This is a genomic window from Nonomuraea sp. CA-218870 (assembly GCF_050936535.1).
GTDB lineage: Bacteria > Actinomycetota > Actinomycetes > Streptosporangiales > Streptosporangiaceae > Nonomuraea > Nonomuraea corallina.
The window spans coordinates 4,918,773-5,144,564 of record NZ_JBNJMN010000001.1; the positions used below are offsets into that span (position 1 = coordinate 4,918,773).

Here is a 225,792-nt window from a genome sequence, read left to right on the forward strand (position 1 = left end):
AGCCGCGCCAGTTCCTCAGGGGTGCGGATGGGCGGCGGCATCGGGGCGGCCCTCGGCGCGGGCGGGAGCGTGCCGGGCACGAAGGTCTCCGGCTCCGGCTCGGCCACGTCGCCGCCGAAGGCCGCGGCCAGCTCGGCCCCCTGGTGGGCGGGGAGCGTCGCCACCGCCTCGCGGAGCGTCTCGGCGCCCGTCGGGCCGAACCGGGAGGCGTGCTTGACGGCCAGCTTCACCGCGCGCTCGCGGGCGTCCGCCGCCTCGCAGACCAGGGCGACGGCCAGCGCGGGCGCGTAGGCGTCGAGGTCACCCCCGTCCTCCTTGAGCAGCCGGTCGAGCCAGGTCAGCCCGGCCCGTACGAGCTTGCCCTCCTTGCGGAACAGCAGACCCTGGACGGCCTCGCCGGCGTCGGCCGGAGGCACCGGCCCGAGCCGACGGACCTGTTGGAGCGCCAGGTCGGCGACGTTGGCCGCGGCGGCGGGCAGCAGCGCCAGGTAGTCGGGCAGGCGGCCGGCGAGCTCCTCGGGAGCGGGGTCGAGCCGCTCGTGCAGGCGGACGAAGAAGCGCATGTCGGCGGCCCCGCCGCCGCGCAGGAACCGGGTGCGGCAGCCGTCGAGGAGCGCCTGCCGGGCGATCCTGCCGGTACGGGCGAGCTCGGCGAGGGTGGCGGGCCAGCCGGCGTCGTCGCGGAGCAGCCGGCCCACGCCCTCGGTCTCGAACAGCCTGGGCGCCATCGCGTCCAGGAGCGGGTCGCCGGCCAGCCGGTCCGGCGGGGTGCCGGCGATCCAGGCGAGGGTGAGCGGCTCATGCGCGGGCGGCTCGGCGCCGGTGCGGCGCAGCAGCTCCAGGGCCAGCCGGACGCGCCGGTCGGCGACCGGGCGGGTGCCGCGCAGCCGGAGCGCGACCCGGGAGGCGAGGTCGCGCTGCCAGGCGGCCGGCCTCGCCGACACGACGTCGAGGATGAGCGGAACGTCGTCGGGTCCTCCAGGTCCCACTGGCGCTCCAGGCCGGGCTTGATGAGCCAGGAGGCGACGGCGGCGGCACCCGCGATGGTGGCGGCGCCGGCGACCCACATGGGCTCGATCCAGAAGTCCTGCCGCCAGTCGTGCGCGTAGTAGTCCGGCAGTTCGTAGATCGACCTGCCGGACCTGGCGGCGAGCTCGTGCAGCGCGGCCATGCGCCGTTCCTCGCGCTCGGTGTCCCTGCGCCGGCCTGCCGCCTGGGCCTCGGGCAGGTGTCGCGGCAGTTCGCGGGCCACCTCGCGACGCCGCTCGTCGTCGAGCCCGGCCACCAGCTTGACGACGGCGGCGGCGTCCTCGGCCGCGACGGCGGCCCTGATCTCGTCCCAGGCGTTCTTCATGACCGGGACCTTAGGGGCGGCCTCCGACAACTTCGCTCAGCCGGCCAGGGCGTCGATCTCCGCCAGGAGCGCCCGCTTGCGCTCCTGGGCCAGGTAGGACGCCGTCACCGCGTTGCGGGCCAGCTGGGCCAGCTCCGCCCGGCCGAGACCGAGTGCGCGGGCCGCCACGCGGTACTCCCCGGCCAGGGTGGTGGCGAACATGGGCGGGTCGTCGCTGTTGAGCGTGACGAACAGGCCCTCCTCCAGCATGCGCGGCAGCGGGTGGTCCTCGATGCGGGCGACCTGGCCGGTGCAGACGTTGGAGGTGGGGCAGACGTCCAGCGGGATCTGGGTCTCGCGCAGGTGGGCGACGAGGCGGGGGTCGGCCAGGCAGGCGATGCCGTGCCCGATGCGCTCGGCGCCGAGCCCGTCGATGACCTCCCAGATGGTCTCGGGCCCGGTCATCTCGCCGCCGTGCGGGACGCTGTGGAGCCCGGCCGCCCGCGCGGCGGTGAACGCGTCGCGGAAGGCGTCACGGTACGCGGGCCGCCGCTGTTCGATCCCGCCCAGGCCGAAACCTACCAACGCGGCGGGAGGTTCTGCGAGAGCGTGGTCCAGTGTGATCTTCGCGGCCTCCTCGCCGTACTCGCCGGGGATGTCGAAGATGTACGCGATCTCGACCCCGTGCTCGGAGAGCGACTCCCGCGCGGCCAGGTCCAGAGCCTTGGTGACCTCCGCTCTGGGGATCCCGGTGACGTGGTGGGCGTACGGGGTGACCTGCAGTTCGGCGTAGCGTCCGCCCTGTGACGCCAGGTCACGGGCCAGCCCGGTGACGAGGGCGGCGACGTCCTCCGGTTCGCGCACGAGCGCGTTGACGGCGGCGTACACCTGGGCGAAGTGCGGGAAGTCGCGGAAGGTGTAGAAGGCGCGTAACGCCCGCTCGTCGGCGGGCACGCCCCTGTCGGGGTGCCGGCGGGCCAGTTCGAGCACGGTGGGCACCGAGGCGGAGCCGATCAGGTGGACGTGCAGTTCGACCTTGGGCAGGGCGTCGATGAAGGCGTCGAGGCTCATGGGGACGACCTTAGGCACGGGCCGGGAGCGTCGGATAGCGTTTCCCGTGGAATCTGTCAGAGATTTGTCAGATTCGCACTCTAGTCACCCAGCCTGGCGCGGGCGTGCCGTTCCTCGCGGCGAGCGACCTCCAGCCGGTGGGCGGCCTCCTCCAGCCGCTTGCGCGCCTTGGCCAGCTTCCTCTCCAGCCGCTCCACCCTCTCGGCGCGCTCGCCGTGCTCCCGTTCGGCCTCGGCCAGGGCCTGTGTCCACTCGCGGTGCGCCGCCTCGGCCTCGGCCCGTTCCTTCGCCTTCCGCGCCTCGGTCTCGGCGCGCCGCCCGGCGGCCCGGTCGTCCGCCTCCCCGGGCGGGGGCTTCCTCCGCCCGGCGCCGCGGGTCACGGGGACGGGGGCGAAACCGGTGTAGCTGAGCGGCTTGACCAGGCGGCCGCGCCGCACCTGCGCCGCGGCGTCGGCGTCCACGACGGCCGCGTCGAGGGTCTGGCCGATCTCGGCCACGGCGGCGGGCGGCAGGTCGGCGCCCTGCCTGATCAGCCGGGACAGCCTGCCGGTCAGCTCGCCACGCCGGCGAGTCGCCTCGGCCAGCGAGCGGGGGTCCTGGGCGGCCCACGCCGCGCGCAGTTCCTCGCCCAGGGCCAGCAGCTCGTCCAGCTCGCCGGGGTGCTCGCGGACGGCCCGGTTCACCGCCCAGGCGGACACGGTGGGCTTGCGCAGCTTGCCGATCTCGCGGGCCAGCGCGGCGTCCCCCGCCCGCCGGGCCGCCTGCGCCTCCTCGGTGCGGGCGGCGGTGAAACCGGACGGCGGTAGCGCGTACAGCCGGGCCGCCACTTCGTCAAGATCCACACAGGATGAGATACCCCACATGGCTGGTTTTAGCGCATAGTGGAGGCAGCCCACTCGTACGGAGGCCGCCCGTGTTCGAGCGCTTCACCGACCGAGCCCGCAGGGTCGTCGTCCTCGCCCAGGAAGAGGCCAGGGCCATGGGCCACAACTACATCGGGACCGAGCACGTGCTGCTCGGCCTCATGCGCGAGGGCGAGGGCGCGTCCGCGCACGTGCTGACCGGCTGCGGGGCGAGCCTGGCCCAGGTGCGGGAGTTCGTGGAGCGGGAGGTCGGGCCCGGGGAGAGCCGCCCCGGCGAGCACAGCCCGTTCACGCCCCGGGCCAAGAAGGTGCTGGAGCTGTCGCTGCGGGAGGCCCTCCAGCTGCGCCACACCTACATCTCCGCCGAGCACATCCTGCTCGGCCTGCTCCGGGAGGGCCAGGGCCTGGGCGCGCGGGCCCTGGCGGACGCGGGGGTGGACTTCGTCGCGATGCGGCAGCGGATTCTGGACCGCCTGAGCCGGGGGCCCAGGGAGCGTCCCGGCGAGCCGCACTTCACCGCGGGCTCGGCCGTGGCGCAGCGGCTCGCGCAGATCCAGGAGAGCCTCGACCGCATCGAGCGCCACCTCGGCACCAGACCGGAGAACCGCCGGTCAGGCTGACGTCAGGACGCCCACGGGCAGCCGCCCCTCCACCACGCCGGGGTCGTCGGTGTAGACCAGCGTGGCGCCGAGCGAGACGAGCAGCCTGCGCATCCGGACGTTGTCGGCCAGCATGGAGGTCCTGACCTCGGCGTAGCCCAGGTCGCGGGCCTGGCGCACGAGCGTCCTGGCCAGGGTCGAGCCGAGCCCGCGCCCCTGCCAGCGGTCCTCGACCAGGAACGCCATCTCGGCGATGCCCGGGTCGGCGGTGAACACCAGGTTGGCCAGCGCGACCACCTGGCCGTCGTTGCCCGCGATCAGCGAGTGGCCGCGGCGGCGGTCGCAGAGCCGCTCGAACATGCGCGGCGGCAGCGACGGCAGCGCGGTGAAGTAGCGGAACCGCCGCGACTCGGGCGAGCACCGGTCGTGCAGGTCGCGCACCGCCTCGCGGTAGACGGGGGTGAGCGTCCTGATCACGACCTCGGAGCCGTCGGAGAGCTTGACCGCGCTCTCGGCCGCTTCCTGCTCCGCCGGCGGCTGGGCGAGCCGGACGAAGGAGGCGGCCCTGGCGGCCTCGGTCAGCGTGAACGGCAGCTCCGCGCGGCGCAGCCGCACGGCTCTCTTGGCCGCGACGGGCACGACCAGAAGGGTGGGATCAGGCAGGTCACTCACCGCATCACCATAGACCCACCGGGCGTCGTCCGCGCGCAGCAGCTCCGCGAGCAGCTCGGGGAGCCGCCAGGGGGCCGTGCGCAGGCGGGAGGCCAGCAGCAGGGCGCGGGTGGGCTCGTCGGTCAGCTCGTGCGCCGTCGCGGGCGCCACCAGGACGTTGCGCCCGCCGGCCGCTTCGAGCGCCTCGCGGACGGTCTCGGGGTTCGCGGGGATGTCGGCGACGAACTCGTCGACGGTCCCGTCGGTGTCGGACTGGACGCTCAGGCCGAGAATGTTGCCACCCCGCTCCGCGAGCGCGGAGGCCAGGGAGGCGAGCCGTCCCGGACGCTCGTCAACGGTGGTACGGATGCGCAGAAATCCCATATGAGAAGGATGCCTGGTACCTGTTACGTTGCCGCTAACGTCGTGTTTCACCACTTATTTAGCCCGTACGAAAGAGCAGATCCCATGAACATCCTCTTCCGCGGCGGACGCGTGTTCACCGCGCAAGGCGGCTTCGCCGAGTCCGTCCTGGTGCGCGACGGCGTGATCGCCGCCGTCGGCGCGGAGCGGGAGCTGGCCGCCCAGGCGCCCCGGCACGAGACCGTCGACCTGGACGGCGGGCTGCTGACGCCCGGGTTCACCGACGCGCACATGCACCCGGTGCAGGCCGGCCTGGAACGCGCCGGGTGCGACCTCGCTGAACTGTACGGGCTGGAGGAGTACCTCGGCGCGGTGCGCGCCCACGCCGGCGCGCACCCGGACCGGGACTGGATCACCGGCGGCGGCTGGGACATGTCCGCCTTCCCCGGCGGGCTGCCCCGGCGCGAGCAGCTCGGCTTCCTGGACCGGCCGGTCTACCTGATCCAGCGCGACCACCACGCCGCCTGGGTCAACGACCGCGCGCTCGAACTGGCCGGGATCACCCGGGACACGCCGGACCCCGCCGACGGCCGGATCGAGCGCGACCCGGACGGCACCCCCACGGGCGTGCTGCACGAGGGCGCCATGGACCTGGTCGGCCTGCTCACCCCGCGCCCCACTGCGGCGGACCTCGACGCCGCCCTGATGGACGCCCAGGCGCACCTGTTCACGCTGGGCATCACCGGGTGGCAGGACGCGATCGTGGGCTCGTACGCGGGCTCCCAGGACCAGTTGCCCGCCTACCTGTCCGCGGCCCGCTCAGGGCGGCTGCGGGCGCGCGTGGTGGGCGCCCTGTGGTGGGACCGGGCCCGGGGCCTGGAGCAGATCGACGACCTGCTCGAACGGCGGGCGTCGGCCGAAGGGCTGGACCGGTTCGCCGCCACCTCCGTCAAGATCATGCAGGACGGCATCACGGAGAACTTCACCGCCGCCACGCTGGAGCCGTACTGCCGGTGCGGCGGCACGGGCCTGTCGTACGTCGACCCGGTCAAGCTCAAGGAGTACGTCCGCGAGCTCGACCGGCTCGGCTTCCAGGTGCACGTGCACGCGATCGGCGAGCGGGCGGTGCGCGAGGCCCTGGACGGCTTCGCCGGCACCGACCCGGCGAACCGGCACCACATCGCCCACCTGCAGATCATCGAGCCGTCGGACGTGCCGCGCTTCGCCGAACTCGGCGTGACGGCCAACCTGCAGCCGCTCTGGGCCACCCACCACCTGCAGATGGACGAGCTGACCCTGCCCTTCCTCGGCGAGCCGCGCTCCTCCTGGCAGTATCCGTTCGCCGGCCTTCTGCGGCACGGCACCCGGTTCTGCGCCGGCAGCGACTGGCCGGTGTCGAACGCCGACCCGCTGCAGGGCATGCACGTGGCCGTCAACCGCACCGAGCCGGGCGGGTCGGTGCACGCCGGCTACCCGACGGCCCAGACGCCTTTCCTGCCCGAGCAGCGCATCGACCTGGCCACCGTGATGACCGCGTACACGGCGGGCTCGGCGTGGATCAACCGCTCCCCCGCCGGGGTGATCGAGCCGGGCCGCCCCGCCGATCTGGTGGTGCTGGACCGCGATCCGTTCACGCTGCCGGACGGCGAGATCTGGACCACGCGGGTCCGCATGACCTTCGTGGACGGCCGGGCCGTGTACGAAGCCCCCTGAGACGCGCGGAAGGGCCCCGGCGTGACGCCGGGGCCCTTCCGCGGTCGCTCCTGGCCCTACCAGGGAGACTTGTTGTTGCGCAGCCGCTCCAACGCCTCTTCCAGGATGGCCTTGCCGTCCTTGTCGCTCCTGCGCTCCTTCACGTAGGCGAGGTGCGTCTTGTAGGGCTCGTTCTTCGGGGGGGCAGGCGGCGCGCTCTCGTCCTGACCGGCCGGGAGGCCACACCGCGGGCAGTCCCACAACTCGGGGATCGCCGCGTCACTGGCGAAGCTGGGGCGCGTTTCGTGCATGTTGGCGCACCAGAACGAGACCCGCACTCTCGGAGCCGCCTCGCCGCGCTCGGCCTCCCCCATAGGACCGGCGCCGACTCGGCTGCCACGGATCGCGTTGCCACTACCCACGGATGAACTCCTCGCTCGATCGCCCCGTGAGACACGGGGGGAGAATCACTGTCACGCGTTGTGCCTGACCTCAGGGCTTGACGAGCAGACCCAGCGCGATGATGCAGACGAACCAGACCACTCCCGTGATGACGGTGAGCCGGTCGAGGTTGCGCTCCACCACCGAGGAACCACCGAAGTTCGACGTGAAGCCGCCGCCGAACATGTCAGACAGGCCGCCGCCCTTTCCCTTGTGAAGCAGGACGAGCAGGATCATCACCAAGCTCGTCAGGATGAGGGCGATGGAGATTGCGAGTTCCACGGTATGCCTAGTCCTTCAATGGTCTGGTACGCATGACGATTCGAACTTGCCTCTTGAGGGTACGACCTGATGTCAAATCGCACCCCAAGAACGGCTCAGTTAGCCTGCCATGTCGGTGAATCGGCAGATCTTCACGAACTCTCCGGCGTCGATGCTGGCGCCACCAACGAGCGCCCCGTCGACATCCGGCTGAGCCATGATCCCTGCGATGTTCGCCGACTTGACCGAGCCACCGTAAAGGATACGGACCGCGGAGGCCACCTCGGCGTCGTACAGCTCCGCGAGTCGCTGCCGCAGCGCGCCGCAGACCTCCTGGGCGTCGTCGGGGGTGGCCACCTCGCCGGTGCCGATCGCCCACACCGGCTCGTAGGCCACCACGATCGACTTCGCCTGCTCGGCGGTGACCTTGCGCAGCGCCCCGTCGAGCTGGCCGAGCGAGTGGGCGATGTGACCGCCCGCCTGGCGCACGTCCAGCCCTTCGCCCACGCACAGGATCGGCGTCAGCGAGTGGCGGAAGGCGGCCTGGACCTTGGCGTTGACCAGGTCGTCGTCCTCATGGTGGTACTGACGGCGCTCGGAGTGGCCGACCGTCACGAAGGTGCAGCCGAGCTTGGCGAGCATGACGCCGGAGATCTCCCCGGTGTAGGCGCCGCCGTCGTGCGGCGACAGGTCCTGCGCGCCGTAGACGATGCGCAGCTTGTCGCCGTCGACGAGGGTCTGCACGCTGCGCAGGTCGGTGAACGGCGGCAGGACCGCCACCTCGACGCGGTCGAAGTCCTTGTCGTTGAGCGCGAAGGCCATCTTCTGGACCAGCGCGATCGCCTCGAGGTGGTTGAGGTTCATCTTCCAGTTGCCGGCGATGAGGGGCTTTCTCACGCTCAGTCCTCCAAAGCGGCGAGTCCGGGCAGGGTCTTGCCCTCAAGGTATTCCAGGCTGGCCCCGCCACCGGTCGAGATGTGGGAGAAGCCGTCTTCAGGCAGGCCGAGCCTGCGCACCGCGGCCGCGGAGTCGCCGCCGCCGACCACGGTGAAGGCGTCGGAGGCGATCAGCGCCTTCGCCACCGCGGCGGTGCCGCCGGCGAACTCGTCGAACTCGAACACGCCCATCGGGCCGTTCCAGAACACGGTCCTGGCGTCCGCCAGCTTGGACGCGAACAGCTCGCGCGTCCGCGGCCCGATGTCGAGCCCCTGCCGGTCGGCCGGGATCTCGGTGGCGGGCACCACGTCGTAGCCGGCGTCGGCGGCGAAGTGGGTGGCGGCCAGCACGTCGACCGGCAGCACCAGGTCGACGCCGCGCTCGGCCGCCTCGGACAGGAACCCGCGGACCTGGTCGAGCTGGTCCTCCTGGAGCAGCGACCCGCCGACCTCGTGGCCCTGCGCCTTGAGGAAGGTGTAGGCCATGCCGCCGCCGATCAGCAGCCGGTCGACGCTGGTGAGCAGGTTGGCGATGACGCCGAGCTTGTCGCTGACCTTGGCGCCGCCGAGCACCACCACGTAGGGCCGCTCGGTGTCGTCGGTCAGCTTCCTCAGCACCTCGACCTCGGCCGTGACCAGCCCGCCCGCCGCGTGCGGCAGCAGCGCCGGCACGTCGTAGACGCTGGCGTGCTTGCGGTGCACGGCGCCGAACCCGTCGCCCACGTAGAGGTCGGCCAGCCCGGCCAGCCGCTCGGCGAACGCGCGCCGCTCGGCGTCGTCCTTGGCCGTCTCGCCCGGCTCGAAGCGGAGGTTCTCCAGCAGGGCCACCTGGCCCTCCTGGAGGCCCTCCACGGCGGCGCGGGCGCCGTCGCCGGCCACGTCGGAGGCGAAGACGACGTCCTGGCCGAGCAGCTCGCCCAGCCGCCGGGCCACAGGCCGCAGCGAGAACTCGGGCTTGACCTGCCCTTTGGGCCTGCCCAGGTGGGCGCAGACGATGACCTTCGCCCCGCTGCCCGCGAGGGCCTGGATGGTGGGCAGTGACGCCCGGATGCGGCCGTCGTCGGTGATCGTCTCTCCGTCGAGCGGCACGTTGAGGTCGGCGCGCACGAGCACGCGCCGGCCCTTGACGTCGAGATCGTCGAGTGTGCGCAAACTGGGCTCCCTTTCCTCTCTCCCGCGGTCCTACAGGTCCGCGCCCACCAGCTCGATGAGGTCGACCAGGCGGTTGGAGTAGCCCCACTCGTTGTCGTACCAGCCGACGACCTTGACCTGGTTGCCGATGACCTTGGTGAGGCCGGCGTCGAAGATGCAGGAGGCCGGGTCGGTGACGATGTCGGCGGAGACGATCGGGTCCTCGGTGTAGGTGAGGATGCCCTTGAGCGGGCCGTCGGCGGCGGCCTTGATCGCGGCGTTGACCTCCTCGACGCTGACCTCGCGGCCGACCTCGATGGTCAGGTCGGTGGCCGAGCCGGTGGGGATCGGCACGCGCATGGCGAAGCCGTCGAGCTTGCCCTTGAGCTCGGGCAGCACCAGGCCGATGGCCTTGGCGGCGCCGGTGGAGGTGGGCACCACGTTGAGCGCGGCGGCGCGGGCGCGGCGCAGGTCCTTGTGCGGGCCGTCCTGCAGGTTCTGGTCCTGCGTGTAGGCGTGGATCGTGGTCATCAGGCCCTTCTCGATGGTGAAGGAGTCGTGCAGGACCTTCGCCATCGGGGCCAGGCAGTTGGTGGTGCAGGAGGCGTTGGAGATGACGGTGTGCTTGGCCGGGTCGTAGTCGGTGTGGTTGACCCCCATGACGACCGTCACGTCTTCGTTCTTGGCCGGCGCGGAGATGATGACCTTCTTGGCGCCGTTGTCGGCGTGCACCTTGGCCTTGGTCGCGTCGGTGAACAGGCCGGTGGACTCCAGGACGACGTCGACCCCGAGGTCGCCCCAGGGCAGCTTGGCCGGGTCACGCTCGTCGAACACCTTCATGGCCTTGCCGTCGACGGTGATCTCGTCGCTGGAGGCCTTCACCTCGTACGGCAGGCGGCCCAGGATGCTGTCGTACTTCAGCAGGTGGGCCAGCGTCGCGTTGTCGGTGAGGTCGTTGACCGCGACGATCTCGATGTCCTTGCCACTGGCGGCGACCGCGCGCCAGAAGTTGCGACCGATGCGGCCGAAGCCGTTGACGCCTACGCGGATGCTCACGGAACCGATCTCCTCGTGCATGATGGCGGGCTGATACCTCAACTCAGAAACCCTATCGGACCCAAATTGGTTTAGACCACTACGGTCCCCCCGGGCGCGAACGGCGGTTCCCGCCGCGCGCTTTGTGTACTTGGAGTAAAGTGCCCGACTCATCGGAGTAAATAGCGACATTCTCTGGGGGCTGAGATGTCAAAGCAACGATCCGGGCTGCTGTCAGGCCTGGTCGTCGGGCTGATGGCCGCGCTGGTCTGCGCGTCCGGGCTCGGGGCGGCCGTCCACTTCGAGGACCGGCTGCCGTCGTCGTGGCTCGCGTTCGGCGACGGTGTTCCCCTCCTGGCCGCGCTCGCGTTCGTCGTGGGCGTACTCGTCGGCGGCGCCGTACGCCTGGTCCGCCCCCGCAGCGTCCTGCTGTCCCTCTTCACGGCCCTGTACGCGGCCGCGGCCGTCCCCGCCGCCATGATCGGAGCCGTCGCGTACGCGCTCGCGACCGTCGGCGCGCAGCGCTTCGGCTCGGACGCTCCCGTCCCGGGGCTCACCCCGCAGGGCCTGCTGGACGCGCTCCCGCTCGCCGCCAGGACCGTCTGGGGGGCGGTCTCGGGGTCGTGGCACCTGCCGGCCGTCATGGCGGCCGCCGCGCTGCCCGCGTTCGCGCTCGTCCTCGCCCGCGCGCTGCGCCTGCGCCGTACGGGCAGGCACGCCGCGGTGGAGCAGCCACGGCCGGAGCCGGAGACGGCGCCCGCGCCGGAGCCGGAGCCCGAGTACCGGGCTCCGTTCGAGCCGCTCCAGCCGCCCAAGCAGGACCCGACCTCGACCGGCAGCTTCTTCCTGCCGCCGGACCGGGGTCAGGCCTGAGCTCTCAGGGCGTCAGCATGTCGACCGTGAGGTTGGCCTCGGTGCTGGGGATGCCGAGGTCGGCCGCCCGCTTGTCGGCCATGGCCAGCAGCCGGCGGATCCGCCCGGCGATCGCGTCCTTGGTCAGCGGCGGGTCGGCGAGCTGACCCAGCTCCTCCAGCGACGCCTGCTTGTGCTCCACCCGCAGCCGGCCGGCGATCACCAGGTGGTCGGGCGCCTCGTCGCCCAGGATCTCCAGCGCCCGCTGCACCCGCGCGCCCGCGGCCACCGCCGCGCGGGCCGAGCGGCGCAGGTTGGCGTCGTCGAAGTTGGCCAGCCGGTTGGCGGTCGCCCTGACCTCCCGGCGCATCCGCCGCTCCTCCCAGGCCAGCACGCTGTCGTGCGCGCCGAGCCTGGTCAGCAGGGCGCTGATGGCGTCGCCGTCGCGCACCACCACGCGGTCCACGCCGCGCACCTCGCGCGCCTTGGCGTGGATCTTCAGTCGCCTGGCGGAGCCGACCAGCGCCAGCGCGGCCTCCGGCCCCGGGCAGGTGACCTCGAGCGACATCGACCGCCCCGGCTCGGTGAGCGACCCGTGGGCCAGGAACGCGCCGCGCCAGGCCGCCTCCGCGTCGCACGAGGCGCCCGCCACCACCTGCCGCGGCAGGCCGCGCACCGGCCGCCCGTGGTTGTCGATCAGGCCCGTCTGCCGGGCCAGCGCCTCACCGTCGCGGTAGACGCGCACGACGTAGCGGGACCCCTTGCGCAACCCCGCCGGGGCGAGCACCAGCACCTCGGCCTTGTGGCCGAACACCTCCCCGATGTCCTTGATCAGCCGCCGCGCCGTGGCGTTGGTGTCGAGCTCCGCCTCGATCACGATGCGCCCGCCCACGAGGTGCAGGCCGCTGGCGAACCGCAGCAGCGTCGACACCTCCGCCTTGCGGCAGCAGGGCTTGAGCACAGGCAGACGGCTCAGCTCATCCTTCACCACACCCGTCATCGCCATAAGCGTTAGTCCTCCCCCAATCAGACCGGCTCATAGCATCCTCTCGCACCTTGACACCACGCCGACCAGGATCAACGCTTCTGGAGGAAAATCTCGTCAAGGACGGAGGCAAGACGTCGTGGGTCGTGCCGGGGCGAGCCGTCACCGGCCGCCACGTCGGCCGTGACCAGCCGGGCGCCGAACGCCGCCGCCGACTTCTCCAGCGCGTCCGGGTCGTCGACCACGCCGGTGTCGGCGAGCACCACGTCGAGCGCGAGCTCCGGCGCGTGCTGCCTGAGCACCTCAAGATGCTGCTGCGGCGAGAAGTCGTCCGTCTCGCCCGGCTGCGGCGCCAGGTTGAGCGTGACCAGCCGCCTGGCCCGGGTCTCGTGCAGCGCCCGGGCCAGCGCGGGCACCTTCAGGTGCGGCAGCACGCTGGTGAACCACGAACCCGGCCCGAACACCACCCAGTCGGCCTCCAGCACCGCCTCGACCGCCTCCGGCCGCGCGGGCGGGTCCTCGGGGACGAGGGAGATCGCCTGCACCCGGCCCGGGGTCAGCGCGCACGCCACCTGGCCGCGCACCGTCGAGGTCACGCCGTCGAGCTCCACCTCGGCCACGATGTCGAGCGGCACCGACGCCATCGGCAGCACCCTGCCGTGCGCGCCCAGCAGCCGGCCCACCCAGTCGAGGCCCGTCACCGGGTCGCCGAGCAGCTCCCACAGGGCCACGATGAGCAGGTTGCCGACCGCGTGCCCGTGGAGCTCGCCCTCGCTGCGGAAGCGGTGCTGGACCACCTCGCTCCAGGTGCTGCCCCACTCGTCGTCGCCGCAGAGCGCGGCCAGCGCCATGCGCAGGTCGCCGGGCGGGAGCACGCCCAGCTCACGCCTGAGACGGCCGCTGGAACCGCCGTCGTCGGCGACGGTGACCACCGCCGTGAGCGCGTCGGTCACCGCCCTCAGCGCCGACAGGGACGCGTACAGGCCGTGGCCGCCGCCCAGGGCGACGACGGCGGGCCCGCCGCACGGTGGCTGCGAGCCCGCCCAGAACGGTGGTTCGCTTAATGCGCGCCCGTTCCCGTCGGTCACTCGCGCCCCACATCCCGGTGGCCGACCTGGACCTCCATGCCGCGCTCGCGCAGCCGCCCGGCGAGCTGCTCGGCCATGGCGACGCTGCGGTGCTTGCCGCCCGTGCAGCCGACGGCGAGCGTGGCGTAGCTCTTGCCCTCGCGGCCGTAGCCGGCGGCGACGACGCGCAGGACCTCCTCGTAGGCGTCGAGGAACTCCTTGGCGCCCGGCTGGCCGAGGACGTAGTCGCGCACGGCGGGGTCGGTGCCGTTCATCGGGCGCAGGTCGGGCACCCAGTGCGGGTTGGGCAGGAAGCGGCAGTCGACGACCAGGTCGGCGTCGACGGGCAGGCCGTACTTGAAGCCGAACGACACCACGTTGAGCCGCAGGCCCGGCCGGTCGTCGTCGCCGAAGTAGGCGACGATCCGGTTGCGCAGCTCGTGCACGTTGTGGGAGGTGGTGTCGATCACCAGGTCGGCGTTGGCCCGCACCTCGCGCAGGATGCCGCGCTCGCGGGTGATGCCGTCGACGAGCCGGCCGTCGCCCTGCAGGGGGTGGGGCCGGCGGACGTTCTCGAAGCGGCGCACCAGCTCCTCGTCGCTGGCCTCCAGGAACACCACGCGCACCCGCACGCCGCGCCCCTCCAGCTCCTCGATGGCGGCGTTGAGGTCGGTGGTGAACGCCAGGCTGCGCACGTCGACCACGGCCGCCACCTTGTCGGCGGCGAGCTTGACCTTGCCGGCCTCCTCGGCCATGGCGAACAGCAGGCCCGGCGGCAGGTTGTCGATCACGAACCAGCCGAGGTCCTCCAGGGCCTTGGCCGCGGTGCTCCGCCCGGCCCCCGACATGCCGGTGACGATGACGAACGCCGGCTCGGTGGTCTTCACTGCCTCTCCCCCTTCAGGGTCGACACGATCACCTCGGCCGTGGCGGGGCCGATGCCCGGGACCTCGCGGATCTGCTCCGCGGTGGCCTCGCGCAGTTTCTTGACGGAACCGAAGTGCTTGAGCAACGCCTGGCGGCGCGCCGGCCCGAGGCCGGGCACGCTGTCGAGCGCGCTCTCCTTGACGGACTTGGACCTCTTGGCCCGATGGTAGGTGATGGCGAACCGGTGTGCCTCATCACGCACGCGTTGCAGCAGGTAGAGGCCCTCGCTGGAACGCGGCATGATCACCGGCTGGTCGTCGCCCGGCAGCCACACCTCCTCCAGCCGCTTGGCCAGGCCCGCCACCGAGACGTCGTCGATGCCCAGCTCGTCGAGCGCCCGCTGGGCGGCGGCGGCCTGCGGGCCGGCGCCGTCGACCACCACGAGGTTGGGCGGGTAGGCGAACTTGCGCGGCCTGCCCGTCTCGGGGTCGATCGGCCCGTGACCGTCGTCGTCCTCGGGGGCCAGCTCGCCGGTGGCGGAGCGCTCCTCCAGGTAGCGGCGGAAGCGGCGCAGGATGACCTCGTGGATGGCGGCGACGTCGCCCTCCTTGGTCCTGACCGCGAAGCGGCGGTATTCGCTCTTGCGCGCCAGGCCGTCCTCGAACACCACCATGGAGGCGACGACGTTCTCGCCCTGCAGGTGGGAGACGTCGTAGCACTCGATGCGCAGCGGCACCTGGTCGAGGTCGAGCGCGTCGGCGATCTCCTGCAGGGCCTTGCTGCGCGAGGTCAGGTCGCCGGCGCGGCGGATCTTGTGCTGGGCGAGCGACTCCTTGGCGTTGCGCTCGACGGTCTCCATGAGCGCCTTCTTGTCGCCGCGCTGCGGCACCCGCACCTCGACCCTGGCCCGGCGCTGCTCGGTCAGCAGGTCGGCGACGGCCTCGACGTCGGGCGGCAGCGCGGGCACCAGGACCTCGCGGGGCATCGACTCGGCGTTGGCGTCGCCGTACATCTGCAGCAGGAACTGCTCCACCAGCTCGGCGGGGCCGGCCTCCTCGACCTTGTCGACCACCCAGCCGCGCTGGCCGCGGATGCGCCCGCCGCGCACGTAGAAGACCTGGACGGCGGCCTCCAGCGGGTCCTCGGCGAGCGCGACGACGTCGGCGTCGGTGCCCTCGCCGAGCACGACCGCCTGCTTCTCCAGCGCCCGCTGCAGCGCCTGGATGTCGTCGCGGATCCGGGCGGCGCGTTCGTACTCCTGCTCGGCGGCGGCCTCGCGCATCTGGCGCTCCAGCCGCTTGATGAAGCGGGTGGTGTTGCCCGCCATGAAGTCGCAGAAGTCCTCGGCGAGCGCGCGGTGCTCCTCGGGGGTGACCCGGCCGACGCACGGCGCCGAGCACTTGTCGATGTAGCCCAGCAGGCACGGCCGGCCGATCTGCCCGGCCCGCCTGAACACGCCGGCGCTGCACGTGCGGACCGGGAAGACGCGCAGCATCAGGTCGACGGTCTCGCGGATGGCCCAGGCGTGCGAGTAGGGGCCGAAGTAGCGGTCGCCCTTGCGCTTGGCGCCGCGCATCACCTGCACGCGCGGGAACTCCTCGCCCATGGTCACGGCGAGGTACGGGTAGGACTTGTCGTCGCGGTACTTGACGTTGAAGCGCGGGTCGAACTCCTTGATCCAGGAGTATTCGAGCTGCAGCGCCTCCACCTCGGTGCCGACCACGGTCCAGTCGACGCCGGCCGCGGTGGTCAGCATCGTCTGGGTGCGCGGGTGCAGGGCGGAGAAGTCGGCGAAGTAGGAGTTGAGCCGCTGGCGCAGGCTCTTGGCCTTGCCGACGTAGATCACCCGGCCGTGGCCGTCCCTGAACCGGTAGACCCCGGGAGAGTCGGGGATGGAGCCGGGCCGGGGACGGAAACTCAACGGACTGCCACCTGATCGCGCCACGATTCCAGCGTAGTGGCCGTCACCGACAGGCTCACCCGCCGTGGCGGACGGGTGAGCCCGCCGGCGTCAGGCGAGCGAGATCTGGTCCCCCGACACGGTGATCTGCTGCTCCGGCAGCGGATCGGTGGCCGGGCCGTTGGCCACCGACCCATCCTCGATCTTGAACTTGCTGCCGTGGCAGGGACAGACGATGGTGCCGTTCTCCACCTTGTCCACCGGGCAGCCCTGGTGGGTGCACCTGACGCTGAACGCCTTGAACTGGCCCTCCGCCGGCTGGACGACCACGACTTTCTGGTCCGCGAAGATCTTGCCGCCGCCGACGGGGATCTCGGAGGTCGTGGTCAGCCCCCCGTTCCCCGCGGGCGCGCCCGACGACGGGGCGCTGGACGCGGCCGGAGCGCTCGACTCCGGCGCCGCGGTCGTGGTGTCGCTGCCGCCGCAGGCCGCCAGGGCGAGCGTCAGGCCGCCCGCGCCCACACCCGCGATCACCGCTCTACGGCTCTTGAGGTCTTCTCCCATGCGGCACAGCCAAGCGCACACAGGTGAGAAAAGAATGAAAGGCGCCTTAGGCCAGTCTGATCTTGCCCCCGGACACATTGATCTTTTTCTCTGCCAAGGGCTCGCTGGCCGGACCTTGGACCACCGATCCGTCCTCGATGCTGAACTGGCTGCCGTGGCACGGGCAGTTGATCACGCCGTTGGAGACGCTGGCGACCGCGCAGCCCTGGTGGGTGCAGGTCGCGCTGAAGGCCCGGAACTCACCCTCTGACGGCTGGGTGACGACCACGTCCTGATTCTTGAAGATCTTCCCCTGGCCGCTGGGGATGTCGCTGGTGTCGGCCAGCGCCTTCGGCTTCTTCTTCTTCGCCGGCTCCGTCGACTCGTCCTCGGCGGGCTCCTCCAGCGAGTCCGCCGAGTCCGCCGCAGGCTCGGCCACCGGCGAGCCGTAACTGGCGCAGGCGCTGAGCACCGCGGCCAGGCCGGCCCCGCCCGCTCCGAACATCACCGCCCGGCGCGTCGTTTCCGTCATGGTGCGTCCTCCCAGGTTCCGGTTTCACTTCAGGTACGGCGGCGAACCGCTCACGGTTCAGCGTGCCGCCCCCCGACCCGGAGAACCACGCACAATTACTCGTTCAGACCACCACGATGCCGTCGCCCTCGACCTTGACCTGGTACGCGACCAGCTTCCCGGTGGCCGGGCCCTTCGTCGCCTCACCGGTCACCGCGTCGAACTCGCTGCCGTGGCAGGGGCAGATCATGACGTTGTCCTTGGGCGTGCTGACGGCGCAGCCTCGGTGCGGGCAGGCCGCGCCGTACGCCTTGAAGACGCCTTCCGACGGCTGCGTCACCACGATCCTGTACTGCTTCACCACCGTGCCGCCGCCGACCGGGACGTCGGCGGTCTTCGCGATGACCTTGCCCTTGATGCCCGGCGCCTGCCGGTCCTTGCTCTCGCCGCCGCACGCGGCCAGCGCCGCCACCCCGCAGGCGGCCATCCCCGCCGCGCCCAACGCCTGCCGCCGGCCTATCCCGGAGCCCCCGTTCACCGACATGCCCTCCGCTTCATGGCCTCCGCATTACCGGCTTTTCACGATAGGGCCACCACCCGTCGCCCTCCTTTTCGCCCCCGGGGTGACGGCGTCACCGTCACTCCGGGGCCGACCGGCACGGGGCCGCGCCGCAGACGTCGGCCACCACGCCCGTCTTGAGGAAGACGGCCTTCTGCAGCTGGGCCGCCGGGGTGCGGCGGGGGTCCTCGTGCGGGTCCGCGCCGTGCGGGCCCTCCATGGGCGGGGTGTTGGTGAGCGGCGGCGACGGGGTGCCGCTGTCCCACACCACCAGCGCCGACCCCGCGTGCGCGGCGCGGAAGCCGCGGATCCCCCAGTACGGCTCGCGGTCCGGTGACCGGCCGGGCGCCAGGGCGGGGAGCCGGACCCGGGCGCCGATGGTGCGGGCCTCGGCCTCGGCCGTCACCGTGGCCACCTGGTGGTCGCCGTACGCCACCTGCATGAGCACCCGGTGCCGGGGCGTGCCCGGGTACGGGTCGTCCGTCATGTGGGCGGCGTACCCGTTGGCCTCGCCGCGGTCCCACAGCATCTGCATGAGCGCGAGGATGACCTGCTGCTCCATCCTGTCGGGGTAGCTCCGGTCGAACGCCGCCTGGAAGGGCGCCGCGTCGGAGCTGCGGTTGAACAGCGTGCTGTAGTTCATGCCGGTCACGCCGAGCACGCCGCGCCGGATGTCCGGGGAGAGGGCGACGAGCGCGCCGCCGAAGATGCCGCCCTGGCTGTTGCCGTCGTAGACGAGTTCGGCGCGGGTGTCGAGGAGCGGCCGTCCGCGCTCGTTCCTGAAGGCGGCGTGGGCGGTGAAACCGTCGGGGGCCGTCATGGCGCGTCCCAGGAACATGAAGTTCAGGAAGCCCTGCTGGGTGCGGTCAGGCACGGTATGGAAGCGTGACATGTCGTTGAACGTGGCGAGGACGTTGGGGATGTCCTCGTCGGCCATGCCGATCCACTTCGTGGCGCAGAACACGAACCCGTGCCGCTGCGCCATCGTCCTGACGTTCGACGCGCCCACCTCGGTGTGCCTGCCGAGCAGCCCGTGCCCGTACAGGGCGGGCCTGGCCGGGCGGGTGAAGGCGACCCGGGGGATCTCGCACCGGAACGTCGCCACCTGCTCGTTGCCGGGCAGTCTGGCGGGCCGGCCGTCGGCGCCGTAGTTCAGGCCGGAGCCGGGCGGCCCGCCGGGCAGGTCGAGGTAGCTGGGCACCCGGAAGGCGCCCTCCACCCGCCGCGCGATCCTGTCGTCCTGCTCGGGGGTGAGGTCGGTGACGGCCGTGACCTCGTACGGGGGAGCATGACGGCCCAGTTCGCCCAGGGCCTCGTCGCGCATGGCGAGGGCCCGGCCGGCCAGGTCGCGCTCGCCGGCCACGGTGAAGTCCCAGGCGAGGTGGAGTCCGTCCGCGCGGACGCCGTGGCGGCGCAGCGCCCGCAGCACCGGCTGGAGCTCCCGCTGCCGCTCCCGCAGCTCGTGCCCGGCGGGGAGCGGGGCGCCGGCGATGGCGGCGAAGGCGGCGCCGGGCGGGATCGGGGCGCCTCCGCCGTCGCGCAGGTCCCGCAGGGCGACCGCGTACCGGTGCCCCTCGCTCAGGTTGCGCGCGGGGCGGACGATGAGCAGCCGGCGGCCTTCCGGCGCGTTGGCGTCCAGCTCGGCCCAGTACGGCCAGCGCTCGCCTGTGTCCAGGTCGAGCAGCACGATGGGCGCGTCCCGGTCGAGCGAGGCGCCGATGTCGGTGATCGGGGCCGCGCCGCTCCTGCCCAGGTCGAGGCCGGGCACGAGGGCGAGGATCATCGAGCCGGGCGAGAACCCGTCGCCGCGGTTCCACTCGGCGGGGTCGATCGGCACGCCCGCGGCCGAGCGGGGCATCGCCTCCACGGGGAAGGCGACGCGCCGTCCGGTCTCGGTCCGCCGGTCGGCCACGGTGTAGTGGTCGTTGGGGAACGGCAGCAGGCAGGCGGCCGGGTCGATCGGATCGCACCCGGGCCCCTGCGCGTCGCCGCCCGACGCCGGGGTGACGGCGGCGGCGGGGAGGATCCCGGGGGTGAGTACGGCGGTCAGCGCGGCGGTCAGCGCGGTGGCGAGCACGAGGAGACGGGCACGGGCTCGCATGGCGGCACCTCGGAGGACGCGGGCGACGGTCGGGCGTACCGATGATCAGTTCTCCCGTCCGCCCCGTCAATGCCCTTCACAGAGCCCGCCCCGGTTTTGTGATGGGTCACAGCAACAGGCCGCCGACTTTGCGGCCCCGTCCAATTCACAGGATCCCGTCCACGGCCCATCGTGTGCTGAACGCCGTCGCGTACCACGTCGGGAGCCGCCATGCATCGCCGGACCTTCATCCGTACGGTCTCCGCGGGTCTGGGCGCCGTCGCGCTGCCCGGCTCGCTCTGGCAGGAGGCGGCCGTGGCCAGGGTGGTGCGCGGCGCGAGCCCGTACGGTCCGCTTGGCTCCCCGGACGGCAACGGCGTGGCGCTGCCCGCCGGGTTCACCAGCAGGGTGGTGGCCCGGTCGGGCAGGCCGGTCGGCGGCATCCTCTGGCATCCGGCGCCCGACGGCGGGGCCTGCTTCGCCGACGGGACGGGCTGGATCTACGTGTCCAACTCGGAGGTGCCGCTGGTGGGCGGCGCGTCGGCGATCAGGTTCAGGGCGGACGGCTCGATCGCGCGGGCGTACCGCGTCCTGGAGGGCACGAACATCAACTGCGCGGGCGGCAGGACGCCGTGGGACACCTGGCTGTCCTGCGAGGAGATCTTCCGGGGCCGCGTCTACGAGACCGACCCGTACGGCGTCCGGGTCGCGCAGCCGCGACCGGCGATGGGCCGGTTCAAGCACGAGGCCGCCGCGTGCGACCCGGACCGGCGGGTCGTTTACCTCACCGAGGACGAGAGTGACGGCTGTTTCTACCGGTTCACCCCGACGATCTGGGGCGACCTGTCGAGCGGCCGGCTGGAGGTGCTCTGCGGCGGCGACCCGGTGGTGTGGCGCCAGGTCCCCGACCCCACCCCGGCCGTGCTGCAACGGCAGACGCGGCACCAGGTGAGCGAGGCCCGCCACTTCGACGGCGGCGAGGGCTGCCACTACGCCAACGGCGTCTGCTACTTCACGGCCAAGGGCGACCGCAAGGTGTGGGCGTACGACGCGGTCCGCGGGCGGCTCGGCTCCGTCTACGACGGCGGCGGCACCCTCGACGGGGTCGACAACATCACCGGCGCGCCCACCGGCGACCTGTACGTGGCCGAGGACGGCGGGAACATGGAGATCAACATCATCACTCCGGACGGGGTGGTGGCGCCGGTCGTGCGCGTCGACGGCCACGACAGGTCCGAGATCACCGGGCCCGCGTTCTCCCCCGACGGCGCCCGCCTGTACTTCTCCTCCCAGCGCGGCGCGGACGGCGGCAGCGCCGGCCTCGACGGCGTCACGTACGAGATCACCGGCCCCTTCCGCCACTGACCGCCATGCCCTGAACCCGCCCCAGAACCCCCAGACCCACCAGACCGCCTCCCACCCGGCCGCCTCCCACCCGGCCGCTCCACGCACGTGACCCACCAGCACCGCTCCACCCCCCGACTCTCCCCGAGAGGTGCCCTTCATGATCCGACGTCTGACCGCTGCCCTGGCCGCGCCCCTGCTGCTCCTGCTGCTGTCGCCGCCGGCCCAGGCGCGGGCCGCCGAGTCGTACGTCGCGCTCGGCGACTCGGCCGCCGCCGGACCGCTCATCCCCAACCAGGTCCTGCCCGAGCTGGGCTGCTGGCGTTCGAACCGCAACTACCCCCACCTGACCGCCCAGACGCTCGGCGTCGCGTCGTTCCGCGACGTCACCTGCTCCGGCGCGAAGACCCGCCACATGTACGAGCGGCAGAACACCGACCTCGGCTCGGTGGCGCCGCAGCTCGACGCGCTGCGGCCGGACACCACCCTGGTCACGGTGCACATCGGCGCCAACGACGTCGGCCTGACCGGCTTCATCGAGGACTGCCTGAACCTGCTGCCGCCGCCGGTCGGCGACGCCTGCAACGACGACTACATCGGCTCCGACGGGCAGGACAGCTGGCGCGTCAAGACCGACGCGCTGCGGCCCACGCTGGTGCGGCTCGCCGCCGACATCCGCGCCCGGTCGCCGCAGGCCAGGATCTTCATGGTGGGGTACGCCACCTACGCCCGGCCCGACGGCTGCTACCCGCGCGTCCCCATCATCAAGCAGGACGCGAACTACATCCGGGCGACGCTGATGTACTTCAACCAGATGCTGGCCGAGCAGGCCGCCGCCGCCGGGATCGGCTTCATCGACCTGCAGACCCCCAGCGTGGGCCACGACCCGTGCGCCTCGTCGGGCACCCGCTGGATCGAGCCGTACGTCCCCGCCTCGCCGGCGACCCCGTTCCACCCGAACGCGCTCGGCATGCGCAACTTCGCCGCCATCGTGACCTCGGCCGTGACCGCGGGACGCTGACCCCTCACGCCGGCCCTCACCAGTGACCGCCGCGCCGTCACCACCCCACGGTGGCGGCGCGGCCTCGTCCACCGGCCGCCCGGACCGCTGCCGGGGCTCCAGCGCATCGCCGGGCCGGAGGCTCAGCCGCCGTTGAGCGTGCGGCGGGCCGCCAGCGCCGCGCCGATGCGCTGGAGCTGGGCCGGTTCCATCGGGTCCAGCCCGGTCAGGGAGACGGCCCGGCGCAGCCGGTAGTCGACGGTGTTCGGGTGGACGTGCAGGCGCTCGGCGGTGCGCCGCCGGTCCAGGCCGGTCTCCAGGTACGCCTTCAGCGTGCGCAGCAGGTCGGGGTTGCCGAGCAGCGGATCGAGCAGCCCCGCCAGCCCGGCCAGCGCCTCGCTCGGCCTGGTCAGCTGGTACTCCAGCAGCACGTCGGAGAGCCGGTACGCGCCGGGCGGCCGGCTCAGGGAGCGCACCACCTCCAGCACCTCCTCGGCCAGCTTGGCGGCGGCGGGCACGCGGCCCGGCTCGGCGGGTTCGGCCGCGGCCCACACCGGGACGCCCGCGGCGCGGCCCGCCGCCTTCACCAGTTCGCCGGCCCGGCACCACCAGGGCTCGTCGGCGGTCAGCGGCACCAGCACCAGCCCTCCGGTGCTGTCGAGCGCCGACAGCACCTGCTCCGCGGCGTGCCGCTGCCACGCCGACCGGAACCGGTGCAGCTTGCGCCGCCCGGCGAACGGCCCTCCCCGCGCGCCGGCGGCCTCGTCCGGATGCTCGCCGAGCGCGGTGGCGACCACCAGGTAGCGGGGGGCGAGCCGGACCCCCGCCAGCGCCTCGCGGTCACCGGCGAGCAGGGCCGAGACGGTCGCGTGCATGGCGTGCTGCTCCTGGCTGAGCATCACCTCGCGCTCCTCCAGGTACGCGGCGCACACGGCGGAGGTCACGGCGCCGGTGTAGCTCAGGATGAGCCGGTTGGCGGCCAGCACGTCGTCGAGGTCGCCCGGCCCGGCGTGCGCGAACAGGCTCTCCCACACCTTCGTCACCCCGAGCTGGTACGCGGCCAGCAGCGCGTCGAGCGGCACCCCCTCCTGGGCGCGGCGGGCGGCCGACGCCCGCAGCGGCGCCAGCTCCTCGTGGGTGGGCGCGCGCCGCTCGCGGAACATCCCGCTGATCACCCGCAGGTTGTGCTCGGTGATGCTGGTGATGTCGCCGTCGAGCTCCTCCCTGGGCAGCCGCCGGTAGAGCGGGATCTCGTCGGCGAAGTCGCCGACGAGCCGCCGTGCGAGGCGGACGAGCGGCCGCTCCAGCAGCTCGTGCACGCACACGCCGCCCAGCGTGAGCGGCCGCGGCGTATCTTCCGACACGGTCAGACCTTGTCAAACACCCCGTCGGAAGACAAGGGCCCCTGCCCCGACCGGCATCCCTCCGCGCCGAGGAGCCCGGCCGCGCCGCGGCCCCGTACGGCCCCCGCGGCGCCCTTCCCACCCGGGCCCACGGGGTGCCGCGGCCGGGGTCAGACGGAGAGGATCTTCCGCAGGAAGCGCCCGGTGTGGCTCTCCTCCACCTGGGCCACTTCCTCGGGTGTGCCCGCCGCCACCATGGTGCCGCCGCGCGAGCCGCCCTCCGGGCCCATGTCGATGACCCAGTCGGCCGTCTTGATGACGTCCAGGTTGTGCTCGATGACGATGACCGTGTTGCCGCCGTCGACCAGCCGGCCGAGGACGCCGAGCAGCCGCCGGATGTCCTCGAAGTGCAGGCCGGTGGTCGGCTCGTCCAGGACGTAGACGGTCCGCCCGGTCTGACGCCGCTGCAGCTCGGAGGCGAGCTTGACGCGCTGCGCCTCGCCGCCGGACAGCGTGGTGGCGGGCTGGCCGAGCCGTACGTAGCCGAGGCCGACGTCGTGGAGCGTCTGCAGGTGGCGCTTGATCGCCGGGATGGCGTCGAAGAAGGCGAGCGCCTCCTCGATCGGCATGTCGAGCACCTCGGCGATGGTCTTGCCCTTGTAGTGGACCTCCAGCGTCTCGCGGTTGTAGCGGGCGCCGTGGCACACCTCGCACGGGACGTAGACGTCGGGCAGGAAGTTCATCTCGATCTTGATCGTGCCGTCGCCGGAGCACGCCTCGCAGCGTCCGCCCTTGACGTTGAAGCTGAACCTGCCCGGCTGGTAGCCGCGCACCTTGGCCTCGGTGGTGGCGGCGAACAGCTTGCGGACGTGGTCGAACACGCCGGTGTAGGTGGCGGGGTTGGACCGGGGGGTGCGGCCGATCGGCGACTGGTCGACGTGCACGACCTTGTCCGCCTGGTCCATGCCGTTGATCCGGGAGTGGCGGCCGGGCACGGTGCGGGCGCCGTTGAGCTCCTTGGCCAGCGAGTTGTAGAGGATGTCGTTGACCAGCGTGGACTTGCCGGACCCCGACACGCCGGTGACGGCGGTGAACACACCGAGCGGGAAGTCGATGTCGACGCCCTTGAGGTTGTGCTCGCGGGCGCCCTTGACGGTGATCTGCCGCTTCTTGTCGCGCTTGCGCCGGCCGGCCGGCACCGGGATGCTCCTGCGGCCCGACAGGTACTGGCCGGTGATGGACTCCTCGCTGGTCAGCAGGTCCTGCACGGTGCCGGAGACGACGACCTGGCCGCCGTGCTCGCCCGCGCCGGGGCCGATGTCGACCACCCAGTCGGCGGCGGCGATGGTGTCCTCGTCGTGCTCGACCACGATCAGCGTGTTGCCCATGTCGCGCAGCCTGATCAGGGTGTCGAGCAGGCGCATGTTGTCGCGCTGGTGCAGGCCGATGGACGGCTCGTCGAGCACGTACAGGACGCCGACGAGGCCGGAGCCGATCTGGGTGGCGAGCCGGATGCGCTGCGCCTCGCCGCCCGCCAGGGTGGCGGCGGCGCGGTCCATGGTGAGGTAGTCGAGACCGACGTCGAGCAGGAAGCCCATACGGGCGTTGATCTCCTTGACCACCCGCTCGGCGATGTGCATGTCGCGGTCGGACAGCTTGAGCCCGGCCAGGAACTTGGCGCACTCGCCGATCGACATGGACGAGACCTCGGCGATCGACTTGCCGGCGACGGTCACGGCGAGCGTGACCGGCTTGAGCCTGGCGCCCTTGCAGGCGGGGCAGGGCACCTCGCGCATGTAACCCTCGAACCGTTCGCGGGTCGAGTCGCTCTCCGCCTCCGCGTGCCGGCGCTGCACCCAGGGGATGACGCCCTCGTAGGCGGTGTAGTAGGCGCGCTGGCGGCCGTAGCGGTTGCTGTAGCGGACGTGGACCTGCTCGTCGTGGCCGAACAGCAGCGACTTCTGCGCCTTCTTGGAGAGCTTCTCCCACGGGGTGTCGGGGGTGAAGCCCATGGCGTTGCCGAGCGCCTCGATCAGGCGGCCGAAGTATTCGCTGGCGTGGCCGCCGGTCCACGGGTGCAGGGCGCCCTCGCGGAGCGTGCGCTCGGGGTCGGGGACGACCAGGTCGGGGTCGACCTCCATCTTGGTGCCGAGGCCGGTGCACTCGGGGCAGGCGCCGAACGGCGAGTTGAAGGAGAACGAGCGCGGCTCCAGCTCCTCGAACGACAGGTCGTCGTACGGGCAGTAGAGGTGTTCGGAGTAGAACCGCTCGCGGCCGGGGTCGTCCTCGGGCAGGTCGACGAAGTCGAGCGTGATCGTGCCGCCGGACAGCTGCAGCGCGGTCTCGACCGAGTCGTTGAGCCTGCGCCGCGACGACTCCTTGACCGACAGGCGGTCGACGATGACCTCGATGTCGTGCTTCTCGTACTTCTTCAGCGTCGGCGGCTCCTCCAGCCGCACGACGGTGCCGTCGACGCGGGCCCGGGCGAAGCCCTTGGTCTGCAGCTCGCGGAAGAGCTCGGCGTACTCGCCCTTGCGGCCGCGGACGACCGGGGCGAGCACCTGGAACCGGGTGCCCTCCTCCAGGTCCATCACCCGGTCGACGATCTGCTGCGGCGTCTGGCGGGCGATCGGCCGCGAGCAGGCGGGGCAGTGCGGCTTGCCCACGCGCGCCCACAGCAGCCGCAGGTAGTCGTAGACCTCGGTGATCGTGCCCACCGTGGACCGCGGGTTCTTGCTGGTCGACTTCTGGTCGATGGAGACCGCCGGAGACAGGCCCTCGATGAAGTCGACATCGGGTTTGTCCATCTGGCCGAGGAACTGGCGGGCGTAGGCCGACAACGACTCCACGTAACGCCGCTGCCCCTCGGCGAAGATCGTGTCGAACGCGAGGCTGGACTTGCCCGAGCCGGAGAGGCCGGTGAAAACGATCAGAGAGTCTCGCGGCAGGTCAAGCGAGACGTCTTTGAGATTGTGCTCTCGTGCCCCACGCACGATCAGGCGGTCTGCCACGGTGATCCCGGAAGTCGAAAGGCGGATAGGTCCACGGGGGATGGTAGACGGGGACTCCGACAGTTTCGTTGAGCCGATCCCGGCCGGCCGATGTCGCCCGCCGGAATTCCGTCCCTCTCAGGTTACGGCCTTCATGAAGCGGGCAGGGGGCCTTCCGTTGTCAACTCGATGACCTGCGCTTTTATGCCCGCGAGCTGCTCTGAACCCCACCATGATGAAATTTCAGGACATGACTGTGCTTGCTGCCGTGCAGCGCGAACTGGCCGACGAAACGGCCCGTCTCCTGGCCACCGCCGCCTCTCTCACCGACGCCGACGTCCGGGCCCCGTCCTTACTCCCCGGCTGGACCCGCGGCCACGTCCTGGCCCACCTCGCCAGAAACGCCGACAGCCACGTCAACCTGCTCACCTGGGCCAGGACGGGCGTGCGTACCCCGCAGTACCCCAGCCAGGAGGACCGCGAGGCCGGGATCGAGGCGGGAGCCGCCCGTCCGGCGGCCGAGCACGTGGTGGACCTGCGTGACAGCGCCGCCCGCCTGGATCGCGCGGTCCGGACACTGCCCGAGGAGGCCTGGCGCTCACCGGTCGGCGGCCTGCGCCCGCCGTACCATCCCGCCTGGTACTGCCTGGTAAGACGGCTGCGCGAGGTCGGCGTGCACCACGTGGACCTGAACGCGGGCTACGGCCCCGCCGACTGGCCGGAGACGTTCGTGTCCAGGGAGCTGAAGTCCTGCCTGCTCATGTGGCCGTACGAGCGGAGCACGATCAGCGGGGCCAGGTTCGTCTCCGCGGCGGGCGAGCCGCTGGACGAGTGGTCCGGCCTCGGCGACGGGCCCGTGGTGGAGGGAGCGCCCGCCGACGTGCTGGCATGGCTCACCGGAAGGTCCTCCGGCGATGGGGTTAGGGTGGTGCCCGGGGGGGAGCCGGTCCCGCCGCCACCGCCGTGGCTGACCGGCACCGCCCCCGCTGACCTGCCCGCGACGCCCCCGGAGGACTACTGATGACCTACACCGGCGACGTCCAGGTCGGCGGCCCCGCCGACGTGCGGGAGCTGACCGGCCTGAGCATCTCCAAACTCGCCGTCGGCCCTTACGACAACAACGCCTACCTGCTGCGCTGCCGGGCGACGGGCGAGGGCCTGCTCATCGACGCGGCCGCGGAGCCCGACCGGCTGCTCGCCCTGATGGCCGAAGCGCCGGTCAGCACGGTCGTCACCACCCACCAGCACGGCGACCACTGGCAGGCGCTGGAGCAGGTGACCAAGGTGACCGGCGCCCAGGTGGTGGCGCATCCGCTGGACGCGCCCGCCCTGCCCGTGCCGGTGGACCGCACGGTCGAGCACGGCGACCGGATCCCGGTCGGCGAGGTCACGCTCGACGTCATCCACCTGCGCGGCCACACCCCGGGCTCGATCGCCCTGCTGTACGACGACGGCGCCGGCGACGTGCACGTGTTCACCGGCGACTCGCTGTTCCCCGGAGGCGTGGGCAACACCTGGAAGGACCCGGAGCGGTTCGCCCAGCTCTACGCCGACGTGGTGGAGCGGATCTTCGACCGGCTCCCGGACCGGACATGGGTCTACCCGGGTCATGGCAAGGACACCACCGTGGGCGCCGAACGCCCGTCGCTGCCGGAGTGGAAGGCCCGCGGCTGGTAGGTCAGCGTTGGTAGGTCAGCGCTGGTAGGTCAGCGGCGCGACAGGACGCGCACGATCCGCTCGGCCGCGCGGGCGGGCTCGTCGGCCTGGCTTCATCAAAGCCGATGACACCGGGAAAGTCCGCTCTTTCCCGGTGTCGGGGTCACTGCTCGACGCGGGTGGCCTCGCGCCGGAGCTCGCGCTTGTAGAACAGCATCCGCAGCGGGATCGCCGCGACCAGGGCGATCTGCATGGCCGCGCCGATCTTGATCGGCATGTCGCCGCCCTCGGGCCAGGCGACCCAGAAGGTCAGGAACGCCACGTTCACCATGATCCAGGCGAGCACCACCGCCGCGAGCTGCCCCTTGGGCTTGGGGTACTCGATACGGCTGACCATCAGCCAGGCGACGCCGAGCACGCCGAGCAGCGCCCACACGCTGGGCTCGAACAGCAGGACGATGGAGATCACGGTCATCGCGCCCATCGGGATGGGCAGCCCCATGAAGTCGCCGCTCTTGGTCTTGACGCAGGCGAACCGCGCCAGCCTGACCACGCCGGCGACGAGCATCGCCGCCGCGGCGGTGACCACGGCGGCGAACGGCACCTCCGAGGTGAACCCGCCCCAGATCACGACCATGAACGCGGGCGCGAACCCGAAGCTGATCACATCGGCGAGGTTGTCGAGCTCGGCCCCCATCGCGGAGGCGCGGAAGCGCCGGGCCACCAGGCCGTCGAAAAGGTCACAGGTGGCGCCGATGAGGAGCAGCACCACGGCGGTCGCGAAGTAGCTCGGGGCGGGCGTGAAGTCGCCGTCGGTACGCAGCGAGTTGATGGCCGAGGCGGCCAGCACGCACACCGCGAGGAAGCCGCAGAGCGCGTTGCCGAGCGACAACGAGTCCGCGGCGGACAGACGGAACGCCTTGCCGACGGGGCCGCGAGGTTCTTCCTCCTCAGCCGCCTGCCAGCCACCGGCGTCAGCCGTGGTCAATTCTGGTCACCCCCGCAACCGTCTTCTCCCCCACGGACACCGCGGGGGAGATTCCTTCGGGAAGATAGATGTCGACCCTGGAACCGAACCGGATGAGCCCGATGCGCTCACCCTGGGCGACCTTCGCCCCGGCAGTCAGGTACGGCACGATCCTGCGCGCCACCGCGCCCGCGATCTGCACCATCTCGACGTCACCGAGCGCGGTCGCGAAATGCCACACCACGCGCTCGTTCTGGTCGCTGTCCTTGTTGAAAGCCGGCAGGAACCCACCCGCCACATGCTGCACGGAGGTGACATTTCCCGCAAGAGGTGCACGGTTGACGTGGACGTTCAGCGGGCTCATGAAGATAGCCACACGGGTGCGGCCGTCCGGCCACGGGTCGACGCTCTGGACGACGCCGTCGGCCGGTGCCAGGATCCGCCCCTGGCCGAGCGTGCGGTCGGGATCGCGGAAGAACCAGAGCATCCCGCCGGTGAGGGCGCTCAGCGGCACTGCCGCGAGCGCCCACCGACGGTCCCGGCCCGTCAGCAGCGCGCTGGCGGCCGCCGCGGCCGCCGTCGGGAGGAGCCACGGGGAGACCCCGCGTGCGAGCCTGAACGAACTCGACTTAGCAGAATCGTCTGACACGTACAACCTTTGGTGGTGACTGAACGGAGCGCTTTTGCCGTGATGGTACAGAACCCGCAACTATGACACGACAACGACTACCCAAGCAAAGCGCCTCGAAAGCCGTTTAGCTAGACCTGCTCCGAGGCGGGTTCCACACTCTTGCGCGTGTCCAGGCGGGCCTTGATCAGGCTGGCCACGGTGGTGATCACCATCGTGGAGCCGATGATGGTGAGGGACACCCAGATGGGGATATGAGGCGCCCAGGAGACTCCACTGGAGTGCAGAGCTTCCATAACCAGCTTAACCCCGATGAAACCGAGGATGAACGCGAGCCCGTAGCTGATGTAGACGAGCTTCTGGAGCAGACCGCCCAGCAGGAAGTAGAGCTGACGCAGTCCCATCAGCGCGAACGCGTTGGCGGTGAAGACGATGAACGGGTCGGTGGTGAGCCCGAAAATCGCCGGAATCGAGTCGAGTGCGAACAGCAGGTCGGTGCTGCCGATCGCGATCATGACGATCAGCATGGGAGTGACCATGCGCTTGCCGTCGATCTTCACCGAGATCTTGGAGCCGACGTAGCCCTCGGTGGTGGGCAGGGTCCGGCGCACCCAGCGCAGCAGGAGGTTCTCGTTGATCTCCTCGGCCTCGCCCTTGACGTGCTGGCGGATGATGTTGACCGCCGTGTAGATCAGGAAGGCGCCGAAGACGTAGAACAGCCAGCCGAACCGCTCCAGCGCGGCGGCGCCGAGCGCGATGAAGATGCCGCGCATGACCAGCGCGAGCAGGATGCCGACGAGCAGCACCTTGTGCTGGTAGGCCTTCGGCACCGCGAACCGGCTCATGATGATGAAGAAGACGAACAGGTTGTCGACGCTCAGGCTGTACTCGGTGATGTAGCCGGCGAAGAACTCCCCTGCCTTCTCCGGCCCCGAGGTGAACCAGAGGACCACGCCGAAGATCACGGCCAGGGCCACGTAGAAGCTGACCCAGCCGCCGGCCTGGCGCATGGAGAACTCACGGGCCTCGCCGCGGTCGACGATCCACAGGTCGACGGCGAGGACGAGCAGCAGCCCGCCGATCACGACGATCCATGCCCACAAGGGTTCGGTCACGTTGCAATACCTCCGGCACGCAGGGCTGACTGCCGGAGGTCTCTCCCGCCCGCATCGAACCGCGGACCGGCAGCCCCGGGGGCCCCGTGGATCGGGGCTGACCGTGATGACGAGGCTGCCGCGAAGGGATACTCCCCTCCCCAACTCACGCAGTATACGAGAACGCCTCAGAAGATTGTCCGCACCCGACGATCAAGAGCTGGCGTAGGCCGCGAGTGCGCTTCGCACCGCTTCGTCCTCTCCGGGCAACTCGGCGCCCCGGCGGGCCGCCGCCGCCGCCCACCGCTCCGCCTCACCGGGGTCGGCGACCAGTTTCCGTACGGCGGCGCGCAGCGCGGCCGGGTCACCGTAGGGCACGAGGATCCCGGCGTCGCCGACGAGACCGGGCACGCCGCCGACAGCGGTGGCGATCACGGGCGTGCCGGCCTTGAGCGTCTCGCTGACGCTCAGCGGCAGCCCTTCCCACCGGCTGGCCCAGACCGCGACGGTGGCGGCGGCGAGCAGGTCGGGCACGTCGTCCCGGTGGCCGAGCAGCACCACGGGCAGCCGCTCGGCGGCGATGCGGCGCGCCAGCTCGTCCCGGAGCGGGCCCTCCCCCGCGATCGCGAACAGCGGCGCAGGACTCTCCCACGGCCCGGCGGCGGCGTCGAGCAGCGTCTCCAGGCCCTTCTGCTGGGCGAGCCTGGCGACCGTGAGCACCAGCGGCCGGTCCCCGGCCCCGAGATCGGCCCGCACCTCGCCGGGCGTCCGCCGGGCCTGCCGCAGCGGCGGCGCGGGCACGACGGCCGGCCGGACGTCCCGCGCCCCCAGCACGCCCATCCGCTCCCCCAGGTCGGGCGAGACGACCAGCACCCGGTCCGCCCGCCGGGCCACGATCCGCTCCAGCACCCCGTACACGGCCCCGACGAACCCCCCGGCGGTGAGCGCGTTGTGCAGCGTCACCACGAGCAGCGGCCGCTCCCCCGTCCCGGGCCGGCCCGGATCTCCCGGGGAGCGCCACGGCCTGGCGAGGGCGGCCAGGGCGCCGGCCCGCAGGCCGTGGGCGTGCACGACGTCGGCGCCGCGGATCGCCCGCCGGACCGACAGCACCGCGCGCGCGTCGTTGACCGGATGCGGCCGGTCGGACACCGGGACCTCGACGAACCGGGCCCCCGCCTCGCCGAACCCGAACTGCTCCTCGACCTCCGGCGGCCCGGCGACCACCACCCGGTGACCACGCCGCGCCAGCCCGGCGGCCAGCATGTGAACGTGCCGCCCGGTGCCTCCGGTGGTGGTGCCCACCACGTAAGCCACTCGCACCCGAACCCCTCTCACCCGAACCGACACCTCGACCGGCACCTCGAGCGGCACCTCGACCGGCATCCGCCGCTTCCTCAGCCGCCGGGCGACCGTCTGCCGAGGACGCCGGCCACCGCCCTGGCGTCGTCCCTGTCGACCAGCGTCACCACGCCGCCGCCCACCGCCAGCGCCGCCACGGCGGCCAGCAGCGTGACACCCACGTTCGCCCACACCCCCCCGGCCCCGATCCACGAGGCCGCCCACGCCCCCGCCAGGAACCCGGCCACACCTCCCGCGACGGCCGCGGCCAGCGCCCGTCCGAGCCCGGCCACCGCCGTCCGGCCGCGCGCGGCGACCACGTACCAGAGCATGAGCGCCCCGCCGGCCGTCATCCCGACGGCCATGCCGAGCGCCAGCCCGCCGATCCGCCACCCGTCGGGCAGCGCCAGCGCGAACGCGGTCTGCGCCACCATGGTCACCCCCCAGCCGCAGACGGTCCCCACGGCGGCGCCCCGCGCCCTGCCGGTCGCGTACAGGACCCGGCTGAGGTGGGCGATGAGCCCGTACCCGATCAGGCCGGGCGCGAACAGCGCGACGGCCCGCGCCAGCGCCGCCGGGTCGACCTGGCTCTTGTCGGCCAGGAACACCGCCGCACCCGGCGCGGACGCGGCGGCCAGCACCCCGGCGGCCACCCCGGACACGAGCACGACCGCCCGCGTGGTGGCGGCGGCGAGCCGGGCGAACTCCTCGTCCTCCCCCGCTTCGGCCCGCGCGGACAGCCGGGGGAACGCGCTGGTGGCGATCGGCACGGCGAGCACCGCGTACGGCACCAGATAGATCGCCCACGCGTAGTTGTAGACGGTGAGGGCCCCTCCGCCGATCACGGTGTTGGCCAGCAGCAGCACCACGACCATGGCGGCCTGCTGGGCGAGCAGCCCGGCGATCCCGGCCAGCGCGAGCCTGCGCACCTGCCCGGCCACGCCGTCGGGGAAGCGCAGCGTGGGCCGCCACCGCACGCCGAGCCGGGCGGTCGGCCCGATCACGGTGAGGACGAGCGCGAGCACGCCGAGGCTGGTGCCTGCTGACAGCGCCAGTTCGGCCGGCGGCGGCACCCGCAGCGGGTCGTCGGCCCCGCTGCTCAGGGGCACGAAGACCAGGTACGCGACGATGACGACGATGCTCGACACGAGCGGCGCGAGCGCCGGCGAGGCGAAGCGGTGGTGCGCCTGCAGCAGGCCGTAGAGCACGACCGCGACGCCGTACAGCGGGATCTGCGGCGCGAACACCACCAGCATGCGGGTGGCGACGTCATGTACGTCCGACGGGTCGCAGCCGTCGATGGGGAACAGCCCGACGATCGGTCCGGCGAGCAGCGCGACGAGCACCGCCACCGGCACGAGCACCACGAGCACCCAGGTGAGCAGCGCGGAGGCGATCCGGCCTGCCCTGGCCGTGGCCCCTTCGGACACGGCCCCGGCGAGCACCGGCACGACCATCCCGGCCAGCGCGCCGCCGACCACGACCTCGAAGATGATGTTCGGGATCTGGTTGGCGGTGAAGTACGCGTCGCTCAGGCAGTTGGTGCCGACGGTGCGCGCGAGCGCGTACTGCTTGGCGAAGCCCGTGACGCGGGCCAGCACGGTGATCGCGCCGATGAGCAGCGCGCCGCCGGCCACGCCACGGGCCAGCCTCGCCTTGCGCTCGGTCAACGGGTCACGCGTCGGCGGGGCGGCGGCCCAGCATGTCGATCCGGTTGAGCACCTGGTTGCCCGCGATGACCTTGGTGAAGCTGACCTTCTCGGAGGCCGCGGTGAGCGCGGCCACGGTGCCGAGCAGGACGAGCCTGCCGGGACGGCCGAGCCTGGTCACCGCGGCCAGGCCCAGCAGCGCGCCCAGCGCGTTGGCCCCGGCGTCGCCCAGCATGGCCCGCTCGCCCAGGTCGTCGGGAAGCAGCGCGGCCGCGGCGCCCAGCGGCACGGCGGCCAGCGCCGCCGTCGCGGGCGAGTCTCCGGCGACGGCCGCCGCCAGCAGCGGCCCTCCGGTGAGCAGCCCGACCTTGATCGCCCGGCCGGGGCGCAGGTCGAACAGGTTGGCCAGGTTGGCCGCGCCCGCGATGGCGGCGCCGTTGACGAGCGTGTCGGCCGGGCCGTCGGACACGAGCGCCGCGGCGGCCAGCCCGGTCGCGCCGATGCCGAGGATCTTGACGGCGCCGCTGGTGACCTCGCCCCTGGCCAACGCGCTCAGGTGGCCTTTGAAGCCCTTGGACGAGGTGGTGCCGTAAAGGTCGTCATAGGCGCCGAGCGCGCCGCTGCCCGCCCCGGCCAGCAGCGCCGCCGCCCGCGCGCGGCCCGGCAGGCCGGGCGCCAGCGCGGCCGCGGCGCTCGCCCCGGCCACGAACGCGGGCCCTTCGAGGAGCGTGATCGGCTCGCCGCGGTGGTTCTTGCGGGTCCAGCGGCTGCCGGGGTCGAGCGCGCCGCCGGGCGTACGGGTGAGCGCGGCGTAGGCGGCGCGGGCCGCGGCGGCGCCGATCGCGGCGCCCGCGAGGGCGTAGAGCAGGCCACGGGCCATGTCAGCTCCCTGACTCGGTGGACGACGGGGTCGGAGTGGGCGGCACGGGCTGGAACGCGGCGGCTCCGGCGCCGGTGCCGTACTGGCCCACGCCTCCGTTCACTTGCTCTCGCAGAGCGTAGACGATCACGATCTGGCCTTCAGGCATATCGGCGCTGTCGACGGTAGAGACCCGCTTGGCGATCTCGCCGTCGTCGCGCAGGGCGGTGATGGCTCCGCCGGGCGCGGCCGAGGTGGCCGCGGCGCCGGCCAGCACCGCGCCCCTGCCGCCCGCGTCCAGCCCGCCCGCCACCGAGGTGAGCGCCGCGGCCTGACCCTCGGCGTCCTCCCCCTCGTACGGAGCGTCGGGCGCGTAGAGGACTGCGAGCGTGGCGCGATTGAGCGCGTCGCCGTCGATGTCGACGAACCCGCCGGTCTGGAGGCCGTCGACGACGGCGGCCAGGGTCTCGCTGGGGGTGCCGGCCGCGGCCGCGTCGGTGGTCATGAGCGTGGCGGCGAGCAGTGCGGCGGCCTTGTCGTGCACGGTGGCCGTGTCGGGGAAGGTCATCTCGGCGGGCTTCAGCTGGCTGACCAGGCCGTCGAGCACGCCGGCGCTCTTGGGGTCGAAGAACTTCTCGAGCAGCAGGAGCCGGCCGGTGACCTTCGCCCCCGCCTCGGCGAGCACCTGCTCGGTGGCCTCGCGATAGGTGGCGCCGGCCCCGGGCGCCTCGACGATCAGCACCTGCTCGCCCGCGAGGCTCTCCCGCACGAGCTGCGGGGTGACGGTGGTGACGAACTCCTGGTGCTCCTGCTCGCGCGCCTTCATCGTCTCGAGCTGGCCGCGCAGCTCCTGTTTGTCCTGGGTGAGCTGGCTGGTCATCTCGTTGGCCGTCTTGATCGCGGGATCCTGCAGCAGGTTCGTGCCGAGCACGATGCCGACGGCCAGCGCCAGGAAGATGGCGACGATGGAGATGAGGTGATAGCGGAAATCGATCACGAGAAGAGCCCGACCAACCAGAAGATGAACGCGTTCCAGACGTCTTGCAGGCCGTTCAGCCAGATCTGGCCGAGCGGTGATGCGGAGAGAGCGACCCCCATGGTCACCAGCGCGGTGACCGCCAGGAGCACCAGCTGGGAGGTGGAGATGCGGCTCCGGTAGAGCATGCTGACGCCCTTCGCGTCGACGAGTTTACTGCCGACGCGCAGGCGGGTGAGAAACGTGCTGGCCATGCCGGAGCGGCCCTTGTCGAGGAACTCCTCCAGCGTGCCGTGCGTGCCGACGGCGACGATCAGCTCGGCGCCCTTCTCGTCGGCCAGCAGCATGGCGATGTCCTCGCTGGTGCCGGTCGAGGGGAAGACGACCGCGTCCAGTCCGAGCTGGTGGACGCGCTCCAGACCGGGGGCCCGGCCGTCGCGGTAGGCGTGCACGATCAGCTCGGCGCCGCAGGTGAGCGCCTTGGTGGAGACCGAGTCGAAGTCGCCGACGATCACGTCGGGCAGGTAGCCGGCCTCCAGCAGCGCGTCGGCCCCGCCGTCGACGCCGATCAGCACGGGACGGTACTCGCGCAGGTAGGGCCGGAGGGTGGCGATGTCCTCCTTGTAGTGGTAGCCGCGGACCACGATGAGCGCGTGCCGGCCGTCGATCTTCGTCCGGATCTCGGGCACGCCGACGCCGTCGATGAGCAGCTTGCCCTCGCCGCGGACGTACTCCATCGTGTTGACGGCGAACGCCTCGATCTGCACGGCCAGCCCGGCGCGGGCCTCGGCCATGGCCGCCTCGACGGTCTCGGTGGTCTGCACCTCGCCCTTGCCGACGGCCTCGTCGTCGAGATAGACGATGCCCTCGTGCAGCCGGACCACGTCGCCGTCCTTGACACGCTCGAACAGCTCCTGGCTGGCGTTGTCGACGAACGGGATGCCGGCCTCGACGATGATCTGCGGCCCCAGGTTGGGGTAGCGACCGCTGATGCCCGCGGCGACGTCGACCACGCCCGCCGCCCCGCACGCCACGAGTGCCTCCGCGCTGACCCGGTCGACATCGACATGGTCGATGATGGCGATCTCTCCCGGCTGGAGGCGCTTGGTGAGCCTCTTGGTCCGGCGGTCGATCCTCGCCACCCCGGTGACGCCGGGAAGGTCGTTGGCCTTCCTCGCGCGGAGGCCCGGCATCCTGCTCCCCGGAACCTTCATCAAGACCATCCTGCCAGAGCAAAAGACCTGGGAGGCCATGCATGACCAGGCGTGTCCGCTATGTCACACCGAATCACCTGTCGGCCGCCGCCAGCCCCAGAAGTTCCTCCGCGTGCGCTCTGCCCAGTTCGGAGTCTTCCAATCCCGCCAGCATGCGCGACAGTTCGCGCACGCGGCCCTCATGGTCGAGCGTGACCACGCCGCTGCGCACCACACTGCCGTCGCCGGCCTTCTCCACCACCAGATGCTGGTCGGCGAAGGCGGCGACCTGCGGCAGGTGGGTGACGACGATCACCTGCGCGGTGCGGGCCAGCCTGGCCAGCCTGCGCCCGATCTCCACCGCGGCCTTGCCGCCCACGCCGGCGTCCACCTCGTCGAAGACGAACGTGGGCACCGGGTCGGCCCCGGCGAACACCACCTCGATCGCGAGCATCACCCGGCTCAGCTCGCCGCCGGAGGCGCCCTTGTTCAGCGGCAGCGGCGGCGCGGCCGGGTGAGCCGCCATGCGCAGCTCCACCTCGTCGACCCCGTCGGGGCCGAAGTCGGCGGCCCGGGTGAGCTGGACCACGACCCGGGCATGCGGCATCGCCAGCGCGGTCAGCTCCTCGGTGACGGCCTGGCCGAACCGCTCGGCGGCGGCCTCGCGCACCCGGGTCAGCTCGGTGGCCAGCTCGGTCAGCCGGACGGTCAGCTCCTCGTGCTCGCGCGCCAGCTCGCCGATGCGCTCGTCGTCGCCCTCCAGCTCGGTCAGCCGGGCGGCCGACTGCTGCGCCCAGGCCAGCACCGCGGCGCTGTCCTCGCCGTACTTGCGGATCAGACCGGTGAGTACGGACCTGCGCTCCTGCACGGCGGCCAGCCGGCCGGGGTCAGACTCGATCGACTCGGCGTAGGAGGCCAGGTCGGTGGCCACGTCGGAGATCAGGTAGCCGGCCTCGGCCAGCCGGTCGGCGACGGCGGCGAGCGCGGTGTCGTAGTCGCGGACCGCTTCGACGGACGTGCGGGCCTCGCCCAGCAGGGAGATCACGTCGCGGGACCCGCCGGTGGCCTCCATGGGGTCGCCGAGCAGCGCGGTGTGGGCGGCGGTCGCGGCGGTGCGCAGCGCGTCGGCGTGCGAGAGCCGCTCCTCCTCCTCGCGCAGCGCGGCGTCCTCGCCGGGCTTGGGGTCGACCTTCTCGATCTCCTCCAGGCCGAATCTGAGCAGGTCGGCCTCCTGCGCCCGCTCCCTGGCCCGGGTGGTCAGCTCCTCCAGCAGCGCGGCGACCTGCTTGTGGCGCTTGTATGCCTGCTGGTAGGCGCGCAGCGGCTTGACCAGGTCGTTTCCGGCGTAGCGGTCGAGGGCGGCGCGCTGCCTGGCGGGCTGGAGCAGCCGCTGCTGGTCCATCTGGCCGTGCACCGCCACCAGGTCGTCGGCGAGGTAGGTCAGCGTGCCGACCGGCACGGACCGGCCGCCGAGCCAGGCCCGCGAGCGGCCCTCCGCGGAGACCGTGCGGGAGATGATGAGCTCGCCGTCGTCGATCTCACCGCCGGCGTCCTCGACCTGCTGGGACACCCGGCCGCCCGGCTCGATGACGAGCGTGCCCTCCACCGACGCCTTGTCGGCGCCCGGCCGGACGCGGGAGGGGTCGGCCCGGCCGCCGAACAGCAGCCCGAGACCCGTGACGACCATCGTCTTGCCCGCGCCGGTCTCGCCCGTCACCACGTTGAAGCCCGGCGAAAGCTCCAGCACGGCCTCGTCGATGACGCCGAGCCCCTGGATGCGGACCTCCTCGACCCTTGGTCGCACTGCCCACTCCCGTCACTTGCGAGATTACGATCAACCGCGCCGCGGCCCGAACACGTGTGCGCATGCGATCCTACGTGTTCGCTGCCTCAATTCACTCAGGGTCGCACCCTCCCACGCCAGCCCTGAACGGGTAGTTCGAACTTGGCGACCAGTCTGTCCGTGAAGGGCGCGCCGGTGCTCTCCACGCCGTGCAGCCGGGCGAGCCGCACCGGCTCGGCGCCCCGGCGCACCTCGACCCGGCTGCCGGAGGGCAGGTCGAAACGGCGGCGGCCGTCGCACCACAGCACCCCGCCGGGGGTGTCCGGCAGGATCTCGACGGCCAGCGTGGAGCGCGGGGAGACGACGAGCGGCCTGGCGAACAGGGCGTGCGCGCTGATCGGGACCATGAGCAACGCCTCGACCTCCGGCCAGACCACCGGGCCGCCGGCGGAGAACGCGTAGGCGGTGGAACCGGTCGGGGTGGCGCAGATCACGCCGTCGCAGCCCCAGCGCGACAGCGGCCGCCCGTCGATCTCGGCGACCACCTCCAGCATGCGCTCCTGCTTCTCCACGCTCACCTCGTTGAGCGCCCAGGTGTCGGCGATGACGTTGCCGTTCTGCCGGGCCAGCACGTCGACGGTCATGCGCTCCTCGACGTCGTAGCGGCCGGCCACCACGCTGTCGACGGCGTCGGCCAGGTCGGCGACCTCCGCCTCGGCGAGGAAGCCGACGTGGCCGAGGTTCACGCCGAGCAGCGGGGTGCGGGTCGGCCTGGACAGCTCGGCCGAGCGCAGCAGCGACCCGTCGCCGCCGAGCACGATCATCACCTCCGCGTCCTTGGCGGCGCTCGGCTCGGTCGGCACCACGTCCACGCCTTCGGCGCCGATCTCGCCGGCCTCTCCGTCGAGGACCCGCACGCGCAGGCCGGCGCCGAGTAGACGGCGGATGACCAGGCGGGCGCTGTCGACGGCGGCCTCGCGCCCGGTGTGCACGGTGACCAGGACGGTCCTGTTCATTGCGGCCCTTCCGCGACGGCCCGCCGGATCTCGGCCTCGAGGTCGGCGACCGGCGGCTCGCCCTCCCCCTTGCCCAGCCACAGCAGGTACTCGACGTTGCCCGACGGCCCCGGCAGCGGGCTGTAGGTGACGCCGCGCACGGTCAGCCCGAGCTCCACGGCCCTGGCCGCGGCCTCGCGGACCGCTCCGGCGCGCAGCTCGGGGTCGCGCACCACGCCGCCCGCGCCGACGAGGTCCTTGCCCACCTCGAACTGCGGCTTGACCAGCAGCACGAAGTCGGCGGCCGGCGCGGCGACGGCCGTCAGCGCGGGCAGCACCAGGCGCAGCGAGATGAACGACAGGTCGCCGACGACCAGCGTGGGCGGCTCGCCGACCAGGTCCGGGGTGAGGTCGCGGACGTTGACCCGCTCCATCACCGTGACCCGCTCGTCGGTCCGCAGCGACCAGGCCAGCTGGCCGTAGCCGACGTCGACCGCGAGCACGTGCGCCGCCCCCCGGCGCAGCAGCACATCCGTGAACCCGCCGGTGGACGCGCCCGCGTCCAGGCAGCGCCGCCCCTCCACGGCGAGGCTCTTGAACGTGTCGAGCGCGCCGAGGAGCTTGTGGGCGCCGCGCGAGACGTAGTCGGGGCCGTCCTGCGACTCCGTCACGACGATGGCGGCGGCGGTGTCGACCTGGGTCGCCGGCTTGGCGGCCTGCCGCCCGCCGACGGTGACGCGGCCCGTCTCGATGAGCTGGGCCGCCTGCTCCCGGGACCTGGCCAGGCCACGCCGCACCAGCTCGCTGTCGAGCCGGATCCTGCGGCTCACTGCGCGTCCACGGCGCCCAGCGCGGCCTCCAGCCCGGAGAACGCCTCTTCGAACACCGCCACGTGATCGCTCACCGGCAGGCCCGGCAGCCGGTCCAGCCCGGCCAGAACCGCGTCCACCCGCGCGTCGCCGATCTCCTCTGGCAGCTCACTCATGACTCGACGGTAACGCCTCGGGCGAGCGCGCGGGACCTTGGCGGGCGTGTCACACGTTGAAGGGTCATACAGGGCGCTCGGTGTGGAACGCTACGGATCGTCAAGGGATCAGAAAGGAGCGATCATGGCAAGCGTCGAGGAGTGCCGGGCGGCACTGGTCAAGCTCGTCGCCCAGTTCGACGAGATCGACGCGGAGGACCGGGCCAGGCACGTGGTCGAGCGCACGGTCAGCTGCCGCGTCTCGGACCTCGATGTGACCTTCTACGGGCGGCTGCACCACGACGGCCTGGATCCGTTCGTGGAGTCGCAACCGGCGAACGGCAAACCCGCCGACGTCAAGCTGACGATCGTCAGCGACGACCTCGTGGCGCTGGTGGACGGACAGCTCGACCTGGCCCGCGCGGTCCTCGGCGGCCGCGTGAAGATCGACGCCAGTTTCGGCGACCTGCTCCGCCTGCGCCGACTCCTCTGACCCCGCCCCACGTCCCCTCTGCGAACGCGCCCTCGACGAGCCGTTCTCTCCTTGGGCGTCCGCCCCCTCGCCGAACCGCCCTCAGACACCTGTCCTCGACAGACCTGGCGCTAGCCGAGCCTGGCCAGCACGGGCTTGACCGCGTCCTCCTCCGCGCGGCCCGCACCCGCCGCCGCCCAAGCGGCGTCGCAGGCCGCCCGCAGCCCGTCGATCCTGCTGCCGTCGCCGTCGAGCCGCAGCGCCCCGTCCACCCAGCGGGCCCGCCAGCCGCCGCACGCCCCGTCCCGCACCTCCGGGTACGGAGCCGACAACCCCGACAGGTCCTCGGTCACGTACACCGGACGCCGGTGCGGCGGCGCGGTGAGCACGTCGAGCGGCCTGGCCACGCCGGTGAGCACCAGCAACCCGTCCACGCCCGCGTTGCGCGCCCCCTCGATGTCGGTGTCGAGGCGGTCGCCGACCACCAGCGGCCGCCGCGCCCCCGTGCGGATCATCGACTCGCGGTGCAGCGGCGGATCCGGCTTCCCCGCGTACAAGGGCTCCACGCCGGTCGCCGTGGCGATCACCCGCGCCATCGCCCCGTTCCCCGGCACCTCGCCCCGTCCGATGGGCATGGTCGAGTCGCGGTTGGCGGCCACGAACAGCGCCCCCTGCCGCACCGCCAGCGCCCCCTCGGCCAGCAGCCCGTACGACAGCCCCGCCCACATTCCCTGCACCACGGCCGCGGGCTCCTCGGCCGCCGCCGTGACGGGCCTGAGCCCTTGCGCGCGTACCGCCATCCGGAGGCCGGCCCCGCCGACGACCAGCACCTTCGCCCCGGGCGGCACCCTCTCGGCCACCACCCGCGCCGCCGCCTGAGCCGACGTCACCACGTCGTCCCGTCCGGCCGGCACCCGGAGCTCCCGCAGGTGAGCCGCTATGGCGGCCGGGGTCCTGGAGGCGTTGTTGGTCACGTACGCCAGCCGGACCCCGCGCCGCCGCGCCTCCGCCAGCGCCTCAGCCGCCCCGGACACAGCCCGCGGCCCGAGGTAGACGACGCCGTCAAGGTCGAGCAGCAGGGTGTCGTAACCGTCGATCAGCACCATGCCTCTTTCCCGTCGCCGGCTCACGTCCCGTGAGACTCTAACCGGCCTCCCCGGCGGCCACCGCCCAGAGCCCGCGTTGCCGACCGCGTGGGCGGCAGGAACCCGCCTCCCTACAGCACAGGCCGGCAGAACCCGGCCCGGCAGAACCGACCTTCCGCACGGACCCGGCAGAACCAACCTTCCGCACGGACCCGGCAGAACCGACCTTCCGCACGGACCTGGCAGATCCGACCTTCCACCAGCTGGGGAAGGCGTACCTGAGCAGGGAGCTCGTCGGCGTGTGCGGCCTTCGCCGGAACGAGAGCACGCGGGTGGAGATCCTCTACAGCCTCGACCCCGCCCCCTGGGGGTCCGCCACCGAAGCGGCCCGCGCCGTCCTGGACGCGGGCCGACGAGCGGGTGCGGGGGACATCATGCTGGAGACGGACGAGGACGACACCGCCCCCCGACGGCCGGCCGGGCACGTCCGTGACGCGCGCTCTCAGAGCGCGTCACATGTCCTGGCGGGCCTTCAATGTGGCCCGGACGCTGCGCAACGCCGACACGTAGTTGCGGTCGTCAGGTCGCATCGCGACCGCGATCGCCAGCGGCTCCTGGGCCGCCTCGACGTCGCCCGTTCGCCACAAGGAGAGTCCCAATCCGAAATAGGCGTAATCCTCCGTGGGATTGTCCTCCACGATCCATTGGAAGCTGCTGGCCGCCTCCTGGTACCGCCGGGAGTTGAACTGGGCCCGCGCCAGCGCCTCCCTGATGCTCCGAGACTCAGGCTCCGCGTCCGCCGCGCGTTCCAGCAGCGCCGCCGCGGCGGCGGGGCTGCCCTCCTGGAGAAGCTTCACACCACGCTGGTACCAGTCATAGACGTCACCTTGAGGGGTTCCGGGGGAATCGGTGTGGCCGTTGGCGCCTTCCATGATGAGTGAGCCCTCCTTCATCGGCGTACGACGGAGTTTCGGGATCGAACGCCACCGGGGCGTTGTGGCGACTACGGGAAGACTCGGATGTTTATGGCAGCATGCCCGGTATGGGGAATTCTGAACTGCCGATACCGGACGGGCTGATCCTGCGCCCGTTCCGGGGCGTCCGCTTCGCCGTCGACGATCCCGCCAAGGTGACCTCCCCGCCTTACGACCTCATCTCCGACGGGGATGTACGCGCTCTCCTGGACGTCCATCCCAACAACGTCGTCCGTCTCATCCTTCCCCTTTCGCCCGACACGGACGCGCGGAAGATCCCCACAGAGCACCGGCCAGCCGAACGACAACCGTCACAAGAAACAGACAAATCCCCACGAAGCGCTGCCCAAGAAGCGCCCGACCCCCGGTACGCCGAGGCCAGGAGGACGCTGCGAGCCTGGCTCGACGCGGGCGTCCTCGCCCCCGACGAGGAGCCGGCGCTCTACGTGTACGAGCAGCGCGGGCCCGGTGTGCTGCAGCGCGGCCTCATCGGCGACGTCTGTCTGCCGGACCCGGCGCAGCGCATCGTCCTGCCGCACGAGGACGTGCTCCCCGGCCCCATCGCCGACCGCCTCGCCCTCATGAGCACCACCCAGGCCAACCTGGAGCCCATCTTCCTCCTCTACAACGGCCAGAACGGCGTGGCGACCCGCCTCGTCGACGAGGTGGCCACCGGCCGTCCGCCCCTGGTCACCGCCCACACCGAGGACGGCCTGACCCACCGCCTCTGGGCGATCACCGACGAGGCCGAGATCGCCGCCGTCAACACCGACCTCCTCCCTCGCCAGGCCCTCATCGCCGACGGTCACCACAGGTACGCGACGTACCGCATCCTCCAGCGCCGCGAACACGCCCTCCACCCCACCGTGGGGCACCGCGACGAACCCGCGCAGGGTGAGCACGGCGGTCGCGACAGCCAGGCGGGCCACCGCGAACCTCCGAGCGGCAGGGAGAACGCCGGCCGGGACGCCCTCGACCCGGAGCAGCCGCCGGAGCCGGCCAAGCGGAGCCCATGGGACTTCGGGCTGGCGCTGCTCGTGGACACCGACGCGTACCCGCCCGAGCTCAAGGCCATCCACCGGGTCATCCCGCAACTCCCGCTCGACGAAGCCGTGGCCAGGGCCAAGGGGTCCTGGCGCGTACAGGACTTCACCGATCTGGACGAGGGCCTGGCCGCCCTCAGCGACGCCGAGGGCCCGGCCTTCCTGCTGGCCTGCGGCGCCGAAGCGCACCTCCTGTCCAACCCGGACCCCTTGCAGCTCGCTCAGGCCATGCCCGCGGACCGCTCGGCCCGGTGGAACTCGCTGAACACCTCCATCCTCACCGAGTTCGTGCTCCCCAAGGTGTGGGGCCTGCGGGACGACGAGGAGACGGTGCGCATCGTCCACCACGACCCGCGGGCCGCCGCCGAGCTCGCCGACACCACAGGCGGCACCGCCGTCATCCTCGAACCCCTGGCCGTCGCCGATGTCCTGGCGGTGGCGGCGGGCGGTGAACGGGTGCCTCGCAAGTCCACCTCCTTCGGCCCCAAACCCCGCACCGGGCTGATCCTGCGCACCTTCGCCATCCGCTGACCACCACGGGCCGGCTCTCCTCCGTCACCTGTCCCGGCGGAGGTGACAGCCCGGGGCACGCGCGCCCCTCCATGCCTGCGTACGCAGTGCGGCGAGGCAGGCATCCCCGGTCAGATCACCTTGGCCAGCTCGGCGACCGGGCGGGGCGAGGAAGGAGGTGGCGGTTCGGCGGGCTCGTCCAGGGGCAGAGAATCCGCCTCGATGGCTCTGACCGTGGCCACCTCAACTTCGTAGGTCCAGATCTTGGCGGACGCCGGGCCGAAGACCCGGCAGCGGAAGGCGCCGGTGACCTCCATGGCGTCGCGCGGCTTGAGTCCGTGGAGGACGTCGGCCACCCCCTGGTCGAAGCTGACGCACGGAATGCTGTCGGTGAGCGTGCCTCCCCGCTTGTGCCTGCGGCGGCGCACCAGCAGCCGCCATTTCGTCATGGTGTCGCCGCTCGGCAGGCTCCGGTCCTCCGCTGCCGCGGACAGCCGTCCCACCAGCAAGACCTCGTTGCGGTCCACTGTCGTCCTCCCATGGGTGATCGGGTGGAGATCACTCTCTACGATGTGAGGAAGTCCGGTTCGGCTCGAATGCCGTTCTGGGGATAGCGGACGCGGCTCGGGAGTGCCTGTGGACAACATCACCGCCCTCGGCGGCGACGTCTATGAGATCGACACGAAGATGGCCGGATACTCCGGTATCACCGCCGGCTACCTGATCCTGGGCGACCGCCCCTGTCTGGTGGAGACCGGGACGTCAACCTCCGCCCCCGTCGTACGTGACGCGCTGGCCTCGCTCGGCGTCGGTCCTGAGGATCTGGCCACGGTCGTGGTGACGCACATCCACCTCGACCACGCGGGCGGAGTGGGCGACATCGCCAAGTTCTTTCCGTCGGCGCAGGTCGTCGTCCACGAGAAGGGGGCGCGGCACCTGGCCGAGCCGTCCAGGCTGATGGCCAGTGCCAGGATGGTGTGGGGTGACCGCCTCGACACGCTGTTCGGCGAGCTGTCGCCCACCGAGGCCGAACGCATCGTCGCCCTGGGCGACACCGGCGCCATCGACCTCGGCAACGGCAGGACGCTGAGCAGCCACTACTCACCCGGCCACGCCAAGCACCACGTGGGGCTGATCGATTCGGCCACCGGTGACCTGTACGTGGGGGACGCCGCGGGCGTCTACCTGCCGGAGACCGGCGACCTGCGCCCGGCCACCCCGCCGCCGGACTTCGACCTGCAGACAGCGCTGGACTCGATCGCGCTGTTCCAGGCGCTGCAGCCGCAACGCCTGCTGTTCAGCCATTACGGACCGGTCGACGCGGTAGGTGAGACGCTCGAAAGGTCGGCGGAGGAACTTCGCGTCTGGGTGGACCTCACCCGCCAGGCCCACGCCGAAGGCCTGGACCTGGACCACGCCGTGGCCATGGTGCGCGACCGCACCAAGGAGCGCTACCGGGCCATGGCCGACGAGAACGAGACGGCCGAGCAGTTCGAACTGCTCAGCGGCGCGCCGTCGAACGTCGCCGGCATCCTCCACTGGCTCGACCGCGTCTCACCGTGAGCGGAGGCCGGGGCACGCACCCGCGTCTCGGAATCGCGTGCGTGCCCCGGAGTCACCTACTCGGACTGCTTGCCGGGCCTGTCACCGGACTTGTCGTCACGTTCGTCACCGAAGTCCGGCTCGATGAATGACGGGGCGATCGGCGCGGGTGAGGCACCGGGCTCCGCGTCCGCCTGCCCGGCATCGGAGCCGGTCTCCTCGGCGTCACGCCGGTCCTCTTCGACATGCTGGCCCGTCTCCGCGCCATCGCCGTGGACCTCTTCGGCGCGCGGACCCGCCTCCCCGGCGTCACGCCGGTCCTCTTCGGCGTGCGGGCCCGTATCCCCGTCCTCGCCGCGGACCTCCTCGGCGCGCGGGCTCCGCGGGCCATCCTGCTCGCCGTCGCCGACCGTCTCCTCAGCGCGCGGGTCCTGCTCGCCGTCGCCGGCCGTCTCTCCGGCACGCGGCGGGCTCGCCTGCGCGGCCGGCTCCGCCTCACGAGCCTCAGGCCCGCTCGCCTCACCGGTCCCCGGCTCATCCGCCGCCTCGGCCTCGACGTCGGACTCGGCGCCCTCGGGGGACACGAAGTCCTCGTCGTAGCCTTCCTCGACGTCCTCGATCACGGACCCGGTCAGCTCGGAGTAACGCTCGGCGGCGTCGGTCTCTCCGTCCTCGTCGAACGCCATCGCCCTGCCGAACCAGTCGACGGCCGCCTCCCGGTGCCCCGCTTCCTCCAGCGCGTCGGCGTACGCGAACGCCAGCCGCGCCGACCACGGGCGGGGTTGCGGGTCACGCAGCTCCGGCAGCCGCTGGAGCGTGATGACGGCCGCGTCGTGCTGGCCGAGGTCGCGGCGCGCCCCCGACTCCACGATCGTCAGCTCGATCCGCCCCGCACGGTCCAGGCGCTCCGCCTCCGGCGAGCGGACCAGGTCAAGGGCGCGTTCCGGACGACCCATCCCACGCTCGCAGTCGGCCATGACCGGCAGGTACGCCTCCGAACCGGTCATCCTCCTGGCGGCGCGCAGATCGCTCAACGCCTCGCTGAAGTGTCCGGCCCGGTAGGCGACGATGCCCGCGGCCTCCCGTACGACACCGATCCTGGCCGCGAACCTGCGAGCCACCGTGGTGTGTTCGTGAGCCTTGTCGGTGTCGTCCTCCTCAAGGGCGCGCTCGGCGGCGACGAGGTGCCGGCCCACGAGCTCGGCGAGGTCCGTGGGCAGGGACCGCAGTTCCTCCCGTACCTCCTTGTCCAGCTCGTCGGCGCTGATGTCGGGCGCCACCTCGGGCAGCGGCTCCCGCCTCGGCGCGGCGTCCTCGCGGTCCTGCCGGCCGAAACGGGCGCGGGCACCGGGACGCTCCTCCCGCGAGAACGGGCGCGGGCCGTCCTCGCGGCGCGGGCCGCGGTCGTCGCGCCGGGGACCGCGGTCGTCGCGGTCCCGGTAAGGACGGCGCTCGCCCTCCTGGCGCGGACCGCGCTCACCACGGTCGCGGTACGACGGACGGTCGTCGCGACCCCGGAACGGACGGCCCTCACCACGGTCCCGGTACGACGGACGGTCGTCACGACCCCCGGAAGGACGACCTTCGCCGCGATCCTGGTACGGGCGACGCTCGCCACGGTCCTGGTACGGGCGACGCTCGCCACGGTCCTGGAACGGGCGACGCTCGCCACGGTCCTGGAACGGGCGACGCTCGCCACGGTCCTGGAACGGGCGATCATCCCTGTCCCGCGACGGGCCGCGCTGGAAACCGCGGTCGTCCCGATCGCGGAAGGGACGACGGTCCCCCTCACCCCGCGGGCCGCGGTCGTCGCGGTCCCGGTAAGGACGGCGCTCGCCCTCCTGGCGCGGACCGCGCTCACCACGGTCGCGGTACGAGGGACGGTCGCCACGGTCGCGGGGAGGGCCGCTCTCGCCACGGTCCCGGTACGACGGACGATCGTCACGATCTCTCGGAGGACCGCTCTCGCCGCGGTCGCGGTACGAGGGACGGTCGTCGCGACCCCGGAACGGACGGCCCTCACCACGGTCCCGGTACGACGGACGATCGTCACGATCCCTCGGAGGACCGCTCTCGCCACGGTCGCGGTACGACGGACGGTCGTCGCGACCCCGGAACGGACGGCCCTCACCACGGTCCCGGTACGACGGACGATCGTCACGACCCCCGGGAGGACGACCTTCGCCACGATCCCGGTACGGGCGGGCTTCACCACGGTCCTGGTAGGGCCGGCGCTCACCGCGATCCTGGTATGGACGGCGTTCGCCGCGGTCCTGGTAGGGCCGCCGCTCGCCTTGGTCCTGGTGCGGACGGCGCTCATAGCGATCCCTGGAAGGGCGGCTTTCGTCACGATCGCGATAGGAACGCCGGTCGTCGCCCTCACGGCGCTCCCGGTAGCCTCCTTCGCCGCGCGATCCACGGTCGTCGCGGTCGCGGAACGGCCTGCCGCCTCCGCCTTGACCACGCGGTCCGCGATCCTGGCCGCGCCCCTCGCCGCGCCCCTCGCCGCGGTCCTGGCCGCGGTCCTGGTAGGAGCGCCTGTCGTCGCCTGAGCGGAACGGGCGGTCTCGCTCGTCGCGTCCGCGGGAGCCGGATCCGCCGTCCCTGTCGCCGTACGAGCGCTTGTCTTCGTTGTCGCCGCGCCCGCGCTGCCCGCCGTCCGATCCGCTATCTCTGTTCACTTCTGGTCCATTTCGTTGGCTCACTCAGCGAGCCCCTCTGCCTGTCAGTCCGGCCCGCCGTGGCTGGTCGCCGCCCGTCCCGGGCCTTACGCGACGAAGGCCACCCGTGGTTGGGGTGGCCCGAGTACTCTCCCAGCCTAGCAAGCCGAGACCTGTCCCAGTCCCCGTCCAGCCGCCGCCCTGACCTGGAACCCTCCGCCGGCTTCCGAGGGGCACACCGGGACGGCTGTACAGCCGCGTCTCAGACCCCGCCACGCCGCGGCCGACCTGCATATTCAGTGGCACGGACGACCCCCGCTCCACGAAACTGAACCGCATGTCGCTGCGTTTCCATGAAATAGCCGAAGCCCGCCACCGCATACTCAATCCCATCACCGACGCCAAACTCGACCTGCTGGGCGAGATCTGTCGCATCGAGCGCGGAATGCGCCAGCTCGATCTGGCGTGCGGCAAGGGCGAAATGCTCAGCCGCTGGTCAGCCCGTTACGGCCACGAGGGTGTCGGCGTGGACATCAGCAAGGAGTTCCTGGAAGCGGCCAAGGAACGGGCCGACGAACTGGGGGTGGCCGACCGAGTCCAGTTCGTCGAAGCGGACGCCGGCGCTTACGAGACCGAAGCGGACACGTACGACATCGTGTCCTGCATCGGTGCGACGTGGATCGGCGACGGCCTGGCCGGCACCCTCGACCTGATGCGCCGCCCGCTCCGCCCCGACGGGATCGCCCTGGTGGGAGAGTGCTTCTGGACGGCACCGCCGCCCTCCGAAGCAGTGCGGGCGCTCTCCCCGAAGGAGGACACGTTCACGTCTCTCGCCGGTACGGGGGAGCGATTCGAGGAGGCGGGATACGAACTGCTGGAAATGGTGCTGGCCAGCCCCGACAGCTGGGATCGGTACGCGGCCTCCCAGTGGTGGACGGTGAGCGACTGGCTCCGCGCCAACCCCGCGGATCCCGACGCGAACGCCATGCGCGAATTCCTGTCCACGGCCAGACGCTCACACCTGGAGTACGGACGGCAGTATCTCGGCTGGGGAGTCTTCGTCCTGCGGCAGACACAGACCTCGTAAACGCGGAAAGGCCCCGAGCGCAATGCTCGGGGCCTCCCCAACTAAAAGATTGTCCGGCGGTGACCTACTCTCCCACACCCTCCCGAGTGCAGTACCATCGGCGCAGAGAAGCTTAACTTCCGGGTTCGGAATGTAACCGGGTGTTTCCTTCCCGCCATAACCGCCGTAACCCTCCGAAACACACAAACAGGAACACTGTTTGCAGTCTCAGAATTGCCTAGTGGACGCGAGCAAGAAAAACAATGCTTTGTGGTCAAGTCCTCGGCCTATTAGTACCGGTCAGCTCCACACGTTACCGCGCTTCCACCTCCGGCCTATCAACCCGGTCATCTCCCGGGAGCCTTACCCCCTCACAGGGTGGGAGACCTCATCTCAAGGCAAGCTTCCCGCTTAGATGCTTTCAGCGGTTATCCCTCCCGAACGTAGCCAACCAGCCATGCACCTGGCGATACAACTGGCACACCAGAGGTTCGTCCGTCCCGGTCCTCTCGTACTAGGGACAGCCCCTTTCAAGTCTCCTGCGCGCGCAGCGGATAGGGACCGAACTGTCTCGCGACGTTCTAAACCCAGCTCGCGTACCGCTTTAATGGGCGAACAGCCCAACCCTTGGGACCTACTCCAGCCCCAGGATGCGACGAGCCGACATCGAGGTGCCAAACCATCCCGTCGATATGGACTCTTGGGGAAGATCAGCCTGTTATCCCCGGGGTACCTTTTAGCCGTTGAGCGACACCGCTTCCACACGCCGATGCCGGATCACTAGTCCCAGCTTTCGCTCCTGCTCGACCCGTCAGTCTCACAGTCAAGCTCCCTTGTGCACTTACACTCAACACCTGATTGCCAACCAGGCTGAGGGAACCTTTGGGCGCCTCCGTTACCCTTTAGGAGGCAACCGCCCCAGTTAAACTACCCACCAGACACTGTCCCCGATCCGGATCACGGACCAGAGTTAGACATTCAAAACGACCAGAGTGGTATTTCACCAATGACTCCACCCGAACTAGCGTCCGAGCTTCCCAGTCTCCCACCTATCCTACACAAGACGCTCCAAACACCAATGTCAAGCTGTAGTGAAGGTCCCGGGGTCTTTCCGTCCTGCTGCGCGAAACGAGCATCTTTACTCGTAGTGCAATTTCGCCGGGTCTGCGGTTGAGACAGCGGGGAAGTCGTTACGCCATTCGTGCAGGTCGGAACTTACCCGACAAGGAATTTCGCTACCTTAGGATGGTTATAGTTACCACCGCCGTTTACCGGCGCTTAAGTTCTCACCTTCGCCAACTCGAAAGCCGGCTAAGCGGTCCCCTTAACGTTCCGGCACCGGGCAGGCGTCAGTCCGTATACATCGTCTTACGACTTCGCACGGACCTGTGTTTTTAGTAAACAGTCGCTTCCCCCTGGCCACTGCGACCCCCACCAGCTCCCACCGCAAGGATGTTCACCAGCAGAGGTCCCCCTTCTCCCGAAGTTACGGGGGCAATTTGCCGAGTTCCTTAACCACAGTTCACCCGATCGCCTTGGTATTCTCTACCTGACCACCTGAGTCGGTTTAGGGTACGGGCCGCCACAACACTCACTAGAGGCTTTTCTCGGCAGCATAGGATCATCCACTTCGCCACAATCGGCTCGGCATCACATCTCAGGATATGCGCGGGGCGGATTTGCCTACCCCACTCCCTACATGCTTACCCCAGGACAACCATCGCCTGGGCTGGACTACCTTCCTGCGTCACCCCATCGCTTACCTACTACCACCTCAGGCCGAGCGTTCAGCCTAACACCCGCCCCGAAGGGCCGGCTGACTTAAGGACTCTTAGTATCAATGGGTTCGATATGGGCGCATTGAAGCGGGTACGGGAATATCAACCCGTTGTCCATCGACTACGCCTGTCGGCCTCGCCTTAGGTCCCGACTTACCCTGGGCGGATTAACCTGCCCCAGGAACCCTTGGTCATCCGGCGCGAGGGTTTCTCACCCTCGATTCGCTACTCATGCCTGCATTCTCACTCGCACAGCCTCCACCACTCGATCACTCGGCGGCTTCACCGGCAGCACGACGCTCCCCTACCCACCAACAAGACTCACGTCCCATCAGTGCCACGACTTCGGCGGTGTGCTTGAGCCCCGCTACATTGTCGGCGCAGAATCACTTGACCAGTGAGCTATTACGCACTCTTTCAAGGGTGGCTGCTTCTAAGCCAACCTCCTGGTTGTCTCTGCGACTCCACATCCTTTCCCACTTAGCACACGCTTAGGGGCCTTAGTCGGTGATCTGGGCTGTTTCCCTCTCGACTACGAACCTTATCGCCCGCAGTCTCACTGCCACGCTCTCACTTACCGGCATTCGGAGTTTGGCTGACGTCAGTAACCTTGTCGGGCCCATCGGCCATCCAGTGCTCTACCTCCGGCAAGAAACACGCAACGCTGCACCTAAATGCATTTCGGGGAGAACCAGCTATCACGAAGTTTGATTGGCCTTTCACCCCTACACACAGATCATCCCCCAGGTTTTCAACCCTGGTGGGTTCGGTCCTCCACCCAGTCTTACCTGAGCTTCAACCTGCCCATGCGTAGATCACTTCGCTTCGGGTCTACAGCATGCGACTCAAACGCCCTCTTCAGACTCGCTTTCGCTACGGCTCCCCCACACGGGTTAACCTCGCCACACACCATAACTCGCAGGCTCATTCTTCAAAAGGCACGCAGTCACATCACACGAGGACCGAAATCCTCGTAAGCTCCTACGGCTTGTAGGCACACGGTTTCAGGTACTCTTTCACGACCCCTCACCGGGGCACTTTTCACCTTTCCCTCACGGTACTCGTGCACTATCGGTCATCAGGGAGTATTTAGGCTTACCAGGTGGTCCTGGCAGATTCACACAGGATTTCTCGGGCCCCGTGCTACTTGGGATCCCCTCCAGCAGTCGACAAGGTTTCGCCTACCCGGCTCTCACGGTCTACGGCAGCCCTTCCCAGAGCTTTCGACTACCCCATCGATTTCTCACTGCTCGAACGAATCGGCAGCTCCTTCAAGAAGGTCCCACAACCCCGGACATGCAACGCCTGCCGGCTATCACACACGCCCGGTTTGGCCTCCTCCGCTTTCGCTCACCACTACTCACGGAATCACTCTTGTTTTCTCTTCCTACGGGTACTGAGATGTTTCACTTCCCCGCGTTACCACCAACCGCCCTATACATTCAGGCGGAGGCAACACCACATGACTGGTGCTAGGTTTCCCCATTCGGACATCCCCGGATCAACGTCTGGTTGGCGACTCCCCGAGGCTTAACGCAGCCTCCCACGTCCTTCATCGGCTCCTGATGCCAAGGCATCCACCGTGTGCCCTTAAAAACTTGGCCACAAAGATGCTCGCGTCCACTATGCAAATCTCAAACAACAAACAGCAACCAGATCACCCGCCACACCTGTGACGAGCCCTCCGGTCCTGTGCTGAGGTCGTACAGACAGCGAGCCCACCCCAGGGGATGGGCCCAGCCGGTCCGTTTCCTCAGGACCCAACAGTGTGTCCAACCAGTCTCGGCCCTCCCCCGCACGCTCCCACTCCCACCCCTCACGAAGAGGATGCGGGCGGTACTAGCACGGTGACAACCGGGACCGGTTGAGTAGCCAGTGCTCCACTAGTGAGCTGTCACCCCACCACACGTACGGTGGTGACGGGTGAGAGTGCTCCTTAGAAAGGAGGTGATCCAGCCGCACCTTCCGGTACGGCTACCTTGTTACGACTTCGTCCCAATCGCCAGCCCCACCTTCGACCGCTCCCCCCACACGAGGTGGTTGGGCCACGGGCTTCGGGTGTTGCCGACTTTCGTGACGTGACGGGCGGTGTGTACAAGGCCCGGGAACGTATTCACCGCAGCGTTGCTGATCTGCGATTACTAGCGACTCCGACTTCATGGGGTCGAGTTGCAGACCCCAATCCGAACTGAGACCGGCTTTTAGGGATTCGCTCCACCTCGCGGTTTAGCAGCCCTCTGTACCGGCCATTGTAGCATGTTTGCAGCCCAAGACATAAGGGGCATGATGACTTGACGTCATCCCCACCTTCCTCCGAGTTGACCCCGGCAGTCTCCCATGAGTCCCCACCACCCCCGAAGGAGCGTGCTGGCAACATGGAACAAGGGTTGCGCTCGTTGCGGGACTTAACCCAACATCTCACGACACGAGCTGACGACAGCCATGCACCACCTGTCACCCAGTCCGAAGAGGCGCACATCTCTGCACGTTTCCGGGTGATGTCAAACCTTGGTAAGGTTCTTCGCGTTGCGTCGAATTAAGCAACATGCTCCGCCGCTTGTGCGGGCCCCCGTCAATTCCTTTGAGTTTTAGCCTTGCGGCCGTACTCCCCAGGCGGGGCGCTTAATGCGTTAGCTCCGGCACGGAACCCGTGGAAGGGTCCCACACCTAGCGCCCAACGTTTACAGCGTGGACTACCAGGGTATCTAATCCTGTTCGCTCCCCACGCTTTCGCTCCTCAGCGTCAGGTAAGGCCCAGCAAGCCGCCTTCGCCACCGGTGTTCCTCCTGATATCTGCGCATTTCACCGCTACACCAGGAATTCCACTTGCCCCTGCCTACCTCTAGCCGGCCCGTATCCACCGCAGACCCGCAGTTAAGCTGCGGGCTTTCACGGCAGACGCGACCAGCCACCTACGAGCTCTTTACGCCCAATAATTCCGGACAACGCTTGCGCCCTACGTATTACCGCGGCTGCTGGCACGTAGTTAGCCGGCGCTTCTTCTGCAGGTACACGTCAACTTCGTCCCTGCTGAAAGAGGTTTACAACCCGAAGGCCGTCATCCCCCACGCGGCGTCGCTGCGTCAGGCTTCCGCCCATTGCGCAATATTCCCCACTGCTGCCTCCCGTAGGAGTCTGGGCCGTGTCTCAGTCCCAGTGTGGCCGGTCGCCCTCTCAGGCCGGCTACCCGTCGTCGCCTTGGTAGGCCACTACCCCACCAACAAGCTGATAGGCCGCGAGCCCATCCCCGACCGAAAAACTTTCCACCCGCATCCGATGCCGGAGCAGGTCGTATCCGGTATTAGACCCAGTTTCCCGGGCTTATCCCAGAGTCAGGGGCAGGTTACTCACGTGTTACTCACCCGTTCGCCGCTCGAGTACCCCGAAGGGCCTTTCCGCTCGACTTGCATGTGTTAAGCACGCCGCCAGCGTTCGTCCTGAGCCAGGATCAAACTCTCCATAAGATGATTTGAATCCCAACCAAAAAGGAATCCGTCATAAATGACGGGGTTGTGCATCATGCACTGGCTTTTAACACACTGTTGAGTTCTCAAGAAACGGACGCGTGCACCTTGCCGAGAATATCCGTCCTCAGCGCCGGTGGCGCACATCTCGCTCTTCGCCAGCCTACCAGACCATCCGATATGCGGTCAAATCCCGTCATCGGTTCTTCTGATCAGGTTTGGCGGCCCTCGGAACTTACCGTGTCATCCTGCGCCTGTCGAATCAACCGATTATTCGGCGATCAGACTCCGGACGCCCGAGACGGCCCGATCCAGAGCGCGTCGCAGCGCTCCGGCCGAGTGGCTTGTTCTCAAGGGGCTTGTCCTGGGGCCCGTCCGCCTGATCGGCGTCCGGCTCACTCCCGGGACGAATTACGAGGTTAGGTCGCCATCCGCCAGACGTCAAATCGCCTGCCCGGCCGACCGCCGCGCACCGCCAGGACACGCGGCGGCCGAGGCCCGGAGGGCTGTCCGATATGGCCAGGACCTGGTCAGGATCCGACGTGAGCCCGGACCTGGTCGGGCGAGGTGAACAGCTCGGCCGGCATCCCCGCGGCACGCGCCCCCGCCACGTTGGCCTCGTTGTCGTCGAAGAAGAGCGCGTCCTGCGGCGCCACCCCGAGCCGTTCCGCGCAGATGCGGTAGGCACGCGGGTCCGGCTTCGCCACCCCGATCCGGCACGAGTAGGTCAGCGCGTCGAACCGCCCGAGCCACTCGCCGTGGTGACGCTCCCAGACCGGCACCAGGTCCTCGATGATGTTCGAGAGCAGCCCCAGCTTGACCCCGCGATCGGCCAGCTCGTGCACCAGAGCCACCATCTCCGGGTCCACCAGCGACCAGCTCTCCAGGTCGGCCGCCGCCAAAGCCGGCACGTCGGCGAAATCCACGCCGAGCCGCGCGGCCACCGCCGCCCAGTACTCGCGAGACTCCTGCCCGGCGTCGTAGGCGGGCCGGCACGCCCAGTAGGCGTCCCAGAACGCCTCCCCCGACACCCCGGCCAGGTCCACGAGCTGCTGCTTCGCCTCATCTGTCTGGGTACGAGCGATCACACCGTACAAATCGAAAATGATCACCTTCGGCATGTCTCAGAGCCTATGCGGCGTATTCTGCCCCGGTGACCAGAGCCGCCACGTTGACCCCTGCTCCCCCACCCGCCCGGACCCGCGCTCGCGGGCCCTACGCGGAAGGGGCGATGGCCGTGCTGGCCGCAGGGGTGGCGTTCAGCGGGTCGGGGGCGGCGACGCTGAACGGCGACGAGCTGGCCACGGTCAGCGCCGCCACCCGTTCGGTCGCCGGGCTGTGGGAGCTGGCCCAGCACATCGACGGCCACTTCCTGCCCTACTACCTGTTCATGCACGTGTGGGCCCTGGCGGGCACGGCCGAACTGTGGCTGCGGCTGCCGTCGGCGCTGGCGATCAGTGCGGCGGCCGGCCTGCTCGTGGCGCTCGGCAGGCGGTTGCACAGCACGCGGGCGGGGGTGACGGCGGCGGCGCTGCTGGCGGCGCTGCCGTCGGTGTCGTACTACGGGGCTTTCGCCCGTCCCTACGCGTTCACGGCCGCGGCGGCGGTGCTGTCGTTCTGGGCGCTGCACCGGGCGCTGGAGCGGCCGGACACCCGGCGCTGGGTGGCCTACGGCGCGACGGTGGCGCTGGTCTGCTGCACGCACCTGTTCGCGGTGCTGGTGCTCCCGGCCCACCTGCTGCTGGTCAGGCGCGAGACGCTCGCGCGGATGCTCGCCGCGCTCGCGGCGGGCTGCGTGCCCGCGCTGGTGCTGGGTCTCATCGGGTACGGGGAACGGCACGCGATCAGCTGGATCCCGCAGCGCGGCCCCGACGTGCTGCTGCTGTTCTCGAAGATGGCGGCGGGGGCGGCCGAGGCCGGGGTCCTGCTGTTCACGGCGGCACTCATCGGCGTGGCGCTCCTGGCGACGTCACGGAAGAACCGCGCGGCAGCCCCACCCGACCCGCGACGAGCGACCGGCCCAGCCCACGCGACGGACGCGGCCCGTGCGGGACAGGCCGCCTCGCCCTCCGTGCTCTCGCCCGCGCGCTGGGCGGGTGCGCTGCTCGGCTGGCTGGTGCTGCCGCCGCTGCTGCTGCTCGCGGTGTCCCACCTGGTCATGCCGGTGTATGTGGATCGCTATCTGTTCGTGACGGCTCCGGCGCTGGCCCTGCTGGCGGCGCTGGCCGCCGCGCAGGCCGGGCGCGGGCGGGTGCCGGTGGCGGTCTGCTGCGCGCTGGTCGCCGCGTCGGTGGCGGCGGGCGCGTACCGGCACGCGGAGCTCCGGGAGGAGAACGGCCGGTACGAGAGCTTCCCGTGGGCCGTCGCCCGGATCCAGGCCCGGCCGGGCGACGCGATCGTGTACGGGCAGAGCCAGATCCGGGCCGGTTTCGACTATTACGGCCCGGCCTACTACGGGCTCGACGGGTACGGGACCGTGCCGTGGCCGGACGACGTGCTCCGGCTCGGCCGCGAACCGGCGCCCACCGGGTTCGGCTATCGCGAGCGGGTCGCCGTGGCCGGCGCGCTGCGCGGGCGCGAGCGGGTGTGGGTGGTGTGGCGCGGCGCCAAGTCCGCGGGCGACCGCCTGGACCGGGTGAAGGAGGTCGAGGATGCCGGGTACGAGCTGGAGAGCTCGTGGCATTCGCCCGACCTGCCGGGCCTGACGGTCGCCCTCTACACGAGGAAGGACGGCTGAGGTCAGCCGACCTCGACGCCGCCGACCGACTTCTTGCCGCGCCGCAGCACGAGGAAGCGACCGTGGAGCAGGTCGTCGGCGGTAGGCGCGTACGCCTCGTCAGTGATCTTGGTGTTGTTGAGGTAGGCGCCGCCCTCCTTGACCGCGCGGCGGGCCGCCGACTTGGAATCGACCAGCCCGCTGTCGGCCATGAGGTCGACCAGCGGCGCGCCGAGCGCCGGCACGGTGGTCTTCGGCACCTCGGCCAGCGCCGCGGCCAGGGTGGAGGCCGGCAGGTCCTGCAGCGATCCCTGGCCGAACAGCGCCTTCGACGCCGCGACCGCGGCGGCCAGCTCGTCGGGGCCGTGCACGAGCGTGGTGAGGTCCTCGGCGAGCGTCCGCTGCGCCTCGCGGGCGAACGGCCGGTCGGCGAGGGACTTCTCCAGCTCCCCGATCTCCTCCCTGGAGCGGAAGGTGAACACCTTGAGGAAGCGGATCACGTCACGGTCGTCGGCGTTGAGCCAGTACTGGTAGAACGCGTAGGGCGTGGTCAGCGCCGGGTCGAGCCAGACGGCGCCGCCTGCGGTCTTGCCGAACTTGGTGCCGTCGGCCTTGGTGATCAGCTTGCCGGTGAGCGCGTGCACGTGGGCGCCCTCGACCCGCCTGATCAGGTCGACGCCCGCGGTGATGTTGCCCCACTGGTCGCTGCCGCCGAGCTGGAGGGTGCAGCCGCGCCGCCGGTAGAGCTCCAGGTAGTCGTTGGCCTGCAGGATCTGGTAGCTGAACTCGGTGTAGCTGAGCCCCTCGCCGCCCAGTCTGGCCGAGACCGACTCGCGGGCGAGCATCCGGTTGACCGGGAAGTGCTTGCCGACGTCACGCAGGAAGTCGATCGCCGACAGCTCGGCGGTCCAGTCGAGGTTGCTGACGAGCGTGGCCGCGTTCGGGCCCGGCTCGAACGACAGGAACTTCTCCACCTGGACCCGGATCCGCGCCACCCACTCGGCGACCACGTCGCTGGTGTTGAGCGCGCGTTCGGTGCTGCGGCCGCTCGGGTCGCCGATGAGCCCGGTGGCGCCGCCGACCAGGCCGATCGGCTGGTGGCCGGCGCGCTGGAAGCGGGTCAGGATCAGCAGCGTGGCCAGGTTGCCGACGTGCAGCGACGGTGCGGTCGGGTCGAAGCCCGCATAGACCGTGATCGGACCCTTCGACAACGCCTCGCGCAGGGCGGTGATGTCGGTGGTCTGCGCGATCACGTCGCGCCATTCGAGCTCATCGAGAATGTCGGTCACGATGCTGGCTTTCCTGGTAGAGGGTGATGGTTACAGCCTGCCTGATCGCGACCGGACGCCGCCACTTGGATAGCCTCGGCACCATGTGGAAGGTCCGTCGCGAGCTGGCTGTTTTCAAGATCTTAGGGGCTCTGGCCTGCGCCGGGCTCGGAGTGTACTGGTTCTTCGGCGGTGACCTGCGCGGAGTGATCCTCGCGGTGCCGGCGGCGGTGCTGGTGGGCGCGATGGGGCTGCGCGACGTGCTGGCTCCGGTGCGGCTGTCGATGGACGAGGACGGCATCACCGTGGTGCACGGGTTCGCGGGCAAGCGCCACGTGCCGTGGGAGGCGATCTGGGACGTCAAGGTCGACGTGCGCAGGCGGTGGGGGCTGCGCAGCGAGATGCTGGAGATCGACACCGGCGACCACCTGCACATCTTCAGCGCTCACGACCTCGGCGCCTCTCCCACGGAGGTGGCCGCGGAGCTGCGCCGCCGCGGCACGTGAGCCCGGTACGGGGACACGGTCGGGTCGCCGTCGATCCAGAACCGCCACGGGGTGTCCTTGGCCGTCGAGATCCCGGTGCGCGGGCCCGACCTGATCGCGGCCTGCTCGGGCGGGCGGCCCTCCAGCACGACCGCCGATCCGGCGGGCATCGCCGGCGGCTCCTGGGCCTGCGGCACGGCGCCGGTCAGGCGGGTGACGGCGGGGATCGCGCCGGGCGGGCCCTCCCAGATGGCGTCGGCGCCGTTGTGCTCGCGCAGCAGCCCGAGCGCCACGGCCAGCCTGGCCGGCCCGCGTCCCAGGTCGCGGTCGGCCACCGGCCTGGGGCCGCCGTCACCGGCGGGCGCTCCCCGGCCGGCCCGCCGCGACCGGGCCAGGGCGGCGCCGCCGACGACCTCGCCGGCCCGGAGCAGCACCGCCGAGCCCAGGCCCTCGGCCAGGCAGACCAGGTTGGCGCAGAAGTGCATGCCGTAGGTGAAGTACACGTACAGGTGGCCGGGCGGGCCGAACATGACGGCGTTGCGGGCCGTCCGGCCGCGGTAGGTGTGGGCCGCGGGATCCTCCCCCGGCCCGCCGTACGCCTCGACCTCGGTGAGCCTGACGGCCACGCCGTCGTGCACGATCAGGCGCCCGAGCAGGTCGGGCGCCACCTCGTGGGACGGCCGGTCGAAGAAGGCGCGGGGCAGCGGGGCCGTGCTCAGCACCCCGCTCAGGATCCGGCCGCCCAGGCCGCCTGGGCGTCGACCGCCTCGCGCAGCGCCACGAGCTGGTCGCGCACCCGGTCCGGGGCGGTGCCGCCGTGGGCCTTGCGGGCGGCGAGCGCGCCGGGGACGTTGAGCACGTCGCGGACGTCGGGCGTCAGGCGCGGCGAGACCTTGGTCAGCTCGTCGTCGGAGAGGTCGCCGAGATCCTTGTCGTTGACCTGGCACCACACCACCAGGTGGCCGACCGCTTCGTGCGCCTCGCGGAAGGGCACGCCGCGCCGCACCAGCAGCTCCGCCAGGTCGGTGGCGAGGGCGAACCCGTCGGGGGCCGACGCCTCCAGGCGGGCGGTGTTGACCCGCATGGTCGAGACGAGGCCGGCCATCGCGGGCAGGACCAGCAGCAGCGTGTCGACGGAGTCGAACACCGGCTCCTTGTCCTCCTGCAGGTCGCGGTTGTAGGTGAGGGGCAGGCCCTTGAGCGTGGTCAGCAGCGCCATCAGGTTGCCGATCAGGCGGCCGGACTTGCCGCGGGCCAGCTCGGCCACGTCGGGGTTCTTCTTCTGCGGCATGATCGACGAGCCCGTGGAGTAGGCGTCGTCCATCTCGATCCAGCGGAACTCCTGCGAGGCCCACAGGACGATCTCCTCGCCCAGCCGCGACAGGTGGGTGCCGATCAGGGCCGCGGCGAACAGGAACTCGGCCGCGAAGTCGCGGTCGGCGACCGCGTCCATCGAGTTGGGCGCGGCGGCGTCGAACCCGAGCTCCTGCGCGACCGCCTGCGGGTCCAGCGGCAGCGACGAGCCGGCCAGCGCACCGGAGCCGAGCGGCGAGACCGCGGCCCGCTTGTCCCAGTCGGTGAGCCGGTCGATGTCGCGGGCGAACGCGTGCACGTGCGCGAGCAGCTGGTGCCCGAACGACACCGGCTGCGCGTGCTGCAGGTGGGTCATGCCGGGCGCGGCCGTCTCGGCGTGCTGCTCGGCCTGCTCCATCAGCGCCGTCTCCAGCTCCACCAGGCGGGAGACGATCGTGCGGACGTGGTCGCGCAGGTAGAGACGCAGGTCGGTGGCGATCTGGTCGTTGCGGCTGCGGCCGGCGCGGAGCTTGCCGCCGAGGGTGCCGAGCCGTTCCAGCAGGCCGCGCTCCAGCGCGGTGTGCACGTCCTCGTCGGCGACGGTGGGCCGGAACTCGCCCGCCTTGCAGGCTCGCTCCAGGTCGTCGAGCGCGCCGACCATGCGCTGCAGCTCCTCGCCGCTCAGCAGCCCCGCCCTGTGCAGGACGCGGGCGTGCGCCCTGGACGCCGCCAGGTCGTACGGCACCAACCGCCAGTCGAAGTGCACACTCACCGACAGCCGGGTCAGCGCGTCGGACGGGCCTCCTTCGAAACGCCCGCCCCACAGCCGCATCGGCTTGCCATCACTCACCGTCTTCTCCTCAGCCTTCACCGCATGTCAACCTTCACCGCACGTCCTCCGCGACCATAGTGCACTTCACCCCTGCTTCGCGTCGCGAGCCGCCGCGATCTTCGAAGGCAGGCTGAACAGCTGTACGAAACCTCTGGCCAGCGATTGGTCGAACGTGTCGCCGGTGTCGTAGGTGGCCAGGGAGAAGTCGTACAGGGAGTGCTCGGACCGCCGGCCGGTGACGGTCGCGCGGCCGCCGTGCAGGGTCATACGGACGTCGCCGCTCACGTACCGCTGGGCGTCGGCGATGAGCGCGTCGAGCCCGCGCTTGAGTGGCGAATACCACAGGCCGTCGTAGACCAGCTCGGCCCACCGCTGGTCGACGCCGCGCTTGAAGCGGGCCAGGTCGCGCTCGACGGTGACGCTCTCCAGCTCCTGGTGCGCGGTGATGAGCGTGATCGCGGCCGGCGCCTCGTACACCTCGCGCGACTTGATGCCGACCAGCCGGTCCTCGACCATGTCGATGCGGCCGACGCCGTGCGCGCCGGCCCGCGCGTTCAGCTCGGCGATGATCTCGTACGGGGTGAGCGGGCGGCCGTCGAGCTGGACCGGGACGCCCTGTTCGAAGGTGATGACCACCTCGTCGGGCTCGCGCGGCGCCGACGGGTCGGCGGTGTAGGCGTAGACGTCCTCGCTGGGCGCGTTCCAGATGTCCTCCAGGAAGCCGGTCTCGATGGCGCGGCCCCACAGGTTCTGGTCGATGGAGAACGGGTTCTTCCTGGTGGTCTCGATCGGCAGGCCCTTGCGCTCGGCGAACTCGATCGCCTTGTCGCGGGTCCAGGCGAAGTCGCGGGCCGGGGCGACCACCTTGAGGCCGGGGGCCAGCGCGGCCAGCCCGGCCTCGAAGCGGACCTGGTCGTTGCCCTTGCCGGTGCAGCCGTGGGAGACGATGGTGCCGCCGAACCGCTTGGCCGCGCTGACCAGGTGCTTGACGATGAGGGGGCGCGAGAGCGACGACAGCAGCGGGTAGCGGCCCATGTAGAGGGCGTTGGCCTGGAGGGCGGGCACGCAGAAGTCGGCCGCGAACTCCTCCTTGGCGTCGACGACGACGGACTCGACGGCGCCGCAGTCCATGGCGCGCTTCTGGATGGCGTCCATGTCCTCACCGCCCTGGCCGAGGTCCACCGCGACGGCGACGACCTCGGCGTTCATCTTCTCGGCGAGGAACGGGATGGCCACCGACGTATCAAGGCCTCCTGAGAATGCCAGGACCACTCTCTCCGTCATTGCTCCATCTCCATAAAGTAGGGAATCTTCGGTCTAGGCGCGCCGGTCGGCCGCCTTCAGCAGCGCCTGCGCGAGAACCTGGCCGCCCTGCGGATCACGGCTGATGACCAGGATCGTGTCGTCCCCGGCGACCGTGCCCAGGATCGACTCCCAGTCGGCGTGGTCGATGGCGGAGGCGAGGAACTGGGCCGCGCCCGGCGGGGTCCGGACGATGACGAGGTTGGCCGAGGCCTCGGCCCCGACCAGCAGCTCCTCGGCGATGCGGTGCAGCCGCGCGGCCGGGGACTCGCCGGTGCCGAGCCTGGCCCGCGGGATCCGCCCGCCGCCCTCACCAGGCAGCGCGTACACCAGCGAGCCGTCCTCGGCGCGCAGCTTCAGCGCGCCCAGCTCGTCGAGGTCGCGCGAGAGCGTGGCCTGGGTGACCTCGACGCCGCTCTCGGCCAGCAGCTTGGCCAGCTCCGGCTGCGAACGCACCGGCTGGCGCTGGAGCAGGTCGGTGATCCTCGCGTGCCGGGCCGCCTTGGTCATCGGGATCGTCACGGCCGGGTCACCAGCCAGTGGAGCAGCGCCTTCTGCGCGTGCAGCCGGTTCTCCGCCTGGTCCCACACGGCGCTGCTCGGCCCGTCCAGGACGTCGGCGGTGATCTCGTTGCCCCGGTAGGCGGGCAGGCAGTGGAGCACGACCGCCTCACCGTCGGCGTGCGCCAGCAGCTCGGCGTTCACCTGGTAGGGCATGAGGTCCCGGACCCGGTCCTCCTTGCCGTCCTGGCCCATCGACACCCAGGTGTCGGTGGCCACGACGTGCGCCCCCCGGACGGCGGCGACCGGGTCGGACACCGCCACCACCGAGCCGCCGGTGGCGGCGGCGATCGACGCGGCCCGGCCCAGCACGACGGCGTCGGGCTGGTAACCGGCCGGGGCGCCGATCCGCACGTGCATGCCGGCGGTGGCGCCGCCCAGCAGGTAGGAGTTGGCCATGTTGTTGGCGCCGTCCCCCACGTACGCGAGCGTCAGGCCGGTCGTGCGGCCGAGCCGCTCGCGCACGGTCTGCAGGTCGGCGAGGATCTGGCAGGGGTGGAACTCGTCGGTGAGCGCGTTGACCACCGGCACCGCGGAGTTGGCGGCCATGGTCTCGATCAGCTCCTGGCCGTTGGTGCGCCACACGATGGCGGCCACCTGGCGGTCGAGCACGCGGGCGATGTCCTCGATCGGCTCGCCGCGGCCCATGAGCGTGGAGACGCCGTCGACGATCAGCGGCAGGCCGCCCAGTTCGCCGATGCCGGTGTGGAAGGAGATCCGCGTCCTGGCCGACGGCTTGTCGAACAGCACCGCCACGGTCCTGGGTCCCTCGAACGGGCGGTGGCCGAAGCGGTCCTGCTTCATCTCCGCCGCCAGGGCGAGCACCTCTTCCTGCTCGCCCGGCGACAGGTCGTCATCCCGCAGGAAGTGCCTGACCCGCGCCGGGTCCGCGCCGTGCCTCGTCGTCACTTGCTCGCCTCCGTGAGGATCTTCGGGAACGCCGCGGTGAAGGCGTCCACCTGCGCCGCCGTCACGACCAGCGGGGGCGCGATCCGCACCGCGTCCGGCTGGACGGCGTTGACCAGAAAGCCCGCTTCCTGGGCCGCTTTCTGCACCTGCCCAGAAATCGGCTCGTCGAGCACGGCGGCCAGCCACAGCCCGCGCCCGCGCACTCCCTTCAGCAGCGGATGCGCGATCGATTCGAGCCCGCCGCGCAGCCGCTCGGCGACCTCCCGCACGTGGCCGAGGTCCACGTGGTCGAGCACGGCCAGCGCCGCGGCGCAGGACACCGGGTTGCCGCCGAAGGTCGAGCCGTGGTCGCCCTTCTCGAACAGCGTGCCGGCCTCCCCGAAGCCGACGCAGGCGCCGATCGGCAGCCCGCCGCCGAGCCCCTTGGCCAGGGTCAGGATGTCGGGCGTGACGCCGTCGGCCTGGTGGGCGAACCAGTGGCCGGTGCGCCCGATCGCCGACTGGATCTCGTCGGCCACCAGCAGCGCGCCCGTGGCGTCGCAGATCTCGCGGGCCGCCGCCAGGTAGCCGTCGGGCGGCGGCACCACGCCGGCCTCGCCCTGCGTCGGCTCCAGGAACACCGCCGCGCACTCGCCGGTCACGGCCGCCTTCAGCGCGTCCGCGTCACCGTACGGGACGAACCGGACGTCGACCGGGAACGGGCCGAACTGGTCGCGGATGGACTTCTTGCCGCTCAGCGACAGCGCGCCGATCGTGCGGCCGTGGAAGCCGTTCTCGGCCGCCACGAAGTAGGAGCGGCCGGTGCGCTTGCCGTACTTGACCGCGAGCTTGTAGGCGGCCTCGTTGGCCTCGGTGCCGGAGTTGGCGAAGAAGACGCGGGCGGGCGCGCCGAGCAGGCCCGTCAGCCTCTCGGCCAGCAGCACCTCGGGCTCGTGCAGGAACAGGTTGCTGGTGTGGGCGAGCGTCGCCACCTGCCTGGAGACCGCCTCGACCAGCGCGGGGTGGGCGTGGCCGAGGGAGACGACCGCGATGCCGGCGATGAAGTCGAGGTACTCGTTGCCCTCGACGTCCCACACCCGGGCGCCCTCGCCTCTGGCCAGCGCGAGCGGGGGGACGCTGTAGTTGGGCATGAACACCTGCTCGAACCGCTCGTACAGGCTGGTCATGAGGGCACCACCATGGTTCCGATTCCTTCGTTGGTGAAGATCTCCTGCAGCAGTGCGTGGGGCACCCGGCCGTCGAGCACGTGGGCGCGCGGCACGCCGCCGCGTACGGCGGTCAGGCAGGCTTCCATCTTGGGCGCCATGCCGCTGGACAGCGTGGGCAGCATCCGCTCCAGCTCGGCCGCGTCCACCTCGTCGATGACGTCGGTGTCGTCGGGCCAGTTGGCGTACAGGCCCTCGACGTCGGTGAGCACGACGAGCTTCTCCGCCTTGAGCGCCACGGCCAGCGCGGCCGCCGCGGTATCCGCGTTTACATTGTAGATTTCTCCGTCGGTGCCACGGGCGACGCTCGACACGACCGGGACACGCCCGTCGGCCAGCAGCGCCTCCACCGCGCCCGGCTCCACCTTGACGATCTCGCCCACCTGGCCGATGTCGACCGCCTCGCCGTCCACCACGGCGTTCTTGCGCTCGGCGGTGAACAGATGGGCGTCCTCGCCGGACAGGCCGACCGCGAACGGGCCGTGGTGGTTGATCAGGCCGATGATGTCGCGGCCCACCTGGCCGACCAGCACCATCCTGACCACCTGCATGGCCTCCGGAGTGGTGACCCGCAGCCCGGCGGTGAACGTCGACTCGATGCCCAGCTTGTCCAGGTGGGCGTTGATCTGCGGGCCGCCGCCGTGCACCACGACCGGCCGCAGACCGGCGTACCGCAGGAAGACGACGTCCTCGGCGAACGCCTCCTTGAGCGTCTCGTCGATCATCGCGTTGCCGCCGTACTTGATGACGACGGTCGCGCCGTGGAAACGCTTCAGCCACGGCAGCGCCTCGATCAGGGCCGCCGCCTTCTCCTGCGCGGCCCTCATGTGGAGTACGCCGAGTTCTCGTGGACGTAGTCGGCCGTCAGGTCCGTGGTGTGCACGGTGGCGGTGTGCGGGCCGGCCGACAGGTCGACGGTGATGGTGACGTCCCGCGGACGCATGTCGACCTTGTCACGGTCGTCGCCCACGGCGCCGCCCCGGCAGATCCAGATGCCGTTGATCGCCACGTTGAGCCGGTCGGGCTCGAACTCGGCGTCGGTCGTGCCGACCGCGGACAGCACCCGGCCCCAGTTGGGGTCCTCGCCATGGATGGCGCACTTGAGCAGGTTGGACCGGGCGACCGCGCGGCCGACCTTGACCGCGTCGTCCTCCGAGGCCGCGCCCACCACCTCGATGGCGATGGCCTTGCTGGCGCCCTCGGCGTCGACCAGGAGCTGCCGGGCCAGGTCGGCGCAGACCTCCGTCACCTTCTGCTCGAACTCGGCCAGGTCGGGCCGGACACCGGCGGCGCCGCTGGACAGCAGCAGCACCGTGTCGTTGGTGGACATGCAGCCGTCGGTGTCGAGCCGGTCGAAGGTCACCGACGTCGCCCGGCGCAGCACCACGTCGAGCTCCTCGGCGGTCAGCTCGGCGTCAGTGGTGATCACACAGAGCATGGTGGCCAGGGCGGGCGCCATCATGCCGGCCCCCTTGGCCATGCCACCCACCATGTACCCCCGGGGGGCTCCGCCCCCCGAGGACCCCCCGAACTGCGTGGAAGAGAGACCTCTGGGCGCGGCGGCCGCGTCGCCGCGTTTGAAGGAGATCTTGGAGACCGTGTCGGTGGTGCGGATGGCGTCGGCCGCGTTGAGGCCGCCGTCGCGGGACAGCTTGGCGGCGGCCTGCTCGACGCCGGACAGCACCGCGTCCATCGGCAGCCGCTCGCCGATCAGGCCGGTCGAGCAGACCGCGATCTCACCCGCCGAGTCGGCCAGCAGCTCCGCCACCTTCTCGGCGGTCGCGTGCGTGTCCTGGAACCCTTCGTGGCCGGTGCAGGCGTTGGCGCCACCCGAGTTGAGCACGACCGCCCGCAGCCGCCCGCCGCGCAGGACCTGCTGCGACCAGAGCACCGGCGCCGCCTTCACCCGGTTGGCGGTGAAGACGCCGGCGGCGGCGCGGTTCGGCCCGTCGTTGACGACGAGCGCCAGGTCGCGGGCGCCGCCGGACTTGATGCCGGCGGCCACGCCCGCGGCCCGGAAGCCCAGGGGTGCGGTCACGCTCATGGAGCAACTCCGTTCGTGGGGAGACCGAGCTCTTCGGGCAGGCCGAGGGCCAGGTTGGCGCTCTGGATCGCGCCTCCGGCCGTGCCCTTGGTCAGGTTGTCGATGGCGATGACGGCCAGCACCCGGCCGGCGCGCTCGTCGAGCGTCACCTGCAGGGCGGCGGTGTTGGCGCCGTAGGTCATCGCGGTGGCGGGCCAGACGCCCTCCGGCAGCAGCGTCACGAAGGGCTCCGCGCGCAGCGCCTCCTCGTACGCCTCGCGCAGCGCCGCGCCGGTGAGTCCGGGCGCCGCGGGGGCGGTGCAGGTGGCCAGGATGCCGCGGCTCATCGGGGCGAGGGTGGGAGTGAAGGAGACCCGCACCGGCGCGCCGGCCGCCGCGCTCAGCCCCTGCTCCATCTCAGGGGTGTGGCGGTGCACGCCGCCGGCGCCGTAAGCGCTGACCGAGCCCATGACCTCGCTGCCGAGCAGGTTGGCCTTGAGCGACTTGCCGGCGCCGCTGGTGCCGCTGGCGGCGACCACGACGACGTCCGGCTCGGCCAGGCCCGCCGCGAACGCGGGCGTCAGCGCGAGCAGGACCGAGGTGGGGTAGCAGCCCGGCACCGCGATGCGGCGGGCGCCCTTGAGCACCTCGCGCTGGCCGGGCAGCTCCGGCAGGCCGTAGGGCCAGGTGCCGGCGTGCTCGCCGCCGTAGAACTCCGCCCAGGCGGCCGGGTCGGCGAGCCGGTGGTCGGCGCCGCAGTCGACGACCAGCGTGTCGTCGCCGAGGCGGGCGGCGATGGCCGCCGAGTGGCCGTGCGGGAGCGCGAGGAAGACGACGTCGTGGCCGGCGAGCGTCTCCGGCGTGGTGTCCTCGATGACGCGATCGGCCAGCCGCGGCAGCTGCGGCTGGTGCGCCCCGAGCCGGCTGCCGGCGCTGGAGGCCGCGGTGAGCGCGCCGATCTCCAGCTCGGGATGGCCGAGCAGCAGGCGGAGCAACTCGCCGCCCGCGTAGCCGCTGGCTCCGGCGACCGCTGCTCTCATGCCGACCTCCTGCATAGTCATGCATCCTACCTCATGGTCTTACTGATAGAATGATGCACTGCAGAGGATGGATATGCAACCCGCTCACCGTATATCGAGACCATGACGGAACCCTCACCGTGGTGGGCCGCCCCGGTGAACCGCTGTCTAGCGCAACGTACCTACCGGTCGGTACTGTGATGTACCCGACAGCCGTCCCGTGGGAGTTCTGCGCCATGAGCCTTTCGCATGCCCAGGTCGAAGCCCAGCTCACCGGACCAGGTCAGCTCTTCGAGATGGAGGAGATCGGCGATACCGGCATCCGGACCTGGAAGCACGCGCCCACCCACTTCCGCCAGCTACTGGAGAACAGCCGATGGCACGGCGAGAAGGTCTTCCTCGTCTACGAGGACGAGCACGTCACCTTCGAGGAGCACTACCGGCGCGCCGCGAGCCTCGCCAACCGGCTGATCGCCGACTACGGCGTGCGCAAGGGCGACCGGGTGGCCGTCGCCATGCGCAACTACCCCGAATGGTCGATCGCCTTCTCGGCCGTGCTCGCGGCCGGCGCCGTCGCGGTGCCGCTGAACGCCTGGTGGACCGAGCCGGAGCTGGCCTACGGCGTCCTCGACTCCGGCGCGAAGGTGATCATCGCCGACGACGAGCGGGCCCTCAGGCTGGCCGGCACGGGCGTGCCGATGATCGTCGCCAGGGGCGAGGCGCCTCCCGGCGCCCGGACGTTCGCGGAAGTGCTCGGGGAGGTCAGGGCCGACGTCACGCTGCCCGAGGTGGAGCTGTCCCCCGACGACCCCGCCACCATCTTCTACACCTCCGGCACCACAGGGCGGCCCAAGGGCGCGCTCGGCAGCCACCGCAACCTGGGCCAGTCGCCGATGACCGTCGCCTACGGGCTCTACCGCGCTGCCGCGATGACCGGCAAGGACCCCGGCGAGGCCACGGCCGTACGCCGGGTGACGCTGCTGACCGTGCCGCTGTTCCACGTCACCGGCTGCTTCTCGGCGCTGACCACGACCCTGTTCAGCGGCGGCGGCCTGGTGCTCATGTACAAGTGGGACCCGGGCCAGGCGCTGAAGCTGATCGAGCGGGAGAAGGTCAGCGCCATGATCGGCGTGCCGACCAACGCCTGGCAGCTGATGTCCCATCCCGACTTCGCCAAGCACGACCTGTCGTCGCTCAACACCCTCGGCTACGGCGGCGCGCCCGCCCCGCCCAAGCTGCTGGAGCGCATCACCGAGAACCTGCCCGCCCGCGCCGCGTCCAACGGCTACGGCATGACCGAGACCACCGCGCTGGCCATCGGCAACGGCGGCGCCGACTACCAGACCCACCCCGACAGCATCGGCAGGCCCTCCCCCGTGGTCGACGTGCGCGTGGTCGACCCGGCGAACGCCGAGCTGCCGCCCGGCGAGGTCGGGGAGCTCTGCGTACGCGGCCCCAACGTCATCCTCGGCTACTGGAACAAGCCGGAGGCCACCGCCGAGACGTTCGTCGACGGCTGGCTGCACACCGGCGACCTGGCCAGGATCGACGAGGACGGGTTCGTCTACATCGTCGACCGGGCCAAGGACATGCTGATCAGGGGCGGCGAGAACGTCTACTGCGCCGAGGTGGAGGCCGCGCTCTTCGAGCACCCGGCGGTGGACGACGTGGCGGTGATCGGCGTCCCGCACGACGAGCTGGGCGAGGAGGTGGGCGCGGTGGTCCGGTTAACGCCGGGCGCCTCGGCCACCGGCGAGGAGCTGCGGGCGTTCCTCGGCGGGCGGATCGCCGCGTTCAAGGTGCCGGTGCGGTTCTGGTTCCGCGAGGACGAGCTGCCGCGCAACCCCGGCGGCAAGATCCTCAAGACCCGTCTGCGCAGGGAGGTCCTCGGCGCCTGACGACGCGCGAAGCGGCCCGCCCTCGACCGGTGGGCCGCTTTTTCATGACATATCGCCAGGTCAGCATGTCTGCACCAGATCGCATTACCTTCCACGTAATCGCGTGGCCTATGTGCTCGCTGGCACCGTTGCGGGTGTCGGAGCGAACACCTAAGGAGACGCGAGAATGAGCACCCCCACCAGTGACCTCACGGGCACCACCACCGGCCGCGCCGGCTTCCTGCGGCTCGTGCTCGCCGTGGACGCCGTCGTCACAGGAGTCAACGGCCTGGCCTACCTCGCCGCCGCCGGCCTTCTGAGCGACCTGCTCGGGCCGGACGCGGGCCTGCTGCGTGGGATCGGGATCTTCCTGCTCGCGTACGGGATCGCCGTCGGTCTCCTCGCGGGCCGCCGCCAGGTCAGCGAGGCGGGCACCCGGGTCGTGGTCGGTCTGAACGTCGTCTGGGCACTGGCAAGCATCGTCGCGGTCGTCACCGGTCTCCTCGCGTTCACCACGATCGGCGCGGTGTGGGCGATCCTCCAGGCCCTCGTGGTCGCCGGGTTCGCCGTGCTGCAGATCGCCGGTCTCCGCAAGCTTCGCTAATCACCTGAAAGGCTGATAAATCATGACGAACCTCGTCGAGCGTTACATGGCCGCCTGGAACGAGACCGACCCCGCCGCCCGCGCCGAGGCCGTGGCCGGCGTCTGGACCGAGGACGCGACGTACACCGACCCGCTGGCGGACGTCGCCGGGCACGCCGGCATCGCCGCCGTCATCGAGGGCGCCCAGGGGATGTTCCCCGGCCTGGTCTTCACCCCCGGCGAGCTGTACGACGCCCACCACGGGATCGCCCGCTTCACCTGGCACCTCGGCCCGGAAGGCGGGGAGCCGGTGGCGACCGGCTTCGACGTGGTGGAGCTGGCCGAGGACGGGCGCATCAGCAAGGTGCTCGGCTTCCTGGACAAGGTGCCGAGCGTCTGACCCTTCTCCCTCATGGCCCTCGCCCCGGCGGGGGCTTCCGCTTGCCACTCCGATGTTTCCACGGACGGTCATGGACTTGTCATGTGGAAGTCAGTAAAGATCTAACTTGCAGCTTTAGCGTCATTTGCGCTCAAGAAAGATCAAAGAAGGGTACGTAACGTACACATGCGGGTGGCATACGCACTACTCACGGCAGTCCTGGCTTCGGCCCTCGTCAGCAGCGCCTCCGCCGCCCACGCGGCGCCGCGCCCCGAGTTCCCCGCGGAGGTGTACGGCGGCGCCTGGCAGGCGGGACACGTGCAGGGGATCGCGGTGGACGAGAAGAAGGGCTTCATGTACTTCTCCTTCACCAACCTGCTCGTCAAGACCGACCTGTCCGGCAAGCCCGTCGGCTCCGTCACCGGCTTCACCGGCCACCTCGGCGACCTCGACTTCAACCGTCAGGACCGCCGGGTGTACGGGTCGCTGGAATACAAGGACGCGCAGGCGTTCTACATCGCCATCTTCGACGTCGACCGCATCACCAGCCTCGGCATGGACGCCGAGACCTCCGACGTCGTGACCGCCGTCCACCTCAAGGAGGTGGTCGACGACTACAGCGCCGACATGAACGGCGACGGCGTCTTCGACGGCAACGTGGCCGACACCCCCGACCACCGCTACGGCTGCAGCGGCATCGACGGCGTCGCGTTCGGCCCCGAGTTCGGCAAGCGGCACGGCAAGCAGAAGCTGACCGTGGCCTACGGCGTCTACTCCAACACCGCGCGCCAGGACAACGACCACCAGGTGCTGCTCCAGTACGACATCACCAAGTGGCGCAAGTACGAGCGCCCGCTCACCCAGAGCGCCCCGCACACCTCCGGCCCGGCCAAGGTCGACGGGAAGTACTTCGTCCGCACCGGCAACACCCGGTACGGAGTCCAGAATTTGGAGTACGACGGCCACACCGGCAAGTGGCTGATGGCCGTCTACAAGGGCGCCAAGCCGCAGTTCCCCAACTACTCGATGTTCACCGTCGACGCCGCCACCCGCCCGGTGCGCGGACCGATCGAGGGACAGCCGCAGCCGGAGCAGGGCGACCTGCTCACGCTCGCGCCCGAGGGCCTGCACCACGAGGCGTCGGGCGTCCGCGGCTGGGAGTCCTCCGGTGAGTACGGGCTGGCCTCGCTGGACGACGGCCGCTTCTACCTGGTGGACGCCGGCACCGTGACCGAGGACGGCGTCACCAAGCAGACGGCCCACTCCCGCCTCCACCGCTGGACCGGCAGCACTCCGACCCCGTTCGAGCGGCTCCCCTAGCCATCCGGCACAGGGCTCCGTACCGGCGAAGCCGGGGAGCCCCCGGCGCGGGCCCCGCCACCGCAGCGGCGGGAGCCCGCGCCACATCAGCCCTCCTCGCGCCACCCCTCGAACCACTCGGTCAGCTCGTCCACCTTGGCCAGGCTCTCCCCGGCGAGCCCTTCCACGACGACGAGCCACTGCGCGTCCTCGGCGTCGTCCTCCCCTGCCAGCGTCTCGCGCACCACCCGCGGCACGCCCAGGCCAGGGAACCACTCGCCGAGCGTCGCCGCGACCTCCTCGGCGTCCTCACGCTCATGGAAGACGAGTAGCTGCCTCATGAACGGCATTCTGGCAGCAAGCCAGAGCCCCGCGTTCACGGACGGTGAGCGGGGTACGTTGCTACCGTAAGACCATGACGGCCGAAGCGGTGAGCATTGCCATGGCGCCAGAGTCCTCGCTGCCCGACTGGATCTTCCCTCCCCCCGAGGGCTTCACGGCAGAAGACCTCGATCACCTTCCGCATTTGCCTGCGCACACGGAGTTGATTGACGGAAGCTTGGTCTTCGTGAGCCCGCAGCTGGACTTCCACACCTCGACGATCTACCTGTTGGAAGCCGGTCTGCGCCGTGCTGCTCCGAAGGGCTACCGCGTGCGCCGCGAGATGAGCGTCAAACTCGGTCCCAGACAGCGCCCGGAGCCGGATCTGATCGTTCTCAAGCCCGGCGCCGACGTCCGCTCCTCAGCCACCTACTACTCGGCCGGCGACGTCGCCCTCGCCGTCGAAGTGGTGTCCCCCGAATCCGAGGAGCGCGACCGCAAGCGCAAGCCCCTGCTCTACGCGGAGGCGGGCATCCCGCACTTCTGGCGGGTCGAGAACGACTCCGGCAGGCCTGTCGTCTACGTCTACGAGCTCGACCCCGCCACCCGCGCCTACGTGCCCACGGGCATCCATCACGACCGCGCCAAGATGACCGTCCCGTTCGACATGGACATCGACCTCGCCGAGATCGACACGATCTGACGGAAAAGGGCCGGTACTAACCCGTACCGGCCCTTGACTCGTCAGGCGGAGCGCAGCTGGGCGCCGACGCGGAACCGCATCGCGTACGCGAGCGACTTGTTGCCCTCGCCCACCTGGGCTCCGGTGTAGACGTCGAACAGCCGGACCGACTCCAGCAGCTCGCCCGCGCCGTCGCGGAGCGCCACCTCGACGTCCGCCACCGGGGTGAAGTCGGGCACGATCAGCGCGACGTCCTGGGCGGCGACCGGGTAGGCGGAGATGGCCGGCGCCTGGACCGGGCCGGGCAGGGCCGTCTCCAGCCGGGTCAGCTCCAGCTCCATCGTCGCGCCCGCGCTGGGCGGCTGGATGGTGGCCGAGCTGGGGCCGGCGGCCGCGTACGGGCCGGACGCCGCCAGCTTCCTGCTCTCGATGGCGCTGCTGTGGCGGATCGGCTCGCGCCCGCCGGCCGCGGACGCGGCGCCGGCCTCGCTCCGCTCCCTGGTCGAGGGCGTCCGCTACGCCGTCCGGCGCAGGGATCTCATGGGCGCCTACCTCGTGGACATCGTCGCGATGGTGTTCGCCATGTCCACCGCGCTCTTCCGCCGAGCAGTACGGAGCCGAGTCGGCGACCGGGCTGCTGTACTCGGCGGGGGCGGTCGGCTCGCTCTCGACCGGCCCGATGCTGGGCAACACCCGAGCTTCACTCATGAGCCAGCTCGGCGGGACGAGGTTCTCGCTGGGCGCGGGCGGCGTGCTCTGCGTGGCCGCGGTGGCCGCCCTCGCCGCCGCCCTGCCGTCGTTCCGCCGCTACGACTCCCGTACCGACGAGCACGCCCTGGCCGAGCGGGAGCGCCGAGCCGAGCAGGCACCCGCCTGACCACCGCGTTTCGAGCGCCTTCGGTGAGGGCGCCGGCCGAGCCGGTAGCCCTCGGCGCGGCCCCCGTCACCGCAGCGGCGGGGGTCGGCGCCGCTCACCCCTCCTCACGCCATCCCTCATGGCGCTCGACCAGCTCGTCTACCCGGGCCAGACTCGCCTCGTCGAGCCCCGCCACGACGACGAGCCACTGCGCGTCCTCGGCGTCGTCCTCCCCTGCCAGCGTCTCCCGCACCACCCGGGGCACACCCCGCTCCGGAAACCACTCGCCGAGGGTCTCGGCGACCTTCTCGGCGTCCTCACGCTCATGGAAGACGAGTAGCTGCCTCATGAACGGCATTCTGGCAGCAAGCCAGAGCCCCGCGTTCACGGACGGTGAGCGGGGTACGTTGCTACCGTAAGACCATGACGGCCGAAGCGGTGAGCATTGCCATGGCGCCAGAGTCCTCGCTGCCCGACTGGATCTTCCCGCCTCCGGAGGGTTTCACAGCCGAAGACCTCGATCACATACCGCAACTGCCTGCGCACACCGAGTTGATTGATGGAAGCTTGGTGCTCGTGAGCCCGCAGGCGTCCTTCCATACGCGCACAGTCGACCTTCTCGTCGCCTCACTCCGGCGTACGGTCCCCTCCGAGCTGCGCATACGGCGCGAGATGAGCATCATTCTCGCCAAGGACCAGCGGCCGGAGCCGGACATCAGCGTGATCCGCGCAGAGGCGGACGAGAGCCCTGAGCAGACGTACTATCGCGCCCGGGATGTCCTGCTGACGATCGAGGTCGTCTCGCCGGAGTCCCGCTCGCGCGACCGCAGGCGCAAGCCGCTTCTCTACGCCGAGGCGGGCATCCCGCACTTCTGGCGGGTCGAGAACGACTCCGGCAGGCCGGTCGTCTACGTCTACGAGCTCGACCCCGCCACCTGCGCCTACGTCCCCACCGGCATCCACCGCGACCGGGTCAAGGTCACCGTCCCGTTCGACATGGACATCGACCTCGCCGAGATCGACACGATCTGACGGAAAAGGGCCGGTACGAACCCGTACCGGCCCTCGTTCGTCAGGCGGAGCGCAGCTGGGCGCCGACGCGGTCGGCGGCGAGCGCCACCGCCGCGTCGCGGGCGGCGGAGATCTCCTCGGCCGTCAGCGTGCGGTCAGGGGCGCGGAACCGCATCGCGTACGCGAGCGACTTGTTGCCCTCGCCCACCTGGGCTCCGGTGTAGACGTCGAACAGCCGGACCGACTCCAGCAGCTCGCCCGCCCCGTCGCGGAGCGCCGCCTCGACGTCCGCCACCGGGGTGAAGTCGGGCACGATCAGCGCGACGTCCTGGGTGGCGACCGGGTAGGCGGAGATGGCCGGCGCCTGGACCGGGCCGGGCAGGGCCGTCTCCAGCCGGGTCAGCTCCAGCTCCATCGCGGCGGTGCGCGGCGGCAGCCCGTAGGCCTCGATGACCCGCGGGTGCAGCTCGCCCGCGTGGCCGACGAGCAGGTCGCCGAGGTAGAGGGCGGCGCACCGGCCGGGGTGCCACGGTTCGTGCTGGTCGGCCACGACCGACAGCTCCAGCCCGGCCTCGGCGGCGACGATCCGCCCGGCCTGCACCGCGTCGGCCCAGGATGCCTCGCGGCCCCGGCCCCACCAGCCGGAGCGTTCGAACTCGCCGGCGAGCACCACCGCGACCCGCCACGGCTGGTCGGGCAGCGCCGCCTCGATCGAGGCCAGCTCCTCCGCGGTGGGCCGCCGCTCGACCCCGAGCACCGGGGCCGTCTCGGGGGCGCCCTCGCGCGGCCGGTAGACGGAGCCGGTCTCGAACAGGGCCACGTCGGCGAAACCGCGCCCGGCGTTGCGCACCAGGGTCTTGAGCAGCCCCGGCAGCAGCGTGGTGCGCATCAGCGGCTCGTCCTCGCCCAGCGGGTTGGCCAGCCGCGACGCGCGGCGGCGGGCGTCGTCGGCGGGCAGCTGCAGCCTGTCGAAGTCGTCGGCGCTGATGAACGGGTAGGCGAGCACCTCGGCGTAACCGGCCTCGGCCAGCGCCCGGCCGACCCGCCTGCGCAGCCGCTGGCCCTCGGTGAGCCCGGCCCCGGCGGGGGCGCTGGGCAGCACGGACGGCAGCCGCTCGTAGCCCTCCAACCTGATGACCTCTTCGGCGAGGTCGTTGGGGTCGGTGAGGTCGGGCCGCCACGACGGCGGGGTCACCGTGATCATGTCGTCGCCCTTGACGGCCAGCTTGGCCGCCAGCTCGCCGCCGGTGACCACGCCGGTCGGGTCGACGCCGCCCTCGCGCACGGCGGGGTCGTCGCCGTCGACGACGACGCAGCCGATCTGCTCCAGCCTGCGTACGACGGTCTCTCGAGCGTACGGCATGCCGGCGATGTCGCCGGGGTGGCTCGCGGGGATCGACACGCGGCCGGGCCGGACGTCGACCTCGGCGTGGGTGACCCCGGGCAGGATGGTGGCGCCGCCGAGCTCGGCCAGCATGTGCACGGCCCGCCAGGAGGCGACGAGCGGCAGCTCACGGTCGACGCCGCGCTCGAACCGCTTGGACGCCTCGGAGACGAGGTTGTGGCGGCGGGACTCGCGGGAGATGCCGGTGGCCGAGAAGTGGGCGGCCTCGATGACGATCTCGGTGGAGCCGTCGGAGATCTCGGTCTCCAGGCCGCCCATGGTGCCGGCCATGGAGATCGGCCCCGACTGGTCGGTGATGAGGATGTCGTCGGGGTCGAGATCGCGCACGACGTGGTCGAGCGTCTCCAGCCGCTCGCCCGGGAACGCCCGCCGCACCACGATCTCGCCGGTGAGCTTGGCGGTGTCGAAGGCGTGCAGCGGCTGGCCGAGCTCCAGCATGAGGTAGTTGGTGATGTCGACGGCCAGGGACACCGGCCGCATGCCGGCCCGGCTGAGCCGGGTCCGCATCCACAGCGGGCTCTTGGCCTCCGGGTCGAAGCCGGTGACCTGGCGCAGCACGAACCGGTCGCACGCGGTCGGGTCCTCGATGTAGGCAGGCCAGGCCCGGGTGGTCTCCTCGGGCAGCTCGACGTGGGCCGGGTCGCGGAACTCCACCCCGAACGCGATCGCGACCTCGCGGGCCACGCCCCGGATCGACAGCGCGTAGCCGATGTCGGGGGTGATCTCCAGCTCGATCACGTCGTCGCGCAGGCCGAGCAGCTCGACCACGTCGGCGCCGATGGGCGTGCCGGCGGGCAGCACCATGATGCCGGCGTGGTCGTCGCCCAGCCCGAGCTCGCGCTCGGAGCAGATCATGCCTTCGGACATGCGGCCGTAGGTCTTGCGGGCGCCGACCTCGAACCCGCCGGGCAGCACGCCGCCGGGCAGCACCACGGGCACGCGGTCGCCGGCCGCGAAGTTGGTGGCGCCGCAGACGATCTCCCGCGGCGTCGCCTCGCCGACCTCGACCCTGCAGTGGCGGATCGGCTTCTTGAAGCCGGTCAGCTCCTCGATCTCCAGCACCTCGCCGACCACGACGTTCTTGACGTCGTGGCCGTGGGAGGCGATGGACTCCAGCTTGAGCCCGGCGGCGGTGAGCTTGTCGGCCACTTCTTGGGCGGTGACCGCCGGGAGATCGACATACTCCCGCAGCCAGGAAAGCGGGACCTTCATCAGATCTCCATTCCGAACGGGAGCGTGAAGCGCACGTCTCCCTCGATCATGTCGCGCATGTCCTCGGCGTTGTGGCGGAACATCAGCGTCCGCTCGATGCCCATCCCGAAGGCGAACCCGGAGTAGACCGACGGGTCGATGCCGCAGGCGACGAGCACCCGCGGATTGACCATGCCGCAGCCGCCCCACTCGATCCAGCCCTCGTTCTTGCAGGTGCGGCAGGGCGGGTTGCCGGGCACCGCGGAGGCGCCGCGGCAGACGAAGCACTTGAGGTCCATCTCGGCGGACGGCTCGGTGAACGGGAAGTAGTTGGGCCGGAACCTGGTGGTGATGCCCTCGCCGAACATGACCTCGGCGAACCGGTCGAGCGTGCCCTTGAGGTGGGCCATGGTCAGGCCCTTGTCGACGGCCAGGCCCTCGGTCTGGTGGAAGACGGGGGTGTGGGTGGCGTCGAGCTCGTCGGTGCGGAAGGTCTTGCCGGGCGCGATCGCGTAGCACGGCACGCCGCGCTCCAGCAGGGCGCGGATCTGCAGCGGCGAGGTCTGCGTGCGCAGCACCATGCCCGAGTCGGTGGAGCCGACGAAGAACGTGTCGTGCTCGGACCGGGCGGGGTGGTCCTTGGCGATGTTGAGCGCCTCGAAGTTGAACCACTCGCCTTCGAGCTCGGGGCCCTCGGCCACCTCGTAGCCCATCGCGACGAACGTGTCGGCGATGCGCTCCTGCAGCGTGGTCAGCGGGTGGCGGGCGCCGCGCGGCCGGCGGTCCCACGGCAGGGTGACGTCGACGGTCTCCTCGACGAGCACCCGCGCGTCGCGCTCGGCCTCCAGCTCGGCCTGCCGGGCGGTGAGCGCTTCGTTGACGGCTCTGCGGGCGGCGCCGACCCGCTTGCCCGCCTCGGCGCGGGCGGCCGGCGGCAGGGCGCCGATCTCGCGGTTGGCCAGGGCCAGGGGCGAGCGGTCGCCGGAATGTGCGAGCCTGGCCTGCTTGAGTGCGTCGAGGCTGCCGGCCGCCTTGATCGCCGCGATGGCGTCGGCCTCCATGCGGGACACCTCGTCGGCGTGCAGCGGGGTGACCTCGACCGGGTCGTAGTCAGACAAGAGTGAGCTCCGTATCCAGGGCTTGAGCGGGAAAAGTCTAGTGGTGGCCCACCGGTCCCGGCGTCACGCGAAGTCGGGCGTGCCGGTGGGCACGGTAAATCGGAACTCCGCCCCGCCCTCGGGCGCCTGCTGCACGGTGATGGTGCCGCCATGGGCCTCCACCAGCCCCTTGACGATGAACAGGCCGAGACCGGTGCCGCCGCGCTTGCGGCTGTTGCCGCGCCAGAACTGCCTGAAGACGCGCTGGGCCACCTCGGGCCTGACGCCCTCGCCCTGGTCGCGCACCGACACGGCGACTCCCCATCCCACGGACTCGATCTCGATCGTCACGGTGCCGCGACCGTGACGCAGCGCGTTCTCCACCAGGTTAGCCAGGATCTGGTCAACCTTGTCCTGGTCAAGCCACATCTCGGGAAGATCGTCACCCGCGATGAGGCGGAAGCGGTCCTCCTGCTCCCCCGAGGCGACCCGCCCGGCGACGACCCTGCGGGCCCTGGCGGGCAGGTCGACGACCTGGCGGCGCAGCTCCAGCCGGCCGGACTCGATGCGGGAGACGTCGAGCAGCTCGGTGATGAGCCGGGTGACGCGGTCGGCGTCGTTGTTGACGGTCTCCAGCATGACGAGCTTCTGCTCTTCGGTGAAGCGGCTCCACTTGGCCAGCAGCGTCGCGGTGAACCCCTTGACGCTGGTCAGCGGCGAGCGCAGCTCGTGGGCGACCGTGGAGACCAGGTCGGCGCGGCTGCGCTCCAGCCGGGCGCGCGCCCCGCCGTCACGCAGCGTGATCGCCACCCGCTCGACGTCGCCGCACCGCTCGGGCTCGCGCACGAACCGCGCGGCCACGTACACCTCCTGGCGGCCGGGCAGGTGGAGCGGACGCTCCGGCACGCGGCTGCGGGTGCGGGGGCCGCGCTCGGGGTCGAGCGCCTTCCACCAGTCGCGCCCGTCGTTGTCGCGGAACGGGAACATCTCGGCCATGTCGCGGCCGACGGCGCGCTCCGGCGTGACGCCGGTGAGCCGGGCGGCGGCGCGGTTGACCGCGAGCACGCGGCCGAACCGGTCGGCGACGATCAGGCCGTCGGGAAGGTCGTCGATCGCTATCGTGCACGCGGCGGCAACCAGCCGCCCGTCGGTGTCTGCGCCGTGCACGAGCTCGCCTCCTCCGCCTTCAAGGCCGACAATAGCGGGTTTCCCACCGCCTAGGGCACTCGCTGAGCCCTGGCGGAGGAGTACAGGCACACCGCCGCGGCGGTGGCCAGATTGAGGCTTTCGGCCTGTCCGTAGATGGGTACGCGCACCACATCGTCGGCCAGCCCGAGCACCTCTTCGGGAAGGCCCCACGCCTCGTTGCCGAAGATCCACGCGGTGGGACCCGACAGGTCGACGTCGTCGAGCGTGTGACGGCCCGCGCCGTCGGCCGCGAGCACGCGCAGGCCGTGTTCCTTCAGCCGGCGCACGGTCTCGGCGACCGGTGCGCCGATGGCCACGGGTACGTGGAACAGGCTACCCGCGCTGGCGCGCACGCACTTGCCGTTGTACGGATCCACGCTCGCATCGGTGAAGACCACCGCGTCGGCGCCCGCGGCGTCGGCGGCGCGCATGACCGTCCCGGCGTTGCCCGGGTCGCGCACGTGCGCGAGGACGGCCACCAGTCGCGCCGGCCCCGGAAGGGCCTCGGCGAGCGGCACGTGCACCGGACGGCAGACGGCCACCAGGCCCTGCGGGGTGACGGTCTGCGACAGCTCGGCCATGACCTCGCCGCTGGCCCGGTGGACGTGGACGTCCTGGGCGGCGGCGGCGGCGATCAGCTCGGGGTGTCGGGCCTCGGCCTCGGCCGTGGTGAACAGCTCCAGCGTGATCCCGTCCAGCTTGAGCGCCTCGCGCACCGCCTGCGGGCCCTCGGCCAGGAACTTGCGGTCCTGGTCGCGGAAGGCGCGCTTGGTGAGCCTGCGAGCCGCCTTGACCCGCGGCGACCGGACGTTGGTCAGCTCGGCTCCGGCCATCTCACTCCTGGGTGTGCGTGGAACCTGTGGGTGTGCATGGAAAAGGGCCCACCACCGGGGTGAGCCCTTCCCGCGAAATTCAGGTCAGCCCGCGGCCGGCGCGTTCACGTTCGCGGGCAGCGCCTTCTTGGCGGCCTCCACGAGCGTGGCGAAGGTCTGACTGTCGTTCACCGCGAGATCGGCCAGGATCTTGCGGTCCACCTCGATGTTGGCCAGGCGCAGGCCCTGGATGAGGCGGTTGTAGGTGATGCCGTTCTGCCGAGCCGCGGCGTTGATCCGCTGGATCCACAGCCGGCGGAAGGCGCCCTTGCGGTCCTTGCGGTCCCGGTAGGCGTACGTCATCGAGTGGAGCATCTGCTCCTTGGCCTTGCGGTAGAGCCGCGACCGCTGGCCACGGTAACCGGTTGCCCGCTCGAGAACGACCTTGCGCTTCTTCTTGGCGTTGAGCGCCCGCTTCACGCGTGCCATGATTCTTCTCCCCGGGGGTTCGCGCTACTTGGCGAGCAGTTTCTTGATCTTCTTGGAGTCGGCGTCGGAAAGGACGACCTCGTTCTTGAGACGGCGCGTCAGCTTAGACGACTTCCACTCGTTGTAGTGAGCGCGGTTGGCGCGGCGGCGCTTCACCTTGCCGGTGCCGGTGAGCCGGAACCGCTTTTTCGCACCGCTGTGCGTCTTCATCTTCGGCATCTCGCCGTCTCTCCTCATTCGGTCGTGCCGGTGGCCGGGCCGGTGGCGGGCCGACCCGGTCTCGGCGTCTTCGTCTTGCGCTGGCCGCTCGGGAACGCGCCGGCGAGGCCGGCGCGAGCCGCGGGTCACACCTCCTGTGCGGAGGGCTCCTCGCTGCCACGCTGCGCCTTGGCGGCGGCCTTCTCGGCCTTGGCCTCGGCCTTCTTCTTGTGCGGACCGATCACCATGATCATGTTACGGCCGTCCTGCTTGGGCTGGGACTCCACGAAGCCGAGCTCCTGGACGTCCTCCGCGAGCCGCTGCAGGAGCCTGAACCCCAGCTCGGGCCGGGACTGCTCGCGGCCCCTGAACATGATCGTGACCTTGACCTTGTCCCCGGCCTTGAGGAACCGGACCACGTGACCCTTCTTGGTCTCGTAGTCGTGCGGGTCGATCTTCGGCCGGAGCTTGATCTCCTTGATGATCGTGTGCGCCTGATTCTTGCGCGCCTCGCGCGCCTTCATCGCGGACTCGTACTTGAACTTGCCGTAGTCCATGAGCTTGCACACGGGCGGTCGAGCCGTCGCCGCGACCTCGACGAGGTCGAGGTCGGCTTCCTGGGCGAGCTTGAGTGCGTCGTGGATGGACACGATGCCCACCTGCTCGCCGTTCGGGCCCACGAGGCGTACCTCGGGAACTCGGATACGCTCGTTGATGCGGGGCTCAGTGCTGATGGGGCCTCCTAGGTTTGCGATCCCTACGTGCTCGTCGTGCCGGGAACTCCCGCGGAAAACGCGAAAAGCCCCGCACGTCGCGCATGCGGGGCCACTGAGCTCTTCGGCGTCGTGGCCTTCAAGCTCCCCGGAGTAGTCCGGCGTGATCCTTGACCCGGCCGCCTTACGGCCGCTCGGGTGGGAGGGAGACCTCCGCTTGCGCGTCCAGCACTGTCATGCCGGACCGATCAGAGAGCTACATTACCACAACCACGGAGCGTCCTCGAATCTTCCCTGCGTACGGGGTACGCCCTGGCTCCTCGACACCGGCGTCGTCTCCGAGGTGAGAAAGCGCAAAGGACTTCGACGGCCTGGACGTGACGACCGTCAACCCGTTCGAGTGGCCCGTCTGAGGATCTCGGCCTCGCCGGCCGCGCGCATCGCCGCCACCGGGACGTCGGCCCGGCCCGTCATCAGCTCCACCTGGCGCGCCGCCTGGTGGAGCAGCATCGGAAAACCGCCGACCACGATGCCGCCCGCGGACGCGACGGCCGCCGCCGCCCGGGTCGGCCAGGGCGAGTAGACCACGTCGAACAGCGCCGGCGCCCCGGCCAGCCGGTCGGCGAACACGTCGGCGGCCCCGCCGGGCAGGGTGGAGACCACCAGGTCCACCTGGGTGGCCGCGGCCAGCTTGTCGAACGTCTGCACCGCCAGCGCCACCCCGAGCCGCTCGGCCGCCCCCATCGTCTCGCCCGCCCGCGCCGGGTCGCGGACCACCAGCGTGGCCTCGTACAGGCCCAGGCCGCGCAGCGCGGCCAGCGCGGAACAGGCGGTGGCGCCGCCGCCCAGCACGGTCGCCGAGCGCGGCGCCGGGACGCCGGCCTCGGCCAGGGCCCGCTCGATGCCGTGGACGTCGGTGTTGTCGCCGTGGGCGGCGCCCCCGGCGAACACCACCGTGTTCGCCCCGCCGACCTCGACCGCCAGGTCGGACACGGTGTCGAGCAGCGGCAGCACGGCCCGCTTGAGCGGCATGGTCAGCGACAGCCCGGCCCACGTGCCCGGCTCTTCGCGCCCTTCGCCCCGGATCGGGCGCAGCTCGCGCAGCAGGGCGGGCAGCGCCGCCTCGTCACACTCGAACGCGTCGTAGCTCCAGCCGGACAGCCCCATCTCGCGGTAGGCGGCCCGGTGCAGGTGCGGCGAGAGCGAGTGGGCGATCGGCGAGCCCATCACGGCAGCTCGCATGCACCCCCCTTTCGGCCCGCCATCATACGGGTCAGCCGCCCGCCGAGTTGCGCCGCAGCTCGGCGAGGAGCGCCTGCCGCTCCGCCTCGGTGGTGGCGAACTTGGTGACGTTGCTCTTCGGGTCGGTGGCGACGAAGAACAGCCACGGCCCCTTGGCCGGGTTGAGCGCCGCCTCGATGGCGTGGTCGCCGGGATTGGCGATCGGGCCGGGCGGCAGGCCGAGGTACTTGTAGGTGTTGTACGGAGACTTGATCTCCAGCTCGGCGTGGGTCGCCTGGGTACGGTAGCGGCGCCAGGCGTACATGACCGTGCTGTCCATCGCCAGCTTCATCTCGGGCTCGTGGTTGAGCCGGTTGTAGATCACCCGCGCGATCTTCGGCATGTCCTCGTGACGGCCGGCCTCCGCCTGGATGATGCTGGCGATGGTGACGATCTCGTGCGGGGTGTAGCCCATCTTCTTGGCGCTGCTCTCCAGGTCCACCTGCTCGGCGGCCTGGTTGAAGCGCTCCACCATCTGCGCCAGCATCTCGGCCGGGGTGGCGTCCGGCTGGAAGTCGTAGGTGGCCGGGAAGGCGTAGCCCTCCAGGTTGCCCTTGGCGTAGCGGGGCAGGCCGAGGTCCTCGGCGCTCTTGGCCGCGTTCTCGAACTCCTTCGGCGCCTTGCCGGTCTTCTCCGCGAGCTGCTTGAACATGTCGGAGAGCCGCAGCCCTTCCTTGATCGTCGCCTTGGCCACGATCAGGTTGTCCGGATCGAGCAGTTTGACCGCCTCGGCGGCGGCCATCTGCTTGCGCAGCTTGTACGTGCCGGGCTGGAGCGAGGAGCTCTTCTTCGCGTTGTCGATCGCGTTGATGAAGGCCTTGGCGCTGGCGACGACCCCCTGCCGCTGCAGCTCCGCGGCCACCTCCGAGGCGCTCTGGCCGTCCTTGATCTGGATCACGACCTCGCCCGTGCCCTGGCCGGTGTAGTCGTCGGGCACCAGCGCGTCGCTGAACCATCGGTAGCCGTAGTAGCCGCCGCCGCCGATGATGCCCGCCAGGATGATGAACGCCAGCAGCGGGGCGAGGAAACGGCCCCGGCTGCGGCGGCGGCGCCGCCTGCGGCCCCGCCGGCCGTTGCCTGCCCGGCCGCGCCGCCGGCCACCGCCGTCGTCGTCGTCGGAGCCGAGGAGGAAGTCCATGTCGTCGACATCGTTCATGCGTGAGCTGGCCAATCTCCCGGTACTGCAAGCCGTGCGCCGAGGGGGAGCGCCTGGCGGTGGGGGGTCACCGAGCGGATGAGGGGGACGCGCCGGTCACACCGTGACGACCGGCCAAGGTCACTGTGGGTAGCCATGCTAGAGGATGGAAAGAGCGTGTGTGTCCCGGCTCGGTAGCGTCGCCTGAGAAGTCCGGCGTTCTCCTGAGCTGGGGTGAGCGGCCCGGTGAGCATCAGTTCGTCCCGAGTTTCTCGTTCAGCTCTTTCCGGTATCTCACGAATTCGCTCTCTTTGTCGGTGAATTTGGTGATTCTATGCACCTGAGGCGGGCCACCAAACCTGCCTCCCCCTCGTCGCGCCGTCCGTCCGCCGCCCGGCGGGCGAGCACACAGGTCACGGAACGTCACGGGCACACGACGGTACGGGGCCTCCGTCCCGGTGTGAACGTGCCCGACCACTTTAGCGATCTTCGACGGCGAAGGTATCTTCACGGGCGATACGACCGAGTCCCCGGCGGGACTCGTCCTGAGGCCGTCCCGGGCCCGGTGCGAACCGGACATGACCGGCGCCTGCCTCTGCCGGTGAACCTCCCGCGACAGCTCTCGCGACGGGGTCAGCCGTGAGGGGGTCAGCTGTGACGGCGGCCTGCGGGCAGGCCGGGACGCGGCGCCGCGAGGGCCGGTGGGCGCGCCGAGCGGCGGGTGGGTGAGGGTGGTGAGTGGGGGTGGCCGACGGCCCGTCATGAGGCGGGGTCGCCGGGCGGGGTGACGGGGTGACCCGGCGGCCTCTCCGTGGCCCGCTCGGAGTCGAGGGCGTCCTGCAGCAGCACCACCGCCGCCGCCTGGTCGATGACCCCGCGCTGCTTCTTGGCCCGCACGCCGCTGGCGCGCAGCCCGTGCTGGGCCGCGACCGTGGTCAGCCGCTCGTCGAAGAGCCGGACCGGCGTCGGGGCCAGCCGGCCCGCGAGCAGGCCGGCGAACTCACGGGCGAGGGCCGCCGCGGGTCCCTGGCGCCCGGACAGCGACGTGGGCAGCCCGACCACCACCTCGATCGCCTCGTACTCGGCGGCCAGGGCGGCGATGCGGTCGAGGTCGCCCTTGCCGCGTCTGACGGTCTCCACCGGCGTGGCGAGCATCCCCGAAGGGTCGCTGCGCGCCACGCCGATGCGTACGGACCCGACGTCGACGCCGAGCCGTGTGCCGAACCTCATGTCAGCCGAGTTGCTCCGTGATGGTCTGTTCGACGAGCCGAAGCGCGTCGCCGATCGCCTCGGGGCGGCTGCCACCGCCCTGCGCGACGTCGTCCTTGCCGCCACCGCCACCTCCAAGCGCCTTGGCGGCGACGCCGACCAGCCTTCCGGCCTTGAGCCCGCGCTCGCGTCCCGCCTCGTTGACCGCGGCGACCACCACGGGCCGGTCGGAGGGGACGCCGGCGACCACGATCACCGCCGGCCGGTCGGATGGGAACCTGCCGCGTACATCCAGCGCGAGCTTACGCAGATCGTCCGCGATCGTGCCATCAGGCGCGCGGTGTGTCACGACGGATACTCCACGCAGGTCAGCCGCCTTGGCGGCGAGCTCGGCCGCCACCTGCAGCACCTGCGCCGAACGGAGCTTCTCCAGCTCCTTCTCCGCCGTGCGCAGCCGGGTGACGATGCCCTCGACGCGCTCGGGCAGCTCCTCGCGGCGCGCCTTGAGCTGCTCGGTGAGCTGGGAGACCAGCACGCTCTCACGCGCCAGGTAGCGGAACGCGTCGATGCCGACCAGGGCCTCGACGCGGCGCACGCCCGCGCCCACCGACTGCTCGGCCAGCACCTTGACCAGGCCGAGCTGGCCGGAGCTGTGGACGTGGGTGCCGCCGCACAGCTCGCGGGAGTAGTCGCCGATCTCGACCACCCGGACCTCGTCGCCGTACTTCTCGCCGAACATCGCCAGCGCGCCCATCGCCCTGGCCTCGGCCTGCGAGGTGTAGAAGGCGTTGACCTTGAGATCGTTGACGAGGACCGCGTTGACCTCGTCCTCGACGTCGCGCAGCACGCTCGCCGGGACCGCGCCTGTGGAGGTGAAGTCGAAGCGGAAGCGGCCGGGCGAGTTCTCAGAACCCGCCTGGGCCGCGGTCTCGCCGAGCGCGTTCTTGAAACCGCGGTGGACCATGTGGGTGGCGCTGTGGCTGCGCGAGATCGCGCGCCGCCGCTCCAGGTCGATCTCGGCGTGCGCCTCGTCGCCGGTCCTGAGCTCGCCGCTGCGGATCTTGCCGCGGTGCACGACGAGACCCGCGATCGGCGTCTGCACGTCGAGGATCTCGACCTCGGCGCCGCCGGTGCGGATGACACCCTGGTCGGCGAGCTGGCCGCCGCCCTCGGCGTAGAAGGGGGTGCGGCCGAGCACGACCTCCACGGTGGCGCCGGCGCCCGCCGCGGGGACCGGGGTGCCGTCCACGAGGATGCCGACGACGGTGGTGTCGGTCACGGTCTCGTCGTAGCCGAGGAACTCGACCTTGCCCGCCTGCTCCAGGAGCCGGCCGAAGACGGAGATGTCGGCGTTGCCGGTCTTCTTCGCCGCCGCGTCGGCCTTGGCCCGCTCGCGCTGCTCCTTCATGAGGCGGCGGAAGCCATCCTCGTCGACCTTGAGGCCCTGCTCGGACGCCATCTCCAGGGTGAGGTCGATCGGGAAGCCGTAGGTGTCGTGAAGCTGGAAGGCCTGCTCGCCGGAGAGCGCGGAGCCCTTCTTGCGCTTGGTCTCCTCGACGGCCACGTCGAAGATCGCGGTGCCGGTGCGGAGCGTGCCCAGGAACGACGCCTCCTCGGCGTCGATCACCGCGTGGATCTGCGGCGCGTCGGCCTTGAGCTGGTCGTACTGCTCCCCCATGACGTTGATCGCCACGTCGGTGAGGGTGTGCATGAGCCGCTGGTCGCCGGAGCCGAGCAGCCGGAGGTTGCGGACCGTGCGGCGGATCAGGCGGCGCAGGACGTAGCCGCGGCCCTCGTTGCCCGGCATGACGCCGTCGGCCACGAGCATGGTGCCGGCCCGCACGTGGTCGGCGATGACGCGCAGGCTCACGTCGGTGCGCGCGTCGCGGCCGTAGCCGGTGCCGGTGAGCTCGGCGGCCTTGTCGAGGATCTTGTAGGTGGTGTCGATCTCGTAGATGTTGTCGACGCCCTGCAGGATCGCCGCCATGCGCTCCAGGCCCATGCCGGTGTCGATGTTCTTGCTGGGCAGCTCGCCGACGATGTCGAAGTCGACCTTGGAGCGGACCTCGCCGAGCTGGTACTGCATGAACACGAGGTTCCACACCTCGAGATAGCGGTCCTCGTCGGCGACCGGGCCGCCCTCGCGGCCGTACTCGGGGCCGCGGTCGTAGTAGATCTCCGAGCACGGGCCGCCGGGGCCGGGCACGCCCATGTGCCAGTAGTTGTCCTCCAGGCCGCGGCGCTGGATGCGGTCGGCGGGCAGGCCGACCTTGTCGTGCCAGATGGCGAACGCCTCGTCGTCGTCCTCGTAGACCGTCGCCCACAGCCGGTCCTCGGGGAAGCCGAAGCCGCCCTCGGACTCGGGCTTGGTGAGCAGCTCCCAGGCGTACGGGATCACCTCGGCCTTGAAGTAGTCGCCGATGGAGAAGTTGCCCAGCATCTGGAAGAACGTCGCGTGACGGGTCGTCTTGCCGACCTCGTCGATGTCGGGGGTCCGCACGCACTTCTGGGCGGTGGCCAGCCGTGACGCCGGAGGCTTGCGCTGCCCCAGGAAGTACGGCTTGAACGGCACCATACCCGCGTTGACCAGGAGAAGCGTCGGGTCCTCAGCGATCAGGCTGGCCGAGGGCACTACTTTGTGCCCACGCTCCTCGAAGAAGCGCAGGAAGCGGCGCGCGATCTCTGCCGACTCCATGGTGGCCATCCTTTGCGTTAGTCGTTGTGATCAGGTTTGTCGAGACCGAAACGGGCCCGCAACTCGATTTCGCGGCCGGCGGCCTCGCCGAGCGCGTCTGACGTAAAGTCTCTCACCTGTTCGAGCATGCCCGCCGCGTTGTGCACGGTCTTGCGGGCCACGTGGTTGGGGTGGAGCGCCTGCAGCTTGCGCATCACCCACATCGACAGGAACGCGCCGAGCGACAGGTAGAACAGCCGTCTGATCATCGCCGCCGCCCCGTCCTGCGCGGCCTGCGGGCCTCGATGGCCCGGCGCACGCCGTAGCCGAGCGACGAGACCTTGATCAGCGGGCCGGTGAAGACGGTCTGGGTCACGGCGCTGAGCTTGGCGGCGTGACCGCTCACCTGCTTGACGTCCCTGGCGATGGACTCGACGGCGATGAGCTGCCGGTTGGTCTCGTTGACGGTGAGGCTCATGTCGTCGAGCAGCGGCGTCAGGCGGGCGTTCAGCTCGGAGACCGCCTTCGTCGTCTCGGTGAGCAGTCTGGCGAGCTTGACGAGCACCATGACGAGAACGCTGACCAGGACCACCCAGCCCGTGGCCGCGATCAACCCGGCGACCTCTCCAGCGGTAAGCATCCGCGCATCTCCCTCGTACGCTGGGCCGGAACGCCAAGACCCTATCGCGTCCGGCGGACCAGGTCAGTGAGCGCGGCGACCGTGACCGCCCGGCGGCCCGCCCCGGACCCGGCCCCGACCTCGGACGCGACCCCTCCCCCGGAATGTCCGCCGCGAACGGAACAGCAGACCGCGGAGCCCGCCGCGGCGCGCCCGGGCGTGGACCCGGCAGAGCGTTCGGCGGCGGTCAGGCGGAGCGCCCGGCGTGGGGACGGCGATGGACCGGCTACGGGACGCGGGCGTAGGCGCGTGCCGGGGCGGCGCCCGGGGCGGCGTGGGGCGGGACGGCCGAGAAGAAGGCGCCCGTGGGCGGGAGGGCGTCGAGGCCGGTGAGGGACTCGACCACGGGGATGCCCGCCTCCAGGAGGATCTCCCTCGCCTCCCCGAGCGTGGGGGCGTCGGTGGCGACCAGGGCCGCGGCCTGCGACGCCAGCCGGCGGGCGGCGGCCCCGGTCAGGCCCTCGGCGGCCTGCGTCTGGAGCAGGACGGCGTGACCGCGAACGGTGAAGGGAGCCAGGGCGCCGACGTCGATCGCCGTCCATCCCGCCCCCGAGACCCTCACCACGACGGCGGGCAGCTCGATCGTACGGGGAAGCTCGTAGGAGCTCCCCCCGGGCGTCACGACGGCCCCGGGGGCCGGTCCGGTGGCGCCGGCCCGGAGTGTGGCTGCGGCGGGGAGCTCCAGGCGGGTGCCGGGCACGTCCAGCGGGACGACGCGGCCCAGGAAGGGACCTTCGGCGGCGCGGTCGGAGGGGCCGCCCCGAGTGCCCTTGTGCGGCTCGGGGAAGACGCGCACGCCGGACAGCCGGACCGCGCCGGTCATCAGCAGCCCGAGCGAGGCCACGAAGAGCGCGGCGATCTCGTCCTCGGTGACGTCCGGCGAGGGCACGTCCACGCGGAAGTCGTGGACGGTCAGATCACCGCCGTTGCCGAAGGTGACGGAGGCGTCGAACGCGGCGCGGTGATCGGTCATGACGGGGAGCCGCGCAGGAAGTCGCGGATGCGGGTCCAGCGGTCGGCGACGGGCGCCTCGGCGCCGTGGCGGGTCGGCTCGTAGTAGCGCCGGTCGCGGATCTGCTCGGGCGCGTAGTCCTGGCGGACGAGGCCGTGGTCGAAGTCGTGCGGGTACTTGTAGTTCTCGCCGTGGGCGAGCTTGGCGGCGCCGGGGTAGTGGGCGTCGCGCAGGTGGCCGGGAACCTGGCCGATGAGGCCGCGCCGGACGTCGCCGACGGCCGCCCCGATGGCCTTGACCACGGCGTTGGACTTGGGCGCCAGCGCGCAGTGGATGACGGCGTGCGCGAGGTTGATCTGTCCTTCGGGCAGGCCGATGAGCTGCACCGCCTGGGCCGCGGCGACCGCGGTCTGCAGGCAGGTGGGGTCGGCCATGCCGACGTCCTCGGAGGCGAAGATGACGATGCGGCGGGCGATGAAGCGCGGGTCCTCGCCCGCCTCGATCATGCGGGCCAGGTAGTGGAGGGCGGCGTCGGCGTCGGAGCCGCGCATCGACTTGATGAACGCGCTGATCACGTCGTAGTGCTGATCGCCCTGCCGGTCGTAGCGTACGGCGGCCTTGTCGACGGCCTTCTCCACCACCTCGATCGTGATGTCGTCGGACAGCAGGGCGGCCGCCTCGAGGTAGGTCAGCGACCTGCGGGCGTCGCCGCCGGCGAGCCGGACGAGCTGGTCGAGCGCCTCGGGGGCGAGCCTGGCGCGCCCGCCGAGCCCGCGCTCGTCGGTCACCGCCCGCTCCAGCACCGCGCGGATGTCGTCGTCGCCGAGGGACTCCAGCGTGAGCAGCAGGGAGCGGGACAGCAGCGGCGAGATGACGGAGAAGAACGGGTTCTCGGTGGTGGCGCCGATGAAGGTGACCCAGCGGTTCTCGACGGCGGGCAGCAGCGCGTCCTGCTGGGCCTTGTTGAAGCGGTGCACCTCGTCGACGAACAGGACGGTCTGGCGGCCGGACATGCCCAGCTCACGGCGGGCGGCGTCGATGGCGGCGCGGACGTCCTTGACGCCGGCCGAGACGGCGGAGACCTCCACGAAGCGGCGCTCGGTGACATTGGACACGACGTAGGCCAGCGTGGTCTTGCCGGTGCCCGGCGGCCCCCACAGGAACAGCGACATCGGCGCCTCGCTCTCGACCAGCCGCCGCAGGGGCGTGCCGGGGCCGAGCAGGTGGCGCTGGCCGATCACCTCGTCGAGCGTGCGAGGGCGCATGCGCACGGCCAGGGGCTGCGGCGTCGCCTCCTCGGCCGCAGAATCGAACAGGCTCTCCACATCCGCGAGATTACCGCTCCCCCGCCGCTCCCGCGTCCGGGTCCCGCCGCCGCCCGCCTTACGCCCGCCGCGGGGCGCGAGGGCGTAAGCTACGGCGACCGTCACGGCGAGGGCGTCAGCACGACCGCGAGACGCGCCACAGGGCTCCGAGTCCCTATGCGACCGCGTGTCCCGTGACGGTGTGGTTCCAGCCCATTCAGCCCCAGGAGTGGGATCTCGCCACTTACGTACAGCACATTCCAGGGCCGGTAGCATTCGCGGAGTTGTTTGGTCATGTGTAGGCAAAGATGGAGGACATACCGGTGAGCGGCGACGACGACGACCGCCAGAGTGAATTGGCGCGTCAGCACAAGGAGCGGCAGCGGCAGCGCGCCGCCGAGCAGTCGTCCAAGGCGAGGCGCAACACCTTCATCGGCGCGGGCGTGGCCGTCGCTGTGGTGGCCGGTGGCATCTTCGCCGTGACGACGCTGGTCGACGACAACCCGTCCAGCACACCGGCGGCCGCGGAGGCTTCCGCCTCCGCCACCCCGACGGAGGAGCCGGTCACGGCGCTGCCGACGCCCACCCAGACGGGCCCGGTGACCTGCGAGTACAAGCGCGAGACGGCGGACGTGCCGATGAAGTTCGTGGGCCTGCCGCCGAAGAAGCCCAACATGAAGCTGTCGAAGATGACGGTCACGACCAACCACGGGAACATCGTCATCGAGGTCGACCCCAAGCTGACGCCCTGCTCGGTGAACTCGATGGCGTTCCTGGCCAAGAAGGGCTTCTACGAGGACACCAAGTGTCACCGGCTGGTGACGCCCGAGGTGTCGGGGCTCTTCCTGCTGCAGTGCGGCGACCCGAAGGCCAAGGCCGACGGCAAGAACCCGACCGACGGCCTCGGCACGGCCGGATACGTGTTCCGCGACGAGGCCGTGGGCGTGGTCCCGTACGGCAGGGGCGTGGTGTTCCTGACGCAGCCGCTGGACGCGGCGGGTCAGAACAGCAGCCAGTTCGCCATCTCGCTGTCGGACGAGAACGCCCAGATTGACCCGCAGTACTCGGTGCTCGGCATGGTGACCTCCGGTCTGGAGATCATCGAGAAGGTGGCCGAGGACGGCGTGCTCGTGCACGAGGAGGACATCACCGGCGACGGCGGCTCCACGGCGCCCAAGACGCCGATCATCATCGAGAAGGTCAAGCTCTCCTAGCGAGACGGCCGGGCGAACGGCAGGCGCCGGTGGGCGCCTGCCGTTCGGCGTCTCAGGCCTCGGTCCTGGGCCGGGCGTCGACGCCCGCCTCCTTGCGCTGAGCGGCAGTGATGGGCGTGGGCGCCCCGGTGAGCGGGTCGAAGCCGGAGGCCGTCTTCGGGAACGCGATCACGTCGCGAATCGAGTCACCGGAGGACAGCAGCATGCAGATGCGGTCCCAGCCGTAGGCGATGCCTCCGTGCGGCGGCGGGCCGTACTTGAACGCCTCCAGCAGGAAGCCGAACTTGCTCTCGGCCTCCTCCTTGGAGATGCCGAGCACGTCGAAGACGCGCTGCTGCATCTCGGCGCGGTGGATGCGGATCGAGCCGCCGCCGATCTCCATGCCGTTGCAGACCATGTCGTAGGCGTAGGCGAGCGCCTCGCCCGGATGGTCCTGGAAGCTGTCGGCCCACTCCGGCTTGGGGCCGGTGAACGGGTGATGGACCGCGGTCCAGCCGCCCTCGCCGTCCCGCTCGAACATGGGCGCGTCCACGACCCACAGGAACGACCACTGCGACTCGTCGATGAGCCCGCAGCGGCGGCCGATCTCCAGGCGGGCGGCGCCCAGCAGGTCACGGGCGGCGTCGCGGGCGCCCGCGGCGAAGAAGACCGCGTCGCCGGGGGCCGCGCCGACCTCGCCGGCCAGGCCGGACAGCTCCTGCTCGGACAGGTTCTTGGCGACCGGGCCGCCGAGCGTGCCGTCCTCCTGGACCAGGACGTAGGCCAGGCCCTTGGCGCCTCGGCTGCGCGCCCACTCCTGCCAGCCGTCGAGCTCCTTGCGCGTCTGGGAGCCGCCGCCCGGCATGACGACCGCGCCGACGTACTCGGCCTGGAAGACGCGGAAGGAGGTGCCGGAGAAGTAGTCGGTCATGTCGACGAGCTCCTGGCCGAAGCGCAGGTCGGGCTTGTCGGAGCCGAAGCGGGCCATCGCGTCGGCGTAGGTCATGCGGGGCAGCGGCATGGGGATCTCGTAGCCCAGGATCTCCCGCCACAGCCGGCCGACGAGCTTCTCGCCGACGGCGATGACGTCCTCCTGGTCGACGAAGGACATCTCGATGTCGATCTGGGTGAACTCCGGCTGCCGGTCGGCCCGCAGGTCCTCGTCGCGGTAGCACTTGGCCAGCTGGTAGTAGCGCTCCAGGCCGGCCACCTGGAGCAGCTGCTTGAACAGCTGCGGCGACTGGGGCAGGGCGTACCAGCTGCCCGGCTGGAGGCGGACCGGCACCAGGAAGTCGCGGGCGCCCTCGGGCGTGGAGCGCGTCAGCGTCGGCGTCTCGACGTAGACGAAGCCGAGCTCGTTCATCACCTCGTTGGCGAGGTAGGTCGCCTTGGAGCGCACCCGCATCGCCTCGGCCACCTGCTGGCGGCGGATGTCGAGGTAGCGGTACTTCAGCCGGGCCTCCTCCGAGACGCCCACGCCGCCCTCGATGGGGAACGGCAGCGGCGCCGACTCGCTGAGCACCTCGACGGCGTCGGCGACCACCTCGATCTCCCCGGTGGGCAGGTCGGGGTTCTCGTTGCCCTCGGGGCGCACGCGGACCTGCCCGACCACCTTCACGCAGTATTCGGCGCGCAGGTCGTGGGCGTGGTCCTCCTCGCGGAACACCACCTGCGCCGAGCCGGAGGCGTCGCGCAGGTCGATGAAGACGACCCCGCCGTGGTCACGGCGGCGGGCCACCCATCCTGCGAGCGTCACCTGCTGCCCGGCGTGCTCCTTGCGGAGCGACCCGGCGGTATGCGTGCGGATCACTGCACTTTCCCCTTCAAGACTTCCACGACCCGGGCCAGCGGCACCTCGGTCTGCTCAGCGGTGGTCAGGTCTTTCACTTGCGCGGCTTGCGCCGCCAGGTCACGCTCGCCCAGGATCAGCGCGTAGCGGGCTCCGGAGCGGCCGGCGCCCTTCATCGCCCCCTTGAGCCCCTTGCCGCCGAAGGCCATGTCGGCGCTGACGCCGGCCTCGCGCAGCTGGGCCACGAGCAGGAACATCCGGCGGCGGGCGTCGTCGCCCAGCGCGACACCGTACACCTGGACGCGGCCGGGCGCGGCATCGCCGAGCAGCCCTTCGGACTCCATGGCCAGGAAGGTGCGGTCGACGCCGAGGGCCCAGCCGACGCTGGGCAGCGGCGGGCCGCCGAGCATCTCGCTGAGCCCGTCGTAGCGGCCGCCGCCGCCGATCGCCGACTGCGAGCCGAGCCCGCCGTGGGTGAACTCGAACGTGGTGCGGGTGTAGTAGTCCAGCCCGCGCACCAGCCTGGGGTCGTCCTCGAACGGGACGCCGGCGGCCGTGAGCAGGGCGCGGACCTCCTCGTGGTAGGCCTTGCAGGCGGCGCACAGATGGTCGGCCACCAGCGGCGCGCCGCCGAGCCTGGCCTGCACCTCGGGCCGTTTGTCGTCGAGCACCCGCAGCGGGTTGATCTCGACCCGGGCCCGCGTCTCGTCGTCGAGGTCGAGCCCGCGCAGGAACTCCTGCAGCGCCGCCCGGTAGGCGGGGCGGCAGTTGCCGTCGCCGAGGGAGTTGAGCAGGAGCGTCACGTTCCGCAGCCCGAGCGAGGCGAAGCCGCGGGCGGCCAGGACGATCAGCTCGGCGTCGAGCGCCGGGTCCTCGGCGCCCAGCGCCTCCGCCCCCACCTGCCAGAAGTGGCGGTAGCGGCCCCGCTGGGCGCGCTCGTAGCGGAACTGGCTGCCCGAGTACCACAGCTTCACCGGCAGCTGGCCGGTGTGCAGGCCGTGCTGGAGCACGGCGCGCACCACGGACGCCGTGCCCTCGGGGCGCAGCGTCAGCGAGCGGCCCGCCTTGTCGGGGAAGGTGTACATCTCCTTGGTGACGATGTCGGTCGACTCGCCCACGCCCCTGGCGAACAACTGGGTGTCTTCGAAGACCGGCGTCTCGACGTAGCCGTAGCCCGCGCGCCGCACCGGGGCGACGAGCGCCTCCCGGACGGCGAGAACCTGCTCGGAGCGGGGCGGCAGCCAGTCGAAGGTGCCTTTGGGTGCTTGGAAGGTCATCAGATTCCTCGTGTGGGACCGGCGTGCGGCGCGGCCTCCTTGAGATAAGGATTGGTGGCGCGCTCGTGGCCGATCGTGGTCTGTGGTCCGTGGCCCGGCAGGACGACCGTATCGTCAGGCAGCGGCAGACACTTGGTAGCCAGGCTGCGCAGGATCGTCGGATAGTCGCCGCCCGGCAGGTCGGTGCGGCCGATGGAGCCGGCGAACAGCAGGTCACCCGCGAACAGGACGTCGCGCGGGGCGTCGCCGCCCGCGGGCCCGCGGAAGGTCACCGACCCCCTGGTATGGCCGGGGGTGTGGTCGACGACCAGCTCCAGGCCCGCGAGCTGGAGCGTGGCGCCGTCGGACAGCTCGCGCACGTCGTCGGGCTCGCTGAGGGTGAGGCCGCCGAAGAGGGAGGCGCTCGTGGCGGAGAAGCCCGCGCCCGGGTCGCTCAGCAGGTGGCGGTCGTCGGGGTGGATCCAGGCCGGGACGTCGCGCGCGCCGCACACGGGGGCGACCGACCAGACGTGGTCGAGGTGGCCGTGGGTGAGCAGGACCGCGACGGGCTTGAGGCGGTGTTCGCGCAGCAGCTCGTCGACCCCCTCGACAGCGTCCTGACCAGGGTCTATGATCACGCACTCCTCGCCTTCGGCGGGCGCGATGACGTAACAATTGGTCTGGAAGGCCCCTGCGGGGAAGCCGGCGATGAGCATCTGCCTCAGCTGATCTCGTCAAAAAAGCCAATGGGAATGTAACCGAAGGGTACCGGTGCGGGTCGCCGGGCTGCGAATCATCGGTCGTTGGCCGATACGATTCGCCCACCTCAGTTGATTGACTACGGGAGGCAAAGCGGTGTCCACGGGCAAGGACCGGCAGAAGCAGCTTGCACGCGAGCACTACGAGCGCCAACAGCAGCGCCGGCTCGAGCGCGAGCAGCGCAACAAGCGCATGGCGATCATCGGATCCACCGTGGGCGTCGTCGTCGTGGTCGGCGGCATCGTGGCCGGGATCGCCGTGCTGGGCGGCGGCGACGAGCCCACAGAGGCGGCGGCCTCGCCGTCGCCGCAGGCGAGCACCTCCACCGCGGCGGCCCCGCAGGCCAAGCCGTACGACGAGAAGAGCGGCACCTGCGGTTACGTGCCCGACACCGGCGGCGGCCAGGTCAAGGACGTCGGCATGCCCCCGGCGGAGGTGAAGCCGACGCCGGCCAAGAAGACCATGACGATGAAGACCGGACTCGGTGACATCGTCGTCGAGCTCGACAACGCCAAGGCGCCCTGCACCGTCAACTCGCTGCAGTTCCTGGCGGAGAAGGGCTACTACGACGGCAGCAAGTGCCACCGGCTCGGCAACGACAAGTTCCCGATGCTGCAGTGCGGCGACCCGACCGCCAAGGCCGACGGCAAGAGCCAGACCGACGGCTCGGGCGGCCCCGGCTACGTGCTGGTGGAGGAGAACCTCGAAGGCGCCACGTACAAGCGGGGCGTGATGGCGATGGCCAAGACGCAGGCGCCGGGCAGCACGGGCAGCCAGTTCTTCCTGGTGTACGGCGATATCCAGCTCGACCCGCTTTACACGCCGGTGGGTACGATCACGAAGGGGCTCGACATCCTGGACAAGGTGAACAAGGCGGGTGTCATTGCCGGCTCGGCCGACGGCACCGGAGCGCCGAAGGAAACCGTCGAAATCAAAGACGTGACAATCGATGGCAAGAGCTGACGTAATACAAGCTAGGGACGAACAGTCCCGAAGGGTCTGATGGAAAGTGCGGGAGGACACGGTGAGCACCGACCCGTGGGGCCGGGTAGACGACGACGGCACCGTCTACGTGCGAACGGCTGAGGGAGAGCGGGCCGTCGGGTCCTGGCAGGCCGGTGAGCCCGAAGAGGCGCTGGCCTACTTCCATCGCAAGTACGACGAACTGGCGGGCCAGGTCCAGCTGCTGGAGCAGCGCGTACGCGGCACCGACCTGGCCCCGGCGCAGGCCGAGGCCAGCATCGCCAAGCTGCGCGAGGCCGTGGCCGACGCGCACGCCATCGGCGACCTCGGCGCGCTCACGGCCCGCCTCGACGGGCTGACCGAGCTCGTCGGGCAGCGCCGCGAGGAGCTGAAGGCGGCCCGCGAGGTCGCCCGCGCCGAGGCCAAGGCCGTCAAGGAGCGGATCGTCGCCGAGGCTGAGCGCATCGCCGAGGAGACCACCCACTGGAAGTCCGGCGGCGAGCGGCTGCGCCAGCTCGTCGAGGAGTGGAAGGCCGCCGACCGGATCGACAGGGTGACGGAGGCGCAGCTGTGGAAGCGGCTGTCGACCGCACGCACGGCCTTCGCCAAGCGCCGCAAGGCCTACTTCGCCACGCTCGACGAGCAGCGCGAGGGCGTGCGCTCCGCCAAGGAGGCCATCGTCGCCGAGGCCGAGTCCATCGCGGACTCGACCGACTGGGGGCCGACCGCGGCCGTCTACCGGGACCTGATGCAGCGCTGGAAGAGCGCGGGCCGGGCCTCGCGGGAGGTCGAGGACGAGCTGTGGGGGCGCTTCAAGGCCGCCCAGGACCAGTTCTTCCAGGCCCGCTCCGCGGTGTTCGCCGAGCGGGACGCCTCGCTGGCCGCCAACGCGCAGGTGAAGGAGGAGCTGCTGATCGAGGCCGAGAAGCTGCTCCCGGTCACCGACGTGCGCGCCGCGCGGGGCCAGCTGCGCCACCTGCTGGAGCGCTGGGAGGCCGCGGGCCCGGTGCCCCGTGAGCACCGTGACCGTCTCGAAGGCGGGCTGCGCAAGGTGGACGAGGCCATCCGCAAGGCGGAGGACGCCGAGTGGAAGCGCTCCAACCCTGAGGCCCGCGCCCGCGCCCAGAGCACCGTCGACCAGCTGCGCACCTCCATCGAGCAGTTGGAGAAGCGCCTGGCGAAGGCGCAGACGGCCGGCCGCGCCAAGGACGTCAAGGAGGCCGAGGAGGCGATCGCCGCCCGCCGGGCCTGGCTGGAGGAGGCCGAGCGCACGCTCGCCGAGTTCAGCTGACCACCCGGCCCGCCGGTCAGGCGGGCCGCCCCCGCGCCCGTCCCCCGCTGACGGCGGGCGCGGTCCCGCTGGCGCCCGTTTCCCGTTGACGGCCGACCTCTGTCGATCATGTCGGGCGTGGTCGGCTGACGCTCTATCGCCCGCTTCTCGATCATGGCGGGCGTGGTTGGCTATCGTGGCGGCCATGGATCCCGTGAACGAGGCCCGTACCCTCGTCGGCGAGCTGTTCCCGGAGGCGTGGGCCGCCCTGCTCGGCGGCAGTGTCGTCACCGGCCGCCGGACGCCCACCTCCGACCTCGACATCCTGGTCGTCGTGGAAGGGCTCACGGAGCCGTACCGGGAGTCCCTGCGGCGGCACGACTGGCCGGTCGACCTGCTGGCACACAGCCGGACCAGCCTCGGCGTCTGGATAGAGCGGGACTTCGCCAGGAGACAGCCGGTGCTGGCCCGGTTCTGCGCCGAGGGGATCGTGCTGGCCGACCGGAGCGCGGGGCGGCTGGAGCGGCTCCGCGAGGAGCTGGGGGCCCGCCTGGAGAGCGGCCCCGGCGCGCCCTCTCAGGCCGCGCTCGACAGGGCGCGGTACGTGCTCTCCGATCTGCTGGACGACCTGGAGGGCGCTACGGACCCGGGTGAGCTGGCGTTCATCGAGTGGAACGTGGTCGAGGCGGCCGCCCGGCTGGCGCTGTCGCTGGGCGGGCGGTGGCAGGGCGACGGCAAGTGGCTGCTGCGCGAGCTGCGCGCGCACGACCCCGGGCTGGCCGAGGCGCTGCTGCGGGCGAGGCAGGCCCCCGACGAGCTGGCCGCGGTCGCCGGGCGGGTGCTGGAACGGGCCGGGGGACGCCTGTGGGAGGGATACCGGGTGGCCGGCGACGTCTTCCACCGCCCGCTGTGGCACGTCACCCCCGCCGCGCTGTCGGAGGCGACGGCGCAGAGCACGGGGATGCGGCGCCTGGCGGCGATCAGCGACGCCGCCACCGGCTCGCGCCGGCTGTGGATGGGACAGACGCACGTGCCGCCCGCGACCCGCTCGGCCGACCACCATCACGGCGACTCCGAGACCGCGATCTACGTGGTGAGCGGGAATCCGGTGTTCGTGTTCCTGGACGGCGGGCAGGAGCGGCGGATCGAGACCGGGCCCGGCGACTACGTGTTCGTGCCGCCGTTCGTCCCGCACCGCGAGGAGAACCCCGACCCGGACACCGAGGCGGTCGTGGTCATCGCCCGCAGCACGCAGGAGGCGATCGTGGTCGACCAGCCGGACCTGCGCATGCGGTGACGCGACTCAGCCGCTGACCCGGTAGACGTCGTAGACGCCCTGGATGCCCCGCACCGCCTTCAGGACGTGGCCCAGATGCTTGGGGTCGCCCATCTCGAAGGTGAACTTGCTGACGGCCACCCGGTCCCTGGAGGTCGTCACCGAGGCGCTGAGGATGTTGACGTGCTGGTCGGACAGGGTGCGGGTGACGTCGGACAGCAGCCTGGGCCGGTCGAGCGCCTCCACCTGGATGGCCACCAGGAACACGCTGTCGTCGCTCGGCGACCAGCTGACCTCCACCAGCCGGTCGGGCTGCGCCCTGAGCTGCTGGATGTTGGTGCAGTCGGCCCGGTGGACCGACACGCCGTGGCCCCGGGTGACGAAGCCGACGATCTCGTCGCCGGGCACGGGGGTGCAGCACTTCGACAGGCGCACCCACACGTCGGCGTCGCCCGCCACCACCACGCCGGCGCCCCCGCCGCCCCTGGGACGGCCGCGCAGCCGGGTCGGCAGCGACGTCTCGGCGATGTCCTCCTCGGCGCTCTCCACGCCGCCGATGGACGCCACGAGCTTCTGCACGACCGTCTGCGCGGCGACGTGGCCCTCTCCGACGGCCGCGTAGAGCGCCGACACGTCGGGGTAGCGCAGGTCGCGGGCCAGCGCCAGCAGCGCCTCTCCGGACATCAGCCGCTGCAGCGGCAGGCCCTGCTTGCGCATCGCCCGGCCGATGGCCTCCTTGCCCGCCTCGATCGCGGTCTCGCGGCGCTCCTTGGAGAACCACTGCCGGATCTTGTTGCGGGCACGGCCCGACTTGACGAACTTCAGCCAGTCGCGCGACGGGCCGGCGTCGGGCGACTTGGAGGTGAAGATCTCGACCGTGTCGCCGTTGCCCAGCCGCGACTCCAGCGGCACGAGCCGGCCGTTGACCCGCGCGCCGATGCAGCGGTGACCCACCTCGGTGTGGACCGCGTAGGCGAAGTCGACGGGGGTGCCGCCCTCGGGCAGGGCGATGACCTGGCCCTTCGGGGTGAACACGTAGACCTCGGACACCGACAGGTCGAACCGGAGCGACTCCAGGAACTCGCCCGGGTCGGAGGTCTCCTTCTGCCAGTCGAGGAGCTGGCGCAGCCACGCCATGTCGCTGCCGGGCTTGACCTTGCCGACCGGGCCGGGGCCGCCGACCTCCTCCTTGTACTTCCAGTGCGCGGCCACGCCGTACTCGGCCCTGTGGTGCATGGCGTGGGTGCGGATCTGCAGCTCCACCGGCTTGCCCTCGGGACCGATCACCGTGGTGTGCAGCGACTGGTACATGTTGAACTTGGGCATCGCGATGTAGTCCTTGAACCGGCCGGGCACCGGGTTCCAGCGCGCGTGGATCGTTCCGAGCGCCGCGTAGCAGTCGCGTACGGTGTCGACGAGGACCCGGATGCCCACCAGGTCGTAGATGTCGTCGAAGGCCACGTCGCGGGCGATCATCTTCTGGTAGACCGAGTAGTAGTGCTTCGGCCGGCCCTTGACCACGGCCCTGATGCGGGCCTCCCGCAGGTCGCCGGAGACCTTCTCGATGACCTCCTGCAGGAACAGGTCGCGGCGCGGCGCCCGCTCCGACACCATGCGCGCGATCTCGTCGTAGCGCTTGGGGTAGAGCATGGCGAAGGCGAGGTCCTCCAGCTCCCACTTGATCGTGTTCATGCCCAGGCGGTGGGCCAGCGGGGCGAAGATCTCCAGCGTCTCGCGCGACTTCTGGTGGCGTTTGTGCTCGGGCAGGTAGCGCATGGTGCGCATGTTGTGGAGCCGGTCGGCCAGCTTGATGATCAGCACGCGGATGTCGCGGGACATGGCCACGACCATCTTGCGCACGGTCTCGGCCTGCGCCGCGTCGCCGAACTTCACCTTGTCGAGCTTGGTGACGCCGTCGACCAGCGAGGCGATCGTGTCGCCGAAGTCGGCGCGCAACTCGTCGAGGCCGTAGGCGGTGTCCTCGACCGTGTCGTGCAGCAGGGCGGCGCAGAGGGTCTCGTCGTCGGTGCCGAGCTCGGCCAGGATCGTCGCCACGGCCAGCGGGTGGGTGATGTAGGGATCACCGCTCTTGCGCTTCTGGTCGCGGTGATGGTGAGCCGCCATGTCGTAGGCGCGCTCGATCAGGCGCAGGTCAGCCTTGGGGTGGGTGGCGCGTACGGTGCGGAAGAGCGGCTCCAGAACCGGATTCATGGCCCCACCCCCAAACCGCCGCCGGCGCGCCGCTGGCGCGGCCGGGGCAGCCTCGCCTTGGGCGGCGGCGCCACCCGCGTCCGTTACGTCGGGCACGACCACATCACGGGGCACTCAGACTCCTCACGTTCGAGTCCAGATCCCCAGTGTATCCAGGCGACGCACCTGGACCGCCTCGGGTCCTCCTCAGACGATCACGAGGGAGCGGATCTCCACTCCCGGCAGGCGCTCGCGCCCCTTCAGGAAGGCGAGCTCCATGAGCACGGCGACGCCGGCCACCTCGGCCCCCGCCCTGCGTACCAGCTCCACCGTCGCCGCCGCCGTGCCGCCCGTGGCCAGCACGTCGTCGACGATGAGCACCCGGTCACCAGGAGAGAACGCGTCGTCGTGCACCTCGATGGTCGCCGAACCGTACTCCAGATCGTAGGACTCTTCGAGCACCGCGGCAGGCAGTTTGCCCTTCTTTCGGACAGGTACGAAGCCCGCACCCTCCCGGTAGGCCACCGGGGCGGCCACGATGAAGCCGCGCGCCTCGATGCCCACGACCTTGTCGGCCTCGAACCCGGCGGCCAGTCCGTCCACCACGGCGCGGAAGGCGGCGTGGTCGGCGAGCAGCGGGGTGATGTCCTTGAACACCACGCCGGGCTTGGGGTAGTCGGGCACGTCCCGGATGCGCTCCAGGATCGTGGTCTCAAGGTGGCTCATGCCGTACTCCTCGGGAGATGTTCGACGAGGCTGGGGGTCGATGACGGAGATGCGACGGGCGAAGGCCGGCGCCGGGGCGGACTATCGGTCCGCTTCCGCCGGGCTCCATGATGGCGCATCTCGTACGGCCCCACACCCCCGCCCTGCGGGGCCTCAGCCCGCGCCCACGACTGCGCCCCCGTCCGGACGGGACGGGGGCGCGGAGGCGGACTCAGCCCTTGGCCGCGGCCGCGCGCTTGGCGCCGCCCTTGCCGCCGCCGGTGGAGGCGAGCCTCCTGGCGATGGCCTGGTACTTCGGCTCCCGCTCCTTCAGGGTCACCAGCATCGGGGTGGCCACGCAGATCGAGGAGTAGGTGCCGACGATCATGCCGACGAACAGGGCCAGCGCGAGGTCCTTCAGCGTGCCCGCGCCGAGCACGGTGGTGCCGATGAACAGGATCGCCGCCACCGGCAGGATCGCGACCAGCGACGTGTTCAGCGAGCGGATCAGCGTGTGGTTGAGCGCGTCGTTGGCGGCCATCGAGTAGGTCTGCTTCGACGTGGCGCCGAGCTTGGCCGTGACTTCCTTGATCATGTCGAACACCACGACCGCGTCGTAGAGCGAGTAACCGAGGATGGTCAGGAAGCCCAGCAGCGTCGCCGGAGTGACCTCGAACCCGGACCAGGCGTAGACGCCGGCCGTGATGACCAGGTCGTGCAAGAGGGCGACGATCGCGGCGAGCGCCATCTTCGGCTCGAACGCCATCGACAGGTACAAGATGATCGCCACCATGAAGGCGACCAGGCCCCACAGGGCCTTGGTGGACACCTCACCGCCCCATGACGCGCCGATCGACTGCACGTTGACCTGGTCGACCGGAGTGCCGAACTCCTTGGAGATCGACTCCTGCATCTGCAGGCTCTGGCGCTCGGCGAGCGTCTCGGTGGTCACGCGGTAGCGGTCGCCGGCCGTCTGCACGATCGGCTGGTGGATGCCCTGCTCCAGGAACGTCTCCCGCACTTCCTGCACGCTGACCGTCGTCTGCGGCTTGAAGGAGAAGACCGAGCCGCCCTTGAACTCGACGCCCAGGTTGAGCCCGTTGATGAGCAGGCCAGCGAAGGAGATCACCAGCAGCACGGCGGAAAGGCTGTACCACAGCCGCCACTTGCCGACGAAGTCGACGTCGATCTCGCCCCGGTAGAGGCGACGCCCCAGTCCCATCTCAGGCCTCCTGCGGGGTGGTCTTGTGGCGGGTGGCGCTGGTGTCGACGGCGCTCATGCGCTCGGCGTCCAGGCCGGACAGCGGATGACCCTTGGCGAAGAACTTCAGCCTCGCCAGCAGCGCGATGAGGGGCTTGGTGAACATGAACACCACCACGATGTCGATCAGCGTGGTGAGGCCCATCGCGAAGGCGAAGCCCGCGACGCCGCCCACGGACAGCAGGTAGAGCACGATCGCGGCGATGAACATGACGGCGTCGGCGATCAGGATCGTGCGCCGGGCGCGTACCCAGGCCACCTCGACGGCGGCGCGGAGCGTTCGCCTGCCCTCCTTCATCTCGTCGCGGATGCGTTCGAAGTACACGATGAAGGAGTCGGCGGTGATGCCGATGGAGACCACCAGGCCGATGATGTGCGGCAGGGACAGCCGGAAGCCGGCGTTGTGGCCCAGCACGACGACGGCGGTGTAGGTGAGGATCGAGGCGACCACGAGGCTCAGCACGGCCACGATGCCCAGGCCGCGGTAGTAGAGCAGGCAGTAGACGACCACGAGGATCAGGCCGATGAGGCCGGAGATGAGACCGCCCTCGAGCTGGTCCTGGCCGAGCGTCGAGGAGACCGTGTCGATGGAGCTGCGCTCGAACTTCAGCGGCAGCGCGCCGTACTTGAGCTGCTCGGCGAGTTCGGTGGCGCTCTGCTGGTCGAAGCCGCCGGTGATCTCGGCGCGGCCGCCGGGGATCGGGCTGATGATGTTGGGGGCGGTGATGACCACGCCGTCGAGGACCACCGCGACCTTGTTGCGCGGATCCTGCGAGTTGTAGGCGGTGGAGGTGAGCTTGCTCCACTCCTGGGCGCCGGCGCTCTTGAAGTCGAGCTGGACCACCCATTCGACGCTGCCCTGCTGGACGCCCGCGGTGGCGGTGTCGATGTCGGTGCCGACGACCTTGGCGACGTCGAGGATGTACTTGAAGGTGCCGTCGGACTCACACGCGGCGTACTGCTTGCCCGGGTCGTCCTGCACGCCCTGGCCGCGGTTCTTCGGATCGGTGCAGTCGAGCGCGGTGTACTGCTTGAGCACCGCCGGGTCGATGCCCTCGGTGTCGATCTGCGCGTTGGGGTTCTGGGCGTCGGGGCCTGGTGAGGGCTCGCCGGTCGCGGACGGCGACGGTGTCGCCTTCTTGTCCTGCGTCCCCCGGTCACCTTGCCTGGGCGTCTGCGAGGGTGACGGCTGCGGGTCGGTCAGCGCCGACGACAGCCCCTTGCCGGTGGGCGAGACCGACGGCGACACCGACGACTGCGGCCTGGCCGACTGGCTCGGCGCGACCGACGGCGTCGACGGGGTCGTCGACGCCGTCGGGGAGACGTCAGGGCTGGGTGCCTGGGTGGCCAGCTGCTCCTGCGCGATGGGAGTCATCTCCATCGCGAGGACCTGCCGGAAGCGGAGTTCGGCAGTGGTCGCGACCAGCTCGATGGCCTCGCTCTGCCCGACGCCGGGGATGGAGATGATGATGTTGTCGCCGGACTTGGCGACTTCGGCGTCGGAGATGCCGGTGCCGTTGACCCGATCGCGGATGATGTTGACCGCGCGGTCGAGGATCTCCTCAGGCGGAGGGGCACCGTCCTGGGTGACCGGTGACAAGGTCACCGTCGTACCGCCGGCGAGGTCGAGTCCGAGCTTCGGCGTGTACGCCTTCTGCAAGAACATCGTCCCGCCCAGGGCGAGGATGAGCGCCAGGAGCAGCAGGAGCGTCCGCCCCGGCTTGCTGTGGCTGCTGGTCGGTCGGGCCACTGGTCGTCAGTTCTTTCGGATTGGGGGTTTGAGGTCAGGACTTCTTGCTGGAGTCCTGGCCGCCGTTGCGATCCGCGGTCGTGTCGGTGTCGGCCGTCTCGTCGACGACAGGCTCGTCGACGACAGGCTCGTCGACGACAGACTCGTCGGCGACGGGGTCGCCGGGCGTCACCACACGGCCGATGGCGGCCTTCACCCAGCGCGTCTGGATGTTGGGCGCGATCTCGAGGATAACGTCCTCATTGTCGACGGCGACCACGGTGCCGAAAAGACCCGTCGTCGTCATGACTCGGGTGCCGGGCGTCAACGAGTTCTGCATCTGAAGCGCCTCCTGCTGGCGCTTGCGCTGCGGGCGGATCAGCAGGAAGTAGAACACCACCACCAGAAGGATCAGCGGCGCGATGCTCATGAGTTGGTCCATCAGAGGGCGACCTTCCATCTTCGTACAGAGAGTTGACACCGGCGTTCAGCCGGAAATTCCGCGGTTGCGGGCCGCGCCGCTCAGCGCATCAGCCTACACAGCCAGCCAAGCCACGGAGTGTAGGCGCTTGTTGCGAAACGCGGCAACGAAGCAGCGTTTCGGCGCGCGGGGAAGTTCCCGATTTGCAATGGTTGCAACCGATCTGTGATCAGGTGGAGTGACCCGCGCCGAACGCGTCGGGCGGCGGTGTCATGCCCAGATGCGTCCAGGCCGCGGCGGTGGCGACGCGTCCGCGCGGAGTGCGGGCGATCAGGCCCTGACGCACGAGGAACGGCTCGGCCACGACCTCGACGGTCTCCGGCTCCTCCCCCACCGACACGGCCAGGGTCGACAGGCCCACGGGTCCGCCGCCGAACTTGCGCAGCAGCGCCCCGAGCACCGCCCGGTCGAGCCGGTCGAGCCCTTCGCCGTCGACCTCGTACAGGTCGAGCGCGCTGGCAGCCACCTCGCGGTCGACGACGCCGCCCGCGCGCACGTCGGCGTAGTCGCGCACGCGGCGCAGCAGCCGGTTGGCGATGCGGGGGGTGCCGCGCGAGCGCCTGGCGATCTCGTTGGCGGCGTCGTCGGGCAGCTCGACCGCGAGCAGCGCCGCCGAACGGCGCAGCACCCGCTCCAGCTCGCCGGTCTCGTAGAAGTCCATGTGGGCGGTGAACCCGAACCGGTCGCGCAGCGGCGCCGGCAGCAGGCCCGCCCGGGTGGTGGCGCCGACGAGCGTGAACGGGGCGATGTCGAGCGGGATGGCGGTGGCGCCGGGGCCCTTGCCGACGACGATGTCGACCCGGAAGTCCTCCATCGCCATGTAGAGCATCTCCTCGGCGGGGCGGGCCATCCGGTGGATCTCGTCGATGAACAGCACCTCGCCGTCGGCCAGCGTCGACAGGATGGCCGCCAGGTCGCCGGCCCGCTCCAGCGCGGGGCCCGAGGTGATGCGCAGCGGCGCGCCCAGCTCCGCCGCGACGATCATGGCGAGCGTCGTCTTGCCGAGCCCCGGTGAGCCGCTCATCAGCACGTGGTCGGGCGGCCGCTGCCGCCGCAGCGCGCTCTCCAGCACCAGCGACAGCTGCTCGCGCACCCTCGCCTGGCCGATGAACTCCGCCAGCCGCTTGGGCCGCAGCGCCGCCTCGATCTGCCGCTCCTCGCCGTCGGCGTCGGGCGAGACGAGCTCACGCTCAAAGCTCACGCCGCCACCTCCGCCCGCGAGCCTCCCACACCCCGCCGCCGTCACCGCGGCCAGGTCGCCGCCCGGGGCGCTCGGCGGGCGCCTGTACGGGACGCGTTCCCAGGTGAAGGCGGGCGGGCCCGCCGGCGGGGCGGGTCACCGGACGCTCAGCGCCCGGAGCGCGGCCTTCAGGAGGGCGGCGACCTGCGGAGGGCGGCCGGCGGCCAGGTCGGCCTCGGCCTGGGGCTCGACGGCGGCGACGGCCTCGTCGGCGTCCCTGCCGGAGTAACCCAGCCCGACGAGCCCGGAGTGGACCTGCTCCCGCCACACGGTGTCCCCGCGCGGGCCGTTGAGCGCGGCGTCGACCGCCTCGGGCGAGGCGCCGAGGCGGTCCTTCAGCTCCAGGACGATCCGCTGGGCGCCCTTCTGGCCGATGCCCGGCACCTGGGTCAGGGCCTTGAGGTCGGCGGAGGCCACGGCCACGCGCAGGGCCTGCGGGGAGTGGACGGCGAGCATGGACAGGGCGAGCTTGGGACCGACGCCGCTGGCGGTCTGGAGCATCTCGAAGACGGTCCGCTCGTCGTCGGTCGCGAACCCGTACAGCGTGAGCGACTCCTCTCGCACCACGAGCGAGGTGGACAGGCGCGCCTCCTGCCCCGTCCTGAGGGTGGCGAGGGTGCCGGGGGCGCAGTGGACGAGGACGCCGACGCCGCCGACCTCGACGACGGCCGCGTCGGGGGCGATGGCGGTCACCCGGCCGGTCACGGAGGCGATCACAGCCGGGGGTCCTTCCGTCCGGCCCGGGCGACGGCGGCGGCCAGGCGGTGCTGGGCGCCGCCGCGCCACACGTGGCAGATGGCCAGCGCGAGCGCGTCGGCGGCGTCGGCCGGTCTGGGCATCTCGCTCAGCCGCAGCAGCCGGGTGACCATGGCGCCGATCTGCTTCTTGTCGGCGGTGCCGCTGCCGGTGATGGCGGCCTTGACCTCGGACGGCGTGTGGAGGGCGACCGGCAGGCCGCGGCGGGCCGCGCACAGCACGGCGATGCCGGCGGCCTGGGCGGTGCCCATGACGGTGCGGACGTTGTGCTGGCTGAAGACCCGCTCGACGGCGACGGCGTCGGGACGGACGTCGTCGAGCCACCGCTCGATGCCGGCCTCGATGCCGACGAGCCGGACTCCCAGCTCGTCGTCGGCGGCGGTGCGCACCACCCCGACGGCCACCAGGCTGAGCGGCGCGCCCGGGCGCCCCTCGACGGCCCCCAGGCCGCACCGGGTCAGCCCCGGATCGACGCCCATCACCCGCACCGGCATGCCTCCCCGCGCCCGCCGAACACCAGTTCGGCACGAGACTCTACCGTTTCCCGGCCCGCTCGCGCACCGGGAAACGCCTGTCAGAAGTAGTCGAGCATGTACGGGCGGGCCGCGAAAGCGGCGTCGAGCACCTCGTCGTGACGCTCGTCGCCGGTCATGAGGCCGGCGCGCCGCAGCGTGGCGACGGGGACGCCCGCGTACAGGGCCGAGAACCCGTTCACGCTCAGCACCGGCGCGTCCGCCTCTCCGGTCTCGCGGGTGGCCGCGCCGGAACCGCCGGCGAACTCCAGGCGCCACAGGCCCGCGTTGCCGGCCCGCAGCGGATCCTCCACCCGCACGACGGCCGCGGCGTTCACCGCCGCCGGACAGCCCCTGCGCGCCACCGCCTCCGCCAGGTCGATCACCCGGAACATCCATCGCACCTGCTCGGCCGTCTCCTTCGACCGCTCGCGCAGCAGCCACAGCACCGGGTCGTCGGGCGCGACCACGGCCTTGACCTGCTTGGCGACCGACGAGGACGTGCCGACCAAGGACCACAGCGCCCTGGCGGTCTCGGCCGAGCCGGCGACGACGTTGTCCACCTCGATGTCCTGGCCATCCCACCGGTAGACGGCGAACCCGTCGTCGGCCAGGTAGAGGAAGTCGTCCTCCTCGGCGAGCCAGAGCCGCCAGATGTCCTCTCCCCACGAGATCGGGCCGCTGGCGCGGGAGCCGGCGTGCAGCCGGTGCAGCAGGGCGATGACCTCGGCGGCGTCGCCGGGCCCCATCCGGCGCAGCGGGACGTTCCCGGCCGGGCGGACCGTGCGCAGCGACTCGGCGGGCAGGGTCACCCGGTGCTGGGCGCCGGCGTGCTCGTAGCCGAGCGACCGGTAGATGGGGGTCGTGGCAGGATAGAGCGCGGACACGGCGTCGCCGAGGACGGCGGCCCGCTCGATCGCGGCGCGCATGATGAGGCTGCCGACGCCGCGCCCCCGGTCCTCCGGGCTGACGGTGACCCCGGCGACGCCGGACATGGGCTGCGGCCTGCCGTGCCACCACTGGGTGAACGGCCGCAGGCGGGCCGCGGCCGCGAGCCGGCCGCCCTCGAAGGCGCCGAGGTAGCGGCCCGCCGCGAGAGTGGGATGCACCATCTTGCGGAAGGTCGCCACGTCCCCGGCCGACAGGGGGCCGAAGGAGCGCTTGCGTAGGTCGAGCACGGCGTCGAGGTCGTCCGCCGTCACATCACGAATGTCCACAGCCGACAAACCTACGCATCCTGGACGGAGGACCGCGACCCGGTATCGCGTCCGACGGAGAGGGCGAGCCGATCCAGGTACAGCAGCTGGGCCGCCACCACGGCGGCCAGCGCGAGCGCCATGGGGATCAGCGGAGTGGCGAGACCCACGTCGGCGGCGCCGCCGGGGAACCGGCCGGCGGCCATGGCCTGGGCGAGCGGCGCGGTGGCCAGGTCGGGCTGCTGGGTGACCAGGAGGGGCCAGAGCAGGTCCTGGGCGTTCACCAGCGTGACGGCGACCACGAGGATGCCGGCCATCGGCAGCGACGGCTTCACCACGCCGGACAGCAGGTCCGCGGTGTTCCGCTCGGCCAGGCCCTTGCACAGCAGGGTGAGGACGAGCAGCGCGGGCACGCTCACGAGAAGCGGCGGCACGAGGGCGGCGAAGGTGTCGACGAGGCCGAGGCCTCGCACGGTGTTCCAGTTGGCGATGCCGAGCGGGCCGGGGCCGACGAACAACCAGGGCGCGAACGGCAGCAGCAGCCACTCGCTGCGCCGCCCGAGCGGGCGCAGGCCGCCGATGCCCAGCGCCCCGAGGTACGCGACGCCGACGGAGACGAGGGCGCCGGCGAAGGCGGGGAGCCAGGTGTTCAGGTGCACGTTCGGGCCGGCGACGGTCTCTCCCGGCTCGAACAGGCCCGACAGCCACGGCAGGCTTCCCGCGACGGCGGCGACGGTGACGACGGCCAGCGCGACCAGCCCGGCGGCCACGCCGCCCGCGGAGGCCCGCCGCCCGGACGTCCCGGCTCCGTCCACGCCTTGGGGCGCGTACGGTCCGGCGGGCGCGGGCGCCTTCCCGGGCGCGTAGGGGGCGCCCGGGACGGGTGATTCGGCGGAAGCGTACGAGCCGGACAGGTGCGACGCGTACGGGGCGTCCGCCGGTCGCGAGCCGGCGGACGGGTACGGGAAGTCCGCCGGTCGCGAGCCGGCGGGCTCGTACGGGACGTCCGGCACGGGTGGCCCGGCGGGCGTGTGCGGGACGCCGGGGACGGGCGAGAGGGCGGGGTCGGCGTCGGAGTGGGCTTCGCGGCCGGGTGCGGGGGTCAGGGTGAGGCGCATGCGGGAGGCGACGGCCAGGATCGTGGCGGCGATCCCGAGCACCCAGACGATCACGCCGGTCACGGTGGCCAGCGTGGCGCCCAGGCCGAGGTGGCCCGCCCGCCAGGTGAACGTGTACTGCAGGAGGGCGAGCGTCTGGGTGGAGTCCATCGGCCCGCCCCCGGTCAGCACCTGGGCCAGCGTGAACAGCTGCAGCCCCGCCGCCACGGCGGCGAGCGCGACGATCCCGCCGACCGCCAGCATGGCCGGGGTGACACCGGCGTCACCGCGCAGCGCCGGCAGGAACGCCATGACCGCCAGCGCGCACACCACGCCGAAGGTGGCGGCGGCCACGATGAGCCGGAGCGTTCCAGGGGCGGTCGCCGGGTCGGCCAGCGAGCCGGCCCAGGCCGCCGGGCCGTCGGCGTCCGCCCGCAGCCCGCGCAGCCAGGAGACGGCCACGGCGGCCGGCGAGAAGGCCACGGGGAACAGCGAGAGCAGGATCCGCCCGGCCCGCCTGACCCACGTGCCGCCCCGGTCGAGGGCGAGCGCCAGCGGCGGCGCGACGACGAGCGCGACGAGCAGCGGCATGACCGTCACCGACAGGGTGAAGCCGAGCGCGGGCCAGAAGGTGTCGTCGGCGAACAGGCGGAGGTAGTTGTCCGCCCCCGCGAACCGGCTCGGCCCCTCGAGCCCGCCTGATCGCAGGCTGAAGCCGATCGTCAGGACGGTGGGCAGGACCAGCGTGATCAGCATGCCCAGCACGGCCGGCATGAGCAGCAGCCAGCCCAGTGCCGGGGCCGGGGAGTCAGAGGTGCGGGAGGTCACGACGTTCGACCCTACGCCGACTCCGACCGCCCTGCCACGCGTGCGGCCCGGCGCCCGCGACCGGCGGAGGGAACCCTGCGGAGGGCACCCGCGGCCCGCCGCACGGCTCCCAGGATGCCGCTGACGGCGTGCCGGGCCGCCGTGGTCGTCGGAGCAGGCCCAGGGGGCGTGCTCCTCACAGCGGCGCGCTGAGCGCCGGACAGAGGAGACCGGACGCTCCCCGGTCAGGCGTCGAGCTTCTCCATGACCTCGTCGGAGACGTCGAAGTTGGCGTAGACGTTCTGCACGTCGTCGCTGTCCTCGAGGGCGTCGACGAGCCGGAACACCTTCTTGGCGGCCTCCTCGTCGAGAGGCACGCTCATCGTCGGCAGGAAGCTGGACTCGGCCGAGTCGTAGTCGATGCCGGCGTCCTGCAGGGCCTTGCGCACCGGCACCAGGTCGCCCGCCTCGCACACCACCTCGAAGGACTCGCCCAGGTCGTTGACCTCCTCGGCGCCCGCCTCCAGGACGGCCATGAGCACGGTGTCCTCGTCGAGCCCGTTCTTCGGCACGATCACGACGCCCTTGCGGTTGAACATGTAGGACACCGAGCCGGGGTCGGCCAGCGAGCCGCCGTTGCGGGTCAGCGCGACCCGGACCTCGGAGGCGGCGCGGTTGCGGTTGTCGGTGAGGCATTCGATGAGCACGGCGACGCCGCCGGGGGCGTAGCCCTCGTACATGATGGTCTGGTAGTCGGCGCCACCGGCCTCCAGGCCGCCGCCGCGCTTGCGGGCCCGCTCGATGTTGTCGTTGGGGACCGAGTTCTTCTTCGCCTTGAAGATCGCGTCGAAGAGTGTGGGGTTGGCATCCGGGTCAGGCCCGCCCGTCCTGGCCGCCACCTCGATGTTCTTGATGAGCTTCGCGAACAGCTTGCCGCGCTTGGCGTCGAGTGCGGCCTTCTTGTGCTTCGTCGTCGCCCATTTGGAGTGGCCGGACATCGCCTAGAGCTCCCTCACCATGTCTACGAAGTATCGGTGCACGCGCGTGTCTCCCGTCAGCTCGGGGTGGAAGGACGTCGCGAGCAGCGGCCCCTGTCGGACCGCGACGATCCTATCTCCCGGCTCGGCCCTCCCCAGCACGTCGACTCCCGGCCCGATCGACTCGACCCAGGGCGCGCGGATGAAGACGGCGTGCACGGGGGCGCCGGCGAAGTCGAGGTCGGCCTCGAAGGAGTCCACCTGGCGGCCGAAGGCGTTGCGCCTGACCACCATGTCGATGCCGCCGAACGTCTGCTGGCCGGCGACGCCGTCCTCGATGCGGTCGGCGAGCATGATCATGCCGGCGCAGGAGCCGTAGGCGGGCATGCCTTCCTTGATCCGCATCCGCAGCGGTTCGAGCAGTTCGAAGGTGTCGGCGAGCTTCCACATGGTGGTCGACTCGCCGCCGGGGACGACCAGCGCGTCGACGGTGTCGAGCTCGGCCGGCCGGCGTACGGGGCGGGATGCGGCGCCCGCCTCCTGGAGCATGCGCACATGCTCGCGCACGTCGCCTTGCAGAGCGAGTACCCCGATGTCGGGCACGGTCCTCCTTCCATCAGATGTCGGGTGTCTTCGGGTGGAACACCGCGCGTGCCTGACATCTTCCTACAGGGCCAGCTCGGCGTGCAGCGGCCGGTGGTCGGAGAGCGTGACGGCCTGGTCGACGTGGCAGCGCCGGACGCTGCCTGGCGGCGCGAACACGTAGTCGAGTTTCTTGCGCCCGGCTGCGCCGTCGTGCGTCCACCGCCCGGTCCTGGCCTCGCCCCGCTGGTCGCATTCACGGTGGTGGCGATAGGCGGGGGCGATCGCCCGACGGCCCGCGGCGCTGCCGGTGCGGCTGTCGGGCGGCGCGGCGTTCAGGTCGCCGCCGAAGACGGCCCGGTGCCCGTCTTCGGCCGCGATGTCGAGCAGCCGCCTCATCTGCCTGGTGCGGTAGAGGGCGCCCGGCTGCCGGTCGTCGTAGCGGGCGCCGGACGACAGGTGGGTGTTGCAGGCGCGTACACGGATCGCGCCGATGGTGGCGCACAGGACGGCGCGGCGGACGTACCAGGGCGGGGCGGGCAACGGGTGGACGCTGAAGTCCGCGTCGTGGCGGGCGACGGCGACGGCGATGCTCTGCGTGCCGCGCGGGCGGCCGAGGCGGTCGGGGTGACACGGGTACGGTGCGCCGCCGGAGTCCTGGAGGCTCCAGGAGCCGACGGTCCAGGGCCGGCCGGTGCGCAGCTCCAGGGTGCGTTCGAGGGTGGCGGTGGCGCCGGAGCAGAACTCCTGGAGGAAGAGCACGTCAGACGTGACGGGGCCGCCGATCGCGTGGCCGGAGATGTTCCAGGCCAGTTCGAGCGCTCCGGCCCGGTAGAGGGCGCACCGGGGGTTGGTGCCCGCGCAGACGTTCCAGGTGAGCACCGCCAGCCGGGCACGCGCGGGCCCGGCTCCGTCCGGGACGGCAACCGGGGCACCCGCCGGGGGGACGGCCCGAACGGCCGGGGGAACGACCGCCGGGGTGAGCGCAAGGGTGATGGCCGCGGCGGCCGGCGGCACGACGAGGATCGCCCGTACGGTCACGGACGCATCCAATCAGAAAGGGCGCGTTCCCGGAGGATCTTCTCGACTTCCCGGGCCGCCGGAAGCGGAACCCCCGCCCCGCTCCCGGCGGTCTCCGGCCGGCGCTACGGGCGCTCGGTCTCCCAGCGGACGGTGTCCTCGACCGTCGTCCGGCCGCCGGCGCGGGCCGTCGGGTCGAGCGGCCGCAGGTAGGCCTGCTGGACGCCGGGCACCCGGTCCTCGACCACGAAGGTGGCCCTGGTGTACGCCGCCACGCCGGGCTCGCGCACGGTCGGGACCACCTTGAAGTCGGCGGTGAGCCGCTCGCGGTCGACGCGGGTGATCACGTAGCCGCGCTGGTTGTTGTAGAACCGCAGGTGCGGGTTGATCCGCAGGAACGGGTGCGCGGCCGGCTCGGAGTCGGCCCCGTCACCGCCGCTGGTGATGGAGGTCGTCACCAGCTCGGAGCCGACCGTGGGCCCGGTCGGGTCGTCGTAGTCGAGCTTGAGGTCGGCGGCCCAGTGGGCGTGCACGTCGCCGGTGAGCACGACCGGGTTGCGCACCCCGGCGTCGATCCAGCCCTGGGTGATGCGCCGCCGGGAGGCGACGTAGCCGTCCCAGGCGTCCTGGCTGGTGACCTTGGCCGGGCCCTCGTCGTTGTCGCGCTGGGCGAAGAAGACCTGCTGGCCGAGGATGTCCCACCGGGCGCGCGAGCGGCGGAAGCCGTCGAGCAGCCACGCCTCCTGCGGGGCCCCGGTGATGGACCGGGCCGGGTCGGCGGACTCGGGGCAGTCGCGGTAGCCGTCGCCGCAGCCCTGGTCGTCGCGGTACTGGCGGGTGTCGAGCATGTGGAAGGTGGCCATTTCGCCCCAGCGCACCCGCCGGTAGAGCTGCATGTCGACGCCGCGCGGGATGGCGGCGCGGCGCAGCGGCATGTTCTCGTAGTAGGCGCGGAAGGCGGCCTCGCGCCGGGCCGGGAAGTCGGGTTGCGGCCGGTCGGGGCGTTCGGGGACCAGGCCGGCCCAGTTGTTGTCCACCTCGTGGTCGTCCCAGACGACCAGCCAGGGCGCCGCCTCGTGCGCGGCCCGCAGGTCTGGGTCGGTCTTGTACTGGGCGTGCCGCTGCCGGTAGCCGGCCAGGGTCACGGTCTCCGGGCCCTCGTGGTCGCGGACGTTGCCGCCGGGGGCCGTGTAGGTGCTCCCGGCGTACTCGTACTGGTAGTCGCCCAGGTGCAGGACCAGGTCGGGGTGCTCGTCGGCGACCCCGCGGTAGGCGGAGAAGTAGCCGTGCTCGTACTGGCTGCAGGAGACGAAGGCCATGGCCAGCGGGCCGCCGAAGGAGTCGCGGCGGGGGGCGGTGCGGGCGCGCCCGACCGGCGAGACGTACGGGCCGAGGCGGAAGCGGTACCAGTAGTCGCGCCCGGCGTCCAGGCCGGTCAGCTCGACGTGCACGCTGTGGCCCCACTCGGGGGCGGCGACGGCGACGCCCGTGCGGACCAGGCGGCGGCAGCGCTCGTCGGCGTACACCTGCCAGCGGACGTCGAACGGGCGTGGCGGCATGCCGCCGAAGCCGTCCTCGGCCAGCGGGATCGGGGCGAGCCTGGTCCACAGCACGAAGCCGTCGGCGTCGGGGTCGCCGCAGGCGACGCCGAGGGTGAAGGGGTCGGTGCGCGGCCCGCGGGAGGCGGGGCCGGGCGCGGGTCCAGGGTCGGCGCGGGCGGCGGGCAGAGCGAAGGGCTGGGCGACGGTGACGGCGGCCGCCAGGCCGGTGACGAGGAAGTGCCGGCGGTTGAGCTCGGGCATGGGACGCTCCTGAGGACGATCATGGCCGGGGACGCACGTATCCTGACTCGCGATCGTGACTCGGAAGTGAATGCCAGTAAACACCAAAATGGCGACATCCTTCACGGATGCCGCCATCACTGGAGTAAAGCGCACCTCACCCCCGGGCCCCCGCCGGACGAGATCGTCTCATCCGGCGGGCCGGGAAGCGCGGCGCGACGCGCCGGTCACCAGCCGCGTTCGGCCAGGCGGTGCGGCTGCGGGATCTCGTCGACGTTGATGCCGACCATGGCCTCGCCCAGGCCGCGCGAGACCTTGGCGATGACGTCGGGGTCGTCGTGGAAGGTGGTGGCCTTGACGATGGCGGCGGCGCGCTTGGCCGGGTCGCCCGACTTGAAGATGCCGGAGCCGACGAACACGCCCTCGGCGCCGAGCTGCATCATCATCGCGGCGTCGGCCGGGGTGGCGATGCCGCCGGCGGTGAACAGCACGACCGGCAGCTTGCCGGCCCGCGCCACCTCGGCGACCAGCTCGTACGGGGCCTGCAGCTCCTTGGCGGCCACGTACAGCTCGTCCTCGGGCAGCGAGGACAGGCGCTTGAGCTCGGCGCGGATGGTGCGCATGTGGGTGACGGCGTTGGAGACGTCGCCGGTGCCCGCTTCGCCCTTGGAGCGGATCATCGCCGCGCCCTCGGTGATGCGGCGCAGCGCCTCGCCGAGGTTGGTGGCGCCGCACACGAACGGCACCGTGAACCGCCACTTGTCGATGTGGTTGGCGTAGTCGGCCGGGGTGAGCACCTCGGACTCGTCGATGTAGTCGACGCCGAGCGACTGCAGCACCTGGGCCTCGACGAAGTGGCCGATGCGGGCCTTGGCCATCACCGGGATCGAGACGGCGCTGACGATGCCGTCGATCATGTCGGGGTCGCTCATCCTGGAGACGCCGCCCTGCGCGCGGATGTCGGCGGGCACGCGCTCCAGGGCCATGACGGCGACCGCGCCGGCGTCCTCGGCTATCTTCGCCTGCTCGGGGGTGACGACGTCCATGATGACGCCACCCTTGAGCATCTCCGCCATGCCGCGCTTGACGCGGGCGGTGCCGGTGACGGTGCCGGTGGTCGACGGGGTTTCGGGCGTGCTGGTGGACAACGGTCTTCCTCACGAGCTAGGGGGGAACGGTAAGTTTTCAAACCCATCGTAGGTCCTGAGGCACAACCCCCCGCATGCCACCATGTCAGGAATGGCGGGGAGTTTTGTACGTCACGGCGTCACGGGCTTGCGGCTGGCGAGCGCCACCCACACCTGACCGGGCGCGAAGTTCATCGGCTCGCCGCTCTGTGTGGTGAACGTCGTGCCACCCTTTTCCGATTCCCGCTCCCACCTCGCCCTGTACGCCTTGCCGTCGCGCAGCACGATCGCCGAGCCCTTGCCGACGGTGTTGACCAGCGGGGTGTAGCTCTGGTTCTTGTCGTGGAACTGGGAGCGCTCGGTCTTGGTGTACTGGATGACGACCGTGGAGGCGCCGAGCTGGCCGCCCTCCGCGGCCATGTCCTTCTTGCCGTCCTGCCAGATCAGCCACTGCTTCTTCGCCTCCGACCAGCGGAAGGTGAAGCGGGCGGCGGGCCACCTGACGCTGTAGGAGGCGCGGTCGACGCCGCCCTCGGCCGGCGGGTCGCCGAAGGTGAAGCCGATGTCGGCGGCCTTGCTCGCCTTGGGCGCGCCGGCCAGCAGCTTCCTGGTGTGGGCGAACAGGTTGTAGGGGGCGTAGCGGCCGGGCTCGCGGTAGTAGGCGCCGGGCACCCGGCTGTCGGAGACGTCGAACAGCGACGCCTCGGCGATGAACGGCAGCATCTTGGTCTGCGCGCCGGAGTAGGCGAACGCGGGCTTGCCGAACATGGGGGCCAGGTGCAGGTCGCTGATGCGGGCGCTGCGGACCGGACCGACCTTGGCCGGGATCTTCGAGGAGAAGACCGCGATCAGCCGGGTCAGGCCGGCCTCGACCTGCGTCACGTACACGATGTCGGCGCTCTTGAGACCCATCTGCGGCTTGCCCGCCGCGGTGTTCTCGATCTTGACGGCGAGCACCGGCCTGAGCCGCTCGGCGGGGCGGCCGGTGAAGGGGTGCAGGTTCTCCGGCGTCGGCTCCTCGGCCGGCGCCGCCGACTCGGTGGGCTGCGGGGCTCCCCCCGCCGCGGGCTCGTCGGACGAGCAGGCCGTGACAGGCAGCAGAACAGCCATCCCCGCCAGCGAGACGGTGATCATCCGGGTTAGCCGCACCTGCATACTCCTCCGCTTCGGCCCAGAAACGGATGGAAGCTTACCGGTCTCCCACAAAAGGGGTCATTCAGTTGCCATGGCCGCGGGCGGATTGTCATCGATCTCGAAGAATCGCGGATACTCCGTGTGACCCGCCAGGCGCAGCGTGCGCGCCAGCCACCGCCGCTGCGCCGTCCGCGTGACCGCGACCGCGTTGTTGTAGAAGCGGCGCGAGTAGACCACCTTGGCCACCGCGGCGTCGAGCTCCTCCAGCAGATCCTGGCCGCCGGGCGACTCGGCCAGCTTCTCCCTGAACCGCTCCTGGTCCACCACGGCGCGCAGCGCCCCCGACAGGTCGCTCTCGGCGTGCTCGCGCTCCTCGGGACCGGCCATCCGGGCCTCGTGGGCGGCCGCGGCCAGCACCAGCGAGGTGGCCGGGTCGAGCAGCCGTGAGCCGGCCAGCTCCAGCACCACCGCGCGCCGGCGCACCAGCGCCGCCTCCAGCGCCTCGCGGGCCAGCTCCAGCCGGATGTGCAGCCGGTCCAGGCGGCCCGCCCGCCAGGAGATGTAGACGGCCGCGAGCACCACGACGATGGCCACGATCAGCACGATCATGGTGGATGTCACAGGTCTTCCTCCACGCCCGCGCCGGCGACGGTCACCGTCTCGTAGACGCGCACCACGTCCCGCGCCACCGTCGACCAGTCGTACTTCATGACCGCCACCCGGGCCTCCTCGGCGAGCTTCGTCCGCCGCTCCGGCGCGTCGAGCAGCGCGCCAGCCTCGCGCGCCAGCGAGGCGGGGTCGCCGTTGGCGAACAGCGCGCCCGCCTGCCCCTCGCCGAGCACCTTGCGGAAGGCCGGGATGTCGCTGGCCAGCACGGTCGCGCCGGAGGCCATGGCCTCGGCCAGGACGATGCCGAAGCTCTCGCCGCGGGTGTTGGGCGCGCAGAAGACGTCGACCGAGTGGTAGGCGCGGATCTTGTCGGCCTCGCTCACCATGCCGAGCACGGTCACCCGGTCGCGGAACTCCCTGCCCACCCGGTCGTAGACGTCGCCGGCGTCGCCGGGACCGGCGATCAGCAGCTTGACCTCCGGCCGCTCGGCCGCCAGCAGGTTGAAGGCGTCGAGCAGGATGGGCAGGCCCTTGCGCTCCTCGTCCATGCGGCCCAGGAAGCCGATCGTGGCGCCGTCGGGACCCCGGCCGTCGAGCGGCTCGGCGTGGGTGTAGCGGCTGACGGTCACCCCGTTGGGGATGAGCACGGTGTCGCCGCCGAACTGCTCGACCAGGCTCTTGCGGGCCGCGTCGGAGACCGCGATGCGGCCGCTGAGCTTCTCCAGCGCGCTCTGCAGCAGCGGCTCGGCCATCGCGATCGCGCGCGAGCGGGTGAAGGAGGCGTGGAACGTGGCCACGATCGGGCCCCTGGCCGCCCAGCACGCCAGCACGCCGAGGCTGGGGATCAGCGGCTCATGGATGTGGAGCACGTCGAAGTGGCCGTTGCGCACCCAGCGGCGCACCCGGGCGGCCGACAGGAAGCCGAACGACATCCGGGCCACCGACCCGTTGTAGGGCACCGGCACCGCCCGGCCGGCGCCCGTCACGTACGCGGGAAGCTCGTCGTCGTCGCTGGCCGGAGCGATGACGGAGACCTCGTGGCCCTGCGTCATGAGCGCCTGGGCCAGGTCGTCGACATGCTGCTTGACGCCCCCGGGCACGTCCCACGAGTAGGGGCAGACGATGCCGACCCTCATCGCTTCGGATCTTCCAGCCACAGGCGCTGCAGCATGTGCCAGTCCTCGGGGTGCTCGGCGATGCCCTTCTCGAACACGTCGGCCATGCGCTGCGCCACGATCGCGACCTTCTCCTGCCGGGAGCCCTCCCCGGGCACCGGGATCTCCTCGTGGATGTGGATGCCCCAGTCGGCGCCGTCGAAGTAGACGACGGCGGGCAGCAGCGCCGCGCCGGTCTGCACGGCCAGCAGCGGCGGGCCGGCGGGGACCTTGGTGGCCGCGCCGAAGAACCGCACCTCGACGCCGCTCTTGGTGAGGTCGCGCTCGGCGGGCAGGCACACCACGCCGCCCTTGCGCACACGCGTGGCGAGGGTGCCGAAGTTGTGGCCGTCGCCGCCGGTCAGCGGCAGCACCTCCATGCCGAGTCCCTCGCGGAACCGCACGTAGCGGCGGTAGAGCGACTCGGGCCGCAGCCGCTCGGCCACGGTGGTGAACGGGTGGCCGACGCCGACCAGCCAGGCCCCCGCGGCGTCCCAGTTGCCCATGTGGGGCAGCGCCAGGACCACGCCGCGGCCCGCGGCGACGTTGCCGTGGATGTGCTCGGCGCCGGTCACGCGGGTGCGCCGGACGATCTCGGCGCGGTCGATGGACGGCAGGCGGAAGATCTCGTGGAAGTAGCGGAAGTAGGAGCGCATGCCGGCCCTGGTGAGCTCGCCCAGCTGCGGGCTGCCCGGGGGCAGGCCGGTCACCCTGGCCAGGTTGGACTCCAGGCGGCGCACGGCGGGGCCGCCCCGGCGCCACACCCGGTCGGCCAGGAAACCGAACGCCGCCGCCGTCGGCCGTTCGGGAAGGTAGGGCACCAGCGTCCAGCCCGCCGCGAACCCCGCGGCGACCACACGATCGGTGAATGACGGCTTGCCGCTCATCGCTCCCTCGTCTGCCGGTAGACATGGACCACGCGCTGAACCACGGTGACGGCTCCGGCCGCCGCGAGCAACCACATGCCGACCGCCAGGAGGTAGGGCACCCCGAGGCCGGAGAAGCAGGCGGAGACCAGCACGACCACGAGCCGTTCCGGCCGCTCGGCCAGCCCCACGTCGCAGGTGAGCCCGAGCCCTTCGGCCCGCGCCTTGGCGTACGACACGAGCATCCCGGCCACCAGGGCGAACAGCGTCACCCCCGCCAGCAGGCCGTCACCGCGCGAAATGAAGTAGAGGATCAGGCCCGAGAAGATCGCCGCGTCGGCGACCCGGTCGAGTGTGGAGTCGAGGAACGCCCCCCACGTGCTGCCCCCTCCCCCGCCGAGTCGCGCCACCACGCCGTCGAGCAGGTCGAACAGCACGAAAACGGTGATCACCAGGGCGCCGGCGGTGAGCAGGCCCCTCGGGAAGAAGAACAGGGCGGCGGCCACCGTGCCGAGAGTGCCGATCGCCGTGACGGCGTCGGGGCCGATCCCGCGGCGGACCAGGGCACTGCCCAGCGGGGTGAGGAGCCGGGTCATGGCCGGGCGCAGGAGTTTCAGCATCGCGCTGTCGATCGTAGGCCATGACGGCACCAGTGACTTTCTTTGCCGCGGCCCCCTTGTGATATCCGCCACATGGGTATTTGGTGAACACACCGCGTCCATGCGGTTTTCACCCTCGCGCGGGCGCGGCGTTGGCACGCACACCGACGACGCGGGAGGCGAAGTGGCGGACAAGCACGCGAGCGGGGCCATGGGAGCCGCGGGCAGGGCACCAGCGGCCGACAAGGCCGACGCGATTCGCAATGTCGTCCTGGTCGGCCATTCGGGAGCGGGCAAGACGACCCTGGTCGAGCAGTTGCTGGCGGCCACCGGCACGATCCAGCGGGCCGGCCGGGTCGAGGACGGCAACACGGTCAGCGACTTCGACGAGGTGGAGGTACGCCAGCAGCGGTCGGTCAACCTGACCCCGGCGCCGCTGACCTTCAACGGCATCAAAATCAACCTTCTGGACACCCCCGGCTACGCCGACTTCGTCGGCGACCTGCGCGCCGGGCTGCGCGCCGCCGACGCGGCGCTGTTCGTGGTGTCGGCCACCGACGGGATCGACGGGCTCACCCAGATGCTGTGGGAGGAGTGCGCCCAGGTCCGCATGCCCAGGGCCGTGGTCATCACCAAGCTCGACCACCAGCGGGCGAACTTCGACGAGGTCCTCGCCGCCTGCCAGAACGTCTTCGGCGACGGCGTCGCCCCCCTCTACCTGCCGGTGATCACGAACGGGAACGTGAACGGCCTGATCGGGCTGCTGACGCAGAAGTTCTACAACTACGCCGGCGGCACCCGTACCGAGAAGGAGCCCGGCGCCGAGTACGAGTCGCGCATCGAGGAGTATCGCGGCGTCCTGATCGAGGGCATCATCCAGGAGAGCGAGGACGAGTCGCTCATGGAGCGCTACCTCGAGGGCGATCCCATCGACATCAAGATCCTCATCCAGGACCTGGAGAAGGCGGTCTGCGAGGGCGACTTCCACCCGGTGCTCTGCACCGGGCTCGGCGTGGGCGCGGCCGAGCTGCTTGAGCTCGTCACCCAGGGCTTCCCCGCGCCTCACGAGCACCCGATGCCGGAGATCACCACGCTCGACGGCAAGCCGGTGACCGGCATCACCTGCGACCCTGACGGCCCTCTGGTGGCGGAGGTCGTCAAGACCACCAGCGACCCGTACGTGGGCCGCATCAGCCTGGTCCGCGTCTTCTCCGGCACCCTGCGGCCCGACATGACCGTGCACGTCTCCGGTCACGGCCTGGCCGAGCGCGGCCACGAGGACCACGACGTCGACGAGCGCATCGGCGCCCTGAGCTGCCCGCTCGGCAAGCAGCAGCGTCAGATCGGCAAGGGCGTGGCGGGCGACATCGTGGCGGTGGCCAAGCTGTCGCGGGCCGAGACCGGCGACACCCTTTCAGAGGTGGACCGGCCGCTGCTGATGACGTCCTGGACCATGCCGGAGCCGCTGCTGCCGGTGGCGATCCGCGCCAAGTCCAAGGCCGACGAGGACAAGCTGGGGCAGGCCCTGGGCCGCCTGGTGGCCGAGGACCCGACGCTGCGCCTGGAGAACAACGCCGAGACCCGCCAGCTCGTGCTGTGGTGCATGGGCGAGGCGCACACCGACGTGCTGCTGGACCGGCTGGCCAAGCGGCACGGCGTCGAGGTGGAGCGGGTCGAGCTGCGGGTGCCGCTGCGTGAGACGTTCGGCGGCCGGACGCAGGCGATGGGCCGCAACGTCAAGCAGACCGGCGGCCACGGCCAGTACGCCATCTGCCACCTGGAGGTGGAGCCGCTGCCGTCGGGCGGCGGGTTCGAGTTCGTCGACAAGATCGTCGGCGGGGTGGTGCCGCGCCAGTTCATCCCGTCGGTGGAGAAGGGCGTGCGGGCGCAGATGGAACGCGGCGTGCGCGCCGGCTACCCGGTGGTGGACGTCAAGGTCACGCTGTACGACGGCAAGGCCCACTCGGTCGACTCCTCCGACATGGCGTTCCAGATCGCCGGCCAGCTGGCGCTGAAGGAGGCCGCCTCGAAGGTGCCGACGCTGCTGCTGGAGCCGGTGGACGAGCTGTCGGTGCTGGTCGCCGACGACCACGTCGGCGCGGTGATGTCCGACCTGTCGTCGCGGCGCGGGCGGGTGCTCGGCACCGAGCCGGTGGGCCGGGGCCGCACCCTGGTCAAGGCGGAGGTGCCGCAGCTGGAGGTCACCCGGTACGCCATCGACCTGCGGTCCATGTCCCACGGCACCGGCTCCTTCCAGCGCTCCTTCCTGCGCTACGAGCCGCTGCCGACGCACCTGGCCGACAAGGTCGCCGCCGAGTCCGGCTGAGGTCCGGAGAGCCGGGAGGTCATTCCCTCCCGGCTCTCGGGTCACAACGGTGTCACGAGTCGATTTCTTTTTTCCGTACGAAGCACACCGGAGCCGATGCGACACTGTTGGCACTATGCGAACCGGACGCCCACTCCTCGCCACGACCGCTCTCGCCGCCGTCGCCGTCGCCGCCGCCTACACCTTCGGGCCGGGCGCCGAGGCCGGGCAGCGCAAGTCGGACGCGGCCAAGAAGACGACGACCGAGAGCGCGGCGGTGACCGCGCGGTGCGCCCCCGACCCGCGTCACCCCAAGCGCCAGCTGCGCGGGGTGTGGATCGCCACGGTCAACAACATCGACTGGCCCTCGCGCAAGGGGCTGACGCCCGACCGGCAGCGCGCCGAGTACGCCAGGCTGCTCGACGCCGCCGCCCAGCGCAACTTCAACGCGGTCTTCGTCCAGGTCAGGCCGGCGTCCGACGCCCTCTACAAGTCGTCGATCGAGCCGTGGTCGCAGTTCCTCACCGGCACCCCGGGCAAGGACCCGGGCTGGGACCCGCTGCCGTTCCTCATCGAGGAGGCGCACAAGCGCGGCCTGGAGTTCCACGCCTGGTTCAACCCGTACCGCGCCTCCTACGACGCCAACGTCGCCAAGCTGCCGGCCACCCACCCCGCCCGCCGCAACCCCGGCTGGACCGTCAAGTACGGCGACCGCCTCTACTACAACCCGGGCCTGCCGCAGGTGCGTCGGCACGTCGTCGAGGTCGTCACCGACGTGGTCCAGCGCTACGACGTCGACGGCGTCCACTTCGACGACTACTTCTACCCCTATCCCGGGCCGGGCGGCGCCTTCGACGACCGCGCCGCCTTCCGGAAGTACGGCAAGGGCAAGAGCCTCGCCGACTGGCGGCGGCAGAACGTCGACAAGCTGGTGGCCGAGGTCGACGAGGCCGTCCACGCCGCCAAGCGGCACGTCAAGTTCGGCATCAGCCCGTTCGGCATCTGGCGCAACAAGGCGCAGGACCCGTCCGGCTCGGAGACCTCCGGCATGTCCGCCTACGACTCGATCTTCGCCGACGCCAGGGCGTGGATCGAGCAGGGCACCGTCGACTACGTGATGCCCCAGCTCTACTGGTCGCGCTCGCACAAGCTGGCCGCCTACGGCAAGCTGGCGCCGTGGTGGGCCGACGCGGTCGAGGGCAGCGACGTCCACCTCTACATCGGCCAGGCTCTCTACCGGGTCGGCGCCAAGGACGAGGCCGCCTGGACGAAGCCGGGCGAGCTGCCGGCCCACCTCACGCTCAACCGCAAGCACGAGGCGATCCGCGGCGACGTGTACTTCAGCGCCAAGCAGCTGCTGACCAACCCGCTGGGCGCGATCGACCGGGTGGCCAAGGCCCACTACGCCCGGCCGGCGCTGCTGCCGCTGATGAAGGAGCGGGGCGGCAGCGCCCCGGCGAAGCCGTCGGGCGTCAAGGCGGCCGGCACCGCGGTGTCGTGGACGCCGGTACGGGACGCGCGCGCGTACGCCGTCTACCGGGTGCCGAAGGCGGGCGGCGACTGCCACACGAGCGACGCCCGCAACCTCGTGGCCGTGGTCTCCGGCCCGGCGTTCACCGCGAAGTCGGCCGGCACCTACCTGGTGACCGCGCTGGACCGCCTCCACAACGAGAGCAGCGCGGCCCGGGTGAAGGTCGAAGCCGCCTGACGCCGCTCAGCCGCGCCAGGCGTCGGCCAGCAGCCGGCGGGTGTCGCGGAGCAGCTGCGGGAGGACCTTCGTGCGCGCCACCACCGGCATGAAGTTGGTGTCGCCGCCCCACCGGGGCACCACGTGCTGGTGGAGGTGGGCGGCGATGCCCGCGCCCGCGACCTGGCCGAGGTTCATGCCGACGTTGAAGCCCTGGGCGCCGCTCGCCTCGCGCAGCGCCCGCACCGCCCGCTGGGTGAACGCGCCCAGCTCGGCCACCTCGGCGGCGGTCAGCTCGTCGTAGCCGGAGACGTGGCGGTAGGGCACGACCATCAGGTGGCCGGAGTTGTAGGGGTAGAGGTTCAGCACCGCGTACACGACCTCGCCCCTGGCGACGATCAGTCCGTCCTCGTCGCTCATCGCGGGGATGGCGTCGAACGGGCACCCCTCCGGGTCGGTGCCGACCGGTTTGTTCTCGCCCTTGATGTAGGCCATGCGGTGCGGGGTCCACAGCCGCTCGAAGTTGTCGGGCTCCCCCGCCCCTCCCTGATCGTGCATACGTAGCAGCATAGGGCCCCCGTCCCCGCCGTCGTCCTGCACCGGCCGGTCTACCGGAGCCGGTCCGCGAGAGCGGTGACGGCGCCGATCACCTGGGGTCCGGACAGGAACACCGGGTCGTTGTGGCCCGCCCCGGGGATCTCGACCACGGTCGCGGGACCGGCGGCGGCTTCGGCGACCGCGCGGCTCTGGCCGGGCGGCACGATCGTGTCGGCGGTCCCGTACACCACCACGACAGGAACCCGGACGGCCGCCACCCGCTCCGCGACCGGGAAACGGTCGCGGAGCAGGGCCCGCACGGGGAGGAAGGGGTAGTTGGCCTGACCCGCGGCGGCCAGGTCGGTGAACGGCGAGCGGAGCACCAGCCCGCCCGGCGGGCGCTCCGCGGCGAGCCCGGTCACCACGGCCGCGCCGAGGCTCTCCCCGAAGTAGATCACCGGCACGTCGCCGAGGAAGTCGCGGGCCGCCCGCACGTCCAGCCGCAGCCCTTCCTCGGTGGGGCTGCCGGGGTTGCCGCCGTAGCCCCGGTAGTCCATGAGCAGCACCGGCAGCCCGCGGGCGGCGAGCGCGCGGGCCAGCGGCGCCCGGTGGAGCCGGTTACCGGCGTTGCCCCCGGCCACCAGCACGCTCACGGGATGGTCGCCGGGCACGTACCAGGCGCCGAGCCGCAGCCCGTCGGCGGTGGTCAGCGTCACCTCGCGCGCGCCGGGCACCACCTGGGCGGCCGGCGGCACCGGAGCGGTGTCGGGCAGGTAGATCAGCCGCCGCTGGAACGCCCAGAGCAGGCCGAGCAGGACCACCACCACCGCGAGGACCACGAGGGCGGGGCGCACACCGGGCAGGTTCACCGGGCCAGTCCACCACAGGTCAGCTCTTGGCGGTGACGCCCGGCCGGGTGACCGCTCGCCCGCCCTCGCCCTCCCCCGGCTCGCTTCGCGTGGGCCGTCGTACGGGCCCGGCGTCTAGGGTGGGCGCATGGCCGATCAACTCGAACCCATGCCCACCGACTGGCAGCGAGCGCTCGCCGTCGTGGCCCACCCCGACGACCTGGAGTACGGCTGCGCGGCCGCCGTGGCGACCTGGACCGCGGCGGGCCGCGAGGTCGTCTACCTCATGGCCACCCGCGGCGAGGCGGGCATCGACACGCTCTCCCCCGCCGAGGCGGGGCCGGTGCGCGAGCGGGAGGAGCGGGCCAGCGCCGCCGTCGTGGGCGTGAGCGCGGTGGAGTTCCTCGACCACGCCGACGGGGTGATCGAGTACGGGACGGCGCTGCGCCGCGACATCGCGGCCGCGATCCGCCGGCACCGTCCCGAGCTGCTGATCACGCTCAACTTCGACGACACGTGGGGCGGCACCTTCTGGAACACCCCGGACCACAAGGCGGTGGGCCGGGCCGTCATGGACGCCGCCGCCGACGCCGGCAACCGGTGGATCTTCCCTGACGCGGGCGAGCCGTGGCAGGGCGTGCGCTGGGTGGCGGTGGCCGGCAGCGAGACCCCCACGCACGCCGTCGACGTGACCGACGGGCTGGAGCGGGGGGTGCGCTCGCTGATGGAGCACCGCGCCTACATCGAGGCGCTCACCGGCGACGACCCGGAGACGTACGCGCGCGGGCTCATCGAGGGGTTCGCCCGCGAGTCGTCCGCCAGGTTCGGCGGCCGCCCGGCGATCACGTTCAGGCTCTTCGGCCAGGGCTGACCACCCGCCCGCCGCCGGGAACCGGCGGCGGGCCGTGCGGGCGGGTCAGACCTGGACGCGGCGCTCGACGGCGTCGACGATCTCGGCGACCGCCCGGTCGACCGCGACGCCGTTCTTCTGCTCGCCGTCGCGGTAGCGGAAGGACACCGCGCCGTTGGCGATGTCGTCGTCGCCTGCCAGCAGCATGAAGGGCACCTTGGCCTTCTGCGCGTTGCGGATCTTCTTCTGCATGCGGTCGTCGGAGGCGTCGACCTCGACCCGGATGCCGCGCTCGCGCAGCTTCTTGGCGACGTCCTGCAGGTAGGGCACGTGGGCGTCGGCGATCGGGATGCCGACCACCTGGACGGGCGCGAGCCAGGGCGGGAAGGCGCCGGCGTAGTGCTCGGTCAGCACGCCCAGGAAGCGCTCGACCGAGCCGAACAGCGCCCGGTGGATCATCACCGGGGTCTGGCGGCTGCCGTCGGCGGCCTGGTATTCGAGCCCGAACCGCTGCGGCTGGTTGAGGTCGAGCTGGATCGTGGACAGCTGCCAGGTGCGGCCGATCGCGTCCTTGGCCTGGACGGAGATCTTGGGGCCGTAGAAGGCCGCGCCGCCCGGGTCGTCGACCAGCTCCAGGCCCGACTCCTCGGCCGTCTCGCGCAGCGCCTGGGTGGCCTCGTCCCAGGCGGCGGGGTCGCCGATGAACTTCTCGGAGTCGTCGCGGGTGGACAGCTCCAGGTAGAACTCCGACAGGCCGAAGTCACGCAGCACGCTGAGCACGAAGCCGAGCAGGCTCTTGATCTCGCCGGCCATCTGCTCGCGGGTGCAGTAGATGTGGGAGTCGTCCTGCGTCATGCCGCGCACCCGGGTCAGGCCGTGGACCACGCCCGACTTCTCGTAGCGGTAGACGCTGCCGAACTCGCACAGCCGCAGCGGCAGCTCGCGGTAGGAGCGCCCGCGCGCCCGGAAGATCAGGTTGTGCATCGGGCAGTTCATCGGCTTGACGCGGTAGTCGACGCCCTCCAGCTCGAAGGGCGGGAACATGTCGTCGGCGTACCACGGCAGGTGGCCGGAGGTCTCGAACAGCGTCGACTTGGTGATGTGGGGCGTGTTGACGAACTCGTAGCCCGCCTCGGCCTGGCGGCGGCGCATGTAGTCTTCCATCTCCTTGCGGATGATGCCGCCCTTGGGGTGGAAGACGGGAAGGCCGCTGCCCAGCTCCGGCGGGAAGCTGAACAGGTCGAGCTCGGCGCCGAGCCTGCGGTGGTCGCGCTTCTCGGCCTCCTCCAGCAGCTTGAGGTACTCGTCCTGCTTGTCGCGGGACTCCCAGGCGGTGCCGTAGATGCGCTGGAGCTGCGGGTTCTTCTCGCTGCCGCGCCAGTAGGCGCCGCCCGAGCGCATGAGCTTGAACGCGGGGATGGACCGGGTGGACGGCACGTGCGGGCCGCGGCACAGGTCCTTCCAGCGCAGCGCGCCGGTCTTGGCGTCGAGGTTGTCGTAGATCGTGAGCTGGCCCGCGCCGACCTCGACGGCCTCCTCGTCGGCCGCGCCGCCCTTGAGGCCGATCAGCTCCAGCTTGTAGGGCTCGCCGGCCAGCTCCTCGCGGGCCTCCTCGTCGCCGACGGGACGGCGGGAGAACAGCTGGCCCTCCTTGACGATCTCGCGCATCCGCTTCTCGATGCGCTTGAGGTCGTCGGGCTGGAAGGCCTCGGCCACGTCGAAGTCGTAGTAGAAGCCGTTGTCGACCGGCGGGCCGATGCCGAGCCTGGCCTCGGGGAACAGCTCCTGCACGGCCTGGGCCATGACGTGCGCGGTGGAGTGGCGGACGATCGCCCGGCCCTCCTCGCTGGAGACCTCGATCGGCTCGACCGCGTCGCCGTCGGCCAGCGGGCAGGCCAGGTCGCGCGCCTCGCCGTTGACCCGGGCGGCGATCACGGTGCGGCCGTCGGCGTCGAGCGCCTGGCCGGCCGTCGTGCCGGCCGCGACCACACGCTCGGCTCCGGCGAGGGTGATGCGTAGCTCGGCTGACACGATGGCTCCCTTGGGTGACGTCGGAGGGTACGAAAATCGATGCTATCGCGGGTCGAACCCCATCCTGGTCAGTCTTTTGCGCCCGCCCCTGAACACGTTCCGGTCGATGGGACTGTTGGCGTGCTGGTGGATCGTCCAGTCATGCCACGGCCGGGGCACGACCGGCCGGCCGCGGGGCCGGTGCGGGCTGGCGATCCACAGCGGATAGTCGCTCAGGCCCGCGCAGTTGCCCTCCTCGGCGAAGTTCTGGAAGGTGTAGACGAACGGCCGCACCCCGGTGCGCCGCTCCACGATGCCGCACCAGTAGCGGGCGAAGCGGGCGACCCGGTCGGGTCGCAGCCCGTCGTCGTTCTCGAGGTCGAGCGCGAGCAGGTCGCCCCGGCGCAGCCCGCCCGCCGCTCTGATCGTGCCCAGGAAGTGGCGCGCCTGCTCCTCGGGGTCACCCTTGGGGCGCGCGAAGTGGTACGCGCCGCAGACGATCCAGTTCGCCCGCATGCGGTCCCAGTTGCGGGCGAACCAGTGATCGGTCCAGTCGCCGCCCTCGGTGGCCTTGACGAAGGCGAACGCCACGCCGCTGCGGGCGTGCTCGGCCCAGTCGACGGATTTCTGCCAGTTGGACACGTCGATGCCGTGGAGCAGGCCGTTGTCCCTGTCGGAGTACACCCTGCCGGAGTTTATGGGGACCTCTCCGGATCACCCCTTCGACGCGCCGATGAGCAGCTTGTGAGCGCGCTCGCGGTCTCCGTACACCGCGGCCACGAAGTCGGTGACGCCCGCCCGGGCCAGCGCGTCGAGCTGTTCGCGCACCGCGTCCTCGTCGCCGACCACGGCGACGCCGCCGGGGCTCTCGACGCCTTCGCGGTCGAGCATGGCGCGGTAGGACGGGAGCTGGCCGTACATGACGAAGAGCTCGTCGGCCCTGGCCCTGGCGGCCTGCGGTTCGTCGGTGACGCACACGGGGAGGGTGCACACGACGCGCGGGGCGGGCCGGCCCGCCGCCTCGGCGGCGGCGTTGATGGTGGGCGCGATGTGCTCGGCGACGGTCCTGCGTCCGGTCATCCAGAGCACGGTGCCGTCGGCGAGGGTGCCGGCCAGCTTGAGCATGCGCGGGCCGAGCGCGGCGACCAGCACCGGCAGGCCCGCCCCCGGCGTGCCGAGCCCGAGGTTGGCCCGGAGCGTCTCGCCGGTGTGATCGACCTGCTCGCCGCGGGTGAGGGGCAGCAGGATCTCCAGGTACTCCTTCATGTGCCGGGCGGGGCGGTCGAAGCTGTAGCCGTACATGCCCTCGATGACGATCTGGTGGGACAGTCCGATGCCGAGGGCCAGCCGCCCGCCGAGCGCGGCGTGGACGGTCATGGCCTGCTGGGCGAGCACGGCGGGGTGGCGGGGGTAGGTCGGCACGACGCCGGTGCCGAACTCGATGTCCCGGCCGCCTGCCAGGGCGGCGCTGCCGGCCACGGCGAGCGCGGTGAGCGCGTCCAGTCCGAAGATCTGGGACATCCAGACCGAGTCGAAGCCGTCGTCGGCGGCGCGGGCGATCCTGTCGCGCAGCGCGGGGAACGGGTCCTGGCCGGAGGGCTCGTTGAGCAAGAGTCCGAATCGCATGCTTACAGAACTCCATTCTGGTCGGCTGGGGCGAGTGTAACCCCGGCGGCCCCGGGTGGCGCCGGAGCCGGGCCGGACCCCGTTTGTAAAGTGGCCCCATGACCCACGAACGCGCGGGGCAGCCCGCTCAGCCCGAGGACCTGGTGGACGTGGCCCGGCTGGTGACCGCCTACTACGCGTTGCGCCCCGACCCGGGAGACCCCGCTCAGCGGGTGGCCTTCGGCACCTCGGGCCATCGCGGGTCGTCGTCGGCCTCGGCCTTCAACGAGCACCACATCCTGGCCACGAGCCAGGCCATCTGCGAGTACCGCCGGATGCAGGGCACCGACGGGCCGCTCTTCCTGGGCATCGACACGCACGCGCTGTCGGAGCCCGCCCGGGTGTCGGCGCTGGAGGTGCTCGCGGCCGGCGGCGTGGAGGTGCTGATCGACTCCCGCGACGGCTACACGCCGACGCCGGCCGTCTCCCACGCCATCCTGACCCACAACCGCGGCAGGAAGTCCGGGCTGGCCGACGGCGTGGTGATCACCCCGTCGCACAACCCGCCGTCCGACGGCGGCTTCAAGTACAACCCGCCGCACGGTGGCCCCGCCGACACCGAGGCCACCTCCTGGATCCAGGACCGCGCCAACCGGCTGCTGGCCCAGGACCTCGACGGGGTGCGGCGGGTGCCCTACGCCGAGGCGCTGCGGGCGGCCGGACGCTACGACTTCCTGGGCGCGTACGTGGACGACCTGCCCTCCGTCGTGGACCTCGACGCCATCAGGTCGGCCGGCGTGCGGATCGGCGCCGACCCGCTGGGCGGCGCGAGCGTGGCCTACTGGGGCGAGATCGCCGAGCGGCACCGCATCGACCTGACCGTGGTCAACCCGCTGGTCGACCCGGCGTGGCGGTTCATGACGCTCGACTGGGACGGCAAGATCCGGATGGACTGCTCGTCCCCGTACGCGATGGCGTCCCTGATCGGCGGCCGCGACCGCTTCCAGATCGCCACCGGCAACGACGCCGACGCCGACCGCCACGGGATCGTCACCCCCGGCGGGCTGATGAACCCCAACCACTACCTGGCGGTCGCGATCTCCTACCTGTACGGGCACCGCGACGGCTGGCAGCGCGACGCCGGCGTGGGCAAGACCATGGTCAGCAGCGGCATCATCGACCGGGTGGCCGCGTCACTGGGGCGGCGGCTGTACGAGGTGCCGGTGGGCTTCAAGTGGTTCGTGCCGGGACTGCTCGACGGCTCGCTCGGGTTCGGCGGCGAGGAGAGCGCGGGCGCGTCGTTCCTGCGCCGCGACGGCTCGGTGTGGACCACCGACAAGGACGGGATCATCATGGCCCTGCTGGCGGCCGAGATCCAGGCGGTCACGGGGCGGTCGCCGAGCGACCACTACCGCGACCTGACGGAGAGGTTCGGCGAGCCCGCCTACGCGCGGGTGGACGCGCCGGCCACCCGCGAGGAGAAGGCGGTGCTGGGCAAGCTGTCGGCCGCGCAGGTGACGGCATCGAGCCTGGCCGGCGAGCCGATCACCGCGGTCCAGACGGCCGCGCCGGGCAACGGGGCGTCGCTGGGCGGCGTCAAGGTCTCCACCGAGAGCGCCTGGTTCGCCGCCCGCCCGTCGGGCACCGAGGACGTCTACAAGATCTACGCCGAGTCGTTCCGCGGCCCGGACCACCTCGCCAAGGTGCAGGAGGAGGCCCGGTCGCTGGTCTCTGCGGCGCTTGGCTGATCACTGGATCAGGACTTCGCGAGCACCCGGCCGTCGTCGGCGATGGCCGGGAACGCACCGGTGTCGACGATGCCGTGCTGCTGATAGAGCTGTTCGATGAGGGCGTGGGCCGCGGGCTCCAGCTTCCACAGCGCCCGCCACTCCCGGGCGAGGGGCAGCGGGATGCCGATCTCCTGGGCGATGTCCACGGTGCGCGGCACCATCCCCTTGGCGATCCGCCGGTCCCAGTAGGCGCGGGCCTGCCGCATGAGCGCGGCCCGCTGGGCGGTGTCGACGATCTGCGGGGTGGGGTCGATGACCGGGATCTCCTCGTCGTCCTCCTCCCGCACCAGCTCGGCGAGCGCGGGCGGCAGCTCGGGCCGGGCGGGCACCGGCCGGTGGTCGCGCTCGGGCTCCCACGGCACCCGCGGGTCGGCGTCGATGAGCGCGGTGGTGTTGTAGAGGGCGGCGATCTGGGCCAGCAGCGCCTCCTGGCGGCCTGCGTCGACGGCCAGGCCGGTGTGCTCGACGGCCTGGTCCATGGCCTTGTCGAGCTTGGCCAGCGCGGCGCGCATCTTGCGGTCGGGGGCGCCTGCCTCGCGCAGCGCCTTGGCGCGCTTGGCCGCCAGCGCGACGCGGGTGAGCCTGCGGTGCGCGTCGACCTCGCTGGCGGTGCGGTCGCTGACCTCGGCCAGGCCGAGCCGGACCAGCAGCCGCTCGGGGGTGAGCCGCCAGTTGATGCGGCCGGTGCCGCGGATGCGGTGGCGCTCGATGGCCATGCCGCGCTCCCACAGCCAGGCGGCCACCAGCGGCGCGGCGAGCCGGAACACCGCCTCGGGGAAGCTGCTGGCGTCCATGCTGGACAGCACCGCCGTCAGGCAGGTCAGCGCCCACACGGCGATGCCGTCGATGCCGGCCGAGAAGTTCTCCCGCATGTTGCGGCGGGCGCGCACGGCGGAGGTGATGATGGCCACTTCGATGAAGGCGAACAGCAGCAGCCTCAGCGGGCCGTCCAGGCCCAGCACGTCACCGGAGAAGCGCCACATGCCCTGCGCGGACACGCCGGTCGCGATGGAGGCGGCCACGATGGTCAGCACGTCCTCGATGGGGCGGGGCGCGACGTAGCGGGAGAACAGCCAGGCGGTGGCCCGCCAGAGGACGCGGAGCACCAGGAAGGCCAGGGCCAGCGCGGTCAGGCTCGCCAGCGCGATCACCGCGGTGGCGAGGGGCTTATCGGTGATGAAGGTAGTGATTTCCTCAAATGTAGGCATCAGTCGCTATCCGTGGAGGCTCAGTCTTGGGCGAACGATGACGAGATCATTGCAGACGGTAGCGGGCTTGTACGCCGAACTCCCGCTGCCGCACCGTTCGTCCCTGGTTCCTCACAGGCCCCGGCCGCACCCCGGCCCCCAACCCGGCGGTCGGGGCGACGGCCTCGAACCCGCACGTCTACCCTCATCACCGGACGGTTCCGCCCGCAGGGTGGGTGACCAGCGCGCTTACGGGAGACCGCGTACCTGAGACCGAGATTCCATCTCGTCCTTCAGGAGGTCACCCCCACGGCTGCCGGGGTGGGACCATCTAGCCGGTGGATTATCCCAACGTGGTGTGATGCCTCCCAGCAGGACGGAATTAGATGTCAATCTCAGATGAGTTCCCCCTCGTTCAGTTCATGCGCGAGAAGTTCGACCCCGCGGAGGAGCTGCTCCGCATCCAGGCCGAGCATCCCGTCTACCCGATGAAGATCCCCGGCGACCAGACCGTCTACCTCATCACCCGCTGGGACGACGTCCGCGGCGTGCTGGGCGACCACGAGCGGTTCAGCAACGACTTCGCCGGCGTCATCGGCCTCGGTTCCAACCAGGAGGACCCCGGCGGCCTCGGCTTCCGCGACCCCCCCGAGCACACCCGGCTGCGCCGGTTCCTGACGCCCGAGTTCACCATGCGCCGGCTGCGCCGGCTGGAGCCGCGCATCGAGGCGCTGGTCGCCGAGTGCCTGGACCGGATCGAGGCCAAGGGCTCACCCGCGGACCTCATGGAGGACTTCGCGCTCCCCATCCCCTCGCTGGTGATCTCCGAACTGCTCGGTGTCCCGTACGAGGAGCAGGCGGACTTCGTCAAGGTGAGCACGGACCGGTTCGACTTCACCGCCGGCCCCGAGGCGGCGCTGCAGGCGGTCAACGAGGCGATGGCGTACCTGACCGACCTGGTCGCCCGCGAGCGGCGCGCCCCCGGCGACGGGCTGCTCGGCCAGCTGCTGCGCGACCACGGCGACGAGCTGGACGACCGCACGCTGGCCAGCATGGCCGACGGCATGCTGACCGGCGGGCACGACACCAGCACGAGCATGCTCGCGCTCGGCAGCCTGTGGCTGCTGCAGAACCCCGAGCACGCCGCCAAGGTGCGCGAGGTCGACGGCTACGTCGACGGGGTGATCGATGAGCTGCTGCGCTACATGACCGTGGTGCAGGTGGCCTTCCCGCGCTTCGCCCGCCACGACCTGGAGCTGCACGGTCAGCAGATCAAGAAGGGCGAGCTGGTGCTGTGCTCGCTCGCCGCGGCCAACCGCGACCCGAACCTGGGCGAGGACATGGACCAGATCAAGCCGGGCCGCCAGACGGGCGGCTCCCATCTGGCGTTCGGGCACGGCATCCACCGCTGCATCGGCGCGCCGCTGGCGCAGATGGAGCTGCGCATCGCGTACCCGATGCTGCTGCGCCGCTTCCCGACGCTGCGACTGGACGGCGAGCCGTCCTGGCGCAAGCTGGCCATCATCTACGGCGTGGACAAGCTACCCGTGGCGTGGTGAAGCGGTTACGTTCGCAGAGTGAGCCGGCCTGTCATCGACCTGAGCGTGATCGGGGCCGTCGTGTTCGACACCGACGGCACGGTCACCGACACCGCCCGCGGGCACGCGGCTGCCTGGAAGCACGTGTTCGACGGGTTCCTGCGCGGCCGCTCGGCGCCGTTCGACGTGCGGGAGGACTACCTCCGATACGTCGACGGCCGGCCGCGCCTCGACGGCGTCCGCGCCTTCCTGGACTCACGGGGCATCACGGCGCCTGAGGGCGCGCCGGACGACGAGCCCGGCGCGCCCACCGTGCACGGGCTCGGCCGGGCCAAGGAGCGGCTGTTCATGGCGCAGGTCAAGCAGCACGGCGTGGCCGCGTTCCCGGCGGCGGTGGCGCTGCTGCACGAGCTGCGCAACCGCGGCGCCCGCACGGGCGGGGTCTCGGCGAGCCTGCACGGGCGTGAGCTGGTGGCGGCGGCGGGTGTGCTGCACCTGTTCGACACGCTCGTCGACGGCGGCGACGCGGCGCTGATGAACCTGCCGGGCAAGCCGGACCCGGCGCTGCCGCTGGAGGCGGCCCGCCGCCTGGGCGTGCCGGCCGGCCGGACCGCCGTGGTCGAGTCCGCGCCGGCGGGCGTCGAGGCGGGCAGGAGGGGCGGCTTCGCCCTGGTGATCGCCGTGGCGCCGGCTGGGGAGGGCGCCGGGCTCGTGGTGCGCGACCTCGGTGAGCCGGTGGTGCGCGGGCGGGTCCTACCCTGGACGACGTGACGGTGCTCATCGATCCCCCGCAGTGGCCGGGACCGCGCGGCCTGATGTGGTCGCACCTGGTCAGCGACGCGTCCCTGGACGAGCTCCACGCCTTCGCCGGCCGGCTGGGCGTGCCCGGCCGGGCGTTCGACCGCGACCACTACGACGTGCCCGAGACCGTGCACGCCTTCGCCGTGTCGCTGGGGGCGCAGGCGGTCAGCTCCCGCGAGCTGCTCCAGCGGCTGATCGCCGCCGGGCTGCGGTGCCGTAAGCTACACGTCCACCCGGCTGGGGACTGACATCCCGAGGCGCGGCAGGGCGTAGGAGTCTTCGGGCGCCGGCTCGTCCTCCTCGCCCGGCGCCCCTGAGCCGAGCAGGCTGCGGGTCAGCGCCGCGCGCTCGTGCAGCATCCCGTCCAGCGCCCGGTTCAGGTGGTCGTCGGTGATCGCGGGCAGGCCGGCGTCGTGCGCGAGCGCCTCGAGCGCCGCCCGGCGCAGCAGCTCCTTGAAGAACGAGGCGGTCGCGCCTTCCGTACGCGCCACCACCGGGTCGAGGTCGGCCCGCAGCGGCAGGTCCCTGGCGTAGAGCCGGAGCAGCGCCGCCCGCCCCGCGGCGTCGGGCCTGGGGATCTCCACGGCCAGGTCGACCCGGCCGGGACGGTCGGCCAGCGCGCGTTCGAGCACATCGGCCCGGTTGGTGGTGAGCACGAACGTCACGTCGGCGTCGGCGCCCACCCCGTCCATGGCGTCGAGCAGCGCGAACAGCACCGGATTGCCGTCGTTGGTGAACGTCCGGTCGCGCGCCACCAGGTCGACGTCCTCCAGCACCACGATGGCCGGCTGGAGCCTCCTGGCCAGCCCGGCCGCCTGCGACACGTACTGGATCGCCGTCCCGGTCATCACGATCACCGTGCAGCCGGTCATCCTGGCCATCAGGTAGCGGACGGTGTGGGTCTTGCCGGTGCCGGGCGGGCCGTGCAGCAGCAGGCCGCGCTTGAGGTGCTGGCCGTGCGCGCGCAGCCGCGCGGCCTGCTCGGCGATGCCGACGATGTGGCGCTCGATGGTCCCCAGCACGCCGTCGGGCAGCACCACCTGGTCGGACCCCAGCCGCGGGCGGGGCAGGAAGGTCACCAGGTCGTTGCCGCGGTGCTCGCTCCACGCGAACGACAGGACCTGCCCGCGGTAGACGTCGTGCTCGCGCATCAGGCGCTCGATCTCGTCGCGGGTGTCCTTGGCCGCCTGCCTGCCGGGCGCCAGCACGACCACCTGGCAGGCGGACGACAGGTGCTCCTGCGGGCCGCGCAGCCCCAGCACCACCGGCGTGCCGCCGGGGGCCCGGGTGAGCACCAGCCCCAGCGAGATCACCTCCGTGGTCTCGTCGGGGCCGATCGCGGCGGTCTCGTAGTCGACCGCGCCCGGTTCGTACTGCTCCCAGCCGCGGGCGGCGCGGGCCAGCATGTTGACGATGTCGTCGTGCTCGCGCCCCCGACCGGCGATGCCGAACCACTCGGCGCCGGGGGTGCGCGCGGCGAGATAGGCGTCGACGCCGCGCTGCAGGTTGACGTGCTCCCAGCCAGGGAAGCCCGCCACCACGTTGACCACGTGCTTCAGCTCGCAGCCCAGGTGGGCGGTCACGCGGGTCACCAGCTCGGGCTGTTCGTCGCCGGCGAGGGCGCGGTGGGCGTCGCGGATCAGCTCTTGAAGCGCCCGGGCGAGCGACCGGGCGTCGGCGGTGTCCATCCCCCCACCCTGGCAGACGGCGGGGCCGCGTGCCCCTGGTTGGCGGCAGGCTCCCCTCAGCGCTCCAGCGCGGCCAGCTCCGCGCTCATGGCCTGCCGGGCGCGCGCCTCCCACAGCTCCCGCGCCGGCGGCGTCCGGTAGAGGCGGGGGGCGGCGAGCAGGCGGCGCAGCACCTCGGCACGGCCTCGCCTGAACAGCTCGTCGGGTACGTGCGCGTACTCCTGCCGGATCTTGGCCGCGTAGCCGGCGTAGCCGTCCGCGCCCAGCACCGCCAGGTCGGCGTCGCAGAGCACGGCCCCGTCACGGTCTCCTTCGGCCAGGGTGTCGTGCGCCGCGGTCAGCCGTACCAGCCTGGCCACCTCCGCCACCCGGCCGGCGGGCACGCCGCAGCGGGGCAGGCGGTCCTGGGCGAGCTGGGCGCTGCGCTCCTCGTCCCATCCGGGCCTGCCGTCGTAGACGGCGTCGTGGAACCAGGCGGCCAGCCGCACCGCCACGGGGTCGCGGGCCCAGTCCTCGATGAGGTCGACGGCCCGCAGCACGGCCCTGAGGTGGTCGAGGTCGTGGTAGCGCCGGTGCGGCTGCGACCATCGGGCCACCAGCTCCGCCCCGACCGCGTCGCCGGCCCGGGAGGCGCCGGCCAGCTCCCGCCATCCGTCCAGCACGCGGCCCACTCTAACCGTGCCGATCGGTTCACCTGTGGCCGCGGGCTTGTTAGCGTGGCGGCATCGAGCCAGGGCCGGGTGCGCGTCGGCGGCTGCCGCGGTGGCGGGAGCTGCGGGCCTTCGTGCCCAGGGGCCGGTCGCGGACGGGTCAGGCGGGGCTGGCCGGGGCCGCCGACCTGGCGGACGTCCGGCGGCTGGCGCGGCGGCGGGCGCCGAGGGTGGTGTTCGACTACGTCGACGGCGCCGCCGAGGGCGAGCTGTCGGCGGCGCGGGCGGCGGAGGCGTTCGCGCGGGTGGAGTTCCGGCCGCACGTGCTGCGGGACGTGGCGCGGGCCGACACCGGGACCCTCGTCCTGGGGCGGCGGGTGGCGATGCCGGTGGTGCTGGGGCCGACGGGGTTCACCCGGATGATGCACCGGGACGGTGAGCCGGCCGTGGCCAGGGCCGCCGCCCGCGCGGGAGTCCCGTACACGCTGTCCACTATGGGCACCACGAGCGCGGCGGACGTGGCCGCGGCGGCGCCCGGCGGGTGGAACTGGTTCCAGCTGTACGTGGTGCGTGACCGGGGCCGGGTCAGGGAGTGGCTGGCGCGGGCCCGCGCGGCGGGCATGGACGTGCTGGTGGTCACCGTGGACGTGCCGGTGGCCGGCGGGCGGCTGCGTGACGTGCGCAACGGCATGACCATGCCGCCGTCGCTGCGCTGGAGCGGGCTGGCGCAGGCGCTGACCCGGCCGGCCTGGTGGTTCGACTTCCTGACGAGCGAGCCGTTGCGGTTCGCGACGGTGGAGGGGGCGCCGGACGACCTGGCGGGGATCACGAACCTGATGTTCGACCCGGCGGTGACGGTCCGCGACCTGGAGTGGATCCGCGCGGAGTGGGGCGGGCGGCTGCTGGTGAAGGGGGTGCAGCGGGTCGACGACGCCAAGGAGCTGGTGGCGGCGGGGGTGGACGGCCTGGTGGTGTCCAACCACGGCGGCCGCCAGCTCGACCGCGCGCCCACGCCGCTGGAGCTGCTGCCGGAGGTGGCTGCGGCGGTGGGCGACAGGACCGAGGTCTTCCTCGACGGCGGCGTCCGCGGCGGCGCGGACGTCGCCGCGGCGGTGGCGCTGGGCGCGCGGGCCTGCCTCGTCGGCCGCGCCTACCTGTACGGCCTCATGGCCGGGGGCGAGGCGGGCGTGGACCGGGTGCTCGCGATGTTCCGCGCCGAGCTGGTCCGCACGCTCCAGCTGCTGGGCGTCAGCGGGGTGGAGCGGCTGGACCGGGACGCGGTGCGGCTGCGCTGAGCGCGCCGCCGGTCCAGGCCTCCCGCGGTCAGCTCCGGCGGACGGGGATCTCCAGCCGCGCGGCCAGCTCGTCGAAGCCGATGCCGTACGTCTCCGCCACCGTGACGCCGCCGGGGCCGAGATGGAAGATCGCCCGGTCGGTGTAGAGGCGGCTCACGCACGCCTGCCCGGTGAGCGGATAGGTGCATTCGGGGACGAGCTTGGGCGTGCCGTCCTTGCCGAACAGCGTCATCATGACGAACACGTTCTTGGCGCCGATGGCCAGGTCCATGGCCCCGCCGACGGCGGGGATGGCGTCGGGGGCGCCGGTGTGCCAGTTGGCCAGGTCGCCGTGCTGTGACACCTGGTACGCGCCGAGCACGCACACGTCGAGGTGGCCGCCGCGCATCATGGCGAAGGAGTCCGCGTGGTGGAAGTAGGACGCTCCGGGCAGCTCGGTGACGGGCATCTTGCCGGCGTTGGTGAGGTCCGGGTCGACGTCGTCGCCCGTGGCGGCGGGGCCCATGCCGAGCATGCCGTTCTCGGTGTGCAGGATGACGCCCGAGTCGGCGGGCAGGTGCTCGGCGACCGTGGTGGGCCGGCCGATGCCGAGGTTGACGAACGCGCCGCGCGGGATGTCGCGGGCGACCACGGCCGCCAGCTCGTCGCGGCCGAGCGGCCCGCGGTCCAGGTGCTCGACGGTGCTCACGCGACCTCCTCGGCCTTCGTGTCCAGGATCCGGTCGACGTAGACGCACGGGGTGACGACCGCCTCCGGGTCCAGGTCGCCGATCTCGGCCACGCGGCGCACCTGCGCGATCGTCAGGGCGGCCGCGGTCGCCATGACCGGGCCGAAGTTGCGCGCGGTCTTGCGGTAGACGAGGTTGCCGAGCCGGTCACCGACGTGCGCGGCGATGAGCGCCACGTCGCCCTTGAGCGGGTACTCCAGCACGTGCTCGCGGCCGTCGATGGTGCGCGTCTCCTTGCCCTCGGCGAGCGGCGTGCCGGCGCCGGTCGGGCAGTAGAACGCGCCGATGCCGGCCCCGGCGGCGCGCAGCCGTTCGGCGAGCGTGCCCTGCGGCACCAGCTCCAGCTCGATCCGGCCCGCGCGGTAGAGGCCGTCGAACACCCATGAGTCGCTCTGCCTCGGGAACGAGCAGATCATCTTGCGCACCTGGCCGGCGGCGAGCAGCGCCGCCAGGCCGGTGTCGCCGTTGCCGGCGTTGTTGCTGACCACGGTCAGGTCCCTGGCGCCCTGCCGGATCAGCGCGTCGATGAGCGTGACGGGCATGCCGGCCATGCCGAAGCCGCCGATCAGGACGGTCGAGCCGTCCTGGATCCCGGCGAGCGCCTCGTCCGGGTCGGTGAAGATCGCGGTCATGCGGCGCTCACGTTCTCCAGGACGACGGCCAGGCCCTGGCCGACGCCGATGCAGATGGCGGCGACGCCCCACCGCTCGCCCCGCTCGCGCAGGACGTGGGCCAGCGTGCCGAGGACGCGCCCGCCGGAGGCGCCCAGCGGGTGGCCGAGGGCGATGGCGCCGCCCTTGACGTTGACGATCTCCGGGTCGATCCCCCAGGCGTCCACGCAGGCCAGCGACTGCACGGCGAAGGCCTCGTTCAGCTCGACCGCGCCGACGTCGTCCCAGCCGATGCCGGCCCGTCTCAGTGCCTGGTTGGCGGCCTCGACCGGTGCGTACCCGAACGCCTGGGGTTCGAGCGCGGCGGCGCCGCGTCCGGCGACGCGCGCGAGCGGCGCGCCCAGCCGGTCGGCGGCCCGCTCGGAGCCGAGCACGAGCGCGGACGCGCCGTCGCTGAGCGGCGAGGCGTTGCCGGCGGTGATCGTGCCGTCGGGCCGGAACGCGGGCTTGAGCCCGGCCAGCACCTCGGGCGTGGACCCGGGCCTGATGCCCTCGTCGCGGGCCAGGCCGGCGCCCTCGACCGGCGTCACCAGGTCGTCGTAGAACCCGGCGGCCCAGGCGGCGTCGGCCAGCGCGTGCGAGCGGGCGGCGAAGGCGTCCTGGCGCTCCCTGGAGATGGAGAACTTCTCCTGGAGCTGCTCGTTGGCCTCGCCGAGGGAGACCGTCCACTCCTTCGGCATGCGCGGGTTGACCAGCCGCCAGCCGAGCGTGGTGGACACGGCGGTGACGTCGCCCGCGGGGAAGGCCCGCGACGGCTTGGGCAGCACCCACGGCGCCCGCGTCATCGACTCCACCCCGCCGGCCACCACGACGTCGGCGTCGCCGCTCTCGACCGTGCGCGAGGCCGCCATGGCGGCGTCGAGGCTCGACCCGCACAGCCGGTTGACGGTGGCGGCGGGGATCGTCACCGGCAGGCCCGCGAGCAGCACGGCCATCCGGCCCACGTTGCGGTTGTCCTCGCCGGCGCCGTTGGCGTTGCCCCACACCACGTCCCCGATGTCCGCCGGATCCAGGCCGGGCACCTTGGCCAGCACGCCGCGCAGCGCGGCGGCGGCGAGATCGTCCGGCCGGACACCGGCGAGCGCGCCGTTGAACCTGCCGAACGGCGTCCGGGTGGCGGCGTAGACGAAGGCCGGACCCATCACGTCCTCCCCTTCTGTTCGCTATGCGAACAAAGGTTCCTTATGCGAACAACACGTAGCCTACTCGGCCAACCCGCGTGCGCGCATCCGCGTGCCGGGCATGTACGGCGGGTTCGGTTACCGGCTGGAGGATGCGGGCCTGGTGGTGGAGAGCTGGTGCCGCGTGGTGGGCGGGTCGGGCCGGCGGCACGTGATCGACGAGCGGGGTGCGCGCCTCGTCGATACGGGTTTCGTCCGAGGCGGTCAGGACTTCACCAGGGCCGCCTTGTCGATCTTGCCGGTGGCGTTGCGGGGCAGACCGGCGAGCAGGACGACCTCGCGGGGCACCTTGAAGTTGGCCAGCCGCTCCCGGCAGTGACCGATCAGCTCCTCCGGCGTGACCTCCGCGCCGGGGCGGGGCACCACGTACGCCCGGCCCACCTCGCCGAGCCGGGCGTCCGGCACGCCGGTCACCACGGCCTCGGCGACCGTGCCGTGCGCGGCCAGCACCTGCTCGATCTCGGCCGGGTAGACGTTGAAGCCGCCGGTCACGTACATGTCCTTCGAGCGGCCGGTGATGGTGAGGTAGCCGCGCTCGTCCAGCCGGCCCCGGTCGCCGGTGATCAGCCAGCCGTCCCTGACGGCGGCGGCCGTGGCGGCCTCGTCGCCGAGGTAGCCGAGCATCACGTTGTGGCCCCGTACCAGGATCTCGCCGTCCTCCCCGGCCGGGAGGGACTCGCCGCCGGGGCCGGCGACGCGCACCTCAACGCCCTCGATGGGCCGGCCCGAGGTGGTGGCCACGGTCCGGTCGTCGTCGTCCACGGAGCAGGCGGTGACCGTGCCGCACGACTCGGTGAGCCCGTACGCGGTGACGACCTCGGGGAACAGCTCGGCCCGCATCCGCCGCACCAGCGCCACCGGCACCACCGAGGCGCCGGTGACCGCGAGCCGCAGCGACGACAGGTCGTGGCGGGCCCTCTCGGGGGCGTCCAGCAGCGTGATGTAGATGGTCGGCGCGCCGGGCAGGACCGTGATCCGCTCGGCCTCGATCAGCCGCATCGTCTCGCCCGCCTCGAACACCGGCTGCAGCACCATGGTGGCCGCCCTGATCAGGCAGGAGAAGACCCCGGCCTTGTAGCCGAAGGAGTGGAAGAGCGGGTTGACGATCAGGTAGCGGTCGCCGTGGCGCAGCCCGGTCCTGTCGGCCCAGGCGCGGTTGGTGCGGACGTCCTGGCGGTGGGTGCACATGGCGCCCTTGGACCGGCCGGTGGTGCCGGAGGTGAACAGGATGTCGGCCACGTCGTCGGGCCGGACGGCGGCGGCGCGGGCGTCCGCCTCCTCGTCGGTGACGGACGCGCCGGCCGCCAGGAAGTCCTCCCAGGCGGTGGCGCCGGGGCGGGGTCCGTCGTCGAAGGTGACGGCGGTCAGGCCGGGCAGGGCCGGCGCGCTCGCGCCGGGACCGAGGCCGAGCATGGCGAGATAGCCGTTGCCGAGGAAACCGTCCTCGGTGAAGACCAGCCGCACGCCGGCGCGGCCCAGCATCCAGCGGGCCTCCTCGCCCTTGTAACGGGTGTTGACCGGGACGACGACGGCGCCGGCGGCCAGCGCGCCGAGCGCGGTCACCACCCAGCGGTGGCTGTTGGGCGCCCAGACGCCGATCCGGTCGCCGTGCCGGACCCCGGCGGCGGCGAAGCCCTTGGCCGCCTCGCGCACCCGGGCCCGCAGCCGCGCGTAGGTCAGCCGGACCGGGCCGTCGACCAGCGCCTCCACGTCCGGGTACGCGGCCGCCGCGTGGTCCAGGAGTGCGGGGATCGTCAGCGGCTGCGCGCTCATCGGCCGGCTCCCAGGATCAGGCCGCTGGTCGGCACGCCGGTGCCCGCCGTGACGAGGACGTGCCGTACGGAAGGAGGCTGGTTCCAGGAGGTGCCCCGGACCAGGCGCACCGCCTCGGCGATGCCGTTCATGCCGTGGATGTACGCCTCGCCGAGCTGGCCGCCGTGGGTGTTGACCGGCAGCCGCCCGCCGACCTCCAGATGGCCGTCGGCGATGAAGTCCCTGGCCTCTCCCCTGCCGCAGAACCCGAGCTCCTCCAGCTGCGGCAGCACCAGCGGCGTGAAGTGGTCGTACAGGACGGCCGCGTCGACGTCGGCGGGGCCCAGCCCGCTCTGCCCGTAGAGCTGCCTCCCGACCAGGCCCATCTCCGGGATGCCGGTGATGTCCTGCCGGTAGTAGCTGGTCATCATGTGCTGGTCGGCGCCGGAGCCCTGACCGGCCGCGAGGATCAGCGCGGGCGGGTGCGGCAGGTCGCGCGCGCGTTCGGCGGAGACCACGACGAGCGCCTGCCCGCCGTCGCTCTCCTGGCAGCAGTCGAGCAGCCGCAGCGGCTCGGCGATCCAGCGTGAGGCCTGGTGGTCGGCCAGGGTGATCGGCCGCCCGTGGAACCAGGCCGCCGGGTTGACGGCGGCGTGCTTGCGGTCGACCACCGCCACCCGGCCGAAGTCCTCGGTGGTCGCCTTGTACTCGTGCATGTAGCGGCGGGCGAACATGGCCACCCACTGCGCCGGGGTGAACAGCCCGAACGGGCTGACCCAGGCGAACGCGGCGTCGTCGGCCCCGGCGCCGGAGGGCGCGTCCGCCCGGCCGAGGCCGAACCGGTGCCCGGACCGCTCGTTGAAGGCCCGGTAGCAGACGACCACCTCGGCCACTCCGGTCGCCACCGCCATCGCGGCCTGCTGGACGGTGCCGCACGCCGCGCCGCCGCCGTGCGGGACGCGGGAGAAGAAGCGCAGCTCGCCGATGCCGGTGCTGCGGGCGATGTGGATCTCGGAGCTGGAGTCGGCGGTGAACGTCACCATCCCGTCCACGTCGGACGGTCGCAGCCCGGCGTCGGCGACGGCGGCGAGCACGGCCTCGCAGGCCAGCCGGAGCTCGCTGCGGCCGGAGTCCTTGGAGAACTCGGTGGCGCCGATCCCGGCGATCGCCGCCCGCCCCGACAGCCCGCTCACGGCTCCTCCCGGCGGGGCAGCCGCACCGCGACGACGCCGGTGACGTGCGCGCCGAGACCGTTGTCGCCGCGCACCGCGATCTCGACCCGGCGGTCCTCGTCGTGCTTGGCGGTGACGGTGCCGGTCAGCACCATCGTGTCGCCGGGGTAGTTCGGCGCGCCGAGCCTGATCTTGATGGCCTTGACCTCGGCCGCCGGTCCCGCCCACTCGGTGACGTACCGGTCGATGAGGCCGTTGGTGGTCAGGATGTTCATGAACACGTCCCTGGAGCCCCGCTCGACGGCCAGGCCGGGATCATGGTGCACGTCCTGGTAGTCGCGGCTGGCGATCGCCGTCGCCACGATGAGCGTGCGGGTGAGCGGGATGGGCAGGCCGGGCAGCGTCTCACCGACCGTCACCTCCTCGTACGTACGGCTCCTCATGCCGTCACCGGCCGGAACGCCGGCAGCGACAGACCCGGGTCCGCGTCGAGCCATTCCAGGGCGACCGGCATGTCGATCACGACCTCCTCGGGGGTGACGCCGACCAGGTTGGCGACGAGCCGGGTGCCTTCCTCCAGCTCGACGAGCGCCACCAGGTAGGGGGACTCGAAGGCCGGGTGGCGGGGGTGGTGGCTGACCACGAAGCTGTGGACGCGGCCCCGGCCGGACGCCTCGGCGGTGTCCCAGTCGTACGAGCCGCACCGCGGGCAGCACGGGCCGGGCGGGTGGCGCAGGGCGGCGCAGCCGGAGCAGCGCTGGATGACGAGGCGGTGCTCCCGCGCGGCCTCGAACCAGAACGCGTTGTCCCGGTTGACGGCCGGCCGCGGCCGCGACGCCGCGGCGGAGGCGGCCTCCCCCGACCGCGAAGCCGCGGCGGGGCCGGCCGGTTCCGGCGCCTGGGCGGGGCGGAACCACAGCATGCGCCAGCGCTGACCCGCCACGACCTCGCCGTTCTGGTCCAGGTACGTGCGCCGGGTGGTCACGAAGCGCCCGGCGCCCAGCGCGGTCCGCTTCTCCGGCGAGATCGACTCGATCGTCTCCCGCACCCCGACGTGGTCGCCGACGGTCAGCTCGCGGTGGAACTCGAACTCCGAGTCCGTCGCCACGACCGAGGTGTAACCGCCCTCGGCCAGCAGCGCGATCAGCCCGCCCAGCCCCGACCCGTCGTCCTGCCGGGCCGCGGTGGCGGCGTACCCCGGCATGGTCCACGCCTGGGTCATCGAGGCGGGGGCGACGATCCCGGCGCGACCGGTCTCACGAGCGGCCACCTCGTCGAGGTAGATCGGGTTGCGGTCCCCCATCGCCTCCACCCAGTGACGGATCATCGGCACGTTGACCGGGTCGGGGCCGGGGCGCGGCGGGAGCACCTCCCGTCCGGTGAACTCCTGCAGCCGCTCGTCGTAGCCGTCCTGCTCTGTCGGGGCCAACGGGGTCCTCCCTGGGCATGCCTGCCGGCCTCAGACGTTAGCCACGCGGCGCTCCCGGCAGCAGTGCCGATCCCGCTGACCGGGAGCGATCAGCGGGGTCAGGCGTTCGACCGCCCGGCGAGCAGGAGGCGGCAGGCGATGCGCAGGTCGTCCTCCATCTGGTGGATCGGCAGCCGCCCGTTGAGCGCCGACTGCAGCACCCCGTACCAGCACTGCACGAGCAGCCGCACCAGCGTGACGTCCGCCGGGGCGGGCTCGGACAGGGCGAGCGTGCGCAGGATGAGGTCGCGGGAGATGTCCTCGATCCGCGCGGCGTCGGCGACCACGGACGGGTTGGCGGTGGCGGCGGCCTGGAGCATCGCGGCGGCGAGCACGGGCCGGCGCAGCAGCTTGCGGCTGGCCTGGACGAGCACGTCGGCGACCGCGTCCTCGGGCGGCGTGCCGGGCGCCGGGGCCGCCACTGCCCGGCCGAAGCCGTCGATCTGCTCGGCGAGCACCGCCGTGAACAGGTGGATCTTGGAAGGGAAGTAGCGGTAGAGGGTGGCGATGGCCACCCCCGCCTCCCTGGCCACCTCGTGCATCTGCACGCGCTCGAGGTCCCTGCCGGACCCGATCCGCGCCGCCGCCCCGAGGATGCGCAGGTGGCGCGCCCGCTGCTCCGGCGAGCTGGGCTCGGCCGGTGTCCTGACCTCGGCGATCCGCGGCACCCGCTCCCTCCGCCCGGTCCGTGGGATGGGACGACGATACCCGCCGTCGGCCCGCCCCGGCCCCGGGCCTTCCGCTCAACGGGATCCCGGTCGCGGAATGCCGGGCCGGGGTTTGTAGGTTCGATGGGTCAAGCGCGCGTAAGGGGAAGCCATGACAGCCGAGTTCGCCGACGACGAACCCACGGCGGACCCGCCCGCGCAGGCGGAGTTCCGCAGGGCGATGGGGATGTTCGCCAGCGGAGTGACCGTCATCACCGGGCTCGACGAGGGCGGGCCCGTCGGCTTCGCGTGCCAGTCGTTCGCCTCGGTGTCGCTGGAGCCGCCGCTGGTCCTCTTCTGCGCCGATCATCGCGGGCGGGCCTGGCCGCGCATCAGGAAGAGCGGCCGGTTCTGCGTGAACGTCCTCGGCGAGAGCCAGACCGAGCTGTGCCGGCGGTTCGGGTCCAGCACGGGCAGGAAGTTCGACGGCCTCGGCTGGGACCTGTCCCGCTGGGGCGTCCCGGCGCTGCGCGACGTCCTGCTGCGGGTGCACGGCGAGGTGCGCGACGTGCACGTGGCGGGCGACCACGACGTGGTCATCGGGCTCGTACGGGAGCTCGAACCGGTCACGGAGCAGCGGCCGATGCTGTTCTACCGCGGCCGGTTCGGTGTCGGCGAGCGGCCGCCCGGCGAGCCGGGCGCCCACCTGTGGAGCTGGGGCGACTACTGAGCCGGGCGCCCGCCTGCGGAGCCGGCGACTACTGAGCCGGGCGCCCGCCTGCGGAGCCGGCGACTACTGAGCCCGGGCCCGGCCGGAGGTGAGCAGCCGCAGCTCGGGCGCCCGTCCCTGGTGCGGCACCTCGGGTGCGGGGGCCAGCGCCCGAGCGGCCTGCCGCGCGGCGTCCCCGACCAGCGGCGCCACCCGCTCCAGCGGCGCGCGGGAGTCGCCTGCCAGCGAGATGGCCGCCAGCGGCCCCCGCGGGCCGCGGATCGCCGCCGCGACCGAGGTCACGCCGGGGAAGCAGTCGCCGCGTTCGAAGGCCAGCCCGCGGCGCTGCCGGATCCGGTGCAGCTCCTGGTGCAGGGAGCCCCGGTGGCCGACGAGCGCGTGCACCCGCTCCGGCGCCAGCCAGGCGAGGATCGCCCTGCCGAGCGCGGTGGCGTGGGCGGGAGACCGCCCGCCGACCCGCGTCGGCACCGACCGCGCGGACCGGCCGCCGGCCTTGTCCAGGTAGTGGACGTCCGCGCCGTCGAGGACGGCGAGGTGGGCGACCAGGCCGGTGTTCAGCTGGAGCTCGTGCAGCAGCGGCGCGGCGGCCTCGCGGATCTCGCCGTGACCGCCGCCCCCGCCGCCGAGGCCGAGCGCGCGCCGGCCGAGCCCGTAGCCCGAGGAGGTGTGGTCCAGCCAGTCGAGCCGGACGAGCTGGTCGAGGATGCGGTGCGCGGTCGAGCGCGGCAGCCGCGTGCGGCGGGCCACGTCCTCCAGGGTGAGGCGGGTGGACCGGCAGGCGAACGCGTCGAGGATGAGCGTCATCCGCTCCACCATGGACGGCGGCGGCCCGGGGTCGGTGCTGAGAGAGGTCATCGCACCTGCCAAACCTGAAATGAATTCTTGTGTGGACACTAACAAGGCGACGTCCCCGCTGGGAAGCCGTCCGGGGACGTCGACGGCGGCCTCCAGGGGTTCAGGCGCTGAGCCTCATGGTCTGCTCGGCGACTCCGGCCAGGGTGTCGCCGTCCTGCCAGAGGCTGACCCGGCCGGCGGCGATGCGGCCGGCGCGGGCCACCAGGCTCACGTCGAGCAGGACCCACTCGGCGACCGGCCCGCCGAACAGCCGCAGCGACGCGCTGACGGTCGTCACCCGGGGCCGCCCCGGCAGGATCCGGCGCAGCAGGTAGGGGACGTGGTCGCTGACCACGGCGAGCCGTACCTCGTCCGGCACGTCGCAGAGCACCCGCGCCCACAGCAGGGCCGAGCCCGGCGACCGGCCCGCGACGCGGACGTCGAGCATCATCGCGGCGCCCGGCCCCGACTCGTACGAACGCTCCGGGCACTCCAGCGGCCCGGGCACCCGGGGCGCGAGCGCGCCGGGCTCCCCTGGAGCCGCCTCCCTGGAGGTGGCCGGGGTCTCGACGACGGCGGTGGCGGTGAGCGCGGTGCGGCCGCTTTCTTCGGCGTCGAGCCGGCAGTGGGCCAGCGCCCGGCCCTCGGCGAGCACGTCGCACCGTACCGAGAGCCGGGAGCCGAGCGTGACGGGCCGCACGAAGGCCGCCGACAGGTCGCGCAGCCGCCGCCCGGTGGTGTGCTGGGCGGCGTCGGCGAGCAGGCCGAGACCCCAGCCGCCGAAGAGCGCGCCGGTCCCGGAGCACAGCTCGCGGGACACGGGCACGTCGAAGGGCCGGCCGTCGAGCGGCCAGGTCATCGCCTGATCACGGGCTTGGTCACCGAGTTGGTGCCGCCGAAGCAGAACTGGCTGCGTCCGGCCTTGGCGCCGACCACGAACAGCTCGAAGCAGTCGGCGGACGGGTTGACGGTGACCGGGGTCTCCGGCGCGTCGAGCAGCCAGCGCAGCTCGGGGTGTGAGGTCTCGAACGCGGGCATCGACTGGTTGAGCATGAGCTGGCGGAACGGCAGCTTGGTGCGCCGGTGGATGGCCTCGCGGATGTCGGCGGGGGTCCATCCGGCGGCGGCGAACACGGCGGCGTGGTCGGGCGCCATCAGCAGCATGTTGGCGAACGTGCCGTGGAACGGGTAGCCGGCCTCCAGCGGCGCGTCCTTCTTGATCAGCCACGCGCCGGCGGACGGGGTGCCGACGGCCTGGGAGGTGAGCGTGGACCAGCTCTCGATCAGCTTCTCCGGGTCGCTGTTCTGGAAGTCGAAGAACTCGGTCATCCCGTACGGCACGTTGACCGTGACCGTGGAGTCCTCCAGCGCGTAGCCCTGCTGGACACGCCACGGCTCCCACGGCGTGCGCTCCTCGTTCTCGGCGACGCACGCGGAGAACTTCATCGGCGTGCCGATGGTGTCCAGGTCGGTGATGCCGGGGTAGGACAGGCCGACGTTCATCATGATCAGCCGCAGGGCGCGGCCGATGGCCACGTTGACCTCGGAGATGGAGCCGGGGCCGAGCGCGCACATGCCGCGGTTCATGCCGATCTCGTCGGCGATCGGGCCGGACACCAGCACCACGGGCGCCTGCGGGCCGGTGGACATGGCCCAGGTGCGCAGCCCGATGGACGGGTCGAGCACGCACTCCATCATGGCCATGATGACCGGCATGGTCTCGGGCCTGCAGCCGGCCATGACGGCGTTGGCCGCGATCTTCTCGACCGTGCCGATGCCGAAGCCGGGGGCGAAGTCGCCCACCACGTGGTCGCCGGCCAGCCCGGACGCCGTGACCATGGCCTCGACCTTGGCCCGGGTGGGCGGCACCAGCGGCATGCCGTCGCTCCAGCCGTTGGCGATGAAGCGGCGCTGCATCTCGTCGAACGCCTCCAGCAGGTCGCCGCCCTCGAAGCGCAGCTCGGGGGCGCTCTCCAGGACCATCGAGGCGAACTCCGGCAGTTCGTCGAACACCGCCCGCGGCTTGGTCAGGCACTCCACCACCTCGGCGAACGACTCCTCGACCATGCGGTGGATCTCGGCGGTGTCCTTGTTGGAGAAGCACTCGGGCACGATGACCGGGCAGGCCTCGGGCACCCCGAAGGTCTTGGCGCTGAACCGGGCGTCCTCGTCGAAGACCTCGGCGGTGTAGCCGATCGCGGGCACGCCGCGCCGCTCCACCTCGCACAGGTCGCGGATGAGCCACGAGGTGCAGCTGCCGCAGTCGGCGGAGGTGCCGACCAGGGCGTCGACCTTCTCCTCGATGAAGCGGAGCTGCTCCTCCGACAGGTAGCGGGTGGTGCCGCCGAGCGCGCCGGTCATGTCGACGAACGTCACGCCCTCGTACGCGTCCTCGATCAGTTCGCGCGCCTTGGCCAGCGCGTCGAGGCCGTTCTGCTTGCCGTTCCAGTAGAGCGCCACCGTGGCGCCGTCGAGCGTCCCGGGCCGGGGCGCGGGCGGGAACCGGTCGCCGTCGGCGTGGGATCGGGGCGTGGCCACCGGGTTGACGATGCTCAGCTGGGCACTCATGACAGGACCTCCACCACGATCTCCGTTCCTGGGCTGCGGCGGCGCAGCGTCTCCGCCATGAGCTGGCGCAGCTCGTGCTGCGGCAGGATGCAGACGTCGTCCTTGCAGTCGGGGCCCGCGTCGCCGGGCCGGTATCCGACCCGGATCGTGCCGGCGTCCTCCGCCAGCAGCACGAGCTCGCCGCCGTCCCGGCGGACCATCCGCTCGAACTCCGCCACCAGCTTCGTTCCTGTCGACTCCACCGCCATCACCACCCTTGTTTCCATAATCAGGTACCTAGTTTTACAGCCGGACCAGCCGGTAACAAGGGGTCCGAGCCTAATTAAGGTACCTAGTTTTTCTCAGCTATGCTTTCTATCATTACTAAGATAAGCTGAGACAGTGGCAGGGCTCAAGCGGGTGTCCGCGGGAAGGTCAGGACGGCTCGCGCACGTCCGCCCAGTCGATCACCTGGGTGAGCTGGCGGGGATACCCCTCGCGCAGCCGCCGTCCGAACTCCTCCTCCAGCTCCCGCATGGCCTCGCGGGCGCGGCCCGCCTCGCGCGCCGCCACCGCCGCGTGCACGGCGCGCAGCCGGCCCAGCACCTCGGCGCGGTACGGCTCGTCGGGCGCGAACCCGGCGCTGTTGACGATGGCCCGCAGGGCCGGGCTGAGGAAGGCGAACAGCTCGTTGTGGCTGCTCTCGGCCAGATGCCGCCAGTAGGTCTCGTACGCCGCGGAGAAGGCCCGGTAGGAGCCGAGCCCCCGCTCGATCGCGTCGAGGTCGCCGGCCATCGCGGCCACCTCCTCCTCGGTGGCGTTCAGCGCGGCCAGCTCCGCCATCCCCGGCTCGATCATCACCCGGGCGTCCAGCACCGCCCGCAGCGGCGCCCCGGCGAACTGCAGCAGCAGGGCGATGGTGGAGGCGAGGTTGGACCAGCCGGGCTGGGCGATCTCCGGCCCCCCGTTCGGCCCCGGCCGCATCACGATCAGCCCCTGGTGCTCCAGGAACCGGAGCGCCTCCCGGTAGGTGCCCCGCCCCACCCCGTGCCGCCGCATCGCCTCGGCCTCCGGCAGGTAGCGGTCGCCGGGACCCATGCCGCCGGCCCGCATCGTCTCCACGATCTGCCGGGCCACCTCCAGGGACAGCTTGGGGCGGCGCTCCCCGGATTCGACTCGCATCCGCAGATTGTACGCAGCACCCACGGGAGGACCCGATGACCGATCTCGGCCTGCTGAACCTCTGTCACGTGGGCATCGCGGTGCCCAGCGTCGAGGAGTTCACCCGCTCCTGGGGCGCGCTGCTGGGCGTCTCCGGCTGGCTCGTCCAGGAGATCGAGCACCCCGCCGGCCTGCTGCAGCTGCACGGCGAGCGGCAGGGCCCGTCCCGTTCCAGGATCGCCATGGGCCGCCTGGCCGGCACGGCGATCGAGCTGGTCGAGCCGCTGGACGGCCGCACCCGCACCTCGGCCTGGCTGGAGACGCGCGGCCCCGGCATCCACCACCTGGCCTTCTGGGTGGCCGACCTGGACCGCGCCGTGGCCGCTCTCGCCGATCACGCCGACATCACCTACTCCCCCGCCGCCCGCACGCAGCCGGCTCCGGTCTCGGCCGTGGCCCGCGGCCGGGGACCTCTCCCCCTCGGGACGCAGGCCCCTGATCCGGGTTTCTGGCTGTACGCGGAACCGCGCGGCGGCCAGGCTTCCTGGTGCCTGGAGCTCCTCGACGCGCGGCGCGCCGACGTCGTGCGGGCGACCTTCGGCGACCACCTCGTGTACCCCGTGTCATGATCGGCCGCACACAGGTCTTGCCGGGGAAGTGACGCAGGCGACAATATAAGTCGCTATACGTCTAACGACGCGCCCCTGGCACCAACGGAGGTGGCCTGTGACGATGATCGGCTCGGCAGTACCACGCAAGGAGGACGCCGCGCTGCTGACCGGGCGCGGCACGTTCGTGGACGACATCCATCGTCCCGGGCTGCTCCACATGGTCTACGTGCACAGCACGCAGGCCCACGCGCTCATTACCGGCATCGACGCCGAGGAGGCCCGGTCGCTGCCGGGCGTGCTCGGCGTGTGGACCGCGCGGGACTTCGCCGGGCTCCCGCCGCGCCCGTCCGTGCCCGGCCTGGAACGCGGCTATCTCGCCGGCGACAAGGTCCACTACGTGGGCGAGCCGGTGGCCGTGGTCGTCGCCGCCGACCGGTACACCGCCGCGGACGCGGCGCGCGCCGTGCGGGTGTCGTACGAGCCGCTGCCGGTGATGGCCACGGTGGAGGCCGCCCTCGCACCGGACGCCGTGCCCATCTTCGCGCCCCTGCCCGGCAACCTGGCGCTGGAACAGCCGGTGACGCCGGACATCGCCGACGACCTGGCGGCCGCCCCGCGCCGCCTGCGCGCCCGGCTGGTCAACCAGCGCTGCGCCGGCGCGCCGCTCGAGCCTTTCGGCGTGCTCGCGGACTGGACCGGTCCCGGCCCGACCGTGTGGGCCACGGTGCAGGCGCCGCACCGGGTCCGCGCGGAGATCGCCGAGCGGTTCGGCCTGGCCAGGCACCTGGTCCGGGTGATCGCGCCCGACGTGGGCGGCGCCTTCGGGGTGAAGTCGTCGTTCATGCCCGAGCTGTTCCTCGCGCCCGAGCTGTCGCGCCGGCTCGGCCGCCCGGTCAAGTACGTCGAGACCCGCGGCGAGCACATGGTGCACACCTACCACGGGCGCGACCAGGTGCAGGACATCGAGGTCGGGTTCGACGCGGAGGGCCGCCTGCTCGCCCTGGACGTCACGATCACCGTCAACATCGGCGGCGTGCCCGACCCTGTGGGCATCGGACTCGCCACGCTCACCTCGTACATGCTGGGCGGCTGCTACAAGATCCCGAAGATCGCCGCACGCTACCGCAGCGTCGTTACGAACACCACGCCTACAGCGTCCTACCGGGGCGCGGGGCGGCCCGAGGCGAGCTACCTCATCGAGCGGGTGGTCGACCTCGTCGCCCGTGAGCTGGGCAAGGACCCCGCCGACGTGCGGAAGGTCAACCTGATCCAGCCGCAGGAGATGCCGTACCAGACCCCGTTCGAGGGGATCGTGTACGACGAGGCGGACTATCCGGCGGCGCTGGACCTGCTGCTGAGCGAACTGGACTACGAAGGGCTGCGCGAGGAGCAGGCCCGGCGGCTGGCGGACCCGGCCGCGCCGCTGCTCGGCGTCGGACTGTCCACCTTCGTGGAGATGGGCGGATTCGGCCCGACGCCGCTGTTCGAGCAGTTCGGCTACCTCGGCGGCTGGGAGTCGGCGAACGTCCGGCTGCAGCCGGACGGCTCGGTGATCGTCCTGGTCGGCACCGCCCCGCACGGGCAGGGCCACCAGACCGCCCTGGCCCAGATCGTCGCCGACCAGCTGAACGTGCCCTTCGACGACATCAGCGTGCTGTACGGCGACACGGCGGTGGTGCAGGAGGGCACCGGCACCATGGGCAGCCGGGGCATGCCGGTCGCGGGCAACGCCGTCCTGCAGGCCGCGGCGGAGGTGGCCGCCAAGGCCAGGGCCATCGCCGCGCACATGCTGGAGGCCGACGCCGACGACGTGGTGCCGATCGGCGACGGGTTCCAGGTCAAGGGCGTGCCCGAGGTGACGGTGACGCTGGCCGAGGTCGCCGAGCGGTCGTTCAAGCCGCACCTGCTGCCCGAGGGCACCGCGCTCGGCCTGGAGAACACCACGTACTTCGAGCCGAAGAACCTCAGCTACCCGAGCGGCGCGCACGGCTGCGTGGTGGAGATCGACCGGGACACCGGCCGGGTGTCCGTCCTGCGCTACGTCTGCGTGGACGACTGCGGCACGGTCATCAACCCGCTGACGGCACGCGGGCAGATCCACGGCGGCGTCGCCCAGGGCATCGCGCAGGCGCTCATGGAGAAGGTCGCCTACGACGCCACCGGCCGGCCGCTCACCGCCTCCCTGGAGGACTACATGGTGCCCGGCCCGCTCGACCTGCCCCGGTACGAGACGCACCACATCGAGACGAAGTCCAGCTTCAACCCGCTCGGCGCCAAGGGGCTCGGCGAGGCGGGGGCGACGGCCGCGCCGCAGGCCGTGGTCAACGCCGTGGTGGACGCGCTGGCGCACCTCGGCGTGCGCGACGTGGAGATGCCCTGCACGCCGGAACGAGTCTGGAAGGTCATGCACGATGCGAGTTGAGATCACCGTCAACGGGCAGCCGCACAGCAGGGAGATCGAGCCCCGGCTGCTGCTCGTCCACTTCCTGCGCGACACGCTGTCCCTGACCGGCACCCACGTCGGCTGCGACACCTCCAGCTGCGGCGCGTGCACGGTCCTGCTCGACGGCGAGGCGGTGAAGTCCTGCACCGTCCTGGCGGCGCAGGCGGACGGCTGCGCGGTCACCACGGTCGAGGGGCTGGCCGGTGAGGGCGGGCTGTCGCCGGTGCAGCAGGGCTTCCGTCAGTGCCACGGCCTGCAGTGCGGGTTCTGCACGCCGGGCATGGTGATGGCGGCCACCGCGCTGCTGGCCGAGAAGCCGGACCCGACGGAGCAGGAGATCCGCGCCGGCCTCAAGGGCAACATGTGCCGGTGCACCGGCTACCAGATGATCGTCGAGTCGGTCCAGTGGGCGGCCGCGAACGGAGGCGCGAAGTGATCCCGGCCGGCTTCTCCTACGTGCGCGCGGGCTCCGTCGAGGAGGCGCTCGGCGAGCTCTCCCGGCACGGCGGCGCCGCCAGGGTGCTGGCGGGCGGCCACTCGCTGCTGCCCGCGATGAAACTGCGGCGGACCGAGCCCGGCGTCCTGATCGACATCGGCAGGCTCCGCGAGCTGTCGTACGTCAGGGCGGACGGCGACCGGGTCGCCGTCGGCGCGCTCACCAGCCACCGGACGCTGGAGCGCGACCCGGTGGTGGCCGCGCAGGCGCCGCTGCTGGCCGCCGCCGCCCGCCGGATCGGCGACCCGCAGGTGCGCAACCGGGGCACGATCGGCGGCTCTCTGGCGCACGCCGACCCGGCGGCGGACCTGGCCGCCGCGGTGCTCGCGCTGGACGGTGTGCTGGTGGCCCGCGGCCCGTCGGGCACGCGGGAGATCCCGGCGCGGGAGTTCTTCACCGGGCGGTACAGCAACGCGCTGGCGCCGGGCGAACTGCTCACCGAGATCCGGCTGCCGGCCGCGCCTGGCCGGGCGTACGCGTTCGAGAAGTTCAGCCGCCGCGCCCTGGACTGGGCCGTGGTCGGGGTCGCCGCTCAGGCGCGGCCCGGCGGCGGCGTGGCGATCGCGCTGATCGGCATGGGGCCGACGCCGGTGCGGGCGACGGCGGTGGAGGAGGCGCTGGCGGCGGGCACGCCGGCCGCCGAGGCCGCCCGGCTCGCCGCGCGCGGCTGCGAGCCGCCGGACAACGCGGTGGCGAGCGCGTCCTACCGCGCCCACCTCGCCGAGGTGCTGGTGACGCGCGCCCTGGCCGCGTTGTAGGCGGCCGCTGGAAGAGAACGCCGGGGTCCGGCCGCGACCGCCGCGGCCGGACCCCCGTCACGTCCGGCACCGTCACGTCCGGCACCGTCACGTCCGGCACCGTCACGTCCGGCACCGTCACGTCCGGCAGCGACGCGGGGAGCCCTGGGCCGGCGTCCGTCCGAGGGCTCAGGAGCCCGGTCTGACCTGCTGGAGCAGCGGCAGCACGCGGTACGGGACGCGGCTGCGCAGCGCGACCTCGGTGCGGGTGCGGACCACCCCGGGCAGCGCCAGCAGGGCCTGCACGATCTGCTCCAGGTGGCCGTTGTCGACGGCGGCGATCCGGCACAGCAGGTCGCCCTCGCCGGTGGTGGAGTACGCCTCCAGCACCTCGGGGAGACGGCCGAGCCGGTCCGTCACGTCGTCGAGCATGCCCTGCGCGAGGTGCAGGTGGACGAACGCCTGGACCGTGTAGCCCAGGGCGGCCGGCGAGACGTGCGCGGCGTAGCCGGTGATCGCCCCGCGCCGCTCCAGCCGGGCGATGCGGGCCTGCACCGTGCCCCTGGCCACCCCGAGCACCCGCGCGTACTCGCGGTAGCCCGCGCGCGGCTCCTCCAGGAGCAGGCGCAGCAGGGCGAGGTCCAGCTCGTCGAGGTCCACCGGCCGGTCAGCCCGTCAGCACGGGGCCGATCTCCGCCCGCCAGGGGGCGAGATCGGCGTAGTCGCGGAAGGCCGTGATCAGCTCACGGTCCGGGTCCACCTCGGCGACGCCGTTGCAGGCGACGCGGTACTCACGGCCGTCGATCCAGAACCGGTCGACGCGTTCGAGCCACGCGCGGTCCTCGGCGTAGCTCGCGCTCACCAGGTCCCAGCGCACCCGCTCGGAGCGGCGCAGGATCGGCCCGAGCAGCGCCGCGACAGCCTCGCGGCCGACCGCGGGCGGATGCGGGACGTTCGCGTACGTGGCGTCCGCGGCGAAGCAGGCCGCCGCCGCCGCCGCGTCCCTGGCGTGCACCGCGGCGAGGAAGCGTTCGGTCACCCGGCGGGCGGCCGTCATCCGAAGACCACGGGGTAGGAGGCGAAGTGGTCGCGGGAGGAGTGCGGGTCGCGCTGCGGCGGCCTCTGGGGGTCGGGCCTGGCGCCGGCGGCGAGCAGCGCCGACAGCATGAGCGTGACGGTGCCGAGGACCTGCTCGTGCGCCTGCTCGGCGCCGTCGCTCTCGGGTACGCCGCCGGCGAGCTCGGTGCCGATGCACGCGTGCATGCCGCCGCCGAAGGCGTGGCCCCACCGGGGGACCCCGTCCGGGACCTCGCGCAGCGGGTCGAAGACGTCCGGCCGCTCGAACACCCGCGGGTCGCGGTTGGCCGCCGCGAGGTCGAGCACGACCAGCGCCCCCTCGGGGATCTCGGCGCCGCCGCGCAGCACGGCCGGGGCGAGCGCCCGGCGGTGCGCGACGGGGCTGGCCGGGTGCAGGCGCAGGGTCTCGTGCACGCAGCGCTGCAGCAGGGCCGGGTCGTCGAGCGCCTTCTCGGCGGCGGCCGGGTCGCGGCGGACCCAGGCGAAGAACTCGTCGGCCGAGTGGGTGAAGGCGTCGGCCGTGCTGTGCGAGCCCGCCTGCAGGTAGAAGGCGCATTCGCGGAGCAGGATCTCCTCGTCGATGTCCAGCTCGTCCCAGTGCCGCAGCAGGCCGGTGAGCACGTCGCGGGGCAGGTCCTGCTCGTCCAGCTCGCCGGCGGCGTGCTTGGCCAGGAGGTCGCGGCGGCGGGCCAGCGACGGCCGCAGGAACGCGGCGTCGAACTCCTCCAGCGCCGCCCGTACCTCGGCCCTGACCGCGTCCCGGTCCCGGGTGGTGTGCACGAGGGTGGCGCCCTCGGAGAAGACCTTGGCGTAGCGGTAGAGCGCGTCCGCCTCGGCCGCGCTGCCGGTGGGCCGGTCGATGCCGGCGACCAGGGCGGTCAGGCTCATGATCGTGCGGTAGCCGAGCTCGACCAGGTCGGCGTGGCCCTCGGCGGCGAACGGCGCCAGCGTGTCCCGGACGACGTCGTGCAGGAACGCGCGCTCCCAGTGGCGGAAGGTGCCCCGGCGGAACAACCGGTTCTCCACCCGGCGCCGCACCCGGTGGTCGTCCCCGTGCAACACCAGCAGGCAGTCGGCCATGACGACCCCGCCCTCGTCATAGAGCGCCTGTTTGAGGTCGCGCAGCCGGAATGCCTCGCGTACGTCGGCGTAACCGTCCAGGGTGATCGTCGTCATCGCCTCGCGCTCTCTGCTCCACACGGGGTTAGAACACTAACGACGCTACCAGTGACCGTCTTCCTGGGGAAGATCTGACCTCCGAGGCGGCCCGGAGGTTGGTCGTTAGGGTCTTGACGCCGCTCGGTACGTCACGAGACCCTCAGCAGGGACCGGCAACCCCCCGATCCGGTCGTGCGCCAACGGAGGAGCAAGTCCAGATGACAGCCGTCGCCGAAGAGACAACCATTGTCCTCACGACGTTCGCGGACGCCAAGGACGCCTATCGCAGCAAGGATCTGCGTCAGTCCCTCTACGACGAGGGCGAGGTCGTCATGGCGGACGTGCTGGTGAACCTGCACGGCGACGAGCACCGGTCCCGGCGTCGCGTGGAGAACCGGATGTTCCGGCGCGAGGTGTTCGAGCGCTACGAACGCGAGCTGTTCCCGCAGGTGATCGAGCAGACCCTGGCCCCCCACCGGAGCGAGGGCCGGGTCGACCTGGTGCATCTGGGGCACGAGCTGATGCTCAACCTCGCCGCCCTGACCGCGGGCGTCGACCGTCCGGCGGGCACCGCCGAGGAGACCCGGCGGCTCTACGACTACATGATGAAGTTCATCGAGGGCGCCACGCTCGCGCACTCCACCAAGGACAAGGACGAGCAGCGGCGCGTGATCGCGCAGGCGCTGGAGGACTGGGACGCGGAGTTCCTGGCCCCGTCCATCGCCCGCCGCCGCGAGCTGCTGGAGCGGGAGGCGGCGGGCGAGGACGCCGACGTGCCCAGCGACGTGCTGACCACGCTGCTGCGCCACACGGGCGAGCTGCGGCTGCCGCCCGAGGTGATCCGCAGGGAGGTCGCGTTCTTCCTGCTGGCCGGCGCCCACACCAGCGCCACCGCGTTCGTCCGCTCGGTCGACCACATCCTGGGCTGGGTCGAGGAGCACCCCGAGGACGCCGGCCTGGCCGCCACCGACCCGCTGTTCGTCCAGCGCTGCGTGCACGAGACCGTACGGCTCAACCCGTCGAGCCCGGTCGGCAGGCGGCGCGCGCTGGCGCCGATCACGCTGCGCTCCGGCATCGAGATCCCCGAGGGCGCGACCGTGGTGATCGACCTGCAGTCGGTCAACCGCGACCCGGAGGTCTTCGGCGCGAACGCCGGCGCGTTCGACCCGCACCGCGAGCTCCCCGCGAACGTGGCCCCGTTCGGGCTGAGCTTCGCCGCCGGGATGCACGTGTGCATCGGCCAGGACCTGGCCGCCGGAGTCGTGCAGCGCGCCGGCGCCGACCCGGACGACCACCTGTTCGGCCTGGTCACCGGCGTGGTGCAGCGGATGTTCGCGGCGCGGGTGCGGCGCGACCCGGACAACCCGCCGCAGCGGGACGCCAATACCCAGCGGCCCTACTGGGGCTCCTACCCTGTGCTGTTCGGAGGGGACGAGTGACGTATCGGATCGAGCTCGACCGGGATGTGTGCATCAGCTCCGGCAAGTGCGTCGCCGAGTCGCCGGAGGTGTTCCGGTTCGACGACGACGAGGTCGTGGCGCTGGTGCCGGGCGGGCCGCGACCGTCCGACGAGCAGATCTTCGACATCGCCCGCGACTGCCCTTCCGGCGCCATCCGCGTCTTCGACGGGGACGAGGAGATCGATGTCTACTGAGTGGGACCCGGCCGCGGCGCCCGGCCGGGGGACTCCCCCGGGCCCGCCCGCCGCCGGGCACCGCTCCCGCACCGCTCGCCGGCCGGGGCCGTAGCCGTGGACCTGGGGATCCGGGGCCGGCGGGCCGCCGTGGCCGCGGCGAGCGCGGGGCTCGGTCACGCGAGCGCGGCCGCGCTGGCGGCCGAGGGGGCGCAGGTCACGATCTGCGGCTCCGACGAGGGGCGGGCGCGCGCCGCGGCGGAACGGCTGGGCGCCGGCGTGCGGTGGCTGCGCGCCGACGTCTCCGGGCCTGACGGCGCCGCGGCGTTCGTCGAGGAGGCCGCCGCGCTGATGGGCGGCCTCGACATCCTGGTGGTCAACGGGCCGGGCCCGCCGCCCGGCACGATCGCGCAGACCCCGCCGGAGGCGTACCAGCCGGCGCTCGAACGCAGCCTGCTCACCGTCGTGCGGATGTCCCTGGCCGCGCTGCCCCACATGCGGGAGCGCGGCTGGGGCAGGATCGTCGCGATCACCTCGCTCGGGGTGCGCCAGCCGTACCCGAACCTCGCGCTGTCCAACACCGCCCGCGCGGGCGCCACGGGTTTTCTGCGCACGCTGGCCCGCGAGGTGGCCGCGGACGGGATCACGGTGAACTCCGTGCAGCCGGGGCTGCACCGTACCGAGCGCGTCACGCAGGTGTACGGCGGCAGCCCGCCGGTCGGCGACGTCCCCGCGGGACGGCTCGGCGAGCCCGCCGACTTCGGCGCGGTCGTCGCCTTCCTGTGCTCGGCGCAGGCCGGGTACCTCACCGGCGCGGCGGTGCCGGTCGACGGCGGGGCCTACCAGGCGCTGCTGTGAGCGTGTGTCCCGCCGGTTAACCGTGGTGAACATCGGGTGAAAAAGCATGCCGCCGGAAGCCGTGGCTCGTAGCGTCGTTATAGTTATGACGACGCTTGGAGCACTACGGCAAGCCAGGCTGACAAGGGGAGGACGCAATGACGAAATGGGCCGTGGTCACCGGGGCGGCGCACGGCATCGGAGCCGTCATCGCCGAGCACGCGGTGAAGGAGGGCTACCGGGTCGCCGCATGGGACGTCGACGGCCCCGCCGTCGAGCAGACGGCCCGCGACATCGGGGAGGCGTGCGTGGGCTCGGCCGTCGACGTCTCCGACGAGGAGTCGGTGCGGCGGGCCACGGCCAGGCTGCCCCAAGCGCCGCACCTGGTGGTGAACAACGCCGGCATCGTCCGGTTCGGGCCGCTGCTCGACCTCCCGGTGACGGAGTGGGAGGCCGCGCTGCGGGTCAACCTGACCGGGACCTTCCTCGTGGCCAGGACCCTGGCCAAGGTGATGGCGGAGGCGGGCGGGGGCGCGATCGTCAACCTCGCCTCGATCAACGGCATCGCCGCCGCCCCGCACGCCGGCGCCTACTCGGCCAGCAAGGCCGGGGTGGTCCGGCTGACCGAGCACATGGCGATGGAGTGGGCCAGGCACGGCATCCGGGTCAACTGCGTGGCTCCCGGGCTGATCCACGCGGGCATGTCGGACGCCATCTACGCCGACCCCGAGGTGCGGCGGGTGCGCGAGGGCGCGGTGCCGCTGGGACGGCTGGGCTCGGCCGAGGACATCGCCGCCGCGGTGCTCTTCCTCGGCTCGGAGAAGTCGGCCTACGTCAGCGGCCAGACCCTCGCCGTCGACGGCGGCCTGATCAAGAGCACGCTGGCCTCGCTGCCGCGGCCGGCGTCGGTGGACTCCGTCGGCTTCGCCGAGGCCTGACGACCGCCGGGGGGTGCGTCACGGCGACGTGACGCACCCCCCGTTTTTCGCGCGTACGGATCAGCCTCGGGTGGTCCATCGGATGGCGCGACGGAGGATCTCGCGGTGCTCGGGCACCTCGTACGACGGCGGGTGGTGGCCCAGCGCGTCGTAGACCACGCGGCCGCCGCCGTGCTCGCGGGCCCACAGCAGGGGATGCCGGGCCTCGGCGCGGGGCCCGGAGGGCTGACAGGCGGTGAGCAGCGGGACGATCCCCGGCGCCAGGTCCAGGTCCCCGTACACCTCGTCGACGACCGTGAACGGATCGAGGCCGTCGACCAACTCGTGCCCGGCCTCCGGCCGCACCTCGACGGCCGGGCCGACGGGCGGGTGGTGGGAGCGTCCCCACACCCAGGCGCCGCCGAGCGTCCGCCCCCACTCCGGCCAGTCGTCGAAGCAGATGCTCGCCGTGTGCAGACCGAGCACGCCGCCGCCCGCCTCCAGGTGGGCCGCCAGCGCGGCCCTGGCGCTCGCGGACGGGCTTGCGCCCTCCGCGCCGGCGAGCTCCCGGTAGCGGGCGGGGGTTCCTGGCCCCGTCATCGTCCACCGCAGCGCGTTCACCACCAGCAGCGCCGCGCCCGGCAGGGCGTGCAGGGCCGCGTCGGCCCCGGTGTGCACCTCGGCCTCCAGGCCCTGGCCGGCGAGCAGCTCGGTCAGGCAGGCGGTGGTGGCGGGGAAGTCGTGGGTGAGCCCGCCGGACAGCACAACGGCACGCATGGCACGTCCTTCTCAGGTAGGTGGTCGGTCATCCTGGGGCTCCTGCGGCCGCCGGGGCACCCAGTTCCAGACGATCTCCGGCCGGCCGTCCACGAGCGCGGCCAGGACGCGGCGACGGGCGATCAGCCAGGAGCCGCCTTCGCGTCTCAGCTCGTCGACGTACCGCAGGTGCGCGCGCCACCGTGAGCCGTCCCACTCCTCGTGGGCCGCCGTGACGTAGGTGATGGCGGTGGCCCGGTCCGGGTCGGCGGCGTGGTGGATGACGCGGCTCTGCCCGAGCTGGTGATGGGTGCGGCGGAACTGCGCCTGCCCGGCCGCGATCCGGTCGCGCACCGCGGCGCGTCCGGTCACCGGCCCGCCCCGCCCCGGCCCGTAGTCGGTCACGCAGTCCTCGGTGAACAGGGCGGCGACGGCGTCGATGTCGTACTCGTCGAGCCGCTCGCAGTACAGCGCCAGAAGGCCGGCGATCGCCGGCCGGTCGTCGAGCTCGCTCATCCGGCGTCCTCCCCGTGGGCGCGCAGTCGCGGCAGGATCTCCTCGCCGAACAGCCGCAGCCTGCACCGCTGGACGTCCGGATCGGGCTCGGGGAACAGCAGGCGGATCACCAGCTGGACGTTCGCCCAGGCGCGGAGCGAGTCGAGCACGCCGGTCAGCGTCCGCACGACGGCGTCGGCGTCCCCGTACGCCTGCACACCGGCTCCCGCCGGGGCGGCCGGGCCGTTGAGAGAGCCGGTGACGAGGCCGGTGACGAGGCCGGTGACGGGGCCGTCGACGAGGCCGGCGTAGACGTCGCGTCCGGCCTGGATGCTCTCGTACGTGCGCTGCTGCGCGGCGAAGGCGCGCAGGGCGGACGAGGTCCCCGCGCCGGGCTCGTCCAGCACGCACGTCACGTTGACGGCGCGGGTGAACGACGGGTCCGCCGGATCGCGCACGGCGGCCAGGTGCCCGGAGGCGTCGCCGACGATGTGCGGCTCTCCTCTGCCGGTCAGGTGGCCGTCGGCGAGCAGTCCCGCGCGGCGCACCGCGCGCGGCGCGTAGCCGCCGAGCCAGATCGGGACCGGCCGGGCGGGAGGCGGCGTCACGCGCGCGCCGTGCAGTCCCAGCTCGGGGCTGTGCACCGGCTCCCCCGCCCAGGCGCTGCGCAGCGCCGTGACGAGTGCCTCCAGGCGGGAGCCCCTGGTGGCGGGGTCGACGCCGAACGCCGCGTACTCGTGGGCCGCGTACCCGATCCCGAGGCCGAGGACCAGCCGCCCGCCGGACAGCTGGTCGACCACGGCGGCGTCCTCGGCGATCCGGAGCGGATGGTGCAGCGGGGCCAGGAGCACCCCGGTGCCGAGCGTGAGCCGGGAGGTCGCGGGGGCCAGGGCGGCGAGCAGGGTCAGCGGGGAGGGCAGGTAGCCGTCGGGCAGCCCGTGGTGTTCGGAGACCCAGAACGCGTCGAACCCGGCCTCCTCCGCGGCGACGGCGAGCGGGACCGCGTCGCGGTAGTGCGCGCCCGCGTCCCGCTGCCCCGTGTAGAGGCCCACGCCGAAGCTGCGGCGCCGCCCCGGCGGCACGTCGGTCATCCTGCCTCGCCTTCTATAGTCGTTAGTAACTATACTCCTATCAGGTCAGACATTCAGGACACAGGAGGCCGTCGCCGGGCGGTACGCGGACGTCGTCGGCGTGAACTCCGAGAGGACATGCCGGCGTCCCCGCACTGCCTCATCGGCCCGCGCTCCGCCCTCGCCGAGCGCCTCGCGGAGCTGGAGGAGCGCTGGGGCTTCGGCTACGTGACCCTGTACGAGGCCGACCTGCCGTCCTTCGCCCCGCTCATCAGCGGATGAGACGCCCAGCGGGGACGGCCTGGGCTCTCAGGTGGCCGTCCAGGCGCCGTCCACGGGGATCACCGCGCCCGTGAGGTAGGACGCGCCCTCCGAGAGCAGGAACGCCACGGCCGCCGCGATCTCCTCAGGCTCGCCCGTGCGCGCCATCGGGATGCGGTTCATCAGCCACGCCGTCTGCTCGGGAGAGCCGAGCCGGTCCGCCGTCATCGGCGTACGGATGACGCCGGGCGCGAGGGCGTTGACCCGGATCCCGGCGGGAGCCAGCTCGGCCGCCGCCGCCCGGACCAGCCCGGCGACACCTGCCTTCGCGGCCACGTAGTGCGGTTGCCCGGTGACGGCGTGGGTGCCGGTCACCGAGCTGATGGTGACGACAGCGCCGCGGACGCCGGCGGCCAGCCAGCGCCGGGCGCAGCCCTGGATGCCGAGGAACGTCCCGGTGACGTGCACGGAGAGCATGCGCTCGAACTCGGCGACGTCGAGCTCGGTGATCGCGCCCCGGCTGCGGTGACCGGCGCAGTTGACCAGGGCGTCGAGCGGCCAGACCGCGTCCAGCACCCGCTCCCAGGAGTCCCGGTCGGCGACGTCGAGCTCGTGCCCGCCGGGGCCGGGGCGCAGGTCGGCGACCTCGGCCTGCCAGCCCTGCGCGGCGAGCAGCTCCGCGCAGGCGGCGCCGATGCCGGAGGCGCCGCCGGTGACGAGGACGCGGCCGGGTGCGGTCATCAGGGAACCTCCGGGGAGTCAGGGCGGACGGGCCGTTCAGGCGGACGGGCCGTTCAGGCGCAGGAGCCTGGCGGCGTTGGACGAGAGGGCGGCGGGGTCCAGGCCCGGCCCCTCGTGGGCGCCGGAGTCCCAGCCGGCGAAGTTCGTGCCGAACACCAGCCGCTCGGTGCCCGCGTGCTCGGCCAGCAGGTTCAGCGCCTGCTCGTCGTGCACGTGCGTGTCGAACCACAGGCGGCGGTAGTAGTGCTCGAAGCCGTTCTCCCGCAGCTTCGCCCCGGCCCACGGGCGTTCGACGACGGCGCGGGCGAACCGCCCGGCGACGAACGCGGCCGCGCCGCCGCCGTGCGAGACGCACACGTCCAGGCCGGGATGCCGCTCCAGCACGCCGCCGAAGACCAGCGCGGCCACGGCCAGCGTCTCGTCGCGGGCGAACCCGAAGAGCAGGTCGAGGTCGAAGCGCCGGAGCCGGGGGTCGGCCGGCGGCCCGTCGGGGCCGAGCGGCGACGGGTGCACGAACAGCGGCACGTCCAGGTCCACGAGCGCCTCGTAGAGCGGGTCGAGCTCCGGGTCGTCCAGGGTCCGCCCGGCGGGGTCGGTGTCCACGTACACGGCCGCCAGCCCCAGCTCGCGCACCGCGCGCCGGGCCTCGGCGATCGACGCGGCGACGTCCTGCACCGGCAGCTGGGCCGCGCCGAGCAGCCGCCCCGGGTACGCGGCCACCGTCGCGGCCAGCGCGTCGTTGTGGGTCCGCGCGTACGCCACCGCCGGGCCGGCGTCCAGCCGGTCGAAGTAGGTGAGCGGGTTGGGCGACAGCAGCTGGACGTCGATGCCCGCCTCGTCCATGGCCGCGACGCGGGCGTCCACGTCCATGAACGGGCTTCCCGCGTAGCGCACGCCGCGCAGCACGTACCCGCCGACGCGGTAGAAGGGGGTGCCGTCGTCCGCGACGCCCAGCTCGGGACCGGCGGCGCCGGCCGCGCCCAGGCTGACCTCCAGCACGGCGTGCGCGTGCACGTCGATCACCGGCGTGCGCCGCCCGCCCTCGGACCGCCCGGGGAAGCGCTCGTACGAGCCATCGGAGGAGCGGCCGGAGGGACGGCCGGAGGGACGGTCGGAGGGACGGTCGGAGGGACGGTCGGAGGGACGGTCGGACGGCCCGGTGGACGGCCCGGTGGACGGGGGGCCGTGGCGCGGGTCAGACACGGGCCAGCTTCTCCAGTTGCTCCTCCGTCAGGGCCAGGCCGCGGGTGAGCGGGCAGGAGGCGAGGAACCGGACCTGGTCGGTGGAGCGCATCCGCCGCTCGGGGATCGGGGTGGTGATGTCGATCCGGCGGCCGCCCTTGATGACCTCGGCGATCCGGGCGCGGTCCTGGAGGATCGTGATGTCCCGCAGCGGGTCGCCGTCGATGACGAGGACGTCGGCTAGCCGGCCGGGCTCCAGCGTGCCGACCTCGCCCTCCATCCGCAGCGCGAAGGCGCCGTTGCGGGTGGCGGCGACGATCGCCTCCATCGGCGTCATGCCCATGTATTGGACGAACATCTCCAGTTCGCGGGCGTGCCACTCGCCGACCGGGGTGACGGCGAAGCCGGTCTCCGAGCCGGTGAGGAACGGCACGCCGGCGGCGTGCGCCTTGGCCATCTGCGCGGCGGTGATCTCGATCTCGGCGCGGAACACGTCGAGCAGCTCGGGCGCGCTGCCGATCTTCTGGCCGTAGTCGGCGAGGTTGCCGAGGAGCGTGAAGGTCGGGCACAGCGCGCTGCCGGACTCGATCACTGCTTCGAGGGCCTCGTCGTCCATGTAGGAGGCGTGGTAGATCAGGTCGACGCCGGCCCTGGCGGCGTCGCGGGTGCTCGCGGAGTTGCGGCAGTGGGCGACGACCTTGGTGTTGAGCTCGTGGGCGGCGTCGCAGACGGTGCGCAGCTCGTCGAGGTTCCAGACCTGGACCTCGGGGCCCTTCATGGAGGGGATCAGGCCGGTGACCATGATCTTGATCCAGTCGACCCCGTACTTGATCTGGCGGCGCACCTCCTTGACCATCATGTCGCGGTTGTGCACGACGGTCGCGTAGCCGGTGGTGCCCTCGTCGGCGATCATCCGGCCCGCGGTGCCGCCGAGCATGGTCATCAGGGCCTGGCCTCCGGCGCGCATGCGGGGGCCCTCGACGATGCCCGTGTCGATGGCGTCGCGCAGCTCGACCCCGATGGACCACAGGCAGTCGGCGTCGAGCACGCCGGTGACCCCGGCGCGCAGCACCTTGCGCGCGTGGTAGGCCGACAGCATCGAGCTGTAGCCCTGCGTCCTGTGGTGGAAGAGCTCGTCGTTGCCGGTCGGCTCGCCGAAGCTGAGGTGGGTGTGGGCGTCGATCAACCCGGGCATGACCGTGCGGCCGGTCGCGTCGATCCGTTCGTCCACGCCGCCCGACTCGGCCTCGGCCACCGCCTCGGCGCCCAGGGCGGCGATCCGGTCGCCCCGGATCAGCACCGCCTCGCCCGCTCGCGGCGCGGCGCCGGTCCCGTCGATGACGGCGCCTCCGGTGATCAAGATGCTGTCAGCCATCGGCTCTCCTCGAACATCGGTATGCGTGTGAAGGTTAACGACTATTCGGGGTCCTGGCTAGACTGCCCGGTGTTGATCGGAATTCGTCCCGGACCCCGAGGTGATGCGACGATGGCAACGTGTCTCAGCAGAGAGTGATCGAAGAGCTTCAGCGCCTCGGCATGTCGGGCTACGAGGCCAAGGCCTACGTCGCGCTGGTGGCCGCCGGCGCCCCGCTCAACGGCTACGAGGTGGCCAAGCGCTCGGGGGTGCCGCGCAGCACGGTCTACGAGACGCTGGGCAAGCTCGTGGGCCGGGGGGCGGCCTACGAGGTGCGGCTCGGCGACGCGGGCGTGGGCTACATCTCGCTGCCCCCGGCGTCGCTGCTGGACCGGATGCGGCGCGAGTTCGACCAGTCGATCGACAGTCTGCGCGAGGCGCTGCCCGAGGTGGCCTCGCCCACCCAGGTGCGGCTGATCCACAACCTCACCGACCGGTCGTCGCTGCTCACCCGGGCCGAGGACGTGGTCGCCGCGGCGCGCAGGGACCTGTTCCTGTCCGGCTGGCCGGCCGAGATCGAGCCGCTCAAGGCCCTGGCCCGCCGGGCCGAGGCCGACGGCGTCGACGTCTCCGCGGTCGTCTTCGGCGACGACCCCGACCCGGTGGGCCACACCACCCAGCACCGCTTCTCCAGCCCCAAGGTCGCGCTGGAGAACCTGGGCTGCCGGCTGCTGGTGGTGGTGGCCGACCGCGAGCAGGCCGTCATCGGCGGCGTGGTCAACGAGGAGGCCTGGGGCGTCTACACCGACGACCCGGCGGTGGTCCTGGTCGCGGTCGAGTACGTGCGGCACGACATCGCCATGCACCTGATCGTGGAGAAGTTCGCCGCCGAGGACTTCGAGACGTTCTGGAAGTCCGATCCGGCGCTGCTGCGGCTGCGCGCCGACCACGGCGCGCCCGCCACGCTGCTCAAGAGGGGCGCCCGCGAGACCCCGGGCGGGTCGGGGCGGCGTCGCGGCACCGACATCCCGCGCTGACCCCGGGCCGGTCGCGCGCCACCTCGCGCTGATCACGGGCCGGCCCTGGCCGGATCATGGGGCGGCCCTGAGCTGATCACGGGGCCGGCCTGCCCGCCCTGTCACGGCGTCCACCGATGCGGCGGACGCCGTTCCCGCGTGCCCGTCGGCCGGGCGCGCCCGGTCACTCTCCGCCGACCGCGCCGCTCCGCGTCGTTGCCAAATCGGGACTGTCGCGTTCCTGTTTTGGACGTTAGCATCCTGACGACTAGCGGCAGGAGGCATCACCGTGTGGCAACAGATCATCAGCGGGTTGCAGGCGGGAAGCTGGTACTCGCTCATGGCACTCGCCATCGTCCTGGTACTCAAAGCGACCGATGTACCCAATTTCGCCATGGCTGAGCTGGGGTTGTTCCCGGCCTTCTGCACCTGGGCGCTCATCGACGGAGCCCAGTTGTCGTGGTGGGTCGCGGTGCCGATCGGGTTGCTCATCGGCATCGCCCTTTCCGTAGTGGTGGAACGCACGGCTATCCGGCCGATCCTGGCGGAGAACCATTTCGCCACCGTGTTGATGACGATCGCGGTCTTCGTCGTGATCAACGCGGTGGTCCAACTCGTCTGGGGTTCCGAGCCGCGCAAGATCGACTCCCCGTTCGCGGGCTCGTTCACCGTGGCGGGGCAGATCGTCGCCTACGAGCAGCTGGTCAGCATCGCGGCGGGGCTCGCGGTGATGGCCGGGCTCATCCTGTTCTTCCGTACGCCGCTCGGCGTGCAGATGCAGGCCATCGCGGAGGACCGCGTGACGCCGCGGCTGCTCGGCGTCTCGGTCACGACGGTGTTCCGCACCTCGTGGGCCCTGGCCGGGGCGATCGCCACGATCGCGCTGCTGCTGCAGGGGCAGGCCTCGCTGCTCACGGACCAGAACGGGTCCGGGCTGCTCATCAAGGGCTTCGTGGCGGCGACGCTGGGCGGGTTCTCCAGCATCACCGGGGCCTTCGTCGGCGGGCTCGCGCTCGGCGTCGCGGAGAACCTCGCGGGCGCGTACATCTCGACGTCGAGCAAGACGGCGATCGCGCTGCTGGCCATCGTCGTGGTGCTCTCGATCAAGCCGCAGGGGCTGTTCGGCCGCCACCAGGTCAGGGAGGTCTGATGAGGCAGCTCGCCCTGCTGGCCGGCTCGCCGTGGCGGATCGCCTGCGCGGCCGGCGCCCTGGCCGCCGCGCTCGTCCTGCTGGCCCTGCCCGGCCTGGTCAACCCGTACCTGCTCTTCCAGGCGTGCCTGATCATGGTGACGGCGACGGCGGGGCTCGGGCTCGTCCTGATCATGGGGTGGTCGGGGCAGATCGCCCTGTCCCAGGCCGGTTTCCTCGGCGTGGGCGCGTACGCGACCACCTTCCTGGTCAGTCAGGGCTGGGCCTGGCCGGTGGCGACGCTCACCGCCGGTCTGGTCGCCGCGCTGTTCGGCGTGCTGATCGGACTGCCGGCCACCCGGCTGCGTGGCTTCTACCTCGCGATCGCCACGCTCGCGTTCGCCGAGCTGATGATCCGCGTGTTCGTGGAGGCCACGCCGATCACCGGCGGCATCGCCGGCACCGCCGTGCAGCCGGTGGTCCTGCCCGGCATCGACGTGGACGGCAGCCGCTGGTACCTGTGCCTGGGCGTGGCCGCCGTCACCACGGCCGTCGTCATGCGCATCGGGCGCGTCGGGCTCGGCAGGCGGCTGCGGGTCGTGCGCGACGCGGAGATCGCCGCCCCGTCGCTGGGCGTGAGCCCGATGCGCACGAAGCTGCTGGCCTTCGCGCTGTCGGCGTTCATCGGCGGGATCGCCGGGGCGCTGTACGCGCAGTGCCTGTCGTACCTGACGCCGGAGATCTTCGACATGGGGCTGCTCATCGAGTTCCTGGTCGTCGCGTTCCTCGGCGGCGTGGGCTACGTCGCCGGGCCGTTCCTCGGCGCCGTCGTGGTGGTGGTGCTGCGCGATCTGCTGCAGGACCTCGGGAGCTGGCAGCGGCTCGTGTACGGGCTGATCCTCGCGCTGGCGATCGCGTTCCTGCCGCGCGGGCTGGCCTCGCTGCCCGCCCGGCTGCGGGCCAGGCGCCCGGCCCCGCCCGCGTCCGAACCGCCGCCCGTGTCCGGGCAGGCCGACCTGACGGGAGCCGCCCGATGAACACGCTCGAACTGTCGGGGATCGCCGTGCGGTTCGGCGGCAACGAGGTGCTGAAGGGCGTCGACCTCGCCATCGGCCCGGGGTTCACCGGGCTGATCGGCCCGAACGGCGCCGGCAAGACGACGGTGTTCAACGTGGTCACCGGCTACGTCCGGCCGGTCGAGGGGACGGTGCGGATCGCGGGCGAGCCGGTCCCGTCCGGCCGCCCGGCGGTCGTGGCCCGCAGGGGCGTGCGCCGCACGTTCCAGACGCCCCGGCTGGTGGCGGAGCTGACGGTCGAGGCGAACGTGCTCGCGGGGCTGGACGCCGAGCTGGCCCGCGGCGGCGGGCTTGCCGACTTCCTCGGCATCTCGCGGACGGCCCGCGCCGCCCGGGAGCGGGTGCGCGAACTGCTCGACGCCTTCGGGCTCGCCGACCGCGCCGCCGAACCGGTCGGGAACCTGCCGCTGGGCAGCCAGAAGATCGTGGAGGTGGCCCGCGCGCTCGCGCCCCGGCCGCGCATCGTCCTGCTGGACGAGCCCGCCGCGGGCCTGTCGGCCGCCGACGTGGACCGGATGGTCGCGCCGCTGGCCGAGATCGGCGCCCGCGACGAACTGTCCATCCTGATCATCGAGCACGACCTGGAGCTGGTCTCGCGGCTGTGCCCGCGGGTCGCGGCGTTGCACTTCGGGCGCATCCTCGCGGACGGCACCCCGGCCGAGGTCGTCGCCCACCCCGATGTCGTCAAGGCCTACCTGGGAGCCGGCGTTGCTACTGTCGATACGTGAGCTGACCTCCGGCTACGGCCGGATCCCGGTGCTGCGCGGGGTCGACCTCGACGTGGCCGAGGGCGAGATCGTCGCGCTGCTCGGGGTCAACGGCGCGGGCAAGTCCACGACGCTGCGGGCCGTCTCCGGCGTGCTGCCCACCTGGTCGGGCACCGTCAGCTTCGACGGCACGACCCTCGGCAGGCGCACCCCCGAGGCCAGGGCCAGGCTCGGCCTCGGCCATGTCCCCGAGGGCCGCGGCATCCTCTCCTCGCTCACCGTCCGGCAGAACCTGCGCCTGGGCGCGACCGCCCGCGGGCGCGGCGCGCGGGACGTCGCCCAGGACGAGGAGCGGCTGCTGGAGGTGTTCGACGCGCTGCGCGACAAACTGGGCGCGCCGGCCGGCTCGCTGTCGGGCGGGCAGCAGCAGATGCTGGCCGTCGCCAGGGCGCTCATCGGCCGGCCGCGCCTGGTGATGGTCGACGAGATGTCGTTCGGTCTCGCGCCGATCCTGGTCACCCAGCTGCTCGCGCTGGTCGCGCGGTTGCGCGCGGAGTCGGGCACCGCGTTCCTGCTCGTCGAGCAGAACTCGGCCGTGCTCGACATCGCCGACCGCGCGTACGTGCTCTCCGGCGGAGCCGTCCACACCTCGGGCCCCGCCCAAGAGCTCGCGGACTCGGAGAACCTCGTCCGCGCTTATCTGGGCTGAACGCTTATCTCGGCTGAACGCCTATCTCGGCTGAACACTCGCACCATCTCACTGGAGGGTCCCATGAGGCCACGACGGTTCACGCTCACCGCCCTGCCCGCCCTGCTGACCGCGCTCACCGTCGTGGGCTGTTCGTCCCAGGCCGCCGCTCCGGCCGGTGGCGACGCGGCGGCGGCGGTCCAGGGCGTCACGGACGACACGTTCACCATCGGCACGACCCTGCCGCTGTCCGGCGGCGCGGCCACCTCGGGCAAGGGCTTCGAGGCCGGGCTGAAGGCGGCGGTCAAGGAGATCAACGACAAGGGCGGGCTGCGGGGCCGCCAGGTGAACCTGGTCGTGCTCGACGACGGGTTCGAGGCGGCGCGCAGCGTCGCCAACATCCGCCGCCTGGGTGACCAGGAGAAGGTGTTCGCGGTGGTCTCCCCCGCCGGGTCGGCCAACATCCCGGGCAGCTACCCGTACCTGGCGCAGAAGGGGATGCCGCTGTTCGCGCCGGTGCTGCCGCCCGACCCGAAGCAGGACTCGGTGTTCCTGCTCGGCACCAGCCAGCGTGACCAGGCCAGGGTGATCGTGGACTTCCTGGCCGGCAAGGGCGTCAAGAAGGTCGCCGTCATCGGGCAGGACAACGAGCTCGGCCACGCGATCAGGGACGGGGTCAAGGAGGAGTCCGCGACCGTCGGGGTCGAGGTCGTCGCGAACGAGACGACCGAGCCGAACTCGACCGAGGTGAGCTCGGCGGTGCTCAAGATCCGCGAGGCGAAGCCGGACGCCATCGTGCTCGGCACGGACAACACGCAGTCGGCCCTGATCATGAAGGCGGTCGACGAGCTGGGCTGGGAGCCCACCATCATGGGCACGTCCTCGACCGTGACCACGGGCAGCGCGGGCACGGTGGGCCCGGCGGGGGCCTCCGCGAAGGGCATCTACGGCACGTTCATCTCCGAACTGCCCACCTCGGAGTCGCCCGAGGCGGAAGCGTGGCGCACCGTGCAGCAGGCCGTCGCCCCCGACCAGGTGGGCAGCGCCTACGCGTTGCAGGCGTACGCGAGCACGAAGATCTTCTTCGAGATCGTGACGCGCATGGGCGACGACCTGACCTGGGCGAACTTCCAGAAGACCGCCGAGTCCCTCAAGGGTCACGAGTCCGGCATCTACCCGCCGATCACCTTCGGCCCGGCCGCCGACGGCGGTCACGTCGGGACGACCGGCGCGAAGGTGGCGGAGTGGGACGGTTCCGAGTGGAAGCTCGTCAGCGAGGACTGGCTGGAGCCCGGCAAGATCGTGTCCTGAACCAGGTCGCCGGCTGTCCCCCTCCGGGACAGCCGGCGGACCCGTCAGGCGTGGGTGACGCCGAGGCCGAGCCCGCCGTCGATGGTGAGCACGGCTCCGGTCGCCCACTCGGCGGTGATCAGGTACTCGACCGCCTCGGCGACCTCGTCAGGAGTGCCGGCGCGGCCCAGCGCGTGGGCCGGGCCGAGCGAGCGCATCCGCTCGGCGGCGGTGGCGTCGTCCATGAGCCCGGCCCGCTGGTTGATCTCGGTGAGCACGCCGCCCGGCCGCACACAGCCGACCCGCACGCCCTGCGGCCCGAGCTCCGCGGCCAGGACCCCGGTGAGGGTCTCCAGCGCGCCCTTGGTGGCGGCGTACGGCGACACGCCGGGGAAGGCGCGCTGGGTGTGCACGGAACCGAAGAAGACCACCGCGCCCGAGCGCTCCCTCAGGTGCGGCAGGGCGAGCGCGGTCAGCATCATCGGGCCGATCGTGTTGGAGGCGAACACGTCGTGCAGCGCCCGCTCCTCCAGCTCCTCCAGCGGGCCGCGGTACATGTTGCCCGCGGCGTGCACCACGGCCTCCAGCCCGCCGCCGTGCTCCACCGCCCGGGCGACCATCCGCTCGCGGTCCGCGGCGACGGTCACGTCGGCGACGACGCCGCACGCGCCGGAGCCCGCCCGCCGGGCGACCGCCTCGACCTTCTCCGCTCGCCGGCCGGCGAGGGTCACCTTCGCGCCGGCCTTGACCAGCCGGTGCACCACCGCCTCGCCGATGCCGGAACCGCCCCCGGTGACGAGCACCGGCATCCCTTCGAGCGAACGCCCCACGGAAGCCTCCTGACCTGATTCCTTTAGACGGGATGCTAACGACGACTAGAGCGTCACAGGAAGCCGTCGCCGCCTCCTTCTAGACGTTATAAGCCTAGCGACTAGCCGGTGGTCCAGTGAACCAGCCGGCCGCCCGCGCCTTTCTGTGCCACTGGCCCAGACCCCCTTGAGCCCCGGACCCTCCGCCTGGCTGAATCTCGCCCAGAGCCACGGAAGGGACGGCATCATGACGGAGCGGGTGAGACTGGAGGACCGCTACGAGGCGACCGCCGGGCGGGTCCAGCTGACCGGCGTGCAGGCCCTGGCCCGGCTGCCGATCGACCAGCACCGCCGCGACCTCGCGCGCGGCCGGCGGGTCGCGACCTTCGTCTCCGGCTACGAGGGCTCGCCGCTCGGCGGGTACGACCTGGAGCTGCACCGGCAGCGCCGACTCCTGGAAGCCAACGACGTCGTCTTCCGGCCGGGGCTGAACGAGGAGAGCGCTGCCACCGCCGTGCAGGGCAGCCAACTGGCCAACACGCTCGACGGCGCCCGGTACGACGGTGTGCTCGGCATCTGGTACGGCAAGGCTCCCGGGCTGGACCGGGCCACGGACGCGCTGCGGCACGGCAACCTGATGGGCGCGCACCCCGGCGGCGGCGCGATCGTGCTGGTGGGCGACGACCCGGCGGCCAAGTCCTCCAGCGTGCCCTGCGCGTCGGAGTCGGCGCTGGCCGACCTGGCGATGCCCTTCCTGTATCCGGCCGACTCCCAGGACGTGCTGGAGCTGGGGCTGCACGCCGTCGAACTGTCCCGGGCGACCGGGCTGTGGGCAGGCCTGAAGATCGTCACAGCGGTGGCCGACGGCTCCTCGACGGTGTTCCTCGACGACGAGCGGCCCGAGCCGCTGCTCCCGCCGGGCGCCGGACGGCACCGGCCCACCGCACGGCTGCTGCAGCCCACGCTGGGGCCGCTCGAACGCGACCTGGTGACCAACCGGCTGCGGCTGGCCGTCGACTACGCCCGGCTCAACCGCCTGAACCGCGTCGTGGGAGCCGCCCCCGGCGACCGGCTCGGCGTGATCGCGGCCGGCCGCACCTACCTGGACGTGGTCGAGTCGCTGCGGCGGCTGGGCGTCGACGAGCCGGACCTGGAGGCGAGCGGGCTCCGGCTGCTCCGGGTCGCCATGCCGTTCCCACTGGAGGCCGAGACCGTCCGGGAGTTCGCCGACGGGCTGACCGAGATCGTCGTCGTCGAGGAGAAGCGCTCCTTCCTGGAGACGGCCGTCCGCGACATCCTCTACGGCGGCCCCGCCACCCCGCTGGTCACGGGCAAGCGCGACGCGCGCGGCGACGAGCTGTTCCCGGCCTACGGGGAGCTGGACGTGGACGCGATCGTCCCCCGGCTGCGCCGCAGGCTGCTCACCAACGGCATCCCGGTGACGCCAGAGCCGCGCCAGGCCGGCCCGGAGGCGGGCCGCCGGCTGCCGCTCCTGCGGCGCGCGCCGTACTTCTGCTCGGGCTGCCCGCACAACACCTCCACCAAGACGCTGGACGGCAGCCTGGTCGGCGGCGGCATCGGCTGCCACGCGATGGTGGTGCTCATGGACGAGGCCCAGGTCGGCTCCGTCACCGGGCTGTCCCAGATGGGAGGGGAGGGCCTGCAGTGGGTGGGCATGGCGCCTTTCGTCGAGCGTGAGCACTACGTGCAGAACCTCGGCGACGGCACCTTCGACCACTCCGGCTCCCTGGCGATCCGGGCGGCGGTCGCGGCGGGTGTCGACATCACGTACAAGCTGCTCTACAACTCCGCCGTGGCCATGACCGGCGGGCAGGCCACGGTCGGCGGGATGGGCGTCACGCGAATTGTGGACGTGCTGCTGGCCGAGGGCGTCTCGAAGATCATCATCACTACGGAGGACCTGCGCAGGTACCGCCGGACCCGGCTGCCGCGCGGCGTCAAGGTCTGGGGCCGGTCCCGGATCGAGGAGGCGCAGCGGATCCTCGCCGGCACCCCCGGCGTCACCGTGCTCCTGCACGACCAGGAGTGCGCGACCGAGACCCGGCGTAAACGCAAGCGAGGGCTGGCCCCCCGGCCCGCCACGCGGGTCTTCATCAACGAGCGCGTCTGCGAGGGCTGCGGCGACTGCGGCCGCAAGTCCAACTGCCTGTCGGTGCAGCCGGTGGCCACCGGGTACGGCCGCAAGACCCGCATCCACCAGGCGTCGTGCAACCTCGACACCAGCTGCCTGGACGGCGACTGCCCCGCCTTCATGACGGTCTCCGCCGCCCCCGTCACCCGCAGGACGGACCCGGTCGACGCGGCGGACCTGCCGGAGCCGGAGGCCGTGACCGGCGCCGACGCCTTCGGCGTCCGGGTGCTCGGCATCGGCGGGACCGGCGTCGTCACGGTCTCCCAGGTGCTCGCCACCGCCGGGCTCGTCGCCGGCTGGAACGCCCGGTCGCTCGACCAGACGGGCCTGGCGCAGAAGGGCGGGGCGGTGGTGTCGGACGTGAAGTTCTCCCGCGACCGCCGGCTGACGTCCAACCGGCTCGCCGAAGGCGAATGCGACCTGTATCTCGGCTGCGACATCCTGGTCGCCGCCGACGCGGGGAACCTGACGGTGGCCTCCCCCGAGCGGACCGTCGCGGTGCTGTCCACCTCCGAGGTGCCCACCGGCCGGATGGTCGCCGACCCGGCCGTCGCCTTCCCCGCCCTGGACGAGGTCACCGCGCCGATACTCGACCGGGTCCGCCCAGGCCCCGTTCGCCTGCTCGACGCCCGCGCGCTGGCCTCCGAGCTGTTCGGCGACGACCAGACGGCCAACATGCTGCTGGTCGGCGTCGCCTTCCAGCTGGGGGCGATCCCGCTGCCCGCCGAGGCGATCGAGGAGGCGATCCGGCTCAACGGCGTCGCCGTCGAGGTCAACCTGCAGGCGTTCCGGCACGGCCGCCGGTTCGCCCGCGACCCCGCCGCCCCGCGAGCGCAGGCCGCGCCGCCTCCTCGGGAGGACGTGACCGGGACCGTGCGGGCCGCCCCGGGATCGGAGCTGGCGCGGCTGGTGGCGCTGCGCTCCCACGAGCTGGTGGCCTACCAGGACCTCGGCTACGCCCGCCGCTACACCGGCGTCGTGGAGCGGGTGCGCGCCCTGGAGGAGTCGCGGGTACCCGGCTCGACCGCCTTCGCGGAGTCCGTGGCCCGCCACCTGTTCAAGCTGATGGCCTACAAGGACGAGTACGAGGTCGCCCGCCTCAGCCTCGGCGACGACGTCCGCTCGGCTCTGACGGAACAGTTCGGGCCCGGCGCCAGGGCGTCGTGGAAGCTCCATCCCCCGCTGCTGCGGGCGGTGGGCCTGCGGAGGAAGCTCACGCTCGGCCCGTGGTTCCGGCCGGCGCTGGTGGCCCTGCGCGCGTCGCGCCGGCTGCGCGGGACCGCGTTCGACCCGTTCGGCCATATGAAGGTGCGCCGGGTCGAGCGCGCGCTGGTGCGGGAGTACACCGACCTGGTGGAGCACCTCGCCGGCCGCCTCACCGCGGCCAACGTCGACCTCGCCGTCCAGCTGGCGGACCTGCCGGACCTGGTGCGCGGGTACGAGGACGTGAAGCTGCGCACCATCGAGAAATACCACGCGGAGCTGTCGGCGCTGCGCGCCCGCTTCGACGCCCAGTGAATGGAGCTCAAGAGCTGTGACCAAGCAGGTTCAGCAACTCGACCGGGTGATCATCCGGTTCGCCGGAGACTCCGGCGACGGCATGCAACTCACCGGCGACCGGTTCACCGCCGGCACCGCCGAGTTCGGCAACGACCTGTCCACGCTGCCCAACTTCCCCGCCGAGATCCGCGCCCCCGCCGGCACCCTGCCCGGCGTGTCCAGCTTCCAGCTGCACTTCGCCGACCACGACATCCTCACCCCCGGCGACGCCCCCAACGTGCTCGTCGCGATGAACCCCGCCGCGCTCAAGGCCAACCTGGCCGACCTGCCCCGCGGCGCCGACATCATCGCCAACACCGACGAGTTCACCAAACGCAACCTGGCCAAGGTCGGCTACCCCGCCAACCCCCTGGAGGACGGGTCGCTGGCCGAATGGCGGCTGCACGCCGTCCCCCTCACCTCCCTGACCGTCAAAGCCCTGGAGAACTTCGACATCTCCAAGAAAGACGCCGAACGCGCCAAGAACATGTTCGCGCTCGGGCTGCTGTCATGGCTCTACCACCGGCCCACCGAGCACACCGTCAGCTTCCTGCAGACCAAGTTCGCGCGTAAGCCGGAGATCGCCAAGGCCAACATCGCCGCCTTCCAGGCCGGCTGGAACTACGGCGAGACCACCGAGTCGTTCTCGGTGTCTTATGAGGTGAAACCGGCCCGGCTGGCGCCGGGCCTCTACCGCAACATCTCCGGCAACCAGGCGCTGGCCTACGGCCTGATCGCCGCCGCCGTCCAGGCCCGGCTGCCGCTGTTCCTGGGCTCGTATCCGATCACCCCGGCCTCCGACATCCTGCACGAGCTGTCCAAGCACAAGCAGTTCGGCATCCGCACCTTCCAGGCCGAGGACGAGATCGCCGGAGTCGGCGCCGCCCTGGGCGCGGCGTTCGGCGGCGCGCTCGGGGTGACCACCACCTCCGGGCCCGGCGTGGCGTTGAAGGCCGAGACCGTCGGCCTGGCCGTCACCACCGAACTGCCGCTGATCGTGGTCGACGTGCAGCGGGCCGGCCCCTCGACCGGGATGCCGACCAAGACCGAGCAGACCGACCTGCTGATGGCCTTGTTCGGCCGTAACGGCGAATCCCCGCTGCCGGTCATCGCCCCCATGTCACCCAGCGATTGTTTCGACGCGGCTCTGGAGGCGGCCCGGATCGCGGTGGCCTACCGCACGCCGGTGATGCTGCTGTCGGACGGGTATCTGGCCAACGGCTCCGAGCCGTGGCGGCTGCCCGGCATCGACGCCCTGCCCGACATCTCCGCGCCGTTCACCACCACCCCCAACGGCCCGGACGGCTCCTTCCTGCCGTTCCTGCGCGATCCGGACACGCTGGCGCGGCCGTGGGCGGTGCCGGGCACGCCGGGGCTGGAGCACCGGATCGGCGGCATCGAGAAGGCCGAGGGCAGCGGCAACATCTCCTACGACCCGGACAACCACGACCGGATGGTGCGGCTGCGGCAGGCCAAGATCGACGGTGTGGATGTGCCCGATCTGGCCGTGGACGATCCCGGCGGGGACGCCCGGGTGCTGGTGCTGGGGTGGGGGTCGACCTACGGCGCGATCGCGGCCGGGGTGCGGCGGGTGCGCGCGGCGGGCGGCAAGGTCGCCCAGGCGCATCTGCGGCATCTGAACCCGTTGCCGGCCAACACCGGTGAGGTGCTCAGGCGCTACGACAAGGTGCTGCTGCCGGAGATCAACCTGGGTCAGCTGGCGTTGCTGCTGCGGGCCCGGTTCCTGGTCGACGTGATCAGCTACAACCGGGTGCGCGGGCTCCCGTTCAAGGCCGAGGAACTGGCCGGAGTGATCCAGGACGTGATCGACAGTGGCGACAGCAGCGACAGTGACGACAGTGGTGATCGACAGTGACTGAACTCATCAACGGCACCAGCACCGGCTCTGGCAAGGGTCAGGGACTGTCGCTGGTGCCCAGGGCCGAGGCCAGGCAGAGCCTGAAGGACTTCAAGTCCGACCAGGAGGTGCGCTGGTGCCCCGGCTGCGGCGACTACGCCATCCTGGCCGCCGTGCAGAGCTTCCTGCCCGAACTCGGGCTCAAGCGCGAGAACATCGTGTTCGTCTCCGGGATCGGCTGCTCCTCCCGGTTCCCGTACTACCTCAACACCTACGGGGTGCACTCCATCCACGGCCGGGCTCCGGCGATCGCGACCGGGCTGGCCGCCTCCCGGCCGGATCTGAGCGTGTGGGTGATCACCGGTGACGGTGACGCGTTGTCGATCGGCGGCAACCATCTGATCCACGCGCTGCGCCGTAACGTCAACCTCAACATCCTGCTGTTCAACAACCGGATCTACGGGCTGACCAAGGGCCAGTACTCGCCCACCAGCGAGGTCGGGAAGATCACCAAGTCGACGCCGATGGGGTCGCTGGACAAGCCGTTCAACCCGATCTCCCTGGCACTGGGGGCGGAGGCGTCGTTCGTGGCCCGCACCCTGGACAGCGACCGCAAGCACCTGCAGTCGGTGTTGCGGGAGGCGACCGCGCACCGCGGCGCGTCGCTGGTGGAGATCTACCAGAACTGCAACATCTTCAACGACAACGCCTTCGAGCCGCTCAAGGACCCCGAGGTCCGCGACGACATCACGCTGCGGCTGGAACACGGCCGGCCGATCGTCTCGGCGTCCAAGGCCGTCGTCCGGGCCGCCGACGGCGGCCTGGACGTCGTGGCCCGCGACGGCGTGGCGGAGGACCGGATCCTGGTGCACGACGCGCACCGCCCGGACCCGTCGGTGGCGTTCGCGCTGTCACGGCTGGACGAGCCGGCGTTCGAGCACGTCCCGATCGGGATCTTCCGTCAGGTCGACCGGCCGTCCTACGACACGCTGATGGCCGCCCAGCTGGAAGAGGCCGTGGCGCAGAAGGGGCCGGGCGATCTGGCCGGGCTGCTGACAGGCGGCGACACCTGGCGCATCGGCTGAACCCCGGAGGCCACAGCCGGAGCCCGCGCGTGTCCGGCTTCTGATCACCGGGATCCACCGCCTGTCAGAGGTAGAGGCCGGTGTCGTCCTCGCGTTTCTGGTCCGGCCGGCGGGGCTCGGGGCTGGTCAGGACCTGTGGTTCGGTGTCGGGGCCCGGCTCGGCGCCCGGGTCGAGCACCGTGATGGCCAGGTCGCCGTCCCTGACGCCGATGTGCGCGCGCTGGCCCTGCTTGAGCGTCCCGTCCAGCAGCAGGCGCGACAGGGTGTTGTCGAGCTTGCGCTGGATGGTGCGGCGCAGCGGCCGGGCGCCGAAGTGCGGCTGGTAGCCCTCCTTGGCGAGCCAGTCGACGGCCGCCTCGTCGATCTCCAGGGTCACCCCCTGGGCGTGCAGCCGCCGCCGGGTGTCCTCCAGCAGCAGGCCGGTGATCTGGCGCAGCTGCTCGGTGTCGAGGCCGCGGAAGACGATGATCTCGTCGACCCGGTTGAGGAACTCCGGACGGAAGCGCATCTGCAACAGCCGCGAAAGCCGGCCGCGCAGCGCCTGCGGATCCTCACCGGAGTGCGCCATGATCACGTCGGCGCCGAGGTTCGACGTCATGATCAGTACGGTGTTCCTGAAGTCCACGGTCCGGCCCTGGCCGTCGGTCAGCCGGCCGTCCTCCAGCACCTGCAGCAGCAGGTTGAACACGTCCTGGTGGCCCTTCTCGATCTCGTCGAGCAGGATCACCGCGTACGGCTTGCGCCGCACCTGCTCGGTGAGCTGGCCGGCCTCCTCGTAGCCCACGTAACCGGGCGGCGCGCCGACGAGCCGCGAGACGGTGTGCCGCTCCTGGAACTCGCTCATGTCCAGCCGGATCATCCGCTCCTGCTCGCCGAAGAGCGCCTCGGCCAGGGCCCTGGCCAGCTCGGTCTTGCCCACGCCGGTGGGGCCGAGGAACAGGAAGGAGCCGATCGGCCGGTTCGGGTCGCTCAGGCCGGCCCGGGAGCGGCGCACGGCCTCGGCCACGGCCCCCACCGCCTCATCCTGGCCGATGACGCGCTGGTGCAGGTGTTCCTCCAGGCCCAGCAGCCGGTCCCGCTCCTCCTGGGTGAGCTGGGCGACCGGGATGCCGGTGGCGCGGGAGACGACCTCGGCGATGTCGTCCACGGTCACCTCGGCGACCCCCGTGGGGCCGCCGCGGGCCTGCTCGATCCGGGACTGCAGCTCGGCGATCTCGTCGCGGAGCTCGCGGGCGCGTTCGTAGTCCTCGCGCGTCACCGCCTGCTCCTTCTCCCGCTGGCGGTGGTCGAGCTCCTCCTCCAGCTCGCGGGTGCCGGTGGGGGCGGTGCCGCTCCGCAGCGCCACCCGGGCGCCGGCCTCGTCCACCAGGTCGATCGCCTTGTCAGGCAGGAACCTGCTGGAGACGTACCGGTCGGACAGGTCGGCCGCCGCGACCAGCGCCTCGTCGGAGAACTTGACCTGGTGGTGCGCCTCGTACCGGTCACGCAGGCCGCGCAGGATCTCGATGGTGTCCGCGACGCTCGGCTCCGGGACCAGGATGGGCTGGAAGCGCCGTTCGAGCGCCGCGTCCTTCTCGACGTGCCTGCGGTACTCGTCCAGCGTGGTGGCGCCGATCACGTGCAGCTCGCCTCGGGCCAGGGCGGGTTTGAGCATGTTCGAGGCGTCGATGGCGCCCTCGGCGCCGCCCGCGCCGACGACCGTGTGCAGCTCGTCGATGAAGACGATGAGCTCCTCGCTGTGCGCGCGGATCTCCTCCATGACCTTGGTCAGGCGTTCCTCGAACTCGCCGCGGAACTTGGTCCCCGCGACCAGGCCGGGCAGGTCCAGCTGGATCACGCGCTTGCGCTTGAGCGCCTCGGGCACCTCGCCGTCCACGATGCGCTGCGCGAGTCCTTCCACGATCGCCGTCTTGCCGACGCCCGGTTCGCCGATCAGCGCGGGGTTGTTCTTGGTGCGCCGCGACAGCACCTCCACCGCCCGCAGGATCTCCTCGTCGCGGCCCACCACCGGGTCGATGCCGCCCTCGCGGGCCGCGCCGGTGAGGTCCCGCCCGTACTGGTCCAGGGTCGGGGTGCTGCTCGGAGGCTGCTGCGGCCCGCTCAGCGTCTCCCCCTCGCCGGCTCCCTCCGGTACGAACGACTGCGGGGTGACGTGCGCCTCCCGAAGCATCCGGCCGGCCGTCGAGCGCGGGTTCGCCGTCAGGGCGAGCACCAGGTGCTGGGCGTCGATGTAGGACGCGCCGGTGGCGTGCGCCACCTGCCGGGCGTCCAGCAGGGCGCGCTTGGCCGCCGGGGCGAGCGACATCGGGCCCTGTTTCGGCTCGCGCTCCTCGACGCTCTCCTCGACCTCCCTGGCCAGCGCGTCCGGGTCGGCCCCGGCCTGCTCCAGCACCCGCCGCGCGGTGCCGACCTGGGTGGCCGCCCACAACAGGTGCTCGGTGTCGACGTAGTCGGCGCCCCACGCGGCCGCCTGCTCCGTCGCCGTGCGCAGGAGCTCGATCGCGTCCTCGCTGAGCAGCCGGCCGATGTCCACCCGCCGGGAGTAGGCAGGCTGGCCGTACCCGAAGAACCTGGCGAGCAGATCGTCCATGGGGCCGAAGCCGTAGTTCCAGAACTCACCCGTTGTCATGAACCCTCCCCCGAAGGTGACGCCGGTTCCTGCCCGCCTACCCCCGACGTCCGGAGGTAACCAACACCCCAGGAGGCGTCCGCCGTGGTAAGTTCCCCGGCCGATCAAAGGAGTGCGGCCATGACAGGGATGCTCGGACCACGTGACCGGACCGCCCAGGTCACCCCCATCGAGCTCTTCTTCGACCTCGTGTACGTGTTGCCACCACCTGGGCGACCAACTACTGCGACCCCGACCATCCGGCGATGCGGCTGACGCCGGCCGGGCTGATGCTGGGTGGTGTTCGGCGCCCTGCCGGCGGGCAGGCTCGCCGCCATCGGCCTGCTCGCGGCGGCCGGGCTGGCCGCGCTGCTGGTGCCCGCGCAGGTCCCGCCGCTCGCCCTCGCCGTCCTGGCCGCGCTCGTCGTCGCCGGTGTGGCCGTCCGGGACTCGTTCCGCGGCGGGCTCGCGTAGCTACCGGTTCCGGAACACGGGCTCCCGTTTCTCCAGGAAGGCCTGGATCGCCTCGCGGGTGTCCTCGGTCGTCCCGTTGAGGTTCTGCGCGGCCGCCTCGCGCAGGACGCTGTCGTGGAAGCTCCCGGCGGCGGCGAGGTTGAGCATCTCCTTGGTCTGGGCCAGGGCGAGGGGGGCGAGGGCCAGCAGGTCGCGGGCCCACGCGTACGCCTCCGCCAGGGCCCGTCCCTCGGGCACGACCTTGTTGAGCAGTCCGAGTGCGTGGACGTCGGGCGCGGTGAGCACCCGGCCGAAGAAGGCGAGTTCCTTGGCCCGGTGCAGGCCGATCATGTGCGTCAGGAACCAGGTCCCGCCGAAGTCGACGGAGAGCCCGCGCCTGGAGAAGATCTGGGAGAACCTGGCGTTCTCCTCGGCGATCGCCAGGTCGCAGGCGAGCGCCAGGTTGAACCCGCCGCCCACCGCGACCCCGCGCACGGCGGCGATCGTGGGCTGGGGCAGGTCGCGCAGGGCGAACAGCGCCGCGTTGACGACCTGCATGGCGCGGCGCGGCGCCGGTGATCCGCCGCCGCGCAGGTCCGAGCCGGCGCAGAAGTCGCCGCCGGCGCCGGTGAGCACCACCACGCGGTCGTCCGCGCGGCCGGCGATGTCGCCGAGCACGCCGGCGAGTTCGGTCCAGCCCTCGGGCGGCACGCTGTTCTTGGTCTCGGGCCGGTTGAGCGTGACGGTGACGATGCCGCTCCCGTCACGGTCGGCCAGGACGACAGGGTCGTCGGACACGGACGCCGCTCCTCTCTTCTGCTGTCATCGGTCGCCGTGGCCGGCGTCGGCGCCGCGCAGTGAGGCCAGCGCGGCGCGGAGCTCCACCACCGGCACGCCGTCGGGCGGCTGCAGGGTCACCTGGTCGGCCAGGCCGCCGAACCGGCGGGACACCTCCGCCGTCACCTGCGCGAGCGAGCCGCTCACGCAGAACGTGTCGAGCACCTCGTCGTCGACGAGGTCGGCCATCCGGTCCCACCGGTCCTCGCCGGGCCCGACCGACAGGGCGTGCAGCCGCTCGTGCAGGTCCTGCCAGCCGTGCAGGGCCAGCACGCCCCGGTAGGCCGGCGTGGAGCCGTAGAAGGCGACGCGGCCGCGCAGCATCCGCCGCTGCGCCTCGACGTCGTCCCCGGGGCCGTGGACGTGGACGAACCCGGGGCAGTGCACGGTCACCTCTGAGCGGTCCCGGCCGGCGCGGGCCAGGCCCTCCTCCAGGGCCGGGACGGTCACCTCGCGGAAGTAGCGCTCGGTGCTGAAGCCGTGCGGGATGAGCCCGTCCGCCACCTCGCCGGCCAGCCGGGTCATCAGCGGGCCGACCGCGGCCAGGTGGATCGGCGGAGCACCGTGGCCGTGCGGCGCGGGGCGGAAGGTGGCCGTCATGAGCGTGTGCCGGTAGTGCTCCCCCTCGTGGCGCAGCGGGCGGCCGGTGTTCCAGTCGTCCCAGATGGCGCGCAGGGCGGTGATGTACTCGCGCATCCGCGCCACCGGCCTGCCCCACGGCATGCCGAACCTGCGGGTGATGTGCGGCTTGGTCTGGGTGCCCAGCCCGAGGACGAACCTGCCGCCCGACAGCGCCTGCAGGTCGTGGGCGACGTACGCCATCGTCATCGGGGTGCGGGCGAAGGCCACCGCGATGCCGGTCGCCAGCCGCACCCGGCGGGTAACCCCGGCGGCCAGCGCCAGCGGCAGGAACGGATCGTGGTCGACCTCGGCGCTGGCGACGGCGTCGAACCCGGCCTCCTCCGCCCACGCGGCGAAAGCGGCCACGTCGCCGGGAGCGGCGTGCACGCCGACTCTCACGGCCTGCCTCCTTCGTGCGCCGTCGCGCGGAGGTGGCGGAGCCTGCCCGTCCGCGTGCGGGGGAAGCCGGTCCGGAACGCGAGCCGTCCCGGGGTCCTGAAGGAGGCCGGCTGCGCGGCGACGGCATCGGTGGCCGAGGGCGTGCGGCCGGGGACCGGGGGCGTCGGGTCGGTGGCAGGGGACATGGCAGGGGACATGGCAGGGGACATGGCGTGTCTCTCCTGTCGGCGTGGATGGAGCAGGAAGATCCGTCGGGCCCCCGTCAGCCGTTTCGCCCCCGGGTGCGGCAGGGCGGGCCTGCCGTGACGGCGCGGCTCACGTGGGGGGAAGCTGTGCCATGAAGATCGACGGGTGCAGGCCGTCCGCCTTGGGCCGGAACGACGTGGTCAGCTTGGCCGCGAGGTCCTGCGGGTCCCACGGCCCTTCGGAGCTGATGGCCTCGATGACCTCGGGCGAGTTCCACAGCCGGACCTCGTAACCGGCGGCGCCGATGGTGCGGCCGGACAGCCAGCCGGACTCGGTGCCTGCGAGGTAGGTGACGATCGGCGCGATGTTGTCGGGCGACATGACGTCGGCCCGGCCGGGGTCCGCGCCGAGCTTCTTGTCGTCGGGGACGGTGGCGGTGAGCCGGGTGGCGGCGCCGGGGGCGATCGCGTTCGCCGTCACGCCGTACCGGGCCAGGCCGTTGGCGAGGGACGCGGTCAGGCCGATGATGCCCATCTTCGCGGCCGCGTAGTTGGGCTGGCCCGGCGAGCCCTGGAGGGCGGAGTCGGAGGTGAAGTTGATGATGCGGTAGTGGCCGTCGGGGTTGCGCTGCTCACGCCAGTGGGCGGCGGCGGGCTTGATGGTGCTGAAGTGGCCGCGCAGGTGGACCCGGATGACCGCGTCCCAGTCCTCCTCCGGCAGATTGAAGATCATCTTGTCGCGGAGGATGCCGGCGACGTTGACGACGACGTCGAGCCGGCCGTAGGCCTCCAGGGCCAGCTCGACGAGGCGCCGGCCGGTCGCGGTGTCGGCGATGTCGCCGCCGTCGGCGACCGCCTCGCCGCCGAGGTCGTTGACCTCCCTGGCGATGTCCTGGGCGGGGCCGGCGTCGCCGCCGGTGCCGTCCGGGCCGGCGCCGAGGTCGTTGAGCACGAGCCGCGCGCCCTGCTGGGCGAACGCGCGGCTGATGGAGGCGCCGATGCCGCGCCCCGCACCGGTGATGATGGCGACTCTGCCGTCGAGAGAACCCATGGATGCCCTTCCCGATCTGGAGGAATGGGAGGAGTGGGGCGCGGCGGCACCGCGCCGGTCGGCCGACCGAAGGATCCACCCCGGCCCCAACTGACGCCAAGTAGAACACGTTACGGCTACTCCGACAAGAGCAGTTCCCCCTTGACAAGCGCCGCTCCGCCCTCGACCCTGCCGATAAGGAGAACATGTTGTCGTTGTTTGGACGAGGCTTCTCGGGTGGCCGGCGGGAGCCGGTCCGGCCTCGATGACGTGTACTCTTTGCTTCCAGCTTTCCCCGTTGACCGCCCGCCGCACGGGGTTGCGGTCGCGTCCGCCACCGGCCGGGAAGGGAGTCCCACGTGGGCCGTGTCAGCAGGAAGGGCCGGACACCCGAGGCCCGGGCCTTCCGGGCGGAACGCGTTCTGGACGCCGGGATGGCCCTGGCCACCAGAGGCGGCTACGAAGCGGTCCAGATGCGCGAGGTCGCCCGCATAGCGGACGTCGCCCTGTCGACCCTCTACCGCTACTACCCGTCGAAGGACGCCCTGCTCAACGCCGCCATCATCATGCAGCTCGACCAGCTCCGCCAGGACCTCCTGCGACGCCCGCCACGGCAGCGCACCCCCGAGGGGCGGGCCGCCGAGGTGCTGCACCGCGCCTTCCGGGCGATGCAGTACAACCGCGGCTGGGCCCACGCCGCGCTCAGCGCCTTCCACATCCCCAAGCCGCTCGACCGGCGGCCCGACGACGCGGCGCCGCTGGTGGAGACGTCCCTGCCCACGACCCTCGCCGACCTGATCGCGCTCGCCGCCTGGGGCCCGTCCCACCGCACCACCCCGGCCGAGTACCGCGCGCTGCACATGCTGGAGTCGCTGTGGAGCAGCAGCGTCATCAGCTGGCTCAACGACCAGATGACGCCCGAGTACGTCGAGGAGCGGCTGCGGTTCGCCGCCAAGCGCCTGCTGATGCCGGAGCCGGAGGCCGGCAAGTAGGCGCTCAGCGCCCGCCCTGGCCGTCGTCGACCTTGATCACCGTACCCGTGACGAACTCGGAGTGCGGCGAGACGAGGTACAGCAGCGTGCTGTCGAGCTGCCGGGGGTCGCCCATGCGGGCGCGCGGGAAGTAGCCGGTCGGGTCGCCGGTCCGCCGCACCATGCCGTCCATCATCTCCGAGGCGAACGCGCCCGGCGCGATGGCGTTGACGTTGATGTGGAACTTGGCCCACTCGACGGCGAGCACCTCGGTCATCCTGACCACGGCGGCCTTCGTCACCGAGTACAGCGCGGCGCCGCCGCCTCGGTACTCGAAGGCGCCCATGGACGAGATGTTCACCACCCGGCCGCCGGTCCCGGCCTTGATCAGGCGGCGGGCGAAGTCGCAGGAGAGCAGCCAGGGCGCGCGCAGGTTCGTCCCCAGCACCCGGTCGACCAGCTCGATGGGCATCTTCGTCGCGTACTGGGCGTCCGGGACGCCGGCGTTGTTGACCAGGATCGTGGCGGTGCCGAACCGCTCCTCGGCCGCGTCGAGCAGCCCTTCGAGCCGGGCGTCGTCGGTGAGGTCGGCGCCGAGCGGCAGGCAGGAGCCTCCGTCCGCCTCGATCTGGCCGGCGAGCTCCTCCAGCCGCTCCGCCCGCCGCGCCACGGCCACCACCTTCGCCCCGTGCTCGGCCAGCGTGACGGCGAAGCGCCGCCCCAGGCCGGAGGAGCAGCCGGTCACGACGGCGGTCTGGCCGGTGAGGTCGATGTTCCGGGGCATGGCGTTCTGGGGCATGGCGTTCTGGGGCATGGCGGCGCCTTCCGGTCGGTGCTTCGTTCCAGGATCCGTTCCAGAGTGCCCGGCGGGGGCGAGCCGCCGGGCCTCCGGTCAGACGCCGAGCTTGTCGGCGAGCCGGTCCTGCTGGTAGTCGGCGTCACCGGCGAGCACGTTCCCGGCGATCGCGTTCTTGTAGTAGAAGTGCGCGTCGTGTTCCCAGGTGAAGCCGATGCCGCCGTGCAGCAGCATGGTGTCCTTGGCCGCGGTGAGGTAGCCTGGCGAGGTGAGCGTGCGGGCCGCGGCGGCGGCCGCGCCGAGCTTCTCCGGCTCCTCGTCGGCCGCCCGCGTCGCCTCCCGCAGCGCCGCGTCGGACAGCGCCCATCGGACGTACATGTCGGCCAGCCTGTGCTTGACGCCCTGGTAGGCGCCGATGGGCTGGCCGAAGGCGTAGCGGACCTTGGCGTACTCGGTGGTCATGGTGAGGCAGGCGAGCATGGCCCCGCACTGCTCGGAGGCGAGGGCGAGGTTCGCCAGGTCGGCCACGCGGTCGAGGGCGGCGACCGCGTCCCCGGCGACGGGCCGGGCCGGGGCGCCGTCGAACGTCACGGTCGCCGAGCCGCGGGTCGGGTCCACCCCTTGGTCCCTGCTCACGGTGAGGCCGTCGGCCGGGTTCCGTACGAGGTAGAGCCCGGTGCCGTGCGGGCCGCGGGCCTGCACGAGCAGGACGCCGGCCTCGGCGCCGTTCAGCACCGCGACCTTCGTGCCGGACAGGGTGACCTCGTCGCCGGAGCCGGTGGCCGTGGTGACCGGCTCCGCCGGGATCCATCGGCGGTCGCCCGGCTCGCTGACGGCCAGTGCGGCGACCAGGCCGCCCTCGGCGATGCGCGGCAGCAGGTCGCGCCTGGCCTCCTCGTCGTCCAGGGCGAGCAGGGCGCCGGCCGTCAGCACGCAGGCCACCAGCGGCGAGGGCACCAGGCCCGCGCCCAGCTCGCGCAGCGCCGCCGACAGGTCGGCCTGGGTGGCGCCCGCGCCGCCGTACTCCTCGGGGATGGTCAGGCCGGCGAGGCCGAGGTCCCCGGCCAGCCGCGACCAGACGTCCGGGTCGTAGGCGAGGTCGCCGCCGACGACCTCGCGAACCTTCGGCAGGGGCGTACGCTGCGCGACGAAGCGCCTGACCGTCTCGGCGAGGCTTTTCTGATCGTCGGTGAAGATGAGTGACACGTGAGCTCCTGAGATGATCAGCGCGAGAGTTTGAGCTGGTCGAAGGGGGTGTTCCGGTCGACGCCCGGGTCCTTGGCCAGCCCGAGCACGCGCTCGCCGACGATGTTGCGCTGGATCTCGTTGGTGCCGCCGGCGACCGCTCCGCCGGGGGCGGCCACGATCGCCGTGACGACCCGTTCCAGGTCGGCGCCGCCGAGGGCGAGGTCGGCTCCGATGATGTCCTGGGCCAGGTCGGCCGCCCAGAGGGCGAGTTCCGCGCCGGCGAGCTTGGCCGCGGAGCCGCGGGCGCCGATCTGGAGGCCGGCGGTGGTCTCCTCGTGCAGCACCCGCCCGTACGCGCCGAGCGCGGACTCGCGGGCGTACAGGACCGCGAGGCGGCGGCGGACGGCGGGGTCGGTGTCCAGACCGCGGCCGCGGGCCAGCTCGGCGAGTGAGTCGAAGCCGAGCGGGTTGGAGCGGGCGCGGCCTCCCGCGCCGATGGTCACCCGCTCGTTGCGGAGCATCACCACCGCCGCGCCCCAGCCCTCGCCGACCTCGCCGATGACCGCGTCCTCGGGCACCTCGACGTCGTCGAAGAACACCTCGTTGAACGGCGCGTGCCCGGTGGCCACGACCAGGGGCCGGACGGTGACGCCCGGGTGGCGCATGTCGACGATGAACATCGTGATGCCCCGGTGCTTGGCCACCGTGGGGTCGGTGCGGGCGATGATGGCCCCGAAGTCGCTGAACTGGGCGCCCGAGGTCCACACCTTCTGGCCGTTGATGAGCCAGCCGGTCTCCGTCCGCGTGGCGGTGGTCTGCAGGCTTGCGACGTCGGAGCCGGCGCCGGGCTCGGAGAAGAGCTGGCACCAGATCTCGTCGCCGCGCAGCAGCGGGGGCAGGTAGCGCCGCTTCTGCTCCTCGGTGCCGAGTTCGAGGATCGTCGGGCCGGGCATGCCGAGGCCGATGGTGAACGGGCCGGTGGGCAGCTCGAAGTCGGCCGCCTCCTCGTTGAAGGCGATCAGCTCCGCGGCGCCGAGGCCCTGCCCGCCGTACTCCTTCGGCCAGGTGATGCCGGCGAACCCCGCCTCCCACAGCGCCTTCTGGAACCGCTTCGACTCCTCCAGCGGTACGGAGCCGCCCTCCAGGTCGAAGCCGGCCGCCTCGTCGAAGGGTTTGGCGTGCTGCTCCAGCCAGGCCCGCGCCCTGGCACGGAACTCATCGATCGACGTCATCCGCGTTCCTCTCGGAGGTGGGGACGGCCGGGATCGCCGGGCGCGGCGCGACCGTTCAGTAACACGTTCTGTTTAGCGAAGGCTCACTCGTTCGGCCGCATCTGTCAAGAGCGCCGGAGAGGCAGGAGAGATGCTGATATGCCGGGCGAGCTCCGGTCACTCCGGGGCAACGGTAACGGGTTTCTTTTGCCTGCCGGCCGCTCAGTGGACGTAGGGCCAGCCGGCCGCGTCGTAGCCGATCCGGTTGACGCCCAGCCGGGACGAGCCGTCGCCGGCGTACCAGTGGTAGAAGAGGACGTCGCCGTCGGTGTCGGCGAGGACCGCCTGGTGACCAGGGCCGTGGACGTCGCCGTGGCCGGCCAGGATCTGCGTGCCGCCCCCGGCCGTCATGGCCACGCCGTCGCGGTCCACGTACGGGCCGGTGACCGAGGTGGAGCGGCCGGCCATGACGCGGTAGGTGCTGGCGGCGCCCCGGCAGCAGGCGTCGAAGGAGACCAGCAGGTAGTAGTACCCGCCGTGCCGGTACACGGTCGGCGCCTCGATGGCGCCGCCGCCGCGACCGGCGATGGCGCGGACGGTGGAGTCGAGCCGTTTGCCCGTCGCCGGGTCGAGCCGGACCATCTTGATGCCGGACCAGAACGAGCCGAAGCTCAGCCACCAGCGGCCCTGGTCGTCGACGACGAGGTTCGGGTCGATCGCGTTGTAGTCGTCCGAGGTCCGCGACTCGATGACGAGGCCCTGGTGGGTCCACGACCCCGAGGCCCCGGTCGGGCTCGTGGCCAGGAAGATCGCCGAGCGGTTGGAGCCGAAGGTGGAGGCCGAGTAGTACAGGTGGTAGCGGCCGCCGGCATAGGTGACGTCGGGCGCCCAGAGCGTGTCGGTTCCGTTCGTGTACGGATGCGCCCACGGCGCGCCCCCGGGGAAGACCGACCCGGCGGCGCGCCAGGCCGTCCTGTCGGCCGAGGTCTTCAGCGGGATGCCGTCGCCGGTGTGGGCCAGCAGGTAGCCGCCGCCGGGGGTCTTGGCCACCTCGGGGTCGTGCACGCCGACGTCACCGGTGACCGGGCCGGGGTTCGGATAGGCGGGCGAGCCGCCGAGCCTGACGAGCTGCCACTGCTGGTTGGCGCCGTTCAGGTCGGTGTACTGCGACAGCCGCCCGCCGTCGGCGGTGGACCACTCCCAGACCTCCAGGGCCTTGCCGCTGTTGCGGTTGATCAGCCGGACCGTGCCGTTGCCGGCGTCGACGACGCGGAACTGCTGGTTTGCGCCGTTGTGGTCGCCCCACTGGACGATGGTCGCGCCGTCCGCGGTCGAGTGGTCGTGGACGTCGAGGACCTTGCCGCTGTGGCGGGAGCGCAGCCGGTAGTGCCCGCCGCCCGAGTCCACGAACTGCCACTGCTGCCAGGCGCCGTCGTTGCGGGCCCACTGGACGACGGGCGCGCCGTCGGCGGTGGCGCGGTCGTAGACGTCCATGACCTTGCCGCTGTGCCGGTTGACCAGCACGTAGGAGGCGCTGGTGTCGATCGTCACGGCGGCCGCGGGACCGGCGGCCACGAGCGCCTGGCAGAGCGCGAGCAGCGCCACGACGGCCGCCGTGACGGTACGGCGGAAGCTCCTGGCTCTGTTCATCGCGCGCCTCTCACTGGTTGCGCTGACAGGTGGCAGGACGGTGGACCGCGGAAGGGCCGCGCGCCTCAGTGTCGGCGCGGCCCCGGCTACGGTCAAGCGAGCCGGGGCCGCGGCGCGCACCCGCCTGCCGGAGTTCCCACGTGACCGCCGCCGTCGCGGTCCGGCGAGCCCTCACCCGCGCTGCAACTTTCACCGCCGGCCGATGGCGACCGGGCCCGCGCAGTCGGCGTTCGGCGGCGGCCGAGGGCCGCACCGCGCCGGGAGGTTGGCCGCCGGTTTAAAGGTTTCGCCGTGCTTTCCTGCTGCTATCCGGCCCAGGTGTCAATAGATCGTCCAACGATACGGTCAAAGGCATGACTGCTGGCATCGAAGACGCCGTCCAGACCTTCGAGGCGTCCGCCGTCCTGCGGCTGCTGCCCGCCCGGCCGCGGCTGCTCGCGCTGGGCGAGCCCACGCACGGCGAGGACCTGCTGCTGGACCTGCGGAACGAGCTCTTCCGGCAGCTCGTCGAGCGGGAGGGCTACCGGTCGATCGCGATCGAGAGCGACTGCCTGATGGGCCTGGTCGTGGACGACCACGTCACCTCGGGCGCGGGCACCCTGGACGAGGTGATGGAGCGAGGCTTCAGCCACGGGTTCGGCGCGTCCGCCGCCAACCGTGAGCTCGTGCGCTGGATGCGCGCGTACAACGACGGCAGGCCCGCGTCCGAGCAGGTGCGCTTCGCCGGTTTCGACGGCCCGCTGGAGATCAGCGGCGCCGCGAGCCCCCGGCGGGTCCTCCTCGCGCTCCACCGCTACCTCGCCGCCCACGTGGACGCCGGTCTGCTCCCCTGCACCGAGGACACGATCGAGCGCCTGCTCGGCCCCGACGACCGCTGGACCGAGCCGGCCGCGATGATGGACCCGTCCCGGTCCGCGGGGCGGTCGGCGGAGGCCAGGGAGCTGCGGCTGCTCGCCGACGACCTGGTGGCGCTGCTCGACGCGCAGACCCCGCACCTCGTCACGGCGTCCTCGCGGGAGAGCTGGGACCGGGCGTGCCTGTACGGTCGCACCGCCACCGGGCTGCTGCGCTACCACTTCTGGATGGCCGACCCGTCGCCGGAGCGGGTGACGCGGCTGTGCGCGCTGCGGGACGCGATGATGGCCGCCAACCTGCTCGCCGTCGCCGAGCGGGGCCCGGCGCTGGTCCACGCCCACAACGCCCATCTGCAGCGGAGCAAGAGCTCGATGCGGATGGGCGACCTGCGGCCGGAGTGGTGGAGCGCCGGCGCGCTGGCGGGCGCCCGGCTGGGCGACGGCTACGCCTTCGTGGCCACGGCCGTCGGCACGATCCGGCACCAGGGGGTGGACGCCCCGCCCGCCGGCACCCTCGAAGGGGCCCTGTACGCGCTGCCGGACGACCACGGCCTCGTCGATCCCCGCCGGCTGGCCGCCGCCCTCGGGAAGCCCGCCCCTCGCGTGTCGCCCTGGTTCGGGTACGCCCCGCTGGACCCGGCCCACCTGACGGACAGCGACGGGATCCTCTTCGTCAAGGACCTGCCGCCCCCGCTCTGATCGGGGGATCGCCCGTCCCCGGCGGCGTTCCCGGGTTCAGCGCAGGAACCGGTGGATGGCGTGGCGGAGCTGCGCGGCGGTCATCGGGTCGGTCGCCAGCGCGTTGTGCAGGGTGAGGCCCTCGATGAGCGCGTCCAGCCCCCGGGCGGTGGCGGCGTCGAAGTGGCGTTCCAGCGCCTGCCTGCTGCGGGCCGTCCACGCCTGGGTGACGGCGCGCAGGGCCGGGTGGCGCGCCGCGGCCACGTACAGCTCCACCGTCAGGACGAGGTCGCGCCGGGAGCCGAGCAGGTCGTCCGACACCAGCGCGATGACGGCCTCGACCGCCGCGTCCCGGTCACGGGCGGCCGCCATGCGCTCGTCGAAGACGCGGGCCACCGCGTCGGCGTGCCGGGTGAACGCCTCGGCGAGCACCTCCTCCAGGGACGCGAAGTGGTAGGTCGTCGAGCCCAGCGGCACGTCGGCGGCGCGGGCGATCTCCCGGTGGGTCGTCCCGGCCAACCCGCGCTCGGCGATGACGTCGAGCGCCGCGTCGATCAGCCGATCGCGCCGCCCGGGATCATGGCGGCGCGCCCGCCGGGAGGCGGACCGCGCCGGCGCGCCGGTGGCGTCCCTCATGGCGGCCCCTGCCCGGCCACCGCGACGACCCTCCTCAGGGCGGACGATCCCGCCCTCGCGCCGTTCATGGCGAAGCGGTCCTGGCCGGCGCGGTGCCGTTCACGGGGTGGACGGTTCGATCGTGCGGATGACGCGGGCGGGGTTTCCGACCGCGACCGCGTTCGCCGGGAGGTCGCGGGTGACCACCGCGCCGGCGCCGACGACCGTGTTCTCCCCGATGGTGACCCCGGCCAGGACGATCACGCCGCTGCCGAGCCAGACGTTGTCGCCGATGGTGATGGGTTCCGCTGCCTCCCACTTGGCCCGGCGAAGCTCGGGGTCCACCGGGTGGGTCGGGGTGAGCAGTTGCACGTTCGTGCCGATCTGCACGTCGTCGCCGATGGTGATCGGCGCGCAGTCGAGGGCGACGAGGCCGAAGTTGGCGAACGACCGGGCGCCGACGCGGATGTGGCCGCCGTAGTCGACCCGCAGCGGCGGCCGGATCTCGGTGCCCTCGCCGACGGCGCCGAGCAGCTCGGTCAGCAGGTGGCGCCGCGCCAGCGGGTCACGGGCCGGGGTGGCGTTGAACGCCTCCGTCAGGTCCATGGCCCGCAGGCTCTGCTCGGCCAGCTCGGGGTCGTCGGCGATGTACAGGTCACCGGCGAGCATCCGCTCACGCATCGGGCGGCCGTCATGTTCAGGCGTCATGAGGACCAGCGTACAAGCGATGTGTACGCCTGTACGTAACGCCTTCCGCCAACGACTGTCACCGGATTGGGTGACCTCCCCATCGCGCCGCACTAGGACGCGGTACGGGCGAGCACCCCCAAGGGGTCGGCCAGCAGGTCGGAGAAGCCCAGTTCGGCCGCGCCGACCAGGGTCGCGTCGTCGCCGAGGGCGGAGATGCGCAGCCGCACCCGTTCCCGGGCGACGGGCAGGACGTTGGCGGCGATGCGGGCGCGCACCTGGGCCGCCGCGCCGGGGTACATCTCGCGCAGCGTGCCGCCGAAGATCACCATGCCGGGGTTGAAGAGGTTGCACAGGTTCGCGACGCCGATGCCGAGCCAGTCGCCGACGTGCTCCAGCGCCGCCTGGGCCGCGAGGTCGCCGCGGTCGGCGTCGTCCACCACGGCCCGCACGGCGTCGCGGCCGAACAGCTCGGCCGGCCGGCCGGCGGCGTCGAGCAGCGCCCGCTCGCCGACCTCCGCCTCCAGGCAGCCGTGCGAGCCGCACCCGCAGGGACGCCCGTCGTACGGATTCACCACCATGTGGCCCAGCTCGCAGCCGTAGCCGCTCTCGCCGTCCAGCAGCTTGCCGCCGACGATGATGCCGCCGCCCACCCCGACGTCGCCGTGCAGGTAGATCAGGTTCCGTAAGCCGACGCCGGCTCCGCGCTGCTGCTCGGCGAGGGCGCCCAGGTGCGCCTCGTTGCCCACCGTCACCGGCAGGCCGATCTCCAGCCGGCGGCCCAGCTCGGCGCCGAACGCCTGGTCCACCCAGCCCATGTCGGGCCCGAACCGGACCATCCCGTCGCCGGGCCGGATCATGCCGCAGTACGACGCGCCCACGCCGACGCAGACCGAGTCCCGGGGCGCCGCCCGGTGCAGCCCGCGGCCGAGCCGGGCGAGCACCTCGACCACGCGGTCGAGGTCGGCTCCGGCGCGCGGGCGGACCGCTTCCCTGCGGTCCACGATGCCGCCGCCGAGTGCGACCCGGGCGGCGACGAGCCGGTCCACGGCGACGTCGAAGGCCAGCACGTACACCCGGCTCGCCTCGGGGCGGACCACGAGCGACGGCCGTCCCGCCCGGCCGGTCCCCGGCGGAAGCTCCTCGCGGACCAGGCCCGCGGCGGTGAGCTCGGCGATCAGCGCCATGATCGTGCTGCGGTTCAGGCTCATCCGCTCGCTCAGCGCCGTCCGGGAGACCGAGCCGCCCAGATGGACGTGGCGGAGCAGGGTGCCCACGTTGCGCCTGCGGATCTCCTCCTGGCCCAACCTGACCTCCGGAATCGTGTGGATCTTCGGGCGTCGCGGAGACCTTATGCGATGAAGCGGGTCCGGAACGGACGATACTCGGCGCGAAAGCCGGGTTCCCCTCCCCGGCGCCCGCCATCCGGCGTCCGTGGGCAGGTCGGCGCGCGGTCGCGGGAACGGCGCCGGCAAGAGCGCGGCCTTCGCCCTTACCGAAGCGGGCCCGTCGTAAGTCCGGCCGCGGTGCTGGAATACTGTCTGAATTCGACTTCGATAGCGGCAACCCGTGTCGCACCGAACCGCCGACTGGTCGCCTCCGCGAAAACCGCTGCCCGGCCCTATGCCCAAGGGAGCGTCGAGAACCGCCCGAAACCATCGCCGGCGGCGGTCGGCTCTTTTCGCATTACGGCCGGTAATTGGCACGCCTGGGCGGCTGCGGGCTTCCGCGGGTGCACGCCGTCGATACCGGGATATCACCAGGTGAGATGGGTGCGCCCGCCACGCCGTGGAAACGGGCCGGCCCGGCGAGCGGCGGCTGGAGAGCGCCCGGCCGGTCAAGCTTCAGCCCGGTTCTGCCGCGGGTGCGCGCGTCCGGTCGTGCGTGGTTCAATACGCGGGTGGACGAGTTCGCGTTCGCCACGAGTTCGCCTGCCGCGTTTCGCAGGCATCATACTCGCGGAGGACATCCCCTCTACTGAAGACCGCTACAGTAGAGACAGGCCTATGAGTATGGAGCTGCACCATGGCTAAGCAGATTCGTGAGATTTTCATTGACGACCTCGACGGAAGCCCGATGGACTCCGAGAACATCGTCAAGTTCGGCCTCGACGGCGTGGCCTATGAGATCGATCTGGGAGAGAAGAACGAAGAGGCCTTGCGCAAGGCGCTGTCTCCCTTCATCACCAAGGCCCGCCCGGTCAAGGGCGAGCGGCCCGTCCGGGGCCGGCGCGGCTCCGGCGGCGGCTCCGCCCGCGCCCTGAGCCGGGAGAAGTCCGCCGAGATCCGGCAGTGGGCCAGGAGCCAGGGGCTGCCCGTCAGCGAGCGGGGCAGGATCGCCTCCTCGGTGGTGGAGAAGTACGAGGCCGCCCACTAGGCAGCCGTTGCCCAGGATTGCTTCGCATCGTCCGGGACGGCGGTCCCCCTGACCGCCCGTCCCGGGCGACTTGATCGATCGGCCGCGCCGGGTCCCGGCCGGTCACGGGCCCTGTCCGGCGCTCCCGCATGGGTGAGGTGCGCCAGGACGGCCCGGGGAACACGACGGCGGGGTCCGCGTCAGGGGATCGGCCGCGCGGCCGCCGTCCCGTAGAGCTCCCGCAGCCAACCGGCCCAGGCGTTCGCCGCGTCCCGCTCGGGGCGGGCCTGGACGCCGTACTCGTAGACGCCGACGGCGACCGGGGAGCCGAAGCGGTTGCGGCCGAAGACGCGGTAGAGGGCGTCCTCGGCGCGGACGCCGATGAAGGCGTCGTCGTGGAAGTCGAGCACCGCGGCCTTGGCGGGGGCGCCGGGCACGGGCAGGGTGAGCTCGGAGCCGGCGGGCGTGTCCTCCGCGATGCCCCAGGCGGCGCGGATGACGCCGAGGGCGTCGGGGGTGATCGACGACTTCGGCGCGAGCGCCTCGAGCCGGCGGAAGCTCCGGCCGCGGAAGTACCTGAGGTACTGGCCGAGGGTGTGCAGGTACACGTCCGTGTGGCGGCGCGCGCCCTCGTACTCGTTCTCCCAGTCGTCGACGAAGACGCCGCTGTGCACGTACCGGAGGTACGAGCCGCCCGGCGACGGGGCGATGTCGAACGCGATCTGGTTGAACCAGTCGCCGATCTCCGTGCGCAGCACGCCCCGGTGGGGTGGCTCCCATACCAGGACGGTGCTCCTGGCCAGGTCCAGCGGAATGGACCAGGCGGCGGAGTCGCGCGTCACCGCCTGCCAGACGTCCTCGGGCTCGGCGGGCAGTTCGCTCTCCCGCTCGATCCGAAAGTCCCTACTCATGGGCGTGCTCCGATCTCATGGCGGCCAGTCTGCACCGACTCACTGATTTTGTCCAGACAACGATCATGTCCTTGACAAATTAAAGTGTCGGTAGTTCCATGGAGCCATCACCCCCCGCTCCGAAGGGACCGTTCAATGACCAGCGCCCGCCTCCCCCTCGCCTTCGGGCCGTTCGCGGCCGCCCTGTTCATCGCCGTCGCGACGGTCGAAGCGGTCTCCCGGCCGGCCTTCGACCTGACCAGACACGCGATCAGCATGCTCAGCCTCGGCGACCGGGGCTGGCTGATGGCGGCCACCTTCGTCATCAGCGGGATCGCGGTCATCGCGCTGGCGATCGGACTGCGCGGGGCGCGGGCCGGCCGGGCGGTCACCGTCGCCGGCCCCATCCTCATCGGGGTCTTCGGCGCCGGCCTGGTCCTGGCCGGGATCTTCCCCGCGCCCGCCGGCCTCGGATTCCCCGAGGGCACCCCTCTGGACCTGCAGCCGGTGATGACCACCACGGCGATCATGCACGCCGTGGCCTTCAACCTGGCGTTCGGCTCGCTGATCGCCGCGACGTTCGTCTTCGGGCGGGCGTACGGCCGCGAGCACAGCCGCCTCTGGCAGGCCGCCTCGATCGCGACCGGCGTGGCCCTGCCCGTGCTCATCGTCTCCGGCATGGCCGTGCTGATCCCGACGGGGGTCGCGTTCTACGCGGCGGCGATCCTCGCCTGGCTGTGGCTCGCGGCGATCGCCCTGGAGCACGCGAAGCGGGTCCGCGTCCCCCAGGCGTGACGTACCCTCCGAGAGCCATGCCGAGAGACGCCTTCGACCCCGTCGGTTCCCGACGGGGTCGAAGGCGTTGATCAGCCGGCCGCCCGGCTCCCCGATCCCCAGAAGAACGGCCCGGAGGTCGGGTGGACGCTGATGCGCCAGCCGAGCCCCGCCAGCCGCCGTTCGAGGTCCGCGGGCTCGTACGGGACCTTGACGATCCGGTGGTCGGCCCCGTCCGAGGACCGGCGGCGGATGGTCGTGGACCGCGCGCCCTCGATGAGCTCGTCGGCGGTGCGGTACGCGTCGTCGGCGAAGAACACGCGCCCACCCGGTTCGAGGCAGTCGGCCACGAGTTCCCAGAAGGACGCGAAGCGTCCGGGCGGGACGTGCGACAGCCAGAATCCGAAGACGACGACGTCGTAACGGCGGTCGGGCCGCCAGGAGAACAGATCGGCGGACACGAACCGCACCCGCCCCGGGCCCACGCGGGCCGAGGCGAGGGCGATCATCTCCGGGGAGGCGTCCACGGCCGTGACGTCCTCGGAGTGGCGGAGGAGCTGGGCGGTCCACCGGCCGGGTCCGCAGGCGAGTTCGAGCACGCTGCCGGTCGGCCGGAACGCGTCGAGCGCCGCGGTCAGCTCGGCGTCGCCGGGGAAGGGCAGGGCGAGGCTTTCGTACTCCTCGGCGATCGTCCTGTAGTAGACGACCTGCTCGTTCAGCAACTCTCGGGAGTTCTCGGCGTCCGTCTGCTTCATGCGCCAATGATCACGGCATCATCACGGAACCGCAACAGCGCCGTCAGCAGGCGCAGCCGATGGCGTCGACGGGAGCGGTCAGCGGGTCCGGCTCGCGAGTGAGGCGGCCGTGGTCGTTCTCGACCGGGTAACCTTCGCGGGCCCAGTACTCGAAGCCGCCGATCATCTCCTTCACCTGGTAGCCGAGCTTGGCGAACTCCAGCGCGGCCCGGGTGGCGCCGTTGCAGCCCGGCCCCCAGCAGTAGGTGACGACCGGAAGGCCGGCGGGGATCTCCAGGGGCGCGCGCCGGGCGATCTCCGCGGTGGGCAGGTGCAGGGCGCCTGTGATCCGGCCCTGGGCCCAGGCGGCGTCGCCCCGGGAGTCGACGAGCGCGAACCGGACGCCCCGCTCCTGGTCGGCGTGCACGTCGGAGGCGTCGGTCTCGTACTGGAGCTTGCCGGTGAAGTGGGCCACGAGCGCGTGGGAGGCGGGCGAGGACGGCGATGACAGCGACATGCGGGACACGATACTGACGGCGAATACCTTGATTGAAGGGATGATCAACGGCATTGGTCCGCTTCCGCCGGGAAACTTTGGCAATATCTCGGAGATGACCTTCACTATCCCTGTCGAGATCGACAAGGTCGACGCGGCCATCCTCGACGCCCTTCAGGCCAACGGCAGGCAGAGCGTGGCGGAGGTGGCGCGCGGCATCACCATGAGCCACAGCGCCACGGCCGAGCGCATCCGCCGGCTCGAACAGGCCGGCGTGATCACCGGCTACCACGCCCACGTCGACCCCGAGCGGCTCGGCTTCACGATCCTGGCCTACCTGCGGCTGCGCTACCCCAGCAGCGTCTACGAGCCGCTGCACAAGCTGCTCGCCGACCTCCCCGAGGTGGTCGAGGCCCACCACGTCACGGGCGACGACTGCTTCGTCATGAAGGTCGTCGCCACCGACATGAGACACCTGGAGCGGGTGAGCGGCCGGGTCGGCGCGCTCGGCAGCGTCACCACCAGCGTGGTCTACTCCTCCCCGCTGCCGCCGCGGCCGCTCCTGCCCCCGGCCTGACCGCCGGTCAGCGCAGCTGGATGCCGACGATGCAGGTGTCGTCGTCGGTGTCGGAGCTGCTGTGGGTGAGCAGGTGGTCCAGGCGGTGTTCCAGGTTGGCGATCGGGTGGCCGGCCATGCGCAGCAGCTGCCCCTGGGAGTGGTCCAGGGTGCGGTCGCGGCGCTCGATCAGGCCGTCGGTGTACATCAGGAGGATGTCGTCCGAGGCCAGCTCGATGCGCCCCTCGTCGTAGGTGGCGTCCGAGAGCGCGCCCAGCAGCACTCCCCCGATCAGGTCCAGCTCCTCGACCCGGCCCTCCCTGATCAGGATCGGCGGCAGGTGCCCGGCCCTGGCCCAGCGCAGCACCCGGGTGTCCGGGTCGTACAGGCCCAGGATCGCGGTGGCCGTCACCTGGTCGGTCAGGTAGTGGGCGACCAGGTTGAGCCACGACAGCAGCTGCCCCGGCCCGGCCCCGGTGGCGGCCAGCCCGCGCAGCGCGTTGCGCAGCACGACCATGCCGGTGGCGGCCTCGATCCCGTGACCGGCCACGTCGCCCACCGACAGCAGGATCTGCTTGGTCGGCAGCACCACGGCGTCGTACCAGTCGCCGCCGACCAGGTGCTCCTTCTCCGCGGGCCGGTAGCGGACGGCGATGTTCAGGTCGAAGGCCTCCATCGGCTCCTGGCTGGGCGGCATGATCGCCTGCTGGAGCTGGAGGGTCAGCCGGTTGCGCTCCGCCGCCTGCTGCTCGGTGTGGGCGAGCTGGTCGCGGGTGGCGGCCAGCGCCACCTCCGTCCAATGCTGGGAGGAGATGTCCTGGTACGCGCCCCGGATGGTGAACGGGCGGCCGTCGGCGTCGAACTCCGGCTCGGCCACGACCCGGATGTGGCGGGCGATCCCGTCGGAACGTCGCAGCCTGAAGGCCGTCGAGCCGGGCCGGCGCTGGTGCAGCACCGTACGCAGGAACCGGCCGATGGCCACGGCGTCGTCCGGGTGGGCGTGGTCGGCGAGCCGTTCGAGCGGGATGGGCGGGTCGCCCTCCTCCAGCCCGTACAGGGCGTACAGCTGGCTGTTCCAGATGATCCGCCCGGTGACGATGTTCTCCTCGAACCCGCCGATGCGGCCGAGCCGCTGCGCGTGCTGGAGCAGGCTGGCCAGCTGGGTGGCCTCGTCGTGCAGCCGCCAGACGAGCAGCACGCTGTCGCGGTGGCGGGTGATGCTCACCGAGGCGATGCTCGTCAGCGGCACCTGGTCGACCAGCGCGGTCATGGCCAGCTTGTCGGCGTGGAACGGCTCGCCGGTGGCGTGGACGCGTTCGATCTTGTCCCACAGCCCGCCGTCGCCGGCCGCCAGCGGGTACGCCTCCAGCAGCAGCGAGCCGACGACCATGTGCCGCGGCCGGCCGGCCGGATCGGCGAAGCGGGCGTTGGCGTGCTGGACGCGGAAGTCGCGGAGCCGGCCCTCGTCGTCGAGGTGCGGGCGCAGCATGAGCGCGGTGTCGGGCAGGGTGTCGATCAGGGCGACGAGCTCGGACACGGCTTGCGGGTGGTGGGGCTCCCCCGACCGGGTCGGCGCGTCGAAGGTGTAGGCGCTCAGCTCGGCGAGCGCCTCGATCTGCTTGCGGATCTGCGGCGGCTGCGGCGGCAGGGGCTCCGGCCAGGCGACCTCCAGCACGGCGAAGATCTGCCCGCCGGTGCCGGCCGGCACGGTGACCCGGCCGCCGGAGGCCTCCCGCTGCCCGATGGAGGGCAGCCCGGCGGCGGACAGGCTCCTCAGCCAGACGCTCTGCCGGTTGACCAGGGCGCGCCGGGCCGGCGTCTCGACCCCCGGCGGCACGTACCGCCAGCGCCGGGCCTCCTCGTCGGAGAGGCCGGCGTACCCGGCGAGGGTGAGCGAGGCGTCGGGGTTGGCCTCCCAGATGGCGACCGCGCTCGCGCCGAGCGGGGTCAGCGCGTGCTCCAGGAGCGACTCGGCCACCGCCTGCGAGTCGCCGGCCCGCAGCACGCCGCTCTCGGCGCTGCGCAGCCGTACGGACAGGTCGGCCGCCTCGCGGGACGGCTCCTCCGCCTGCGTGGCGGCGAGGAAGGCGCGGGCGGTCTCGCTGATCCGGTCCTGCGCCGCCTGGTTGATGATGTCGGCGGCCAGCTCCAGCTGCGTCACGCCGGCCTGGTCGGCCAGCTGGGCGAGCTGCTGGGCGGCGTCGGCCACGCTGCAGCGCAGCCGCTCGATCAAGATGCCCTTGGCCACCTCGATCAGGGCCCGCCCTTCGGCGGCCAGCTGGGCCTCCCGGACCTCCGCGCGCAGGCGCTCGATGGTGGCCGCCAGCCGGCCGACGTTCGTCTCCGGAACGGACGGCGGCCGGCCGTCGTCCGGCCGTGGGCTCTGCACTTCGCTGCTCCTTGCCAATGGCGCTACCTCGGGGGACGAGCCGTTCTACGCGGTGATCCAGTGGCGGATGCGCTCGATGAGATGGTCGGCGTCGACCGGTTTGGTCACGTAGTCGCTGGCCCCGGCCGCCAGGCTCTTGTCCTGGTCGCCCGGCATCGCCTTGGCCGTCACGGCGATGATGGGCAGGGTGGCGTACTGCGGCATGGTCCGGATGCGGGCGGTCGCCGCGTAGCCGTCCATCTCGGGCATCATCACGTCCATCAGCACCACGTCGATCTCGGGGTGCGCGATCAGCGTGTCGATGCCCTCGCGGCCGTTCTCCGCGTGCAGCACGCGCATGCCGTGGATCTCCAGCATGCTGGTGAGCGCGTACAGGTTGCGCGTGTCGTCGTCCACGACCAGCACCGTGAGGCCGGTCAGCGCGTCGTCGGCGGCCCGCGCGGCGGCCGGCCCGACCTGCTGCGGCCTGGTGAGCGGCAGCACGTCGCCCGGCTGCTCGGCGGTCAGGTGGAGCGCGATCCGCTCGCGCAGCTCGTCCAGGCTGGACAACAGCTCCAGCGGCTGGCCGTCGTCGCGCGCCAGCAACTGCGCCTCCCGCTGCGGGTTGGCCCGCCAGTTGTTGTAGGCCAGCACGGGCACGGCCCGCAGGGCCGGGTCGCCGTCCATGGCCTCCAGGAGCTGGTAGGCGGCCTGGTCCGGCATGTCGAGGTCGATCACGATCAGGTGGCAGGGCTCGGCCGCGAGCGTGGTCGCCGCCTCCTGGGCGCCGACGACCGAGACGACCTCCACGTCGTGCCCGGTGGGGGTGAGCTCCGTCAGCACGCTCTCGGCCACCAGCGACAGCAGGCCGCGCGGCCGTTCCTCGATGACCAGGAGCCGGCGGTTGCGCTGGACGGGCTGCCGCTGCGGAGCGGACTCCTCGGGCGCCGTCGCCCTCGCGGGGGCGGCCGGCTCGGTCACGTCGAAGTCGGGCCGGGCGATCGGCAGGTAGAGCGTGAACGTGCTGCCCTGCCCCGGCGTGCTGCTCGCCGTGATCGCCCCGCCCAGCAGGTAGGCGATCTCGCGGCTGATCGACAGGCCGAGCCCGGTGCCGCCGTACTTGCGGCTGGTGGTGCCGTCGGCCTGCTGGAACGCCCCGAAGATCACTTCGAGCTGCTGCTCCGGGATGCCGATGCCGGTGTCGATCACCCGCAGCGCGACGGCCGCGCCGTGGGCCCGCACCGAGGCGGGCAGCTCCGACGGCGCCGCCGTCTCGATCCGCAGCTCGACGCCGCCCGTCTCGGTGAACTTCACCGCGTTGGACAGCAGGTTGCGCAGCACCTGGCGGAGCCGCGAGTCGTCGGTCAGGACCTCCAGCGGGATGCCGGGAGCGGTCACGATCCGGAAGTCGAGACCCTTCTGCGTGGTCATCGGGCGGAACGTGGCCTCGATGTCGTCGAGGAGGCGGCGCAGCGGGACGCGTTCGGGGTTGACGTCCATCTTGCCCGCCTCGACCTTCGACAGGTCGAGGATGTCGTTGATGAGCTGGAGCAGGTCCGATCCGGCCGAGTGGATGATGCCGGCGTACTCGACCTGCTTGGCCGTCAGGTTGCGGCTGTGGTTCTGGGCCAGCAGCTGGGCCAGGATGAGCAGCGAGTTGAGCGGGGTGCGCAGCTCGTGGCTCATGTTGGCGAGGAACTCGCTCTTGTACTTGGAGGCCAGGGCGAGTTGCTGGGCCCGGTCCTCCAGCTCCTGGCGGGCCTGCTCGATCTCCAGGTTCTTGGTCTCGATGTCCTGGTTCTGGCTGGCCAGCAGGCGGGCCTTCTCCTCCAGCTCGGCGTTGGAGCGCTGGAGCTCCTCCTGCTGGTTCTGCAGTTCCTCGGAACGGGCCTGCAGCTCGGCGGTCAGCCGCTGGGACTCCACCAGCAGCTCGTCGGTGCGGGCGTTGGCGACGATGGTGTTGAGGTTGACGCCGATGCTCTCCATGAGCTGGTCCAGCAGCGCCCGGTGGACCGAGGTGAACGCGTACACCGAGGCCAGCTCGATGACGCCGAGCACCTGCTCCTCGACCACGATGGGCAGCACGATCACCGAGACCGGGCCGGTCCGCCCGAGCCCGGAGGCGACCGTGAGGTAGCCGGCCGGGATGTCGGTCATGGCGATGGTGCGCCGGGTCCTGGCCGCCTGGCCGATCAGCGCCTCGCCCATGCGGAAGCTGGTCGGCCGGTCCGCCTGGTAGCCGTAGGCGCTGATCAGCCGCAGCTCGTCGTCGCCGGCCAGGAAGAACGCGCCGTACTGGGCCGACACCAGCGGTGCCAGCTCGTTCAGCACCAGCTCGGCCACCGTGGACAGGTCGCGGTGGCCCTGGATGAGGCTGGACATGCGGGCCAGGTTGGACTTCAGCCAGTCCTGCTCCTGGTTGGCCCGGGTGGTCTCGCGCAGCGACTTGACCATCGAGTTGATGTTGTCCTTGAGGTCGGCCAGCTCGCCCTCGGCGTCCACGGTGATCGACCGGGTCAGGTCGCCCGAGGTCACGGCGCTGGTCACCTCGGCGATGGCGCGCACCTGGCGGGTGAGGTTGCCGGCCAGCTCGTTGACGTTCTCCGTCAGCCGCTTCCAGGTGCCGGAGACGCCCGCGACCTCGGCCTGCCCGCCGAGCCGGCCTTCGCTGCCCACCTCGCGGGCGACCCGGGTGACCTCCGCGGCGAACGCGCTGAGCTGGTCGACCATCGTGTTGATGGTGGTCTTCAGCTCCAGGATCTCGCCGCGGGCGTCGACGTCGATCTTGCGGGTCAGGTCGCCCCTGGCGACGGCGGTGGTGACCTGGGCGATGCTGCGCACCTGGTTGGTCAGGTTGTCGGCCATCGAGTTGACGTTGTCGGTGAGGTTCTTCCAGGTGCCGGCCACGTTGGGGACGCGCGCCTGGCCGCCGAGCTGGCCCTCGGTGCCGACCTCGCGGGCCACCCTGGTCACCTCGTCGGCGAACGCGGACAGCGTGTCGACCATGGTGTTGATGGTCTGCGCCAGCGCGGCGACCTCGCCCTTCGCCTCGACGGTGATCTTCTGTGACAGGTCGCCCTTGGCCACCGCGGTCGCCACCTGGGCGATGCTGCGCACCTGGCTGGTCAGGTTGGAGGCCATGACGTTGACGTTGTCGGTGAGGTCCTTCCAGGTGCCCGAGACGCCCCGCACCGTGGCCTGGCCGCCCAGGTTGCCCTCGGTGCCGACCTCGCGGGCCACCCGGGTCACCTCGTCGGCGAAGGCGGAGAGCTGGTCGACCATCGTGTTGATGGTCTCCTTCAGCTCCAGGATCTCGCCGCGGGCGTCCACCCGGATCTTCTGCGTCAGGTCGCCCCTGGCGACGGCGGTGGTGACCTGGGCGATGCTGCGCACCTGGGCGGTGAGGTTGTCGGCCATGACGTTGACCGACTCCGTCAGGTCCTTCCAGGTGCCGGAGACGCCCTTGACGTCGGCCTGCCCGCCCAGCCGCCCGTCGGTGCCCACCTCGCGGGCCACTCTGGTGACCTCCGCGGCGAACGCGCTGAGCTGGTCGACCATCGTGTTGAGGGTGTTCTTCAGCTCCAGGATCTCGCCCCGTGCCGACACCGTGATCTTCTGCGACAGGTCGCCGCGCGCCACCGCGGTCGCCACCTGCGAGATGTTGCGCACCTGGTCGGTGAGGTTGCCGGCCATGAAGTTGACCGAGTCGGTGAGGTCGCGCCAGGTGCCCGCCACGCCCTTGACGTCCGCCTGGCCGCCGAGCTGCCCCTCGGTGCCGACCTCGCGGGCCACCCGGGTCACCTCGTCGGCGAACGACGACAGCTGGTCGACCATGGTGTTGACGGTGTTCTTCAGCTCCAGGATCTCGCCCCGGGCGTCCACCGTGATCTTCTGCGACAGGTCTCCCCTGGCGACGGCGGTGGTGACCTGGGCGATGCTGCGCACCTGGTCGGTGAGGTTGCCCGCCATGGCGTTGACCGAGTCGGTGAGGTCCTTCCAGGTCCCCGACACCGACGGCACCTCGGCCTGGCCGCCGAGCCGGCCCTCGGTGCCGACCTCGCGGGCCACCCGGGTCACCTCGGAGGTGAACTGCGACAGCTGGTCCACCATGCCGTTGAACACCGAGGCGATCTCGCCGAGGAGCCCGTCGTCGTCCTCGGGGAGGCGGGTGCGGAAGTCGCCGTCGCGCACGGCCGTGAGCCCGTCGAGCAGCTGCCGCAGCTCCGGCTCGCTGACCTCGCTGCCGTGGACCGGGCCGCCTGAGCCGCGAGACCTCATGTCAGTCATGTCATCCTCGTCGCTCTTGTCCCGTGTTGCTCGTATCACGCCTTGCTTCTCGCACGCGCGAACCTGCACACCGCGCACCTACGATTCGGGCGGAGACCTCACCACTCGTGCAAAACCCATTGGAGATTACTAGACCGTGTCACCGTTTTCTTCGCCAGGAGCGAGCGAAAGACTTGCCTCCGGAGGAAGGTAGGTCAAGACTGCGCCGCCGGTTCCGACCCATGCCTGGAAGAGGCCCGTCCCTGGGCCCGCCGAGCACGAGGAGTAGCGATGAAGTTCCAGATCAGCATGCACATCAACCCGGCCGTGCTGGACGCGCTGACCGACGAGGAGAGGGCCGCGATCGGTGACGGCCACGGCAGGTTCATGCGGGAGCTGAAGGAGTCCGGCGAGCTGATCTTCACCCAGGCGCTGGCCGACCCGTCGCAGGCCGCCGTGGTGTCGGTGCGCGACGGCCGGCCGGTGGTGACCGACGGCCCGTTCCTGGAGGCCAAGGAGTACCTCGGCGGCTTCTACCTGGTCGACTGCGAGAGCAAGGAACGGGCGATCGAGCTGGCGGCGCGGATCCCGGACGCCGCGATCGAGGGGCTGGGGATCGAGGTGCGCCAGGTGATGTTCGCCGACGGGCAGCTGGAGGCGTGACGGACCTGCCCGTCGAGGACCTGCTGCGCGGGCTCGCGCCGCAGGTCCTCGGCACTCTCGTACGCCGGTACGGCCAGTTCGAGAACTGCGAGGACGCGGTGCAGGAGGCGGTGCTCGCCGCCGCCGTGCAGTGGCCGGCCGAAGGCGTGCCGTCCAGCCCGCGCGGCTGGCTCACGACGGTCGCGTCCCGGCGGCTCATCGACCAGATCCGCAGCGACCACGCCCGGCGCGAGCGGGAGTCGGCGACGGCCGCGGAGGCGACGCCCGAGCAGGCGCCGGACGCCGACGACACGCTCGTCCTGCTGTTCCTGTGCTGCCATCCGGCGCTGACCGCGGCCTCCCAGACGGCGCTGACGCTGCGCGCGGTCGGCGGCCTGACCACCGCCGAGATCGCCCGCGCGTTCCTCGTGCCGGAGGCCACCATGGCGGCCAGGATCAGCCGGGCCAAGCAGCGCGTCAGGGCCGCCGGCAGCACCTTCAGCCTCCCGCCGGCCGGCGCGGAGCGCGAGGAGCGGCTCCGGGTCGTCCTGCACGTGCTCTACCTGATCTTCAACGAGGGCTACACCGCCTCCTCCGGCAGCGAGCTGCACCGGCCCGACCTCGCGCGCGAGGCGATCAGGCTGACGCGGATGGTCCGCGCCCAGCTGCCCGGCGACGACGAGGTGACCGGCCTGCTCGCGCTGATGCTGCTGACGGACGCCCGCCGCGAGGCGCGGACGACGGCGGCGGGCGACCTGGTCCCGCTGGACGAGCAGGACCGGACGGCGTGGGACCGTGACCTGATCGCCGAGGGCACCGAGCTGGTCAAGGCGGCGCTGGCCGGCCCGGCGCTGGGGCCCTACCAGTTGCAGGCCGCCATCGCCGCCACGCACGCCGACGCGGCCACCGCCGGGGATACCGACTGGGCGCAGGTGCACGCGCTCTACCTGATCCTGGAGCGGATCGCGCCCAACCCGATGGTCACGCTCAACCGGGCGATCGCGCTCGCCGAGATCCGGGGCCCGCGGGCCGGGCTGGACCTGCTCGCCGCCCTGGACGGCGACGAGCGGATGCGCGGGCACCATCGGCTGCTGTCGGTGCGGGCGCACCTGCTGGAGAAGACCGGCGACGCGGCGGGGGCCCACGAGCACTACCGCCGCGCCGCGAAGGCCACCGCCAGCATCGCCGAGCGGCGCTACCTGGAGGCGCGGGCCGGGCGGGTGCGGCCGCCCGGTGACGTGACCGGGCCGGCGGCCAGGTGACGGCCGCGCGGCTCGGGGTCGGCGAGCACGCCGTCGTGGACGACCACCCGGCCGCCGACCAGCACGGTCCGCGGGCGGCCCGTGACCGCCATGCCCTCGTACGGGGTGTAGTCGGTCGCCATGTGGAGCGCGTCGGAGGTGATCGTCCACCGGGCCGACGGGTCCCAGATCGCGACGTCGGCGTCGGCGCCCGGCATGAGGGTGCCCTTGCGCGGATACAGGCCGTTGGCCCGCGCCGGGTTGGCGGCGGTCAGCTCGACGAAGCGGGTGACCGGCAGGCCGCCGCCCGCCACGAACTCCGAGAAGACCACCGGCAGCCTGGTCTCCACGCCCGGCAGGCCGTTCGGCATGACGCGCACGTCGGACCGGCGTGACTCCTTCTGCGCCAGGTCGTAGCAGCAGTGGTCGCTGCCGATCGTGGTGATCTCGCCGGTGGCCAGGTGGCGGGCGAGCCCGTCCACCACCGGGCGGGGGCGCAGCGGCGGGCAGCACACGAACCGCTCGGGGGTGGCCCCGGCGTAGAGCGAGTCGTCCAGCACCAGGTGGTGGGCGACGGACTCGGAGTAGGCGGCCACGCCGCGCCACCGGGCCGCGGCGACCAGTTCGACGGCCTCGGGCGTGGACTGGTGGACGAAGTAGACCGGCGCCCGGAGCGACTCGGCGATGGCCAGGACCTCGGCGACCGAGGCGGTCTCGGCCAGCTCGGGCCGGGTCGCCGCCATGTGCTCGGCGCCGATCCGGCCGTCGTGCGAGCAGCGCGTCTGGGTGTCCTCGATGATGTGGTTGGCCTCGCAGTGGATCACCACCATGCCGCCGAGGTCGCGCAGCGTGGCCATGGTGCGCAGGATGGTGTCCTCGTCGGCCATCGTCTCGCCGCGGTAGGTGGTGAACATCTTCACCGTCGGCATGCCGTCGGCGACCAGCGAGCGGAGCTGCTCGGGCACCGTTTCGTCCCACTCCACGACGCAGGCGTGCAGCGCGCTGTCGCAGAGCCCGCCCGCCGCCCTGGCGCGCTGGGCGTGGGCGGCGTCGGCGGGAGACTGGCCGGGGCGCGGGATGGCGAAGTCCACGATGGTGGTGGTGCCGCCGAACACCGCCGCCGTGGTGCACTGCGCGTAGTCGTCCAGCGAGGTGAAGTCGCCGGAGGTGAAGCCGACGTGGCAGTGCGGGTCGACGCCGCCGGGCAGCACCAGCATGCCGCGGGCGTCGATCTCGGTGGCGCCGCGCGGCGCGGGCGCGCCGGGCTCGGCGAGCGCGGTCACCTTGCCGCCGGCGAGGAACACGTCCGCCGGCGCGCTCCAGCCCGCCTCCGCGACCGTGCCGCCGCGGATCACGACAGGGCCGCTCAACTGCCGCCTCCGGCCAGGTGGGCCCGCCAGCCGCCGGCCTCGCTGATGTCGGTGACGCCCGGCGCCTCCAGCGCCTCGGCGCGCATCCGCATCGACAGCGAGCCGCTGCCGTCGGCCAGCTCGATCACGCCGAGCTCCAGCTCGGGCGGCTCGCCCGGCAGCAGGTGGTCGCGCAGGATCTCGTAGGTCACCTCGTACAGCTCGCCGGGCACCGCGTGGCCGTCCTCGCCGACCGGGTGGAGGCCGGGGAACTCGTCGCGTACCGAGTAGAACCGGTAGCGGGGCGCGGTGGTCGCCGGTCCCAGGAACCGCGCGCCGGCCAGCGCGGCGTTCAGGCTGCCGCCCGACATCGCCTGGCCGTTGACGAACATGCGCAGATTCTCCACGTGGGGCTCCTTCATGCGGTGGTGTGGCGCTGCCTGGCGACGGCCGGGTCCGGGACGGGGACGGCGTCCAGCAGCGAACGGGTGTAGGGGTGGGAGGGCGCGTCGTAGATCTGCTCCCGGGTGCCGATCTCGGCCAGCTCGCCGTTGAGCATGACGGCCACCCGGTCGCACAGGTAGTAGACGACCGCCAGGTCGTGCGCGATGAACAGGATCGACAGGCCCAGCCGCTCGCGCAGGTCACGCAGCAGGTTCAGCACCTGGGCCTGGACCGAGACGTCCAGCGACGAGACCGGCTCGTCGCAGATGAGCAGCCGCGGGCTCACCGCGAGGGCGCGGGCGATGGAGATGCGCTGGCGCTGCCCGCCGGAGAAGGAGCGGGGATGGCGGTCCAGGTGCTCGGCCGCCATGCCGACCGTCTCCAGCAGCTCCGCCGCCCGGTCGCGGCGGCGCCGGCGGTCCGGCTCCAGCCCGTGCACGAGCAGGGGCTCGCCGATGAGCTCCGCCACGGTCATGCGCGGGTTCAGCGACGAGTACGGGTCCTGGAAGACCATCTGCATGTCCGCCCGCAGCGCCCGCAGCTCGCGCCGGCCGGCGGCCAGCACGTCACGGCCGCCGAGGAGGACCTGCCCGCTGTCCGGGCGGGTGAGCCGGGTGACGCAGCGCGCGGTGGTGGACTTGCCCGACCCGGACTCCCCCACCAGGCCGAGCACCTCGCCCGGCGCCACGTCGAAGGAGACGCCGCCCAGCACGCGCCGCCCGCCGAAGGTCTTGACCAGGTTCCTGACCTGGAGCAGCGGCTCACTCACGGTGTCTCCTCCTCCTGCGCGCCCCCGCCGGCGGCGATGACCGCGAGCGGCTTGGTGACGTCGCCGCCGATGCGCGGGACGGCGGCCAGCAGCGCCCTGGTGTACGGGTTCGCGGGCGCGTTGTAGATCTGGTCGACGGTGCCGGTCTCGACCGCGCGCCCGTGCCGCATGACCACCGCCCGCTCGGCGAACCCGGCGACGATGCCCAGGTCGTGGGTGATCAGCAGGATCGACATGCCGCGCTCGTCGGCCAGCTCGTGCAGCAGTTCCAGCACCTTGGCCTGCACCCGCACGTCGAGCGCGGTCGTGGGCTCGTCGGCGATGAGCAGCGCGGGCTCGGCGATGACCGCGATGGCGATCACCACGCGCTGCCGCATGCCGCCGGAGAACTGGTGCGGGTAGTCGTCGGCGCGGTGCTCGGCGTCCCGCACGCCGAGCCGTTCCAGCAGCTCGACCGCGCGGCGGCGGGCCACCTTCCTGGGCACGCCACGGATGATCAGCGGCTGCATGACCTGGCGGCCGATGGTCATCACCGGGTTGAGCGAGGCCAGCGGGTCCTGGAAGACCAGGCCGGCGCGGGCGCCGCGGATCGCGCGCATCCTGCGCTGCGGCAGCCCCAGCAGGTCGACGCCCTCCAGCTCGATCCGGCCGGAGAGCCGCGCGTCCGGGTCCAGCCGGAGCACGGCCCGCGCCGTGACCGACTTGCCGGAGCCCGACTCGCCGACCAGGGCGACCCGCTCGCCGGGCGCGAGGTCGAGGTCCACGCCGTGGACGACCTGCGCCATCCCTCCGGGCGCCGGGTACGACACCCGCAGGTCGCGGATGCGGAGCAGCGGATCGGGGCTCATCGTGCCTCCCGGCGGATCGTCGGGTCGTTGCGCACCCGCAGCCAGTCGCCCACCAGGTTGAAGGCCAGGGCGGTCAGCAGCAGGGCCAGGCCCGGGAAGGCCACGGCCCACCAGGCGTTGGTGAGGTTGTTGGCCTCGCCGGCGATCATCGCGCCCCACTCGGCCGACGGCACCTGGGCGCCCACGCCGATGAAGGACAGGCCGGAGATCACCAGCATCACCGCTCCGACGTCCACGGTGGTCTGCACGTAGAGGGTGTTGAGCGCGTTGGGCAGGATGTGCCGGAAGATCAGCCGCGGCTGGGGCACGCCCAGCACGCGGGCCGCGTCGACGTACTCGGCGTCCTTGACCTCGCGGACCAGCGTGCGCGCCAGCCGCGCGTAGCCGGGCCACCAGGTGATCGACAGCGCGATGACGGCGGACGACAGGCCGGGCCCGAGCGCGGCGGACAGGCCGAGGGCCAGGATGATCGCCGGCAGCGACAGGCCGATGTCGGTGATCCGCATGAGGATCTCGTCGACGACCTTCCCGCCGAGCGCCGCGACCGTGCCGATCAGCACGCCGATCACCGTGGAGGCGGCGATGACGACGAGGGTCGCGGGCAGGGTGACGCGCGCGCCGTGCAGGACGCGGCTCAGCACGTCGCGGCCGTTCGCGTCGGTGCCGAACCAGTGCTCGGCCGAGGGCGGCAGCAGCGACCGGGTGAGGTCCACCGCGTACGGGTCGTACGGCGCGACCAGCGGCCCGACGGCCGCCATCGCGACCACCACGACCACCACGACCAGGGCGACCCCCTCCACGAAGGGCACGCGCTGCCGGATCCGGGTCGCCGCCCGGGTCCCGGCGGCGGCCCGCGCGCTCATGCCGGCACCCCCGTCGCGGCGGCGTCGGCGGTGTCGCCGGGGGCGGTCGTCCGCCGTCCCCGGCCGCCGGTGTGGCGCAGCCGCGGGTTGAGCCAGAGCTGGACGAGGTCGACGGCGATGTTCGCCAGCACGAAGACCACTCCGATCACGAGAACCGTGCCGATCACGGCGTACAGGTCGTTCTGCAGGACCGCGGTCACCGCGTAGGCGCCGATGCCGGTCCTGCCGAAGACGGACTCGACCAGGACGGTGGAGCCGAGCATCCAGCCGAGCTGCATGCCGAGGATGGTGCTGGCGGGCACCAGCGCGTTGCGCAGCCCGTGCCGCACCACCACGCGGAACTCCGACGCGCCGGTGGCCCGGGCCAGCGCGATGTAGTCGGAGCTCAGCGCGGTGAGCATCGAGGAGCGCACGGTCCTGGCCACCACCGCGACGAACGACGCGGCGAGCGTGATCGCCGGCAGCACCAGGTGCGAGACGGCGTCGCCGAAGGCCGCCAGGTCGCCGCTGAGCAGCGCGTCCACCGAGGTCATCCCGGTGATGGACGGGACCTGCCGGCCGAAGGAGAGCTGCCCCGTGAGGGGCAGCACCCTGAGTTCGGCGGCGAACAGCAGCTGGAGCATCAGGCCGAGCCAGAACACCGGCATGGCCGCGCCCAGCAGGGTGATCAGCCGGGCGGCGGCGTCCGCCGCCCGGCCGTTCCGCCAGGCGGCGTAGGTGCCCAGGGGGACCGCCACCATGACGTTGATCACCATGGCGGCGAGGACCAGCTCCACCGAGGAGGGCAGCATGGCCGCGACATCCTCCAGCACCGGGCGCTGGGTGAACACCGACGTCCCGAGATCTCCCTGGAACAGCCGCCCCATGTAGGCCAGGAACTGGTCCCACAGCGGCTGGTCCAGGCCCAGCCGGGCGGCGACGACGGCCACCTGCTCCGCCGTCGCGTTGCGCCCCGCCGCCGCCCGGGCGGGGTCGCCGGGCAGCACCTGGGTCATCAGGAACGTGACGACGGCAAGGCCGAGCAGCACGACGACGCTCGTGGTGAGCCGCCGGAGCAGCAGACGGGCCATGCGGGGGTCCCTCCTCGTGCGTCGGCTCAGCCGACCTGGACCTTGTAGACGTCCACGGTCTGGTGGTGGGCCGGCTGGTAGGTGTAGCCGGTCAGGCCCTGGCGCAGCACCGTCACGTACTGCGAGTTGGCCAGGTTGAGCGCGTAGTGGTCACCGGCGATGAGGTGCTGGGCCTTGGCGTACGCGGCGCACCGCTCGGCCTCGTCGGTCGCCTGCTGGCCCTGCTCGACGAGCTTGTCCACCTCGGGGTTGTCGTAGCCGCCGCTGTTCTGGCCGTTGTTGATGAACGAGGAGTGGAACTGCACGTACAGCACCGCGTCTGGGTCCGGGTAGGCCGGGAAGCCGTAGATCATGCCGAGGTCGGGCGTGGTCTCGTTGGTCTTCAGCCGGTCCACGTACTGCGGGTAGGTGATGGCCTCGAGGTTCAGCTTGACGCCGATCTCGGACAGGTTCGACTGCAGCAGCGTGGCGGCCTGCTCCATCTCGGCGGTGGCCTTGAGGTACGACATGGTGAGCGTGACGTTGCTCAGCCCGGCCTCGGCGAGGAGCTGCTTGGCCTTGGCCACGTCCCTGCCGGGCTGCGGGGTCGTCTCGTCGAAGCAGCTCATGCCGCCGGGCAGCGGCCCGACCGCCTTCTTGCCCGCGCCCTTGAGGATGGCGCTGATGTGCTGGTCGTAGTCGTAGGCGTAGGAGATGGCCTCACGCAGCTTCGGGTTCGACAGCGGGGAGTCCTTCATCTTGGCGAAGACGTACAGCTGCACGTTGGTGTCGGCCTTGTCGACCGTGTAGCCGGAGCTCTCCATCGAGGCCCAGTCGGTGGGCGCGATGTCCATCGCGATGTCGACGTCGCCCGAGGTCAGCGCCGTCTTCTGGGTGGCGGCCTGCGGGAGGTAGCGGAACACCACGTCCTTGGCCTGGTTGGTGAACCCGCCCCAGTAGCCGTCGTGGCGGGTGAAGCGCGCCTCCTGGTTGGAGGTGTAGCCGGTCAGCTTGTACGGGCCGGACCCGGCGTCGTTGGAGGCCAGCCACTTCTGCCCGTCGTCGTCGCCGGCGTTGGCCGTCACGAGCTTGGAGTTGAGCAGGTAGACGCGGGTGAGCGCGGAGGCGAACGGGGCGTAGGGCCGCTTCAGCCTGATGGTCGCGTGGGTGTCGTCCACGACCTCGGTGGAGTCGTAGGCGCTCACCAGGGACGCGACGCCGATGCCGAGCCGGGCGACGCGGTCCAGGGTGTACTTCACGTCGGCGGCCGTGAGCTTGGTGCCGTCGTGGAAGGTGACGTCGTCGCGCAGCGTGACGTCGAGCGACTTGCCGTCCTCGCTGAACGTCCACTCGGTGGCGACGGACGGCTTCAGCTCGCTGCCCTCGTACCGCAGCAGCGTGTCGTAGGCGGGGATGACCACCTCGTCCACGGTGGAGTTGTCCGCCTGGACGGGGTCGAAGGTCGCCGGCGGCTCGTTCTCGGCGATGATCAGCGTCTGCTTGCGCGCGTCGGAGCCGGTGGAGCCGCCGGCTCCGGCGGAGCCGCCGCCCCCGCACGCCGCGAGGGCGAGGGAGGCGGCCAGGGCGGCCGCGGCCAGGCGCAGGGGACGGACCCGGCGGGGTCGCCCCGCGGACGGGGGGATGGGGTGGTGCATGGATCTTCTACCCTTCGTGAGTGCGCCGTTGCGGCGCACGCCTGCTCCCGGTCACGGCCCAGGTGCCGTGTCCCCGGCGTGTTCAGGAACCGGAGGCGGCCGATCGCGACTGCCGGGCGGGCGTGGGCCGCCACTCCCCGGAGTCCTCGACGACGACGCCGTAGACCCGCTCCGCCGCCTCCGCGCTGACGTAGCCGTCGAGCACGTCGGCGACCACGGCGGCCGGGTCGCGGTCGAGCGGGTCGCCGTAGCCGCCGCCGCCCGCCGTGCGGTTGACGAAGCGGTCCCCCGCCCGCATCGCCGCCCGGTACATGCCGACCCGCTTCTCGCGGTCGGTGCCCGGCCAGAGCACCATCTCGCTGGGCTCGGGCTCGTGGCCGCCGTCCAGCGCCCAGGGGCGGGTCTTGCTCTTCTTCTTCATCGACAGCACCTCGCCGTCGGCGAGGTAGCGGACCTGCCGCAGCACGCCGACGCCGCCGCGGAAGCGGCCCGCCCCGCAGGAGTCGGGGATCAGCTCCAGCCGCTCGTGGAACACGGTCGACTTGTGCTCCAGCACCTCGATCGGGGTGTTGCGGACCACGCTCTGCGAGGGGTGCTGCTGGGCGTTGGCGCCGTCGCGGTCCTTGCGCGCGCCCCAGCCGATGCCCTCGTTGTTGCTGATGACGAAGTCGGTGCCGGTGCGCGGGTCGTGGCCGAGCGCCATGAACCCCGGCTCGTCGCCGCCGGAGGAGGCCGGGATGGTGTCGAGCACCTGCGCCAGCGCCTTGTGCATCAGCTCGAAGGCGACGATGGCGCTCCACTGGGTGAACGTCGCCACCGGGTACTGGGCGTTGAAGAAGTTGCCCGGGTCGGCCTTGACGGACAGCGCCCGGTAGTGGCCGGCGTTGGACGGCTCGTTCGCGCTGGTCAGCTCCTTGAACGTGGCCTTGGCCAGGCTCTCGGTGGCGCCGATGGGCAGGTTGACCGGGCCCAGCACGGCGCCGTCGGAGCCGTTGAAGTCGACCTCCATGTGGTCGCCCTCGATGGTGACCTTGACTTCCATCCGGATCAGGTCGTCGGTGATGCCGTCGTCGTCGCAGTAGTCCACCGCGGTCCACGAGCCGTCGGGCAGCGCGGCGACGGCCTTGCGGGCGACCCGCTCGCCGTGCTCGATGAGCTGCCGGATGGCCTGGTCCACGGTCTCGCCGCCGAACTTCTCCCACACCTGGGCCAGCCGGTTCTCGCCGGTGCGCAGGGCCGCGAGCTGGGCGTGGAAGTCGCCGATGGTCAGGTCGGGCAGCCGGGAGTTGAACCGGATCAGCTCGATGATGTCCCGCACCGGCTCGCCCCGGCTGACGATCTTCGTACCGGGGAAGATCAGGCCTTCCTGGTGCATGTCGGTCGAGTCCAGGACGTAGCCGGGGGCCTTGGCGCCCAGGTCCATCCAGTGGGCGCGGACCGCCAGGTAGGCCGCGGGGCCGTCGTGCCCGTCCCGGAACACCGGCGCGAACAGCATCGCGTCGTAGGAGTGCGCGCCGCTCCAGTACGGATAGTTCAGCAGGTAGACGTCACCCGGCGCGAGGTTCTCGCGGCCGACGTACTCCACGCCCTTGACGATGGCGTAGTCGTTGGCGCCCAGGAACGAGGTGATGCCGGCCGCCTCGGCGGTCAGGTCGAGGTCGGCGTTGTAGATGGAGATGCCGAAGTCCAGCACCTCGTAGATGACCGGGTTGAACGCCGCCCTGACCAGGGTGCGGCGCATCTGCTCGCCCACCGAGACCAGGTAGTTCCTGATCACCTCGACGGTGGCGCCGTCCAGCCGCTCGCCCGTGCTCATGCCTGGCCTCCCGTGATCACCAGTTGCCCGTATCGGTCGACGGTGAGCTGCTGGTCTCCGAAGATGACCGTGGTGGAGGTGCCTTCCTCCACGATGGCCGGCCCGCTCACCTCGTGGCCGGCGCCCAGGCTGCCTCGCGCGTACACCGGGAAGGCGACCGTCTCGCCCGTGGCGACGTCGAACGCGGGGCGCTCGCCGATCGGCTCAGGGGCGGCGGTGTCCGCCGGCGGCAGCTCGCGCAGTCCCGGCTTGGCCAGCCGGCCGACCGCGCGCACCCGTAGCGTGAGGATCTGGCCCGGCTCCGGCATCGCGTGGCCGTAGCGGGCCTCGTGCTGCTCGCTGAAGCGGGCCAGCACGGTGGCGGCGGTGTCGCCGGGCACCAGGTCGATGCCCAGGCTGTGCTCCTGGCCGTGGTAGCGCACGTCCAGGCGGCGGACCAGGGTGCGGTCCTCGGGCTTGACGCCCTGGGCGGACAGCACCTCCTCGCCCTGCGCCTCCAGCTCGGCGAACGCGCCCTCCAGACCGGCCAGCGTCTCGTCGCTGAGCGGGCGCAGGACCGTGGTGGCGAACTCGTACTCCAGGTCCGACATCAGCATGCCGAAGGCGGAGAACGCCGCCGGGACCTGCGGCACGATCGTGGTGGCGATGCCCATCTCGCGGGCCAGCATGGGCGCCAGCAGCGGCCCCGCCCCGCCGAAGGCGAGCAGCGCGAACTCCCGCGGGTCCAGCGCCCGCTCCACGGTGATCTCGCGCAGCGCGCCCACCGTGCGGGCCAGCAGGACCTGGAAGACGCTCGCCGCGGCCCGGGTCACGTCGACGCCGAGGGGCTCGGCCAGCTTGGCCGCCACGGCGTCGCGGGCGGCGTCCGCGTCGATCGTCATGTCGCCGTCCAGGAACCCCGACGGGTCCAGGTAGCCCAGGACGAGCGCTACGTCGGTCACGGTCGGCTCGGTGCCGCCCGCGCGGTAGGCCACCGGGCCGGGCACCGCGCCCGCGCTGTGCGGGCCGACCTTCAGCAGGCCCTCGTCGATCCAGGCGATCGAGCCGCCGCCCGCGCCCACGGTGCGGATGTCGAAGATGGGGATGAGCAGCGGGAATCCGTCGATGCCGGCCTCGTGCACCTCGCCCGGCTCGCCGTCCTCGATCACGCAGCAGTCCAGGCTGGTGCCGCCCACGTCGAACGTGATCACCTTGGCCAGGTTCTGCTCGCGGGCCAGGAACGAGGCGCCGACGACGCCGCCCGCCGGTCCGGACAGCACCGTCATCAGCGGCGCCTGCCTGGCCAGCTCGGAGGTCATCGCGCCGCCGCCGGAGCGCATGATGTGCAGCGGGTGGGTCAGCCCGGCGTCGTTGAGCCGCGACTCCAGCGTGGCGATGTAGTCGTTCAGCACCGGCCGGATGTAGGCGTCGAGGGTGACCGTGCTGGTCCGCTCGTACTCGCGGTACTCCCGGGTGATGTCGGTGGAGGTCGAGATCGACACGTCCGGGTACGCCTCGCGCAGGATGCGCGCCGCCAGCCGCTCGTGCTCGGGGTTGGCGTAGGAGTGCAGGAAGCAGATGGCCAGCGAGCGCAGGCCGTGCTCCTCCACCAGCAGCCGTCCGGCCTCGCGCACCGCGTCCTCGTCCAGCGGCTCGATCACCGTGCCCTGGGCGTCGATGCGGCCGGGCACGCCGGTGCGGTGCCGGCGGGGGACGAGGGGCGGCGGCGGGGCGTAGGAGAAGTCGTACATGTGCTGGCCGGGAACGTTGGCGCGGGCGATCTCCAGCAGGTCGCGGAAGCCCTCGTTGGTGATGATCCCGACATCGGCGCCGCGCCGCTGCAGGATCGCGTTCAGGCCCAGCGTGGTGCCGTGGACGAACGCCTCCACGTCGTCCAGCCGGTCGGCGAGCCCGCCGACCGCGTCCAGCACGCCGCGCGCCGGGGCGCCCGGGGTGGTGGAGGCCTTGTGCAGCCGCAGTTCGCCGGTGGTGTCGTTGTAGGAGATGGCGTCGACGAACGTGCCTCCGATGTCGACGGCGAAGCGGGTGCGGCCGGAGTCCTGGCTCACTGTGCGCCCTCCGTGGCGTGGGTCTCGGGTACGGCGGGGGTCTCGGGTACGGCGGGCAGGTCGTCGCGGACGATCCGCCCGGCCTGCATGACGAAGGCGATCCGGCGCAGCGACGACAGGTCGCTCAGCGGGTCGCGCTCGGTGACGATCAGGTCGGCGAGGTAGCCCTCCTCGACCTCGCCGGCCTGTCCTTCCAGGCCGGTCAGGCGGGCCGCGTCGAGGGTGCCCGAGCGCAGCGCCTGCTCGGTGCTGAGCCCGGCCTCGGCCAGGAACTCCATCTCCCGTACGGCGACCACCGTGTCCTCGATCGGCTCGCCCGGCGGGTAGTCGGTGCCGGCCAGGAACGTGATCCCGGGCTTCTCCGGGTCGTCCGGGTCGGCGACGCCGGCCGCGATGGCGGTGCGGATGCTGGCGAGGTGGCCGGGGCCGACCTCCAGCGCCCGCTCGATCTGCCAGGGGGTGAAGGAGTGCTCGGCCATCCACTCGGGGCAGCGGGTCACGCACAGCGTCGGCGTCAGGTAGACCCGCTGGTCGGCCATCTGCCTGGCGGTGGCCTCGTCGAGGTCGTAGGCGTGCTCGTAGCCGCGCACCCCGGCGGCGAGCGCCTCGCGGATGGCCGAGCCCGCGCCGGCGTGCGCCGTCACGTACGTGTTGTGCTCCTCGGCGGCGCGGACCACGGCGCGCATCTCGTCGATGGTCATCTGCGCGCCGGTGAACGACTCGCCCTGGTGGGCGATGCCGCCGGTGATGAAGATCTTGATCAGGTCGGCGCCCGCGGCCAGCTCCGTGCGGGCGGCCCGCAGGAAGGCGTCGTAGCCGTCGGCGTAGGCGCAGCCGCTGCCCTGCCCGTGCCCGCCCGTCGTGGAGATCGCCCGGCCGGCGCCCACGATCCGCGGCGCCTCCACCCAGCCCTGGCCGGCGGCCGTGCGGATGAGGAGGTCGGCGCGGTTCTGCTCGTGCACCGACCGGATGGTGGTGACGCCCGCGTACAGCGCGTCGCGTGCCCGGGACAGGGCGCGCAGCGCCGTGAGGCCGGAGTCCTCCGCCTCGTCGATGTCCGAGAACGGATAGACGATCGACAGGTGGGAGTGCACCGAGATCAGTCCCGGCAGCAGGTAGCGGCCACCGAGCCGCACCGTGCGCGCCCCGGGGGGCGGCGCGTCGGCGGTGATCCGTTCGATCCGCCCGTCGCGCACGACCACGTTCGTGTCACGCCGGATCGACCCGGACCGCACGTCCACGACGTGGCCGCCGGCCAGCCACACCGGTTCGGCCGCGGGCGGTCGCCCGTCTATCGCTGTCACCGCTTCTCTCCTCATCTCTTCTTCTCGGGGAGGTCTTGCATGAGCCGCTCCGGACCCAGGTCGGAGATGTCCACGGGGGGCTTCGCGCCGGCCACGAGGCAGCGCAGGGTCTCGGCCCACAGGGGGGCGAAGGTGAACGCGTAGGTGCCGCCCGCGACGAAGAACCCGGGGCTGCCCGGCACCTCGCCGATCACCGGCATCTCGTCGGGGGTGGCCGCGAGCGGTCCCGCCCAGGCCCGCAGCAGTCTCAGCCGGCGGACGAACGGCAGGATCCGCACGGCGAGCGCCATGTTGCCCACCATGCTGTCGACGCCCGCGTCGCTGCGGCCGTCGAGGTCCAGCCGCCGGGCCGGCCAGCCGCCGCCCACCAGCAGGTTACCCGCGCTGACCTGCTTGACAGACAGGCCCTCGCCGATGTGCTGGACCAGGTGCGGCAGCCCGTCGGAGCAGCGCACGGTGGCGTGCATCTGGATCGCCACCGGGGACATGTCGAGCCTGACCCCGGCCAGGGCGGCGATCCGGTGCAGCCACGGCCCGGCCACGTCGATCACCACCGGCGCCCGGACCTCTCGCGTCCTGGCCGTCACCCGCCAGGCTCCGCCGTCGCGAGTGATTTGTGTCACCGGCGCGAACGGCACCAGTTCGGCGCCGTGCCGCACCGCGTCGGCCAGGTAGGCCGGGGTGACCTTCAGCGGGTTGGCGTAGCCGTCGTGGCGGCACCAGGTGGCGGCGGCGACGGTCGGCCCGAGCTGAGGCAGCGCCTCGCGGGCCGCGTCGCCGTCGAGGACCTCGGTCGTGATCCCCACCGCGTTCTCCCAGACCTGCTTCTCGTGCAGCTCCCGTACCTGCTCGGGGGTCTCGGCGACGGTGAAGCCGCCGCTGCGGCGCAGCTCGACCGAGGCGTCGAGGTCGTCCTCGACGTCCTCCCACAGGTCGCTCGCGGCGCGCTGCAGCGGCGCGAAGCGCGCGCTGTCCAGGGGGACGGCCTGGCCGGGCCGGCGGGTGTGAACCGCCTGCACGTGCAGGTTGCCCGCGGTGGTGCCCGAGCCCTCCCGGCCGGGCGCGCCGCGTTCCAGCACCACGACCCGGTGGCCGTCGCGGGCGAGCCGGCTGGCCGCCGACGCGCCGAGCACCCCGGCGCCGATGATCACCACGTCCGCGGTCGTCATGCCGGCCCCCCTTCGCCGGCCATCTCCAGCAGCGTGGCCACCGCCACGGGCCGGACCGGGAGGCGGGAAGGGAAGACGTCGGCGGAGGTACGGGCCACCGCGGAGACGGCGAAGCCGCACTCGCGGCCCTGGCACGGTCCCATGCCCGCGCGGGTCCACGCCTTGGTGGCGTTGACGTCGCCGGCGG

204 protein-coding genes, 3 rRNA genes and 2 pseudogenes (2 of these 209 running past the window's edge) are annotated in these 225,792 nt (G+C 72.0%); 60 read left to right on the forward strand and 149 right to left on the reverse strand.

Annotated elements, in window-relative coordinates:
• The 3 genes from ACQEUU_RS23725 to ACQEUU_RS23735 form a co-directional block, all read right to left on the reverse strand.
• A protein-coding gene (locus ACQEUU_RS23725; protein WP_433069445.1) for a DUF6493 family protein crosses the window boundary here: on the reverse strand, window positions 1–944 show its beginning. Its footprint begins 1,261 nt before the window's first position; 944 of the gene's 2,205 nt are visible here — the first part of the coding sequence; its start codon is at window positions 942–944; the stop codon falls past the left edge of the window.
• A gap of 446 nt (window positions 945–1,390) precedes the next feature.
• A complete protein-coding gene (gene add, locus ACQEUU_RS23730; RefSeq protein ID WP_433069448.1) occupies window positions 1,391–2,404 on the reverse strand; it encodes an adenosine deaminase in 1,014 nt (337 codons plus the stop codon).
• A gap of 80 nt (window positions 2,405–2,484) precedes the next feature.
• Entirely contained in the window at window positions 2,485–3,246 is a 762-nt protein-coding gene (locus tag ACQEUU_RS23735; RefSeq protein ID WP_433069451.1) for a hypothetical protein, read from the reverse strand.
• 71 nt (window positions 3,247–3,317) lie between these two features.
• Between ACQEUU_RS23735 and ACQEUU_RS23740 the strand changes: the two are divergent.
• Window positions 3,318–3,743, forward strand: a pseudogene (locus tag ACQEUU_RS23740) (Clp protease N-terminal domain-containing protein); the annotation flags it as partial.
• Between the two features lie 135 nt (window positions 3,744–3,878).
• Here the strand turns inward: ACQEUU_RS23740 and ACQEUU_RS23745 are convergent.
• On the reverse strand, window positions 3,879–4,901 hold the full coding sequence (locus ACQEUU_RS23745; protein WP_433069453.1) for a GNAT family N-acetyltransferase: 1,023 nt from the start codon (window positions 4,899–4,901) through the stop codon (window positions 3,879–3,881).
• 84 nt (window positions 4,902–4,985) lie between these two features.
• On the opposite strand from ACQEUU_RS23745, the gene ACQEUU_RS23750 reads away from it, so the two are divergent.
• Window positions 4,986–6,593 (forward strand): amidohydrolase, encoded by a 1,608-nt coding sequence (locus ACQEUU_RS23750; protein ID WP_433069456.1) that lies wholly within the window; start codon window positions 4,986–4,988, stop codon window positions 6,591–6,593.
• A gap of 56 nt (window positions 6,594–6,649) precedes the next feature.
• Here the strand turns inward: ACQEUU_RS23750 and ACQEUU_RS23755 are convergent, their stop codons facing one another.
• The 5 genes from ACQEUU_RS23755 to gap all read right to left on the reverse strand — a co-directional run bounded on the left by ACQEUU_RS23755 (window position 6,650) and on the right by gap (window position 10,396).
• Complete coding sequence (locus ACQEUU_RS23755; RefSeq protein ID WP_270158717.1) at window positions 6,650–6,994, reverse strand: RNA polymerase-binding protein RbpA; 345 nt, start codon at window positions 6,992–6,994, stop codon at window positions 6,650–6,652.
• 70 nt (window positions 6,995–7,064) lie between these two features.
• Complete coding sequence (gene secG, locus ACQEUU_RS23760) at window positions 7,065–7,295, reverse strand: preprotein translocase subunit SecG (protein ID WP_433069459.1); 231 nt, start codon at window positions 7,293–7,295, stop codon at window positions 7,065–7,067.
• Window positions 7,296–7,394: 99 nt separating this feature from the next.
• Window positions 7,395–8,177 carry a triose-phosphate isomerase gene (gene tpiA, locus ACQEUU_RS23765; RefSeq protein WP_433071953.1) on the reverse strand — a complete coding sequence of 261 codons (783 nt, stop codon included), beginning with the start codon at window positions 8,175–8,177 and terminating at the stop codon, window positions 7,395–7,397.
• Window positions 8,174–9,361, reverse strand: coding sequence for a phosphoglycerate kinase (locus tag ACQEUU_RS23770; RefSeq protein ID WP_433069462.1), 1,188 nt, complete (start codon window positions 9,359–9,361; stop codon window positions 8,174–8,176). Before ACQEUU_RS23770 ends, tpiA begins: the two co-directional genes overlap by 4 nt.
• Before the next feature lie 30 nt (window positions 9,362–9,391).
• Complete coding sequence (gap, locus tag ACQEUU_RS23775; protein WP_433069464.1) at window positions 9,392–10,396, reverse strand: type I glyceraldehyde-3-phosphate dehydrogenase; 1,005 nt, start codon at window positions 10,394–10,396, stop codon at window positions 9,392–9,394.
• A gap of 186 nt (window positions 10,397–10,582) precedes the next feature.
• Here gap and ACQEUU_RS23780 point away from each other — a divergent pair, with 186 nt between their 5' ends.
• Window positions 10,583–11,248: a hypothetical protein gene (locus ACQEUU_RS23780; protein ID WP_433069467.1), complete on the forward strand. Its 666-nt coding sequence runs from the start codon at window positions 10,583–10,585 to the stop codon at window positions 11,246–11,248.
• 4 nt (window positions 11,249–11,252) lie between these two features.
• Here ACQEUU_RS23780 and whiA read toward each other — a convergent pair whose 3' ends face one another.
• From whiA to ACQEUU_RS23820, 8 genes are all read right to left on the reverse strand, one after another.
• A complete protein-coding gene (whiA, locus tag ACQEUU_RS23785) occupies window positions 11,253–12,233 on the reverse strand; it encodes a DNA-binding protein WhiA (RefSeq protein WP_433069470.1) in 981 nt (326 codons plus the stop codon).
• A 71-nt stretch (window positions 12,234–12,304) separates the two neighbouring features.
• The gene (locus ACQEUU_RS23790) at window positions 12,305–13,213 is read right to left on the reverse strand and encodes a gluconeogenesis factor YvcK family protein (protein ID WP_433071955.1); all 909 of its coding nucleotides are present in this window, start codon (window positions 13,211–13,213) and stop codon (window positions 12,305–12,307) included.
• An 83-nt stretch (window positions 13,214–13,296) separates the two neighbouring features.
• A complete protein-coding gene (gene rapZ, locus ACQEUU_RS23795; protein ID WP_433069473.1) occupies window positions 13,297–14,166 on the reverse strand; it encodes an RNase adapter RapZ in 870 nt (289 codons plus the stop codon).
• A complete protein-coding gene (gene uvrC / locus ACQEUU_RS23800) occupies window positions 14,163–16,067 on the reverse strand; it encodes an excinuclease ABC subunit UvrC (RefSeq protein WP_433069476.1) in 1,905 nt (634 codons plus the stop codon). The genes rapZ and uvrC overlap by 4 nt, the downstream gene beginning before the upstream one ends.
• 90 nt (window positions 16,068–16,157) lie before the next feature.
• The gene (locus tag ACQEUU_RS23805; RefSeq protein ID WP_433069479.1) at window positions 16,158–16,610 is read right to left on the reverse strand and encodes a Rieske (2Fe-2S) protein; all 453 of its coding nucleotides are present in this window, start codon (window positions 16,608–16,610) and stop codon (window positions 16,158–16,160) included.
• A gap of 46 nt (window positions 16,611–16,656) precedes the next feature.
• Window positions 16,657–17,121, reverse strand: a complete 465-nt coding sequence (locus tag ACQEUU_RS23810) for a Rieske (2Fe-2S) protein (protein WP_433069482.1) — start codon at window positions 17,119–17,121, stop codon at window positions 16,657–16,659.
• 103 nt (window positions 17,122–17,224) lie between these two features.
• Window positions 17,225–17,644 (reverse strand): Rieske (2Fe-2S) protein, encoded by a 420-nt coding sequence (locus tag ACQEUU_RS23815; RefSeq protein ID WP_433069485.1) that lies wholly within the window; start codon window positions 17,642–17,644, stop codon window positions 17,225–17,227.
• Window positions 17,645–17,738: 94 nt separating this feature from the next.
• A complete protein-coding gene (locus ACQEUU_RS23820) occupies window positions 17,739–19,760 on the reverse strand; it encodes a hypothetical protein (RefSeq protein ID WP_433069488.1) in 2,022 nt (673 codons plus the stop codon).
• 210 nt (window positions 19,761–19,970) lie between these two features.
• Between ACQEUU_RS23820 and ACQEUU_RS23825 the strand changes: the two genes are divergently transcribed.
• Both ACQEUU_RS23825 and ACQEUU_RS23830 read left to right on the forward strand, forming a co-directional pair.
• Window positions 19,971–21,104, forward strand: coding sequence for an alkaline phosphatase PhoX (locus ACQEUU_RS23825; protein WP_433069491.1), 1,134 nt, complete (start codon window positions 19,971–19,973; stop codon window positions 21,102–21,104).
• A gap of 139 nt (window positions 21,105–21,243) precedes the next feature.
• A complete protein-coding gene (locus tag ACQEUU_RS23830; RefSeq protein WP_433069494.1) occupies window positions 21,244–22,104 on the forward strand; it encodes an SGNH/GDSL hydrolase family protein in 861 nt (286 codons plus the stop codon).
• Between the two features lie 122 nt (window positions 22,105–22,226).
• Here the strand turns inward: ACQEUU_RS23830 and ACQEUU_RS23835 are convergent, their stop codons facing one another.
• Both ACQEUU_RS23835 and uvrA read right to left on the reverse strand, forming a co-directional pair.
• Entirely contained in the window at window positions 22,227–23,447 is a 1,221-nt protein-coding gene (locus ACQEUU_RS23835; protein ID WP_433069496.1) for a PucR family transcriptional regulator, read from the reverse strand.
• A gap of 149 nt (window positions 23,448–23,596) precedes the next feature.
• Window positions 23,597–26,437 (reverse strand): excinuclease ABC subunit UvrA, encoded by a 2,841-nt coding sequence (uvrA, locus tag ACQEUU_RS23840; protein ID WP_433069499.1) that lies wholly within the window; start codon window positions 26,435–26,437, stop codon window positions 23,597–23,599.
• A 229-nt stretch (window positions 26,438–26,666) separates the two neighbouring features.
• Here uvrA and ACQEUU_RS23845 point away from each other — a divergent pair, with 229 nt between their 5' ends.
• Entirely contained in the window at window positions 26,667–27,437 is a 771-nt protein-coding gene (locus ACQEUU_RS23845) for a maleylpyruvate isomerase family mycothiol-dependent enzyme (protein ID WP_433069500.1), read from the forward strand.
• Complete coding sequence (locus ACQEUU_RS23850) at window positions 27,437–28,093, forward strand: MBL fold metallo-hydrolase (protein WP_433069503.1); 657 nt, start codon at window positions 27,437–27,439, stop codon at window positions 28,091–28,093. The genes ACQEUU_RS23845 and ACQEUU_RS23850 overlap by 1 nt, the downstream gene beginning before the upstream one ends.
• Before the next feature lie 142 nt (window positions 28,094–28,235).
• Here the strand turns inward: ACQEUU_RS23850 and pssA are convergent, their stop codons facing one another.
• The 12 genes from pssA to ACQEUU_RS23910 form a co-directional block, all read right to left on the reverse strand.
• The gene (gene pssA, locus ACQEUU_RS23855) at window positions 28,236–29,060 is read right to left on the reverse strand and encodes a CDP-diacylglycerol--serine O-phosphatidyltransferase (protein ID WP_433069505.1); all 825 of its coding nucleotides are present in this window, start codon (window positions 29,058–29,060) and stop codon (window positions 28,236–28,238) included.
• Window positions 29,047–29,688: a phosphatidylserine decarboxylase gene (locus ACQEUU_RS23860; RefSeq protein WP_433069508.1), complete on the reverse strand. Its 642-nt coding sequence runs from the start codon at window positions 29,686–29,688 to the stop codon at window positions 29,047–29,049. Before ACQEUU_RS23860 ends, pssA begins: the two co-directional genes overlap by 14 nt.
• Before the next feature lie 110 nt (window positions 29,689–29,798).
• A complete protein-coding gene (locus ACQEUU_RS23865) occupies window positions 29,799–30,782 on the reverse strand; it encodes a TerC family protein (protein WP_433069511.1) in 984 nt (327 codons plus the stop codon).
• A 192-nt stretch (window positions 30,783–30,974) separates the two neighbouring features.
• Window positions 30,975–32,081, reverse strand: a complete 1,107-nt coding sequence (locus ACQEUU_RS23870) for a glycosyltransferase family 4 protein (protein ID WP_433069514.1) — start codon at window positions 32,079–32,081, stop codon at window positions 30,975–30,977.
• Window positions 32,082–32,155: 74 nt separating this feature from the next.
• Entirely contained in the window at window positions 32,156–33,769 is a 1,614-nt protein-coding gene (gene murJ / locus ACQEUU_RS23875; protein WP_433069516.1) for a murein biosynthesis integral membrane protein MurJ, read from the reverse strand.
• Between the two features lie 4 nt (window positions 33,770–33,773).
• Window positions 33,774–34,628, reverse strand: a complete 855-nt coding sequence (locus tag ACQEUU_RS23880; RefSeq protein WP_433069519.1) for a hypothetical protein — start codon at window positions 34,626–34,628, stop codon at window positions 33,774–33,776.
• A 1-nt stretch (window position 34,629) separates the two neighbouring features.
• Complete coding sequence (locus ACQEUU_RS23885) at window positions 34,630–35,604, reverse strand: copper transporter (RefSeq protein WP_433069522.1); 975 nt, start codon at window positions 35,602–35,604, stop codon at window positions 34,630–34,632.
• Complete coding sequence (gene steA / locus ACQEUU_RS23890; RefSeq protein ID WP_433069525.1) at window positions 35,601–36,797, reverse strand: putative cytokinetic ring protein SteA; 1,197 nt, start codon at window positions 36,795–36,797, stop codon at window positions 35,601–35,603. Before steA ends, ACQEUU_RS23885 begins: the two co-directional genes overlap by 4 nt.
• 73 nt (window positions 36,798–36,870) lie before the next feature.
• Window positions 36,871–38,580 (reverse strand): DNA repair protein RecN, encoded by a 1,710-nt coding sequence (gene recN / locus ACQEUU_RS23895; RefSeq protein ID WP_433069527.1) that lies wholly within the window; start codon window positions 38,578–38,580, stop codon window positions 36,871–36,873.
• Between the two features lie 95 nt (window positions 38,581–38,675).
• The gene (locus tag ACQEUU_RS23900; RefSeq protein WP_433069528.1) at window positions 38,676–39,575 is read right to left on the reverse strand and encodes an NAD kinase; all 900 of its coding nucleotides are present in this window, start codon (window positions 39,573–39,575) and stop codon (window positions 38,676–38,678) included.
• Window positions 39,572–40,384, reverse strand: coding sequence for a TlyA family RNA methyltransferase (locus tag ACQEUU_RS23905; RefSeq protein ID WP_433069531.1), 813 nt, complete (start codon window positions 40,382–40,384; stop codon window positions 39,572–39,574). Before ACQEUU_RS23905 ends, ACQEUU_RS23900 begins: the two co-directional genes overlap by 4 nt.
• Window positions 40,381–40,539 carry a hypothetical protein gene (locus ACQEUU_RS23910; RefSeq protein WP_270158651.1) on the reverse strand — a complete coding sequence of 53 codons (159 nt, stop codon included), beginning with the start codon at window positions 40,537–40,539 and terminating at the stop codon, window positions 40,381–40,383. The genes ACQEUU_RS23905 and ACQEUU_RS23910 overlap by 4 nt, the downstream gene beginning before the upstream one ends.
• 124 nt (window positions 40,540–40,663) lie before the next feature.
• On the opposite strand from ACQEUU_RS23910, the gene ACQEUU_RS23915 reads away from it, so the two are divergent.
• Window positions 40,664–41,011 carry an SCP2 sterol-binding domain-containing protein gene (locus ACQEUU_RS23915; RefSeq protein ID WP_433069534.1) on the forward strand — a complete coding sequence of 116 codons (348 nt, stop codon included), beginning with the start codon at window positions 40,664–40,666 and terminating at the stop codon, window positions 41,009–41,011.
• A gap of 110 nt (window positions 41,012–41,121) precedes the next feature.
• On the opposite strand, the gene ACQEUU_RS23920 is transcribed toward ACQEUU_RS23915, so the two are convergent.
• Both ACQEUU_RS23920 and ACQEUU_RS23925 read right to left on the reverse strand, forming a co-directional pair.
• Window positions 41,122–42,096 (reverse strand): HAD-IIA family hydrolase, encoded by a 975-nt coding sequence (locus tag ACQEUU_RS23920; protein WP_433069537.1) that lies wholly within the window; start codon window positions 42,094–42,096, stop codon window positions 41,122–41,124.
• A gap of 491 nt (window positions 42,097–42,587) precedes the next feature.
• The gene (locus tag ACQEUU_RS23925) at window positions 42,588–43,007 is read right to left on the reverse strand and encodes a tetratricopeptide repeat protein (RefSeq protein WP_433069539.1); all 420 of its coding nucleotides are present in this window, start codon (window positions 43,005–43,007) and stop codon (window positions 42,588–42,590) included.
• 101 nt (window positions 43,008–43,108) lie between these two features.
• On the opposite strand from ACQEUU_RS23925, the gene ACQEUU_RS23930 reads away from it, so the two are divergent.
• Window positions 43,109–44,623 carry a DUF1015 domain-containing protein gene (locus ACQEUU_RS23930; protein WP_433069540.1) on the forward strand — a complete coding sequence of 505 codons (1,515 nt, stop codon included), beginning with the start codon at window positions 43,109–43,111 and terminating at the stop codon, window positions 44,621–44,623.
• A gap of 110 nt (window positions 44,624–44,733) precedes the next feature.
• Here ACQEUU_RS23930 and ACQEUU_RS23935 read toward each other — a convergent pair whose 3' ends face one another.
• Window positions 44,734–45,129: a single-stranded DNA-binding protein gene (locus ACQEUU_RS23935; RefSeq protein ID WP_433069543.1), complete on the reverse strand. Its 396-nt coding sequence runs from the start codon at window positions 45,127–45,129 to the stop codon at window positions 44,734–44,736.
• 109 nt (window positions 45,130–45,238) lie between these two features.
• Here ACQEUU_RS23935 and ACQEUU_RS23940 point away from each other — a divergent pair, with 109 nt between their 5' ends.
• The gene (locus ACQEUU_RS23940) at window positions 45,239–46,165 is read left to right on the forward strand and encodes an MBL fold metallo-hydrolase (protein ID WP_433069546.1); all 927 of its coding nucleotides are present in this window, start codon (window positions 45,239–45,241) and stop codon (window positions 46,163–46,165) included.
• A 56-nt stretch (window positions 46,166–46,221) separates the two neighbouring features.
• Here ACQEUU_RS23940 and ACQEUU_RS23945 read toward each other — a convergent pair whose 3' ends face one another.
• On the reverse strand, window positions 46,222–47,265 hold the full coding sequence (locus ACQEUU_RS23945) for a hypothetical protein (protein ID WP_433069548.1): 1,044 nt from the start codon (window positions 47,263–47,265) through the stop codon (window positions 46,222–46,224).
• Window positions 47,266–47,277: 12 nt separating this feature from the next.
• On the opposite strand from ACQEUU_RS23945, the gene ACQEUU_RS23950 reads away from it, so the two are divergent.
• Together ACQEUU_RS23950 and ACQEUU_RS23955 are read left to right on the forward strand one after the other, a co-directional pair.
• Window positions 47,278–48,696 carry a hypothetical protein gene (locus ACQEUU_RS23950; RefSeq protein ID WP_433069550.1) on the forward strand — a complete coding sequence of 473 codons (1,419 nt, stop codon included), beginning with the start codon at window positions 47,278–47,280 and terminating at the stop codon, window positions 48,694–48,696.
• A 445-nt stretch (window positions 48,697–49,141) separates the two neighbouring features.
• A complete protein-coding gene (locus tag ACQEUU_RS23955) occupies window positions 49,142–49,891 on the forward strand; it encodes an SAM-dependent methyltransferase (RefSeq protein WP_433069553.1) in 750 nt (249 codons plus the stop codon).
• Between the two features lie 51 nt (window positions 49,892–49,942).
• On the opposite strand, the gene rrf is transcribed toward ACQEUU_RS23955, so the two are convergent.
• From rrf to ACQEUU_RS23975, 4 genes are all read right to left on the reverse strand, one after another.
• Window positions 49,943–50,059 (reverse strand): 5S ribosomal RNA (gene rrf / locus ACQEUU_RS23960).
• 81 nt (window positions 50,060–50,140) lie between these two features.
• A 23S ribosomal RNA gene (locus tag ACQEUU_RS23965) occupies window positions 50,141–53,252 on the reverse strand.
• A 336-nt stretch (window positions 53,253–53,588) separates the two neighbouring features.
• Window positions 53,589–55,112 (reverse strand): 16S ribosomal RNA (locus ACQEUU_RS23970).
• Together the 16S, 23S and 5S rRNA genes form the textbook arrangement of a ribosomal RNA operon.
• A 530-nt stretch (window positions 55,113–55,642) precedes the next feature.
• Window positions 55,643–56,233 carry an HAD family hydrolase gene (locus ACQEUU_RS23975; RefSeq protein ID WP_433069556.1) on the reverse strand — a complete coding sequence of 197 codons (591 nt, stop codon included), beginning with the start codon at window positions 56,231–56,233 and terminating at the stop codon, window positions 55,643–55,645.
• Between the two features lie 110 nt (window positions 56,234–56,343).
• Here ACQEUU_RS23975 and ACQEUU_RS23980 point away from each other — a divergent pair, with 110 nt between their 5' ends.
• Window positions 56,344–57,849, forward strand: coding sequence for a glycosyltransferase family 39 protein (locus ACQEUU_RS23980; protein WP_433069559.1), 1,506 nt, complete (start codon window positions 56,344–56,346; stop codon window positions 57,847–57,849).
• A gap of 2 nt (window positions 57,850–57,851) precedes the next feature.
• Here ACQEUU_RS23980 and tyrS read toward each other — a convergent pair whose 3' ends face one another.
• The gene (tyrS, locus tag ACQEUU_RS23985; RefSeq protein ID WP_433069562.1) at window positions 57,852–59,117 is read right to left on the reverse strand and encodes a tyrosine--tRNA ligase; all 1,266 of its coding nucleotides are present in this window, start codon (window positions 59,115–59,117) and stop codon (window positions 57,852–57,854) included.
• An 83-nt stretch (window positions 59,118–59,200) separates the two neighbouring features.
• Between tyrS and ACQEUU_RS23990 the strand changes: the two genes are divergently transcribed.
• Window positions 59,201–59,602 carry a PH domain-containing protein gene (locus tag ACQEUU_RS23990; protein ID WP_270159753.1) on the forward strand — a complete coding sequence of 134 codons (402 nt, stop codon included), beginning with the start codon at window positions 59,201–59,203 and terminating at the stop codon, window positions 59,600–59,602.
• On the opposite strand, the gene ACQEUU_RS23995 is transcribed toward ACQEUU_RS23990, so the two are convergent.
• The 9 genes from ACQEUU_RS23995 to argC form a co-directional block, all read right to left on the reverse strand.
• Window positions 59,542–60,303, reverse strand: coding sequence for a DNA-3-methyladenine glycosylase (locus ACQEUU_RS23995; protein WP_433069565.1), 762 nt, complete (start codon window positions 60,301–60,303; stop codon window positions 59,542–59,544). The genes ACQEUU_RS23990 and ACQEUU_RS23995 overlap by 61 nt on opposite strands.
• Window positions 60,304–60,308: 5 nt before the next feature.
• A complete protein-coding gene (argH, locus tag ACQEUU_RS24000; RefSeq protein ID WP_433071957.1) occupies window positions 60,309–61,706 on the reverse strand; it encodes an argininosuccinate lyase in 1,398 nt (465 codons plus the stop codon).
• A gap of 84 nt (window positions 61,707–61,790) precedes the next feature.
• A complete protein-coding gene (locus ACQEUU_RS24005) occupies window positions 61,791–62,990 on the reverse strand; it encodes an argininosuccinate synthase (protein ID WP_433069568.1) in 1,200 nt (399 codons plus the stop codon).
• Window positions 62,991–63,023: 33 nt separating this feature from the next.
• Window positions 63,024–63,518, reverse strand: a complete 495-nt coding sequence (locus tag ACQEUU_RS24010; RefSeq protein ID WP_433071959.1) for an arginine repressor — start codon at window positions 63,516–63,518, stop codon at window positions 63,024–63,026.
• A gap of 8 nt (window positions 63,519–63,526) precedes the next feature.
• Window positions 63,527–64,477 (reverse strand): ornithine carbamoyltransferase, encoded by a 951-nt coding sequence (gene argF, locus ACQEUU_RS24015; protein WP_433069571.1) that lies wholly within the window; start codon window positions 64,475–64,477, stop codon window positions 63,527–63,529.
• Complete coding sequence (locus tag ACQEUU_RS24020; protein ID WP_433069573.1) at window positions 64,474–65,643, reverse strand: acetylornithine transaminase; 1,170 nt, start codon at window positions 65,641–65,643, stop codon at window positions 64,474–64,476. The genes argF and ACQEUU_RS24020 overlap by 4 nt, the downstream gene beginning before the upstream one ends.
• A complete protein-coding gene (gene argB / locus ACQEUU_RS24025) occupies window positions 65,640–66,509 on the reverse strand; it encodes an acetylglutamate kinase (protein WP_433069576.1) in 870 nt (289 codons plus the stop codon). Before argB ends, ACQEUU_RS24020 begins: the two co-directional genes overlap by 4 nt.
• Window positions 66,506–67,726 (reverse strand): bifunctional glutamate N-acetyltransferase/amino-acid acetyltransferase ArgJ, encoded by a 1,221-nt coding sequence (gene argJ, locus ACQEUU_RS24030; protein ID WP_433069578.1) that lies wholly within the window; start codon window positions 67,724–67,726, stop codon window positions 66,506–66,508. The genes argB and argJ overlap by 4 nt, the downstream gene beginning before the upstream one ends.
• Window positions 67,723–68,760: an N-acetyl-gamma-glutamyl-phosphate reductase gene (gene argC, locus ACQEUU_RS24035; RefSeq protein WP_433071961.1), complete on the reverse strand. Its 1,038-nt coding sequence runs from the start codon at window positions 68,758–68,760 to the stop codon at window positions 67,723–67,725. The genes argJ and argC overlap by 4 nt, the downstream gene beginning before the upstream one ends.
• Window positions 68,761–68,960: 200 nt before the next feature.
• Here argC and ACQEUU_RS24040 point away from each other — a divergent pair, with 200 nt between their 5' ends.
• The 4 genes from ACQEUU_RS24040 (at window position 68,961) to ACQEUU_RS24055 (ending at window position 72,883) form a co-directional block, all read left to right on the forward strand.
• Window positions 68,961–70,622, forward strand: a complete 1,662-nt coding sequence (locus ACQEUU_RS24040) for a class I adenylate-forming enzyme family protein (protein ID WP_433069581.1) — start codon at window positions 68,961–68,963, stop codon at window positions 70,620–70,622.
• Window positions 70,623–70,788: 166 nt separating this feature from the next.
• A complete protein-coding gene (locus tag ACQEUU_RS24045) occupies window positions 70,789–71,205 on the forward strand; it encodes a hypothetical protein (protein WP_433069584.1) in 417 nt (138 codons plus the stop codon).
• A gap of 22 nt (window positions 71,206–71,227) precedes the next feature.
• Window positions 71,228–71,584 (forward strand): nuclear transport factor 2 family protein, encoded by a 357-nt coding sequence (locus ACQEUU_RS24050; RefSeq protein ID WP_433069587.1) that lies wholly within the window; start codon window positions 71,228–71,230, stop codon window positions 71,582–71,584.
• Window positions 71,585–71,755: 171 nt separating this feature from the next.
• Window positions 71,756–72,883 (forward strand): hypothetical protein, encoded by a 1,128-nt coding sequence (locus ACQEUU_RS24055; protein ID WP_433069590.1) that lies wholly within the window; start codon window positions 71,756–71,758, stop codon window positions 72,881–72,883.
• Between the two features lie 86 nt (window positions 72,884–72,969).
• Here ACQEUU_RS24055 and ACQEUU_RS24060 read toward each other — a convergent pair whose 3' ends face one another.
• The gene (locus tag ACQEUU_RS24060) at window positions 72,970–73,203 is read right to left on the reverse strand and encodes a hypothetical protein (RefSeq protein WP_433069593.1); all 234 of its coding nucleotides are present in this window, start codon (window positions 73,201–73,203) and stop codon (window positions 72,970–72,972) included.
• Window positions 73,204–73,277: 74 nt separating this feature from the next.
• Here ACQEUU_RS24060 and ACQEUU_RS24065 point away from each other — a divergent pair, with 74 nt between their 5' ends.
• Complete coding sequence (locus ACQEUU_RS24065; RefSeq protein ID WP_433069595.1) at window positions 73,278–73,886, forward strand: Uma2 family endonuclease; 609 nt, start codon at window positions 73,278–73,280, stop codon at window positions 73,884–73,886.
• A 68-nt stretch (window positions 73,887–73,954) separates the two neighbouring features.
• Here the strand turns inward: ACQEUU_RS24065 and ACQEUU_RS24070 are convergent.
• Window positions 73,955–74,155, reverse strand: a pseudogene (locus ACQEUU_RS24070) (hypothetical protein); the annotation flags it as partial.
• Between the two features lie 416 nt (window positions 74,156–74,571).
• Between ACQEUU_RS24070 and ACQEUU_RS24075 the strand changes: the two are divergent.
• On the forward strand, window positions 74,572–74,742 hold the full coding sequence (locus ACQEUU_RS24075; protein ID WP_433069598.1) for a hypothetical protein: 171 nt from the start codon (window positions 74,572–74,574) through the stop codon (window positions 74,740–74,742).
• Window positions 74,743–74,836: 94 nt separating this feature from the next.
• Here ACQEUU_RS24075 and ACQEUU_RS24080 read toward each other — a convergent pair whose 3' ends face one another.
• Window positions 74,837–75,070: a hypothetical protein gene (locus ACQEUU_RS24080; protein ID WP_433069601.1), complete on the reverse strand. Its 234-nt coding sequence runs from the start codon at window positions 75,068–75,070 to the stop codon at window positions 74,837–74,839.
• Window positions 75,071–75,171: 101 nt separating this feature from the next.
• Between ACQEUU_RS24080 and ACQEUU_RS24085 the strand changes: the two genes are divergently transcribed.
• The gene (locus ACQEUU_RS24085; protein ID WP_433071962.1) at window positions 75,172–75,753 is read left to right on the forward strand and encodes a Uma2 family endonuclease; all 582 of its coding nucleotides are present in this window, start codon (window positions 75,172–75,174) and stop codon (window positions 75,751–75,753) included.
• Window positions 75,754–75,793: 40 nt separating this feature from the next.
• Here ACQEUU_RS24085 and ACQEUU_RS24090 read toward each other — a convergent pair whose 3' ends face one another.
• The 15 genes from ACQEUU_RS24090 to ACQEUU_RS24160 form a co-directional block, all read right to left on the reverse strand.
• Complete coding sequence (locus ACQEUU_RS24090; protein ID WP_433069604.1) at window positions 75,794–78,349, reverse strand: phenylalanine--tRNA ligase subunit beta; 2,556 nt, start codon at window positions 78,347–78,349, stop codon at window positions 75,794–75,796.
• Window positions 78,349–79,389: a phenylalanine--tRNA ligase subunit alpha gene (gene pheS / locus ACQEUU_RS24095; RefSeq protein WP_433071964.1), complete on the reverse strand. Its 1,041-nt coding sequence runs from the start codon at window positions 79,387–79,389 to the stop codon at window positions 78,349–78,351. Before pheS ends, ACQEUU_RS24090 begins: the two co-directional genes overlap by 1 nt.
• A gap of 120 nt (window positions 79,390–79,509) precedes the next feature.
• Window positions 79,510–80,592 (reverse strand): sensor histidine kinase, encoded by a 1,083-nt coding sequence (locus ACQEUU_RS24100; protein WP_433069607.1) that lies wholly within the window; start codon window positions 80,590–80,592, stop codon window positions 79,510–79,512.
• Window positions 80,593–80,642: 50 nt separating this feature from the next.
• Window positions 80,643–81,446, reverse strand: coding sequence for a TrmH family RNA methyltransferase (locus tag ACQEUU_RS24105; RefSeq protein ID WP_433069610.1), 804 nt, complete (start codon window positions 81,444–81,446; stop codon window positions 80,643–80,645).
• An 84-nt stretch (window positions 81,447–81,530) separates the two neighbouring features.
• A complete protein-coding gene (gene rplT, locus ACQEUU_RS24110) occupies window positions 81,531–81,914 on the reverse strand; it encodes a 50S ribosomal protein L20 (RefSeq protein WP_148031211.1) in 384 nt (127 codons plus the stop codon).
• 24 nt (window positions 81,915–81,938) lie between these two features.
• Window positions 81,939–82,133 (reverse strand): 50S ribosomal protein L35, encoded by a 195-nt coding sequence (gene rpmI / locus ACQEUU_RS24115; protein ID WP_270158903.1) that lies wholly within the window; start codon window positions 82,131–82,133, stop codon window positions 81,939–81,941.
• A gap of 125 nt (window positions 82,134–82,258) precedes the next feature.
• The gene (gene infC, locus ACQEUU_RS24120) at window positions 82,259–82,867 is read right to left on the reverse strand and encodes a translation initiation factor IF-3 (RefSeq protein WP_433071966.1); all 609 of its coding nucleotides are present in this window, start codon (window positions 82,865–82,867) and stop codon (window positions 82,259–82,261) included.
• A 345-nt stretch (window positions 82,868–83,212) separates the two neighbouring features.
• Window positions 83,213–84,067, reverse strand: coding sequence for a shikimate dehydrogenase (locus tag ACQEUU_RS24125; protein ID WP_433069615.1), 855 nt, complete (start codon window positions 84,065–84,067; stop codon window positions 83,213–83,215).
• 31 nt (window positions 84,068–84,098) lie between these two features.
• Window positions 84,099–85,262: an endolytic transglycosylase MltG gene (gene mltG, locus ACQEUU_RS24130; protein WP_433069618.1), complete on the reverse strand. Its 1,164-nt coding sequence runs from the start codon at window positions 85,260–85,262 to the stop codon at window positions 84,099–84,101.
• Between the two features lie 738 nt (window positions 85,263–86,000).
• Window positions 86,001–86,471 (reverse strand): Holliday junction resolvase RuvX, encoded by a 471-nt coding sequence (gene ruvX, locus ACQEUU_RS24135; protein ID WP_433069621.1) that lies wholly within the window; start codon window positions 86,469–86,471, stop codon window positions 86,001–86,003.
• Between the two features lies 1 nt (window position 86,472).
• Window positions 86,473–89,145: an alanine--tRNA ligase gene (gene alaS, locus ACQEUU_RS24140; RefSeq protein WP_433069624.1), complete on the reverse strand. Its 2,673-nt coding sequence runs from the start codon at window positions 89,143–89,145 to the stop codon at window positions 86,473–86,475.
• A gap of 17 nt (window positions 89,146–89,162) precedes the next feature.
• Entirely contained in the window at window positions 89,163–89,393 is a 231-nt protein-coding gene (locus tag ACQEUU_RS24145) for a hypothetical protein (protein ID WP_433069627.1), read from the reverse strand.
• The gene (locus tag ACQEUU_RS24150) at window positions 89,390–89,764 is read right to left on the reverse strand and encodes a DUF948 domain-containing protein (protein ID WP_433069629.1); all 375 of its coding nucleotides are present in this window, start codon (window positions 89,762–89,764) and stop codon (window positions 89,390–89,392) included. The genes ACQEUU_RS24145 and ACQEUU_RS24150 overlap by 4 nt, the downstream gene beginning before the upstream one ends.
• A gap of 265 nt (window positions 89,765–90,029) precedes the next feature.
• Window positions 90,030–90,776: a hypothetical protein gene (locus tag ACQEUU_RS24155; RefSeq protein ID WP_433069632.1), complete on the reverse strand. Its 747-nt coding sequence runs from the start codon at window positions 90,774–90,776 to the stop codon at window positions 90,030–90,032.
• Window positions 90,773–92,080, reverse strand: coding sequence for a replication-associated recombination protein A (locus ACQEUU_RS24160; protein ID WP_433069635.1), 1,308 nt, complete (start codon window positions 92,078–92,080; stop codon window positions 90,773–90,775). The genes ACQEUU_RS24155 and ACQEUU_RS24160 overlap by 4 nt, the downstream gene beginning before the upstream one ends.
• Before the next feature lie 302 nt (window positions 92,081–92,382).
• On the opposite strand from ACQEUU_RS24160, the gene ACQEUU_RS24165 reads away from it, so the two are divergent.
• Window positions 92,383–93,273 (forward strand): peptidylprolyl isomerase, encoded by an 891-nt coding sequence (locus ACQEUU_RS24165; RefSeq protein WP_433069638.1) that lies wholly within the window; start codon window positions 92,383–92,385, stop codon window positions 93,271–93,273.
• Window positions 93,274–93,325: 52 nt separating this feature from the next.
• Here ACQEUU_RS24165 and aspS read toward each other — a convergent pair whose 3' ends face one another.
• The 3 genes from aspS to ACQEUU_RS24180 are packed head-to-tail and all read right to left on the reverse strand — an operon-like array spanning window position 93,326 to window position 97,013.
• Window positions 93,326–95,062 carry an aspartate--tRNA ligase gene (gene aspS / locus ACQEUU_RS24170; protein ID WP_433069641.1) on the reverse strand — a complete coding sequence of 579 codons (1,737 nt, stop codon included), beginning with the start codon at window positions 95,060–95,062 and terminating at the stop codon, window positions 93,326–93,328.
• Window positions 95,059–96,318 (reverse strand): histidine--tRNA ligase, encoded by a 1,260-nt coding sequence (gene hisS / locus ACQEUU_RS24175; RefSeq protein ID WP_433069644.1) that lies wholly within the window; start codon window positions 96,316–96,318, stop codon window positions 95,059–95,061. The genes aspS and hisS overlap by 4 nt, the downstream gene beginning before the upstream one ends.
• On the reverse strand, window positions 96,318–97,013 hold the full coding sequence (locus tag ACQEUU_RS24180) for an MBL fold metallo-hydrolase (protein ID WP_433069647.1): 696 nt from the start codon (window positions 97,011–97,013) through the stop codon (window positions 96,318–96,320). The genes hisS and ACQEUU_RS24180 overlap by 1 nt, the downstream gene beginning before the upstream one ends.
• Window positions 97,014–97,152: 139 nt before the next feature.
• Here ACQEUU_RS24180 and ACQEUU_RS24185 point away from each other — a divergent pair, with 139 nt between their 5' ends.
• From ACQEUU_RS24185 to ACQEUU_RS24195, 3 genes are all read left to right on the forward strand, one after another.
• Window positions 97,153–98,019, forward strand: a complete 867-nt coding sequence (locus tag ACQEUU_RS24185) for a peptidylprolyl isomerase (RefSeq protein ID WP_433069650.1) — start codon at window positions 97,153–97,155, stop codon at window positions 98,017–98,019.
• Between the two features lie 61 nt (window positions 98,020–98,080).
• Complete coding sequence (locus ACQEUU_RS24190) at window positions 98,081–99,310, forward strand: DUF349 domain-containing protein (protein WP_433069653.1); 1,230 nt, start codon at window positions 98,081–98,083, stop codon at window positions 99,308–99,310.
• 184 nt (window positions 99,311–99,494) lie between these two features.
• Entirely contained in the window at window positions 99,495–100,586 is a 1,092-nt protein-coding gene (locus ACQEUU_RS24195; RefSeq protein ID WP_433069656.1) for a cupin domain-containing protein, read from the forward strand.
• A 6-nt stretch (window positions 100,587–100,592) separates the two neighbouring features.
• Here the strand turns inward: ACQEUU_RS24195 and ACQEUU_RS24200 are convergent, their stop codons facing one another.
• From ACQEUU_RS24200 to pgsA, 20 genes are all read right to left on the reverse strand, one after another.
• Entirely contained in the window at window positions 100,593–102,776 is a 2,184-nt protein-coding gene (locus ACQEUU_RS24200; RefSeq protein ID WP_433069658.1) for a RelA/SpoT family protein, read from the reverse strand.
• 186 nt (window positions 102,777–102,962) lie between these two features.
• Window positions 102,963–103,481: an adenine phosphoribosyltransferase gene (locus ACQEUU_RS24205; RefSeq protein WP_433069661.1), complete on the reverse strand. Its 519-nt coding sequence runs from the start codon at window positions 103,479–103,481 to the stop codon at window positions 102,963–102,965.
• A 211-nt stretch (window positions 103,482–103,692) separates the two neighbouring features.
• Complete coding sequence (gene secF, locus ACQEUU_RS24210; RefSeq protein ID WP_433069664.1) at window positions 103,693–104,682, reverse strand: protein translocase subunit SecF; 990 nt, start codon at window positions 104,680–104,682, stop codon at window positions 103,693–103,695.
• A 1-nt stretch (window position 104,683) separates the two neighbouring features.
• On the reverse strand, window positions 104,684–106,471 hold the full coding sequence (gene secD / locus ACQEUU_RS24215) for a protein translocase subunit SecD (RefSeq protein WP_433069667.1): 1,788 nt from the start codon (window positions 106,469–106,471) through the stop codon (window positions 104,684–104,686).
• Window positions 106,472–106,505: 34 nt separating this feature from the next.
• Window positions 106,506–106,880, reverse strand: a complete 375-nt coding sequence (gene yajC / locus ACQEUU_RS24220) for a preprotein translocase subunit YajC (protein WP_433069670.1) — start codon at window positions 106,878–106,880, stop codon at window positions 106,506–106,508.
• Between the two features lie 220 nt (window positions 106,881–107,100).
• Complete coding sequence (gene ruvB, locus ACQEUU_RS24225) at window positions 107,101–108,132, reverse strand: Holliday junction branch migration DNA helicase RuvB (RefSeq protein ID WP_433069673.1); 1,032 nt, start codon at window positions 108,130–108,132, stop codon at window positions 107,101–107,103.
• A 135-nt stretch (window positions 108,133–108,267) separates the two neighbouring features.
• The gene (gene ruvA, locus ACQEUU_RS24230) at window positions 108,268–108,888 is read right to left on the reverse strand and encodes a Holliday junction branch migration protein RuvA (protein ID WP_433069676.1); all 621 of its coding nucleotides are present in this window, start codon (window positions 108,886–108,888) and stop codon (window positions 108,268–108,270) included.
• Complete coding sequence (gene ruvC / locus ACQEUU_RS24235; RefSeq protein ID WP_433071968.1) at window positions 108,885–109,415, reverse strand: crossover junction endodeoxyribonuclease RuvC; 531 nt, start codon at window positions 109,413–109,415, stop codon at window positions 108,885–108,887. The genes ruvA and ruvC overlap by 4 nt, the downstream gene beginning before the upstream one ends.
• An 86-nt stretch (window positions 109,416–109,501) precedes the next feature.
• Complete coding sequence (locus ACQEUU_RS24240) at window positions 109,502–110,656, reverse strand: GNAT family N-acetyltransferase (protein WP_433069678.1); 1,155 nt, start codon at window positions 110,654–110,656, stop codon at window positions 109,502–109,504.
• 11 nt (window positions 110,657–110,667) lie between these two features.
• A complete protein-coding gene (locus ACQEUU_RS24245) occupies window positions 110,668–112,560 on the reverse strand; it encodes a hypothetical protein (protein ID WP_433069681.1) in 1,893 nt (630 codons plus the stop codon).
• 224 nt (window positions 112,561–112,784) lie between these two features.
• The gene (locus ACQEUU_RS24250) at window positions 112,785–113,537 is read right to left on the reverse strand and encodes a YebC/PmpR family DNA-binding transcriptional regulator (RefSeq protein ID WP_433069684.1); all 753 of its coding nucleotides are present in this window, start codon (window positions 113,535–113,537) and stop codon (window positions 112,785–112,787) included.
• A gap of 3 nt (window positions 113,538–113,540) precedes the next feature.
• Window positions 113,541–114,119 carry a pyridoxal 5'-phosphate synthase glutaminase subunit PdxT gene (pdxT, locus tag ACQEUU_RS24255; protein ID WP_433069687.1) on the reverse strand — a complete coding sequence of 193 codons (579 nt, stop codon included), beginning with the start codon at window positions 114,117–114,119 and terminating at the stop codon, window positions 113,541–113,543.
• A 63-nt stretch (window positions 114,120–114,182) separates the two neighbouring features.
• Window positions 114,183–115,139 carry an endonuclease/exonuclease/phosphatase family protein gene (locus ACQEUU_RS24260; RefSeq protein ID WP_433069690.1) on the reverse strand — a complete coding sequence of 319 codons (957 nt, stop codon included), beginning with the start codon at window positions 115,137–115,139 and terminating at the stop codon, window positions 114,183–114,185.
• Window positions 115,140–115,243: 104 nt separating this feature from the next.
• Complete coding sequence (locus ACQEUU_RS24265; RefSeq protein ID WP_433069693.1) at window positions 115,244–116,920, reverse strand: alkaline phosphatase D family protein; 1,677 nt, start codon at window positions 116,918–116,920, stop codon at window positions 115,244–115,246.
• A 206-nt stretch (window positions 116,921–117,126) separates the two neighbouring features.
• Entirely contained in the window at window positions 117,127–118,047 is a 921-nt protein-coding gene (gene pdxS / locus ACQEUU_RS24270; protein WP_433069696.1) for a pyridoxal 5'-phosphate synthase lyase subunit PdxS, read from the reverse strand.
• A gap of 111 nt (window positions 118,048–118,158) precedes the next feature.
• A complete protein-coding gene (locus ACQEUU_RS24275) occupies window positions 118,159–119,175 on the reverse strand; it encodes a DUF3048 domain-containing protein (protein WP_433069699.1) in 1,017 nt (338 codons plus the stop codon).
• A gap of 63 nt (window positions 119,176–119,238) precedes the next feature.
• The gene (locus ACQEUU_RS24280; protein ID WP_433071970.1) at window positions 119,239–119,769 is read right to left on the reverse strand and encodes a hypothetical protein; all 531 of its coding nucleotides are present in this window, start codon (window positions 119,767–119,769) and stop codon (window positions 119,239–119,241) included.
• Window positions 119,770–119,777: 8 nt separating this feature from the next.
• Complete coding sequence (locus ACQEUU_RS24285) at window positions 119,778–120,905, reverse strand: glycosyltransferase family 4 protein (RefSeq protein ID WP_433069701.1); 1,128 nt, start codon at window positions 120,903–120,905, stop codon at window positions 119,778–119,780.
• Window positions 120,902–121,810, reverse strand: coding sequence for a phosphatidylinositol mannoside acyltransferase (locus tag ACQEUU_RS24290; protein WP_433069704.1), 909 nt, complete (start codon window positions 121,808–121,810; stop codon window positions 120,902–120,904). The genes ACQEUU_RS24285 and ACQEUU_RS24290 overlap by 4 nt, the downstream gene beginning before the upstream one ends.
• Window positions 121,807–122,409 carry a phosphatidylinositol phosphate synthase gene (gene pgsA, locus ACQEUU_RS24295; RefSeq protein ID WP_433069707.1) on the reverse strand — a complete coding sequence of 201 codons (603 nt, stop codon included), beginning with the start codon at window positions 122,407–122,409 and terminating at the stop codon, window positions 121,807–121,809. Before pgsA ends, ACQEUU_RS24290 begins: the two co-directional genes overlap by 4 nt.
• 163 nt (window positions 122,410–122,572) lie before the next feature.
• On the opposite strand from pgsA, the gene ACQEUU_RS24300 reads away from it, so the two are divergent.
• Together ACQEUU_RS24300 and ACQEUU_RS24305 are read left to right on the forward strand one after the other, a co-directional pair.
• On the forward strand, window positions 122,573–124,714 hold the full coding sequence (locus ACQEUU_RS24300; RefSeq protein WP_433069710.1) for an elongation factor G-like protein EF-G2: 2,142 nt from the start codon (window positions 122,573–122,575) through the stop codon (window positions 124,712–124,714).
• 115 nt (window positions 124,715–124,829) lie between these two features.
• The gene (locus ACQEUU_RS24305; protein WP_433069713.1) at window positions 124,830–126,401 is read left to right on the forward strand and encodes a family 10 glycosylhydrolase; all 1,572 of its coding nucleotides are present in this window, start codon (window positions 124,830–124,832) and stop codon (window positions 126,399–126,401) included.
• 6 nt (window positions 126,402–126,407) lie between these two features.
• Here ACQEUU_RS24305 and ACQEUU_RS24310 read toward each other — a convergent pair whose 3' ends face one another.
• Window positions 126,408–126,938, reverse strand: a complete 531-nt coding sequence (locus ACQEUU_RS24310; RefSeq protein ID WP_433069716.1) for an HIT family protein — start codon at window positions 126,936–126,938, stop codon at window positions 126,408–126,410.
• A gap of 50 nt (window positions 126,939–126,988) precedes the next feature.
• A complete protein-coding gene (locus ACQEUU_RS24315) occupies window positions 126,989–127,786 on the reverse strand; it encodes an alpha/beta hydrolase (RefSeq protein ID WP_433069719.1) in 798 nt (265 codons plus the stop codon).
• A 127-nt stretch (window positions 127,787–127,913) separates the two neighbouring features.
• On the opposite strand from ACQEUU_RS24315, the gene ACQEUU_RS24320 reads away from it, so the two are divergent.
• The gene (locus ACQEUU_RS24320) at window positions 127,914–128,636 is read left to right on the forward strand and encodes a PIG-L deacetylase family protein (protein WP_433069721.1); all 723 of its coding nucleotides are present in this window, start codon (window positions 127,914–127,916) and stop codon (window positions 128,634–128,636) included.
• Between the two features lie 45 nt (window positions 128,637–128,681).
• On the opposite strand, the gene thrS is transcribed toward ACQEUU_RS24320, so the two are convergent.
• From thrS to ACQEUU_RS24335, 3 genes are read right to left on the reverse strand one after another with little or no spacing between them, the layout of a single operon-like run.
• Window positions 128,682–130,646: a threonine--tRNA ligase gene (gene thrS, locus ACQEUU_RS24325; RefSeq protein WP_433069724.1), complete on the reverse strand. Its 1,965-nt coding sequence runs from the start codon at window positions 130,644–130,646 to the stop codon at window positions 128,682–128,684.
• A 42-nt stretch (window positions 130,647–130,688) separates the two neighbouring features.
• A complete protein-coding gene (locus ACQEUU_RS24330) occupies window positions 130,689–131,309 on the reverse strand; it encodes a glycoside hydrolase family 25 protein (protein WP_433069727.1) in 621 nt (206 codons plus the stop codon).
• A 30-nt stretch (window positions 131,310–131,339) separates the two neighbouring features.
• Window positions 131,340–132,251: an LLM class F420-dependent oxidoreductase gene (locus ACQEUU_RS24335; protein ID WP_433069730.1), complete on the reverse strand. Its 912-nt coding sequence runs from the start codon at window positions 132,249–132,251 to the stop codon at window positions 131,340–131,342.
• A gap of 98 nt (window positions 132,252–132,349) precedes the next feature.
• On the opposite strand from ACQEUU_RS24335, the gene pgm reads away from it, so the two are divergent.
• A complete protein-coding gene (gene pgm / locus ACQEUU_RS24340; RefSeq protein WP_433069733.1) occupies window positions 132,350–133,978 on the forward strand; it encodes a phosphoglucomutase (alpha-D-glucose-1,6-bisphosphate-dependent) in 1,629 nt (542 codons plus the stop codon).
• A gap of 8 nt (window positions 133,979–133,986) precedes the next feature.
• Here the strand turns inward: pgm and ACQEUU_RS24345 are convergent, their stop codons facing one another.
• Complete coding sequence (locus tag ACQEUU_RS24345) at window positions 133,987–135,228, reverse strand: hypothetical protein (protein ID WP_433069736.1); 1,242 nt, start codon at window positions 135,226–135,228, stop codon at window positions 133,987–133,989.
• A 401-nt stretch (window positions 135,229–135,629) separates the two neighbouring features.
• Here ACQEUU_RS24345 and ACQEUU_RS24350 point away from each other — a divergent pair, with 401 nt between their 5' ends.
• Genes ACQEUU_RS24350 through ACQEUU_RS24360 form a run of 3 tightly spaced genes read left to right on the forward strand, consistent with a single transcriptional unit; the run spans window position 135,630 to window position 137,794 of the window.
• Window positions 135,630–136,766, forward strand: coding sequence for a cytochrome P450 (locus ACQEUU_RS24350; RefSeq protein ID WP_433069739.1), 1,137 nt, complete (start codon window positions 135,630–135,632; stop codon window positions 136,764–136,766).
• Between the two features lie 18 nt (window positions 136,767–136,784).
• Window positions 136,785–137,516: an HAD family hydrolase gene (locus ACQEUU_RS24355; protein ID WP_433069741.1), complete on the forward strand. Its 732-nt coding sequence runs from the start codon at window positions 136,785–136,787 to the stop codon at window positions 137,514–137,516.
• The gene (locus ACQEUU_RS24360; RefSeq protein WP_433069744.1) at window positions 137,513–137,794 is read left to right on the forward strand and encodes a DUF4031 domain-containing protein; all 282 of its coding nucleotides are present in this window, start codon (window positions 137,513–137,515) and stop codon (window positions 137,792–137,794) included. Before ACQEUU_RS24355 ends, ACQEUU_RS24360 begins: the two co-directional genes overlap by 4 nt.
• Here ACQEUU_RS24360 and ACQEUU_RS24365 read toward each other — a convergent pair.
• Together ACQEUU_RS24365 and ACQEUU_RS24370 are read right to left on the reverse strand one after the other, a co-directional pair.
• Entirely contained in the window at window positions 137,768–139,234 is a 1,467-nt protein-coding gene (locus tag ACQEUU_RS24365; RefSeq protein WP_433069747.1) for an AAA family ATPase, read from the reverse strand. The genes ACQEUU_RS24360 and ACQEUU_RS24365 overlap by 27 nt on opposite strands.
• 56 nt (window positions 139,235–139,290) lie before the next feature.
• Complete coding sequence (locus ACQEUU_RS24370; RefSeq protein ID WP_433069750.1) at window positions 139,291–139,896, reverse strand: HD domain-containing protein; 606 nt, start codon at window positions 139,894–139,896, stop codon at window positions 139,291–139,293.
• A 122-nt stretch (window positions 139,897–140,018) separates the two neighbouring features.
• On the opposite strand from ACQEUU_RS24370, the gene ACQEUU_RS24375 reads away from it, so the two are divergent.
• A complete protein-coding gene (locus tag ACQEUU_RS24375) occupies window positions 140,019–141,179 on the forward strand; it encodes an alpha-hydroxy acid oxidase (protein ID WP_433069753.1) in 1,161 nt (386 codons plus the stop codon).
• A 28-nt stretch (window positions 141,180–141,207) separates the two neighbouring features.
• Here the strand turns inward: ACQEUU_RS24375 and ACQEUU_RS24380 are convergent, their stop codons facing one another.
• The 8 genes from ACQEUU_RS24380 to ACQEUU_RS24415 all read right to left on the reverse strand — a co-directional run bounded on the left by ACQEUU_RS24380 (window position 141,208) and on the right by ACQEUU_RS24415 (window position 148,818).
• The gene (locus tag ACQEUU_RS24380; RefSeq protein ID WP_433069756.1) at window positions 141,208–141,867 is read right to left on the reverse strand and encodes a 3-oxoacid CoA-transferase subunit B; all 660 of its coding nucleotides are present in this window, start codon (window positions 141,865–141,867) and stop codon (window positions 141,208–141,210) included.
• On the reverse strand, window positions 141,864–142,538 hold the full coding sequence (locus tag ACQEUU_RS24385; RefSeq protein ID WP_433069758.1) for a 3-oxoacid CoA-transferase subunit A: 675 nt from the start codon (window positions 142,536–142,538) through the stop codon (window positions 141,864–141,866). Before ACQEUU_RS24385 ends, ACQEUU_RS24380 begins: the two co-directional genes overlap by 4 nt.
• Window positions 142,535–143,719 carry a thiolase family protein gene (locus tag ACQEUU_RS24390; RefSeq protein WP_433071972.1) on the reverse strand — a complete coding sequence of 395 codons (1,185 nt, stop codon included), beginning with the start codon at window positions 143,717–143,719 and terminating at the stop codon, window positions 142,535–142,537. Before ACQEUU_RS24390 ends, ACQEUU_RS24385 begins: the two co-directional genes overlap by 4 nt.
• 243 nt (window positions 143,720–143,962) lie before the next feature.
• Complete coding sequence (locus ACQEUU_RS24395; RefSeq protein ID WP_433069760.1) at window positions 143,963–145,531, reverse strand: FadD3 family acyl-CoA ligase; 1,569 nt, start codon at window positions 145,529–145,531, stop codon at window positions 143,963–143,965.
• Window positions 145,528–146,703: a lipid-transfer protein gene (locus tag ACQEUU_RS24400; protein WP_433069763.1), complete on the reverse strand. Its 1,176-nt coding sequence runs from the start codon at window positions 146,701–146,703 to the stop codon at window positions 145,528–145,530. Before ACQEUU_RS24400 ends, ACQEUU_RS24395 begins: the two co-directional genes overlap by 4 nt.
• On the reverse strand, window positions 146,700–147,125 hold the full coding sequence (locus tag ACQEUU_RS24405; RefSeq protein ID WP_433069766.1) for a MaoC family dehydratase: 426 nt from the start codon (window positions 147,123–147,125) through the stop codon (window positions 146,700–146,702). Before ACQEUU_RS24405 ends, ACQEUU_RS24400 begins: the two co-directional genes overlap by 4 nt.
• Entirely contained in the window at window positions 147,122–148,111 is a 990-nt protein-coding gene (locus ACQEUU_RS24410; RefSeq protein ID WP_433069769.1) for a bifunctional MaoC family dehydratase N-terminal/OB-fold nucleic acid binding domain-containing protein, read from the reverse strand. Before ACQEUU_RS24410 ends, ACQEUU_RS24405 begins: the two co-directional genes overlap by 4 nt.
• A gap of 98 nt (window positions 148,112–148,209) precedes the next feature.
• Window positions 148,210–148,818 carry a TetR family transcriptional regulator gene (locus tag ACQEUU_RS24415; protein WP_433069772.1) on the reverse strand — a complete coding sequence of 203 codons (609 nt, stop codon included), beginning with the start codon at window positions 148,816–148,818 and terminating at the stop codon, window positions 148,210–148,212.
• 151 nt (window positions 148,819–148,969) lie between these two features.
• On the opposite strand from ACQEUU_RS24415, the gene ACQEUU_RS24420 reads away from it, so the two are divergent.
• Window positions 148,970–149,527 (forward strand): flavin reductase family protein, encoded by a 558-nt coding sequence (locus ACQEUU_RS24420; RefSeq protein WP_433069774.1) that lies wholly within the window; start codon window positions 148,970–148,972, stop codon window positions 149,525–149,527.
• Between the two features lie 63 nt (window positions 149,528–149,590).
• On the opposite strand, the gene ACQEUU_RS24425 is transcribed toward ACQEUU_RS24420, so the two are convergent.
• The 5 genes from ACQEUU_RS24425 to ACQEUU_RS24445 form a co-directional block, all read right to left on the reverse strand.
• Complete coding sequence (locus tag ACQEUU_RS24425; protein ID WP_433069777.1) at window positions 149,591–150,382, reverse strand: IclR family transcriptional regulator; 792 nt, start codon at window positions 150,380–150,382, stop codon at window positions 149,591–149,593.
• Between the two features lie 100 nt (window positions 150,383–150,482).
• The gene (locus tag ACQEUU_RS24430; protein ID WP_433069779.1) at window positions 150,483–151,220 is read right to left on the reverse strand and encodes an acyl-CoA thioesterase domain-containing protein; all 738 of its coding nucleotides are present in this window, start codon (window positions 151,218–151,220) and stop codon (window positions 150,483–150,485) included.
• Complete coding sequence (locus ACQEUU_RS24435) at window positions 151,217–152,929, reverse strand: UGSC family (seleno)protein (RefSeq protein WP_433069782.1); 1,713 nt, start codon at window positions 152,927–152,929, stop codon at window positions 151,217–151,219. Before ACQEUU_RS24435 ends, ACQEUU_RS24430 begins: the two co-directional genes overlap by 4 nt.
• On the reverse strand, window positions 152,926–153,195 hold the full coding sequence (locus ACQEUU_RS24440) for a hypothetical protein (RefSeq protein ID WP_433069784.1): 270 nt from the start codon (window positions 153,193–153,195) through the stop codon (window positions 152,926–152,928). The genes ACQEUU_RS24435 and ACQEUU_RS24440 overlap by 4 nt, the downstream gene beginning before the upstream one ends.
• A gap of 148 nt (window positions 153,196–153,343) precedes the next feature.
• Window positions 153,344–154,090 carry a FadR/GntR family transcriptional regulator gene (locus ACQEUU_RS24445; protein ID WP_433069787.1) on the reverse strand — a complete coding sequence of 249 codons (747 nt, stop codon included), beginning with the start codon at window positions 154,088–154,090 and terminating at the stop codon, window positions 153,344–153,346.
• 35 nt (window positions 154,091–154,125) lie between these two features.
• Here ACQEUU_RS24445 and ACQEUU_RS24450 point away from each other — a divergent pair, with 35 nt between their 5' ends.
• The 4 genes from ACQEUU_RS24450 (at window position 154,126) to ACQEUU_RS24465 (ending at window position 158,377) form a co-directional block, all read left to right on the forward strand.
• Entirely contained in the window at window positions 154,126–154,698 is a 573-nt protein-coding gene (locus tag ACQEUU_RS24450; RefSeq protein ID WP_433069790.1) for a VOC family protein, read from the forward strand.
• 103 nt (window positions 154,699–154,801) lie between these two features.
• Window positions 154,802–157,102, forward strand: coding sequence for a xanthine dehydrogenase family protein molybdopterin-binding subunit (locus ACQEUU_RS24455; protein WP_433071974.1), 2,301 nt, complete (start codon window positions 154,802–154,804; stop codon window positions 157,100–157,102).
• Window positions 157,092–157,559 carry a (2Fe-2S)-binding protein gene (locus ACQEUU_RS24460; protein ID WP_433069793.1) on the forward strand — a complete coding sequence of 156 codons (468 nt, stop codon included), beginning with the start codon at window positions 157,092–157,094 and terminating at the stop codon, window positions 157,557–157,559. Before ACQEUU_RS24455 ends, ACQEUU_RS24460 begins: the two co-directional genes overlap by 11 nt.
• A complete protein-coding gene (locus ACQEUU_RS24465; RefSeq protein WP_433069796.1) occupies window positions 157,556–158,377 on the forward strand; it encodes an FAD binding domain-containing protein in 822 nt (273 codons plus the stop codon). The genes ACQEUU_RS24460 and ACQEUU_RS24465 overlap by 4 nt, the downstream gene beginning before the upstream one ends.
• Window positions 158,378–158,545: 168 nt before the next feature.
• Here ACQEUU_RS24465 and ACQEUU_RS24470 read toward each other — a convergent pair whose 3' ends face one another.
• Genes ACQEUU_RS24470 through ACQEUU_RS24480 form a run of 3 tightly spaced genes read right to left on the reverse strand, consistent with a single transcriptional unit; the run spans window position 158,546 to window position 160,609 of the window.
• Window positions 158,546–159,016 (reverse strand): Lrp/AsnC family transcriptional regulator, encoded by a 471-nt coding sequence (locus ACQEUU_RS24470; protein WP_433069799.1) that lies wholly within the window; start codon window positions 159,014–159,016, stop codon window positions 158,546–158,548.
• 7 nt (window positions 159,017–159,023) lie between these two features.
• Window positions 159,024–159,413 carry a nuclear transport factor 2 family protein gene (locus ACQEUU_RS24475; protein ID WP_433069802.1) on the reverse strand — a complete coding sequence of 130 codons (390 nt, stop codon included), beginning with the start codon at window positions 159,411–159,413 and terminating at the stop codon, window positions 159,024–159,026.
• Window positions 159,410–160,609, reverse strand: a complete 1,200-nt coding sequence (locus ACQEUU_RS24480; RefSeq protein WP_433069805.1) for a cytochrome P450 — start codon at window positions 160,607–160,609, stop codon at window positions 159,410–159,412. The genes ACQEUU_RS24475 and ACQEUU_RS24480 overlap by 4 nt, the downstream gene beginning before the upstream one ends.
• 200 nt (window positions 160,610–160,809) lie before the next feature.
• On the opposite strand from ACQEUU_RS24480, the gene ACQEUU_RS24485 reads away from it, so the two are divergent.
• From ACQEUU_RS24485 to ACQEUU_RS24500, 4 genes are all read left to right on the forward strand, one after another.
• Window positions 160,810–162,030 (forward strand): cytochrome P450, encoded by a 1,221-nt coding sequence (locus ACQEUU_RS24485; RefSeq protein ID WP_433069808.1) that lies wholly within the window; start codon window positions 160,810–160,812, stop codon window positions 162,028–162,030.
• Window positions 162,027–162,245 carry a ferredoxin gene (locus ACQEUU_RS24490; protein ID WP_433069811.1) on the forward strand — a complete coding sequence of 73 codons (219 nt, stop codon included), beginning with the start codon at window positions 162,027–162,029 and terminating at the stop codon, window positions 162,243–162,245. The genes ACQEUU_RS24485 and ACQEUU_RS24490 overlap by 4 nt, the downstream gene beginning before the upstream one ends.
• A gap of 96 nt (window positions 162,246–162,341) precedes the next feature.
• Window positions 162,342–163,082, forward strand: coding sequence for an SDR family oxidoreductase (locus ACQEUU_RS24495; protein ID WP_433069813.1), 741 nt, complete (start codon window positions 162,342–162,344; stop codon window positions 163,080–163,082).
• A gap of 137 nt (window positions 163,083–163,219) precedes the next feature.
• The gene (locus ACQEUU_RS24500; protein WP_433069816.1) at window positions 163,220–163,999 is read left to right on the forward strand and encodes an SDR family NAD(P)-dependent oxidoreductase; all 780 of its coding nucleotides are present in this window, start codon (window positions 163,220–163,222) and stop codon (window positions 163,997–163,999) included.
• A 60-nt stretch (window positions 164,000–164,059) separates the two neighbouring features.
• Here ACQEUU_RS24500 and ACQEUU_RS24505 read toward each other — a convergent pair whose 3' ends face one another.
• Genes ACQEUU_RS24505 through ACQEUU_RS24515 form a run of 3 tightly spaced genes read right to left on the reverse strand, consistent with a single transcriptional unit; the run spans window position 164,060 to window position 166,320 of the window.
• On the reverse strand, window positions 164,060–164,755 hold the full coding sequence (locus tag ACQEUU_RS24505; protein WP_433069819.1) for a ThuA domain-containing protein: 696 nt from the start codon (window positions 164,753–164,755) through the stop codon (window positions 164,060–164,062).
• A gap of 12 nt (window positions 164,756–164,767) precedes the next feature.
• Window positions 164,768–165,250 (reverse strand): nuclear transport factor 2 family protein, encoded by a 483-nt coding sequence (locus ACQEUU_RS24510; protein WP_433069822.1) that lies wholly within the window; start codon window positions 165,248–165,250, stop codon window positions 164,768–164,770.
• Window positions 165,247–166,320 carry an LLM class flavin-dependent oxidoreductase gene (locus ACQEUU_RS24515; protein ID WP_433069825.1) on the reverse strand — a complete coding sequence of 358 codons (1,074 nt, stop codon included), beginning with the start codon at window positions 166,318–166,320 and terminating at the stop codon, window positions 165,247–165,249. Before ACQEUU_RS24515 ends, ACQEUU_RS24510 begins: the two co-directional genes overlap by 4 nt.
• Window positions 166,321–166,437: 117 nt before the next feature.
• On the opposite strand from ACQEUU_RS24515, the gene ACQEUU_RS24520 reads away from it, so the two are divergent.
• Window positions 166,438–166,581, forward strand: coding sequence for a hypothetical protein (locus ACQEUU_RS24520; RefSeq protein WP_433069827.1), 144 nt, complete (start codon window positions 166,438–166,440; stop codon window positions 166,579–166,581).
• Between the two features lie 27 nt (window positions 166,582–166,608).
• On the opposite strand, the gene ACQEUU_RS24525 is transcribed toward ACQEUU_RS24520, so the two are convergent.
• The 3 genes from ACQEUU_RS24525 to ACQEUU_RS24535 are packed head-to-tail and all read right to left on the reverse strand — an operon-like array spanning window position 166,609 to window position 169,858.
• Window positions 166,609–167,301, reverse strand: a complete 693-nt coding sequence (locus ACQEUU_RS24525) for an SDR family NAD(P)-dependent oxidoreductase (protein ID WP_433069830.1) — start codon at window positions 167,299–167,301, stop codon at window positions 166,609–166,611.
• Window positions 167,302–167,337: 36 nt separating this feature from the next.
• Window positions 167,338–168,504: an amidohydrolase family protein gene (locus tag ACQEUU_RS24530; RefSeq protein WP_433069833.1), complete on the reverse strand. Its 1,167-nt coding sequence runs from the start codon at window positions 168,502–168,504 to the stop codon at window positions 167,338–167,340.
• Window positions 168,497–169,858: an amidohydrolase family protein gene (locus ACQEUU_RS24535; protein WP_433069835.1), complete on the reverse strand. Its 1,362-nt coding sequence runs from the start codon at window positions 169,856–169,858 to the stop codon at window positions 168,497–168,499. Before ACQEUU_RS24535 ends, ACQEUU_RS24530 begins: the two co-directional genes overlap by 8 nt.
• A 119-nt stretch (window positions 169,859–169,977) precedes the next feature.
• Between ACQEUU_RS24535 and ACQEUU_RS24540 the strand changes: the two genes are divergently transcribed.
• The 6 genes from ACQEUU_RS24540 to ACQEUU_RS24565 all read left to right on the forward strand — a co-directional run bounded on the left by ACQEUU_RS24540 (window position 169,978) and on the right by ACQEUU_RS24565 (window position 175,764).
• Window positions 169,978–170,874, forward strand: coding sequence for a TrmB family transcriptional regulator (locus ACQEUU_RS24540; protein WP_433069838.1), 897 nt, complete (start codon window positions 169,978–169,980; stop codon window positions 170,872–170,874).
• Between the two features lie 268 nt (window positions 170,875–171,142).
• Entirely contained in the window at window positions 171,143–172,003 is an 861-nt protein-coding gene (locus tag ACQEUU_RS24545; RefSeq protein WP_433069840.1) for a branched-chain amino acid ABC transporter permease, read from the forward strand.
• Window positions 172,003–173,019 carry a branched-chain amino acid ABC transporter permease gene (locus ACQEUU_RS24550; RefSeq protein ID WP_433069843.1) on the forward strand — a complete coding sequence of 339 codons (1,017 nt, stop codon included), beginning with the start codon at window positions 172,003–172,005 and terminating at the stop codon, window positions 173,017–173,019. The genes ACQEUU_RS24545 and ACQEUU_RS24550 overlap by 1 nt, the downstream gene beginning before the upstream one ends.
• Window positions 173,016–173,786, forward strand: coding sequence for an ABC transporter ATP-binding protein (locus ACQEUU_RS24555; protein WP_433069846.1), 771 nt, complete (start codon window positions 173,016–173,018; stop codon window positions 173,784–173,786). Before ACQEUU_RS24550 ends, ACQEUU_RS24555 begins: the two co-directional genes overlap by 4 nt.
• A complete protein-coding gene (locus tag ACQEUU_RS24560) occupies window positions 173,767–174,474 on the forward strand; it encodes an ABC transporter ATP-binding protein (RefSeq protein WP_433069848.1) in 708 nt (235 codons plus the stop codon). The genes ACQEUU_RS24555 and ACQEUU_RS24560 overlap by 20 nt, the downstream gene beginning before the upstream one ends.
• Before the next feature lie 63 nt (window positions 174,475–174,537).
• The gene (locus ACQEUU_RS24565) at window positions 174,538–175,764 is read left to right on the forward strand and encodes an ABC transporter substrate-binding protein (protein ID WP_433069851.1); all 1,227 of its coding nucleotides are present in this window, start codon (window positions 174,538–174,540) and stop codon (window positions 175,762–175,764) included.
• A 44-nt stretch (window positions 175,765–175,808) separates the two neighbouring features.
• Here ACQEUU_RS24565 and ACQEUU_RS24570 read toward each other — a convergent pair whose 3' ends face one another.
• A complete protein-coding gene (locus ACQEUU_RS24570; protein WP_433069854.1) occupies window positions 175,809–176,573 on the reverse strand; it encodes an SDR family NAD(P)-dependent oxidoreductase in 765 nt (254 codons plus the stop codon).
• Between the two features lie 226 nt (window positions 176,574–176,799).
• Between ACQEUU_RS24570 and ACQEUU_RS24575 the strand changes: the two genes are divergently transcribed.
• The 3 genes from ACQEUU_RS24575 to ACQEUU_RS24585 are packed head-to-tail and all read left to right on the forward strand — an operon-like array spanning window position 176,800 to window position 183,186.
• A complete protein-coding gene (locus tag ACQEUU_RS24575) occupies window positions 176,800–180,222 on the forward strand; it encodes an indolepyruvate ferredoxin oxidoreductase family protein (RefSeq protein ID WP_433069857.1) in 3,423 nt (1,140 codons plus the stop codon).
• A 16-nt stretch (window positions 180,223–180,238) separates the two neighbouring features.
• Window positions 180,239–182,119 carry a 2-oxoacid:acceptor oxidoreductase subunit alpha gene (locus ACQEUU_RS24580; protein ID WP_433061220.1) on the forward strand — a complete coding sequence of 627 codons (1,881 nt, stop codon included), beginning with the start codon at window positions 180,239–180,241 and terminating at the stop codon, window positions 182,117–182,119.
• Window positions 182,116–183,186 carry a 2-oxoacid:ferredoxin oxidoreductase subunit beta gene (locus ACQEUU_RS24585; protein WP_433061217.1) on the forward strand — a complete coding sequence of 357 codons (1,071 nt, stop codon included), beginning with the start codon at window positions 182,116–182,118 and terminating at the stop codon, window positions 183,184–183,186. The genes ACQEUU_RS24580 and ACQEUU_RS24585 overlap by 4 nt, the downstream gene beginning before the upstream one ends.
• A 64-nt stretch (window positions 183,187–183,250) precedes the next feature.
• Here the strand turns inward: ACQEUU_RS24585 and ACQEUU_RS24590 are convergent, their stop codons facing one another.
• Window positions 183,251–185,815, reverse strand: a complete 2,565-nt coding sequence (locus ACQEUU_RS24590; protein ID WP_433069859.1) for an ATP-dependent Clp protease ATP-binding subunit — start codon at window positions 185,813–185,815, stop codon at window positions 183,251–183,253.
• Window positions 185,816–186,091: 276 nt separating this feature from the next.
• Between ACQEUU_RS24590 and ACQEUU_RS24595 the strand changes: the two genes are divergently transcribed.
• Window positions 186,092–186,268, forward strand: a complete 177-nt coding sequence (locus ACQEUU_RS24595; RefSeq protein WP_433069861.1) for a hypothetical protein — start codon at window positions 186,092–186,094, stop codon at window positions 186,266–186,268.
• On the opposite strand, the gene ACQEUU_RS24600 is transcribed toward ACQEUU_RS24595, so the two are convergent.
• The 3 genes from ACQEUU_RS24600 to ACQEUU_RS24610 all read right to left on the reverse strand — a co-directional run bounded on the left by ACQEUU_RS24600 (window position 186,269) and on the right by ACQEUU_RS24610 (window position 189,340).
• Window positions 186,269–187,045 (reverse strand): enoyl-CoA hydratase/isomerase family protein, encoded by a 777-nt coding sequence (locus ACQEUU_RS24600; protein ID WP_433069864.1) that lies wholly within the window; start codon window positions 187,043–187,045, stop codon window positions 186,269–186,271. It lies immediately after the preceding gene.
• Between the two features lie 24 nt (window positions 187,046–187,069).
• Window positions 187,070–188,104: a TIGR03617 family F420-dependent LLM class oxidoreductase gene (locus ACQEUU_RS24605; RefSeq protein ID WP_433069867.1), complete on the reverse strand. Its 1,035-nt coding sequence runs from the start codon at window positions 188,102–188,104 to the stop codon at window positions 187,070–187,072.
• A 315-nt stretch (window positions 188,105–188,419) separates the two neighbouring features.
• Window positions 188,420–189,340: an SDR family NAD(P)-dependent oxidoreductase gene (locus ACQEUU_RS24610; protein ID WP_433069870.1), complete on the reverse strand. Its 921-nt coding sequence runs from the start codon at window positions 189,338–189,340 to the stop codon at window positions 188,420–188,422.
• A 338-nt stretch (window positions 189,341–189,678) separates the two neighbouring features.
• On the opposite strand from ACQEUU_RS24610, the gene ACQEUU_RS24615 reads away from it, so the two are divergent.
• Entirely contained in the window at window positions 189,679–190,311 is a 633-nt protein-coding gene (locus ACQEUU_RS24615) for a TetR family transcriptional regulator (protein ID WP_433069873.1), read from the forward strand.
• A gap of 4 nt (window positions 190,312–190,315) precedes the next feature.
• Here the strand turns inward: ACQEUU_RS24615 and ACQEUU_RS24620 are convergent, their stop codons facing one another.
• From ACQEUU_RS24620 to ACQEUU_RS24635, 4 genes are all read right to left on the reverse strand, one after another.
• Window positions 190,316–191,104 carry an SDR family NAD(P)-dependent oxidoreductase gene (locus tag ACQEUU_RS24620; protein WP_433069876.1) on the reverse strand — a complete coding sequence of 263 codons (789 nt, stop codon included), beginning with the start codon at window positions 191,102–191,104 and terminating at the stop codon, window positions 190,316–190,318.
• 78 nt (window positions 191,105–191,182) lie between these two features.
• Complete coding sequence (locus tag ACQEUU_RS24625) at window positions 191,183–192,292, reverse strand: acyl-CoA dehydrogenase family protein (RefSeq protein WP_433069879.1); 1,110 nt, start codon at window positions 192,290–192,292, stop codon at window positions 191,183–191,185.
• Window positions 192,293–192,309: 17 nt separating this feature from the next.
• Window positions 192,310–193,506, reverse strand: coding sequence for an acyl-CoA dehydrogenase family protein (locus tag ACQEUU_RS24630; RefSeq protein ID WP_433069882.1), 1,197 nt, complete (start codon window positions 193,504–193,506; stop codon window positions 192,310–192,312).
• Window positions 193,507–193,707: 201 nt separating this feature from the next.
• Entirely contained in the window at window positions 193,708–195,135 is a 1,428-nt protein-coding gene (locus tag ACQEUU_RS24635; RefSeq protein ID WP_433069885.1) for an RICIN domain-containing protein, read from the reverse strand.
• Window positions 195,136–195,488: 353 nt separating this feature from the next.
• On the opposite strand from ACQEUU_RS24635, the gene ACQEUU_RS24640 reads away from it, so the two are divergent.
• Complete coding sequence (locus tag ACQEUU_RS24640; RefSeq protein WP_433069888.1) at window positions 195,489–196,688, forward strand: erythromycin esterase family protein; 1,200 nt, start codon at window positions 195,489–195,491, stop codon at window positions 196,686–196,688.
• A gap of 36 nt (window positions 196,689–196,724) precedes the next feature.
• Here the strand turns inward: ACQEUU_RS24640 and ACQEUU_RS24645 are convergent, their stop codons facing one another.
• The 3 genes from ACQEUU_RS24645 to ACQEUU_RS24655 form a co-directional block, all read right to left on the reverse strand.
• Window positions 196,725–197,303 carry a TetR/AcrR family transcriptional regulator gene (locus ACQEUU_RS24645; RefSeq protein ID WP_433069891.1) on the reverse strand — a complete coding sequence of 193 codons (579 nt, stop codon included), beginning with the start codon at window positions 197,301–197,303 and terminating at the stop codon, window positions 196,725–196,727.
• A 99-nt stretch (window positions 197,304–197,402) separates the two neighbouring features.
• Entirely contained in the window at window positions 197,403–197,990 is a 588-nt protein-coding gene (locus tag ACQEUU_RS24650; RefSeq protein WP_433069893.1) for a sugar O-acetyltransferase, read from the reverse strand.
• A gap of 92 nt (window positions 197,991–198,082) precedes the next feature.
• Entirely contained in the window at window positions 198,083–199,276 is a 1,194-nt protein-coding gene (locus tag ACQEUU_RS24655; protein WP_433069896.1) for an ROK family transcriptional regulator, read from the reverse strand.
• Between the two features lie 718 nt (window positions 199,277–199,994).
• Here ACQEUU_RS24655 and ACQEUU_RS24660 point away from each other — a divergent pair.
• Entirely contained in the window at window positions 199,995–200,345 is a 351-nt protein-coding gene (locus tag ACQEUU_RS24660; RefSeq protein ID WP_433069899.1) for a histone-like nucleoid-structuring protein Lsr2, read from the forward strand.
• A gap of 179 nt (window positions 200,346–200,524) precedes the next feature.
• On the opposite strand, the gene ACQEUU_RS24665 is transcribed toward ACQEUU_RS24660, so the two are convergent.
• Window positions 200,525–201,235, reverse strand: a complete 711-nt coding sequence (locus tag ACQEUU_RS24665; RefSeq protein WP_433069902.1) for a hypothetical protein — start codon at window positions 201,233–201,235, stop codon at window positions 200,525–200,527.
• 135 nt (window positions 201,236–201,370) lie between these two features.
• On the opposite strand from ACQEUU_RS24665, the gene ACQEUU_RS24670 reads away from it, so the two are divergent.
• Window positions 201,371–202,009, forward strand: a complete 639-nt coding sequence (locus ACQEUU_RS24670; protein ID WP_433069904.1) for a DUF998 domain-containing protein — start codon at window positions 201,371–201,373, stop codon at window positions 202,007–202,009.
• Between the two features lie 71 nt (window positions 202,010–202,080).
• On the opposite strand, the gene ACQEUU_RS24675 is transcribed toward ACQEUU_RS24670, so the two are convergent.
• Window positions 202,081–202,743 carry a class I SAM-dependent methyltransferase gene (locus ACQEUU_RS24675; RefSeq protein ID WP_433069907.1) on the reverse strand — a complete coding sequence of 221 codons (663 nt, stop codon included), beginning with the start codon at window positions 202,741–202,743 and terminating at the stop codon, window positions 202,081–202,083.
• A gap of 43 nt (window positions 202,744–202,786) precedes the next feature.
• Window positions 202,787–203,239 (reverse strand): rhodanese-like domain-containing protein, encoded by a 453-nt coding sequence (locus tag ACQEUU_RS24680; RefSeq protein ID WP_433069910.1) that lies wholly within the window; start codon window positions 203,237–203,239, stop codon window positions 202,787–202,789.
• A gap of 94 nt (window positions 203,240–203,333) precedes the next feature.
• Between ACQEUU_RS24680 and ACQEUU_RS24685 the strand changes: the two genes are divergently transcribed.
• A complete protein-coding gene (locus ACQEUU_RS24685) occupies window positions 203,334–203,795 on the forward strand; it encodes an Lrp/AsnC family transcriptional regulator (protein WP_433069913.1) in 462 nt (153 codons plus the stop codon).
• Window positions 203,796–203,802: 7 nt separating this feature from the next.
• On the opposite strand, the gene ACQEUU_RS24690 is transcribed toward ACQEUU_RS24685, so the two are convergent.
• Together ACQEUU_RS24690 and ACQEUU_RS24695 are read right to left on the reverse strand one after the other, a co-directional pair.
• Entirely contained in the window at window positions 203,803–206,163 is a 2,361-nt protein-coding gene (locus ACQEUU_RS24690; protein ID WP_433069915.1) for a SpoIIE family protein phosphatase, read from the reverse strand.
• A 45-nt stretch (window positions 206,164–206,208) separates the two neighbouring features.
• Window positions 206,209–210,420: a HAMP domain-containing protein gene (locus ACQEUU_RS24695; protein WP_433071976.1), complete on the reverse strand. Its 4,212-nt coding sequence runs from the start codon at window positions 210,418–210,420 to the stop codon at window positions 206,209–206,211.
• A gap of 279 nt (window positions 210,421–210,699) precedes the next feature.
• Here ACQEUU_RS24695 and ACQEUU_RS24700 point away from each other — a divergent pair, with 279 nt between their 5' ends.
• Together ACQEUU_RS24700 and ACQEUU_RS24705 are read left to right on the forward strand one after the other, a co-directional pair.
• Window positions 210,700–211,071, forward strand: a complete 372-nt coding sequence (locus ACQEUU_RS24700) for a YciI family protein (RefSeq protein WP_433069918.1) — start codon at window positions 210,700–210,702, stop codon at window positions 211,069–211,071.
• A complete protein-coding gene (locus ACQEUU_RS24705; protein WP_433069921.1) occupies window positions 211,068–212,312 on the forward strand; it encodes an RNA polymerase sigma factor in 1,245 nt (414 codons plus the stop codon). The genes ACQEUU_RS24700 and ACQEUU_RS24705 overlap by 4 nt, the downstream gene beginning before the upstream one ends.
• On the opposite strand, the gene hydA is transcribed toward ACQEUU_RS24705, so the two are convergent.
• The 12 genes from hydA to ACQEUU_RS24765 form a co-directional block, all read right to left on the reverse strand.
• Window positions 212,246–213,661 carry a dihydropyrimidinase gene (hydA, locus tag ACQEUU_RS24710; RefSeq protein WP_433069924.1) on the reverse strand — a complete coding sequence of 472 codons (1,416 nt, stop codon included), beginning with the start codon at window positions 213,659–213,661 and terminating at the stop codon, window positions 212,246–212,248. The genes ACQEUU_RS24705 and hydA overlap by 67 nt on opposite strands.
• The gene (locus ACQEUU_RS24715) at window positions 213,658–214,047 is read right to left on the reverse strand and encodes an allophanate hydrolase-related protein (protein ID WP_433069927.1); all 390 of its coding nucleotides are present in this window, start codon (window positions 214,045–214,047) and stop codon (window positions 213,658–213,660) included. The genes hydA and ACQEUU_RS24715 overlap by 4 nt, the downstream gene beginning before the upstream one ends.
• Window positions 214,048–214,058: 11 nt before the next feature.
• Complete coding sequence (locus ACQEUU_RS24720) at window positions 214,059–214,853, reverse strand: ATP-binding cassette domain-containing protein (RefSeq protein ID WP_433069930.1); 795 nt, start codon at window positions 214,851–214,853, stop codon at window positions 214,059–214,061.
• Window positions 214,850–215,701: an ABC transporter ATP-binding protein gene (locus tag ACQEUU_RS24725; protein WP_433069933.1), complete on the reverse strand. Its 852-nt coding sequence runs from the start codon at window positions 215,699–215,701 to the stop codon at window positions 214,850–214,852. Before ACQEUU_RS24725 ends, ACQEUU_RS24720 begins: the two co-directional genes overlap by 4 nt.
• Complete coding sequence (locus tag ACQEUU_RS24730) at window positions 215,698–216,564, reverse strand: ABC transporter permease (RefSeq protein ID WP_433069936.1); 867 nt, start codon at window positions 216,562–216,564, stop codon at window positions 215,698–215,700. The genes ACQEUU_RS24725 and ACQEUU_RS24730 overlap by 4 nt, the downstream gene beginning before the upstream one ends.
• Window positions 216,561–217,634 (reverse strand): ABC transporter permease, encoded by a 1,074-nt coding sequence (locus ACQEUU_RS24735; RefSeq protein ID WP_433069939.1) that lies wholly within the window; start codon window positions 217,632–217,634, stop codon window positions 216,561–216,563. The genes ACQEUU_RS24730 and ACQEUU_RS24735 overlap by 4 nt, the downstream gene beginning before the upstream one ends.
• A 26-nt stretch (window positions 217,635–217,660) precedes the next feature.
• Complete coding sequence (locus ACQEUU_RS24740; RefSeq protein ID WP_433069942.1) at window positions 217,661–219,268, reverse strand: ABC transporter substrate-binding protein; 1,608 nt, start codon at window positions 219,266–219,268, stop codon at window positions 217,661–217,663.
• 82 nt (window positions 219,269–219,350) lie between these two features.
• Window positions 219,351–221,084 carry a hydantoinase B/oxoprolinase family protein gene (locus ACQEUU_RS24745; RefSeq protein WP_433069945.1) on the reverse strand — a complete coding sequence of 578 codons (1,734 nt, stop codon included), beginning with the start codon at window positions 221,082–221,084 and terminating at the stop codon, window positions 219,351–219,353.
• A complete protein-coding gene (locus ACQEUU_RS24750; RefSeq protein ID WP_433069948.1) occupies window positions 221,081–223,132 on the reverse strand; it encodes a hydantoinase/oxoprolinase family protein in 2,052 nt (683 codons plus the stop codon). Before ACQEUU_RS24750 ends, ACQEUU_RS24745 begins: the two co-directional genes overlap by 4 nt.
• On the reverse strand, window positions 223,129–224,436 hold the full coding sequence (locus tag ACQEUU_RS24755; protein WP_433069951.1) for an amidohydrolase family protein: 1,308 nt from the start codon (window positions 224,434–224,436) through the stop codon (window positions 223,129–223,131). Before ACQEUU_RS24755 ends, ACQEUU_RS24750 begins: the two co-directional genes overlap by 4 nt.
• Window positions 224,437–224,447: 11 nt before the next feature.
• Entirely contained in the window at window positions 224,448–225,605 is a 1,158-nt protein-coding gene (locus tag ACQEUU_RS24760; protein ID WP_433069954.1) for an NAD(P)/FAD-dependent oxidoreductase, read from the reverse strand.
• Window positions 225,602–225,792, reverse strand: partial view of an NAD(P)/FAD-dependent oxidoreductase gene (locus tag ACQEUU_RS24765; RefSeq protein ID WP_433069957.1) — the 3' portion only. It continues 1,195 nt past the right edge of the window; the window shows 191 of its 1,386 coding nt (coding positions 1,196–1,386); its start codon lies off the right edge, out of view — the gene reads right to left on this strand; it ends in the stop codon at window positions 225,602–225,604. Before ACQEUU_RS24765 ends, ACQEUU_RS24760 begins: the two co-directional genes overlap by 4 nt.

What these genes read in the sequence shown, in the direction of transcription:
- add (WP_433069448.1), bottom strand. Translation starts at nt 2,404, where the DNA reads ATGAGCCTCGACGCCTTCATCGACGCCCTGCCCAAGGTCGAACTGCAC.
- ACQEUU_RS23745 (WP_433069453.1), bottom strand. Translation starts at nt 4,901, where the DNA reads ATGGGATTTCTGCGCATCCGTACCACCGTTGACGAGCGTCCGGGACGG.
- ACQEUU_RS23750 (WP_433069456.1), top strand. Translation starts at nt 4,986, where the DNA reads ATGAACATCCTCTTCCGCGGCGGACGCGTGTTCACCGCGCAAGGCGGC.
- ACQEUU_RS23780 (WP_433069467.1), top strand. Translation starts at nt 10,583, where the DNA reads ATGTCAAAGCAACGATCCGGGCTGCTGTCAGGCCTGGTCGTCGGGCTG.
- whiA (WP_433069470.1), bottom strand. Translation starts at nt 12,233, where the DNA reads ATGGCGATGACGGGTGTGGTGAAGGATGAGCTGAGCCGTCTGCCTGTG.
- ACQEUU_RS23805 (WP_433069479.1), bottom strand. Translation starts at nt 16,610, where the DNA reads ATGGGAGAAGACCTCAAGAGCCGTAGAGCGGTGATCGCGGGTGTGGGC.
- ACQEUU_RS23810 (WP_433069482.1), bottom strand. Translation starts at nt 17,121, where the DNA reads ATGACGGAAACGACGCGCCGGGCGGTGATGTTCGGAGCGGGCGGGGCC.
- ACQEUU_RS23815 (WP_433069485.1), bottom strand. Translation starts at nt 17,644, where the DNA reads ATGTCGGTGAACGGGGGCTCCGGGATAGGCCGGCGGCAGGCGTTGGGC.
- ACQEUU_RS23820 (WP_433069488.1), bottom strand. Translation starts at nt 19,760, where the DNA reads ATGCGAGCCCGTGCCCGTCTCCTCGTGCTCGCCACCGCGCTGACCGCC.
- ACQEUU_RS23825 (WP_433069491.1), top strand. Translation starts at nt 19,971, where the DNA reads ATGCATCGCCGGACCTTCATCCGTACGGTCTCCGCGGGTCTGGGCGCC.
- ACQEUU_RS23830 (WP_433069494.1), top strand. Translation starts at nt 21,244, where the DNA reads ATGATCCGACGTCTGACCGCTGCCCTGGCCGCGCCCCTGCTGCTCCTG.
- ACQEUU_RS23845 (WP_433069500.1), top strand. Translation starts at nt 26,667, where the DNA reads ATGACTGTGCTTGCTGCCGTGCAGCGCGAACTGGCCGACGAAACGGCC.
- ACQEUU_RS23850 (WP_433069503.1), top strand. Translation starts at nt 27,437, where the DNA reads ATGACCTACACCGGCGACGTCCAGGTCGGCGGCCCCGCCGACGTGCGG.
- ACQEUU_RS23880 (WP_433069519.1), bottom strand. Translation starts at nt 34,628, where the DNA reads ATGGCCCGTGGCCTGCTCTACGCCCTCGCGGGCGCCGCGATCGGCGCC.
- steA (WP_433069525.1), bottom strand. Translation starts at nt 36,797, where the DNA reads ATGAAGGTTCCGGGGAGCAGGATGCCGGGCCTCCGCGCGAGGAAGGCC.
- ACQEUU_RS23900 (WP_433069528.1), bottom strand. Translation starts at nt 39,575, where the DNA reads ATGAACAGGACCGTCCTGGTCACCGTGCACACCGGGCGCGAGGCCGCC.
- ACQEUU_RS23910 (WP_270158651.1), bottom strand. Translation starts at nt 40,539, where the DNA reads ATGAGTGAGCTGCCAGAGGAGATCGGCGACGCGCGGGTGGACGCGGTT.
- ACQEUU_RS23915 (WP_433069534.1), top strand. Translation starts at nt 40,664, where the DNA reads ATGGCAAGCGTCGAGGAGTGCCGGGCGGCACTGGTCAAGCTCGTCGCC.
- ACQEUU_RS23920 (WP_433069537.1), bottom strand. Translation starts at nt 42,096, where the DNA reads ATGGTGCTGATCGACGGTTACGACACCCTGCTGCTCGACCTTGACGGC.
- ACQEUU_RS23925 (WP_433069539.1), bottom strand. Translation starts at nt 43,007, where the DNA reads ATGGAAGGCGCCAACGGCCACACCGATTCCCCCGGAACCCCTCAAGGT.
- ACQEUU_RS23930 (WP_433069540.1), top strand. Translation starts at nt 43,109, where the DNA reads ATGCCCGGTATGGGGAATTCTGAACTGCCGATACCGGACGGGCTGATC.
- ACQEUU_RS23955 (WP_433069553.1), top strand. Translation starts at nt 49,142, where the DNA reads ATGTCGCTGCGTTTCCATGAAATAGCCGAAGCCCGCCACCGCATACTC.
- ACQEUU_RS23975 (WP_433069556.1), bottom strand. Translation starts at nt 56,233, where the DNA reads ATGCCGAAGGTGATCATTTTCGATTTGTACGGTGTGATCGCTCGTACC.
- ACQEUU_RS23980 (WP_433069559.1), top strand. Translation starts at nt 56,344, where the DNA reads ATGGCCGTGCTGGCCGCAGGGGTGGCGTTCAGCGGGTCGGGGGCGGCG.
- ACQEUU_RS23990 (WP_270159753.1), top strand. Translation starts at nt 59,201, where the DNA reads ATGTGGAAGGTCCGTCGCGAGCTGGCTGTTTTCAAGATCTTAGGGGCT.
- argH (WP_433071957.1), bottom strand. Translation starts at nt 61,706, where the DNA reads ATGCGGCTGTGGGGCGGGCGTTTCGAAGGAGGCCCGTCCGACGCGCTG.
- ACQEUU_RS24005 (WP_433069568.1), bottom strand. Translation starts at nt 62,990, where the DNA reads ATGACGGAGAGAGTGGTCCTGGCATTCTCAGGAGGCCTTGATACGTCG.
- ACQEUU_RS24010 (WP_433071959.1), bottom strand. Translation starts at nt 63,518, where the DNA reads ATGACCAAGGCGGCCCGGCACGCGAGGATCACCGACCTGCTCCAGCGC.
- ACQEUU_RS24020 (WP_433069573.1), bottom strand. Translation starts at nt 65,643, where the DNA reads ATGACCAGCCTGTACGAGCGGTTCGAGCAGGTGTTCATGCCCAACTAC.
- argB (WP_433069576.1), bottom strand. Translation starts at nt 66,509, where the DNA reads ATGAGGGCCGCGCAGGAGAAGGCGGCGGCCCTGATCGAGGCGCTGCCG.
- argJ (WP_433069578.1), bottom strand. Translation starts at nt 67,726, where the DNA reads ATGAGCGTGACCGCACCCCTGGGCTTCCGGGCCGCGGGCGTGGCCGCC.
- argC (WP_433071961.1), bottom strand. Translation starts at nt 68,760, where the DNA reads ATGCAGGAGGTCGGCATGAGAGCAGCGGTCGCCGGAGCCAGCGGCTAC.
- ACQEUU_RS24040 (WP_433069581.1), top strand. Translation starts at nt 68,961, where the DNA reads ATGAGCCTTTCGCATGCCCAGGTCGAAGCCCAGCTCACCGGACCAGGT.
- ACQEUU_RS24045 (WP_433069584.1), top strand. Translation starts at nt 70,789, where the DNA reads ATGAGCACCCCCACCAGTGACCTCACGGGCACCACCACCGGCCGCGCC.
- ACQEUU_RS24050 (WP_433069587.1), top strand. Translation starts at nt 71,228, where the DNA reads ATGACGAACCTCGTCGAGCGTTACATGGCCGCCTGGAACGAGACCGAC.
- ACQEUU_RS24060 (WP_433069593.1), bottom strand. Translation starts at nt 73,203, where the DNA reads ATGAGGCAGCTACTCGTCTTCCATGAGCGTGAGGACGCCGAGGAGGTC.
- ACQEUU_RS24065 (WP_433069595.1), top strand. Translation starts at nt 73,278, where the DNA reads ATGACGGCCGAAGCGGTGAGCATTGCCATGGCGCCAGAGTCCTCGCTG.
- ACQEUU_RS24075 (WP_433069598.1), top strand. Translation starts at nt 74,572, where the DNA reads ATGAGCCAGCTCGGCGGGACGAGGTTCTCGCTGGGCGCGGGCGGCGTG.
- ACQEUU_RS24080 (WP_433069601.1), bottom strand. Translation starts at nt 75,070, where the DNA reads ATGAGGCAGCTACTCGTCTTCCATGAGCGTGAGGACGCCGAGAAGGTC.
- ACQEUU_RS24085 (WP_433071962.1), top strand. Translation starts at nt 75,172, where the DNA reads ATGGCGCCAGAGTCCTCGCTGCCCGACTGGATCTTCCCGCCTCCGGAG.
- ACQEUU_RS24090 (WP_433069604.1), bottom strand. Translation starts at nt 78,349, where the DNA reads ATGAAGGTCCCGCTTTCCTGGCTGCGGGAGTATGTCGATCTCCCGGCG.
- pheS (WP_433071964.1), bottom strand. Translation starts at nt 79,389, where the DNA reads ATGGAGGCCGACGCCATCGCGGCGATCAAGGCGGCCGGCAGCCTCGAC.
- ACQEUU_RS24105 (WP_433069610.1), bottom strand. Translation starts at nt 81,446, where the DNA reads ATGGCCGGAGCCGAGCTGACCAACGTCCGGTCGCCGCGGGTCAAGGCG.
- rplT (WP_148031211.1), bottom strand. Translation starts at nt 81,914, where the DNA reads ATGGCACGCGTGAAGCGGGCGCTCAACGCCAAGAAGAAGCGCAAGGTC.
- rpmI (WP_270158903.1), bottom strand. Translation starts at nt 82,133, where the DNA reads ATGCCGAAGATGAAGACGCACAGCGGTGCGAAAAAGCGGTTCCGGCTC.
- ACQEUU_RS24125 (WP_433069615.1), bottom strand. Translation starts at nt 84,067, where the DNA reads ATGCGAGCTGCCGTGATGGGCTCGCCGATCGCCCACTCGCTCTCGCCG.
- mltG (WP_433069618.1), bottom strand. Translation starts at nt 85,262, where the DNA reads ATGAACGATGTCGACGACATGGACTTCCTCCTCGGCTCCGACGACGAC.
- ruvX (WP_433069621.1), bottom strand. Translation starts at nt 86,471, where the DNA reads ATGAGGTTCGGCACACGGCTCGGCGTCGACGTCGGGTCCGTACGCATC.
- alaS (WP_433069624.1), bottom strand. Translation starts at nt 89,145, where the DNA reads ATGGAGTCGGCAGAGATCGCGCGCCGCTTCCTGCGCTTCTTCGAGGAG.
- ACQEUU_RS24145 (WP_433069627.1), bottom strand. Translation starts at nt 89,393, where the DNA reads ATGATCAGACGGCTGTTCTACCTGTCGCTCGGCGCGTTCCTGTCGATG.
- ACQEUU_RS24150 (WP_433069629.1), bottom strand. Translation starts at nt 89,764, where the DNA reads ATGCTTACCGCTGGAGAGGTCGCCGGGTTGATCGCGGCCACGGGCTGG.
- ACQEUU_RS24155 (WP_433069632.1), bottom strand. Translation starts at nt 90,776, where the DNA reads ATGACCGATCACCGCGCCGCGTTCGACGCCTCCGTCACCTTCGGCAAC.
- hisS (WP_433069644.1), bottom strand. Translation starts at nt 96,318, where the DNA reads ATGACCTTCCAAGCACCCAAAGGCACCTTCGACTGGCTGCCGCCCCGC.
- ACQEUU_RS24180 (WP_433069647.1), bottom strand. Translation starts at nt 97,013, where the DNA reads ATGCTCATCGCCGGCTTCCCCGCAGGGGCCTTCCAGACCAATTGTTAC.
- ACQEUU_RS24195 (WP_433069656.1), top strand. Translation starts at nt 99,495, where the DNA reads ATGGATCCCGTGAACGAGGCCCGTACCCTCGTCGGCGAGCTGTTCCCG.
- ACQEUU_RS24200 (WP_433069658.1), bottom strand. Translation starts at nt 102,776, where the DNA reads ATGAATCCGGTTCTGGAGCCGCTCTTCCGCACCGTACGCGCCACCCAC.
- ACQEUU_RS24205 (WP_433069661.1), bottom strand. Translation starts at nt 103,481, where the DNA reads ATGAGCCACCTTGAGACCACGATCCTGGAGCGCATCCGGGACGTGCCC.
- secF (WP_433069664.1), bottom strand. Translation starts at nt 104,682, where the DNA reads ATGGGACTGGGGCGTCGCCTCTACCGGGGCGAGATCGACGTCGACTTC.
- yajC (WP_433069670.1), bottom strand. Translation starts at nt 106,880, where the DNA reads ATGAGCATCGCGCCGCTGATCCTTCTGGTGGTGGTGTTCTACTTCCTG.
- ACQEUU_RS24250 (WP_433069684.1), bottom strand. Translation starts at nt 113,537, where the DNA reads ATGTCCGGCCACTCCAAATGGGCGACGACGAAGCACAAGAAGGCCGCA.
- ACQEUU_RS24265 (WP_433069693.1), bottom strand. Translation starts at nt 116,920, where the DNA reads ATGCCCGAGCTCAACCGCCGGCACTTCCTCGTCACCGGCCTGGCGGCC.
- ACQEUU_RS24280 (WP_433071970.1), bottom strand. Translation starts at nt 119,769, where the DNA reads ATGATCGTGCTGATCGTGGCCATCGTCGTGGTGCTCGCGGCCGTCTAC.
- ACQEUU_RS24285 (WP_433069701.1), bottom strand. Translation starts at nt 120,905, where the DNA reads ATGAGGGTCGGCATCGTCTGCCCCTACTCGTGGGACGTGCCCGGGGGC.
- ACQEUU_RS24290 (WP_433069704.1), bottom strand. Translation starts at nt 121,810, where the DNA reads ATGAGCGGCAAGCCGTCATTCACCGATCGTGTGGTCGCCGCGGGGTTC.
- pgsA (WP_433069707.1), bottom strand. Translation starts at nt 122,409, where the DNA reads ATGCTGAAACTCCTGCGCCCGGCCATGACCCGGCTCCTCACCCCGCTG.
- ACQEUU_RS24305 (WP_433069713.1), top strand. Translation starts at nt 124,830, where the DNA reads ATGCGAACCGGACGCCCACTCCTCGCCACGACCGCTCTCGCCGCCGTC.
- ACQEUU_RS24310 (WP_433069716.1), bottom strand. Translation starts at nt 126,938, where the DNA reads ATGCACGATCAGGGAGGGGCGGGGGAGCCCGACAACTTCGAGCGGCTG.
- ACQEUU_RS24320 (WP_433069721.1), top strand. Translation starts at nt 127,914, where the DNA reads ATGGCCGATCAACTCGAACCCATGCCCACCGACTGGCAGCGAGCGCTC.
- ACQEUU_RS24335 (WP_433069730.1), bottom strand. Translation starts at nt 132,251, where the DNA reads ATGCGATTCGGACTCTTGCTCAACGAGCCCTCCGGCCAGGACCCGTTC.
- pgm (WP_433069733.1), top strand. Translation starts at nt 132,350, where the DNA reads ATGACCCACGAACGCGCGGGGCAGCCCGCTCAGCCCGAGGACCTGGTG.
- ACQEUU_RS24345 (WP_433069736.1), bottom strand. Translation starts at nt 135,228, where the DNA reads ATGCCTACATTTGAGGAAATCACTACCTTCATCACCGATAAGCCCCTC.
- ACQEUU_RS24350 (WP_433069739.1), top strand. Translation starts at nt 135,630, where the DNA reads ATGCGCGAGAAGTTCGACCCCGCGGAGGAGCTGCTCCGCATCCAGGCC.
- ACQEUU_RS24365 (WP_433069747.1), bottom strand. Translation starts at nt 139,234, where the DNA reads ATGGACACCGCCGACGCCCGGTCGCTCGCCCGGGCGCTTCAAGAGCTG.
- ACQEUU_RS24385 (WP_433069758.1), bottom strand. Translation starts at nt 142,538, where the DNA reads ATGACCGCGATCTTCACCGACCCGGACGAGGCGCTCGCCGGGATCCAG.
- ACQEUU_RS24390 (WP_433071972.1), bottom strand. Translation starts at nt 143,719, where the DNA reads ATGGGTCCGGCCTTCGTCTACGCCGCCACCCGGACGCCGTTCGGCAGG.
- ACQEUU_RS24395 (WP_433069760.1), bottom strand. Translation starts at nt 145,531, where the DNA reads ATGAGCGCGCAGCCGCTGACGATCCCCGCACTCCTGGACCACGCGGCG.
- ACQEUU_RS24405 (WP_433069766.1), bottom strand. Translation starts at nt 147,125, where the DNA reads ATGAGGAGCCGTACGTACGAGGAGGTGACGGTCGGTGAGACGCTGCCC.
- ACQEUU_RS24420 (WP_433069774.1), top strand. Translation starts at nt 148,970, where the DNA reads ATGACAGCCGAGTTCGCCGACGACGAACCCACGGCGGACCCGCCCGCG.
- ACQEUU_RS24425 (WP_433069777.1), bottom strand. Translation starts at nt 150,382, where the DNA reads ATGACCTCTCTCAGCACCGACCCCGGGCCGCCGCCGTCCATGGTGGAG.
- ACQEUU_RS24430 (WP_433069779.1), bottom strand. Translation starts at nt 151,220, where the DNA reads ATGACCTGGCCGCTCGACGGCCGGCCCTTCGACGTGCCCGTGTCCCGC.
- ACQEUU_RS24435 (WP_433069782.1), bottom strand. Translation starts at nt 152,929, where the DNA reads ATGAGTGCCCAGCTGAGCATCGTCAACCCGGTGGCCACGCCCCGATCC.
- ACQEUU_RS24440 (WP_433069784.1), bottom strand. Translation starts at nt 153,195, where the DNA reads ATGGAAACAAGGGTGGTGATGGCGGTGGAGTCGACAGGAACGAAGCTG.
- ACQEUU_RS24445 (WP_433069787.1), bottom strand. Translation starts at nt 154,090, where the DNA reads ATGCGAGTCGAATCCGGGGAGCGCCGCCCCAAGCTGTCCCTGGAGGTG.
- ACQEUU_RS24450 (WP_433069790.1), top strand. Translation starts at nt 154,126, where the DNA reads ATGACCGATCTCGGCCTGCTGAACCTCTGTCACGTGGGCATCGCGGTG.
- ACQEUU_RS24455 (WP_433071974.1), top strand. Translation starts at nt 154,802, where the DNA reads ATGATCGGCTCGGCAGTACCACGCAAGGAGGACGCCGCGCTGCTGACC.
- ACQEUU_RS24460 (WP_433069793.1), top strand. Translation starts at nt 157,092, where the DNA reads ATGCGAGTTGAGATCACCGTCAACGGGCAGCCGCACAGCAGGGAGATC.
- ACQEUU_RS24475 (WP_433069802.1), bottom strand. Translation starts at nt 159,413, where the DNA reads ATGACGGCCGCCCGCCGGGTGACCGAACGCTTCCTCGCCGCGGTGCAC.
- ACQEUU_RS24480 (WP_433069805.1), bottom strand. Translation starts at nt 160,609, where the DNA reads ATGACGACGATCACCCTGGACGGTTACGCCGACGTACGCGAGGCATTC.
- ACQEUU_RS24485 (WP_433069808.1), top strand. Translation starts at nt 160,810, where the DNA reads ATGACAGCCGTCGCCGAAGAGACAACCATTGTCCTCACGACGTTCGCG.
- ACQEUU_RS24500 (WP_433069816.1), top strand. Translation starts at nt 163,220, where the DNA reads ATGACGAAATGGGCCGTGGTCACCGGGGCGGCGCACGGCATCGGAGCC.
- ACQEUU_RS24505 (WP_433069819.1), bottom strand. Translation starts at nt 164,755, where the DNA reads ATGCGTGCCGTTGTGCTGTCCGGCGGGCTCACCCACGACTTCCCCGCC.
- ACQEUU_RS24510 (WP_433069822.1), bottom strand. Translation starts at nt 165,250, where the DNA reads ATGAGCGAGCTCGACGACCGGCCGGCGATCGCCGGCCTTCTGGCGCTG.
- ACQEUU_RS24515 (WP_433069825.1), bottom strand. Translation starts at nt 166,320, where the DNA reads ATGACCGACGTGCCGCCGGGGCGGCGCCGCAGCTTCGGCGTGGGCCTC.
- ACQEUU_RS24520 (WP_433069827.1), top strand. Translation starts at nt 166,438, where the DNA reads ATGCCGGCGTCCCCGCACTGCCTCATCGGCCCGCGCTCCGCCCTCGCC.
- ACQEUU_RS24525 (WP_433069830.1), bottom strand. Translation starts at nt 167,301, where the DNA reads ATGACCGCACCCGGCCGCGTCCTCGTCACCGGCGGCGCCTCCGGCATC.
- ACQEUU_RS24535 (WP_433069835.1), bottom strand. Translation starts at nt 169,858, where the DNA reads ATGGCTGACAGCATCTTGATCACCGGAGGCGCCGTCATCGACGGGACC.
- ACQEUU_RS24550 (WP_433069843.1), top strand. Translation starts at nt 172,003, where the DNA reads ATGAGGCAGCTCGCCCTGCTGGCCGGCTCGCCGTGGCGGATCGCCTGC.
- ACQEUU_RS24555 (WP_433069846.1), top strand. Translation starts at nt 173,016, where the DNA reads ATGAACACGCTCGAACTGTCGGGGATCGCCGTGCGGTTCGGCGGCAAC.
- ACQEUU_RS24565 (WP_433069851.1), top strand. Translation starts at nt 174,538, where the DNA reads ATGAGGCCACGACGGTTCACGCTCACCGCCCTGCCCGCCCTGCTGACC.
- ACQEUU_RS24575 (WP_433069857.1), top strand. Translation starts at nt 176,800, where the DNA reads ATGACGGAGCGGGTGAGACTGGAGGACCGCTACGAGGCGACCGCCGGG.
- ACQEUU_RS24590 (WP_433069859.1), bottom strand. Translation starts at nt 185,815, where the DNA reads ATGACAACGGGTGAGTTCTGGAACTACGGCTTCGGCCCCATGGACGAT.
- ACQEUU_RS24610 (WP_433069870.1), bottom strand. Translation starts at nt 189,340, where the DNA reads ATGGGTTCTCTCGACGGCAGAGTCGCCATCATCACCGGTGCGGGGCGC.
- ACQEUU_RS24620 (WP_433069876.1), bottom strand. Translation starts at nt 191,104, where the DNA reads ATGCCCCAGAACGCCATGCCCCAGAACGCCATGCCCCGGAACATCGAC.
- ACQEUU_RS24630 (WP_433069882.1), bottom strand. Translation starts at nt 193,506, where the DNA reads ATGACGTCGATCGATGAGTTCCGTGCCAGGGCGCGGGCCTGGCTGGAG.
- ACQEUU_RS24635 (WP_433069885.1), bottom strand. Translation starts at nt 195,135, where the DNA reads ATGAACAGAGCCAGGAGCTTCCGCCGTACCGTCACGGCGGCCGTCGTG.
- ACQEUU_RS24640 (WP_433069888.1), top strand. Translation starts at nt 195,489, where the DNA reads ATGACTGCTGGCATCGAAGACGCCGTCCAGACCTTCGAGGCGTCCGCC.
- ACQEUU_RS24645 (WP_433069891.1), bottom strand. Translation starts at nt 197,303, where the DNA reads ATGAGGGACGCCACCGGCGCGCCGGCGCGGTCCGCCTCCCGGCGGGCG.
- ACQEUU_RS24650 (WP_433069893.1), bottom strand. Translation starts at nt 197,990, where the DNA reads ATGACGCCTGAACATGACGGCCGCCCGATGCGTGAGCGGATGCTCGCC.
- ACQEUU_RS24660 (WP_433069899.1), top strand. Translation starts at nt 199,995, where the DNA reads ATGGCTAAGCAGATTCGTGAGATTTTCATTGACGACCTCGACGGAAGC.
- ACQEUU_RS24665 (WP_433069902.1), bottom strand. Translation starts at nt 201,235, where the DNA reads ATGAGTAGGGACTTTCGGATCGAGCGGGAGAGCGAACTGCCCGCCGAG.
- ACQEUU_RS24670 (WP_433069904.1), top strand. Translation starts at nt 201,371, where the DNA reads ATGACCAGCGCCCGCCTCCCCCTCGCCTTCGGGCCGTTCGCGGCCGCC.
- ACQEUU_RS24675 (WP_433069907.1), bottom strand. Translation starts at nt 202,743, where the DNA reads ATGAAGCAGACGGACGCCGAGAACTCCCGAGAGTTGCTGAACGAGCAG.
- ACQEUU_RS24680 (WP_433069910.1), bottom strand. Translation starts at nt 203,239, where the DNA reads ATGTCGCTGTCATCGCCGTCCTCGCCCGCCTCCCACGCGCTCGTGGCC.
- ACQEUU_RS24685 (WP_433069913.1), top strand. Translation starts at nt 203,334, where the DNA reads ATGACCTTCACTATCCCTGTCGAGATCGACAAGGTCGACGCGGCCATC.
- ACQEUU_RS24695 (WP_433071976.1), bottom strand. Translation starts at nt 210,420, where the DNA reads ATGAGGTCTCGCGGCTCAGGCGGCCCGGTCCACGGCAGCGAGGTCAGC.
- ACQEUU_RS24700 (WP_433069918.1), top strand. Translation starts at nt 210,700, where the DNA reads ATGAAGTTCCAGATCAGCATGCACATCAACCCGGCCGTGCTGGACGCG.
- ACQEUU_RS24725 (WP_433069933.1), bottom strand. Translation starts at nt 215,701, where the DNA reads ATGAGCCCCGATCCGCTGCTCCGCATCCGCGACCTGCGGGTGTCGTAC.
- ACQEUU_RS24730 (WP_433069936.1), bottom strand. Translation starts at nt 216,564, where the DNA reads ATGAGCGCGCGGGCCGCCGCCGGGACCCGGGCGGCGACCCGGATCCGG.
- ACQEUU_RS24735 (WP_433069939.1), bottom strand. Translation starts at nt 217,634, where the DNA reads ATGGCCCGTCTGCTGCTCCGGCGGCTCACCACGAGCGTCGTCGTGCTG.
- ACQEUU_RS24740 (WP_433069942.1), bottom strand. Translation starts at nt 219,268, where the DNA reads ATGCACCACCCCATCCCCCCGTCCGCGGGGCGACCCCGCCGGGTCCGT.
- ACQEUU_RS24745 (WP_433069945.1), bottom strand. Translation starts at nt 221,084, where the DNA reads ATGAGCACGGGCGAGCGGCTGGACGGCGCCACCGTCGAGGTGATCAGG.
- ACQEUU_RS24760 (WP_433069954.1), bottom strand. Translation starts at nt 225,605, where the DNA reads ATGACGACCGCGGACGTGGTGATCATCGGCGCCGGGGTGCTCGGCGCG.